Source organism: Nocardia sp. NPDC004151 (assembly GCF_042874235.1).
Lineage (GTDB): Bacteria > Actinomycetota > Actinomycetes > Mycobacteriales > Mycobacteriaceae > Nocardia.
Window position 1 is genome coordinate 165,175 of sequence record NZ_JBIAMR010000003.1, and the last position, 230,686, is coordinate 395,860.

The 230,686-nt window shown below is 69.6% G+C and carries 154 protein-coding genes, 4 tRNA genes and 1 pseudogene (2 of these 159 running past the window's edge); 102 read left to right on the top strand and 57 right to left on the bottom strand.

Going from position 1 to position 230,686, the window contains the following annotated elements; genetic code table 11:
* From ACFYTS_RS08310 to ACFYTS_RS08320, 3 genes are all read right to left on the bottom strand, one after another.
* Nucleotides 1-4,278, bottom strand: partial view of a molybdopterin-dependent oxidoreductase gene (locus tag ACFYTS_RS08310; protein WP_387302269.1) — the 5' portion only. The gene continues 153 nt to the left of window position 1, outside the view; 4,278 of the gene's 4,431 nt are visible here — the first part of the coding sequence; the start codon lies at nucleotides 4,276-4,278; its stop codon lies off the left edge, out of view.
* Between the two features lie 146 nt (nucleotides 4,279-4,424).
* Entirely contained in the window at nucleotides 4,425-5,138 is a 714-nt protein-coding gene (locus tag ACFYTS_RS08315; RefSeq protein WP_387302271.1) for a demethylmenaquinone methyltransferase, read from the bottom strand.
* 150 nt (nucleotides 5,139-5,288) lie between these two features.
* Nucleotides 5,289-5,783 (bottom strand): DUF3592 domain-containing protein, encoded by a 495-nt coding sequence (locus ACFYTS_RS08320; RefSeq protein WP_357281797.1) that lies wholly within the window; start codon nucleotides 5,781-5,783, stop codon nucleotides 5,289-5,291.
* Between the two features lie 39 nt (nucleotides 5,784-5,822).
* Between ACFYTS_RS08320 and ACFYTS_RS08325 the strand changes: the two genes are divergently transcribed.
* Nucleotides 5,823-6,326: a DUF2505 domain-containing protein gene (locus tag ACFYTS_RS08325; protein WP_387302273.1), complete on the top strand. Its 504-nt coding sequence runs from the start codon at nucleotides 5,823-5,825 to the stop codon at nucleotides 6,324-6,326.
* A 57-nt stretch (nucleotides 6,327-6,383) separates the two neighbouring features.
* Here ACFYTS_RS08325 and ACFYTS_RS08330 read toward each other — a convergent pair whose 3' ends face one another.
* Entirely contained in the window at nucleotides 6,384-6,833 is a 450-nt protein-coding gene (locus ACFYTS_RS08330; RefSeq protein ID WP_387302275.1) for a VOC family protein, read from the bottom strand.
* Between the two features lie 196 nt (nucleotides 6,834-7,029).
* Between ACFYTS_RS08330 and ACFYTS_RS08335 the strand changes: the two genes are divergently transcribed.
* On the top strand, nucleotides 7,030-8,679 hold the full coding sequence (locus ACFYTS_RS08335; protein WP_387302277.1) for a purine-cytosine permease family protein: 1,650 nt from the start codon (nucleotides 7,030-7,032) through the stop codon (nucleotides 8,677-8,679).
* Between the two features lie 59 nt (nucleotides 8,680-8,738).
* Here ACFYTS_RS08335 and ACFYTS_RS08340 read toward each other — a convergent pair whose 3' ends face one another.
* Nucleotides 8,739-9,158 carry an AraC family transcriptional regulator gene (locus ACFYTS_RS08340; protein ID WP_357281791.1) on the bottom strand — a complete coding sequence of 140 codons (420 nt, stop codon included), beginning with the start codon at nucleotides 9,156-9,158 and terminating at the stop codon, nucleotides 8,739-8,741.
* Nucleotides 9,155-10,429, bottom strand: coding sequence for a geranylgeranyl reductase family protein (locus tag ACFYTS_RS08345; protein WP_387302279.1), 1,275 nt, complete (start codon nucleotides 10,427-10,429; stop codon nucleotides 9,155-9,157). Before ACFYTS_RS08345 ends, ACFYTS_RS08340 begins: the two co-directional genes overlap by 4 nt.
* A gap of 179 nt (nucleotides 10,430-10,608) precedes the next feature.
* Here ACFYTS_RS08345 and ACFYTS_RS08350 point away from each other — a divergent pair, with 179 nt between their 5' ends.
* Nucleotides 10,609-11,631, top strand: coding sequence for a polyprenyl synthetase family protein (locus ACFYTS_RS08350; protein WP_357281789.1), 1,023 nt, complete (start codon nucleotides 10,609-10,611; stop codon nucleotides 11,629-11,631).
* A 190-nt stretch (nucleotides 11,632-11,821) separates the two neighbouring features.
* Complete coding sequence (gene htpX / locus ACFYTS_RS08355) at nucleotides 11,822-12,703, top strand: zinc metalloprotease HtpX (RefSeq protein ID WP_357281787.1); 882 nt, start codon at nucleotides 11,822-11,824, stop codon at nucleotides 12,701-12,703.
* Between the two features lie 78 nt (nucleotides 12,704-12,781).
* Here the strand turns inward: htpX and ACFYTS_RS08360 are convergent, their stop codons facing one another.
* Nucleotides 12,782-13,273: a YajQ family cyclic di-GMP-binding protein gene (locus ACFYTS_RS08360; protein WP_357281786.1), complete on the bottom strand. Its 492-nt coding sequence runs from the start codon at nucleotides 13,271-13,273 to the stop codon at nucleotides 12,782-12,784.
* Between the two features lie 138 nt (nucleotides 13,274-13,411).
* Between ACFYTS_RS08360 and ACFYTS_RS08365 the strand changes: the two genes are divergently transcribed.
* The 10 genes from ACFYTS_RS08365 (at nucleotide 13,412) to rplA (ending at nucleotide 18,402) form a co-directional block, all read left to right on the top strand.
* A tRNA-Tyr gene (locus ACFYTS_RS08365) sits at nucleotides 13,412-13,493 on the top strand.
* Nucleotides 13,494-13,725: 232 nt separating this feature from the next.
* A tRNA-Thr gene (locus tag ACFYTS_RS08370) sits at nucleotides 13,726-13,798 on the top strand.
* An 81-nt stretch (nucleotides 13,799-13,879) separates the two neighbouring features.
* Nucleotides 13,880-13,952, top strand: a tRNA-Met gene (locus tag ACFYTS_RS08375).
* Nucleotides 13,953-13,994: 42 nt separating this feature from the next.
* Nucleotides 13,995-14,165 (top strand): 50S ribosomal protein L33, encoded by a 171-nt coding sequence (gene rpmG, locus ACFYTS_RS08380; RefSeq protein ID WP_029925945.1) that lies wholly within the window; start codon nucleotides 13,995-13,997, stop codon nucleotides 14,163-14,165.
* A 200-nt stretch (nucleotides 14,166-14,365) separates the two neighbouring features.
* Nucleotides 14,366-15,409: a fused (3R)-hydroxyacyl-ACP dehydratase subunits HadA/HadB gene (locus ACFYTS_RS08385; RefSeq protein ID WP_387302854.1), complete on the top strand. Its 1,044-nt coding sequence runs from the start codon at nucleotides 14,366-14,368 to the stop codon at nucleotides 15,407-15,409.
* A 180-nt stretch (nucleotides 15,410-15,589) separates the two neighbouring features.
* Nucleotides 15,590-15,662: transfer RNA gene (locus tag ACFYTS_RS08390), tRNA-Trp, on the top strand.
* 29 nt (nucleotides 15,663-15,691) lie between these two features.
* The gene (gene secE, locus ACFYTS_RS08395; RefSeq protein WP_357091067.1) at nucleotides 15,692-16,081 is read left to right on the top strand and encodes a preprotein translocase subunit SecE; all 390 of its coding nucleotides are present in this window, start codon (nucleotides 15,692-15,694) and stop codon (nucleotides 16,079-16,081) included.
* Between the two features lie 138 nt (nucleotides 16,082-16,219).
* The gene (gene nusG, locus ACFYTS_RS08400) at nucleotides 16,220-17,023 is read left to right on the top strand and encodes a transcription termination/antitermination protein NusG (protein ID WP_387302282.1); all 804 of its coding nucleotides are present in this window, start codon (nucleotides 16,220-16,222) and stop codon (nucleotides 17,021-17,023) included.
* Nucleotides 17,024-17,186: 163 nt separating this feature from the next.
* Nucleotides 17,187-17,621 (top strand): 50S ribosomal protein L11, encoded by a 435-nt coding sequence (gene rplK, locus ACFYTS_RS08405; protein ID WP_357091071.1) that lies wholly within the window; start codon nucleotides 17,187-17,189, stop codon nucleotides 17,619-17,621.
* Between the two features lie 70 nt (nucleotides 17,622-17,691).
* The gene (gene rplA, locus ACFYTS_RS08410) at nucleotides 17,692-18,402 is read left to right on the top strand and encodes a 50S ribosomal protein L1 (RefSeq protein WP_357091073.1); all 711 of its coding nucleotides are present in this window, start codon (nucleotides 17,692-17,694) and stop codon (nucleotides 18,400-18,402) included.
* Between the two features lie 93 nt (nucleotides 18,403-18,495).
* Here rplA and ACFYTS_RS08415 read toward each other — a convergent pair whose 3' ends face one another.
* A complete protein-coding gene (locus ACFYTS_RS08415) occupies nucleotides 18,496-18,747 on the bottom strand; it encodes a hypothetical protein (protein ID WP_357281782.1) in 252 nt (83 codons plus the stop codon).
* Nucleotides 18,748-18,855: 108 nt separating this feature from the next.
* On the opposite strand from ACFYTS_RS08415, the gene ACFYTS_RS08420 reads away from it, so the two are divergent.
* From ACFYTS_RS08420 to ACFYTS_RS08505, 18 genes are all read left to right on the top strand, one after another.
* Nucleotides 18,856-19,170, top strand: coding sequence for a hypothetical protein (locus ACFYTS_RS08420; RefSeq protein ID WP_357281781.1), 315 nt, complete (start codon nucleotides 18,856-18,858; stop codon nucleotides 19,168-19,170).
* 1 nt (nucleotide 19,171) lies between these two features.
* Complete coding sequence (locus tag ACFYTS_RS08425; RefSeq protein ID WP_357281779.1) at nucleotides 19,172-19,474, top strand: hypothetical protein; 303 nt, start codon at nucleotides 19,172-19,174, stop codon at nucleotides 19,472-19,474.
* A gap of 355 nt (nucleotides 19,475-19,829) precedes the next feature.
* Nucleotides 19,830-20,393, top strand: coding sequence for a 50S ribosomal protein L10 (rplJ, locus tag ACFYTS_RS08430; protein ID WP_357091081.1), 564 nt, complete (start codon nucleotides 19,830-19,832; stop codon nucleotides 20,391-20,393).
* Between the two features lie 63 nt (nucleotides 20,394-20,456).
* Entirely contained in the window at nucleotides 20,457-20,837 is a 381-nt protein-coding gene (rplL, locus tag ACFYTS_RS08435) for a 50S ribosomal protein L7/L12 (RefSeq protein WP_357091083.1), read from the top strand.
* 278 nt (nucleotides 20,838-21,115) lie between these two features.
* Complete coding sequence (locus tag ACFYTS_RS08440) at nucleotides 21,116-22,174, top strand: ABC transporter ATP-binding protein (protein WP_387302286.1); 1,059 nt, start codon at nucleotides 21,116-21,118, stop codon at nucleotides 22,172-22,174.
* 10 nt (nucleotides 22,175-22,184) lie between these two features.
* The gene (locus ACFYTS_RS08445) at nucleotides 22,185-22,979 is read left to right on the top strand and encodes an ABC transporter permease (protein WP_357091085.1); all 795 of its coding nucleotides are present in this window, start codon (nucleotides 22,185-22,187) and stop codon (nucleotides 22,977-22,979) included.
* Nucleotides 22,980-23,059: 80 nt separating this feature from the next.
* Nucleotides 23,060-23,848 carry an ABC transporter permease gene (locus ACFYTS_RS08450; protein WP_379095702.1) on the top strand — a complete coding sequence of 263 codons (789 nt, stop codon included), beginning with the start codon at nucleotides 23,060-23,062 and terminating at the stop codon, nucleotides 23,846-23,848.
* Between the two features lie 70 nt (nucleotides 23,849-23,918).
* Nucleotides 23,919-25,253 (top strand): MCE family protein, encoded by a 1,335-nt coding sequence (locus ACFYTS_RS08455; RefSeq protein WP_357281777.1) that lies wholly within the window; start codon nucleotides 23,919-23,921, stop codon nucleotides 25,251-25,253.
* Between the two features lie 8 nt (nucleotides 25,254-25,261).
* Nucleotides 25,262-26,338, top strand: coding sequence for an MCE family protein (locus ACFYTS_RS08460; RefSeq protein ID WP_387302857.1), 1,077 nt, complete (start codon nucleotides 25,262-25,264; stop codon nucleotides 26,336-26,338).
* Nucleotides 26,338-27,345 carry an MCE family protein gene (locus ACFYTS_RS08465; protein WP_357281775.1) on the top strand — a complete coding sequence of 336 codons (1,008 nt, stop codon included), beginning with the start codon at nucleotides 26,338-26,340 and terminating at the stop codon, nucleotides 27,343-27,345. Before ACFYTS_RS08460 ends, ACFYTS_RS08465 begins: the two co-directional genes overlap by 1 nt.
* A 3-nt stretch (nucleotides 27,346-27,348) precedes the next feature.
* Complete coding sequence (locus ACFYTS_RS08470) at nucleotides 27,349-28,608, top strand: MCE family protein (RefSeq protein ID WP_387302289.1); 1,260 nt, start codon at nucleotides 27,349-27,351, stop codon at nucleotides 28,606-28,608.
* The gene (locus ACFYTS_RS08475; protein WP_387302291.1) at nucleotides 28,605-29,831 is read left to right on the top strand and encodes an MCE family protein; all 1,227 of its coding nucleotides are present in this window, start codon (nucleotides 28,605-28,607) and stop codon (nucleotides 29,829-29,831) included. The genes ACFYTS_RS08470 and ACFYTS_RS08475 overlap by 4 nt, the downstream gene beginning before the upstream one ends.
* On the top strand, nucleotides 29,828-31,072 hold the full coding sequence (locus ACFYTS_RS08480) for an MlaD family protein (protein ID WP_357281771.1): 1,245 nt from the start codon (nucleotides 29,828-29,830) through the stop codon (nucleotides 31,070-31,072). The genes ACFYTS_RS08475 and ACFYTS_RS08480 overlap by 4 nt, the downstream gene beginning before the upstream one ends.
* A gap of 29 nt (nucleotides 31,073-31,101) precedes the next feature.
* The gene (locus ACFYTS_RS08485) at nucleotides 31,102-31,776 is read left to right on the top strand and encodes a hypothetical protein (RefSeq protein ID WP_357281770.1); all 675 of its coding nucleotides are present in this window, start codon (nucleotides 31,102-31,104) and stop codon (nucleotides 31,774-31,776) included.
* Nucleotides 31,777-31,788: 12 nt separating this feature from the next.
* Nucleotides 31,789-32,532: a hypothetical protein gene (locus ACFYTS_RS08490; RefSeq protein ID WP_379092360.1), complete on the top strand. Its 744-nt coding sequence runs from the start codon at nucleotides 31,789-31,791 to the stop codon at nucleotides 32,530-32,532.
* Between the two features lie 577 nt (nucleotides 32,533-33,109).
* The gene (locus ACFYTS_RS08495) at nucleotides 33,110-36,598 is read left to right on the top strand and encodes a DNA-directed RNA polymerase subunit beta (protein WP_357281766.1); all 3,489 of its coding nucleotides are present in this window, start codon (nucleotides 33,110-33,112) and stop codon (nucleotides 36,596-36,598) included.
* A 103-nt stretch (nucleotides 36,599-36,701) separates the two neighbouring features.
* Nucleotides 36,702-40,655, top strand: a complete 3,954-nt coding sequence (locus tag ACFYTS_RS08500) for a DNA-directed RNA polymerase subunit beta' (protein ID WP_357091103.1) — start codon at nucleotides 36,702-36,704, stop codon at nucleotides 40,653-40,655.
* Nucleotides 40,656-40,793: 138 nt separating this feature from the next.
* Nucleotides 40,794-41,273, top strand: coding sequence for a hypothetical protein (locus tag ACFYTS_RS08505; protein ID WP_387302294.1), 480 nt, complete (start codon nucleotides 40,794-40,796; stop codon nucleotides 41,271-41,273).
* Nucleotides 41,274-41,291: 18 nt separating this feature from the next.
* On the opposite strand, the gene ACFYTS_RS08510 is transcribed toward ACFYTS_RS08505, so the two are convergent.
* Both ACFYTS_RS08510 and ACFYTS_RS08515 read right to left on the bottom strand, forming a co-directional pair.
* On the bottom strand, nucleotides 41,292-41,945 hold the full coding sequence (locus tag ACFYTS_RS08510; protein ID WP_357281761.1) for a hypothetical protein: 654 nt from the start codon (nucleotides 41,943-41,945) through the stop codon (nucleotides 41,292-41,294).
* A 117-nt stretch (nucleotides 41,946-42,062) separates the two neighbouring features.
* Entirely contained in the window at nucleotides 42,063-43,016 is a 954-nt protein-coding gene (locus ACFYTS_RS08515; RefSeq protein WP_387302296.1) for a DMT family transporter, read from the bottom strand.
* Between the two features lie 39 nt (nucleotides 43,017-43,055).
* On the opposite strand from ACFYTS_RS08515, the gene ACFYTS_RS08520 reads away from it, so the two are divergent.
* From ACFYTS_RS08520 to ACFYTS_RS08530, 3 genes are all read left to right on the top strand, one after another.
* Nucleotides 43,056-43,592 carry a CGNR zinc finger domain-containing protein gene (locus ACFYTS_RS08520; protein ID WP_387302298.1) on the top strand — a complete coding sequence of 179 codons (537 nt, stop codon included), beginning with the start codon at nucleotides 43,056-43,058 and terminating at the stop codon, nucleotides 43,590-43,592.
* A gap of 127 nt (nucleotides 43,593-43,719) precedes the next feature.
* A complete protein-coding gene (mqo, locus tag ACFYTS_RS08525; RefSeq protein WP_387302299.1) occupies nucleotides 43,720-45,225 on the top strand; it encodes a malate dehydrogenase (quinone) in 1,506 nt (501 codons plus the stop codon).
* Nucleotides 45,226-45,356: 131 nt separating this feature from the next.
* Entirely contained in the window at nucleotides 45,357-45,833 is a 477-nt protein-coding gene (locus ACFYTS_RS08530; RefSeq protein WP_387302301.1) for a PaaI family thioesterase, read from the top strand.
* A 2-nt stretch (nucleotides 45,834-45,835) separates the two neighbouring features.
* Here ACFYTS_RS08530 and ACFYTS_RS08535 read toward each other — a convergent pair whose 3' ends face one another.
* Nucleotides 45,836-46,843, bottom strand: coding sequence for an aldo/keto reductase (locus tag ACFYTS_RS08535; protein ID WP_387302303.1), 1,008 nt, complete (start codon nucleotides 46,841-46,843; stop codon nucleotides 45,836-45,838).
* Between the two features lie 168 nt (nucleotides 46,844-47,011).
* Between ACFYTS_RS08535 and ACFYTS_RS08540 the strand changes: the two genes are divergently transcribed.
* Nucleotides 47,012-47,851 (top strand): helix-turn-helix transcriptional regulator, encoded by an 840-nt coding sequence (locus ACFYTS_RS08540; protein WP_387302305.1) that lies wholly within the window; start codon nucleotides 47,012-47,014, stop codon nucleotides 47,849-47,851.
* 3 nt (nucleotides 47,852-47,854) lie between these two features.
* Here the strand turns inward: ACFYTS_RS08540 and ACFYTS_RS08545 are convergent, their stop codons facing one another.
* From ACFYTS_RS08545 to ACFYTS_RS08555, 3 genes are read right to left on the bottom strand one after another with little or no spacing between them, the layout of a single operon-like run.
* The gene (locus tag ACFYTS_RS08545) at nucleotides 47,855-48,841 is read right to left on the bottom strand and encodes a pirin family protein (RefSeq protein WP_387302307.1); all 987 of its coding nucleotides are present in this window, start codon (nucleotides 48,839-48,841) and stop codon (nucleotides 47,855-47,857) included.
* Nucleotides 48,842-48,881: 40 nt separating this feature from the next.
* Nucleotides 48,882-49,202, bottom strand: coding sequence for a GNAT family N-acetyltransferase (locus ACFYTS_RS08550; RefSeq protein ID WP_357091126.1), 321 nt, complete (start codon nucleotides 49,200-49,202; stop codon nucleotides 48,882-48,884).
* A gap of 3 nt (nucleotides 49,203-49,205) precedes the next feature.
* Nucleotides 49,206-49,661: a carboxymuconolactone decarboxylase family protein gene (locus ACFYTS_RS08555; protein ID WP_387302309.1), complete on the bottom strand. Its 456-nt coding sequence runs from the start codon at nucleotides 49,659-49,661 to the stop codon at nucleotides 49,206-49,208.
* Between the two features lie 165 nt (nucleotides 49,662-49,826).
* On the opposite strand from ACFYTS_RS08555, the gene ribA reads away from it, so the two are divergent.
* Nucleotides 49,827-50,447 carry a GTP cyclohydrolase II gene (gene ribA, locus ACFYTS_RS08560; RefSeq protein WP_357281748.1) on the top strand — a complete coding sequence of 207 codons (621 nt, stop codon included), beginning with the start codon at nucleotides 49,827-49,829 and terminating at the stop codon, nucleotides 50,445-50,447.
* A gap of 75 nt (nucleotides 50,448-50,522) precedes the next feature.
* Here the strand turns inward: ribA and ACFYTS_RS08565 are convergent, their stop codons facing one another.
* Nucleotides 50,523-51,533 carry an aldo/keto reductase gene (locus ACFYTS_RS08565; RefSeq protein WP_387302311.1) on the bottom strand — a complete coding sequence of 337 codons (1,011 nt, stop codon included), beginning with the start codon at nucleotides 51,531-51,533 and terminating at the stop codon, nucleotides 50,523-50,525.
* Nucleotides 51,534-51,536: 3 nt separating this feature from the next.
* On the bottom strand, nucleotides 51,537-51,989 hold the full coding sequence (locus ACFYTS_RS08570) for a MerR family transcriptional regulator (RefSeq protein WP_387302313.1): 453 nt from the start codon (nucleotides 51,987-51,989) through the stop codon (nucleotides 51,537-51,539).
* Between the two features lie 129 nt (nucleotides 51,990-52,118).
* Here ACFYTS_RS08570 and ACFYTS_RS08575 point away from each other — a divergent pair, with 129 nt between their 5' ends.
* On the top strand, nucleotides 52,119-52,322 hold the full coding sequence (locus ACFYTS_RS08575; protein ID WP_357091136.1) for a hypothetical protein: 204 nt from the start codon (nucleotides 52,119-52,121) through the stop codon (nucleotides 52,320-52,322).
* Between the two features lie 25 nt (nucleotides 52,323-52,347).
* On the opposite strand, the gene ACFYTS_RS08580 is transcribed toward ACFYTS_RS08575, so the two are convergent.
* Complete coding sequence (locus ACFYTS_RS08580; protein ID WP_387302315.1) at nucleotides 52,348-52,839, bottom strand: SixA phosphatase family protein; 492 nt, start codon at nucleotides 52,837-52,839, stop codon at nucleotides 52,348-52,350.
* A gap of 229 nt (nucleotides 52,840-53,068) precedes the next feature.
* Between ACFYTS_RS08580 and ACFYTS_RS08585 the strand changes: the two genes are divergently transcribed.
* Both ACFYTS_RS08585 and ACFYTS_RS08590 read left to right on the top strand, forming a co-directional pair.
* Nucleotides 53,069-54,736, top strand: a complete 1,668-nt coding sequence (locus ACFYTS_RS08585; protein WP_387302317.1) for an FAD-dependent oxidoreductase — start codon at nucleotides 53,069-53,071, stop codon at nucleotides 54,734-54,736.
* Between the two features lie 184 nt (nucleotides 54,737-54,920).
* The gene (locus tag ACFYTS_RS08590) at nucleotides 54,921-55,223 is read left to right on the top strand and encodes a hypothetical protein (RefSeq protein ID WP_387302319.1); all 303 of its coding nucleotides are present in this window, start codon (nucleotides 54,921-54,923) and stop codon (nucleotides 55,221-55,223) included.
* Nucleotides 55,224-55,266: 43 nt separating this feature from the next.
* Here the strand turns inward: ACFYTS_RS08590 and ACFYTS_RS08595 are convergent, their stop codons facing one another.
* Nucleotides 55,267-56,046 (bottom strand): acyl-ACP thioesterase domain-containing protein, encoded by a 780-nt coding sequence (locus tag ACFYTS_RS08595; RefSeq protein ID WP_357091144.1) that lies wholly within the window; start codon nucleotides 56,044-56,046, stop codon nucleotides 55,267-55,269.
* A gap of 241 nt (nucleotides 56,047-56,287) precedes the next feature.
* On the opposite strand from ACFYTS_RS08595, the gene ACFYTS_RS08600 reads away from it, so the two are divergent.
* The 3 genes from ACFYTS_RS08600 to ACFYTS_RS08610 all read left to right on the top strand — a co-directional run bounded on the left by ACFYTS_RS08600 (nucleotide 56,288) and on the right by ACFYTS_RS08610 (nucleotide 60,614).
* Nucleotides 56,288-58,156 (top strand): protein kinase, encoded by a 1,869-nt coding sequence (locus ACFYTS_RS08600; RefSeq protein ID WP_387302321.1) that lies wholly within the window; start codon nucleotides 56,288-56,290, stop codon nucleotides 58,154-58,156.
* A gap of 211 nt (nucleotides 58,157-58,367) precedes the next feature.
* On the top strand, nucleotides 58,368-59,342 hold the full coding sequence (locus tag ACFYTS_RS08605; RefSeq protein WP_357281738.1) for an NADPH:quinone oxidoreductase family protein: 975 nt from the start codon (nucleotides 58,368-58,370) through the stop codon (nucleotides 59,340-59,342).
* A 159-nt stretch (nucleotides 59,343-59,501) separates the two neighbouring features.
* Nucleotides 59,502-60,614: a winged helix DNA-binding domain-containing protein gene (locus ACFYTS_RS08610; RefSeq protein ID WP_387302323.1), complete on the top strand. Its 1,113-nt coding sequence runs from the start codon at nucleotides 59,502-59,504 to the stop codon at nucleotides 60,612-60,614.
* Here ACFYTS_RS08610 and ACFYTS_RS08615 read toward each other — a convergent pair whose 3' ends face one another.
* The gene (locus ACFYTS_RS08615) at nucleotides 60,615-61,133 is read right to left on the bottom strand and encodes an Lrp/AsnC ligand binding domain-containing protein (RefSeq protein WP_357282032.1); all 519 of its coding nucleotides are present in this window, start codon (nucleotides 61,131-61,133) and stop codon (nucleotides 60,615-60,617) included.
* Between the two features lie 163 nt (nucleotides 61,134-61,296).
* Here ACFYTS_RS08615 and hppD point away from each other — a divergent pair, with 163 nt between their 5' ends.
* From hppD to tuf, 7 genes are all read left to right on the top strand, one after another.
* Nucleotides 61,297-62,502: a 4-hydroxyphenylpyruvate dioxygenase gene (gene hppD / locus ACFYTS_RS08620; protein WP_357281735.1), complete on the top strand. Its 1,206-nt coding sequence runs from the start codon at nucleotides 61,297-61,299 to the stop codon at nucleotides 62,500-62,502.
* 158 nt (nucleotides 62,503-62,660) lie between these two features.
* The gene (locus tag ACFYTS_RS08625; protein ID WP_387302325.1) at nucleotides 62,661-63,191 is read left to right on the top strand and encodes a DUF3558 domain-containing protein; all 531 of its coding nucleotides are present in this window, start codon (nucleotides 62,661-62,663) and stop codon (nucleotides 63,189-63,191) included.
* Between the two features lie 11 nt (nucleotides 63,192-63,202).
* The gene (locus ACFYTS_RS08630; protein WP_357281732.1) at nucleotides 63,203-63,766 is read left to right on the top strand and encodes a DUF3558 domain-containing protein; all 564 of its coding nucleotides are present in this window, start codon (nucleotides 63,203-63,205) and stop codon (nucleotides 63,764-63,766) included.
* Between the two features lie 278 nt (nucleotides 63,767-64,044).
* Nucleotides 64,045-64,419, top strand: a complete 375-nt coding sequence (gene rpsL / locus ACFYTS_RS08635) for a 30S ribosomal protein S12 (protein WP_014353064.1) — start codon at nucleotides 64,045-64,047, stop codon at nucleotides 64,417-64,419.
* On the top strand, nucleotides 64,419-64,889 hold the full coding sequence (gene rpsG, locus ACFYTS_RS08640; RefSeq protein ID WP_040813378.1) for a 30S ribosomal protein S7: 471 nt from the start codon (nucleotides 64,419-64,421) through the stop codon (nucleotides 64,887-64,889). The genes rpsL and rpsG overlap by 1 nt, the downstream gene beginning before the upstream one ends.
* Before the next feature lie 182 nt (nucleotides 64,890-65,071).
* Nucleotides 65,072-67,177 (top strand): elongation factor G, encoded by a 2,106-nt coding sequence (gene fusA, locus ACFYTS_RS08645; RefSeq protein ID WP_357281731.1) that lies wholly within the window; start codon nucleotides 65,072-65,074, stop codon nucleotides 67,175-67,177.
* Between the two features lie 116 nt (nucleotides 67,178-67,293).
* Entirely contained in the window at nucleotides 67,294-68,484 is a 1,191-nt protein-coding gene (gene tuf / locus ACFYTS_RS08650) for an elongation factor Tu (RefSeq protein WP_328602995.1), read from the top strand.
* A 153-nt stretch (nucleotides 68,485-68,637) separates the two neighbouring features.
* Here tuf and ACFYTS_RS08655 read toward each other — a convergent pair whose 3' ends face one another.
* Nucleotides 68,638-69,420: a glutamate racemase gene (locus tag ACFYTS_RS08655; RefSeq protein WP_387302328.1), complete on the bottom strand. Its 783-nt coding sequence runs from the start codon at nucleotides 69,418-69,420 to the stop codon at nucleotides 68,638-68,640.
* A gap of 94 nt (nucleotides 69,421-69,514) precedes the next feature.
* The gene (locus ACFYTS_RS08660) at nucleotides 69,515-70,708 is read right to left on the bottom strand and encodes an NAD(P)/FAD-dependent oxidoreductase (protein ID WP_387302330.1); all 1,194 of its coding nucleotides are present in this window, start codon (nucleotides 70,706-70,708) and stop codon (nucleotides 69,515-69,517) included.
* A gap of 157 nt (nucleotides 70,709-70,865) precedes the next feature.
* Here ACFYTS_RS08660 and ACFYTS_RS08665 point away from each other — a divergent pair, with 157 nt between their 5' ends.
* From ACFYTS_RS08665 to ACFYTS_RS08690, 6 genes are all read left to right on the top strand, one after another.
* Nucleotides 70,866-71,219 (top strand): SPW repeat protein, encoded by a 354-nt coding sequence (locus tag ACFYTS_RS08665; RefSeq protein WP_357281727.1) that lies wholly within the window; start codon nucleotides 70,866-70,868, stop codon nucleotides 71,217-71,219.
* 162 nt (nucleotides 71,220-71,381) lie between these two features.
* On the top strand, nucleotides 71,382-71,996 hold the full coding sequence (locus tag ACFYTS_RS08670; protein ID WP_357281725.1) for a TetR/AcrR family transcriptional regulator: 615 nt from the start codon (nucleotides 71,382-71,384) through the stop codon (nucleotides 71,994-71,996).
* A gap of 178 nt (nucleotides 71,997-72,174) precedes the next feature.
* Nucleotides 72,175-73,320: a lipase family protein gene (locus ACFYTS_RS08675; RefSeq protein WP_387302860.1), complete on the top strand. Its 1,146-nt coding sequence runs from the start codon at nucleotides 72,175-72,177 to the stop codon at nucleotides 73,318-73,320.
* A 137-nt stretch (nucleotides 73,321-73,457) separates the two neighbouring features.
* Nucleotides 73,458-75,008: a hypothetical protein gene (locus ACFYTS_RS08680; RefSeq protein WP_387302333.1), complete on the top strand. Its 1,551-nt coding sequence runs from the start codon at nucleotides 73,458-73,460 to the stop codon at nucleotides 75,006-75,008.
* Between the two features lie 102 nt (nucleotides 75,009-75,110).
* Entirely contained in the window at nucleotides 75,111-75,869 is a 759-nt protein-coding gene (locus ACFYTS_RS08685) for a DNA alkylation repair protein (protein ID WP_387302335.1), read from the top strand.
* A 323-nt stretch (nucleotides 75,870-76,192) separates the two neighbouring features.
* Nucleotides 76,193-76,777, top strand: coding sequence for a transglycosylase SLT domain-containing protein (locus ACFYTS_RS08690; protein ID WP_357281720.1), 585 nt, complete (start codon nucleotides 76,193-76,195; stop codon nucleotides 76,775-76,777).
* Between the two features lie 119 nt (nucleotides 76,778-76,896).
* Here ACFYTS_RS08690 and ACFYTS_RS08695 read toward each other — a convergent pair whose 3' ends face one another.
* Both ACFYTS_RS08695 and mftR2 read right to left on the bottom strand, forming a co-directional pair.
* Nucleotides 76,897-77,952, bottom strand: a complete 1,056-nt coding sequence (locus ACFYTS_RS08695) for a ferredoxin--NADP reductase (RefSeq protein WP_357281718.1) — start codon at nucleotides 77,950-77,952, stop codon at nucleotides 76,897-76,899.
* A 72-nt stretch (nucleotides 77,953-78,024) separates the two neighbouring features.
* On the bottom strand, nucleotides 78,025-78,645 hold the full coding sequence (mftR2, locus tag ACFYTS_RS08700) for a mycofactocin system transcriptional regulator MftR2 (protein WP_357281716.1): 621 nt from the start codon (nucleotides 78,643-78,645) through the stop codon (nucleotides 78,025-78,027).
* 366 nt (nucleotides 78,646-79,011) lie between these two features.
* Between mftR2 and mftF the strand changes: the two genes are divergently transcribed.
* Nucleotides 79,012-80,409 carry a mycofactocin biosynthesis glycosyltransferase MftF gene (gene mftF, locus ACFYTS_RS08705; RefSeq protein ID WP_357281715.1) on the top strand — a complete coding sequence of 466 codons (1,398 nt, stop codon included), beginning with the start codon at nucleotides 79,012-79,014 and terminating at the stop codon, nucleotides 80,407-80,409.
* Here mftF and ACFYTS_RS08710 read toward each other — a convergent pair whose 3' ends face one another.
* Nucleotides 80,410-80,736, bottom strand: a complete 327-nt coding sequence (locus ACFYTS_RS08710) for a nuclear transport factor 2 family protein (protein ID WP_357281714.1) — start codon at nucleotides 80,734-80,736, stop codon at nucleotides 80,410-80,412.
* Nucleotides 80,737-81,972 carry a cytochrome P450 gene (locus ACFYTS_RS08715; RefSeq protein WP_387302338.1) on the bottom strand — a complete coding sequence of 412 codons (1,236 nt, stop codon included), beginning with the start codon at nucleotides 81,970-81,972 and terminating at the stop codon, nucleotides 80,737-80,739.
* 316 nt (nucleotides 81,973-82,288) lie between these two features.
* On the opposite strand from ACFYTS_RS08715, the gene ACFYTS_RS08720 reads away from it, so the two are divergent.
* The 6 genes from ACFYTS_RS08720 (at nucleotide 82,289) to ACFYTS_RS08745 (ending at nucleotide 121,865) form a co-directional block, all read left to right on the top strand.
* On the top strand, nucleotides 82,289-83,641 hold the full coding sequence (locus ACFYTS_RS08720) for a GAF domain-containing protein (RefSeq protein ID WP_357281711.1): 1,353 nt from the start codon (nucleotides 82,289-82,291) through the stop codon (nucleotides 83,639-83,641).
* Between the two features lie 439 nt (nucleotides 83,642-84,080).
* Nucleotides 84,081-102,107 carry a non-ribosomal peptide synthase/polyketide synthase gene (locus ACFYTS_RS08725; protein WP_387302340.1) on the top strand — a complete coding sequence of 6,009 codons (18,027 nt, stop codon included), beginning with the start codon at nucleotides 84,081-84,083 and terminating at the stop codon, nucleotides 102,105-102,107.
* A complete protein-coding gene (locus ACFYTS_RS08730; protein ID WP_387302342.1) occupies nucleotides 102,107-121,183 on the top strand; it encodes a non-ribosomal peptide synthase/polyketide synthase in 19,077 nt (6,358 codons plus the stop codon). Before ACFYTS_RS08725 ends, ACFYTS_RS08730 begins: the two co-directional genes overlap by 1 nt.
* A 28-nt stretch (nucleotides 121,184-121,211) precedes the next feature.
* Nucleotides 121,212-121,430 (top strand): MbtH family protein, encoded by a 219-nt coding sequence (locus ACFYTS_RS08735; RefSeq protein ID WP_357091190.1) that lies wholly within the window; start codon nucleotides 121,212-121,214, stop codon nucleotides 121,428-121,430.
* Between the two features lie 120 nt (nucleotides 121,431-121,550).
* Nucleotides 121,551-121,697 carry a hypothetical protein gene (locus tag ACFYTS_RS08740; protein WP_357281707.1) on the top strand — a complete coding sequence of 49 codons (147 nt, stop codon included), beginning with the start codon at nucleotides 121,551-121,553 and terminating at the stop codon, nucleotides 121,695-121,697.
* Between the two features lie 39 nt (nucleotides 121,698-121,736).
* On the top strand, nucleotides 121,737-121,865 hold the full coding sequence (locus tag ACFYTS_RS08745; RefSeq protein WP_357281705.1) for a hypothetical protein: 129 nt from the start codon (nucleotides 121,737-121,739) through the stop codon (nucleotides 121,863-121,865).
* 166 nt (nucleotides 121,866-122,031) lie between these two features.
* On the opposite strand, the gene ACFYTS_RS08750 is transcribed toward ACFYTS_RS08745, so the two are convergent.
* Complete coding sequence (locus ACFYTS_RS08750) at nucleotides 122,032-122,907, bottom strand: esterase/lipase family protein (RefSeq protein ID WP_387302344.1); 876 nt, start codon at nucleotides 122,905-122,907, stop codon at nucleotides 122,032-122,034.
* A 234-nt stretch (nucleotides 122,908-123,141) separates the two neighbouring features.
* Here ACFYTS_RS08750 and ACFYTS_RS08755 point away from each other — a divergent pair, with 234 nt between their 5' ends.
* A complete protein-coding gene (locus ACFYTS_RS08755) occupies nucleotides 123,142-123,345 on the top strand; it encodes a hypothetical protein (protein ID WP_357091198.1) in 204 nt (67 codons plus the stop codon).
* Nucleotides 123,346-123,364: 19 nt separating this feature from the next.
* Here ACFYTS_RS08755 and ACFYTS_RS08760 read toward each other — a convergent pair whose 3' ends face one another.
* Nucleotides 123,365-124,585 (bottom strand): TetR/AcrR family transcriptional regulator, encoded by a 1,221-nt coding sequence (locus tag ACFYTS_RS08760; protein WP_387302346.1) that lies wholly within the window; start codon nucleotides 124,583-124,585, stop codon nucleotides 123,365-123,367.
* A 65-nt stretch (nucleotides 124,586-124,650) separates the two neighbouring features.
* Between ACFYTS_RS08760 and ACFYTS_RS08765 the strand changes: the two genes are divergently transcribed.
* Nucleotides 124,651-125,094, top strand: coding sequence for an SRPBCC family protein (locus ACFYTS_RS08765; RefSeq protein ID WP_357281699.1), 444 nt, complete (start codon nucleotides 124,651-124,653; stop codon nucleotides 125,092-125,094).
* 35 nt (nucleotides 125,095-125,129) lie between these two features.
* Nucleotides 125,130-125,897, top strand: coding sequence for an enoyl-CoA hydratase (locus ACFYTS_RS08770; protein ID WP_357281698.1), 768 nt, complete (start codon nucleotides 125,130-125,132; stop codon nucleotides 125,895-125,897).
* Here ACFYTS_RS08770 and ACFYTS_RS08775 read toward each other — a convergent pair.
* The 4 genes from ACFYTS_RS08775 to ACFYTS_RS08790 form a co-directional block, all read right to left on the bottom strand.
* A complete protein-coding gene (locus ACFYTS_RS08775) occupies nucleotides 125,864-126,217 on the bottom strand; it encodes a hypothetical protein (RefSeq protein WP_387302349.1) in 354 nt (117 codons plus the stop codon). The genes ACFYTS_RS08770 and ACFYTS_RS08775 overlap by 34 nt on opposite strands.
* Nucleotides 126,218-126,229: 12 nt before the next feature.
* A complete protein-coding gene (locus ACFYTS_RS08780) occupies nucleotides 126,230-126,541 on the bottom strand; it encodes a helix-turn-helix transcriptional regulator (RefSeq protein ID WP_357281696.1) in 312 nt (103 codons plus the stop codon).
* Complete coding sequence (locus ACFYTS_RS08785) at nucleotides 126,534-126,905, bottom strand: type II toxin-antitoxin system RelE/ParE family toxin (RefSeq protein ID WP_387302351.1); 372 nt, start codon at nucleotides 126,903-126,905, stop codon at nucleotides 126,534-126,536. Before ACFYTS_RS08785 ends, ACFYTS_RS08780 begins: the two co-directional genes overlap by 8 nt.
* A gap of 185 nt (nucleotides 126,906-127,090) precedes the next feature.
* Nucleotides 127,091-127,684, bottom strand: a complete 594-nt coding sequence (locus tag ACFYTS_RS08790; protein ID WP_357281693.1) for a TetR/AcrR family transcriptional regulator — start codon at nucleotides 127,682-127,684, stop codon at nucleotides 127,091-127,093.
* A 112-nt stretch (nucleotides 127,685-127,796) separates the two neighbouring features.
* On the opposite strand from ACFYTS_RS08790, the gene ACFYTS_RS08795 reads away from it, so the two are divergent.
* From ACFYTS_RS08795 to ACFYTS_RS08820, 6 genes are read left to right on the top strand one after another with little or no spacing between them, the layout of a single operon-like run.
* Nucleotides 127,797-129,359 carry a carboxyl transferase domain-containing protein gene (locus tag ACFYTS_RS08795; protein ID WP_387302353.1) on the top strand — a complete coding sequence of 521 codons (1,563 nt, stop codon included), beginning with the start codon at nucleotides 127,797-127,799 and terminating at the stop codon, nucleotides 129,357-129,359.
* Nucleotides 129,360-129,367: 8 nt separating this feature from the next.
* On the top strand, nucleotides 129,368-131,371 hold the full coding sequence (locus ACFYTS_RS08800) for a biotin carboxylase N-terminal domain-containing protein (protein ID WP_387302355.1): 2,004 nt from the start codon (nucleotides 129,368-129,370) through the stop codon (nucleotides 131,369-131,371).
* Nucleotides 131,368-132,528 carry an acyl-CoA dehydrogenase family protein gene (locus ACFYTS_RS08805; protein ID WP_387302357.1) on the top strand — a complete coding sequence of 387 codons (1,161 nt, stop codon included), beginning with the start codon at nucleotides 131,368-131,370 and terminating at the stop codon, nucleotides 132,526-132,528. The genes ACFYTS_RS08800 and ACFYTS_RS08805 overlap by 4 nt, the downstream gene beginning before the upstream one ends.
* A complete protein-coding gene (locus tag ACFYTS_RS08810) occupies nucleotides 132,525-133,058 on the top strand; it encodes a MaoC family dehydratase (protein WP_357281686.1) in 534 nt (177 codons plus the stop codon). Before ACFYTS_RS08805 ends, ACFYTS_RS08810 begins: the two co-directional genes overlap by 4 nt.
* On the top strand, nucleotides 133,055-133,888 hold the full coding sequence (locus ACFYTS_RS08815) for an HpcH/HpaI aldolase/citrate lyase family protein (protein ID WP_387302360.1): 834 nt from the start codon (nucleotides 133,055-133,057) through the stop codon (nucleotides 133,886-133,888). Before ACFYTS_RS08810 ends, ACFYTS_RS08815 begins: the two co-directional genes overlap by 4 nt.
* Before the next feature lie 5 nt (nucleotides 133,889-133,893).
* Nucleotides 133,894-135,837, top strand: coding sequence for an acetoacetate--CoA ligase (locus tag ACFYTS_RS08820; protein WP_387302362.1), 1,944 nt, complete (start codon nucleotides 133,894-133,896; stop codon nucleotides 135,835-135,837).
* A gap of 29 nt (nucleotides 135,838-135,866) precedes the next feature.
* Here ACFYTS_RS08820 and ACFYTS_RS08825 read toward each other — a convergent pair whose 3' ends face one another.
* The 3 genes from ACFYTS_RS08825 to ACFYTS_RS08835 form a co-directional block, all read right to left on the bottom strand.
* Nucleotides 135,867-136,292 carry a DUF4254 domain-containing protein gene (locus tag ACFYTS_RS08825; protein ID WP_387302364.1) on the bottom strand — a complete coding sequence of 142 codons (426 nt, stop codon included), beginning with the start codon at nucleotides 136,290-136,292 and terminating at the stop codon, nucleotides 135,867-135,869.
* A 210-nt stretch (nucleotides 136,293-136,502) separates the two neighbouring features.
* The gene (locus ACFYTS_RS08830) at nucleotides 136,503-137,084 is read right to left on the bottom strand and encodes a TetR/AcrR family transcriptional regulator (protein ID WP_387302366.1); all 582 of its coding nucleotides are present in this window, start codon (nucleotides 137,082-137,084) and stop codon (nucleotides 136,503-136,505) included.
* Nucleotides 137,085-137,121: 37 nt separating this feature from the next.
* Complete coding sequence (locus ACFYTS_RS08835) at nucleotides 137,122-138,270, bottom strand: epoxide hydrolase family protein (protein WP_387302367.1); 1,149 nt, start codon at nucleotides 138,268-138,270, stop codon at nucleotides 137,122-137,124.
* A gap of 95 nt (nucleotides 138,271-138,365) precedes the next feature.
* Here ACFYTS_RS08835 and ACFYTS_RS08840 point away from each other — a divergent pair, with 95 nt between their 5' ends.
* Entirely contained in the window at nucleotides 138,366-139,334 is a 969-nt protein-coding gene (locus ACFYTS_RS08840; RefSeq protein WP_387302369.1) for a helix-turn-helix transcriptional regulator, read from the top strand.
* 75 nt (nucleotides 139,335-139,409) lie between these two features.
* Here ACFYTS_RS08840 and ACFYTS_RS08845 read toward each other — a convergent pair whose 3' ends face one another.
* Together ACFYTS_RS08845 and ACFYTS_RS08850 are read right to left on the bottom strand one after the other, a co-directional pair.
* Complete coding sequence (locus tag ACFYTS_RS08845) at nucleotides 139,410-140,135, bottom strand: ABC transporter ATP-binding protein (RefSeq protein WP_357281674.1); 726 nt, start codon at nucleotides 140,133-140,135, stop codon at nucleotides 139,410-139,412.
* A 35-nt stretch (nucleotides 140,136-140,170) separates the two neighbouring features.
* Complete coding sequence (locus tag ACFYTS_RS08850) at nucleotides 140,171-141,220, bottom strand: ABC transporter permease (RefSeq protein WP_357281673.1); 1,050 nt, start codon at nucleotides 141,218-141,220, stop codon at nucleotides 140,171-140,173.
* Nucleotides 141,221-141,349: 129 nt separating this feature from the next.
* On the opposite strand from ACFYTS_RS08850, the gene ACFYTS_RS08855 reads away from it, so the two are divergent.
* The 11 genes from ACFYTS_RS08855 to ACFYTS_RS08905 all read left to right on the top strand — a co-directional run bounded on the left by ACFYTS_RS08855 (nucleotide 141,350) and on the right by ACFYTS_RS08905 (nucleotide 193,470).
* Nucleotides 141,350-142,504: a sensor histidine kinase gene (locus tag ACFYTS_RS08855; protein ID WP_357281671.1), complete on the top strand. Its 1,155-nt coding sequence runs from the start codon at nucleotides 141,350-141,352 to the stop codon at nucleotides 142,502-142,504.
* Nucleotides 142,501-143,136, top strand: a complete 636-nt coding sequence (locus tag ACFYTS_RS08860; protein WP_357281670.1) for a response regulator transcription factor — start codon at nucleotides 142,501-142,503, stop codon at nucleotides 143,134-143,136. The genes ACFYTS_RS08855 and ACFYTS_RS08860 overlap by 4 nt, the downstream gene beginning before the upstream one ends.
* A gap of 18 nt (nucleotides 143,137-143,154) precedes the next feature.
* Nucleotides 143,155-143,580 (top strand): PPOX class F420-dependent oxidoreductase, encoded by a 426-nt coding sequence (locus tag ACFYTS_RS08865; RefSeq protein WP_357281668.1) that lies wholly within the window; start codon nucleotides 143,155-143,157, stop codon nucleotides 143,578-143,580.
* Between the two features lie 48 nt (nucleotides 143,581-143,628).
* Nucleotides 143,629-144,237 (top strand): TetR/AcrR family transcriptional regulator, encoded by a 609-nt coding sequence (locus ACFYTS_RS08870; RefSeq protein WP_387302372.1) that lies wholly within the window; start codon nucleotides 143,629-143,631, stop codon nucleotides 144,235-144,237.
* Nucleotides 144,234-144,593, top strand: coding sequence for a DoxX family protein (locus ACFYTS_RS08875; RefSeq protein WP_357281666.1), 360 nt, complete (start codon nucleotides 144,234-144,236; stop codon nucleotides 144,591-144,593). Before ACFYTS_RS08870 ends, ACFYTS_RS08875 begins: the two co-directional genes overlap by 4 nt.
* Before the next feature lie 22 nt (nucleotides 144,594-144,615).
* On the top strand, nucleotides 144,616-145,374 hold the full coding sequence (cobM, locus tag ACFYTS_RS08880) for a precorrin-4 C(11)-methyltransferase (protein ID WP_357281664.1): 759 nt from the start codon (nucleotides 144,616-144,618) through the stop codon (nucleotides 145,372-145,374).
* Nucleotides 145,375-145,675: 301 nt separating this feature from the next.
* On the top strand, nucleotides 145,676-189,826 hold the full coding sequence (locus ACFYTS_RS08885) for a non-ribosomal peptide synthase/polyketide synthase (protein ID WP_387302374.1): 44,151 nt from the start codon (nucleotides 145,676-145,678) through the stop codon (nucleotides 189,824-189,826).
* Nucleotides 189,827-189,986: 160 nt separating this feature from the next.
* Complete coding sequence (locus ACFYTS_RS08890) at nucleotides 189,987-190,556, top strand: Uma2 family endonuclease (protein ID WP_357280823.1); 570 nt, start codon at nucleotides 189,987-189,989, stop codon at nucleotides 190,554-190,556.
* 135 nt (nucleotides 190,557-190,691) lie between these two features.
* On the top strand, nucleotides 190,692-191,441 hold the full coding sequence (locus ACFYTS_RS08895; protein ID WP_357091369.1) for an ABC transporter ATP-binding protein: 750 nt from the start codon (nucleotides 190,692-190,694) through the stop codon (nucleotides 191,439-191,441).
* Nucleotides 191,426-192,994 carry a hypothetical protein gene (locus ACFYTS_RS08900; protein WP_357280820.1) on the top strand — a complete coding sequence of 523 codons (1,569 nt, stop codon included), beginning with the start codon at nucleotides 191,426-191,428 and terminating at the stop codon, nucleotides 192,992-192,994. The genes ACFYTS_RS08895 and ACFYTS_RS08900 overlap by 16 nt, the downstream gene beginning before the upstream one ends.
* Before the next feature lie 230 nt (nucleotides 192,995-193,224).
* Entirely contained in the window at nucleotides 193,225-193,470 is a 246-nt protein-coding gene (locus ACFYTS_RS08905; RefSeq protein WP_357280817.1) for a hypothetical protein, read from the top strand.
* Here ACFYTS_RS08905 and ACFYTS_RS08910 read toward each other — a convergent pair.
* Nucleotides 193,443-194,591: a GDSL-type esterase/lipase family protein gene (locus ACFYTS_RS08910; RefSeq protein ID WP_387302377.1), complete on the bottom strand. Its 1,149-nt coding sequence runs from the start codon at nucleotides 194,589-194,591 to the stop codon at nucleotides 193,443-193,445. The genes ACFYTS_RS08905 and ACFYTS_RS08910 overlap by 28 nt on opposite strands.
* Before the next feature lie 110 nt (nucleotides 194,592-194,701).
* Here ACFYTS_RS08910 and ACFYTS_RS08915 point away from each other — a divergent pair, with 110 nt between their 5' ends.
* Both ACFYTS_RS08915 and ACFYTS_RS08920 read left to right on the top strand, forming a co-directional pair.
* A complete protein-coding gene (locus tag ACFYTS_RS08915) occupies nucleotides 194,702-195,175 on the top strand; it encodes a MarR family transcriptional regulator (RefSeq protein WP_357280812.1) in 474 nt (157 codons plus the stop codon).
* A gap of 93 nt (nucleotides 195,176-195,268) precedes the next feature.
* Nucleotides 195,269-196,111 (top strand): patatin-like phospholipase family protein, encoded by an 843-nt coding sequence (locus tag ACFYTS_RS08920; protein WP_387302379.1) that lies wholly within the window; start codon nucleotides 195,269-195,271, stop codon nucleotides 196,109-196,111.
* A gap of 16 nt (nucleotides 196,112-196,127) precedes the next feature.
* Here ACFYTS_RS08920 and atzF read toward each other — a convergent pair whose 3' ends face one another.
* The 6 genes from atzF to ACFYTS_RS08950 form a co-directional block, all read right to left on the bottom strand.
* On the bottom strand, nucleotides 196,128-197,732 hold the full coding sequence (gene atzF, locus ACFYTS_RS08925) for an allophanate hydrolase (RefSeq protein ID WP_387302381.1): 1,605 nt from the start codon (nucleotides 197,730-197,732) through the stop codon (nucleotides 196,128-196,130).
* A gap of 37 nt (nucleotides 197,733-197,769) precedes the next feature.
* Entirely contained in the window at nucleotides 197,770-199,704 is a 1,935-nt protein-coding gene (locus ACFYTS_RS08930) for a 5-oxoprolinase/urea amidolyase family protein (protein WP_387302863.1), read from the bottom strand.
* 74 nt (nucleotides 199,705-199,778) lie between these two features.
* Nucleotides 199,779-200,399, bottom strand: coding sequence for an urea amidolyase associated protein UAAP2 (locus ACFYTS_RS08935; RefSeq protein ID WP_357280800.1), 621 nt, complete (start codon nucleotides 200,397-200,399; stop codon nucleotides 199,779-199,781).
* A complete protein-coding gene (locus ACFYTS_RS08940; RefSeq protein WP_387302383.1) occupies nucleotides 200,396-201,142 on the bottom strand; it encodes a DUF1989 domain-containing protein in 747 nt (248 codons plus the stop codon). The genes ACFYTS_RS08935 and ACFYTS_RS08940 overlap by 4 nt, the downstream gene beginning before the upstream one ends.
* A gap of 2 nt (nucleotides 201,143-201,144) precedes the next feature.
* A complete protein-coding gene (locus ACFYTS_RS08945; protein ID WP_357280793.1) occupies nucleotides 201,145-201,294 on the bottom strand; it encodes a hypothetical protein in 150 nt (49 codons plus the stop codon).
* A 16-nt stretch (nucleotides 201,295-201,310) separates the two neighbouring features.
* Nucleotides 201,311-202,867, bottom strand: coding sequence for an amino acid permease (locus ACFYTS_RS08950; RefSeq protein WP_387302385.1), 1,557 nt, complete (start codon nucleotides 202,865-202,867; stop codon nucleotides 201,311-201,313).
* 184 nt (nucleotides 202,868-203,051) lie between these two features.
* Between ACFYTS_RS08950 and ACFYTS_RS08955 the strand changes: the two genes are divergently transcribed.
* A complete protein-coding gene (locus ACFYTS_RS08955) occupies nucleotides 203,052-203,741 on the top strand; it encodes a helix-turn-helix domain-containing protein (protein WP_357280789.1) in 690 nt (229 codons plus the stop codon).
* A gap of 10 nt (nucleotides 203,742-203,751) precedes the next feature.
* Here ACFYTS_RS08955 and ACFYTS_RS08960 read toward each other — a convergent pair whose 3' ends face one another.
* Complete coding sequence (locus ACFYTS_RS08960) at nucleotides 203,752-205,140, bottom strand: TerD family protein (protein WP_387302866.1); 1,389 nt, start codon at nucleotides 205,138-205,140, stop codon at nucleotides 203,752-203,754.
* Between the two features lie 173 nt (nucleotides 205,141-205,313).
* Here ACFYTS_RS08960 and ACFYTS_RS08965 point away from each other — a divergent pair, with 173 nt between their 5' ends.
* Complete coding sequence (locus ACFYTS_RS08965; RefSeq protein ID WP_357280786.1) at nucleotides 205,314-206,981, top strand: MFS transporter; 1,668 nt, start codon at nucleotides 205,314-205,316, stop codon at nucleotides 206,979-206,981.
* Nucleotides 206,982-207,045: 64 nt separating this feature from the next.
* Here ACFYTS_RS08965 and ACFYTS_RS08970 read toward each other — a convergent pair whose 3' ends face one another.
* On the bottom strand, nucleotides 207,046-207,441 hold the full coding sequence (locus ACFYTS_RS08970; protein WP_387302387.1) for an NUDIX domain-containing protein: 396 nt from the start codon (nucleotides 207,439-207,441) through the stop codon (nucleotides 207,046-207,048).
* 42 nt (nucleotides 207,442-207,483) lie between these two features.
* Nucleotides 207,484-208,008 carry a hypothetical protein gene (locus tag ACFYTS_RS08975; RefSeq protein WP_357280781.1) on the bottom strand — a complete coding sequence of 175 codons (525 nt, stop codon included), beginning with the start codon at nucleotides 208,006-208,008 and terminating at the stop codon, nucleotides 207,484-207,486.
* A gap of 158 nt (nucleotides 208,009-208,166) precedes the next feature.
* On the opposite strand from ACFYTS_RS08975, the gene ACFYTS_RS08980 reads away from it, so the two are divergent.
* Together ACFYTS_RS08980 and ACFYTS_RS08985 are read left to right on the top strand one after the other, a co-directional pair.
* Entirely contained in the window at nucleotides 208,167-209,549 is a 1,383-nt protein-coding gene (locus ACFYTS_RS08980; RefSeq protein ID WP_387302389.1) for a serine hydrolase domain-containing protein, read from the top strand.
* Nucleotides 209,546-209,815, top strand: a complete 270-nt coding sequence (locus ACFYTS_RS08985; RefSeq protein ID WP_357280775.1) for a YciI family protein — start codon at nucleotides 209,546-209,548, stop codon at nucleotides 209,813-209,815. Before ACFYTS_RS08980 ends, ACFYTS_RS08985 begins: the two co-directional genes overlap by 4 nt.
* A 4-nt stretch (nucleotides 209,816-209,819) precedes the next feature.
* Here the strand turns inward: ACFYTS_RS08985 and ACFYTS_RS08990 are convergent, their stop codons facing one another.
* Nucleotides 209,820-210,410, bottom strand: a complete 591-nt coding sequence (locus ACFYTS_RS08990; RefSeq protein WP_387302392.1) for an isochorismatase family protein — start codon at nucleotides 210,408-210,410, stop codon at nucleotides 209,820-209,822.
* A 134-nt stretch (nucleotides 210,411-210,544) separates the two neighbouring features.
* On the opposite strand from ACFYTS_RS08990, the gene ACFYTS_RS08995 reads away from it, so the two are divergent.
* A complete protein-coding gene (locus tag ACFYTS_RS08995) occupies nucleotides 210,545-211,531 on the top strand; it encodes a GlxA family transcriptional regulator (RefSeq protein ID WP_387302394.1) in 987 nt (328 codons plus the stop codon).
* Here ACFYTS_RS08995 and ACFYTS_RS09000 read toward each other — a convergent pair whose 3' ends face one another.
* The 5 genes from ACFYTS_RS09000 to ACFYTS_RS09020 form a co-directional block, all read right to left on the bottom strand.
* A complete protein-coding gene (locus tag ACFYTS_RS09000) occupies nucleotides 211,532-212,329 on the bottom strand; it encodes a family 1 encapsulin nanocompartment shell protein (protein ID WP_357280767.1) in 798 nt (265 codons plus the stop codon). It lies immediately after the preceding gene.
* A gap of 38 nt (nucleotides 212,330-212,367) precedes the next feature.
* Nucleotides 212,368-213,372 (bottom strand): Dyp-type peroxidase, encoded by a 1,005-nt coding sequence (locus ACFYTS_RS09005; RefSeq protein WP_387302396.1) that lies wholly within the window; start codon nucleotides 213,370-213,372, stop codon nucleotides 212,368-212,370.
* A gap of 74 nt (nucleotides 213,373-213,446) precedes the next feature.
* The gene (locus ACFYTS_RS09010; protein ID WP_357091284.1) at nucleotides 213,447-213,773 is read right to left on the bottom strand and encodes a cupin domain-containing protein; all 327 of its coding nucleotides are present in this window, start codon (nucleotides 213,771-213,773) and stop codon (nucleotides 213,447-213,449) included.
* Nucleotides 213,774-213,878: 105 nt separating this feature from the next.
* Nucleotides 213,879-214,373 (bottom strand): dihydrofolate reductase, encoded by a 495-nt coding sequence (locus ACFYTS_RS09015; RefSeq protein WP_387302399.1) that lies wholly within the window; start codon nucleotides 214,371-214,373, stop codon nucleotides 213,879-213,881.
* Nucleotides 214,370-215,176, bottom strand: coding sequence for a thymidylate synthase (locus ACFYTS_RS09020; protein WP_357280759.1), 807 nt, complete (start codon nucleotides 215,174-215,176; stop codon nucleotides 214,370-214,372). Before ACFYTS_RS09020 ends, ACFYTS_RS09015 begins: the two co-directional genes overlap by 4 nt.
* A 20-nt stretch (nucleotides 215,177-215,196) precedes the next feature.
* On the opposite strand from ACFYTS_RS09020, the gene cobF reads away from it, so the two are divergent.
* The 3 genes and pseudogenes from cobF (at nucleotide 215,197) to ACFYTS_RS09035 (ending at nucleotide 217,569) form a co-directional block, all read left to right on the top strand.
* A complete protein-coding gene (gene cobF, locus ACFYTS_RS09025; RefSeq protein ID WP_387302401.1) occupies nucleotides 215,197-215,961 on the top strand; it encodes a precorrin-6A synthase (deacetylating) in 765 nt (254 codons plus the stop codon).
* Nucleotides 215,962-216,006: 45 nt separating this feature from the next.
* Nucleotides 216,007-216,586, top strand: a pseudogene (locus tag ACFYTS_RS09030) (AMP-dependent synthetase); the annotation flags it as partial.
* A gap of 116 nt (nucleotides 216,587-216,702) precedes the next feature.
* Nucleotides 216,703-217,569, top strand: a complete 867-nt coding sequence (locus ACFYTS_RS09035; protein WP_387302403.1) for an Fpg/Nei family DNA glycosylase — start codon at nucleotides 216,703-216,705, stop codon at nucleotides 217,567-217,569.
* Nucleotides 217,570-217,574: 5 nt separating this feature from the next.
* Here ACFYTS_RS09035 and ACFYTS_RS09040 read toward each other — a convergent pair whose 3' ends face one another.
* Nucleotides 217,575-218,261: a pyridoxamine 5'-phosphate oxidase family protein gene (locus ACFYTS_RS09040; protein WP_387302405.1), complete on the bottom strand. Its 687-nt coding sequence runs from the start codon at nucleotides 218,259-218,261 to the stop codon at nucleotides 217,575-217,577.
* Between the two features lie 77 nt (nucleotides 218,262-218,338).
* On the opposite strand from ACFYTS_RS09040, the gene ACFYTS_RS09045 reads away from it, so the two are divergent.
* The 4 genes from ACFYTS_RS09045 (at nucleotide 218,339) to ACFYTS_RS09060 (ending at nucleotide 222,659) form a co-directional block, all read left to right on the top strand.
* A complete protein-coding gene (locus ACFYTS_RS09045) occupies nucleotides 218,339-219,031 on the top strand; it encodes a DUF4184 family protein (RefSeq protein WP_387302407.1) in 693 nt (230 codons plus the stop codon).
* A gap of 33 nt (nucleotides 219,032-219,064) precedes the next feature.
* A complete protein-coding gene (locus ACFYTS_RS09050; RefSeq protein WP_387302409.1) occupies nucleotides 219,065-220,465 on the top strand; it encodes a PLP-dependent aminotransferase family protein in 1,401 nt (466 codons plus the stop codon).
* Nucleotides 220,462-220,707, top strand: a complete 246-nt coding sequence (locus ACFYTS_RS09055) for a DUF2630 family protein (RefSeq protein WP_357280742.1) — start codon at nucleotides 220,462-220,464, stop codon at nucleotides 220,705-220,707. The genes ACFYTS_RS09050 and ACFYTS_RS09055 overlap by 4 nt, the downstream gene beginning before the upstream one ends.
* A gap of 338 nt (nucleotides 220,708-221,045) precedes the next feature.
* Nucleotides 221,046-222,659, top strand: coding sequence for a carboxylesterase/lipase family protein (locus ACFYTS_RS09060; RefSeq protein WP_357280740.1), 1,614 nt, complete (start codon nucleotides 221,046-221,048; stop codon nucleotides 222,657-222,659).
* 6 nt (nucleotides 222,660-222,665) lie between these two features.
* Here ACFYTS_RS09060 and ACFYTS_RS09065 read toward each other — a convergent pair whose 3' ends face one another.
* Both ACFYTS_RS09065 and ACFYTS_RS09070 read right to left on the bottom strand, forming a co-directional pair.
* Nucleotides 222,666-223,916, bottom strand: a complete 1,251-nt coding sequence (locus tag ACFYTS_RS09065) for a hypothetical protein (protein WP_357280737.1) — start codon at nucleotides 223,914-223,916, stop codon at nucleotides 222,666-222,668.
* A 151-nt stretch (nucleotides 223,917-224,067) separates the two neighbouring features.
* Nucleotides 224,068-224,829 (bottom strand): crotonase/enoyl-CoA hydratase family protein, encoded by a 762-nt coding sequence (locus tag ACFYTS_RS09070; RefSeq protein ID WP_357280735.1) that lies wholly within the window; start codon nucleotides 224,827-224,829, stop codon nucleotides 224,068-224,070.
* A 65-nt stretch (nucleotides 224,830-224,894) separates the two neighbouring features.
* On the opposite strand from ACFYTS_RS09070, the gene ACFYTS_RS09075 reads away from it, so the two are divergent.
* Together ACFYTS_RS09075 and ACFYTS_RS09080 are read left to right on the top strand one after the other, a co-directional pair.
* Nucleotides 224,895-225,524 carry a TetR/AcrR family transcriptional regulator gene (locus tag ACFYTS_RS09075; protein ID WP_357280733.1) on the top strand — a complete coding sequence of 210 codons (630 nt, stop codon included), beginning with the start codon at nucleotides 224,895-224,897 and terminating at the stop codon, nucleotides 225,522-225,524.
* Between the two features lie 12 nt (nucleotides 225,525-225,536).
* Nucleotides 225,537-227,159 carry an acyl-CoA dehydrogenase family protein gene (locus ACFYTS_RS09080; RefSeq protein WP_357280730.1) on the top strand — a complete coding sequence of 541 codons (1,623 nt, stop codon included), beginning with the start codon at nucleotides 225,537-225,539 and terminating at the stop codon, nucleotides 227,157-227,159.
* A gap of 4 nt (nucleotides 227,160-227,163) precedes the next feature.
* Here the strand turns inward: ACFYTS_RS09080 and ACFYTS_RS09085 are convergent, their stop codons facing one another.
* On the bottom strand, nucleotides 227,164-227,355 hold the full coding sequence (locus tag ACFYTS_RS09085; protein ID WP_387302413.1) for a DNA-binding protein: 192 nt from the start codon (nucleotides 227,353-227,355) through the stop codon (nucleotides 227,164-227,166).
* Nucleotides 227,356-227,480: 125 nt separating this feature from the next.
* Between ACFYTS_RS09085 and ACFYTS_RS09090 the strand changes: the two genes are divergently transcribed.
* Together ACFYTS_RS09090 and ACFYTS_RS09095 are read left to right on the top strand one after the other, a co-directional pair.
* Complete coding sequence (locus ACFYTS_RS09090; RefSeq protein ID WP_387302415.1) at nucleotides 227,481-228,863, top strand: DUF1731 domain-containing protein; 1,383 nt, start codon at nucleotides 227,481-227,483, stop codon at nucleotides 228,861-228,863.
* Between the two features lie 161 nt (nucleotides 228,864-229,024).
* Nucleotides 229,025-229,261 carry a hypothetical protein gene (locus ACFYTS_RS09095; RefSeq protein ID WP_357280722.1) on the top strand — a complete coding sequence of 79 codons (237 nt, stop codon included), beginning with the start codon at nucleotides 229,025-229,027 and terminating at the stop codon, nucleotides 229,259-229,261.
* Here the strand turns inward: ACFYTS_RS09095 and pcrA are convergent, their stop codons facing one another.
* Nucleotides 229,262-230,686: the 3' portion of a DNA helicase PcrA gene (gene pcrA / locus ACFYTS_RS09100; protein WP_387302417.1), read on the bottom strand. The gene runs 1,053 nt beyond the window's last position; only the last 1,425 of its 2,478 coding nucleotides appear in the window; the start codon falls outside the window, past its right edge — the gene reads right to left on this strand; it ends in the stop codon at nucleotides 229,262-229,264.

The window sequence follows — 230,686 nt, forward strand, 5'->3', positions numbered from 1 at the left end:
GAAATGCCCGCCCTCCCGCAGCCACGCCCACAACTCCGCGCCGTGCTCGATCATGCGGTGCTGGACATAGATCCGCTCCCGCTGATCGCGCGAGAACGCCAGATCCAGCCGGGTCAGGAAACCGGAGCGGAACATGTCTTCGAGCTCGGCCCGGTAATAGAAATTGTCCTTCGCGTGCTGATCGCCGAAGAACAGCCAGTTGCGGCCCGGGCACCCCAGCGCCCGGCGCTCCTGCAGGAAGCCGCGGAACGGTGCGATGCCGGTGCCCGGGCCCACCATGATCATCGGCGCGGTCGGGTCCAGCGGCGGCCGGAAGTGCGGGGCCCGCTGCAGGAAGATCGGCACCTCGGAATGGGCGCGATCGGCCAGGAAGGTCGAGCTCACGCCGCCGCGCCGGGCCGCCGACCCGATGGCCGCCGGATCGCCGTAGCGCACCACGCCGACCGTCAGTTGCACCTCGTCCGGGCTCACCAGCGGACTCGACGAGATCGAATACTGGCGCGGCTGCAGCTTCTTCAGCGCGCCCAGCCACTCCACCAGATCGGCCCGCACCGGGAAATCGCGCAGCACGTCCACCGCCTGCCGATCCCACAGATATCCGTCCAGCTCATTGCGATTGTCCCGGCGCAACAGCTTGGCGAGGCGTGGATTGGCATTGTGCTCGGCCACGAACGACAACAGATCCGTGCTCACCCGCGTGATGTCGTAATGCGTGCGCAGCGCCTCGGCCAGCGGTAGCTCGCCATTGTCGATCTCGATCAGCCGGTGGCCGTCGAGACCGGTCGCCGCCAGCCATTCCCGCACCAGTGACTCGCAATTCGCGGGCCGGATGCCCAGCGAATCCCCGACCTCGTAGGTGGTTTCCGGATGGCTCAGATCGAACCCGAACTGCCGCACCTCTTTCCCGGAATTTTCGCGGGAAAGCAATTCATTGCGAACCAGTTTCGAGAGCACCGGAGAATTCCGGGTGAAAGGCGCGGCGGTGCCGGTCCGACCCGGAGCGACAGCCGTTGCGCCCCGGCCGCTTCCGGGGCCGCCGGCACCGTGTCCGAGCGGACTCGAAGCGCCCGCGCCGCCACTACCGGCAGCGTTCCAGGTGGGCGTGTCGCCAACGGACGCGCCGCCGGAACGCCGGCCGCCCGGAGCGCCGAAGGGCGGCGTGGAATGTCCGCCCCGCGGTCCCACACCGGACCCGCCCCGGTTCCCGCCGTCGATGGCCGCATCGCCCGCTGCGTCCGCGATCACGCCGGTCACGGCGTCGAACCAGGCCGCGGACACGTCCTCGTGGTCGGGCTCGCTGTCCACGCGCGGCAGTAGCCGGGTCGCGCCGCGCTTGGCGAGCAGTTCGTCCAGCTTGCGGCCGTGGCCGCAGAAGTCGTCGTAGGAGGAGTCGCCGAGCGCGAACACCGCGAAGCGCATCCCGGTCAGCCGGATCGCGCTGTCGTTCAACCGTTCCCAGAAGTCCGCGCCATTGTCCGGTGGCCCGCCGTCGCCGAAGGTGCTGCTGATGACCAGCACATCCCCGGTGAGATCGGACAGTTCGGCCGAGTCCATGTCCAGGAGCCGCGGCGCGAAGCCCGACTCCACGAGATGAGTCGTCAGGGCCGCGGCCAGATCCTCCGCGGTTCCGGTCTGCGAGGCCCACAGGATCGTGACGGTCCGCGCCGGAGCCTCCGTGCTCTCGCCGCCGTCGGACCGGCCGGTGAAACCGGTGCCCACATCCGCCGCGAATCCGATCGACGCCTCCGCGAACCCGGCCGAGAGCGGCTGCGCGCCACGGGAGTACATCCCGCCCAGCAGGCCGTCGATCCACGCCCGGCTGCGGTCGGAGATGGGCGCGGTCGCCGGCAGCACCGGTACCCCGCTGACCGGCAGGCTCTGCAGCGCCGCGAGATACCCGCCCAGGTAGATGCGCTCGACCTCGCTGAGCGTGGGCGCGGTGGCGGACTCCAGCCCGAGCATGACCGCCAGCGGATGCGGGGCGCCGAGATCCACGCCGCCGCTCGCGGGCACGGGTGCGCCGCCGATCTCGGGCGCGGCCGGAATCCGTTCGGCGGCGTCCGTTTCCGTCTCGGGGTCGCCGGTCCTCGCCGTGCTCAGCGCCGCGACCTTGCGCAGGCGCACCGCGCAGGCCTTGAACTCCGGTTGCAGCGAGATCGGGTCCACCGCGTCATTGGTGACGGCGTTGATGGTCAGGTATTCGCCCTGTTCGTCGTTCCAGTGGAAGGGCGCGAAGCAGGTGCCGGGCAGGACGCGGTCGCTGAGCAGGGCGGGCAGCACGGCGCGGCCGCGGCGGGAGGCGATCTCGAGCTGGTCGCCGTCGCGGACCTCGAGGCGGGCGGCGTCGTCGGGGTGCAGTTCCAGGAACGGTTTGCCGTTGAGCTTGTTCAGTTTCGCCACCTTCCCGGTCTTGGTCATGGTGTGCCACTGGTGTTGCAGGCGGCCGGTATTGAGGACGAACGGGTGGTCCTCGTCGGGCATCTCGGTGGGCAGCAGGTGCGGGCGCGGCCAGAAGACGGCCTTGCGGCTCGCGGTGGCGAAGGCCAGGCGGGGCGTGTTCCCGTCCGCGTCGGTGAAGCGGGTCTGGCTGACACCGTCGTTCACATAGCGAATCGGGTTGCGCCGCTGGGCCGGATCGGGGCAGGGCCATTGCGCGGGCCCGGCGCGCAGCAGGTCGTAGTCGATGCCGCGCAGGTCGTATCCGGTGGCCGGGTTGGCGAAGCGGCGGATCTCGTCGAAGATCTCGGCGCTGGAGGCGTAGTCGAAGCCGGGGAAGCCGAGCGCCGTCGCCATCTGCGCGATGAGCTGCCAGTCGGGCCGGGCGTCGCCGATCGGCTCGACCGAGCGCTGCAGCAGGGTCAGGTTGCGTTCCGAATTCACCTGCACGCCATCGGCCTCCGCCCACAGGGTGGCGGGCAGCAGCAGGTCGGCGTAGGCGTTGGTGGCGGTGTCGGTGTACACGTCCTGGGCGATCACCAGGTCGGCGGCCTCCAGCCCGGCGATCACGGTGCGCCGGTTGGCCATGGAGGCGACCGGATTGCTGCACATGATCCAGCAGGCCTTGATCCGCCCGTCGGCCAGGCCGCGGAACATCTCGATCGACCCGGGCCCGGGCTCGGCGCGAATGGTGCCGGGTTCCAGTCCCCATTCGGCTTCCACGAAGGCCCGGTCGGCGGCGGCGAGCACACTGCGCTGGCCGGGCAGTCCCGGTCCCATGTAACCCATTTCGCGTCCGCCCATGGCGTTGGGCTGCCCGGTGAGGGAGAACGGCCCGCTGCCGGTGCGGCAGATGGCGCCGGTGGCCAGGTGCAGGTTGATGATGGCGTTGGTGGCCCAGGTGCCGTGCGTGGACTGGTTGATTCCCATGGTCCACAGCGACATCCACTCGCCGGCCGCGCCGATCCACTCGGCGGCGGTCCGGATGTCGGCCTCGGCGAGCCCGGTGATCTGGGCGACCAGGTCCGGGGTGTAGGCGTCCAGGAATTCGGGCAGGTCCTCCCAGCCCTCGGTGTGCTCGGCGATGAATTCGGCGTCGATGTCGCCGTTCTCGACCAGCAGGTGCAGCAGCCCGTTCAGCAGTGCCAGATCGGTGCCCGGCTTGATCTGCAGGAACAGGTCGGCGCGCGCGGCGGTGTCGGTGCGCCGCGGGTCCACCACGATGAGTTTCGCTCCCGCCTTGAGCCGATCGGCCATGCGCAGGAACAGGATCGGGTGGCAGTCGGCCATGTTCGCGCCGATCACGAAGAACAGGTCGGCGTGGTCGAGGTCGTCGTAGGAGCCGGGCGGCCCGTCCGCGCCCAGCGACAGCTTGTAACCGCTGGCCGCGCTGGCCATGCACAGCCGCGAATTGGCTTCCATGTGCACGGTGCGCAGGTGGCCCTTGGCTAGTTTGGTGGCCAGGTATTGGGCCTCGATCGACAGCTGACCGGACACGTACAGCGCGATGGCGTCCGGTCCATCTGTGTCGAGGATCACGCGAAGTCGTTGGGCGGCTTCGTGAACGGCCTCGTCGACCGGCATGGGAACGGGCGGCTGGCCGCGTTCGGGGCGGCGGTACGCGGTCTCCATGCGGCCGGGCGCGGCCATCATCTCGGCGTGGGTGTTGCCTTTGGTGCACAGTCGTCCCGCATTGACCGGGTGCTCCTTGTCGCCCTTGACCTTGGCGATCACCGGCAGCCCGAGCGCGCCGATCTTGGTTTCCACGGTGATGCCGCAGCCCACCCCGCAGTACGAGCACGCGGTCCGGGTGCTCGTCGAGGGCGTCGGCTGTTCGGGCATGGTTCCGAGTTAAGCCACCCCGAGTTGCGGGGGATTTACCGAAAGTTATCGGCAGATGACAATCCACCTCACAGCCATTTTCCGGGGCTGTGAGGTGGGGACCGCGGGTCGCTGCCGTGAGCAACGCCACAGGTCGGAGGCGGTCGTCAGCCCAGTTTGTAGCCGCGGTGCAGCGCCACGATGCCGCCGGTGAGATTGCGCCACTTCACCGCCGACCAGCCCGCGTCCGCGATCCGCATCGCCAGCTGCGGCTGGTTGGGCCAGGCCCGGATGGACTCGGCCAGGTACACGTAGGCGTCCGGGTTGGAGCTGACCGCGCTGGCCACCCGCGGCAGCGCCTTCATCAGGTACTCCATGTAGACCGTCCGGAACGGCGGGAGGGTGGGGGTGGAGAACTCGGCCACCACGAGCCGCCCGCCGGGCTTGGTCACGCGCAGCATCTCACGCAGCGCCAGGTCCGGGTCGGACACATTGCGCAGCCCGTAGGAGATGGTGACGGCGTCGAAGGAGTCGTCGGCGAAGGGCAGGGCCATGGCGTCACCGGCGACCATGGGCACATTGCGCCAGCGTCCGGCCGCGAGCATGCCCTGGGAGAAGTCGGCGGCCAGGCACCAGGCCCCGGATTTGGCCAGCTCCACGGTCGAAACACCGGTTCCGGCGGCCAGGTCGAGCACCCGCTCGCCGGGCCGCAGCGCCAGGGCTTTCCGGGTCGCCATCCGCCAGTACCGGTCGATGCCGCCGGTCATCACCGTGTTGGTGATGTCGTACCGCTTGGCCACTCCGTCGAACATGGACGCGACTTCGCTCGGCTGCTTGTCCAGCTGGGCCCGAAACGACTCCCGCTGCCTGATTTTCGCCACGGTGCTTATTTTGCCCTCCGCTTCGCTCCGGGCGGGTTCGCGGCCCTGGAGGTCTCGTTCTCCCTCTCTCCGCTCCTCCGCTTCGCTCCCCCGCTCCGCTCGGTCCAGAACGAGACGGGCCGCGAACCTTCGGGTGAATGTCGGGACTGCCTATCGTCGCAGCCTAGTTCGCACGCGGGCCCGCAGTGCGCCGAGCCAGCGGGTGGGGGGCGAGCCGAGCAGCCAGAGGGCGGGGATGGCGATGGCCCAGGCGACCACGATCACCGACAGCGCCGGGATGACCGCGACACGTGCGTCGCGACCCGCCACCCGAACCAGATCGGGATCGCTGCGCCGATATTCGACATTGATGCGCTCGCCGACGGTGAGTTTGGTCGGGTAGAGCACGCCGGTCTTCGGGTTGTGGGTCTCGCCGTCGGGCGTGACGAAGATGACCGCGGACCGCAGCGTGCCCGCCGAGAGCACTTCGGCGCTGGTCACGCCCCGATCGCTATTGATGAGATGGTCGTCGCGCCAGGCCGCGAGGACCAGCAGCACGGCCAGGAAGCTGACCGTCGCCGCGGCGATGACGATCCCGAGCCGAGCCCGCCGCCACCGAACCGCCTGCCGCTGTTCAGTCCTGGGAGACTGGCTAGTTTCCGACACTTCAGCAGGCTATTCCATCGCTGGGCTACGGTCTTCGCCATGTCCCGAAAATTCAGCTTCACCGTGCCATACAGCATCCCGGTCGAAGAGCTTCACCGGGCACTCACCAATGACGAGATGTGGCAGTCCCGCTTCGCCGCGGCGCCGACCGCCACGCTGGAGCTCGCCCACCCGGACGGGCCCGGCACGATTCGGATCCAGATGACCGAAAAGGCCCCCGAGGACCAGATTCCCGGCATCGTCAAGAAGGTCCTCAAGAGCGAGCTCATGCTGGAGCGCACCGACGCCTGGGGTCCGCTGACCGACGGCGTCGCGCGGGGTAGCTTCAGCGGCCGCTCCGGCGGCATCACCACCGAGATGGCGGGCGCGTTCGAATTGCGGCCCACCGCCGAGGGTTCCGAGATCGAGGCCACCGGCACCGTCGACGTGAAGGTCCCGCTGGTCGGCGGGGCCATCGAACCGCTGGTCGAGAACCTGCTCAAGAAGGTCATGAACAGCGAACGCAAGTCCGTCGAAACCTGGTTCGCCGCGCAGAACGCCTGATCCCGGGAAGGTGGATGCGGGGGTGGTCCCGCATCCACACCGGGATCGAGTGCACCGCTACTGCGGCCCGAAGTCGCCCTTGCCGGGATCGAATTCGCGGTTCTCGACCAGCACCAGCCAGTTGCCGGAGTTGTCGCGGATGATGGCCTCCACACCGTAAGGGCGTTCGGCCGGCGGCTGGATGAACTCGACGCCCTTCGCGGTGAGCTCCTCGAAAGCCTTCTGGCAGTTCTCGGTTCGCAGGCCGAGCGCGCCGTGCGTGCCGTTGGCCATGGAGCGGCGGATCGCCTCGGCCAGATCGTCGGTGAGCGGGGGACCGGGCACCATCAGGGTGACCTCCAGCTCCCGGTGGTCCGGCTGCACCACGGTGACCCAGCGGAAGCCGTTGTCGCCCATGGTGATGTCGGAGCGCTCCACGAAACCCAGCTTGTCGATGTACCACTGCTTGGACTCGGTCTGGTCGGTCACGTACACGGTCACGAGCGAGACATTGGTAATGGTCGTCATGGTTTCCAGGCTATGGACGAGCCCCCGCCGCCGGCTTCTCCGAAATTGCGCGATTCACGCCCGGATTGCTGAGTTCACACACTCGGAACCTCGGTGAGGCTGCCGTAACAGCCGTGCAATCGGCCGGAAAGCCAAGATCAACAATCACTGCGCACCCTCGAATCGGAAAACAGCTCGCGACGAGCCCGAACGAGGAGTGCCGGTGGTTCAAGTCGAAACCCCCACGGCGAACGCGGTGGCCGCGTCCAAGGAGACGCTGGAGGATTACACGCTGCGGTTCGCGCCCCGCAGCTACCGGAAGTGGAGTCCGGCGGTGGTCGGCGTCTCGGCGCTCGGCGGCATCGCCTACCTGGCCGACTTCTCCATCGGCGCGAACATCGGCATCGCCAATGGCACCGGCAACGCGCTGCTGGGCATCGGCATCTTCGCGATCGTCATCATGATCACCGGCTTCCCGCTGGCCTACTACGCGGCCCGCTACAACGTCGACCTGGACCTGATTACCCGCGGCAGCGGCTTCGGGTACTACGGCTCGGTGGTGACGAACATCGTGTTCGCCTCCTTCACCTTTATTTTCTTCGCCCTCGAGGGCTCGATCATGGCGCAGGGCCTGCAACTCGGCCTGCACGTGCCGCTCCCGATCGGCTACCTGGTGTCCACGGTGATGATCTTCCCGCTGGTCATCTACGGCATGAACACCCTCGCCAAACTGCAGGTGTGGACCACCCCGTTGTGGCTGATCCTGATGGTGCTGCCGTTCGGCTTCCTGCTGGTCCGCCACCCCGACTCGGTGGGCGCCTTCCTGTCCTACGGTGGCCAGGACGGCAAGGGCGTCAGCCTGTCCGGCGCGCTGCTCGCCGCCGGCGTCTGCCTCTCGCTCATCGCCCAGATCGCCGAGCAGATCGACTACCTGCGCTTCATGCCGCCCCGCACCCCGGACAACGCCCGCAGATGGTGGGGCTGGATGCTGCTGGCCGGACCCGGCTGGGTGTTGTTCGGCGCCATCAAACAGGTCGTCGGCCTGTTCCTGGCGGTCTACCTGATCGCCAACCTGCCCGGCGCGCAGGACATCGCCAACCAGCCGGTGCACCAGTTCCTCGAGATCTACCGCGACATGATGCCGTCCTGGCTGGCCATGACCCTGGCCGTGGTGCTGGTCGTGATCAGCCAGATCAAAATCAATGTGACCAACGCGTATTCGGGTTCGCTGGCGTGGACCAACTCCTTCACCCGCGTCACCAGGAATTACCCGGGCCGGATCGTGTTCCTGGGCCTGAACCTGGCCATCGCGCTGATCCTGATGGAAGCCAATATGTTCGACTTCCTCAACAACATCCTCGGCTTCTACGCCAACTGCGGCATCGCCTGGATCGTCACCGTCGCAACGGATATCGCGATCAACAAGTACGTCCTGAAGCTCTCGCCCAAGGAGCCGGAGTTCCGCCGCGGCATGCTCTACGACTTCAACCCCGTCGGCCTGGTCGGCTTCGGCCTGTCGGCGGTGCTGTCGATCATGACCTTCTTCGGCCTGTTCGGTGAGACCCTGAAGCCGTACTCGCCCATCGTGGCCGTGGTGGTCTCGTTCCTGGCCACCCCGCTGACCGCGGTCCTGACCAAGGGCAAGTACTACCTGCGCCGCGACTACGACGGCATCGACCTGCCCATGTTCGACGAGCACGGCAACCCGTCGGGGGAGACGCTCACCTGCGTCGTCACCGGCATGGAATTCGAGCGCCCCGACATGATCGCCTCGGCGGTGCCGGGACCGGAGGGCGAGATCCAGTACATCAGCTCGCTGGCCCTCTCCACCGACAAGACCGGCATCCACGTCCTGCCGTCGCGATGAGACCCGCACCCGGCCGAATTCACCCCGCGACCCCGTGGTGGCCTCGCCACGGGGTCGCGTCAGTCCGTGCGTTTCCGATCCGAGAGCCCGTGCATGAAGACGTAGCATCCCGGGATATGGGGTGCGCCCTCGGCCGCGAACTTCGCTTGATACTCCGAGGGCGACATCCCGACCAGGTCGGTGAACTTCCGGCTGAACGACCCGAGGCTGGAGTAGCCCACCAGCATGCAGGCCTCGGTCACCGTCACATTGGTGGCGCGCAGCAGATCCTGCGCCCGCTCGATCCGCCGCTCGGCGAGATACAGGGCGGGCGTCTTGCCGTAGGTGGCCGCGAAACACCGCAGGAAGTGGTACTTCGACACCCCTGCGGCCGCCGCCAGACTGTCCAGGTCCAGCGGCTCCGCGTAGTTCCGGTCGGCCAGATCCCGCGCTCGCCGCAGATGCGGCAGCAGCTCCTCGGGAACCGGCCGGGCGTTCACGAGAACGGCCGCAGCTTGTCGATCCGCATCGAGGCCCGCCCCGCGCCCCGCCACAGGCGGGCGGTCAGATCCAGGTCCTCGTCGGTCACCAGATTGCCCATCACTCGGACCGCGGTGCGCTGCAACAGCTTCGACCGCATCAGCGGCGGCCCGCCCAGCGGCACCGTGCGCGGATGCGTGGCCAGTCCGGCCAGTCGACGCGCCACCGAATAGGTGCGGCCGTAGCGCTCCCGCAGCAGGTCCGGCCAGATATGGGTGAGGTCCGGCTGGTCCAGCAGCGCGGCCAGCATGTGCCCGCCCTCCAGGCCGTAGTCGATGCCCTCGCCGTTGAGCGGGTTCACGCAGCCCGCGGCGTCGCCGACCAGCGCCCAGTTGCGCCCGGCCAGGTTCGACACCGCGCCGCCCATCGGCAGCAGCGCCGACGCCACCGCCCGCGCCTCGCCCTCGAAACCCCATTCCGCGCGCCGCTGCGACACATAGTGCTGCAGCAACGGTTTCAACGCGATATGCGAGGGCCGCTTCTCGGTGGCCAGCGAACCGACGCCGATATTCACCTCGCCATTGCCGAGCGGGAAGACCCAGCCGTAGCCGGGAATCAATTCATTGTTCGCATCACGCAATTCGAGATGTGAGGTGATCCACTCGTCGTCACTGCGCTCGGATTTGATGTACGCCCGCGCCGCGGTCCCGTACGCGTACTGGCGGTGCCAGGTGCGGCCCAGCATCTTGCCGACGGGGGAACGCACCCCGTCCGCCACGATCAGCGTCTTGCAGGACACCGCGCGCAGCCCGCCATCGGTCTTGATGGTCACGCCGGTGACCCGGTCGCCCTCGCGGGCCACCTCGACCACCTTGGCGCCGTCCACCATCCGCGCCCCCGATTTGACCGCGGTCTCGCGCAGTTTGTCGTCGAGTTCGGTTCGCGGAACGGCACTTCCGTAGGTGGGGAAGGAGCCGTTCGGCCACGGCAACAGGGCCTCGCGCCCGAAGCCGGCCATCCGCAGGCCCCGGTTCACGGTGTGCGCGCGCACCCAGTCGCCGAGTCCCAGATGCTCCAGCTCGGCCGTGGCGCGCGGGGTGAGCCCGTCGCCGCAGGTCTTGTCACGGGGGAACAGCGCCGAATCGGCCAATAGCACGTCCCGCCCCGCGCGCGCCGCCCACGCCGCCGCCGCGGACCCGGCGGGACCAGCTCCGACGACCAGAATATCGGCGTGCGCCGGCAGAACATCCGACGATTTCCCCTGCTCGGGCGCGACTTCCGATGAACCCATGCGACCAATACTCGCAGCACATCACCACGCGCGCATATTTGCCCCGGGGTTCGCCGCCGGGCGTTTCGATTCGCGTGGCGGGTGTTTCGTTGGTCGCACTACGGTGGTGTCCATAGGGGGTGATCGACGCACACGCTAGGTTCTTTGGCGTGGGGTCGGACGCGGCACTGGGAGAAGAAATGAGCGCATCAGCTGTGAGCGATGAGAGCACCGTGGTCGCGGGGGTGGATCTTGGTGATCCCGAGCTCGCCGCCACAGTGCGCAAGGGCCTGATCGAGGTCGAGGACCTGCTCATCACCGAGCTGTCCGACGGCGAGGAATTCCTGCAGGAAGCGGCGCTGCACCTGGCCAAGGCCGGCGGCAAGCGCTTCCGCCCGCTGTTCACCATCCTCACCGGCCAGCTCGGCCCCAACCCCACCAGCCCCGACCTGGTCGTCGCGGGCACCGTGGTGGAGCTGGTGCACCTGGCCACCCTGTACCACGACGACGTCATGGACGAGGCCTCCATGCGCCGCGGCGCCCCCAGCGTGAACTCCCGCTGGGGCAACTCCGTCGCCATCCTCGCGGGCGACTACCTGTTCGCGCACGCCTCCCGCCTGGTCTCCACCCTCGGCCCGGACGCGGTCCGGATCATCGCCGAGACCTTCGCCGAGCTGGTCACCGGCCAGATGCGCGAGACCATCGGCGCCCGGCAGTCCCAGGACCCGGTCGAGCACTACCTGCGCGTGGTGTGGGAGAAGACCGGCTCGCTGATCGCCGCCGCCGGACGCTTCGGCGGCACCTTCTCCGGCGCGAGCCTGGACCACGTGGAACGCCTGGCCCGCCTCGGCGACGCCGTGGGCACCGCCTTCCAGATCGCCGACGACATCATCGACATCTCCTCGGCGTCCGAGCAGTCCGGCAAGACCCCCGGCACCGACCTGCGCGAGGGCGTGCACACCCTGCCCGTCCTCTACGCGCTGCGTGACGAGGGCGCCGAGGGCGACCGCCTGCGCAAGCTGCTGGCCACCCCGCCGCAGACCGACGCCGACGTGGAGGAGGCCCTCTACCTGCTGTCGCGTTCGCGCGGCCTGGTGCTGGCCAAGGAGAAGCTGCACGGCTACGCCGACATCGCCCACGCGGAACTCTCGGCCCTGCCCGGCGGCCCGGCCAACGACGCGCTCGAGCAGCTGGTTCGCTACACCATCGAACGGGTCGGCTGACGCTCCCGGGGGAACCTGTTCCTGGCCCGTATCGTTGACCAGGTGTAACGACCCGTATGGGCGCCACTTGGTGGTTCGCGGCCCGTCTCGTTCTGGACTGCGGCTCGATAGACCTCCGCTTTGGAGCGGGGGAGCGAAGCGGAGACCTCCAGGGCCGCGAACCCGCCCGGAGCGAAGCGGAGGGCAAGAATTGCACAGTCACGGGTATGCGAACGGGTTGAAGACGTTCGGACTCTTGGTCGGGATGTCGGCGCTGATCGTGTTCGTGGGAGCGCTGTTCCGCAGCCCCACGATCCTGATCCTGTCGATCGTGCTGGCCGTCGGCATGAACGCCTACGCGTACTTCAACAGCGACAAGCTCGCGTTGAAGGCCATGCACGCGCAGCCGGTCACCGAGCTGGAAGCCCCGGCCATGTACCGCATCGTGCGCGAGTTGGCCACGGCCGCGCGCCAGCCCATGCCGCGCCTGTACATCAGTCCCACCAATGCGCCCAATGCCTTTGCCACCGGCCGTAATCCGCGTAATGCCGCGGTCTGCTGCACCACCGGCATCCTGCAGATCCTCGACGAACGGGAGCTGCGCGCGGTGCTGGGGCACGAGCTGTCCCACGTCTACAACCGCGACATCCTGATCTCGTCGGTCGCGGGCGCGCTCGCCTCGGTCATCTCCGGCCTGGCCAATCTGGCCTTCTTCGCGGGCGCCTTCGGCGGCGGCAACCGCAATGGCGAGGGCCCGAATGTCATTGCGCTGCTGCTGGTCTCATTGCTGGGACCGATCGCGGCCACGCTCATCAAACTGGCCGTCTCCCGCTCCCGCGAATACCAGGCCGACCAGGACGGCGCGGAACTCACCGGCGACCCCCTGGCGCTCGCCTCGGCCCTGCGCAAACTGGAACGCGGCACCCAGGCCGCCCCGCTGCCCCCCGAACCGCAGCTGACCGCCCAGTCCCACCTGATGATCGCCAACCCCTTCCGGGCCGGCGACAAGATGGCCCGCTGGTTCTCCACCCACCCCCCGATGGCGGACCGCATCGCCCGCCTCGAGGAGTTGGCGGGCGGCCCCCGCCATTGAGGGGGTCCGGGGGCCAGGCCCCCGGGATTCCCATTTTCTGGGGTGTGGGGGGCGAAGCCCCCACCTGTTCCGCCGCTCCTAGCGGTAGTTCACGAACTGCAGGGCGATCTCGAAGTCGCTGCCCTTGAGCAGGGAGATGACCGACTGGAGGTCGTCGCGGCTCTTGCTGCTGACCCGCAGCTCCTCGCCCTGGATCTGCGCCTTCACGCTCTTGGGGCCCTCGTCACGGATCTTCTTCGCGATCTTCTTCGCGTTCTCCGTGGTGATGCCCTGCACCAGGGTGCCTGTGATTTTGTACACCTTGCCGGAGGCCTGCGGATCGCCCGCGTCGAACGCCTTGAGCGAGATGTCGCGGCGGATCAGCTTCTCCTTGAACACGTCCAGGGCCGCCTTCACGCGGTCCTCGGACTCGGCGCTGAGGATGATCTTCTCCTCGCCCGACCATTCGATGCTCGCCCCGGTGCCGCGGAAGTCGTAGCGCTGGCTCAGCTCCTTGGCAGCCTGGTTCAGGGCGTTGTCCACCTCCTGGCGATCGATCTTGCTGACCACATCGAACGACGAATCCGCCACACTCTTCTCCTGTCCGAGATCGGATATTCGGGATGTTCCAACGCCGACGCTAGCCGCTCCGGCATGGCTGTATCCAGCCGGTTTGCATTCCGGGCGTGGGTTCAGGGTATTCTGCTGAAGCGCTGGAAGGCGTACCCCGGCGGATTGCCCGAGCGGCCAAAGGGAGCTGACTGTAAATCAGCCGCGTAATGCTTCGGAGGTTCAAATCCTTCATCCGCCACTGCAAGAGCCCCGCAGACGAGAGTCTGCGGGGCTCTCTGCGTTTGGCCTCCGCTTCGCTCGCCCGCTCCAAGGCGGAGGTCTATCGAGCCGCGGTCCAGAATCGGGACGGCCGCGAACCGGAGAGTGGTTCAAAACATCCTCTGACCAGGCGGTTTGGAGAGTGCGCGGGGATGTGTGTAATCTCGTTCAAGTCGTCAGCGCCCCGGTCCAGACCGGAGCAAGACAGACACGCCCCCTTAGCTCAGTCGGCAGAGCGTTTCCATGGTAAGGAAAAGGTCAACGGTTCGATTCCGTTAGGGGGCTCGCCGGATTGCCGGTGGTGAACGGCTCGGCTTCTCCTAGCAGGACCCGGGACCTCCCCGCCGTCAAGTACCGACACCAGATGGCGGTGTAGCTCAGTCGGTAGAGCAAACGACTCATAATCGTTGTGTCGCCGGTTCAAGTCCGGCCATCGCTACATACTGATATCCCAATCAGGCTGACCGGAAAGAAGGCAATCGTGGCCGCGAAGTCCACTGATATCCGGCCAAAGATCACCTTGGCCTGCGAGCAGTGCAAGCACCGCAACTACATCACCAAGAAGAATCGGCGTAACGACCCGGACCGTCTCGAGCTGAAGAAGTTCTGCCCGAACTGCGGTACCCACCGGGCGCATCGCGAGTCTCGCTAACTTAAACCCGCGCGAATCAACCGCGTGGACAGAGTGCCGGATCGGTAAGTCACCTAGTCTCTTAGAAAGGGACAAGGGACCCGGTCCGGCACTTGGCGTATATAGCGGTGGTTCTGCGCTCTCGCCCGTTCCCGTTTCCTGGGAGCAGATAGGGACTTCCTGCCGTGACGATCAACACCGAGATTGACATCGAGGCCGACATGGTCGAATCCGAGCTCTTCGACCCCGCCGCGCACGCCGCCGCCATGGTCGGCCACCACTACCGCGTCGAGGACTACTACGAGGTCGGCCGCGAGAAGGTGCGCGAGTACGCCCGCGCGGTGCAGGATTACCACCCGGTGCACTGGGACGAGGACGCCGCCGCCGCGCACGGTCACGACGGCCTGGTCGCCCCCCTCACCTTCATCTCCCTGGTCGGAATCCTGGCCCAGCGCAAGCTCTTCGAGCAGATCGTCACCGGCTACGACCTGAGCCAGATCATGCAGACGGACCAGATCCTGGAGTTCCACCGTCCGATCAGGGCCGGGGACCAGCTGACCTGCGTCGTCTACCTGCACTCGTTCCGCCAGGCCTTCGGCGGCGACATCATCGTCACCCGCAACGACGTGCTCGCTCAGAACGACGAACTGGTGCTCACCACCTACACCACCCTGATCGGCCGCAGCGGCGGCGACATCGACCCCAATATCGGTGACGCCGTGCGCAATGTGCTCATGCACGGGGTCGGCCCGGACGCCGCCGACGCGGGCGAGCCCATCGAGATCGACACCCCCGACCAGTCCGTGGCGGCGCTGCCGACCGCCGCCGTGGTGGCCAGCGCGCAGACCCGCCGCTTCGAGGATGTCGCCGCCGGCGACGAACTGCCCTCCCGCATCGTGCAGCTGACCCGCGGCGACCTGGTGAACTACGCCGGCGTCTCCGGCGACGCCAACCCGATCCACTGGAGCGACGACGTCGTGAAGCTGGTCGGCCTGGAAAACGTTGTCGCGCACGGCATGCTGACGATGGGCCTGGGTGGCGGCTTCGTCACCTCGTGGCTGGGCGACCCGGGTTCGGTCAAGGAGTACAACGTCCGCTTCACCAGCCCCGTGTACGTCCCGATCGACAGTCCCGCGGAGATCGAGTACACCGGCAAGGTGAAGTCGGTGGACCCCGAGACCCGCACCGCGGTGATCGCCATCGTGGCGAAGTCGGAGGGCCGCAAGATCTTCGGTCGCGCCACCGCGACGGTGCAGCTCGGCTGACCGGAAACCGGGGTAAGCCGCGACACCCCGATTGGCGATCGTCAGTCGGGGTAACGTACACTCGAAAATCTGGGGTCACCAGCCGATGCGCGCTGCTCCGAGGAGCGGCGCGTGTTGTATGAAATGACCCTGTAGTACAACTGAAAAGAACAGTGGCTGGAAGCAACCCCGTCCAGCCGAAGGGGCGTAGCTCAACTGGCAGAGCAGCGGTCTCCAAAACCGCAGGTTGCAGGTTCAAGTCCTGTCGCCCCTGCCCTGGATGCCGACTTAGAGAGGATCGACGTGAGCGACGAGCGGGACACTCGCCACGAAGATGGCGACGACACCGCCGCGGTGGCTCGTCCGAGCGGCAAGCGGTCCGCCCGGCGCACCCGCGCCGCGTCGTCCAGCGCCGTCGCGACGATCGAACGACCGTCGGATTCGGCCAAGGCAGCCACCAAGCAGTCCGGCAAAGGCAAGAAGGCCGGGCAGAGCGGTTCGGGCAATCCGTTCAAGCGCCTGATGAAGTTCCTCAAGGAAGTCATCGCGGAACTTCGCAAGGTCATCTGGCCCAACCGCAAGCAGATGGTCACCTATACGAGCGTTGTCCTGGTGTTCGTGATTTTCATCATCGCGTACATCAGCGGTTTGGATGTGGCGTTCATCAAGGGTGTCAACTGGCTCTTCGGCTAGGCGGCACGGTGACCGCGTCTGACCGTCGCGGCCGGTGACCGGCCCCCGGGCAGAGGCGGGGAGCGGGAACATCCGCCGGGCTATGCCTTGCCCCGGCGCGCAGAGGATTACGTGACGACTAAGGAAGCGAGTGCCCCAGTGAGCACCCCGGAGAACGGCACAACCGAGGAATTCCCGGTGGATGACGTGGTGATCGAAGAGACCACCGCGGACGTCGAGGACGCTGAGGGCTTCGCCGACGCCGACGAGTTCGCGGCGGACGCCGAAGAGGCCGAGCCCGCGCAGCCCGCGGCCGAGATCTCCGACGAGCCCGCCGACCCGGTCGCCGAGATGACCGCCGCGCTGCGTCGCGCGCCCGGTGACTGGTACGTCGTGCACTCTTACGCCGGGTACGAGAACAAGGTGAAGACCAATCTCGAGACCCGTGTGCAGAACCTCGGTCTCGAGGACTACATCTTCCAGGTCGAGGTGCCGACCGAAGAGGTCACCGAGATCAAGAACGGCCAGAAGAAGAACGTCAACCGCAAGGTGCTGCCGGGCTACATCCTGGTCCGCATGGAGCTGAACGACGAGTCCTGGGGCGCGGTGCGCAACACCCCCGGTGTCACCGGTTTCGTCGGCGCCACCTCGCGTCCCTCGCCGCTGACCATTCCGGACGTGGTGAAGTTCCTGGTCCCGGCCGCGCAGCAGAAGAAGGCCGCCGCGCCGGCCGCCGCCGCTGCCGCCGCCACGACCGGTGGCGACACCACCGTCGCGAAGCCGATCATCGAGGTCGACTTCGAGGTCGGCGAGTCGGTGACCGTCATGGACGGCCCGTTCGCGACCCTGCCGGCCAGCATCTCCGAGGTCAACGCCGAGCAGCAGAAGCTCAAGGTGCTGGTCTCGATCTTCGGCCGCGAGACCCCGGTCGAACTGGCGTTCACGCAGGTCGCCAAGATTTAGTCGCAGGGAGGCGGTGGCCCGGGTTTCACCCGGTGTCACCGCCTTTTTCGCGTTCACGTAGACTTGCCGGGTTGTGCCTAGGGCCTGATCTCGAGCTGCCCTGGGCGCAAGTCCCGGAAAAGGCTTACGGGTGATCCGTAAGGAACCTAACCAAGGAAGAAAGATGCCCCCGAAGAAGAAGAAGGTCGCTGGGCTCATCAAGCTCCAGATCCAGGCCGGCCAGGCCAACCCGGCTCCGCCGGTGGGTCCGGCGCTGGGTCAGCACGGCGTCAACATCATGGAGTTCTGCAAGGCGTACAACGCGGCGACCGAGTCGCAGCGTGGCAACGTCATCCCGGTCGAGATCACGGTCTACGAAGACCGCACGTTCGACTTCAAGCTGAAGACGCCGCCCGCCGCGCGTCTGCTGCTGAAGGCCGCCGGTGTGCAGAAGGGCTCCGCCGAGCCGCACCGCACCAAGGTCGCGCAGATCACCATGGACCAGGTCCGTGAGATCGCCAAGACCAAGCAGGAAGACCTGAACGCCAACGACATCGACGCCGCGGCGAAGATCATCGCTGGTACTGCCCGCTCGATGGGTATCACCATCGCGGAGTAAGAGCCTTCCGGCTCGGTGGGAGGGACCGCCTGTCCCGCACCACTTCTGACTTAGACAAGGACAGATCAACATGGCAAAACGAAGCAAGGCTTATCTCGAGGCGGCCGCCAAGGTCGACCGCGCTGCTCTCTACGCTCCGCTGGCCGCCGCGCGGCTCGCGAAGGAGACCGCCACCACCAAGACCGACGCGACCGTCGAGGTTGCCGTCCGTCTGGGTGTCGACCCGCGTAAGGCCGACCAGATGGTCCGCGGCACCGTCAACCTGCCGCACGGCACCGGTAAGACCGCCCGCGTCATCGTGTTCGCCGTCGGTGACAAGGCCGCCGAGGCCGAGGCCGCCGGTGCCGACGCCGTGGGCGCCGAGGACCTGATCGAGCGCATCCAGGGCGGCTGGCTGGAGTTCGACGCCGCGATCGCCACCCCGGACCAGATGGCCAAGGTCGGTCGTATCGCTCGCGTGCTGGGCCCGCGTGGCCTGATGCCGAACCCGAAGACCGGCACGGTCACCCCCGATGTCACCAAGGCTGTCAACGACATCAAGGGCGGCAAGATCAACTTCCGCGTCGACAAGCAGGCCAACCTGCACTTCGTGATCGGCAAGGCTTCCTTCGACGAGAAGAAGCTGGCCGAGAACTACGGCGCCGCCCTCGACGAGATCCTGCGTGTCAAGCCCTCCACCGCGAAGGGCCGCTACGTCAAGAAGGTGACGTTCTCGACGAACACCGGACCGGGCATCCCGGTGGATCCGAACCGCACCCGCAACTTCGCCGAAGAGGACTGAGTCCCTTCCGCGTAGCGTAGCGACGCAAGAACATCCAAGGGCCGGCACGAGAAATCGTGCCGGCCCTTGGTGTTGGTTGGGGTGCTCCGAGCGTCACAGGTCGTGGAGGCCGCAGATCGGGTCGCCGGTGCTCATGGTGCACAGGGATCGGATGAGCGTGCCCACGATCGGGGTGACGATGGCGGCTGATCCGGCCTGGAGCAGTGCGGATCCGGCGTCGACGCCTGCCGATCCGGTCGTGCGCGGGGGCAACGTGACATCGGCGTTCGCCGGAACCGCGGCGAGGCCCGCGATCGCGGTGGAAAGTGCCACGGCGGCAAGGACTTTCGAGACCGTTCTGGTCATTGTTTCCTCCTGGAGCCAGTTGCGCCGACACTATCCGAGATCAGCCAGTTTGAAATACCCCATTTTTACAGTCTGTCGCGTCCGGAAATTCGATGACAGGGTGCGCACATGCGCCGCCTCGCCTTGACTCTCACCGCAGCCGCCCTCCTCGCCGGACTGCTGGCCGCCCCAGCCGCCGTTGCCGAGCCTGTCACGCTGGTGCCGGCGCCGGTCGCCGATTCCGGATCTGCCATCCCCACGAACTGGGGCGACGGGTCTCTGCTCTACCTGCTGCCAGGGGCGGTGCTGGTGGGGATTCCATTCATGGGATCCGCCGAGCTGCTGGGCTGCGGATACTGGGACGCTCCTCGCTCCACCACACCGCAATGTCAGCTGATGTACGCCTTCTTCTCGGGCAGCAGCACCCTGAGCGGGGTGCGCTGACATGCGCCGACTCGTTTTCGCCCTGACCGCCGCCACGGTGGCGGCGGGCGCGATCGCGGCGCCCGTCGCATCCGCCCAGCCCCTCGAACCGCCGACCGCCATCGCCGACAGCGGTTCGCTGGCCGACGGCTCCGGCCCGCTGGGCACCCTGCCCTTGATCGTGCTCTTCTTCCCCTACGCCGGATCGGCGATCGCGCTGGGCTGCCCGCTCGGCTCGGGGTCGGGCACCGGCCAGGGCACTCAGGACCCCAACCGTCCCGAACACTGCAAGATGCTGGACAACCTCTACTTCGGCAGTGCGTAGCAGCGCACGGCGATCGAGCGGGCCTGCGCTGCTCTCCGCACCCCGTTTTGGCGTATCGATGCTGGTCCGCTATATTGGACGACGGTCATCGACATGCTCTCCGGAGTTTCGGTGATCACCCCACATCGTTCTACCGAAGACCGTTGGTTGCTGCCGTCAGGCGGCTGAAGGTCCGGCGATATTGCCGGCGACCCACGCAGGGAGAGCCGAGGTCGGGAAGCCCGCGAGAGATCGCGATCGTTTCTTGTGCGCCCCGGGTTCGCTCTGCGACCGGGGCGTTAGCTTTGTCGCCGGCCCCTGTTGGCGGAACTCGGTAGTTCATACGAGAACCGACCATCCAGAGAGGAGGCGAAGTATGGCGAATTCTGAGAAGGTCACCGCGGTCGCGGAGATCACCGAGCAGTTCAAGGCGTCCACCGCGACGGTTGTCACGGAGTACCGCGGTCTGTCGGTCAGCAAGATCACCGAGCTGCGTCGTGCGCTCGGCGCGAACGCTACTTACTCCGTCGCCAAGAACACCCTGGTCAAGCGCGCTGCCGCCGAGGCGGGCGTGGCTGGCCTGGATGACTTGTTCGTCGGTCCGACCGCTATCACCTTCATCACCGGCGAGCCGGTCGAGGCCGCCAAGGCGCTGAAGGCGTTCGCCAAGGACAACAAGGCGCTCATCATCAAGGGCGGCTACATGGACGGCGCTGCGCTGTCCGTGGCTGAGGTCGAGCGCATCGCCGACCTCGAGTCGCGCGAGGTGCTGCTGGCCAAGCTGGCCGGCGCCATGAAGGGCAACCTGTCGAAGGCTGCCGGCCTGTTCGCCGCCCCCGGCAACCAGGTCGCGCGCCTCATGGCCGCGCTGCAGGAGAAGAAGCAGGCCGAGGGTGGCGCTGCCGCTCCGGCCGCCGACGCTGCTGCCGACGCCGAATAAGTCACTACCCCAAACCTATTCGTCGCCGCGGCGCGGTGACGGAACTACCGAAAGGAAATATCAATGGCCAACGTTGATGAGCTGCTCGAGACCTTCGCCGGCATGACCCTGCTGGAGCTGTCCGAGTTCGTGAAGGCGTTCGAGGACAAGTTCGAGGTCACCGCTGCCGCTCCGGTCGCCGTCGCCGTCGCGGGTGCCGCCGGCGCCCCGGCCGAGGCCGCCGAGGAGCAGGACGAGTTCGACGTCATCCTCGAGGGTGCCGGCGACAAGAAGATCCAGGTCATCAAGGTCGTGCGTGAGATCGTCTCCGGCCTGGGCCTGAAGGAAGCCAAGGACCTGGTCGAGGGCGCCCCGAAGCCGATCCTGGAGAAGGTCGCCAAGGACGCCGCCGAGGCTGCCAAGGCGAAGCTCGAAGAGGCCGGCGCCAAGATCACCATCAAGTAAGACGGTGTGTCTCACCGGGGTCACAACCCCGGTGGCGCGGTAATTGTGAAAAGGGCGGTTCCCATTGTGGGACCGCCCTTTTCGCGTATTCTGCTGCCGTGATTGGCGCGTGATCGGTACTGCAATGCGAATGTTGCTACCGACCGGTCAGGTCCCGGTGTCCGAGACGGTATATATGCGATACAGTGACCGGACCTACTGTGACGCGCCACACCGCGCGAAATTTGTGGCGGAACGTCCCACATGTAGGGCGCTCGTCGGAGAAAGTGGAGGTTGGCGTGGGCGTCGAGGTCAGGACCGAAGGCATCACGAAGTCGTTCGGATCCCAGCGTATTTGGCAGGACGTCTCGCTGACGTTGCCTCCGGGGGAAGTCAGCGCTCTGCTCGGCCCGTCGGGTACCGGTAAGTCCGTCTTCCTGAAGTCGTTGATCGGTCTGCTCCGTCCGGAGAAGGGCTCGATCTACATCGACGGCACCGACATCACCACCTGCTCGAACAAGGATCTGTACGAGATCCGCAAGCTGTTCGGCGTCCTCTTCCAGGACGGCGCGCTGTTCGGGTCGATGAACCTGTTCGACAACACGGCCTTCCCGTTGCGCGAGCACACCAAGAAGAGCGAATCCGAGATCAAGAAGATCGTCATGGAGAAGCTCGAGCTGACCGGTCTGCTCGGCGCCGAGGGCAAGCTGCCCGGCGAGATCTCCGGCGGTATGCGCAAGCGTGCCGGCCTGGCTCGCGCGCTGGTGCTGGACCCGCAGATCATCCTCGTCGACGAGCCGGACTCCGGTCTGGATCCCGTTCGTACGACCTACCTCTCGCAGCTGTTGATCGACATCAACGCGCAGATCGACGCGACGATCCTGATCGTCACGCACAACATCAACCTGGCCCGTACGGTGCCGGACAACATCGGCATGCTGTTCCGCCGCAATCTGGTCATGTTCGGTCCCCGCGAGGTGCTGCTCACCTCGGAGGAGCCGGTGGTCAAGCAGTTCCTCAACGGCCGCATGCAGGGCCCGATCGGTATGTCCGAGGAGAAGGACGAAGCCCAGATGGCCCGCGAGCAGGCCATGTTCGACTCGGGTCACCACGCCGGTGGCGCGGAGGAGATCGAGGGCATCATCCCGCAGATGCGGGCGCAGCCGGGCATGCCGGTGCGTGGTGCGGTGGGCCGTCGCCGTGAGCGGGTCCGCCAGATCATGCACACCCTGCCGCCCGCCGCGCAGGAGGCGATCCGGGAGTCCATGGCCGAGAACGGCGATGCCGACACGCAGGTGATGCCCGCGTACCAGGGTGGCTACGACTCCACGGTTCGACAGAACCTAACTAACGGGTAACATACGGCCCGTGAACCCCTCCTCGACGCGACTGCGCACCTCGGTCGAGTCGGGACTTGCCCAGGCCGGCAATGTTTTCGGACTCTTTCTCGACGTGTTCCGGAAGACGTTCCGCCGGCCTTTCCAGTGGCGGGAGTTCATCGAGCAATCGTGGTTCATCGCGAGCGTCTCGATCCTCCCCGCCGCACTGGTGGCAATCCCGTTCGGCGCCGTGGTGGCCCTGCAGACCGGCTCGCTCATCAAGCAGCTGGGGGCGGAGAACTTCACCGGCGCGACCAGCGTGCTGGCCACGGTCCAGCAGGCCGCACCGGTGGTGACCGCATTGATCATCGCCGGAGCCGCCGGCTCCGCTGTGGCCGCCGATCTCGGCTCGCGCACCATTCGCGAGGAGATCGACGCCATGGAAGTGCTCGGCATCGATCCCATTCAGCGCCTGGTGGTTCCGCGCGTGCTGGGCATGATGCTGGTCGCCTTCCTGCTCAACGGCATGGTCTCGGTCGTCGGCATCTGCGGCGGCTACTTCTTCAACGTGGGTCTGCAGGGCGGCACGCCGGGCGCGTACCTGGCGTCCTTCTCCGCCCTCGCACAGATCCCCGACCTGGTGATCGGTGAGATCAAGGCACTGATCTTCGGTGTGGTGGCGGGCGTGATCGCCGCCTACAAGGGCCTGCATCCCAAGGGGGGACCGAAGGGCGTGGGTGACGCGGTGAACCAGTCGGTGGTCATCACGTTCCTCGTGCTCTTCTTCCTGAACCTCATCCTCACCCTGATCTATCTTCAGGTCGTACCCGCAAAGGGCGCGTGACAATGGTTGTTTCGCAGCGCTCCACCGTTTTCTCCCGGTCGGCGCGTCGGGTCAAGCCCGCGCTCATGGCACCGGTCAACATGGTCGACAAGGCCGGCGACCAGATGTCGTTCTACTCGCGGGCGATCGGCGCCATCCCACGGACCATCGTGCACTTCCGCAAGGAGGTCACCCGGCTGCTGGCCGAGGTGACCTTCGGGTCGGGCGCGCTGGCGGTCATCGGCGGCACCATCGGCGTCATCGTGTTCATGTCGGCCTCGGTCGGTGTGGTGGTGGGCCTGCAGGGCTTCAAGGCGCTCGACGCCCTGGGCTCGGGCGTGCTCACCGGCTTCCTCACCGGGTACATCAACACCCGTGAGCTCGCGCCCCTGGTTGCGGCACTGGCACTTTCGGCGACGGTCGGCTGTGGTTTCACCGCGCAGCTGGGCGCCATGCGGATCTCCGAGGAGATCGACGCGCTCGAGGTGATGGCGGTGCCGTCGGTGCCGTTCCTGGTGACCACCCGCGCCATCGCGGGCTTCCTCGCGGTGATCCCGCTGTACGTGGTCGGCCTGCTGGGCACCTACCTGGCCTCGCGGTTGATCAGCATCTACTTCAACGGGCAGTCGAGCGGCTCCTACGACCACTACTTCGCGTTGTTCCTGCCACCCGAGGACGTGCTCTATTCGTTCGTGAAGGTGCTGGTCTTCGCGTTCGTGATCATCCTCGTGCACTGCTACTACGGCTACAACGCCACCGGCGGTCCCGCGGGTGTCGGCGTGGCCGTGGGCCGCGCCGTGCGCGCCGCGATCGTGCTGATCAACGTGCTGGACTTCTTCCTTTCCCTGGCGATCTGGGGCACGACGACGACGGTGCGGGTGGCGGGATGAACGGTCAGCGGCCGGAGGAGGCAGCTTGCGTAACCACGCAGGCCGCCCGCTCATCCCGGATGGAGTCAGCATGAGCAACCCGGAGCGCGGGCAGACGCTGAAGAAGCGGACCCTGGGCGTGCTGTTCTTCGCGCTGGTGGCGCTGTTCCTGTGGACCACCATCGCCGTCTACAACAAGCAGTTCGTGGACACGGTGCGGGTCAACCTGGTCACCGACACCGTCGGCAACGCGCTGACCCGCAACGCGGACGTGAAGGTCCGCGGCGTGACCGTCGGCGAGCTGCGTTCGAGCAGCTACGACGGCAAGAACGTGCACCTGGACCTGGCCATCGACCCCGCCAAGGCGGACAAGATCCCGTCCAACGTGACCGCGCGGCTGCTGCCCAAGACGCTGTTCGGTGAGCGCTACATCGACCTGGTGTGGCCGGACAGCCCGCAGGGCCACCTCACCGAGGGCCTCACCCTGCACCAGGACACCTCCGGCAACGCCGTCGAGGTGAGCCAGCTGCTGGACCACATCCTGCCGCTGCTGCAGGCGATTCCGCCGCAGTACCTGTCCTCCACGCTGGGCGCGCTGTCCAACGCGCTGCAGGGTCAGGGCGAGGAGCTGGGCAAGACCATCGACCGGCTCGACGACATCGTGACCCAGGTGAACGGCGTGATGCCGACCCTGCAGGACGATCTGAAGAGCCTGGCCGACGTGGCGACCACCTACTCCGACGCCGCGCCGCAGCTGGTGTCCGCGCTGGACAACCTGCGCACCACCAACGCGACCGTGGTGCAGAAGAAGTCGCAGATCGACACCCTGCTGGCGACGCTCACCCCGAGCGCCACCACCACCGCCGACTTCCTGCTGCTCAACCGCGACAACATCATCGACGTGGCCGCGGACTCGCGGCCCGCGCTGGAGCAGCTGGCCAAGTACTCGCCCAGCTACAGCTGCGCGCTGGCCGGTTTCGCCGAGCTGAAGCCGCGCATCGACACGCTCTTCGGCAAGGGCACCGACATGCCGGGTTCGCGGGTGAGCGTCTCGATCGTGAACCCGCGCGGGCGCTACGTTCCCAACCAGGACGAGCCGCGCTGGTTCGATTCGCGCGGTCCGCTCTGCATTCCGATGTACCCGCCCTTCACCGATCCGGGTCAGTACACCGACGGTTCCGCGAACGACGGCTCCTACCAGCCGCCGAGCCGGAACCCGGGTGACCAGAACATCGGCCGGATGCAGGCGCCGCAGTACAAGGTGTACGGGCCCCAGACGCCGACGACCGCGTACTCGCCGCAGGAGTCCCAGGCGCTGGGCACGATCTACGGTGCCGCCCACGGCGTTTCGCCCGAGGAGGTGCCCAGCTGGGTCACCAAGATCGCCGCGCCCGCCTTCCGCGGCAGTGAGGTGAGCGTCAAGTGAAGGATCTGTTGCGCGGCCTCGGGCCGACGCTGACCAAACTGATCGCCTTCATTCTCGTCACGGTCTTCCTGACGGGCGTGCTGGCGCTCACCATCGCCAACTACGGTGGCGGCGGCACCAAGTTCAATGCCCGCTTCACCGACGTGACCTCCCTGAACAAGGGTGACGAGGTCCGGGTCGCGGGTGTCCGCGTCGGCAAGGTGACCAATGTGGCCATCGTGGACAAGCGCCTGGCCAATGTGGAATTCGAACTGACCGACCGGGATTGGCTGCCCGCCTCGACCACGGCGACCATCAAGTACCGGAACCTGGTGGGCCAGCGCTACATCGCGCTGGAGCAGGGGACCGGGCAGCAGGGCCGCAAGCTGAACAAGGGCGCGACGATCCCGCTGGAGCGCACCAAGCCCGCGGTCAATCTGACCGAGCTGTTCAACGGCTTCCGCCCGTTGTTCCAGACCCTCACCCCCGAGGACGTCAACAAGCTGTCCTACGAGATCATCCAGGTCTTCCAGGGCGAGTCCGGCACCATCGCGGACCTGGTGGCCAACACCGCCTCGCTGACCAACAAGATCGCCGACAAGGACGCGGTGATCGGTGAGCTGATCAAGAACCTGAATCTGGTGCTGGACAGCATCAATTCGCGCGGCGACCAGCTCGACCAGTTGATCGTGAACACCGAGGCGCTGGTCTCCGGCCTGAACGCCGAGCGCGGCACCATCGGTTCCGCGGTCTCCTCGCTGGGCGGCCTGGCCCAGGCCACCGCCGACCTGCTGGTCCCGGTGCGGCCGAACCTGCAGGGCGCGATCGCGGGCCTGAACCAGCTGACCTCGACCCTGAATCAGCGAAAGGACGAGGTCGACGAGGGCCTGACCAACCTGCCGATCAAGATGGAGAAGCTGGGCCGCGCCGCCTCCTACGGCTCCTGGTTCCAGTTCTATCTGTGCGGCATCGACATCGTCGCGGGGCCGGGCGTCAAGGACGCGCCGCAGCTGAACTTCCCGCCCGCGCTCCAGAACCTGCCGACGGTGAATCAGCCGATCTACACGAACCCGGCGCCGCGCTGCCACGGGAAGGGAGGCCGCTGATGGATGACCGCATTGTCATGGGCAAGCGCAGTCCGGCATTCATGGGCGGGCTGGGCCTGTTCCTGGTGCTGCTGGTGACCTTGTCCGCGTTCAACCTGGACAAGCTGCCGCTGATCGGGGCGGGCACCAAGTACACCGCCGAGTTCTCCGAGGCCGCGGGCCTGAAGAAGGGCAACGAGGTCCGCATCGCCGGCGTGAAGGTCGGCGCGGTCTCCGATGTCCGCCTCGACGGCGACAAGGTGCTGGTCGACTTCCGCACTCAGGACGCCTGGATCGGCAACGAGACCACCGCGTCCATCCAGATCAAGACGCTGCTGGGCCAGAAGTACCTGGCGCTCGACCCCAAGGGCGACCGCACCGCGAACCCGCGCGATCGGATTCCGTTGTCGCGCACCGTGTCTCCCTACGATGTGGTGGACGCCTTCAGCGACGCCGCCAAGAACATCGAGGAGACCAACACCGGGCAGCTCGCGCAGAGCTTCCAGGTGCTCTCGGACGCCTTCTCCGCGACCCCGCCGCAGCTGCGCGGGTCCATCGACGGCGTGGCCCGGCTCTCGGAGTCGCTGGCCAAGCGCGACGACCAGCTCAAGAAGCTGTTCGCCGCCACCCGGACCACCTCCAAGGTGCTGGCCGACCGCAATCAGGAGTTCGAGCGGCTGCTCGCCAACGGCGGCCAGCTGATCGCGGAACTCAATGTCCGCCAGCAGGCCATCCACCAGTTGCTGACCGGCGCGAAAACCGTTGCGGCGGAACTGACCGCGCTGGTCAAGGACAACGAGGAGCAGATCGGCCCGGCGCTGACCAACCTCAACAAGACGATCGACATGCTCAACGACCACCAGGCCGACCTGTCCAAGACCCTCACGCTGGCGGCGCCCTTCTACGGGCTGTACTCCAACGTGCTGGGCACCGGCCGCTGGTTCGACGCGGTCATCACGAACCTGATTCCGCCGGCGCTGCCCGATATTCCGGGCAACCGCGATCCGATTCGCAAGTTGGGAGGGTAACTCGTGGCGAAGAATCCGCTGACCGCGCTGAGCGGCACCAGCCGTAAGAGCAAGATCATCGCCGTGGTGGCCGTCCTGGCGGTCGCGCTCGCGGGCGTCGCGTGGTGGAGCTACGACCGGCTCGAAACCACCAAGATCACCGCGTATTTCGACAAGTCGATCGGCATCTACAAGGGCTCCGACGTCCGGGTCCTGGGCGTCCCGGTGGGCCGCGTGGACTCGGTGACCCCCAAGGGCGACGTCGTCGAGGTCGTCATGAAGGTCGACCGCAAGTACGACATCCCCGCCGACGCCAAAGCCGCCCAGATCACCCCCTCCGTGGTGTCGGACCGGTACATCCAGCTCGCGCCCGCCTACAAGGGCGGACCCAAGATGGGGCGCAACGCCACCATCCCCAAGGAGCGCACCGCGACCCCGGTCGAGGTGGACCGCCTCTACAAGAGCATCACCGAACTGTCCGAGGCGCTCGGCCCCAACGGCGCCAACAAGGACGGCGCGCTGAACCAGCTGGCCCGCACCGGCGCCGAGAACCTGGCCGGCAACGGTGACGCGCTGGGCAACAGCTTCACCCAGCTGTCCAGGGCCGCGCACGTGCTCTCCGACTCGCGCACCGACATCTTCGACACGGTCAAGAACCTGCAGACCTTCGTGCAGACCCTGGCCGACAACGACGCGCAGGTCCGGACCTTCAACACGCAGCTGGCCTCGCTGGCCGGGTTCCTGTCCGACGAGCGCCAGACCCTCGGCGACGCGCTGAGCCTGCTCTCGGTCGCGCTCGGCGACGTGGCCCGGTTCATCGACAACAACCGGGAACTGGTGCAGTCCAACGCGGACGCGCTGACCAAGGTCACCCAGACCCTCGCCGATCAGCGCGACGATCTGGCCAAGGCGCTGCCGCTCATCCCGACCGCGCTGAGCAACCTGATCAACGTGCACAACGGTGAGAGCGGGACGCTCGACATGCGCCCCAACTTCACCGATCTACAGGACCCGTTCGGCGTCATCTGCAAGATGCTGGACCTGGGCAAGCTGCGCCCCGGCGACCCCAAGTTCGAGGCCATCTCGCGGCAGCTCGGGCCGATCCTGAACAACTGCAAGCTGATCACCGACCAGCTCACCGCGGGCGTGAAGACGCCGTCGCTGGTGCTGCCCTTCGGCATCCTCAGCGGCGAGAACGAACAGCGCACCGCGGTGCCCGGCTCGGTGCCCGGCAATCCGTCCGACCAGCTGCCGCCGTCGCAGCAGGAAGGTGGACAGCGATGAGCGCCAACCGGATCCGGCGCGCGGCGCTGGTCGCCACCTCGCTCGGCGCGGTGACGCTGGTGGCGGCGGGCTGTGGCGCGGAAAGCATTCCGCTGCCCGGCGGCCCGAACATCGGCAAGAATCCGCTGCACCTCGACATCCGCTTCGCCGACGTGCTGGATCTGGTCCCGCAGTCCACGGTGAAGGTGGACGGCGTGGCCGTGGGCCGGGTCGACAAGATCCGCATCGCCCCCGACAACGCCTGGGAAGCCAGCGTGCAGGTGCTGGTCAACGATGACGTCAACCTGCCCGCCAATGCCCGGGCCGAGGTCAAGCAGACCAACCTGCTGGGCGAGAAGTACATCGAGCTGTCCGCGCCCGCCAAGGACGCCGATTCCGCGCGCCTGAAGGACGGGGCCCGCATCCCCGTCGAGAACACCCGCACCGCCACCGAGGTGGAGCAGGTACTCGGCGCGCTGTCGCTGCTGCTCAACGGTGGCGGCGTGGCGCAGCTGCAGCCGATCATCGTGGAGCTCAACAAGACTCTGGACGGCCGCGAGGGCAAGGTCCGGGATCTGTTGAACCAGGCCAACACCCTGATCAAGGGCCTCGACGACCAGGTCGGCAACATCACCCGCGCGCTGGACAGCCTGAACACGCTGAGCAGCCGGGTGAGCACCCAGACCACCCAGATCACCAAGATCCTCGACGAGCTGCCCGCGGGCATCAAGATCCTCAATGAGCAACGGCCGCAACTGATCCAGCTGCTGACCCAGCTGGACCGGGTCGGCCAGGCCGGGATCGACGTGCTGGACAAGTCCAAGGAGAACCTGATCACCGACCTGTCCTCGCTGCGGCCCACGCTGCAGGCGCTGGGCGCGTCGGCCGGTGACCTGGTGACGGCGTTCCCGCTCATCCCCACCTATCCATTCCCGGACGAGGCCATCAAGTCCGCGTTCGGCGGCCAGGTCAACACCTGGCTCTCGGTGGATCTGCAGATCGGCGGCCTGCTGTCGAATCTCGGTGTGGGCAAGCCGGATCCGCAGTACCTGCCGCCCGCGGGCCGCCAGGTCAATGTGGATCCGACCAACCCGTACTACAACGGCAACGGGCCGCGCGGCGGCTGGCCGACCGTCTCGCTGCTGCCCCTGCCGTCCACCGTGGCGCGGCCCACCGGGCAGCCGGGACCGACCGATCCGCTCGGATCGATCCTCGAGCAGCTGGGAGTAGGTGGTCCGCGATGACTCGTCTGGTGCGTAATCAGCTGATCGCCTTCGCGATCATCGCCGTGCTCGGCGTCGTCTTCGTCGGCGCCAAATACGTGCGGCTGGACAATATGCTCGGCTTCGGGCTGTACAAGGTGAAGGTGCAGGCCACCGAGACCGGCAACCTGTCCAAGGGTGCGGAGGTCACCTACCGCGGCGTCCCCGTCGGCCGGGTCGGCGACCTCGACATCACCCCCGACGGCGTGCTCATCACCCTGGAGATGAACTCCTCCAAGCCCAAGGTCCCCGCCAACGCCAAGGCCGTGGTCGCCGACCGCTCCGCCATCGGCGAGCAGTTCGTGGACCTGCTGCCCTCCAGCGACGGCGGGCCGTACCTGAAGGACGGCTCGGTCATCACCGGCGCGCAGCTGCCCATCCATGTGGAGGACCTGCTCACCAGCGTCGACACCTTCGCCGGCACCACCGACCTGAAGGCGTTGTCCACCACCATCACCGAGCTCGGCAAGGCCTTCGACGGCAAGGGCGACGACCTCAAGATCCTGATCGACTCGCTCAACAAGTTCACCGCCACCGCGAGCGGCGACAACCTGCAGCAGACCCTGGCCCTGATCCGGTCCGCCCACACCGTGCTGGGCACCCAGGCCGAACAGTCCCCGGCGATCCTGCAGTTCAGCGACGGCCTCGACAAGCTCACCGCGCAGCTGAAGTCCAGCGACCCGGACATCCGCCGCCTGATCGGCACCGGCACCGACGCGGGCTCCTCGATCAACCGCCTGCTCCAGGAGAGCGGTCCGGCCCTCACCAAGGACCTGACCAACCTGCGGGTCCTGTTGCGGGCCATCTCGCCGAAGTTCTACGCCCTCGGCCCGGTGCTGGCCATGCTGCCGCTGCTGCCGCTCGGCGGCTCGTCCACCGCGCCCGGTGACGGCACCACCCACTTCGGCCTGGTGCTCGAGACCAACAACCCGCCCGCCTGCACGCTGGGATACGAAGGCACGCAACGGATTCTGGACCAGATGAAGGCCCAGAACCCCAACTTCGACGACACTCGCGACGACTTCCCGCTCAACACCGCGGCCACCTGTGCGGTGCCGCAGGGCAGCGAGACCGCCGTGCGCGGCGGGGCCCGCGCCGAACTCGCCGACCCCAATGTCGCGCAGCCGTGGGACGACAAGCCCAAGTACGACCCGGAGAAGCTCAACCTGAACCCGGTGGCCACCCAGCTGTCCACCCTCATGGGCATCACTCCCAAGCACTGACCGGCAGGAGAGGAAAGTATGGTGGCGGCGTGAGCCAGGACAAGGACAGCGAATCGGGGGCGAACCTCGAGAAGCCGGCGGTCGAGCCGGTTCCCGACACGACCCCGGACGCGTCCCAGGCCGACGCCGTCACCACCGAACCTCGCGATCCGCGCACCCTGGCCCGGATCGGCGCGGCCGGTCTGCTGGCCGTCTCGGTCGTCGCCGCCGCTGTCATCGGGTTCCTGTGGATCGGGGACAGCAAGGACGAGTCCCGGGCCGAGGCCCGCGACGCCGCCCTCACCGACGCCCGACAGGCCGCGGTCAACCTCATGTCGATCAATCCCGACGACATCGACGGATCGCTGGCGAACATCCGGTCATCGATGACGGGGGACCTGCTGAAGCAGCAGGAGGACGGGCAGGAACAGCTCAAGCAGACCGCGCAGGAGTCCAAGACGCGGATCGAGTCCGCGGTCGAGGGCATCACGCTCACCTCGCTCAACAGTGAACGCGACCATGCCTCGGCCTTCGCGGTCCTGAAGATCACCCGCAGCTGGCCCGGCGGCCAGCCCGCCTCCTTCCGCCAGCTGTGGACCCTCGACCTGGTCAAGCAGGGCAGCACCTGGAAGGCCGAGAAGGCGCAGAACCTGGGCGAACCGGTGCCGCTGGGCTCCGGACAGCCCGCCCAGCAGCCGACCACGGCACCCAAGCCGGGCAACTAGGAGGGAGTGACCATGGCCAACCGGAAACGACCCGTCAATCGCGTCACCCCGCGCCGCCCGGCCGCCCAGCGCGGCACCGCGTCGCGGACCACCGCCGCGGACGTGAGCGCCCGGTCCACCACCGAGCGTTCCGAGAACACCGCCTCGCGCGCCACCCCGCGCGGTCGGGTCCGGGCCGGTATCCGCGGCCGGGGCCCGGCCAAAGACCGTGCCTCGCAACAGTATTCCAAGCTGACCGGGCAGGGCGGGTTTTGGCCCAACTGGGGCATCGCGACCGTCTGCGCGGCGCTGTCGGCCCTGCTGCTGGCCTTCGCGATCGTGGGTGCGGTGAATCACTGGGTGAGCAAGCCCAACTCCGGCTCCGGCAATCTCGCCTACGTCGACAACGCGGCCACCGACGAGGTCAAAGCCGCCGCCGACCACGCCCTGACCACGCTCTACGGCTACAAGGCCGCCGAGATCGACAAGTGGAAGGGTTCGGTCAACTCGGTCCTCACCGAGAAGATGCAGAAGGACTTCGCCAAGTTCGTCGACACCACCGTCGACACCATCAAGCAGACCCAGACCGACACCACGGTCAAGACCGACCCGATCGGCGTGACGCTGCTCACCGGCGACCGGGCCGAGCTGCTGGTGAATCTGAACATCTCCGCCGTCAAGGACGGCAAGCCCGAGCCCCTCGCGTCGGGCCCGATCGTGCTGCGGATGCAGAAGACCGACGGCCACTGGCTGGCCTCGGAGATCACCGACAAGTAGGCCGTGGAGATCCCCGGCGGGAGTCGGGGATCACCGGTAAGTCGGTCGTCACATCGCCTGCTCGCCGCCGTCTTTCCGGCATTGCGCGACGTCGGAGGGTGATCTTGCTCTGCGACAGGCGATCTCGCGTTTTGTCAACTCGGCCCGCCACTTGACGACTTTCGTCCTAGCCGTCACGCTATTCACAACAGCGGCGGCTGTCACAGGAGACAACTCGCCGGCGTGGGCACTGTGAACGCAGCCAGCGGACTCTGAGGCCCGGCCGGACACTTGTGAAGACCGCCACTCGGCTGTGGCGGTATCGGCGATCTGAACGCCGGGAATATCGACACGGACACACCGGGGCGAAGTTGACGCCCACGGATCGCCACGGGTGGTACTTTGACACCCCCGTAGGTTTGGGTGTAGTTTTGGACGTTGCGCTGGCTGCCTCCTGTCCATACCTCGATCGCATCACGAAAGTTTCGCCTTCCGGTGTTACTTCCGCTGTCTGCTGTTCGGGTTTCGTTCGGGTCGTAACCAGCGGAATTCGTAGCAGACAAGCGACGGTCGCGGACCACCACGCGACGCGCGTTAGGTGCTGGAAGGACGCATCTTGGCAGTCTCCACCCAGACCAAGGCCGGTATCCCCGGAGCCCCGAAGCGGGTGTCTTTCGCGAAGATTCGTGAACCCCTGGAGGTTCCCGGACTTCTCGATCTACAAACCGAATCGTTCGCCTGGCTGGTCGGTTCAGCAGACTGGCGTGAGCGTGCCACCGCGCGCGGCGACGTCACCAACCCCACCGGGGGCCTCGAGGAGGTGCTCGAGGAGCTGTCTCCGATCGAGGACTTCTCCGGCTCCATGTCGCTGTCCTTCTCCGACCCGCGCTTCGAAGAGGTCAAGGCCTCCATCGAGGAGTGCAAGGACAAGGACATGACCTATGCGGCTCCGCTGTTCGTGACCGCGGAGTTCATCAACAACAACACCGGTGAGATCAAGTCTCAGACGGTCTTCATGGGTGACTTCCCGATGATGACCGACAAGGGCACGTTCATCATCAACGGCACCGAGCGCGTCGTCGTGTCGCAGCTCGTCCGTTCCCCGGGTGTGTACTTCGACTCGTCCATCGACAAGTCCACCGAGAAGACGCTGCACTCCGTGCGCGTCATTCCCTCGCGCGGCGCGTGGCTGGAGTTCGACGTCGACAAGCGCGACACCGTCGGTGTCCGCATCGACCGCAAGCGTCGTCAGCCGGTCACCGTGCTGCTCAAGGCGCTGGGCCTGACCACCGAGGAGATCACCGAGCGCTTCGGTTTCTCCGAGATCATGATGTCCACCCTCGAGAAGGACTCCACCCCGGGTCAGGACGAGGCGCTGCTCGACATCTACCGCAAGCTGCGTCCGGGCGAGCCGCCGACCAAGGAGTCCGCGCAGACCCTGCTGGAGAACCTGTTCTTCAAGGAGAAGCGCTACGACCTGGCGCGCGTCGGTCGCTACAAGATCAACAAGAAGCTGGGCCTGAACCTGGACCAGCCGGTCACCGGCTCGACGCTGACCAAGGAAGACATCGTCGCGACGATCGAGTACCTGGTCCGTCTGCACCAGGGCGATCGCCTCATGACCGCCCCCGGCGGCTCCGAGGTCCCGGTCGACGTCGACGACATCGACCACTTCGGCAACCGTCGTCTGCGGACGGTTGGCGAGCTGATCCAGAACCAGATCCGCGTGGGTCTCTCGCGTATGGAGCGTGTCGTGCGTGAGCGCATGACCACTCAGGACGTCGAGGCCATCACCCCGCAGACCCTGATCAACATCCGTCCCGTCGTGGCGGCGATCAAGGAGTTCTTCGGCACCTCGCAGCTGTCACAGTTCATGGACCAGAACAACCCGCTCTCGGGTCTGACCCACAAGCGTCGTCTGTCGGCGCTGGGCCCGGGTGGTCTGTCCCGTGAGCGCGCCGGCCTGGAAGTCCGTGACGTCCACCCGTCGCACTACGGCCGCATGTGCCCGATCGAGACCCCGGAAGGCCCGAACATCGGCCTGATCGGTTCGCTCTCGGTCTACGCGCGGGTCAACCCGTTCGGTTTCATCGAGACCCCGTACCGCAAGGTCGTCGACGGCCGCGTCACCGATGAGGTCAAGTACCTCACCGCCGACGAAGAGGACCGCCACATCCGCGCCCAGGCGAACTCGCCGGTCGACGCGGACGGCCGCTTCCTCGAGGACCGCGTCCTCGCCCGCCACGGCAACGAGGAAATGGAATACGTCGACGCCAGCGCGGTCGACTACATGGACGTCTCGCCGCGCCAGATGGTGTCGGTCGCGACCGCCATGATTCCGTTCCTCGAGCACGACGACGCCAACCGTGCCCTCATGGGCGCGAACATGCAGCGTCAGGCCGTGCCGCTGATCCGTTCCGAGTCGCCGCTGGTCGGCACCGGTATGGAGCTGCGTGCCGCGGTCGACGCCGGTGACGTGGTCGTGAACCAGAAGGCCGGCGTGGTCGAAGAGGTCTCGGCCGACTTCATCACCGTCATGCACGACGACGGCACCCGTCGTTCGTACCGCCTGCGCAAGTTCGAGCGTTCCAACCAGGGCACCTGCGCCAACCAGCGTCCGATCGTGGACGAGGGCACCCGCGTGGAGGCCGGGCACGTGCTCGCCGACGGTCCGTGCACCGAGAACGGTGAGATGGCCCTGGGCAAGAACCTGCTCGTGGCGATCATGCCGTGGGAAGGCCACAACTACGAGGACGCGATCATCCTGTCGCAGCGCCTCGTGGAGGACGACGTGCTCACCTCGATCCACATCGAGGAGCACGAGATCGACGCTCGCGACACCAAGCTCGGCGCCGAGGAGATCACCCGGGACATCCCGAACGTCTCCGACGAGGTCCTGGCGGACCTGGACGAGCGTGGCATCGTGCGCATCGGCGCGGAGGTCCGGGACGGCGACATCCTGGTCGGCAAGGTCACCCCGAAGGGTGAGACCGAGCTGACCCCCGAGGAGCGCCTGCTGCGCGCCATCTTCGGTGAGAAGGCCCGCGAGGTCCGCGACACCTCCCTGAAGGTGCCCCACGGTGAGTCCGGCAAGGTCATCGGCGTGCGCGTGTTCTCGCGTGACGACGACGACGATCTGCCCCCGGGCGTCAACGAGCTGGTCCGCGTCTACGTCGCGCAGAAGCGCAAGATCCAGGACGGCGACAAGCTCGCCGGTCGCCACGGCAACAAGGGCGTCATCGGCAAGATCCTCCCGCAGGAGGACATGCCGTTCCTGCCCGACGGCACCCCGGTCGACATCATCCTGAACACCCACGGTGTGCCGCGTCGTATGAACATCGGTCAGGTGCTGGAAACCCACCTGGGTTACATCGCCAAGACCGGTTGGCAGGTCGAGGGTTCTCCCGATTGGGCGAAGAACCTGCCGGCCGAGATGATCGGTCAGCCCGCCGACACGAACATCGCCACCCCGGTGTTCGACGGTGCGCGCGAGGAGGAGCTGACCGGCCTGCTCGGTTCGACTCTGCCGAACCGCGACGGCGAGAAGATGATCAACGACGACGGCAAGGCGATCCTGCTGGACGGCCGCTCCGGTGAGCCGTTCCCGTACCCGGTGTCCGTCGGCTACATGTACATCCTGAAGCTGCACCACCTGGTCGACGACAAGATCCACGCGCGTTCGACCGGTCCGTACTCGATGATCACGCAGCAGCCGCTGGGTGGTAAGGCGCAGTTCGGTGGTCAGCGCTTCGGTGAAATGGAATGTTGGGCCATGCAGGCGTACGGCGCGGCCTACACCCTGCAGGAGCTGCTCACCATCAAGTCGGACGACGTGGTCGGCCGCGTGAAGGTGTACGAGGCGATCGTCAAGGGCGAGAACATTCCGGAGCCGGGTATCCCGGAGTCGTTCAAGGTTCTGCTCAAGGAACTCCAGTCGCTCTGCCTCAACGTGGAGGTGCTGTCCTCGGACGGCGCCGCCATCGAGATGCGTGACGGCGACGACGAGGACCTGGAGCGCGCCGCGGCGAACCTGGGTATCAACCTGTCCCGCAACGAGGCTGCGACGGTCGACGACCTGGCGCAGTGAGCGAACGGTCCGGGAAGGCCGATCGGATTCGAGAAGCCTTCCCGGGCAACGGATTTAGCGAACTTTTGCTCATACTCAACCCGAACAGGGGAAAGGAAGTTACGTGCTAGACGTCAACTTCTTCGATGAACTCCGGATCGGCCTGGCGACCGCCGAAGACATTCGTAACTGGTCTTTCGGCGAGGTCAAGAAGCCGGAGACCATCAACTACCGCACGCTGAAGCCGGAGAAGGACGGCCTCTTCTGCGAGAAGATCTTCGGTCCCACCCGGGACTGGGAGTGCTACTGCGGTAAGTACAAGCGCGTCCGCTTCAAGGGCATCATCTGCGAGCGCTGTGGTGTCGAGGTGACTCGCGCCAAGGTGCGTCGTGAGCGCATGGGCCACATCGAGCTGGCCGCTCCGGTCACCCACATCTGGTACTTCAAGGGTGTCCCGTCGCGTCTGGGCTACCTGCTCGACCTCGCGCCGAAGGATCTGGAAAAGATCATCTACTTCGCCGCGTACGTCATCACCTCGGTGGACGACGAGCTGCGCCACAACGAGCTCTCCACGCTCGAGGCGGAGATGGAGGTCGAGAAGAAGACCGTCGCCGACCAGCGTGACGCCGACCTCGAGGCCCGCGCCCAGAAGCTGGAAGCCGACCTGGCCGAGCTGGAGGCCGAGGGCGCCAAGTCCGACGTCCGCCGCAAGGTCAAGGACGGCGGCGAGCGCGAGATGCGTCAGCTGCGCGACCGCGCCCAGCGTGAGCTGGACCGGCTCGACGAGATCTGGACCACCTTCACCAAGCTGGCCAAGAAGCAGCTGATCATCGACGAGGTGATCTACCGCGAGCTGCAGGACCGCTACGGCGAGTACTTCACCGGCGCCATGGGCGCCGAGGCGATCCAGAAGCTCATGGAGACCTTCGACATCGCCGCGGAGGCCGAGAACCTGCGCGAGACCATCCGGACGGGCAAGGGCCAGAAGAAGCTTCGCGCCCTGAAGCGTCTGAAGGTCGTGGCCGCGTTCCAGACCAACGGCAACTCGCCGATGGGCATGGTCCTCGACGCCGTTCCGGTGATCCCGCCGGAGCTGCGCCCGATGGTGCAGCTGGACGGTGGCCGCTTCGCGACCTCCGACCTGAACGACCTGTACCGCCGCGTCATCAACCGCAACAACCGTTTGAAGCGACTGATCGATCTGGGTGCGCCCGAGATCATCGTGAACAACGAGAAGCGCATGCTTCAGGAGTCGGTGGACGCGCTGTTCGACAACGGCCGTCGCGGCCGTCCGGTCACCGGTCCGGGTAACCGCCCGCTGAAGTCCCTGAGCGATCTGCTCAAGGGCAAGCAGGGTCGTTTCCGTCAGAACCTGCTCGGCAAGCGTGTCGACTACTCCGGCCGTTCGGTCATCGTGGTCGGTCCGCAGCTGAAGCTGCACCAGTGCGGTCTGCCCAAGCTGATGGCGCTCGAGCTGTTCAAGCCGTTCGTCATGAAGCGTCTGGTCGACCTGAACCACGCGCAGAACATCAAGTCCGCCAAGCGGATGGTCGAGCGTCAGCGTCCCCAGGTGTGGGATGTCCTCGAAGAGGTCATCTCCGAGCACCCGGTGCTGCTGAACCGTGCGCCCACCCTGCACCGCCTGGGTATCCAGGCCTTCGAGCCGCTGCTGGTCGAAGGTAAGGCCATCCAGCTGCACCCGCTCGTGTGTGAGGCGTTCAACGCCGACTTCGACGGTGACCAGATGGCCGTGCACCTCCCGCTGTCCGCGGAGGCGCAGGCCGAGGCCCGCATCCTGATGCTGTCCTCGAACAACATCCTGTCGCCGGCCTCGGGTCGTCCGCTCGCCATGCCGCGTCTGGACATGGTGACCGGCCTGTTCTACCTGACCCGTCTGGAAGAGGGCGCGGTCGGCGAGTACAAGGCCGCCACCAAGGACGAGGCCGAGTTCGGCGTCTACTCCTCGCCCGCCGAGGCGCAGATGGCCGTGGACCGCGGCGACCTGACCGTGCGTTCGCTGATCAAGGTCCGCCTGACCGATCAGCGTCCGCCGAAGGACGTCGAGGCCGAGCTGTTCCCGGACGGCTGGCAGCGTGGTGACGCGTGGACCTGCAAGACCACCCTGGGTCGCGTGCTCTTCAACGATCTGCTCCCGGCGGACTACGCGTTCATCGACGAGCCGATGCCGAAGAAGCGTCAGGCGGCGATCATCAACGATCTCGCCGAGCGCTACCCGATGATCGTGGTCGCGCAGACCGTCGACAAGCTCAAGGACGCCGGCTTCTACTGGGCCACGCGTTCGGGTGTCACCGTCTCCATGTCGGACGTGCTCGTTCCGCCGGAGAAGGCGGAGATCATGGCGCGCTACGACGCGCAGGCCGATCAGATCGAGAAGAAGTACCAGCGTGGTGCTCTCGACCACCAGGAGCGCAACAACGCCCTGGTCAAGATCTGGCAGGAAGCGACCGAAGAGGTCGGTAAGGCGCTGCGTGCGCACTACCCGGCCGACAACCCGATCATCACGATCGTCGACTCGGGCGCCACGGGTAACTTCACCCAGACTCGTACCCTCGCGGGCATGAAGGGTCTGGTGACCAACCCGAAGGGTGAGTTCATCCCGCAGCCGATCAAGTCCTCCTTCCGTGAGGGCCTGACGGTTCTGGAGTACTTCATCAACACCCACGGTGCGCGAAAGGGTCTGGCCGACACCGCGCTTCGTACCGCCGACTCGGGTTACCTGACCCGTCGTCTGGTGGACGTGTCGCAGGACGTCATCGTGCGCGAGACCGACTGTGGCACCGAGCGCGGCATCGTGGTGCCGATCGCGGAGAAGCAGGCCGACGGCTCCGTCATCCGTGACGCGCACGTCGAGACCAGCACCTACGCTCGCACCCTGGCGACCGACGCGATCGACGCCAACGGCAATGTCGTCGTCGAGAAGGGCCACGACCTGGGCGACCCCGCCCTGGAGGCGCTGCTCGAGGCCGGCATCACCGAGGTGAAGGTCCGCTCCGTGCTGACCTGCACCACCGGCACCGGCGTCTGCGCCACCTGCTACGGCCGCTCGATGGCGACCGGCAAGCTGGTGGACATCGGTGAGGCCGTCGGTATCGTCGCCGCCCAGTCCATCGGTGAGCCCGGTACCCAGCTGACCATGCGTACCTTCCACCAGGGTGGTGTCGCGGGTGACGACATCACGGGTGGTCTGCCCCGCGTGCAGGAGCTCTTCGAGGCTCGTGTGCCCAAGGGCAAGGCCCCCATCGCCGAGGTGTCGGGTCGCGTGCGGCTCGAGGACGACGACCGCTTCTACAAGATCACGATCATCCCGGACGACGGGTCGGACGAGGTCCTGTACGACAAGCTGTCGAAGCGTCAGCGTCTGCGGGTGTTCAAGCACGAGGACGGCTCCGAGCGTCTCCTGGCCGACGGTGACCACGTCGAGGTCGGTCAGCAGCTGCTCGAGGGCTCGGCCGATCCGCACGAGGTGCTGCGCGTGATGGGCCCGCGTCAGGTGCAGGTCCACCTGGTCCACGAGGTCCAGGAGGTGTACCGCTCGCAGGGTGTGTCCATCCACGACAAGCACATCGAGGTGATCGTCCGCCAGATGCTGCGCCGCGTCACCATCATCGATTCGGGTGCGACCGAGTTCCTCCCGGGTTCGCTGGTGGAGCGCGCCGAGTTCGAGTCCGCCAACCGCCGCGTGGTCGCGGAGGGTGGCGAGCCCGCCTCGGGTCGTCCGGTGCTCATGGGTATCACCAAGGCGTCGCTCGCGACCGATTCGTGGCTGTCGGCGGCCTCCTTCCAGGAGACCACCCGCGTGCTCACGGACGCCGCGATCAACTGCCGCTCCGACAAGCTGATCGGCCTGAAGGAGAACGTGATCATCGGTAAGCTGATCCCGGCCGGTACCGGTATCAACCGCTACCGCAACATCCAGGTGCAGCCGACCGAAGAGGCCCGCCAGGCGGCGTACGCTGTCCCGTCCTACGACGACAGCTACTACAGCCCGGACGGCTTCGGCACTTCCACCGGTGCCGCGGTTCCGCTGGACGACTACGGCTTCAGCGATTACCGCTAAGCGTGTAGCCAGGCAATAGAATTCGGCCCCCGCTCCCTGTCGGAGCGGGGGCCGAACTCTTTCCCGCTCGAGCGCGGTGCGCGGGTCTATGCTGTTTGCGACGAAGTAACCGGCCCCCGTCGCAGGGGAGGAGCTGACGTGTTCGCTCGAAGTGCTCTCGTTTCGGTCGTCTGCTGTGGAGCGGCCCTGTCGTTGTCCTTGCCGCTCGCACTGTCGCTACCGCTCGCCGCCGCCGATCCCGGTGGCGCACTGGGCGGCTGCCGCCACGGCGGCGTCCTGACCGGCGCGCTGATTCCGGGGACCGGCAGCGTAGGCCAGAGCGTCCACCGCGAGGCGGACGTCTGGGCCTGCTCGAGCCCGCTGCTGCCCGGTATCGAATCCGGCCACTTCACCGCCGAATTGCCGTTCAACGCCCTCGATTCGCCGTCGTTGAGCCGATTCGACTGGACCGACGGCAGTGTCAGTCAGGTGATCGGCCGACCCAACGGCCTGTGGACGATTGTGGACGGCCCCGGCAACGGGCACACCTTCCGTTTCGACCTCGCGCAGGAGATGAACGTGTGGTGGTACCACTGGAACCACAGCATGCCGGTGGAGTCGGTCAGCTTCCTGGCGTGAATCCCGGTGGGGGAGGCGTCAGTTGGCGGGCGGTGGAGTCGGGATAGCGGCGAAGGCGGGCCGGAAGATGTTCGACGCGCCGGGAGCCAGGGTGTCGACGTAGGCGAGGGCGGCTTCGGAGGCCTCGTGGCCGCCGGACATCTGCAGGCCGATGGCCCCGCCGACCACGCCGCCGACCACCGCGAGCAGCGGGGCGGTGATGAAGTCCAGGACGAACAGGCCGAGCGGGAAGCCCGCGATGAAGCCGATGGTGGCGCCGATTGCCGCGCCGGTGGCGACCGCGGGCATATTGGCCTGGACCACGTCGAAGAAGTGCTGCTGGGCATCCACGTTGCGGAGCTCGGTGTCGGACGCGGCGACCGGGGTGAGGGTGAGGCGGCGGTTGCTCTGGTCGATGACCGGGGTGAATTCCGCTGTCTTGCCGTCGATGTCGTATTTCAGGGGCACGGTGGAGACCAGGCTGCCCTTGTCGTCGGTAACGATGACGGCCTCACCGTCCCAGGTGGCGAGGAACTGCCCCGCCCGCAGGGTGCTGACCGCGGAGCGGTGGTCGGAGGAGAGCGCCACGTCGTAGCCGATGCTGTGATCGGCACCCTTGATCTGCAGGGCGGGCTTCGCGGGGGCCTGCTCGGGCGCGGCGGTGGCCGTGCCGGCGACGGTGGTCGCGGTCAAGCAAAGCAAGGCAGGCGCAACGTATTTGGTGATACCCATGGTGGCTGGTCCTCGAGTTTGCGATAGGTTTCCCGACCTTTGCGACAAACTACCGTTATCAACTCGAGATGTGAAGCGTTATGGCGCATTCGTGTCGTCGTCGGGTTCCCCGAGTCGCACGACCACGACGCCGATGAGAATCAAAGCGCCGCCGAACAATTGGATCGGCGCGGGTGTCTGACCCAGGAGCGCCCAGGAGAACAGGATGGCGGCCAGGACCTCGGCGAGCGCGGCGAAGGCCGCCAGGCGTGACCCGAGCAGCCGGGTGGCGGCGATACCGGTGACATAGGAGATGGCGGCCGTGATCACGCCGAGTGCGAGCAGCGGCACCCACCAGTCCACGGTGAACCCCTGGAAGGCAACGGGAGTGGTGGTGGCGTGCAGTGGGACGACGCCGAGCAGGCCCGCGGCCAGGATGCCGAGTCCGCCGACCAGTAGTCCGCTGGTGGCCAGCACGGTGCCGGGCACCGCGTCCCCGGCGTGCGCGCTCAGGATGAAATAGGCGGCCGCACCGACCATCGCGCCCAGGGCCCACGCGATGCCGACCCAGCTGGTGCTGGTGCCCGATCGCAGATTGAGCACCAGCACCAGTCCGGTCACGCCGATGATCGCACCGAGAACGGTTGCGCGACCGGGCTTCTGACTGTGCCGCAGCCACAACCAGACCACCACGGCGATCGGCGCGGTGTATTCGATGAGCAGCGCGACCCCGACATCCATATGGGCGACGGCATTGAAATAGGACAGCTGTGCGGTGGCGACGGCCAGCAGCCCGTATCCCGCGAGCAGGGAGATATTGCGCCGCAGCAGGTCCCAGCCGCCGCGCAATCGCACGACGGCGGCGGGCAGCAGCACGACCGCGCCGAGGAGGACGCGGACGATGACGACGGCGGCGGGGCTCCAGCCCGCGTCGATGAGTCCGCGGGCCAGCGGCCCGGAGAGTCCGAACGCGGCGGCCGACAGGGCGGCGCAGATCAGCCCGGAGCGGATCCGGTGCGACACCACCGTCCTGTCATGAGTCAAAGTCGCCATGGCAAATGACGCTAAGGGTCACGTGTGTAATATGTCAACGTGCTTTTCGCTGATGACACGGTGGCCTCCCTGGCCGCGGCGGTCGAGCTGGTGAACTCGGCCGAGGAGCCGGACACCCTGACCGAGATCGCCCAGCTGGACGCCTTCTTCGAGAAGCACCGCTACACCGGGGCGCATGCCGGGACCGCCGCCGAACTCGCGGCGGTACGCGCCCAGCGCGCGCCGTTGCGCCGCCTGCTCACCGCCGACCGCGACACCGCCGTCGCCGTGGTGAACGCCATCCTCGCCGAGCATCGCGCGGTCCCCGAACTGGTCCGCCACGACGGCCTCGACTATCACATCCACGCGGTCCCGCCCCAGGCTCCGCTGCAGGTCCGGATCGCCGTGGAGACGGCCATGGCGATGATCGACCTGATCCGCGCCGACGAGCTCTCCCGCCTCGCGATCTGCGCCGACGACTCCTGTGCGGGCATCGTGCTGGACCTGTCCCGCAACCGTTCCCGTCGCTACTGTTCGACGGCCTGCACCAATCGCAACGCGGTCGCCGCGTACCGGGCCCGCAAGTCCGCGAATTGAATTTTCCCGCCCTCCGCGTGCGCTGAGAGGACTTCGGCATTAGTGTTCTCGAGGCCGCCCTGGCGGGCCGGTCGTTGGTGCCAGCACGCCCGCTGTACGAATTCAATCGGGGTTCCAGGTAATGACGATGAGAACACAACTGCCGCTACGTCCCTACGACGTCGTGCTGATCGGCGGCGGCATCATGAGCGCGACGCTCGCGGTGCTGATCAAGCACCTGGAACCCAGCTGGACCATCGGGGTCTACGAACGATTGCCGGAGGTCGGCACCGAGGCGTCGGCGGCCTGGAACAATTCGGGCACCGGGCACGCCGGCCTGTGCGAACTCGATTACACCGGTGAGAATCCCGACGGCTCCATCGATATCGAGCCGGCGCTCGCGCTGAATGAACAGTTCCAGCTGACCCGGCAATTGTGGGCGTCGCTGGTGGGCTCGGGGATTCTGCGCAATCCGGAGACCTTCATCAATCCGGTCCCGCATATGACACTGGCGCGCGGCAAGACCGAGGTGGATTTCCTGCGCCGCCGCCACGAAACCATGTCCGCGCATCACCTTTTCGCGAATATGAAGTTCAGTGACGATCCGGCGGTGATCGGCGAATGGGCGCCGCTGCTCACCACCGGCCGCGACGACGGCGAGCCGATCGCCGCCACCCGCGATATCACCGGCAGTGATGTCGATTTCGGTGAGCTGACCCGTCAGCTGTTCCATTGGCTGCGCTGGCAGGACGTGGAGATCCACCGCAATTGCGAGGTGCGCGGACTGCGCCGCAACAATGACGGCACCTGGCAGCTGCGGGTGGACTGGCGCACCGACAACGACCGGCTCACCCGGAAGGCCGACGCCCGCTTCGTCTTCGCGGGCGCGGGCGGCTGGGCGTTGAAGATCCTGCAGAGGGCCGGGATTCCCGAGGCGGACGGCTACGGGCTGCTGCCGGTCAGCGGCCGGTTCCTGCGTTGTGACAATCCCGAGGTGGTGGCCGGGCACGACGCCAAGGTGTACGGGAAGGCGCTGTCGGGCGCGCCGTCGATCGCCATGCCACACCTGGACACTCGTATCGTGAACGGGGAACGCGCCTTGCTGTTCGGGCCGTATGCGGGCGCGAATCCCCGCTTCCTGAAACAGGGTTCGCTGCTCGACGCGCCCGCCTCGTTGCGGGTGGGCAATGCCGGGTCCATCGCGGCCATGTTGAAGGCGAATACCGAGTTGCTGCGGTTGCTGGCCGGGCAGCTGGCCTCGACCCGCAAGAAGAAATTGGCCGCGCTGCGCGAGTTCGTGCCCGAGGCGCGCGCCGAGGACTGGTCGCTGATCACCGCGGGGCAGCGCGCCCAGCTGGTGAAGCCGGACGCCGAACGCGGCGGGGTGCTCGAGTTCGGCACCGAGGTGGTGGCCGCGCAGGACGGCTCGATCGCCGCGGTGCTGGGGGCGAGCCCGGGCGCGTCGACGGCGCCGGTGGTGTTGCTCGAGGTGCTGCAGCGCTGCTTCCCGCGCTACGCCCGGATCTGGGAGCCGCGGCTGCGGGAGTTGATGCCGACGCTGGGCCACAGTCTGGCCGACGATGCGCGGCTGGCCCGGCAGACCATGGCCCGGACCGCGGAGGCGCTGGGTCTGGCGGGCCGGGTGGTGGGCTGATTCTTCAGGGAGTCGTGGGCTGATCCGGCAGGAAACTGCCAGGCCCTCGGTCCCGGACCGCCGTGGACAAAGACGCTTCCCGCCCGGTATGAAATTGGAACAGGTTTCAATTCTGATCGGCGGGAGACGCGATGGACAGCGCGAATGCGACCATGGGCGACATGGTGATGGCGGGCTTCAAGAAGCTCGGCTTCATCCAGTTCACGGGCATCGAGAGCGTCGAATACGGCCCGGGCCGCAGCGTGGTCGGCATGGCCGCGCGCCCCGAGCACTTCAACCACAATGGCGACATCCACGCGGCTCTGCTGTTCGGCCTGGCCGAGACCGCCGCCATGGGCGCGTCCATCTCCGGCATCGTGGACCTGCTCGCCGACACCTTCATCGTGGCCCGCGACGGCCGCATCGAATACCTGGCCCGGGCCAAGGGGCAGGAGGGCCCGTTCACCGGCACCGCCGAACTGACGCCCGAGACCATCGCCGAGACCCGCGCGAACATCGAGTCCCGCACCGAGATCGAGCTGGAGGTGCCGGTGATCATCGCCGATGTCACCGGCAAGCCCGTGGCCCGCGCCGCCTTCACCGCCGTCATCCGGCCGCGCCGCAAGTAATCTCAGCGTTCGCTGTCGAGCATGGCCATCTGCGCCGGGGCGTAGCGCCCGCCCGCCACCCGGTCGGCGGGCGCCGCGGCCTCGATGGTGGCCAGCTCGGCCTCCGACAGCCGGATGTCCACCGCCGCAACGGCTTCGGCCCAGCGCTCCGGCTTCCGCGCACCGATCAGCGGCACGATGTCGGTGCCCCGCGACAGCGCCCAGGCGATGGCCAGCTGGGCCACGCTCACCTCGCGCTCGGCCGCGATCGCGCCCAGCGCGTCCACCAGCCGCAGGTTGGCGTCCAGGTTCTCGCCCTGGAAGCGCGGGCTGTGGGCGCGGAAGTCGCTGGGCGCGAACTGCTGGCCGGCCCGCACCGAATCGCTGAGCAGGCCGCGCGAGAGCACCCCGTAGGCGGTGATGCCGATCCCGAGTTCCCGTGCGACGGGCAGGATCTCGGCCTCGATGCCGCGCGAGATCAGCGAGTACTCGATCTGCAGATCCGCGATCGGATGCACGGCCGCGGCCCGGCGCAGCGTCTCCGCGCCCACCTCGGACAGGCCGATGTGGCGGATGTACCCGGCCTGGACCAGCTCGGCCAGCCCGCCGATGGTCTCCTCGATCGGCACGTTCGGGTCCAGCCGCGCGGGCCGGTAGATGTCGATGTAGTCGGTGCCGAGGCGCTGCAGCGAGTAGGCCAGGAAGTTCTTGGTGGCCGCCGGCCGGGTGTCGACGCCGCCGAAGCTGTTGTCCGGGCCGCGCAGCGCCCCGTATTTCACGCTGAGCAGGACGTCCTCCCGCTTGCGGTCGGCCAGCGCCTGCCGGATGAGCAGTTCATTGTGGCCCATGCCGTAGAAGTCGCCGGTGTCGATGAGGTTCGCGCCGGAATCGAGGGCCGCGTGCACGGTGGCGATCGAGACGGCGTCGTCGGCCGCCCCGTACATGCCCGACATCCCCATGGCGCCCAGGGCGATACGGGAGACGGCGGGCCCGGTCTTGCCGAGCTGGACGGTGCTGAGGTTCGTGGTCATGGGAACAACACTGCGCCCGATCCCGGGAGTGCGGGAGAGGAGCGCTGATCCAGGGATCGGCGATCCCTGGTTACCGGGCCGGGCTGTGGACGGCTGTGGATGGATCCGCACCCAGGCTGGGACTGCCGATACCTGGTTACCGGGCCGGGGACGGGGGACAGTGGTGAGGTGGATCGAACCGAGCTGGCCGACTTCCTGCGCCGACGGCGTGAGCAGCTGCAACCGCAGACCGTGGGATTGCCGCCGGGCGCCCGCCGCCGCACGCCCGGTCTGCGCCGCGACGAGGTAGCCCTGCTCGCGGGCATGTCGACCGACTACTACACACGCCTCGAGCAGGGGCGCGGGCCGCGACCGTCGGTGCAGGTGCTGGCCGCGCTGGCGCGGGCGCTGCGACTGACCGACAGCGAACGCGACCACCTCTTCCATCTGTCCGGACACCAGGCCCCGGCCCGCGGCGGCGACAGCCACGTGGGGCCCGGCATCCTGCACGTGCTGTCCAAACTGGACGACACCCCGGCCGTGGTCATCTCCGACCTGGGCGAGGTGCTGGTGCAGAACCGCATGCACACCCTGCTGTCCGGGGATTACGCGCGGCGGCGCGGCCTGGACCGCTGCATTCCGTGGCGCTGGTTCACCGAGCCGGGCTCGCGCGCCATCTTCCCGCCGGAGGACTGGGCAGCCATGAGCCACAAGCACGTCGCCGACCTGCGCGCGGTCTCCGCCCGCCGCGCGGGCGACGCCGACGTGACCGAATTGGTGGCCCGGCTGCGCGCCGCCAGCCCGGAATTCGAGCGGCTGTGGCACGAACACGAGGTCGGCACCGGCACCGGGCACGTCAAACGCATGATCCACCCGGAAGTCGGTGTGCTGGAACTGATCTGCGAGCCGCTGCTCACTCCCAGCGCCACCCGGCACGTGCTGATCTACTACCCCGCGCCGGGTACCGACACCCAGGACAAGCTGGATCTGTTGCGGGTCATCGGAACCCAGTCGATGACCGGCGGCTGATTCCTACTCGTGGGGGACGCCGCAGCGCCGCTTGCGGGGTTTGAGATGCAGTCCCGGCAGCGGGGGAGCGGGGATCCGCTGTTCGGGCGTGTGGCCCGCGATATCGGCGAACCGGCCGACATCGTGCTTCTCCCAGTCGTTGCGGGCCTGCTCGATCTCCTCGTGACTGCGGGCCACGAAGTTCCACCACATGACCAGGTCCTCGCCGAACGGTTCACCGCCGAGCAGCAACACGTGCGCGCCCGCGGTGTCGTGCACGCGGATCGCGTCCCGGTCGCTGCCCAGGTAGAACAGGCTGCCCGGCTCGACCACCGTGCCGTCGAGGCTCAGCGATCCCGCGATCACCAGCACCGCGTGCTCGAACGCCGGGTTCAACGGCAGCGCGGTGTCGGCTCCGGCCGCGACGCGCAGGTCCGCGCCGACGATCGGGGTGTACGCGGTGGCCGGGGAGGTGACCCCGTCCAGCGTGCCGATCAGGACCGTGCCCTCGACCGACGGCGCCCGGAAGGCGGGCAGTTCCCGATGCTGCTCGAAATGCGGTGCGATATCCCGGGATTCACCCGGCAGCGCCACCCACAGCTGCAAACCGTGCCCCGAGACATGGCCCGGCACCCGGTATTCCGAGTGCGCGATGCCGTGGCCCGAGGTCATGATGTTGAGCTGGCCGGGCGCGATCTCCACATCCGAGCCCACACTGTCGCGGTGCCGGATCCGCCCGTCCAGAGGCCAAGTGACGGTTTGCAATCCGATGTGCGGGTGCGGGTCGATGTCGTGGCCCTCGGGGTTGGCCTCCGACGCGCCGTCGAAGTGGTCCAGGAAGCACCACGCGCCGACCGTCGGCAGATCCCGCTGCGGCAGCGACCGGAACACGGTCACCCCCCGGACGCCGCCGAGCGGCACCTCCCGGGCCGGGAAGAACTCCGCCCGCGGTCCCGGACGGCCCGACGACTCGCACAGCGACTCCTCCGGCCGCGGCTCCAGATCACTCACACCCGCACCTCCCTAGCTCAGTGTTTCCGTTCGACGCGGCTCACCGATCCCGCTTGATGCCCTTGCCGACCACGTATTCGTCGAACTCCGGATGCTTGTCCAGCCAGCCCTTGATGAACGGGCAGCGCGCCACGATGGTGCGGCCGCGGGCGATCACATCCTTGATCGCCTCCTGCGCGAGCAGATTCGCCAGGCCCTTGCCGCTGAATTCCTGATCCACCTCGGTGTGAATGAAGGTGGTGTCGTTGTCGTCGCGCTCGCGGTACTCGCTGAATCCGGCGAGCGAATTCCCGTACCACACCTCGTACCGGTGTTGCGCGTCGTTACGAACGACTGTAGCCGCCACGGCCTGTTCGCTCATTGTTCAGTTCTCCTTCCGCACCCGCACCGGATGTTTGCTCACAATCGACGCTCGATTGAACGCGCCGATAGCGGTGGCAGCCCAGATGAGAACGGACATCTGGTCATCCGACAAATGTTGCCGCGCAGCAGCATACTCACGCGCCATGCTTTCCTCATCCGGCAACGAAGTGACGGTCTCGGCCACCGAGAGCGCCGCCTGCTGCAGTTCCGTGAACAGATACGGACCGCGTTGCCAGCCGGGGAGCACATCCAATTGCTGTTGCGTGACGCCGGCCTCGCGGGCCGCGCGGGTGTGCAGGTCGAGGCAGAACGGGCAGCCGGTGAGCTGGGACACCCGCACGTTCACCAATTCCATGACGGCCCGGTCCAGATCGGCTGCGGCGGCGGCGTTCCGCACCGCGAGCGCGACGCCGTTGAGCGCGTGGAAGATCTCGGGCGACTGCTTGTCGATCCACACTCGGTCATGAGTAACAGGTGACTGCATAGTGGCTGCATCGTAAGCCGAGAAGGTGAACCGTGCCTTCTGGTCTGAAAAATGGCCATTCCGAACCGTCGCGAAATAACCGGCCCGCATCCGTGGTTCACCACTTGACGACACGGTCCTCGGTCTCTGGAGCAATCAATGAGCAGCAGCCTCGCCGGCGTCCGCACCCGGGTGCGGATCCCGCTGGCCTTCGCCGACGGCTACTCGACCACCGCGCAGGCGGTCACCTTCGACGGTCTGGAGGACGGCCGCGAGCACGTCGCCCTCATCCTCGGCGACCCCGACCTCGGCGCCGCCACGCCGCTGGTGCGGCTGCACTCGGAATGCCTCACCGGCGACGTCTTCGGCTCCGCCCGCTGCGACTGCGGACCCCAGCTGCGCGAATCCGTGGAACGCATCGCCGAGACCGGCGGCGTCCTGCTGTACCTGCGCCAAGAGGGCCGCGACATCGGCCTCTACAACAAGCTCGACGCCTACGCCCTGCAGGACGACGGCCTCGACACCTACCAGGCCAACACCGCCCTCGGCTTCGACGAGGACGCCCGCGACTACACCGCGGCCGCCCAGATGCTGACCGCGCTCGGCGTCGGCGAGCTGGACCTGCTCACCAACAACCCGGACAAGGTGCGGCAGCTCACCGCCCTCGGCGTCACCGTGCGCGACACCGTCCCGACCGGCGTCCACGCCAATCCCGGCAACCTCCGCTACCTGCGGGCGAAGGCCGAGCACACCGGCCACACCATCCGCCTCGTGGGCTGACCGGATCGGCTGATCCGGAACGACCGGGGCCCCTCGCGCATTCGCGAGGGGCCCCGGTTCGTTTGCGTGGCGGGACTATTCGCGGCCCGCCGAGGCGAAGCTCATATCCGCGTAGCGATTTCCGGCCACCCGATCCGCGATCGCGTCGAGCTCCGCGAGTTCGGCCACGGTCAGCGTCACCGTCGCGGCCGCGACGTTCTCGGCGACCCGGGCGCGGCTGCGCGTGCCCGGAATCGGCACCACCGGCAGCTGGTGGACCTGCGCCCGGGTGTGCACCCAGGCCAGCGCCACCTGCGCGGGCGTGAGACCACGGGCCGCGGCGATCGCCCGCAGCGGGGCCAGCAATTCGGCATTGCTCACCGCGTTCGCACCGGAGAAGCGCGGGTGCCGCCGCCGGAAATCCCCTTCCGCCAGCTCGCCGGTAGCGGGCAGGGCGCCCGACAGGAAGCCGCGTCCCAGTGGCGAATACGGCACGAACGTGATGCCGAGTTCGGCCGCCGCGGGCACCACGGCACGCTCCACGTCCCGCGAGAACAGCGACCATTCCGACTGCACCGCCGCGATCGGGTGCACGCCGTGCGCCGCGCGCAGCTCCGGGCCGGTCACCTCGGACAGCCCCAGCTGCCGGACCTTGCCCGCCGCCACGAGTTCCGCCATCACGCCGACGGTCTCCTCGATCGGGACGCCGTCCTGCTTGCGGTGCATGTAGTACAGGTCGATCACGTCGATGCCGAGCCGCCCCAGGCTGGCGTCCACCGCCGCGCGGATGTACTCCGGCGAGTTGTTGATACCCCGGAAGCCCGGATCGTCCGCGCGGCGCTCCAGGCCGAATTTCGTTGCCAGCACCACGGTCTCGCGGTGTGCGCGCACGAAATCGCCGACGAACTCCTCATTGTGGCCGCTGCCGTACATGTCGGCGGTGTCGAACAGCGTCACGCCCAGTTCGAGGGCCCGCTCCAGCGTGGCCCGGGACTCGGCGGCGTCGGTCGGGCCGTAGAACTCGCTGATCCCCATGGCCCCGTAGCCCTGCGCGCCGACCCGGGTGGTCCCGAGCGCGGTGGTGGGCAGCGCCGTTGTGCTGGTCATCTCTCAATCCCCTTGGTTTGCACTGCTCTTCGCCCGGACCGGCGGTGGTGCGCAGACCGGGCCGCTCTGATAGAGCGCGATCTTGCGGTCGAGGACCACCAGCGTCGATCGGAGTTCCTCGATCTGCGCCAGCACCTCCTCGCGGGTCCGGCGGAACATGGCGAGGCGCTCCGGGAAGGTGTGGTCGCCCTCGCGCACCAGCTCGGCGTAGCGGACCATGTCGGCCACCGACATGCCGGTGCTGCGCAGCTTGCCGATGAACGCGAGCCACTGCAGGTCGCGGTCGCTGAAGCGGCGCTGACCGGAATGGTCGCGATCCACGTAGTCCATCAGCCCGATGCGCTCGTACCAGCGCAGCGTGTCGCGGGTGAGCCCACTGTGCTCGGAGGCTTCGCCGATCGAATACCGCGGTCGCTTGAAGTCCACGGCCTCGCTCGTCGCCGGTGCTGCGTTCATCGGTCTCACCCTCCTGTGCCGAACCCCGGTATCGACGCTACTGGGTTGGAGTGCACTCCAAGCAAGGGCTGGGCGCGCGAAGATTCGAACGGTCGGCGAATCGGCCGATTCCGGGCCTACCCTGGGGGCATGCCTGGAAAAGACATGGATCGGATCAGAGCGCGATCGGCTCTGGAGACGGCCAAGGAACAGCCGGTGATCACGGCCATCGCCGTACTGCCGGTGGTGGCGGTGCTCGGTGTCGTGTGGGCGCTCGCGGGTTTCGGCTGGGCGCTGCTGCTCCTGCTGATCATGGCGGGAGTCGTGGTGTGGAAGGGCAAGCTATTCGGCTGAGCCCGAGCCCGCCCGGCCCGGGCGGCTAACGCGGCACGTGGAAGCGCACCAGCTCACCCGTGCCCGGGTCGGCGTCTGCCCACGGCCGGTCGAATTCGAGCACGGCCAGCGCCGAGGTGGGGAACTTCTCGCTCATCTCCCCGGCCGGACCGGAGTTCCGGTTGGCCGCCAATTCCCATGCGGTCCAGGGCATTCCGGGGGAGTGGCCGACCAGCAGCAGGGTCTCCACGGCCGGATCGGTGAGCTGCACCAGTTCGATCAGGGTGTGCGGGGACGCCTCGTAGATCGACGTCTCGTAGGACACCGGCGCGGTGACCTCGGTGGCCGCCAGCGTCTGCCGGGTCCGGGTCGCGGTGGAGCACAGCACGGCGTCGATCTCCGGCTGGGTGGCGCGCAGCCACGCGCCCGCCAGTGCCGCCTCGCGCCGCCCGCGCGGGGCCAGCGGCCGGTCGTGGTCGGCCACGCCTTCGGGGTATCCGGACTTGCCGTGTCGCATCAGGATGAGAGTCCGCACCATACGCACTACGGTAGGTGTCCTCGAGCGGAGCCCGGAGACCGGACTCACAGCGGTGCGTGCCAGGTACCGCCGCGAGACACTGCTCACACTCGAGGCACACTGGTGGTTGGCGGCACACAGCTGTGCCGACACCCGTTGGAATGCCGCCTATATTAGAACGTGTTCTACCGACCCTGCTCGAACCCCGAGCGGAGTAGCACCACGCGACAGTTTCGAGGATCTGCGAGATATGGCCTATGTGATCACGCAGCGTTGTTGCAACGACGCCAGCTGCGTACCCGAGTGTCCGGTCGATTGCATTCGTCCCACGCCCGAGCAACGCGAGTTCGCGACGACGGAGCAGCTCTACATCGACCCGGATACCTGCATCGACTGCGGCGCCTGCGTCGACGCCTGCCCGGTCGACGCGATCTTCTCCGAGGACGACCTGCTGTCCTCGCTGGCGCGCTTCCGCGATATCAACGCCGCCTACTTCCAGCGCCACCCGCTGGAGTCCAACTTCGAGCCGCTGGTCGCCCCGACCCGCGCGCCCAAGGAGCTGGGCACGCTGCGCGTCGCCATCGTGGGCGCCGGCCCCGCGGCCTGCTACGCCGCCGAGGAGCTACTGCGCCGCGCCGACGTCGAGGTGGAGCTGTTCGACCGGCTGCCCACGCCGTACGGCCTGGTTCGTGCGGGCGTCGCGCCCGACCACCCTGGCACCAAGTCGGTGGCGAACCTGTTCGAGTCGGCCTTCCGGCGCGAGGCGCTGCAGTACCGGCTGAACGTGGAAGTCGGCAAGCACATCTCGCACGAGGAACTGCTCGGCCACCACCACGCCGTCATCTACGCCGTCGGCGCGGCCACCGACCGTCACCTCGGTATCCCCGGCGAGGACCTGCCCGGTAGCCACTCCGCCACCGAGTTCGTGGCCTGGTACAACGGCCACCCGGACTTCGCCGACCGCGAGTTCGACCTGTCCGGCGAGCGCGCCGTCATCGTCGGCAACGGCAACGTGGCGCTCGACGTGGCCCGCGTGCTCACCGTGAACCCGGACGAGCTGGCCAAGACGGACATCGCCGACCACGCCGTGGATGCGCTGCGCCGCAGCAACATCAAGGAGGTCGTGGTGCTGGGCCGCCGTGGCCCGCTGCAGGCCGCGTACACCTCGCCGGAGTTCCTGGCGCTGGCCCACCTGAAGGGCGTCGACATCATCGTCGACCCCGAGGACCTGGTCCTGGACCCGGCCTCGCAGGCCGAGCTGGACAGCCCCGAGGTCGAGCCCTCGCTGCAGCTCAAGTACACCCTCGCCCAGGAATACGCCGCCGGCGCCCGCAACCCGGACAACAAGCGCATCGTGTTCCGCTACCTGGTCTCGCCCACCGCCGTCACCGGTGAGGGCAAGGCCGAGGGCGTGGAGTACGTGCACAACGAGCTGGTCGAGGAGAACGGCCGCACCGTGGCCCGCGCCTCGGACCGCACCGGCAGCCTGGAGGCGTCGCTGGTGCTGCGCTCCATCGGCTACAAGGGCGAGCCGGTCGCGGACGTGCCGTTCGACGAGTCCAACGGCGTCATCCCGAACGACAAGGGCCGAGTCCTGGCCGACGGCAACCCGGTTCAGGGCGTGTACGTCTCCGGCTGGATCAAGCGCGGCCCGCGAGGCGTCATCGGCTCCAACCGGGTCGACTCGACCGAGACCGTCGATCAGATCATCGAGGACTACACCAACGGCAAGCTGGCCGCCCCGCAGGGCGATCGGGCCGCGCTGGAGGCGCTGCTCGCCGAGCGGCAGCCCGACCAGATCGGCCGCGAGGGCTGGAAGGCCATCGACGCCGCCGAGAAGACCGCGGGCAAGGCCGCCGGCCGCCCCCGCGTGAAGTTCACCAGCGTCGAGGACCTGCTGAAGGCCGCCAAGGGGTAGCCCAACTCTCGGGACTCTCAGGGGCTTCGCCCCCGAACCTCCTAGGGATGGCGGGGGCTCGGCCCCGCCCCTGGCACAGCGCCTCTCGGGCTGAACTGTGTACCGATGGCTGCGGCCCCACCCCGGAATGGGTGGGGCCGCAGTCGTTTTCGGGTTTCGGGCTCCGGGTCGGTTGCCGAGATTGATGACCAGGCCGTCCTTCGCGCACATGGACGGGACGGCGGGGTTGCCGGGGACGGCGTTGCAGGACCAGCCGTCGATGGTGGCCACATCGGTGTTGCTGACCTGCCGCACGTACTCGGTGGCCACGGTGATCGCCTCGGTGCAGCCGACTCGCCCGGCGGGGGTGCCGACGGCGACGACCGAGCGGGAGCCGCCGCCCGCGTCGGTCACGGTGCCGCAGTCGGCGTCCGCGAGTGGGGGTTCGGTGGTGGTCGGCGGGGGCGTGGTGGTGACCGGTGGCGCGCAATCGATTTCGCAGTTGTGACACCGCGGCGCAGGTGCGCAACGCGTCCCCCTCCGGGGCCGGCTCAGGCGCCGGGCAGCGGCCCGATCCGGACCGCGGTGGTCGTCACCCCGCCCACCACGAACCACAGCCGCAGTGAGGCGGGATGCCCGGCCCGGTCGCCCGGCTCGTACCGGCTGCGCACGCTCACATGCTGGCGGGCCAGCACCGGCGCCACATACTCGATGACCGCGCGATGCGGCCCGGCCAGCAGCTTCGGGTAATCCACCAGGTACTGCTCCACCGCCTGCCAGTAGGCCGCGTTGTTCACGTGGTTGTACTGGTCGATATCGGTGGCGCGGACCGGGAACGGCAGGTCCACATCCGATTCCGGCGGAGTGGGGTCGGTGAGCCAGGGCCGCCAGCGCAGCCGGTGCTCATCGGTGGTGCGGGCGAGTTCGGCCAGACCCTCGTCGCTGATCCGGGTCGGCATATTGGTGAACTCGTTGATATTGATCCAGAAGCCCTCGGTCTCGATCAGACCGCCGTTGTCGCTGGTGATGCGCACCCGCATATTGGTCCAGCGGGTCGACATGGCCGAGCACCAGCGGCGCAGCTCCACCCGGTCCGGCCAGTGCACGGGCCGGACCACGTCCACCACCGTGCGCCGCACGATCCAGGCCGGATCGGTGCGGTGGAAGAAGCCGGATTGCATTTCCTCCCAGGCGATGTCCTGGAGGTAGCGGGCCGTGGCGTCGAATCGCAGCCGCTGATACGGGTCCACATCGCCGGCTCGCACCGGCCACGCGGAAGCGAAGCCCATGCCCTCCTGGGGAAGCGGGGCGAGTGGCTCATCGAGTGACACTGGTGCTCCTCGCGCTGCACGGTGTGCCGCATGTCTATCCAGCGGCGCCGGGGGTGCGGCGCCTGCTGACCGAAGTCGGTGACATGACTCTACGGGGCTCGCGGTACCCGTTCGCGCCGAGTCGAAGGAATGCCGGTGCGCTGTCCGAAGGAATGACACCGGGCCGTGCGCCCCGTAGCCTTTCCAGGTGTATCTCCGGTGGGTTCCCGGAGTGCATCCGGCAGTAGGGAGGACGACGCGGGTGGCCGCAGGGGAGAGGGCTGGTTCGCGGTTCGGGCAGTACGAACTGCGGCGGCTGCTCGGGGTCGGCGGCATGGGCGAGGTCTACGAGGCCTACGACACCGTGCGCGACCGGGTGGTCGCCGTGAAACTGCTCGATGTGAACCTGGCCCGGCAGCCCACCTACGTCGAACGCTTCCGCCGCGAATCCCGCACCGCCGCCAAACTCCAGGAACCCCACGTCATTCCGGTGCACGACTGGGGTGAGGTGGACGGGGTCCTGTTCATCGACATGCGGCTGGTCCGCGGCCGCGACCTCAAGGCCTACCTGTTCGAGGAGGGCCCGCTGCCGCCCGAGCGCGCGGTCGCCGTGGTGGAGCAGATCGCCGCCGCCCTCGACTCCGCGCACGAGAGCGGCCTGGTGCACCGCGACGTCAAGCCCGCCAACATCCTGCTCACCGGCGACCTGTTCGCCTACCTGGTGGATTTCGGCATCGCGCACACCGAATCCGACGTGCAGCTCACCCAGACCGGCAACGCCATCGGCTCCTTCGCCTACATGGCGCCGGAACGGTTCGAGCACAATGCCTCGGTCTCGCCGAGCGCCGACATCTACGCGCTGGCCTGCGTGCTCTACGAATGCCTGACCGGCGGGCCGCCCTTCCGGGTGACCGGCAATCTGGCCAATATCCGCGCCCACATGCTGACCCCGCCGCCGCGCCCCAGCGTCCGCACCGGCGTCCCGGTCGGCCTGGACCAGGTGGTCGCCATCGGCATGGCCAAGGAGCCCGGCCGTCGCTACGCCACCGCGGGTCAGCTCGCGCGGGCCGCCCGCGCCGCGCTGATGCGCGCCGCGCACGGCGAACCGACCCGCACGACGGTGCCGCCCGCTCCGCCGACCATCGGCAATCCGGCGGTCTCGCCCGGGCATTCGGAACCGCACTATCTCGATAATCCCTCGGGCCCGGCCGATCCCGCGCGCCAGATGACTCCGCCGGTCGGCGGCCCGGCACGGAGCGTCGACCCGTCCGGTCCGGTGCGGCATCCGTCCGGACCGCAGCCGCACCCGTCCGTGCCCGTGGACAATGCGCGTGCCGCACAGGCGTTCCCGGCGGGGCCGGTGGATCATTCCCGTGGGATGCCTGTGGACAACTCTCGGGTGGGCCCTTCGGCCGGTCCGGTGGATTACTCGCGCGCAGACCAGGTCCCGGGGCAGCCGACCCCGGTCGCGCCGGGCAATATCGACCCGACGGTGCGACGGCAGACCGTCGCCGGGCAGGCCGGGTACCTCCCAGGGTTCGTCGACCAGTCCGCGCCGCGCGAACATCCTTCCGCGCCATTGCCGTTGCCGCCCAAGGACCGCGGTTCGCTGCCGCTGGTGGTGGGCGCGCTGCTCGGAGTGGTCCTGGTGCTGGGTTCGGTGCTGGCCTGGGTGCTTTTGTCCGGCAACGACTCCGGTGACGGCAAGGACAGCGCCACCGTCACCACGACTCACGCGGGAAACAGTGCGGGTACCTACACGTCGCCGACGATGGCCCCGACCACCACGCTGGTCCCGCTCAGCGCGAACGTATCCGACTCGGACGCCCAGGGTTTCGACTCGAATCCGCGCTGCGATTCGACCGATCCCGCGATGGTCATCGGTCGCACGCAGTATTCGCGGCTGGTGGTGTGCCGCAACGCCGGCGGCCGCTACTACTACAGCGGCCTGCGCATCAGCGGCGGCGCGACCATCCGGATCAACGATCCGGTGCCGGACGGCAACGGCGGCTTCACCGTCACCAACCCCACGGATGGCACGCAGTACCGCATCACCACGTACGGCCTGGTCATCACCCAGAACGGTAAGGTTGCGGCCGACGAACCAATGGTCGAGTACGCCCACCGCTGAGCGAACCGGATTGTGGAGTGCGCGGTAGCCAACGGCTTCCAGCTACCGGATGTATGGTCGATGCGCGACGTGACGACTGATTGCGTGGCGCTTGGGGTAAATCCCCGGGTACGTCCAGAACTAGGTTCGCACCCGACGCAAGCACGGAGGCAGGACAGCCGACGGCTCTCAGCCGCCCGCTGAAGGTACGGAGAGGCGGTGGAGTTCGCAGATGCGCGCAGCCGTGGTGAGCAAGCTGGAAGGTCCGGAAGCGATCGAGGTTCTCGATATTCCGGAGCCGGTCGCCTACCCGGGCGGTGTCGTCATCGACGTGCACGCCGCCGGGATCGCCTTCCCCGACGTGCTCATGACCCGGGGCCTGTACCAGATGAAGCCGCCGCTGCCCTATGTCGTGGGCTGCGAGGTCGGCGGCATCGTGCGTGAGGCTCCCGAGGGCTCGCATGTCCAGGCCGGTGACCGGGTGATCGCGCTGACGCTGCTCGGCAATGCCGCCGCCGAGGTAGCCATCGCTCCGAACGACATGGTCTTCAAGCTGCCCGACAACGTCTCCCTGGAGTCCGGTGCGGGCGTGCTGTTCAACGACCTGACCGTGCACTTCTGCCTGCGCAACCGTGGCCGCCTGGCTCCGGGCGAGACCGTGCTGGTGCACGGCGCGGCCGGCGGCATCGGCACCTCCACGCTGCGCATGGCGCAGGCGCTGGGCGCGGGCCGGGTGATCGCCGTGGTCAGCACCGAGGAGAAGGCCGAGGTGGCGCGCGCCAACGGGGCCACCGACGTGGTGCTCACCGACGGCTGGCTGGCCGCGGTCAAGGAACTGACCGGCGGCCGCGGCGTCGACATCGTGCTGGACCCGGTGGGCGGCGACCGCTTCACCGACAGCATCCGCTCGCTGGCCTCGGGCGGCCGCGTCCTGGTGGTCGGCTTCACCGCCGGCGACATCCCCACCGTGAAGGTGAATCGCCTGCTGCTCAAGAACGTCGAGGTGATCGGCGCGGCCTGGGGCGAATGGGTCATGACCCACCCGGGCTACCTGCGTGAGCAGTGGGCCGAGGTGGAGCCGTTGCTGGCGAACGGCAGGATCACCCCGCCGGAGCCGCTGCTCTACAGCCTCGCCCACACCGCTGAGGCGGTCTCCGCGCTCGACAAGCGCACGGCCACCGGCAAAGTCGTCGTCACCCTGCGCTGACCCGCGTCGCCACCCTGCCTGTGCGCAGGGCGGCGTCCGTGCGCTGACCACGCGCGCTCGAGGCCGCCCTCGTGTACTCGACGGGCGCGTCGGCCGGTGCCGGCGTCACCCAGCGCTGACGCGGGCGCGGCGGGTGTAGTTCGCGTAGCGTCACGAATCGTGAAGCTGTCCACCCGAGTTCTGAACCGGACCCTGCTCGAACGCCAGTATTTGCTGGAGCGGTCCACGCTCGGCGTGCACGAGCTGTGCGACCGTCTCGTCGGCCTGCAGGCGCAGGACATGCTGCCGCCCTTCGTCGCCTTGTGGAGCCGCACAGCCGATGTCGACCCGGCGGCGGTATCGAAGGCGCTCGACGACCGCTCCCTGGTGCGAATCACTCTGATGCGCGGCACCATTCACCTGGTCACCCCGCCGGACGCGCTGTGCATCGCCCCGCACATCCAGCCGGAGCTGGAGAAGATCCCGTTCCGCAAGGGCTTCAACTACGGCGCCCTGGTCGGCCTGGACCCGGAAGAGGTTCGCGCCCAGGGCGAATCGGTGCTGGGCGACGACCCGACTCCCGCCGCCACCCTGCGCGAGCACGCCGCCGCCCGCTATCCCGACCGCGATCCGGGCGCGATCGTCCAGGCCTGGCTCTACCAACTGCCCGTCCTCCAGACCCCGCCCCGCGGCCGCTGGGGCGACAGCAGCCGTCCGGTCTGGTCCCGCGTCCAGCCGTGGCTCGGCGCACCCCTCGACCCCGGCTACCCCCTGGAAGAACTGCTCCTCCGCTACCTGCGCGCCTTCGGCCCGGCCACCACCATGGACATGCAGACCTGGTCCAAGCTGACCGGCATGAAAGCCGCCGTCGCGAAACTGGGCGACCGCGTCCGCACCTACACCGACGACCGCTGCCGCACCCTCTACGACGCCGCCGACGCCACCCTGGCCGACCCGGACACCCCCGCCCCCGTCCGCCTGCTCGGCTGGTACGACAACGCCCTGTTGTCCCACCAGGACCGCACCCGCATCGTCCCCGACGGCAACGCCCCGCCTCTGCGCGCCTTCGCCAACCAGGTCTCCCCGATCCTCGTCGACGGCTTCCTCTCCGGCGTCTACAAGGTCTTCACCAAGGGCGACACCGCGGCTCTGCGCATCAGCCCGCGCGCGGTGTGGTCCGACGCGGACCGCGCCGCGGTGGAGGCGGAAGCCCGTGCCCTGCTGGCCTTCTCGGAGCCGGATCGCACCCCGGCCGTCGAGATCCTCGATCCCGGAGCCGACCTGCGCCCCTGATCAGTGCGCGGCGCGGTAGGCCGGGGCCTTGCTCGATCCCGTCGGCGTGAGCGTCCGCAGCAGCGGCAGCGTGCGGTGGGGGACCACCGTGGACAACACCACCACGCTGTGCGACCGCACCACCGAACTGGTCCGGTCGATGCTCAGCAGCACTGCCTGCAATCCGGCGTGCGAGTCCGCGCCGATCCGGCACAGCACGTCCCCGGAACCGGTGGTCGCGTAGGCCTCGAGCACGCCGGGAATGGCCGCGAGGTCGATGGCGACCGCGTCCAGCGCGCCCTGCGCGATCTCCAGGGTGACGAAGGCCTGCACGTCGAAACCGGCCGCGGTGACGTCGATCTGCGGGTCGTAGGAGGAGATCACCCCCGCCTCCTCCATGCGCGCGATGCGGGACTGCACGGTGGCGCGGGCGACCCGGGTGCGGCGGGAGAGTTCCAGGATGCCCGCCTTCTGGTGCTCGTGCATGGCGGTGAGGATGGCCAGGTCGAGTTCATCCAGCCGGGCGGGCGTGCGGGACATCGCGGAGCCTCCACTCATGGGGTCGAGCGGAACCTCCGCTCGTGAGTTCGCTGCTATTCAAATTGTCCAGCACCGGGCGGCGGATGGTGGTGCGATTCACCACAGTGTTCAGTGAATTTCGGCGATATTGCCTAGTGGCGGCCGGTGGGCTTTTCCTGATCACATGAGCATCGACGCAGGACACCAGCGCCCGCGGTCCGGCGACCTGCCCGGCGACGACGACCTGCGCCGCCTGGTCGGCCTGATCGACCACGATGCCGCCGCGGACCCCTTCCCCGTGCTGGGCTGGGACGCGCTGGTGTGGGTGGTCGGCAATGCCACCCAGACCGCGCACTATCTGCAGTCCGCGTTCGGCATGCGGCTGGAGGCCTACTCCGGGCCCGAGACCGGCAATCGCGACCACAAGGCGTTCGTGCTGCGCAGCGGCGGCGCCCGCTTCGTGGTGCAGGGCGTGGTGGACCCGGCCAGTCCGCTTGTCGCGCACCATGATCGGCACGGGGACGGGGTGGTGGACATCGCGCTCGAGGTGCCGGACGTGGACCGCTGCATCCGGCGCGCCCGCGCCCAGGGCGCGACCGTCCTGGTCGAACCGCACGACGAGGGCGACGAATACGGGATCGTCCGCTCCGCCGCCATCGCCACCTACGGCGACACCCGGCACAGCCTCATCGACCGCTCCCGCTACTACGGCCCCTACCTGCCGGGCTATCAGCCCCGCCGCTCCGCCTACGTCCCGCGCCCCGGGCAGCCGGCGCGCATCTTCCAGGCCATCGACCACGTGGTCGGCAATGTGGAACTCGGGCACATGGACCAGTGGGTCGAGTTCTACCGGCGCGTCATGGGATTCGAGAACATGGCCGAATTCGTCGGCGATGACATCGCCACCGACTACTCGGCGCTGATGAGCAAGGTCGTGGCGAACGGCAATCACCGGGTCAAGTTCCCGCTCAACGAACCCGCCCCGAGCCGCAAGCGTTCCCAGATCGACGAGTACCTCGAGTTCTACCGCGGCCCCGGCGTCCAGCACATCGCCCTGGCCACCGGCGACATCCTCACCGCGGTCGACGTGTTGCGCCGCGAGGGCATCGAATTCCTCGACACCCCCGACAGCTACTACGAGGATCCGGAACTGCGCGCCCGCATCGGCCACGTCCGGGTCCCGGTCGCCGAACTCCAGCGCCGCGGCATCCTGGTCGACCGCGACGAGGACGGCTATCTGCTCCAGATCTTCTGCAAGCCCGTCACCGACCGCCCGACCGTGTTCTTCGAGCTCATCGAACGCCACGGCTCCCTCGGTTTCGGGAAGGGGAACTTCAAGGCGCTCTTCCAGGCGATAGAGCGTGAGCAAGAGCTGCGTGGAAACCTCTAGCCACCAATTCCGGTACCGTCCAGACCATGAACTCAGATGGTTCGCGGCCGTCTCGATTCTGGACCGACGGAGCGGGGGAGCGAAGCGGAGGAGCGGAGGAGGGAAGAATCGAGACCTCGGGGCCGCGAACCCGCCCCGGAGCGAAGCGGAGGGGCAAATTGAGCACCTCGTCAGCGATCGTCGCGGGGTCGGTCCTCGCTCTGGTGCTGTCGGCGTGCGGGGGGACGAAGGATTCGGAGGACGCTCCGGGATTGCGCCCGCCGCCGAAGGTGGCGACGCTCGGGCCGTTCGTGGGGGAGTGCGGTCACCTCACCGATGACGAGGTCCGGGACCTGGGCGGGCTGGGGACCCTCACCACCGTCTTCAAGAACTCCACCGGCTGCAATTGGCAGGCGGGTGGAATCAGTTCCTCCAGCGTGACTTTCGCCTCCTACCGCGGCAGCCCCATCGACCGTGAGAAGGCGTGGGTGGCCAGCGTCGGCCGCACCCCCGCCACCATCGAGGTCGGCGGGCGCAAGGGCTTCCAGGCGCTGGACCCCAGCAACGCGGTCTGCGATCTCGCGGTGCAGCTCGACGACGACTTCTTCGAATGGTCCATCTCCTACGGCGCTTTCAGCAGCGGCAATCTCGGCAACCCCTGCGATCGCACCCGCAAGATGGCCGAACTGACCGTGCAGCGGCTCGGATGAGGGGGACCGCCATGCCGCGTCGCAGCAAGCTGGCCGTCGCCGCGTCCGTGCTCGCCCTGACCGCGGCCCTGGCGGGCTGCGGCAAGACGGTGCCGGGCACCGCGCTGCCCGCGGGCGGCACCACCGGTACCGGCGGCGCGCCCCGCATCAACACCAACTTCGACAAGCTGCTGCGCGAATGCCAGGTGGTCGCGGTCGACGACATCGGCAAGGCGGTCGGCGACAATATGTATGTGGAGCCGTCGTTCAACGGCGCGGTCTGCATGTGGAATCTGACCGGCGGCGCCGCGGGCAGCGGCATGGTCACGCTCAGCTGGTACGAGCTCGGTTCGCTGGCCAACGAGAAGGCCAACAACGACCGCCTGAAGTATGTGACCAACGACATAACCGTGCAGGGCCGGCGCTCGCTGGAGACGCACCGCCCGAACGATCCGGACTCGTGCGGTGTGAGCGCCCCGGCCGCGGATACCGGCATCGTCGGCTGGTGGGTCAACTACCGCAACGGATCTCGGCACGCGGACCCCTGTGAAGCGGCTCGCAAGCTGGTGGAGTTGACGTTGAACCTGGCTCGATAAGGGCTCTACCAGCCCCGGCGGGGGGACCCTCTTTTGCCCCCCATCGAGCCCGCGGGTATCGTGGACCGCTGTGCCCGGAAGCATTCGGGCAAGTTGATGCGCAGTACGTAGGCCAGCGAGAGCGGCTGACCTTTTCAGCGTGCCTTGAAAAGGGCTCCGAGCTGCGTACGACACGCCCGACCCCGTGGCGGCGAAATGCCGTGGGAACTGGGCGGAAAGCTCGAATGACAAAGACATGAAGTTCCAGACACCTGGTTACTAATAAGGAAAGCCGGTCTATGCCAACCATCAACCAGCTGGTCCGCAAGGGTCGCCGCGACAAGGTCGCCAAGACCAAGACTGCGGCCCTCAAGGGGAGCCCGCAGCGTCGTGGCGTGTGCACCCGCGTGTACACCACGACCCCGAAGAAGCCGAACTCCGCGCTCCGTAAGGTCGCGCGTGTTCGCCTGACCAGCGCGGTCGAGGTCACGGCCTACATCCCCGGTGAGGGCCACAACCTCCAGGAGCACTCGATGGTGCTCGTGCGCGGCGGTCGTGTGAAGGACCTCCCGGGTGTGCGCTACAAGATCATCCGCGGCTCGCTCGACACCCAGGGTGTCAAGAACCGCAAGCAGGCCCGCAGCCGCTACGGCGCCAAGAAGGAGAAGAGCTAATGCCGCGTAAGGGTCCCGCTCCCAAGCGTCCCCTGATCAACGACCCGGTCTACGGCTCGCCCCTGGTGACGCAGCTGGTCAACAAGATCCTGCTGGACGGCAAGAAGTCCACCGCCGAGCGCATCGTCTACGGCGCCCTCGAGCAGGCTCGCGAGAAGACCGGCACCGATCCGGTCGTGACCCTCAAGCGCGCGCTGGACAACGTCAAGCCCGCCCTCGAGGTCAAGCCCCGTCGTGTCGGTGGCGCCACCTACCAGGTGCCGGTCGAGGTCCGTCCGGGCCGCGCCAACACCCTGGCGCTGCGCTGGCTGGTCAACTACTCCCGCGCCCGTCGCGAGAAGACCATGGTCGAGCGTCTGGCCAACGAGCTGCTGGACGCCAGCAACGGCCTGGGCGCTTCGGTGAAGCGTCGTGAGGACACCCACAAGATGGCCGAGTCGAACCGGGCCTTCGCGCACTACCGCTGGTGACCTGTGGCCCGGCCCTCCGTTCGGAAGTGCCGGGAGACGAGTCACATGTCGGGCGCGACAGCCGAGCTGTTCGCAAGCGAGGCACTTACGCGTCGCGCCCGACGTTGACACCGAGGGCTCAGGGAAAAACTCCCTGGCTCATCCCGTTGAATCCCAACTAGCTACGAGCGGGGAAGATTTCCGTGGCACAGGAAGTGCTCACCGACCTGAACAAGGTCCGCAACATCGGCATCATGGCCCACATCGATGCGGGCAAGACCACCACCACCGAACGCATCCTGTTCTACACCGGTATCACCTACAAGATCGGTGAAGTTCACGATGGAGCCGCCACCATGGACTGGATGGCGCAGGAGCAGGAACGCGGCATCACGATCACGTCCGCCGCGACGACCTGTTACTGGAACGACAACCAGATCAACATCATCGACACCCCCGGCCACGTCGACTTCACCGTCGAGGTGGAGCGTTCGCTGCGCGTGCTCGATGGCGCCGTCGCGGTGTTCGACGGCAAGGAAGGCGTCGAGCCGCAGTCCGAGCAGGTGTGGCGTCAGGCCGACAAGTACGACGTGCCGCGTATCTGCTTCGTCAACAAGATGGACAAGCTGGGCGCTGACTTCTACTTCACCGTTCAGACCATCAAGGACCGCCTGGGCGCGAAGCCGCTGGTCATCCAGCTGCCGATCGGCGCCGAGGACACCTTCGAGGGCATCGTCGACCTGGTCGAGATGAACGCCAAGGTCTGGAAGGGCGAGACCAAGCTCGGCGAGCAGTACGAGGTCGTCGAGATCCCGGCCGATCTCGCGGAGAAGGCCGAGCAGTACCGTCAGGAGCTGCTCGAGACCGTCGCCGAGTCCGATGAGGCCCTGCTGGAGAAGTTCTTCGGCGGCGAGGAGCTCTCGGTCGAGGAGATCAAGGGCGCCATCCGCAAGATGACCGTCAACTCCGAGCTCTACCCGGTGCTGTGCGGTTCCGCGTTCAAGAACAAGGGCGTTCAGCCCATGCTCGACGCGGTCGTCGACTACCTGCCGTCGCCCCTGAACGTCGAGTCCGTGACGGGTCACGTGCCCGGCAAGGAGGACGAGGTGCTGACCCGGAAGCCGTCCTCGGACGAGCCTTTCGCGGCGCTGGCGTTCAAGATCGCGACCCACCCGTTCTTCGGCAAGCTGACCTACGTCCGTGTGTACTCCGGCAAGGTCGACTCCGGCGCCCAGGTCATCAACGCGACCAAGGGCAAGAAGGAGCGTCTGGGCAAGCTGTTCCAGATGCACTCCAACAAGGAGAACCCGGTTCCCGAGGCCGTGGCCGGCCACATCTACGCGGTCATCGGTCTGAAGGACACCACCACGGGTGACACCCTGTGCGATCCGCAGAACCAGATCGTGCTGGAGTCCATGACCTTCCCGGACCCGGTCATCGAGGTGGCCATCGAGCCGAAGACGAAGGCCGACCAGGAGAAGCTGGGCACCGCGATCCAGAAGTTCGCGGAGGAGGACCCCACCTTCAACGTGAAGCTGGACCAGGAGACCGGCCAGACCGTCATCGGCGGTATGGGTGAGCTCCAGCTCGACATCTACGTCGACCGCATGAAGCGCGAGTTCAAGGTCGAGGCCAACATCGGTAAGCCGCAGGTGGCCTACCGTGAGACCCTGACCAAGACGGTGGACAAGTACGAGTACACCCACAAGAAGCAGACCGGTGGTTCGGGTCAGTTCGCCCGTGTCATCATCGCGCTCGCTCCGCTGGTCGACGCCGAGGACGGCGCCACTTACGAGTTCGAGAACAAGGTCACCGGTGGCCGCGTTCCTCGTGAGTACATCCCCTCGGTCGACGCCGGTATCCAGGACGCCATGCAGTACGGCGTGCTCGCCGGCTTCCCGCTGGTGAACGTGAAGGCTTCGCTGCTCGACGGCGCCTACCACGAGGTCGACTCCTCGGAAATGGCGTTCAAGATCGCCGGCGCGATGGCCCTCAAGGAAGCGGCCCGCAAGGCCGGTCCGGTGATCCTCGAGCCGCTGATGGCGGTCGAGGTCACCACGCCCGAGGACTACATGGGCGAAGTGATCGGCGACCTGAACTCCCGCCGTGGCCAGATCCAGGCCATGGAGGAACGCAGTGGTGCCCGTGTCGTCAAGGCGCTGGTTCCGCTCTCGGAGATGTTCGGCTACATCGGTGACCTGCGGTCGAAGACCCAGGGCCGGGCGAACTTCTCGATGGTGTTCAATTCGTACGCGGAGGTTCCGGCCAACGTGTCGAAGGAGATCATCGCCAAGGCGACCGGCGAGTAATTCGCTGTCGGGGTGGATTCTCGAGAGTCCGCCCCGCGTGGTCGTCGAACGACCCCCTGTAATACAAACCGCACTGCTGCAAAAAAGCACGCACTAACTAGTCCAGGAGGACCACAGTGGCGAAGGCGAAGTTCGAGCGGACGAAGCCCCACGTCAACATCGGCACCATCGGTCACGTCGACCACGGCAAGACCACGCTGACTGCCGCGATCACCAAGGTGCTGGCTGACACCTACCCGGACGTGAACGCCGCGTTCGCGTTCGACCAGATCGACAAGGCGCCGGAAGAGAAGGCTCGTGGTATCACGATCAACATCTCCCACGTCGAGTACCAGACCGAGAAGCGCCACTACGCGCACGTCGACGCCCCCGGTCACGCGGACTACATCAAGAACATGATCACCGGTGCCGCCCAGATGGACGGCGCGATCCTGGTCGTGGCCGCCACCGACGGCCCGATGCCGCAGACCCGTGAGCACGTGCTGCTCGCCCGCCAGGTCGGCGTGCCCTACATCCTGGTCGCGCTGAACAAGTCCGACATGGTCGACGACGAGGAAATCCTCGAGCTCGTCGAGATGGAGGTCCGCGAGCTGCTGGCTTCGCAGGAGTTCGACGAGGATGCCCCCGTCGTGCGCGTCTCCGGCCTGAAGGCGCTCGAGGGCGACCCGAAGTGGACCGCGTCCGTGCTGGAGCTCATGAACGCCGTCGACGAGTCGATCCCGGACCCGGTCCGTGAGACCGACAAGCCGTTCCTGATGCCGATCGAGGACGTCTTCACGATCACCGGTCGTGGCACCGTCGTCACCGGTCGTATCGAGCGCGGTGTGATCAACGTGAACGAGGAAGTCGAGATCGTCGGCATCCGCGAGAAGTCGCAGAAGACCACCATCACCGGTGTCGAGATGTTCCGCAAGCTGCTGGACCAGGGCCAGGCGGGCGACAACGTCGGTCTGCTGGTTCGTGGTCTGAAGCGTGACGACGTCGAGCGTGGTCAGGTCGTCGTGAAGCCGGGCACCACCACCCCGCACACCGAGTTCGAGGGCCAGGCGTACATCCTGTCGAAGGACGAGGGCGGCCGCCACACCCCGTTCTTCAACAACTACCGCCCGCAGTTCTACTTCCGTACCACGGACGTGACCGGCGTCGTGACCCTCCCCGAGGGCACCGAGATGGTCATGCCCGGCGACAACACCGAGATGAGCGTCAAGCTGATCCAGCCGGTCGCCATGGACGAGGGCCTGCGTTTCGCGATCCGTGAGGGTGGCCGCACCGTCGGTGCCGGTCGCGTCACCAAGATCATCAAGTGATTCGCTGAATCATCTGGTGATTCCTTGAATCGCTGACAGACGGCGTCGCTCCGAAAGGGGCGGCGCCGTCTGCCTTTTCGGCGTCGCGCGAGTCGCCGCATGCGAAAGGGCCGCTTCCCTCCGGGAGCGGCCCTTTCGTGTGTCCGGGGGTGATCAGGAAGCGGTGAGCCGGTCCTCGCAGGTCGCGCCGAGCAGGCGGCCGGATTCGAAAGCCGCTGCGGCGGAAGGCAATTGGGCCGGTCGCCCGGAGGCCAGGATGCGGACGGCGCCCACGCCCGCGGCGGGCCGTCCGAGCGCGTCCATGCGGCGCAGGGTCTGCCCGGCCACGGCCTCGGCGCTGTCGAAGACGCGCACCCCGGTGGGTAGCGCGGCGAGGATGTCGTCCAGGACGAGCGGGTAGTGGGTGCAGCCGAGCACGATGCCCTCGGTGTCGGCGGGGGTGCGGGCGGCGGCGTCGGCGATGGCCTCGGCGATGACCGGGAGGTCGCCGCGGTCGATGGCGTCGGCGAGCCCGTGGCAGGCGACCCCGGTGACCTCGGCGTCCCCGCCGAACTGCGCGATCAGTCCCGCCTGGTAGGCGCTGCCGGTGGTGGCGGCGGTCGCCCAGACGGCGACCTTCGCGCAGGCGGCCGCGGCGGGTTTGATGGCGGGCACGGTGCCGATCACCGGCACTTCGGGCCCGACCATGGCGCGGACGTGTTCGAGCGCGGTGACGCTGGCCGTATTGCAGGGCAGCACAATGACTTCCGCGCCCTCGTTCAGGGCGAGGCGCGCGGTGTCCAGCACCCGGTCGATGACCCACTGCTCGGGCTTGGGGCCCCAGGGCGCGCCGTCGGGGTCGTTGAGCAGCAGCAGGTCGAGATCGGGCCGCAGCTTCCGCAACCAGGCGGCCGTGGGCAGCAGCCCCAGTCCGGAGTCGATGAGCGCGACGATCACACCATGCACGGTAGTGAAGGCACCGGCCTGATCGCGAACCGCGGGTCGGAATGTCGTGGTTGTCCGGGGGTGGCCGAGTGGTTCCGGCGCCGGTTCAGCCCGCGGTAGCCACCGGTTGCAGGTTCGCGGCGAGTTCGCCGCGGGCCTTCATGACCTTGCCCGCCATGCTCGCGCCGACCACGGCGACCAGCGTGCCCGCGCGGCGGTAGTGGGCCAGGAACTTGCGGCCCTTGTCCTCCACGATCTCGATCTCGTCGGCCAGCGCCGGGATGCCGAGCACCTGGATCTTCATGTCGTACTGGTCGCTCCACACGTACGGCACCTGGATCTCGGCCGGGGCCTCGCCCAGCAGCGCGGCGGCCAGCACCTGCGCCTGCTCACCGGCATTGGTCCAGTGCTCGACGCGCTTGTTGCGGCCGATGGCGTGCGGCCAGGCGGCCACGTCGCCGAGCGCCCAGACGCCGGGGATCGAGGTGCGCCCGGTCTCGTCGGCGAGCACGCCGCCGCCGTCGGCGGGCGCGGCCAGCGGAATGCCGGAGCCGTCGAGCCACTCGGTGACAGGCGCCGAGCCGATGCCGATGACCACCAGGTCGGCGTCGACGACGCTGCCGTCGGCGAGCCGGACCCCGCTCACCGAGTCGCCGTCGGTGACAAGCGTTTCCACGCCGACGCCACAGCGCAGCTCGACGCCCTCGGCCTCGTGCAGCCGGGCCACCAGCGCGCCGACCTGCTCGCCGAGCGCGGCGTAGAGGGGAGTGGGCTGCGGTTCGACGATGGTGACGTCGAGCTCGCGCGCCCGGAAGCCGGCCGCGAGTTCACAGCCGATGAAGCCGGCGCCCACGATGACGGCCTTGCGGGCCGAGCCCAGGTGTTCGCGCATCGCCGCGGCGTCGTCGTGCGAGCGCAGCACGTGCACGCCGGAGACCTCGGGCAGTCCGGGGATGCGGCGCGGCCGCAGCCCGGTGGCGATGACCAGGGCGTCGTAGGCGGCTTCGGTGCCGTCCGAGAGCCGGACCCGGCGCGCGTCGGTGTCGACGCCGGTGGCGGTGACGCCCAGACGCAGCCGGATGTCCTGTTCGGCGTAGAACTCGGCGGGCCGCAGCGCGGTGTCGTCGGTCTCGCCGCGAATGTACTGCTTGGACAGCGGCGGCCGGTCGTACGGGGCGCGGTTCTCGTCGCTCAGCAGGGTCAGTTCACCGGTGTAACCGGCACGTCGGAGCTCCTCTGCGGTGCGCAATCCCGCGAGTCCACCACCAACAATTAGAACCTGTTCTACCGAGTGCGACATGTGCCCACCTTAGCGGTTCCCGAAGGCCCCCACCGACGTGTCGGCCGTCACACCCGAGATGCGGCCCAATCGTATCCGGGCATTTATTGATCGGGCGGTCAATCAGGATTACAACGGGATCAGAACATATTTCCTGGCCTTTCAAAGGAGGCATTCCATGTTCACCGTGAGTCGCGCGGAGCACGCCTTGACGTTCGTGCTCGGCGTAGTAGCCGCGCTGTCCCCGATCTGGGTGGCGCACAGCGACCGCGCACTGTGGACCCTCGTCGTGCTCGGTGTGCTGATCGCACTCGCGGGCCTGGCGCAGTTGCGCGAGATGGGTACCGCGATGACGGGCCGAGCGCTCGGCGTCCTCGGTGTCCTGATGTTCATCTCCCCGTGGGTGATGAACTTCCACTCCTACAGCAACGCCTCCTGGGTCGCATGGATCGTGGGCGCGTTGACCGTCGTGGTCGCGTTGGCCGAGATGCCGGAGGTTGCGGGCCGATTCGGCACCGCGGCGCACCACTGACCGGGTCGCGGCGCGTCGGCCTCGTTCTCCTGTGAAGGGCGGGAGACCCCACGAGGCCGGCGCGCCCCTCCCGTGTTCCAACCGCGAGATATGCTTGTTCCCTACGTCCGCCCGAACGGTGGCGGCCGCCTCCGCTTCGAAGCGTGAGGAGGAAGTCGAGCAGTGCCTGCACCACGGAAGCGTCGCAGCAAGAAGGTCGACGGGGACGCTCGCCAGCTCATCCTCGATGCCGCGGAGAAGCTGTTCGCGGCCAATGGTTTCGACGCCACGGCCACCGCGGCCATCGCCGAGGCCGCCGCAGTGCCCAAGGGCCTCGTCTTCTACTATTTCCCGACCAAGGACGCGATTCTGTCGGCCCTGATGGCCGAGCGCGTCCCGCCGGAGCCGATCGACGACATCTATTCGGTGGTGGTGCCGGGTGATCCGGCCAAGAGTCTGGTCAATATGGATGCCGCGCTGAATCTGCGCGATCATCATTCCTCGGTGCTGCGCGTCATCATGTGGCGCGAGGCCGATACCCATCCGGATGTGCGCAAGCAGTTGCGCCGCATGCGGGATCAGCTGCTGGACGCGACCGCGCGGGTGCTGGCGGCGAGTGCGCCGGGCCCGGTGCAGCCGGGGACCCTGCGGGCCTGCGCGGCGGCGTGGGTGTCGGCGATGCTGGCCATCGCGAGCACGGATCGGTTGCACGCGCTGGACGGGCTGCCGTTGCCGACGGCCGACGAGATCCTGAATGTGGCGAATGTGGTGGCCGCGGGCATGACCCAGATGGGTTGAGTTCGCCGCGACATCATGTTTGCTGGCGTGTCGCTATTTCTTCTCCAACCTTCGCATACCACACTCCTTGTGGGGCAGACATGCCATTCTCACTGCGAAGTTCGTGGAGGAACTGGTGAAAGCCAAGCTGTTGCTGCGTATTTTCGGATTGTTCTCGGCAGGTCTGGCTCTCGCGGCGATGGCGCCCGCGGCACACGCGGATCCGATCTATCCCGCGCCGGACCCGGATCCGTTCTACGCGCAACCGGCCGATATCGCCGACCACGCGCCGGGCGACGTGCTGGCGACGCGGCCCATGCCGCCGCTGCTGGTGTTCCCCGAGACCACCGTCACCATGGTGAAATTCCGGTCCACCAGTTCCGAGGGTGGCCCGATCGCCGCGGTCACCACGGTGCTCACGCCGCGCGAGCATCAGCCGGGCGGGCCGCTGTTGTCCTATCAGCACATCATCAACGGCCTCGGCGCGCAGTGCGCGGTGTCGCGGGTGCTGTACACCACCGATCCGAATCTGTATGTGAAGGAAGCCGTCGCCCTGAACGTGGCGCTGCGGCGCGGCTGGTCGGTGGCGCTGCCGGACCACCTGGGCCCGAATTTCGCCTACGGCGCGGCCAAATTGGGCGGGCAGATCACCCTGGACGGGATTCGCGCGGCCAAGCGGACGCCGGAACTGGGCTTGGGCGAGAGCCGGGTCGCGATGGCCGGATACTCCGGCGGCGGCATGGCGACCGCGTGGGCGGCGGCGCTGGCCCCGCGCTACTCGCCGGAACTGGATATCGCGGGTGCGGCCACCGGCGGCGTGCCGATGAACCTGGAGAAGATGGTGCGCCAGCTGGGCTTCCAGTCGCATCCGGCGTTCGGGCTGGCCATGGCGGCCGCCATCGGCCTGGAGCGGGAGTATCCGGACCGGCTGCCGATCAGCACCCAGATGAACGCCGCGGGCCTGTCCGCCCGCAATGCCATGGCCAATGGCTGCACCAACGAGATCATGGCCATCGGCGCGGGCCACAACGCGCGCGAGTTCGCGGCCAGCACCTCGATGATCGACGATCCGACGGTATTGTCGGTGCTGCAGGAGAACAGCCTGGAGCTGTACGACGGTGTGCCGAATACGCCGATCTTCGAATGGCATTCGCCGACCGATCCGCTGATCCCGGTGGACGCCATCGTGAACACCGACCGCCGGTACTGCGCGGCGGGGGTGGCGGTCGACGTCAATCTGAACTCGTCGCCGGAGCACCTGTCCGCGGCGGTGCTGGGCCTGCCCGCGGCGCTGGACTGGGTGGACGCCCGGTTGCGCGGCGAACCGGCTCCGACCACCTGCTGAGCCGGAGCGCCGCCGGGTGGCGCGTGCGTCAATGCCCCAATACCGTTGGTCGTGAGCCGGTTTCGTGGTGACCGGGCACACGGCCGGACCGTAGCCCGACTCGCACCCGCTGCCACCGCCCGGTAAGAATGGCGGCCATGGATGCCGATTTCACCACCGGCCCGGGGGATTCGCGTTCCGCGCGTCAGCCGGGTTACCGCCTCACCCACCCGGACGCGCCGGGTACCTCGCCGAACCCGGTGCTGACCGGCATCGATACCGGCGGGCACGCCGGGTTGTCCCACAACGGACACGACGGTCTGAGCCGCAACGGTCACGACAGTCTGTCCCGCAACGGGCACGACGGGCTGAGTCGGAACGGCCACGACCAGCAGGTGCAGTGGTCGTCGGCGCCCGTAACCCTGCGCGGCACACCGGAATCGGAGGCCCTGTCGCGCCGGATCGCGCCCGATCTACCACAGCGCTCCGCCGACCAGCCGCAGCGCAATTTCGACCTGACCCAGCGGGCGCCGGAGTTGCCGCAGCGCGCTCCGGAACTGCCGCAGCGCACCCCCGAACTGCCGCAGCGCACCTCGGACCCGGAGGCCGTGGCCGCCCGGCTGGCCGCGGACGAGCCGTTCTCGGCCCGCATCACCACTGACAGTGAGCCGTTCGCGGTCCCGGTCAACGGTGAGCCGTTCGGAACGCGTCCCGCCACCAACGGTTCGCCGTTCGCCCGCTCGATCGATGACAGCGGTCCGCTGACTCGTCCCGCCGACAGCGGGCAGTTCACCCGTTCCGCCCCGGAGAGTGAGCCTTTCGCGGCGCCGTCCGCCATGGACAGCGACACGCTGGGTCTGCGTCCCGCCCCCGAGGTTCAGTCCTTCGCGCTGCCGGCCGAACCGCGAGACAGCGCCTTCGGCGCGAGCCCCGCCGTCGAATTCGAGGCTCCGGTGTCGCGCCGCTACGCGCCGGACCCTGAGCCTGTCCGATACGAGATCCCGGAGCGGCTGGAAACCCCTGAGCGCCTGGAAATCCCGGAGCGACTGGAGGCTCCGGCCCGCCTCGAGAGCCTGGAGGCCCCGGCCGGCCTGGCGAGCATGGAGGCGGTCGCCGCGTCCCTGCGGGAGAGCGTGCACGAGGCGCCCCGCGAGTCCACCCGCCCGGCGGGCACCCCCTCGCGTCGTCGCGCCGCACCGGAACCCGTTGTCGAGCACCAGGTTTCGAGCGTGCCCGAGCCCATCGCCGCGCTGTCCGAGCCTGTCGCCGCGCTGTCCGAGCCTGTCGCCGCGCTGTCCGAGCCTGTGGCCGCGTTGCCCGAGCCTGTGGCCGCGTTGCCCGAGCCGATGCACGCACTGGCGGAGCCGACGCCCATCGCGACCGAGTCGACGGTGATCGCGACGGAGTCGACGGTCATCGCGCCCGTGTCGGCGGCCGCCACACCGGAGTCGAAGGCCGCCGCCGAGTTCCGCACCAGCGACGCCGCCATCGATCTGCACCACATCATGCGCCTGCTGGTCGCCAGCCACGATCTGGACGTGGCCGCCACCGCCGTCGAATCCGGCGAGGCGGATATCGCGCAGCTGGCCGACGCCGCGCACCGGACCCGTTCGGCGGCCGTGGAATTGGTCGCCGCCTGGTACGGAGGGGCGGACCACATGCGAAATTTTGGCGAGGTCCTCTTACGAGCCGCGGCGGAAACACGGTAAAGCTCGAGGACGTCCCCGGCGGGTTACCCGGACCGTTATGGGACCAGGCGTCACTTTAGGATTCGTTCGAGAGGGCCTCGGATCACTGACTCGGGAGGCGCGATGAGTGGTACCGATGCGGCGTCGAATGGATTGACCGCCGACGCGGTGCGAGCGGATTTGGCGGCGCTCGCCGATCCGGCCGCCGCGGTGCATCTGCAGCGCTTTTTCAAGACCGGGCCGGGCGAGTACGGCGAAGGGGATGTATTCATCGGCGTCCGGGTTCCGCAGACCCGGAAGGCGGTGAAACGGTTTGCCGGAATGCCGCTTTCGGAGATCGACGCTCTGCTGGACAGTCCGGTGCACGAGCATCGGCTGGCGGCGCTGGTGATTCTGAATGGCGAGATGGCGAAGGCGTCGCGCAAGCGCGGGGGTGATGCGGCGCGGCAGCGCGAGATTGTCGAGTTGTATCTGGCGGCGGTGCGCCGGGGCCGGGTGAACAACTGGGATCTGGTGGACGCCTCGGCGGAGTTCATTCTGGGTCCGTGGTTGCTGGAGCGCCCGCGCGATCTGCTCGAGAAATTCGCGGCAGGGGATTCGCTGTGGGAGCGGCGGGTGGCGTTGCTGACCACGTTCGCGTTCATCAAACAGGGCGATACCGCCACGACGCTGGAATTGTGTGAGCGCCTGCTGGACGACCGCCGTGACCTGATCCAGAAGGCGGTGGGCTGGATGCTGCGCGAGATCGGCAAGCGGGTGGATCCGGAGACTCTCACCGGGTTTCTGGACGCGCACGCGGCGGCGATGGGCCGCACGGCGTTGAGTTACGCGACCGAGCACCTCACCCCGGAGCAGCGGGCGCACTACCGCGCCCAGCGGTGACCGCCGCGGCGTAGCCCACGCTGCCGGGTTGCTGTGACGCATTGCTCGATGGATTCGCACCGATTGTTCACCTTGAGTTAAGTTTACATTCATTTATCGAGACCACTCTGTGATCAGTCGATGACGACCGATACCAGCTCGAAACGAGTTGGAGCCCCACACGCGGAGACCGCCGCACTTCGGCGAGAGCGTGAACGAACGGTGATAGCTGGGAAATCTCCCGAATCCCGTTCCGCCACCTTGCACATCACAATCCATGCAGTGCGTCGGCAGGCCCCCAAGGGGGACCCGCCGTGGTCAGCGCTGCGCCAGTGAGAATCGCCATGCATAAACTCTTCGCTCAGCCCGTCAAAACCGTCACCGGCCTGGCCGCCATCGCGCTCGCCGCGTCGGCCGTGATCACCGCCGGCGCCGCCTCCGCGGACGTCGTCAACGGTGTGCCGCCCGAGTTCCAGGCCACCGCCCAGCAGGTGCAGCAGCAGGCCGTCGGCCTGAACGCGTCGCTCCCGGCGGCGCAGCAGGACCAGGTCCGCGCGGCCGTGCAGGGCCTGCCCGCGCCCTTGAACCAGGTACTGCCCCCCGCCTTCACCAACGACCTCGACGGCTGGATCCGCAATGCCCTGTACGTGCTGAACCAGCACGGCATCCCGGGCAGCTACGACGGCATCTTCCGCAATATCCAGCGGGAGTCCGGCGGTAACCCGCAGGCCATCAACCTCTACGACTCGAACGCCGCCGCGGGCATCCCCTCCAAGGGTCTGCTCCAGGTGATCGATCCGACCTTCCAGGCGTACCACGTCGACGGCACCTCGTGGGACATCTACGATCCGGTCGCCAACATCACGGCCGCCTGCAATTACGCGGCGCACCGCTACGGCTCGATCGACAACGTCTTCTCGGCGTACTGAGCCCTGCGAACACAGCCCTTCGGGCGCAATGGAAATCGGCCGCCGCGTGAATCACGCGGCGGCCGACTCGTTTCGGCGGTTCGGGGGCGAGCCCTCGAGGGTTCCGAGAGTTGGTTGTCTCAGAACTGGATCTTCAGGCGGTCCGTCACCGGCCGGGCCTGGCAGCCCAGGATGTAGCCGTTGGCGATGTCCTCGGGGTCGAGGATCTCCGCGTTCTCCATCTCCACCTCGCCCTCCAGGACGGTGCAGGCGCAGGAGCCGCATTCGCCCTCGAGGCAGGAGTAGGGCACGTCCAGGCCCTTGGAGAGCATGATGTCGACCAGGGTCTGGCTGCGCGGCCAGGTCATCTCGTGGGTCTCGCCGTCGAGTTCGACCTCGACGCTGGCGGCGTCGGCGGCCTCCTCGGCGCTGATCTCGACCGGGGCGACCTCGGCGAACGGGTCGCCGGAGAGCGAGTTGAAGACCTCGGCGTGGGTGCGGTTGCGCGGCACGCCGAGCTGGCCGAGGGCGTCGTGGACCCGGTCCATGAACGGCTTGGGGCCGCACATGAACGCCTCGTAGGCGGTGTAGGGCGAGACCAGGGCGGCGAAGGCGTCGGCGGTCGGCAGGCCCTGGAGGGCTTCGAGCCAGTGGATGACGACGACCCGCTGCGGGTTCTTGTCGGCGAGCTCGCGCAGCTCGTTGGCGAAGATGACCGACTCGTGGTCGCGGTTGGCGTAGACCACCACGATGCGGCCGTTGCCGCGGGAGAGCGCCGACTTGAGGATGGACATCACCGGGGTGATGCCGCTGCCGGCCGCGAACAGCAGCAGGTCCTCGTCGAGGTTCTTGGGGGTGAAGACGCCGGACGGCGGCAGCACCTCGATGGAGTCGCCGGCTTTCACGTTGTCGCACACCCAGTTCGACGCGTAGCCGTCGACGGTGCGCTTGATGGTCACCTTCGGCTTGTCGTCGGTGTGCGGCGAGCTGGCCAGCGAGTAGCAGCGGGCCACGGACCCGGTCAGGTCGCTGGGGATGCGCAGGGTCAGGAACTGGCCCGGCGTGTAGGCGAAGCGCTCGCTGAGTTCCTCGGGCACGTCGAAGACCAGCGAGCAGGAGTCGGCCGTCTCGTTGATGACCGCGGAGACCCGCAGCACGGCCGATCGCGAGCTGTGCGGTACGTCGACGGTGGTCATAGTGTCCTCTCGAACCCGGCAGTGATGGTCAGCCGGAGCAGTCTACCCAAACTAGAACGTGTTCTAGTTTGACTATACGTGGCTGTCGCGCTGCCGGACAAGCTGAGCTTCCAGACCGGCGATCAGCACGTCCATCGAGAAGTCGTAGGAGAACTTGCCGCGCAGATCCGCCAAGTGTTTGGTGGCGCGTTCCACCGCCTCGGGCAGCACCCGGTCCAGCAGCGACGAGCGGTCGCGCGGGTTCACCTTGGAACGACCGAACAGATAGGTGTGGATGGTGGCGTAGGCGGAGAGCACATTGCGCTCGTCGAAACCGGCGTCGAAGAGGATTTCCATCACGGCCGCGATCAGGTCGAGCTGTTTGCCGAGCATCTGCTCGATCAGGACGTCGCCGAGACCCGGGTGCTTGCGCAATTTCTCGTCGATCTGGTCGATGAGATCCCGCAAACGCATTTGCCACGTGCCGAATTCGGGTGGCGGCTTGCGGACGCCGGTCAGCGCCGCGGTCGCCACCAAGTCGAGTAGCTCCCGCTTGTCGGCGACGTAGTAATAGGGGGCCATCGGCGAAACTCCGAGTTCGCGGGAGAGTCGTCGCATGGACAGCTTCTCCACGCCGTCCTGCCGGACCACCCGCAGGGCGGCCTCGACGATCTCGGATTCCGAGAGGGTGTTACCGCCCCCGCCTGTCTGCATGCGCCCGACTCCCATACCGCCTCGACCACCACGGGCACGGATACCCGTCCCCTACCTGTTCAACTGCCGATTTTCCTCTCGGCAGTGTAGAGCGCCCACGACCGCACCCGTCGAGCTACCACCAGATGCGCGAGACACCGAATACGCCTCCTCCCTTGCGGAATGTCGCCCCAGTGTTCGCGGCCGCCCCGATTCTGGACTGCGGCTCGATAGACCTCCGCCTTGGAGCGGGGGAGCGAAGCGGAGGAGCGGAGGAGGGAAGAATCGGGACCAGGGGGCCGCGAACCCGCCCGTAGCGAAGCGGAGGGCAGATAACACCGCGTGGCAATCATCATTGCCAGTGGTGTGCTGACTTAGCATTCGGGAATGCGCCATGATCGCCTTCCCGATGGTTTCGGGGTGCGAATCGATCCCAAGGTGCGCACTTATTCCGGTGGACGGCTACTGGTCGGCGGCACGCCGACAAGGTTGCTACGGCTCGCTCCGGAAGCTGCGGCCTTGATCGGTGACGGGTACCTCGAGGTGACCGACCCGGCGTCGGCGCGGGTTGCCAGACGTCTTCTCGATTCCGGTGTCGCGAATCCGCGCCCGCGGCTGCTGCCGTCGCTGGAGGACGTCACCGTGATCGTGCCGGTGCACAACAACACTCCCGAGCTGTCGCGGCTGTTGTCGGCGCTGCGCGGACACACGGTGATCGTGGTGGACGACGGTTCGGATCAGCCGGTGCGGATTCCGGAGGCGCGCAGCCGATGCCGGATCACCGTGCTGCGCCGCGATCGCCGGCACGGCGCGGCCGCGGCACGCAATTTCGGATTACGGTCCGCGTCAACCGAATTCGTGGCCTTCCTGGATCCGGAGGTGGTGCCCCGGACCGGCTGGCTGGAGGTCATGCTGGGCCACTTCAGCGATCCCAAGGTGGCGCTGGTGGCCCCGCGCATCCTGGCCATGGATCCCGATTCCACGGTGCTGGCCCGCTACGAGCACACCCGCGGTTCGGTGCATCGCGGCCGCCGCGAGTCGGCAGTGCAGGCGCACGGCCCGGTGCCGTACGTGCCGAGTTCGGCGGTGCTGGTGCGCCGGCTGGCCGTGCTGGGCGAGGGCGGTTTCGACGAGTCCATGGGCGCGGGCGGCGATGTCGACCTGTGCTGGCGGCTGGACCGCGCGGGCTGGCGGCTGCGCTACGAGCCCGCGGCCCGGGTGGCGCACAGCAATCCGGTGTCGCTGCGAAAGTGGTTCGCCCACAAGGTCACCCATGGGACGGGTGTGGCGCCACTGGCGCACCGGCACAAGGGGATGGCCGCGCCGCTGTCGCTACCGATCTGGACGGCGGTGTCGGCGGGCCTGCTGAGCACCGCGTCGGGCTGGGGCATCTTCGGCGGGGTGCTGACCCTGGGCGCGACCCTGGTTCGATTACGCCGGGTGTTCGCCGGGCTCGACAATCCGACCCGGGTGGCCGCCATCTATATGACGCGCGGTTTCGGCGGTGCGGTGTGGCGGCTGGCGTCGGCCATGTGCCGGCACTATTGGCCGGTGACCCTGCTGGGCATGTTGTGCTCGCGCCGGATCCGGCACATCGCGATCACCCTGGCCATGGCGGAGGGCTTGGCGGACTGGTTCACCCATCGGGAGCCCGGCAGCCTGGATCCGATCCGCTACGTGTTCTGCCGGCGGCTGGACGATGTGGCCTACGGGACGGGCGTGTGGTGGGGCGCGGCCCGCACCCGCAGCGCGGCGGCGCTGAAACCGACGCTCCCGTCCAGTTGATCAGCGGTAGTAGATCTCCAGTGTGGTGATGCGCCCGTCAGGGCCGAGACCGAAGACGTCGATCGCGTAGGTGCGGTTGCCGGGCTTGCCGAGCGGGCTGGTCGCCTCGAGCTGTGCGACTTCGACTGCCGGGCCCGGGATTACCCGCGTGATCTCGGTCCGCGCCCGGCCCGCGAACACGACATCCCGATAGAATCCGGCGATTTCGTCGTGACCGGTGAAAACGCCTCGCGGATTGCGCAGTTCGGCCCCGGGCGCGAAGAGCGCCAGCAGCGCGGGCTCGTCGGCGGCGTTGACCGCCCGCACGTAGTCCTCCGAGATGCTCATCTACTTCTCCTCCCCGCGCGGACGCAGCCGCACCGGCATGTGCCGGACGCCGGTGTGCTTGTTGCTGCGCGTGTATTCGACGGCCCCGGTGAGTTCGGCGATCTCGACCCGGTCGAGCAGCGCGTCGAACACCACCCGCATCTCCATGCGGGCCAGGTTGGATCCGAGGCAGAAGTGCCCGCCGCGTCCGAAGGCGAGGTGCGGGTTGGGCCGCCGGGTGATGTCGAAGGTGTGCGGGTCGGTGAATACGGCCTCGTCCCGGTTCGCGGAGGTCCACCACAGGGTGACCTTGTCCCCGGCCTTGATGCGTTGACCGCCGAGTTCGGTGTCGCGGGTGGCGGTGCGCCGGTTGTAGGAGGTGGAGGAGGCCCACCGCAGCATTTCGTCGACGGCCCCGTCCAGTTGGGACCGGTCCTCGCGCAGGCTGCGCCAGACCTCGGGCCGTTCGATGAGCGCCAGCATCCCGACGGCGATGGAGTTGCGGGTGGTTTCGCTGCCCGCCGCGATGAGCAGGCTGAACAGCATGGCCTTCTCCATATCGGTGAGCGGCTGCCCGTCGATGGTGGCGTGCGCGGCCAGGGAGAGCAGGTCGTCGGCGGGTGCGGCGGTCTTGGCGGCGAGCAGTTCCCGCCCGTAGGCCCGGGTTTCGGCGACGGCCCGCTGGGTGCGCGCGGTGGCCTCGCCGAGGTCGCGATCGTCGTAGTCCAGGGCGACGTTGGCCCAGCCGAAGAGCCGGTGCCGGTCCTCCTGCGGCACTCCGAGCAGTTGGGCGACGGCCTGCAGCGGCAGTTCGGCGGCGAGGTCGAGCAGAAAGTCGCACTCGCCCTTGGCCAGTGCCGCGTCGACCAGGTCGGCGGCGCGTCGCCGTAGGTCGTCCTCGATGAGTTTCAGGGTGCGCGGCGCGACGCTGGGCATGAGCAGTTTCCGCACGCCCGCGTGCCGGGGGTCGTCCATCATGTTGAGCAGCACGCCGACGGCCCAGTCCACGGGCAAATCCTCGATGAGGGTGCCGCCGCCGCGCCGTTCCCCGCCGCTCTCGGAGGAATAGGTGACCGAATCCCCGGCTACGGCAACGATGTCGGCGTACCGGCTGACCACCCAGAACCCTTCCCCGTCGGGGGTGTGCGGGGTGGGCGGATGCCACCGGACCGGCGCGTCGGCTCGCAGCCGGTCGAAGACCGCGTGCGGGAAGCCGTGCGCGAAGCGGTCGAGATCGGTCAGGTCGATGTCCTCCACCCCACCCACCCTCGCACAGTGCCCGAGCCGGGGCGGTACATTCGGTGAACCGTGTTAACCGAAAACCTGGCCGCCGCAAGGATTTCGGGGCGGGGTGCGCAGTCGTGATCCGGTCAGCGGCGCCACCGCAACCTCGGCAAGTCCCTCGCGACGCGCGGATCGCGCGGAGTGACTGAACACGGCGTGTTTAACAAGATGCTGCGTAGCTCACATTTCCTTAGGGCACGGTTGCTGTGTGACCTGTCGGACAAACGTCCTGCTTCCGCCTTGGGCTCTCAGGTCCGCCGGTACCCTTTGGGTGCGGAAAGAAAGGCAAATGGTCAGCAATCTTGCGGGTGGGGGAAACCCTAACCACGGCGCCGAACCGGGCAGTCAACTCGGTGCGCTCGAAACATATGCCGCCCAGGCTCACGGATATCTCAGCCTGGGTGGAGAACAGCTGGGGCAACTGCCCGGCCTGTTACGTCCCATGGTCCTGGAATCGTGGCTGCGCAGCGTGCGCGGCGGCGTGGACCCGATGGACGATGGGGACGGTCGCGGCCTGCGCGGTGCGGACCTCGAGCGCTATCGCGACGCGCATCCGATCGCCGCGGTGATGCCGCTGGTGGACAAGCTGTTGCTGCGGGACGCGACCAGTACCGGTTTGATCGTGGTGGTGGCAGACCAGTTCGGCCGCGTGCTCTCGGTGCACGGCAATGCCGACCGGGTGCAGCCGGCCGCCGAGGCGGGATTGCGCGAGGGCAATGACCTGAGCGAGCGCCGGGTCGGCACCAATGCGGTGGGCCTGGTGGTGCGCACCGGCCGCGCGGCCTGGATCCACGGCCCCGAGCATTTCCTGCACCGCATGCACCAGATCACGGGAGCGGCTGCGCCGGTGCACGATCCGGACGGCCGCCTGGTGGGCGTGCTGATGATCGCCGGCGGTGTGCGGGTGGCGCGCCCGGAGATCCTGGCGCTGGTGAAGGCGGCGGCCACGGCCGCGGAGATGGATCTGCTGCTGGCCGCGGTGCGCTCGGGTCAGGATCGGCGTTCGCACGCCGACGCGCCCGCGCCGGAGCGCCTGGGCCTGGAGGTGCTCGGACTCGGGCAGCCACAGCTCACCGTGGCGGGGGAGCGGGTCCCGTTGTCGCAGCGGCACGCCGAGATCCTGTTGCTGCTCGCCGAACATTCCGAGGGGTTGTCGGCCGATCACCTCGCCCTGCTGCTCGATGACGCCGATCTGGACAACGCCACGATTCGCGCCGCCATGTCGCGGCTGCGCTCGGTGGTCGGTTCGAACGTCTTCGGCTCGCGCCCGTACCGGTTGCGCGTGCCGATCGCCACGGATGTGGAGGCGCTGCGCGCCGCCCTGGATTCCGGGGATGTGGACGCCGCCGTGCGGCTGTACGCGGGCCCGGTGTTGCCGCGTTCGACCGCTCCGGGAGTTATAGACATTCGCGATGAATTGCGGGTGCGCTTGAGAACGGCTGTATTACGTTCCGGCGACGCTTCGGTCTTGAGTCGGTGGACCGCGGGCGCCGAAGGACGCGACGACGCGGCGGCGTGGGCGGCCTATCGGGCCACCGTGGACCGTGAGTCTCCGCTGTATGCGCAGATCGAAGCCAAGATCCGGGTGCTGGATCGGCGCCTGGGCGCCGATGCAACGCAGTTGCAACGTTTCGACTCCTAATCTCCACATCCGAAAGTGCGGTCGGTCACACCGCCGCCTTGTTATGTGGTCCGACCCACATTCATCGCGATCTTCGCGCCGGATCGGCTGCCAACTAGACGCTCGTCCAACTTTTTTTCAGGAAAAAGTTCCTTTTTATTGTGTAAACGCCTAGTGTCCACATGCATGAACGGCATCCCTGTGATGCAGGTGACAGTTGGAGGAGATCGGCAGTAGGACAGTCCGGATGCGGTGACCCGGAGGCAACCGCATCCCGGCCGGCGAGCCAGTAAGCCCGGCCGCTTCGAGCACTAGTTGGATCACGCGCGGATTCGCCGCGCATTCGTCGAAAAACCCAGGGCGATGCGATAACTCGCGGCCTGGTGCGCTCTCGTCAGCCGAGCGCACTCAGGTCTATTTCGTGATGCCCCGAAACCGTTGGTCGACATAGCAATTCGCCATGACAAGGGAGGCTCTGGTGCAGGGTACGGACTCGAGTGGTCTCGGACCGAGTGAAGTTCCGACGTCGACTGAATTGTCTGCGCCGTTCCCGCTCGGACCCGCGCAGATCGGGCTGTGGTACGCCCAGCTGCTGGCTCCCGAAGTGCCCCTCAACCTGGTCCAGTACGTCGACATCGAGGGTGACTTCGACGTCGACCTGCTGCTGCGCGTCGTCGAGGACGGCGTCCCGATCTGGCGCTCCTCCCAGCTGCGTTTCACCGAGATCGACGGACACCCGCACCAGTACATCGACCCGACCGCGGGGCACAACACCGAGCTGATGGACCTGCGCTCGGAAGCCGATCCCATCGCCGCCGCGCACGAGTGGATGCAGGTCCAGATCCTCGAGCCGATCGACCTGCTCACCGGCAAGCTGTTCTCGCCCACCCTGATCCGGGTCGCCGACCAGCGCTGGTTCTGGTTCTTCGTCGGTCACCACATCGTGGGCGACGGCTACGCCGCCCTGAACACCATGCAGTGGACGGCCCGTCGCTACACCGCGCTGCAGAGCGGCCTGGAGCCGGAGACGGTGAAGGTCGGCACGCTGCGCGAGCTGGTCGAATCCGAACTGGCCTACCGCGAGAGCAGCCGCTTCCGCACCGACCGCGCCTACTGGCAGGAGCGCACCGCGGGCCTGGACGGCACCATGTCGCTCAAGGGCCGCACCGCCCCGCCGCGCTCGGACAACCTGCGCCGCGGCGTGGTGCTGCCGGAGGACCTGGTCCGCCGCATGGAAGAGTGTGGCGCGCAGCATGATTCGGGTCTGGCGGGCGTGATCATCGCCGCCTTCGCGGCCTACCTGGCCAAGCTGACCGGCCAGGACGAGGCCGTGCTGAGCCTGCCGGTCACCGCCCGCACCACCGCGGTCATGCGCCGCTCGACCGGCATGCTGTCCAACATCGTGCCGCTGCGGATGGCGGCCGGGCCGGACACCACCTGGCTGGAGCTGCTCACCGCGGCTCGCCTGGAGATCTCCGGCGCGCTGCGCCACCAGCGCTACCGGCACGAGGACATCCGCCGGGACGCGTCCGAACTGCAGGGCGCTCCGGCCTCGCGGGCGCTGTACGGCCCGATGGTCAACATCATGCTGTTCCACCCGCAGCTGGACTTCGGCGATATCCAGGGCCGGCTGAACCTGCTGTCCACCAGCCCGGTCGAGGACATGAGCCTCAACGCCTTCTACGGCGAGAACGACCGGGTGCGCCTGGACCTCGAGGTGAACCCGAACCTGTACACGGCCGACGAGATCGACCGCCACATCGAGCGTTTCGTGGCGTTCGTCGAGCGGCTGGTGGAGCTGGACCCGGCGGCCCCGCTGTCCGCGGTCGAGGTCATCACCGAGCGGGAGCGCGAGGTGGTGCTGCGCGAGTGGAACGACACCGCGTTCACCGTGGACCCCGAGGCGACCCTGGTGTCGATGTTCGAGGCGCAGGCCGCCCGGACGCCGCAGTCGCTCGCGGTGCGTTTCGGCGGGACCCCCGCCTGCGATCTCACCTACGCCGAGTTCGCCGGACGGGTGAATCGGCTTGCCCGTTACCTGATCTCGCGCGGCATCGGCCCGGAGTCGCTGGTCGCGCTGCACCTGCGCCGTTCGCCGGAGCTGCTGGTCGCGGTGTACGCGGTGCAGGCCGCCGGTGGCGCCTACGTGCCGCTGGACCCCGATCACCCGGCCGACCGGATCGCGCACATCCTGGACACCGCCGCGCCCGCGCTGGTGCTGACCACCGCCGCGGACCGTCCCGCCACCGACGCCGCCGTGCTGGACATCGCCGAGCTGACCGAGGCCGCGCTGGCCGAGTTCTCGGCCGCCACGGTGAGCGATGTGGACCGGCTGTCCCCGTTGCGTCCGGCGAACACCGCCTACGTCATCTTCACCTCGGGTTCCACCGGCCGCCCCAAGGGCGTGGCGGTGAGCCACCGCTCCATCGTCAACCGCATGGTCTGGATGCGTGAGACCTTCGCGCTGTCCGCCTCGGACGTGATGCTGCAGAAGACGCCGATGACCTTCGACGTCTCGGTGCCGGAGCTGTTCTTCGCGCTGCAGATCGGCGCGACCCTGGTGCTGGCCCAGCCCGACGGCCACCGCGATCCGGCCTACCTGCGCGCGGTGATCGCCGAATTCGGCGTCACGGTGGTGCATTTCGTGCCGTCGATGATGGATCCGTTCGTGGCCGAGCTGGAGGCCGCCGCGGCCGCGGGTGAACCGCCGCTGCGGATCCGGCAGCTGTTCGCCTCGGGCGAGGCGCTGCCGGGCCCCATCGCGCAGCGGCTGCGCGCCCTGACCGGCGCCCCGCTCCACAATCTCTATGGCCCCACCGAAGCTGCGGTCGAGGTCACCTCGCACGAGGTGACCGCCGCGGATACCACCGCCGTGCCGATCGGCGCGCCGGTGTTCAATACCCGGCTGTACGTGCTCGACGCACGCCTGCGGCCGGTCCCCATGGGGACTCCGGGTGAGCTGTATCTGTCGGGGGTTCAGCTCGCCCGGGGCTACATGGCGCGTCCGGGTCTGACGGCGGAGCGGTTCGTCGCCGACCCGTTCGCGGCCCCGGGTGAACTCATGTACCGCACCGGTGATCTGGTCTGCTGGACCGAGCTGGGTGAGATCGAGTACCTGGGGCGCACCGACTTCCAGGTGAAGGTGCGTGGCCTGCGCATCGAGCTGGGCGAGATCGAGACCGTGCTCGGCGATGTCGAGGGCGTGTCCCGCGCGGTGGTGATCGTGCGCGACGACCAGCTGGTCGCCTACGCGGTCGCGACCGACGAGGTGGACGCGATCAAGCTCAAGGCCGCGGCCGCGCGGGCGCTGCCCGCCTACATGGTGCCGAGCGCGTTCGTGCTGCTGGAGGCGTTGCCGGTCAACGCTTCCGGCAAGCTGGACCGGGCCGCGCTGCCGGATCCGGTCCGGGTCGCGGTGGTGCACGAGGCGCCGGTGACGGTGACCGAGCGGGCCGTCGCCGCCATGTTCGCCGAGGTGCTGGGCACCGACCAGGTCGGCCGCACCGACGACTTCTTCGCCCTGGGCGGCAACAGCCTGATCGCCACCCAGGTGGCGTCGCGGCTGAACGCCGAGCTGGGCTGCCACCTCACGGTGCGCGAGATGTTCTCCGCCACCGGCGTGGCCGAGCTGGCCGCCGTGATCGACGCCCAGTTCGTGGACGCCGACGCCGAGTCCGGCAGCGCGGTCGCCCTGGTGCGCCGCGACCGGCCGGAGGCGCTGCCGCTGTCCCCGGCGCAGCAGCGCATCTGGTTCCTGAACCGTTTCGACACCGCGAGCGCCGGCTACAACATGCCGTTCGTGGTGCGCCTGCGCGGCGAGGCCGATCCGGAGGTCATGCGGGCCGCGCTGGCCGACGTGCTGGGCCGCCACGAGGTGCTGCGCACCGTGTTCCCCACCACCACGGCGGGTTTCGCGCAGCAGCAGGTGCTGCCGGTGGCGGTGGCGACCGAGCCGGTGGCGCAGGAGTCCTGTGACGCCGACGAACTGGACGCCCGCCTGCGGGCCTTCGCCGCCCAGGGTTTCGACCTGGAGCGCGAGATCCCGTTCCGTGCACGACTGTTCACCGTTACCGGCGCCGTCGCCTCCGATTGCGGACTGGGCGGTCCGGTACTGGTCGACGCCGCGGACCTCGACGTCCCCGAGTACGCGGTCGCCATCGTGCTGCACCACATCGCCGCCGACGGCCTCTCGCTGCCCATCCTGGCTCGCGACCTGATCACCGCCTACCTGGCCCGCACCGGCGGCCAGGCGCCCGCCTGGGAGCCGCTCGCGGTGCAGTACGCCGATTACACGCTGTGGCAGCGGGATCGGCTCGGCGCGGCCGACGACCCGGAGTCGCTGCTCTCCCGGCAGCTGGACTTCTGGCGCGGCACCCTGTCGGGCGTGCCGGACGTGCTCGAGCTCCCGGCCGACCGTCCCCGTCCCGCCATCGCCACCGGCCGCGGCGGCAAGCTCGACGTCGAGCTCACCGCGGAGTTGCACGCCGCCATTTCGGAAACGGCTCGGGCCGAGGGCATCTCGACCTTCATGCTGATGCACACCGCGCTGGCGGTGCTGCTGTCCCGCCTTTCCGGCGAATCGGACATCGTCATCGGCACCCCGGTCGGCGGCCGCGGCGCGCGCGAACTCGACGACCTGATCGGCATGTTCGTCAACACGCTGCCGCTGCGCACCGAGATCGACGGCGAGCTCAGCTTCCGCGACCTCGCACACCGGGTCCGCGACATCGATCTTGCCGCGTTCGCGCACGCCGACGTCCCCTTCGAACAGCTCGTCGAGACCCTGAATCCGGTGCGCTCGGCGGCCCGGCATCCGCTGTTCCAGGTGGCCCTGTCGTTCACCGCCGCCGGAGACATCAGCCTCGAACTGCCCGGATTGCTTGCCACGACGAGTACCCTGGACACCGAGGTGACCAAATTCGACCTGTCGGTCGCGGTCACCGAAAGCTTCGCCGGTGCCGGTCCCGGGGAAGGTCCGGCACCGGCGGGGATCCACGCGGAGTTCGAATTCGCGGTGGATCTCTACGATCCCGCCACCATCGAGGTCTTCGCGCGCCGCTATGTGCGCCTGCTCGAGGCGATCACCATCGATCCCGCCGTGGTCGTGAACGCGCTGCCGCTGCTGTCCGAGGCCGAATACGCCGATCTGACAACCCGTTCCGGCGGAGCCGTGGACGCGGTCCGCCTGCTGCCGGAGATCATGGCCGCGGCCGTGGCGTCGGCCCCGGACCGGATCGCCCTGATCGAGCGCGATGTCCAGTTCACCTACACCGAACTGGACGCCCTCTCGAATCGCTTGGCGCGCCTGCTGATCGAGCGCGGCCTGGGCCCGGAGCAGCTGGTGGCCGTGAGCCTGCCGCGGTCGATCGAGTACATCGTCGCCGTGTGGGCCATCGCCAAGACCGGCGCCGCCTGGGTGCCGGTGGACCCCGCCTTCCCGGCCGACCGCATCGAGTACATCGTGCGCGACGCGGGCGCGGTGCTCGGCCTGACCGTGGCGCCGGTGCGCGACGGGCTGCCGGACACGCTGCCCTGGCTGCTGCTCGACGACGCCGAATTCACCAGCGCCCGCACGGCCTTCCCGGCCGATCCGATCACCGATGCCGACCGGGTGCGGCCGCTGCGCGCCGCCAATGTCGTGTACTCCATCTACACCTCCGGTTCGACCGGTCTGCCCAAGGGCGTCGTGGTCACCCACTCGGGTCTGGCGGGTCTGTCCGAGGCGCAGTACGAGCGCTTCAGCGGTTCCGCCGAGGCGCGGGTGCTGCACGTGACCAGCTCCTCGTTCGACGTCTCGGTCGGCGAGCTGCTGCTGGCCCTGCGGTCGGCCGCCACCCTGGTGGTCGCCCCGACCGGCGCGCACATCGGCGACGAGCTGGCGGAAGTCATTCGGGCGCACGGGGTCACCCACGTCTTCATGACGCCCTCGGGCGCGAGCACCATCGATCCGGCCGACGTCCCCACCCTGCGCCACGTCGCGGTCGGCGGCGAGGCGCTGTCGCCGGAGATGGTGCGGCGCTGGGCCGAGGCCGGGCGCGACATGATCAACGCCTACGGCCCCACCGAGGCCACCGTGGTCGTGAACATCACCGGCGCGCTGGCGGCGGGCGAGACCGTCACCATCGGCCACCTGGTGCCGGGTGCGCGCGAGTGGATCCTGGATCAGCGGCTGCGGCCGGTGCCGGTCGGCGCGATCGGCGAGCTGTACCTGGGCGGCCTGCCGGTCACCCGCGGCTACCGCAATCGCGCGGAGCTCACCGTGAGCCGGTTCGTGGCCTGCCCGTGGGCGCCCGGTGAACGCATGTACCGCACCGGCGACCTGGTGCGCTGGACCGCCGACGGCCAGGTGGAGTACCTGGGCCGCAACGACTCCCAGGTGAAGCTGCGCGGCTTCCGCATCGAACTCGGCGAGATCGAGGCCGCGCTGGCGGCGCTGCCGCAGGTGCGCCGGGCCGTGGTGGTCCTGCACCACGACGCGGTGCGCGGCGACCAGCTGGTGGCCTACCTGGTGGCGGCCGCCGGCGGCGTGGACGTGGCCGAGATCAAGACCGCGCTGGCGGATCGCCTGACGGCGTACATGATTCCGTCGGCCTTCATGGTGCTCGACGCCATGCCGATGACCGTCAACGGCAAGCTCGACTACCGCGCGCTGCCCGCCCCGGTCTTCGCGGCCCGCGAATTCCGCGCCCCCGCGACGCCGATCGAACTGCTGGTGGCCGAGGTCTTCGCCGAGGTGCTGGGCCTCGCGCCCGCCGCCGACGTCACTCCGGCGGACGCGGCCCTCACCGCGGCCGTGGCCGTCGCCGACTCCGCGCTGGGCTCGAATGCTCCGGTGGCGCACCTGGATTCGGTCGTCGAGGCCGACGCGCCTGCCGCCGGTGTCGGCGCGGACGACGACTTCTTCGAGCTCGGCGGCAACTCGCTGATCGCCACTCAGGTGGTGGCCCGCCTCGGCGCGGCCCTGGACACCACGGTCCCGGTGCGCCTGCTGTTCGAGGCGTCCAGCGTCGCCGAGCTGGCGTCCCGGCTGGCCGACCTGGCCGGTACCGGCGGCCGCGCGCCGCTGGTGGCGGGGGAGCGGCCCGAGGTGGTGCCGCTGTCCTACGCGCAGCAGCGCATGTGGTTCCTGAACCGCTTCGACAACAGCTCGATCGCCGACAACCTGGTCGCGGCCATCCGCCTGGACGGCCCGCTGGACGCCGACGCGCTGGCCGCCGCGGTCACCGATGTGGTCGCGCGGCACGAGACGCTGCGCACCGTGTACCCGGCCGTGGACGGCGTGGGCCGTCAGCTGGTGCTGCCGGTCGAGCAGTCCGGTGTCGCACTGGTTTCGGAGCAGGTGCGTGCCGAGGATCTGGAGAACCGGATCTTCGAGCTCGCGGTGCTGCCGTTCGCCGTGGACGAGCAGGCTCCGGCCCGGCTCACCCTGCTGGGGGTGGCGCCCGAGACCCACGTGCTGGTGCTCGCCGTGCACCACATCGCCGCCGACGGCTGGTCCATCGCGCCGCTGACCCGGGATCTCATGCTGGCCTACGCGTCCCGCACCACGGGTGCGGCCCCGGCGTGGACGCCGCTGCCGGTCCAGTACGCCGACTACACGCTGTGGCAGCGCGATCTGCTGGGCGCCGAGGACGACCCGGAATCCCTGCTGGCGGACCAGGTTCGCTTCTGGCGCGCCGAATTGTCCGGGCAACCAGACACTCTGGAGCTGCCCGGCGACCGGCCGCGACCGGCCGTGGCGACCCGCCACGGCGCGCAGTACCGCTTCGCCATCTCCGCCGAGCGGCACGCCCGCCTGCGCGAGCTGGCCGAGGCCGATCGCGCCACCCTGTTCATGGCGCTGCACGCGGCCTACGCCACGCTGCTGGCGAAACTGTCCGGCACCGCGGACATCTCGATCGGGTCGGTGGTCGCCGGCCGCGGCGAGCAGGCGCTCGACGATCTGGTCGGCATGTTCGTCAACACCCTGGTGCTGCGCACCGAGGTGGCCCCGGACCGTTCGTTCCGGGAGCTGCTGGCCCAGGTGCGTGAGACCGATCTGCGCGCCTTCGCGCACGCGGACGTCCCGTTCGAGCGCCTGGTCGAGGTGCTCAGCCCGATGCGCTCGCAGGCCCGCCACCCGTTGTTCCAGGTGGCCCTGGATCTGCAGAACACCACGCAGACCAGCCTCGAGCTGAACGGCCTGACCGCTTCGCGGGTCGAGCTGGACCCGGGCATCGCCAAGTTCGATCTGCAGCTGTCGCTGGTCGAGGATCGTGCGGCGGGCGGGCTGGACGCCGTGTTCACCTACGCCACCGACATTTTCGACGAGGCCACCGTCGCGGCCTTCGCCCGTCGCCTGGACGTGGTGCTGGACGCGGTCACCGCCACCCCGGACCGCCCGGTCGGTGATATCGACCTGCTCACCGACGCCGAGCGCGCCCAGGTGCTGACCGGCTGGAACGACACCGCCCACGACATCCGCTCGGCGCTGCCGGTCGGCGCGTGGGGCGAGACCACCCCCGCGACCCTGGTCGCCCTGTTCGAGTCGCGGGCTCTGACCTGCCCGAACGCCCCGGCCGTCGAATTCGGGCACGCCGATACCTCCCAACCGGCTACAACTCTGTCCTACGGCGAGTTCTCCGGCCGCGTGCACCGCCTGGCCCGCAAGCTGGTCGAGTGCGGCGTCGGCCCGGAATCCCGGGTGGCGCTGGCGATCCGCCGCTCCCACGATCTGCTGGTCGGCATGTACGCGATCCTGGCCGCCGGCGGCGCGTACGTCCCCGTCGACCCGGATCAGCCCGAGCAGCGCACCGGCTACGTGCTGGACGCGGCGGGCCCGGTGCTCGTGCTGACCACCGACCGCGACGGTTTCACCACCACCCGCGACATCCCGGTGCTGGCCGTCGACACCGTCGACCTGGCCGGGTACGCCGCGACCCCGCTGACCGACGCCGATCGTCTCGCGCCGCTGCGGGAGTCGAACGCCTGCTACGTCATCTTCACTTCCGGTTCCACCGGCCGCCCCAAGGGTGTCGCGGTCTCGCACGCCGCCGTGGTGAACCGCCTGGTGTGGGGTCAGGACCGCTACCGGCTGACCGCCGACGACGTGGTGCTGCAGAAGACCCCCTTCACCTTCGACGTGTCGGTGTGGGAGTTCTTCTGGCCCTTGCAGATCGGCGCCAAGCTGGTGGTGGCCGCCCCCGACGGCCACCGCGACCCGAAGTACCTGGCCGAGTTGATCATTCGCGCGGGCATCACCCACGCGCACTTCGTGCCGTCCATGATGGCGGTCTTCGTGACCGAGCCGGCCGCCGCCCACTGCACCGGCCTGCGCCAGGTGTTCGCCTCCGGTGAGGGCCTGCCCGTCGGCACCGCCGCCCGCATGCGCGAGCTGACCGGCGCGCGCGTGCACAACCTGTACGGCCCCACCGAGGCCGCGGTCGAGGTCACCCACCACGAGGTCGCCGACACCGATGTCGCGTTCGTGCCCATGGGCCGTCCGGTCTGGAACACCCAGACCTATGTGCTGGACGGCCGCCTGAACCCGGTCGCGCCCGGCGTCGCCGGTGAGCTGTACCTCGCGGGCGATCAGCTGGCCCGCGGCTACCTGGGCCGTCCGGATCTGTCCGCGGATCGCTTCGTGGCCAACCCCTTCGGCAACGGCGCGCGCATGTACCGCACCGGTGACCTGGTCACCTGGACCGCCGAGGGCGAGCTGATCTACCTGGGCCGCACCGACTTCCAGGTGAAGCTGCGCGGCCTGCGCATCGAACTGGGTGAGATCGAGGCCGCGCTGCTGGCGCAGCCGGGCGTCAACCAGGCGGTCGTGCTGGTGCGCTCGGACGAACGCGCGGGCGATCAGCTCGCGGGCTACCTGCAGCGCGAGCCCGGCCACGCCATCGACCTGGACGCGGTCAAGGCGGCGCTGGGCGGCCTGCTGCCCGCGTACATGGTTCCGGCCGCGTTCGTGGTGCTGGACGCCTTCCCGGTCAATGCCTCCGGCAAGCTGGATCGCGCCGCGCTGCCCGCCCCGGTCTTCGAGACCGCGGCCTACCGCGCGCCCGAGACCGTGGCCGAGGACGTGGTGGCCGGGGTCTTCGCGGACCTGCTCGGCGTCGACCGGATCGGCGCGAACGACGACTTCTTCGCGCTCGGCGGCAGCTCGCTGCTGGCCGCCCGCGTGGTGGCCCGGGTCGGCGCGGCGCTGGACGCCGAACTGTCGGTGCGCGACCTGTTCGACGCCCCGAGCGTCGCCGGTCTGGCCGCGGTCGCCGAATCCCGTTCGGGCAGCGGCACGCTGGTGCCGCTGACCGCGCGCCCGCGCCCGGCGCTGGTGCCGCTGTCGGACGCGCAGCGCCGCATGTGGTTCCTCAACCGCTACCACGCCGGCGCGACCGGGGTCGGCCCCGGCGCGGCGGCGGACAACATCCCCATGGTGCTGCGGGTGACCGGCCCGCTGGCCGCGGCCGCGCTGCACGCCGCGCTGCGGGATGTGGTGGCGCGCCACGAGACACTGCGCACCGTCTACCCCGACGGCCCGGACGGTCCCGTGCAGCGGGTGCTGGCCGAGGGCGATGCCCGGCTGGTCACCGCGCCGATCACCGCGGACGAACTGACCGCCCGGGTGGCCGCGGTCGTCGCCCGCCCGTTCGACCTGACCGTCGAAACCCCGGTCCGCGCGGCCGTTTTCAGCCTGTCGCCGACCGATCACGTGCTGGTGCTGGTGGTCCACCACATCAGCTCGGACGGTTTCTCGATGGGCCCGCTGGCCGCGGACTTCATGACCGCGTACCAGGCCCACCGCGCCGGTGTGGCGCCCGCCTGGGCCCCGCTGCCGGTGCAGTACGCCGACTACACCCTGTGGCAGGCCGAGCGCCGGGGTGACGAGACCGATCCGGCCTCGCTCGCGCACCGGCAGCTGGCGTTCTGGAAGCAGCGCCTGTCCGGGCTGCCCGAACAGCTGGAGCTGCCCGTGGACCGCCCGCGTCCGGCGGTGGCGTCGCTGCGCGGCGGCACCCACCGCATGCGCGTGGACGCCGAATTGCACGGCGGCCTGGTGGATCTGGCGCGCGCCCACGACACCACCCTGTTCAGCACCGTGCACGCGGCGCTGGCCGTGTTGCTGGCCCGGATCTCGGGCAGCACCGACATCGCGATCGGCACCCCGGTCGCGGGCCGCGGCGAGCAGCAGCTCGACGCCCTGGTCGGCATGTTCGTCAACACCCTGGTCCTGCGCAGCGAGATCGACCCGCGCGCCGGCTTCGACACCGTGCTGAACGCGGTGCGCGCCGACGACATCGCGGCCCTCTCACACGCCGAGGTGCCCTTCGAGCGCCTGGTCGAGGTGCTGTCCCCGGCCCGCTCGCAGGCCCGTCACCCGCTGTTCCAGGTGGCGCTGACGTTCCACAATTACGCGCTGCCCGCGGTGGAGCTGCCGGAGCTGACCGTGCGCCCGGAGGCTCTGGACGCCGGGGTGTCGAAGTTCGATCTCCAGTTCACCGTGCTCGAGCAGCACGGCCCGGACGGCCGCCCGAACGGCATGGACATCGAGATCAGCTACGCCAGTGAGCTGTTCGACGCCGACACCATCGCCGCCCTGGCCGGTCGCTTCGACCGGGTGCTGGCGTCGGTGGCCGCCGACGACACCGTGGTGGTCGGCGACATCCCGCTGCTGACCATCGAGGAGAGCGCTCGCGTCCTCCACGAGTGGGCCGGCACCGGACCCGATATCGCCGAATTCACCACGCTGGCGGACCGTTTCGCGACCGCGGCGGCCATCGACCCGGCCGCCCCGGCGGTGCGTTCCGGCGACGTCACGCTCAGCTACGCCGAGCTCGACGCGCGCTCCAACCGCCTGGCCCGCTGCCTGATCGCGGCCGGTGTCGGCCCGGAATCCCTCGTGGCCGTGGCCCTGCCGCGCACCGAGGAGCTGGCGGTGGCGCTGCTGGCCGTGGTCAAGGCGGGCGGCGGCTACCTGCCGATCGATCCCAACTACCCGGCCGACCGCATCGAGTACGTGATCGACGACGCTCGCCCGGTGTGCGCGATCAGCAGCGGCGCGGCCCAGCTGCCCGCCGGCTGGTTCGGCGGCCCGGTGGTCTGCCTCGACACCATCGACCTGGACGGTTACGACGCCGCCCCGGTCACCGACCGCGACCGGCGCGCCCCGCTGCGCCCGGCCGACATCGCCTACGTCATCTACACCTCGGGCTCCACCGGCCGCCCCAAGGGCGTGGTGATCCCGCACCGCAATGTGATCCGCCTGTTCGACAATGCCCAGGGCCATTACGGTTTCGGGCCCGCCGACGTGTGGACCATGTTCCACTCCTACGCCTTCGACTTTTCGGTGTGGGAGCTGTGGGGCGCGCTGCTGTACGGCGGCAGCGTGATGGTGGTCGACTATTTCACCTCGCGGTCGCCGCAGCAGTTCCGGGAACTGCTGTCCACCGCGGGCGTGACCGTGCTGAACCAGACCCCGTCGGCGTTCTACCAGCTGATCACCGCCGACGCCGAGAGCGACTCCGAGCTCGCGCTGCGTTATGTGATCTTCGGCGGTGAAGCGCTGGAGCCGCAGCGGCTCTCGGGCTGGTTCGCCCGGCACCCGCAGGGCCCGGCCCTGATCAATATGTACGGCATCACCGAGACCACGGTGCACGTGTCCTACCGCCCGATCACCCCGGACACCGGTTCGGCCAGCGTGATCGGCGGCGCGCTGCCGGGTCTGACCGTGCGCGTGCTGGATTCGCGGCTGCGTCCGGTCCCGGTCGGCGTCCCCGGCGAGATCTACGTCTCCGGTGGTCAGCTGGCGCGCGGCTACCTCGAGCGCCCGGCGCTCACCTCCGGCCGCTTCGTGGCAGACCCGTACGGCGCACCCGGCGAATCCGCCTACCGCACCGGCGATCTGGCGCGCTGGACCCCCACCGGCGATCTGGAGTACCTGGGCCGCATCGACCAGCAGGTGAACCTGCACGGCTTCCGCGTGGAGCTGGGCGAGATCGAGGCGGCGCTGCTGCTGGATTCGCGGGTCCGCGAGGCCGCGGTCATCGTGCGCCACGACGAGGCGGCGGATGTCTCCCGCATCATCGGCTACGTGGTCCCGGCGGTGGGCTCGGTGGTGTCCACCACCGACCTGCGCACCGCCGTCGCCCGCGAACTGCCCGAGCACATGGTTCCGGCGGCCCTGGTGGTCGTGGACCGGATCCCGTTGACCGTCAACGGCAAACTGGACCGCGCGGCGCTGCCCGCACCGGTCTTCGAGGGCACCGAGTACCGCCAGCCCGCCACCGTGGCCGAGGAACTCATCGCCAACGTGTACGCGGACCTGCTGGGCATCGAGCGGGTCGGCGCGGACGACGACTTCTTCGCCCTGGGCGGCAGCTCGCTGCTCGCGGCCAAGGCGGTCGCCCGCATCGGCGCGCTGTTCGACACCACCGTCGGCGTGCGCGCGCTGTTCGAGGCCCCGACCGTGACCGCGCTGGCCGCGCGGGTGCAGGCCGAGGCCGACGGCCCGAAGCGGCCGGTGCTGGCCGCGGGCGCCCGTCCCGAGCACCTGCCGCTCTCGCCCGCCCAGCAGCGCATGTGGTTCCTGAACCGCTTCGACCGCTCGTCGACGGCCTACAACATCCCGGTGGCGCTGCGCCTGACCGGCGAACTGGACGCCCCGGCGCTGGAGGCCGCGTTCGCGGCGGTGATCGAACGCCACGAGACCCTGCGCACCGTCTACCCGGAGCTGGCCGCGGGCCCCGCGCAGGTGATCCTGCCCGCCGCGGACGTGGTCGCGGAGCTCAAGCCGGTCGACCTCACCGAGGCCGAACTGGTCGGCAAGGTCACCGAATTCGCCATGACCACCTTCGACGTGACGGTGGACGTGCCGGTGCGGGTGCTGCTGCTGCGCATCGTGGACGCGGACGGCGTGCCGACCGGTGACCACGTGCTCGCCGGTGTGCTGCACCACATCTCGGCCGACGGCTCCTCGGTGGTGCCGTTCGTGCGCGACCTGATGATCGCCTACAACGCCTGCCTGGCCGGCGCCAAGCCGTCCTGGACGCCGCTGGTCGTGCAGTACGCCGACTACGCGCTGTGGCAGCGCGCGCTGCTGGGCTCGGAGAACGATCCGGAGTCGGTGGCCGCGGGCCAGCTCGCCTACTGGCGCGAGACCCTGGCCGGGCTGCCCGACCAGCTGGACCTGCCCGCCGACCACCCGCGTCCGGCGCGACAGAGCCTGCGCGGCAGCTACATCCGGCTCCCGCTGGACGCCGAGCTGCACGCCGGCCTGACCGAACTGGGCCGCCGCCACGGCGCGACGCTGTTCATGGTGGTGCACGCGGCCTGGGCCGCCCTGCTGTCGCGGCTGTCGGGCACCTCCGACATCGCGGTCGGCACTCCGATCGCGGGCCGCGGCGACGCCGCCCTCGACGACGTGATCGGCATGTTCGTCAACACCCTGGTGCTGCGCACCGGAACCGATGGCGCCGAGCCGTTCACCGATCTGCTGGCCCGGGTCCGCACGGGCGACATCGCCGCCTTCGGCAATGCCGACGTGCCGTTCGAGCGCCTGGTCGAGGTGCTCAACCCGGCCCGGTCCACCGCCCGGCACCCGCTGGTCCAGGTGGGCCTGTCCTTCCAGAACCATGAGCGTGCCAACCTCGAGCTGCCCGGCCTGACCGTGTCGGAGGTCGAATTCGACACCCACGTCGCGCAATTCGATCTGCACCTGTTCGCGGTGGACCACTACGCCGAGTCCGGCGCGCCCGCCGGACTCGAGCTGACCCTCGGCTACGCCCACGACCTGTTCACCGAGGCCACCGCGCAGCGCTTCACCGCCGCGCTGGCCCGGGTGCTGGAAACCGTGGTGGCGCAGCCGGAGACGGCCATCGGCGATGTCGACCTGCTGGGCGCGGGCCTGCGTCAGCGCATCCTGCACGACTGGAACGCCACCGCGCGCCAGCTGGCCCCGGCCACCCTGGCCGACCTGGTGGACGAGCAGGCGGCCGCCGCCCCCGGCGCGGTCGCGCTGCTGGACGACGCCGGAACCTCGCTCACCTACGGCGAATTCGACGCCCGGGTGAACCGCCTGGCGCGTCGCCTGATCGCCGCGGGCGTCGGACCCGAGACCGGTGTGGTGCTGGCCATGCGCCGCGGCATCGACCTGGTGGTCGCCATGTACGCGGTGGTGAAGGCGGGCGGCGCGTACGTGCCGATCGACCCCGACCACCCGGCCGATCGCATCGCCTACATCGTCGAGACCGCCGCTCCCGCAGTGGTTCTCACCACCTCGGCCGACGGCGTGCCGTTCCCCACCGAGGTGCCGGTGTTCGAGGTGGACCGGCTCGACCTGTCCGCGCTGTCCGCCGCCCCGGTCACCGGCGCCGAGCGGGTGCGCCCGCTGCGCGAACAGCACCCGGCGTATGTCATCTTCACCTCCGGCTCGACCGGCCTGCCCAAGGGCGTCGCGGTGCCGCACGCGGCCATCGTCAACCAGTTGCGCTGGCTGCGGGCCACCTTCGAGCTGGGCGCGGGCGACCGCGCGCTGCTGAAGACCCCCGCCACCTTCGACCTGTCGGTGTGGGAGTTCTGGTCCACCCTGACCACCGGTGGCAGCCTGCTGGTCTCGGCCGCGGGCGAGGAGCGCGATCCGGACCGCCTGCGCGCCCTGATCGAGGGCCACGGCGTCACCGTCCTTCACCCGGTGCCCTCCCTGCTGGGCATGCTGCTGGCCGGCGGCCCGCTGCCCGGGTCGGTGCGCGCGGTGCTGGCCATCGGCGAGGCGCTGCCCGCCGCCACGGCCGCCGAGTTCCTGGACCACCACGCTGGGAACGACTCCGGCGCAGTGCTGTTCAACCTGTACGGTCCGACCGAGGCGGCCGTCTCGATCACCGCCTTCGAAGTGACCGAGCGCCACCGGCAGGCCGTGCCGATCGGCTCGCCGGCCTGGAACAGCCGCGTGTACGTGCTCGACGCCCGGCTCTCCCCGGTCCCGGTCGGCGTGCCCGGCGAGCTGTACCTGTCGGGTGCGCAGCTGGCCCGCGGCTACTTCGGCCGCCCGGCCCTGACCGCCGACCGCTTCGTGGCCGACCCGTTCGCGGGCGGCCGCATGTACCGCACCGGCGATATCGTCCGCTGGCGCGAGGACGGGGCGCTCGAGTACATCGATCGCGCCGACTTCCAGGTCAAGATCGGCGGTTTCCGGATCGAGCTCGGCGAGGTGGAGACCGCGCTGCGCCGCCAGCCCGGCGTCACCGCCGCGGTCGCCGTCGCCCGCACCGCGGGTGACGCGGGGTCGCGCCTGGTCGCCTACGCCGCGGTGCCCGGCACCGCCGCCGAGAGCCGCGAGGAGGTGTCGGCCGCGCTGCGCGCCGCCCTGGGCGCGGAGCTGCCGAAGTACATGGTCCCGGCCGCGCTGATGGTCCTGGACGCCCTGCCGCTGAACGCCAACGGCAAGGTGGACCGGGCCCAGCTGCCGGAGCCGGTCTTCGCGGTGGCCGCCTACCGCGAGCCGACCACGGCCGTCGAGCAGGCGGTCGCGGCGGGCTTCGCCGAGGTGATCGGCGCGGCCGAGGACATCCTCATCGGCCTGGACACCGACTTCTTCGCCCTCGGCGGCAACTCGCTGATGGCGACCCGCCTGGCCGCCCGGCTCGGCGCGGATCTCGGTGTGCGGGTGCCGGTCTCGGCCCTGTTCGAGGCGCCGACCGTGGACGGCCTGGCGACCTGGATCGCCACCGCCGACCACGCCGACGCGCTGCCGCCGCTGGTGCGCCGCACCGACGCGGGCCCGGCCCCGCTGTCGCTGGCGCAGCAGCGGATGTGGGTGCTCAACCGCCTGCACCCGGAGTCGGGCGCCTACAACGTGCCGACCGCCATCCGGCTCTCCGGACACCTCGACCGGGCCGCGCTGACGGCGGCCCTGCGGGATGTGCTGGAGCGCCACGAGATCCTGCGCACCCGCTACCCCGAGGTGGACGGCGAGGCCGTGCAGGTGGTGCTCGAGGTCGGCGAGCTCGACGGCGAGCTGACCCCGGTTCCGGTGTCGGAGACCAACCTTCAGGCCACGCTCGTCGAGGTGGCCGCGGCGGGCTTCGATGTGACCGTGGCCCCGCCGGTGCGGGTCGTGCTGTTCGAACTGGCTCCGGACGAGCACGTCCTCATGGTGGTGCTGCACCACATCAGCGCCGACGGCTACTCGGTGCTGCCCATGACCCGGGACCTGGTGCTGGCGTACACCTCCCGTACGTCCGGCGCCGCTCCCGCCTGGACCCCGCTCGAGGTCCAGTACGGCGATTTCGCCGCCTGGCAGCGCACTGTGCTCGGCTCCGACGCCGATCCGCAGAGCCTGCTCTCGCGCCAGCTGGCCTTCTGGGTGGACGAACTGTCCTCCGCCCCGGACCAGTTGGAGCTGCCCACCGACCGGCCCCGGCCGGCCCGGCGGGAAATGCTGGGCAAGACGATCGATTTCGCGGTGGACTCCGACACCGTCGAACGACTGTCGACCCTGGCCCGCGCGCACGGCGCCACCCTGTTCGGGGTCGTGCACGCAGCTTTCACCGTGTTGCTGGCCAAACTGTCCGGCCAGCGCGACATCTCGATCGGCGTTCCCGTCGCCGGTCGCGGTGAGCGGGCACTGGACGACCTGATCGGCATGTTCGTCAACACCGTGGTGCTGCGCACCGAGGTGGACGGCAAGCTGACCTTCACCGACCTGCTGAAGCAGGTGCGCGATCGCGATCTGGCCGCGTTCGACCACGGTGACGTCCCGTTCGAGCGGGTGGTGGAGGCCGTGCTGGCCGCCGCCGGCCGAGGCCGTTCGGCCTCGGTGAACCCGTTGTTCCAGGTGGCTTTCGCCTTCCAGAACATGGCGCCGGTGTCGGTCGAACTGCCCGGGCTGACCGTGGCGGCGCTCGAACCCGAGCTGATCGAGGCCAAGTTCGACCTCCAGCTCACCGGCATCGAGCAGCACGACGCGGCCGGGAAGGTCACCGGTCTGGACATGCGATTCGGGTACGCGACCGACATTTTCGAGGCCGACTCCGTGCGTCTGCTGGCTCAGCGCCTGCGGTCGGTCCTCGACACCGTCGTCGCGAATCCGGACGTGTCGTTGCGCGCCATCGACATCCGGACCGAGGCGGAGCGCAACCGCCGCCCCGGCACCGGTGCGCCGAAGGCCGAAGTGGTCGCGCCGCAGCAGAATTCCTCCACCTCTGCCGCGGCCGACCTGCCCACCCTGATCGCCGCCGCCGCGGCCGCCGCTCCCGCAGCGGTCGCCGTCACGCACGGCGAGCACACGGTGACGTACCGGGATCTCGCCGAGAAGATCGCCGTCACCGCCCGCGCCATGGGCGCCGCCGCGAAACCGGAGGCGCTGGTCAACGTGGCACTCGCCGGGCTGGTGCCCGGCATTCTGGCCGCCCTCGGCGCGGCCGGACTCCGTCAGGTCCTGAGCACGCTCACCGCGGACGCGCAGGCCCTGGTCCTCAGCACGGAAAGCACGTCGGAAGGAAGCCTCTGATGCACTACGCAGAGTCGATCGCCACCAACCGGACCGGACGGGTCACGGCCTTGCGCCGGGCCTACGGTGTGGGCGACCTACCATGTCTGATCGCCGTCGTGGCCGAGCTGGACGCCGACCGCGTCGCGCTGCGCTACGCGGGCGACACCGTCGCCTACGGTGTCCTGGCCGCCGAGATCGCCATGCTGAGCGAGGCCATGGGCGGCGCGCTCGAGCCCGAGGCGCTGATCCAGGTGGTGGTCTCCGGCCAGCTGCCCGGCCTCATGGACGGCGAGGCGGGCGGCCTGACCGCGGCGCTCGAGGCCCTGGTCGACGACGCCGTGCTCGCGGCCTCGGATGTCCTGGACCCCAAGCTGGCCCCGGTCGAGACGCTCAGCACCCAGTTCCGGGCGCAGGTCCAGCGCACGCCGGACGCCATCGCCATGGACTACGACGGCGAGACCCTCACCTACGCCGAATTCGCCACCCGCGTCACCGTTCTCGCGCGCCACCTGCGCACCCTGGGCGTCGGCCCGGACGTGCTGGTGGGCCTGGCGGTGCGCCGCTCCTTCGAACTGCTGGTCGGCATGTTCGCCATCCTGGAGGCGGGCGGCGCGTACGTGCCGATCGATCCGGACCACCCGGCCGAGCGCACCTCCTACGTGCTCGAGGTGGCCAAGCCCGCGGTGGTGCTCACCACCACCGCCGACCACCCGCCCTTCGAGATCGCCGCCCCGGTGCTGCGCATCGACGAATTCGAGGACAACGCAAGGGAACTGGGCATCAACGGCGACCGACTGCTGTCTCCGGCCGACGACCCGGAGCTGCCCCAGCCGGGCCCGGACAACCTGGCCTACGTCATCTTCACCTCCGGCTCCACCGGCCGCCCCAAGGGCGTGGCCATTCCGCACCGCGCGGTGATCGCCTTCCTGCGCTGGCAGCAGCGGCAGTTCCGGCTCACCGACCAGGACGCCTTGCTGTTCAAGACCTCCACCACGTTCGACGCCTCGGTGTGGGAGATCTTCTGGCCCTTGACCACCGGCGCCCGGATCGCGATGACCCGGCCCGACGGCCACCTGGACCCGGCCTACCTGGTGCACGTGATCCGCGAATCCCGGGTCACCACCGCGTTCTTCGTGACCTCCATGCTGGCCGCGCTGGTGGGCGAGGTGATGCGCAGCGGCGAGGAGATGCCCGATTCGCTGCGCTACCTGCTCACCGGTGGCGAGACCGTCCCCGTCGGAACCGCCGCTGACTTCCGCAGCGTCAGTGGCGCGACCCTCTTCGACGTGTACGGCCCGACCGAGTCCACCGTGCTGGCCACCTCGCACGAGGTCACCGCCGCCGACGTCGACTCCATCCCGATCGGCAGCCCCGGCGACGACGTGGAAGTGCTGGTCCTGGACGGGGATCTGCGTCCGGTGCCGGTCGGCGTGGTCGGCGAGCTCTACATCGCCGGCCCGCAGCTGGCCCGCGGCTACGCCGGTCGCTCCGGCCTGACCGCCGAGCGCTTCGTGGCCAACCCGGAGGGCCCCTCCGGCGACCGCATGTACCGCACCGGCGACCTGGTGCGCTGGGTGTCCAACCCCGACAACGGCCCCGACGAGCTGGAGTACGTGGGCCGCAGCGACTTCCAGGTGAAGATGCGCGGCCTGCGCATCGAGCTGGGCGAGGTCGAGACCGCGCTGCGCCGCGACGCCGCCGTCGCGCAGGCGGCCGTGCTCATGCACACCCGCGCCAACGGCGAGCAGAACCTGGTCGGCTACGTGGTGGCCGCCGACGGTCACGAGATCGACAGCGCGGCCGTGCTTTCCACCGTGCGCACGCACGTGCCCGAGTACATGGTGCCGTCGTTGCTGGTGCCGATGGCGCAGCTGCCGCTGAACGTGAACGGCAAGGTGGACCGCCGCGCGCTGCCCGAACCGGACTTCGCCGACGCCGTCACCGCCTACCGCGCGCCGGAGACCGCCGCCGAGGAGGCGGTCGCGGCCATCTTCGCCGACCTGCTCGACCTCGAGGTGGTCGGCGCGGACGACGACTTCTTCGCCATCGGCGGCAACTCGCTGATCGCCACCCGCGCCATCGCCCGCATCCGCGAGACCCTCGGCGTCACCGTGGACGTGCGCGACTTCTTCGAGCGGCCGACGGTGTCCGCGCTGGCCGCGCTGGGCGACAACGCCGGACCGGCCCGGCCGCCGCTGACCGCGGGCCCGCGCCCGGACCACATCCCGCTCTCGCCCGCCCAGCAGCGCATGTGGTTCCTCAACCACTACGCGCGCAGCGAATACGATCCGGCCGCCGACGAATTCGATCCGGCCGCGGTGGACAACATGCCGTTCGCGCTGCGGCTGCGCGGCGACCTCGACACCGCGGCGCTGGCGGCCGCGTTCGCCGACGTGGTGGAGCGGCACGAGTCGCTGCGCACCTACTACCCGGCCGCCGAGCAGGGCCCGGCCCAGATGGTGCTGCCCGCCGCCGCGGTCGACCTGACCCCGCGCGACGTGCCCGAGGCCCAGCTGGTCGGCACCGTACTCGGTTTGGCCGCACAGGGTTTCGACGTCACCGCCGAGGTGCCATTGCGCGCCCGGCTGCTGCGCTCGGGCCCCGGCGACCACACCCTGGTCGTGGTGGCCCACCACATCGCCGCCGACGGCGCCTCCATCGGCCCGCTGGTGCGCGACCTGGTGATGGCCTATGTGGCCCGCCAGGCCGGGCAGCGCCCGCAGTTCGCGCCGCTGGCCGTGCAGTACGCCGACTACGCGTTGTGGCAGCGCGCCTGGATGGGCGACGAGTCCGATCCGGATTCGGTGTCCGCCCGCCAGATCGCCTTCTGGGCCGACGAACTCGCCGAGCTGCCCGCCCAGCTGGACCTGCCCGCCGACCGCCCCCGGCCCACCGCCTCCAGCGGCCGCGGCGCGACCTTCGAGACCGTGCTCGACGCCGACCTGCGGGCCGCGGTGGACAAGCTGGCCGCCGCGCACCGCGCCACCCCGTTCATGGTGCTGCACGCGGCGCTGGCCGCCGTGCTGGCCCGGCTGTCCAACACCACCGACATCGCCATCGGCACCCCGGTGGCCGGGCGCGGCGATCAGGCCCTCGACGACCTGGTCGGCATGTTCGTCAACACCCTGGTGCTGCGCACCGAGGTGCGCGGCGCGGACTCCTTCGGCGATCTCATCGCCCATGTGCGCGACCGGGATCTGCGCGCCTTCGCCCACCGCGACGTGCCGTTCGAGCGCCTGGTCGAGGTGCTCAACCCGCCGCGCGCCCGTAACCGCCACCCGCTGTTCCAGGTGGCCCTGTTCATGCAGAACCTGGGCGAGCTGACCGCCGGGCTGCCCGGCCTCACGGCCGAGGAACTGGACTTCGATCCGGGCATCGCCAAGTTCGACCTGCAGCTCACCGTGAACACCGCCGGTGACGGCTACCGGGTCGAATACACCTACGCCACCGACCTTTTCGACGACCACACGGTGCGCGAGCTGGCCGCCAAGTTCACCCGGCTGCTGGCCGCCGCCACCGCGGACGCCACGGTCGCCGTCGGCGATATCGAACTGCTCGACGCCGGGGAGTACGACTACGTCACCTCCAGCTGGAACGCCACCGGCTCGCGCGTCCCGGATCTGTTCCTGCACCAGGGTTTCGACGCGCAGGTCGCGCGCAGCCCGAAGGCCCGCGCCCTGGTCTTCGGCGACACCGAACTGACCTACACCGAGTTCTCCGAGCGGGCCAACCGCCTGGCGCGGCACCTCATCGCCGCCGGCGTCGGCCCGGAATCACTGGTCGTGCTGGCCATGGCGCGCTCGGTGGAACTGGTCGTGGCCATGTACGCCGTGCTGCGCGCGGGCGGCGCCTACGTGCCGGTCGATCCCGCGCACCCGGCCGAGCGGATCGGCCACATCCTGGCCACCGCGGGCCCGCACTCGGTGCTCACCACCCGCCGTGACGGTTTCACGCTGCCCGAGACCATCGATGTGCCCCTGCACCACCTCGACGAGCTGAGCCTCGAGGACTACTCCGCCGCCAAGATCGGCGACAAGGAGCGGCACGGGGTCCTGCACCCCGACCACCCCGCCTACGTGCTGTTCACCTCCGGCTCCACCGGCAAGCCCAAGGGCGTCGCGGTCACCCACCGCGCCATCGCCAACCAGCTGGCCTGGATGCAGGCCGAGTACGGCGTCCGCGCCCAGGACGTCTACCTGCAGAAGACCGCCACCACCTTCGACGTCTCGCTGTGGGGCTACTTCCTGCCGCTGCGCGCCGGCGCGACCCTGGTGGTCGCCACCCCCGACGGCCACCGCGACCCCCGTTATATCGCGGAAACCATTGCCCGGCACCAGGTCACGCTGACCGACTTCGTGCCGTCCATGCTGTCGGTGTTCGCCGCGCACGCCGAGGCGGGCGAACTCGACTCGCTGCGCGACATCTTCGTCATCGGCGAGGCGCTGCCGCCCGAGACCGTGACCGCCTTCTGGGCGGTCAGCGATGCCGGTGTGCACAACCTGTACGGCCCCACCGAGGCCGCGGTGTCCATCACCTTCCGGGAGGCGCACCGCTCCGACACCCTCGCCGTCCCGATCGGCGAGCCGGAGTGGAACTCGCAGGTGTTCGTGCTGGATTCGCGCCTGCACCCGGTCGCCATCGGCGTGCCCGGCGAGCTGTACCTGGCCGGCACCCAGCTGGCCCGCGGCTACCACAGCCGCTTCGACCTCACCTCGGATCGCTTCGTGGCCAACCCCTTCGGGCGGCCGGGCGAGCGCATGTACCGCACCGGCGACCTGGTGAAGTGGACCGAGGACGGCGAGCTGGTCTACCTCGAGCGCCTCGACTTCCAGATCAAGTTCCGCGGCCAGCGCATCGAACTGGCCGAGATCGAGAGCGCCCTGCTGCTGGCCCCCGAGGTGGCCCAGGCCGCGGTGCGCCTGGTCAGCGCCGACTCCGGCGATTTCCTGGCCGGTTACGTGGTGCCCGCCCCGGGCGTCGAGCTGGACCCGGAGACCCTGCGCGAGGGCCTGACCCGGGTGCTGCCGCCCTACATGGTGCCCACCGCCCTGATGGCGCTGCCCGAACTGCCGCTCAACTCCAGCGGCAAGCTGGACCGCAAGGCGCTGCCCGTTCCGGAACTGCGCGCCAAGGCTTTCCGCGAGCCTGTCGACCCGGCCCAGCGCCTGGTGGCGGCGGTGTTCGCCGAGGTGCTGACGGTCGAGCGCGTCGGCCTCGACGACGATTTCTTCGCCCTGGGCGGCAGCTCTCTGGACGCCGCCCGGGTCACCTCCCGAATCGGCGCCGAGCTCGGCTCCCGGGTGGCGGTGCGCCTGTTGTTCGAGTTCTCCACCGTCGAGGGCCTGGCCGCCGCGCTGGTCGCCACGAATCCCGATGCCGCCCGGCCGGCGCTGGCCGCGCGCCCGCGCCGAGCGCAGGGAGGTGGAGTGGAGCGCATTCCGCTCTCGCCCGCCCAGCAGCGTCTGTGGTTCCTCAACCGCATCGAGGCCGAGGACGGCGAGCACAGCGTCTACAACCTGCCGATCGTGCTGCGCCTGCGCGGCAACCTGGACATCGCCGCCCTCGAGCAGGCCACCTTGGACGTGCTGGCCCGCCACGAGTCGCTGCGCACCAGCTACCCGGACTCGGAAGCCGGTCCGTACCAGCACATCCTGGATATCGGCGACATCGGCCTGAGCCTGAGCCCGGTGCCCGTCAGCGCGGCCGAGATGGCCGGGGCGATCACCGCCTTCGCGTCCGCCGGTTTCGACGTCACCACCGAACTGCCGTCGCGCATCGGTCTTTTCATCGTCGATGAGCACAGCGTGATCGCCGACGAGGCCGCGCGGGACACCGAGTACGTGCTGGCCGTGGTCGTGCACCACATCGCCGCCGACGCGCTGTCGCTGCAGCCGCTCATCGGCGACCTGATGCGCGCCTACCTGGCCCGGACCGCGGGGCAGGAGCCCGGCTTCGAACCGCTGGCCGTGCAGTACGCCGACTACGCCCTGTGGCAGCACGAACTGCTCGGCGACGCCGCCGAACCCGGCACCGTCGCCCACCAGCAGATCGAGTTCTGGCGCGAGACCCTGGCGGGCCTCCCGCCGCAGCTGAGCCTCCCGGCCGACCGCCCCCGCCCCGCTGTCGCCACCAATGCCGGTGCCGCCGTGCCGTTCTCGGTCGACGAGACCGTCGCCGCCGGACTGCGCGAGCTGGCCCGCGCCCACGGCGTCACCCTGTTCATGGTCGTGCACGCCGCCTTCGCGGCCCTGCTGGCCCGCACCTCCGGCACCGCCGACATCCCGGTCGCCTCCCCGATCGGTGGCCGTGGCGACCGCGAACTCGACGCCCTGATCGGCATGTTCGTCAACACCCTGGTGCTGCGCACCCAGGTCGAGGCCGACCGGCCCTTCACCGATCTGCTGGGCACGGTGCGCACCGCCGACCTGGCCGCCTTCGGCCGCGCCGAGCTGCCCTTCGAGCGCATCGTGGACGCGCTGGCCGTGGACCGCACCACCGGCGCGCCGCCGCTGGCCCAGGTCATGCTGTCGTTCAACGACGCCCGCATGAGCGGCGGCGCCGGCACCTTCGAACTGCCCGAACTGGCCGTCACCCCGGTCGAGATCGACGACCCCACCGTCAAATTCGACCTGCACCTGGTGGTCGGCGAACTCGGCGACGAGGCCGGGCTGACCGGCAACCTGCGCTACGCCACCGAGATGTTCGACGCCGCCACCGCGGCCTCGCTCACCGAGCAGTTCGGCCGCCTGCTGGCCGCCGTGGCCGCCGACGCCTCCATCCTGGTCGGCGACATCGACCTGCTCGGCGACGCCGAGCGGGAACTCGTCGTGCGGGGCTGGAACGCCACCGCCTTCGACGTGGACGCCGCGCTGGGCCTGACCCCGGCCGCCGCCGCGGACGCCAAGACGCTGATCTCGTTGTTCGAGGAGCAGGTCGCGCGCACCCCCGACAGCGTCGCGCTCACCTTCGAGGGGACGAGTCTGTCCTACGCCGAGTTCGCGAGCCGGGTCCGCCGGCTCGCACGCTGGCTGATCAGCGAGGGCGTCGGACCGGAATCCCTGGTCGCACTGGGCATGCGCCGCTCGCTGGACCTGGTGATCGGCATGTACGCGGTGTCCGCCGCCGGCGCGGGCTACCTGCCGCTGGACCCCGACCACCCGGCCGAGCGCCTCGAGTACATCCTCGAGACCGCCGACCCGGTGACCGTGCTGACCTCCGGTGCGGATCTGCCGCTCGACACCGCCCAGGTGCGCATCGACCTGCTCGACCTGACCGGCATCGCCGACGCGCCGATCACCGACGCGGATCGCATTGCCCCGCTGCGGGATTCCAACACGGCCTACGTCATCTTCACCTCCGGCTCCACCGGCCGCCCCAAGGGCGTCGCGGTCAGCCACGCCGCGATCGTCAACCGCCTGGTCTGGGGCCGGTCGGCGCACGGCCTGACCGCCGCCGACGTGGTGCTGCAGAAGACCCCGATGACCTTCGACGTGTCGGTCCCGGAGTTCTTCCTGCCCTTGCAGATCGGTGCGCGCCTGGTGATCGCCAAGCCCGAGGGCCACAGCGATCCGGTGTACCTCGCCGAACTCATCGCTCGCGAGGGCATCACGGCCGCGCACTTCGTGCCGTCCATGATGACCGTCTTCGTCGCCGAGGAGGCCGCCGCGCGGTGCACCTCGCTGCGGATCGTCTTCGCCTCCGGCGAGGCGCTGTCCTCGAAGCCCGCGCACACGCTGCGCGAGCTGACCGGCGCGGAACTGCACAACCTCTACGGCCCGACCGAGGCCGCGGTCGAGGTGGCCTACCACCAGGTCACCGATGCCGACGTGGACGCCGTGCCGATCGGCCGCCCGACCTTCAACACCGAGCTCTACGTGCTGGACGCGCGGCTGCGCCCCGTCCCGGTGGGCGTCGCGGGCGAGCTGTACCTCGCCGGTGACCAGCTGGCGGTCGGTTACGTGGCCCGCCCGGGCCTGACCGCGGATCGTTTCGTGGCCAATCCGTTCGGTGCGTCGGAGCGTATGTACCGCACCGGTGACCTGGTCAAGTGGAACCGTGACGGTGAGCTGGAGTACCTGGGTCGCACCGACTTCCAGGTGAAGCTGCGCGGTCTGCGCATCGAGCTGGGGGAGATCGAGGCCGCGCTGACCGCGCACCCCGGGGTCGCCCAGTCCGTGGTCGTGGTGCACGGCTCCGGCGCCGACGCGCAGCTGGTCGGCTATGTGGTGCCCGCCCCGGGCGCGGAGATCTCGGTGGCCGCGCTGAAAGCCGAACTGGCGCAGCGACTACCGGTCTACATGGTGCCCGCCGTCCTGATGGCCCTGGAGTCCTTCCCGGTCAACAGCTCCGGCAAGCTGGACCGCGGCGCGCTGCCCGCCCCGGCCGCCACCACCACCGCCTTCCGCGCGGCCACCGGCCCCGAGGAGCGGATCGTCGCGGAGGTCTTCGCCTCGCTGCTCGGCGCCGCGCGAGTCGGCGCGGACGACGATTTCTTCTCGCTCGGCGGCAACTCGCTCATCGCCACCCAGCTGGTGGCGCGCTTGGGCAAGGCCGCGGGCGTGCGGATTCCGCTGCGCGCGGTGTTCGAGGACGCGACCGTCGCGGGCCTGGCCGCCAAGATCCGCGCGGCCGACGCCGAGACGCTGGTCGAGCTGCCGCCCGTGGTCGCGCAGGAACGCGGCGACCACATCCCGCTGTCCATCGCCCAGCAGCGGCTGTGGTTCCTCAACCGCTTCGACATCCGCGACGGCTACACCATTCCGTTCGCGCTGCGCCTCACCGGCGCGCTCAATGTCGAGGCGCTGCGTGCCGCGGTCGCCGACGTCGTGGACCGCCACGAGACCCTGCGCACCATCTACCCCGAGCACGACGGCCAGGCCGGCCAGCTCATCCTGCCCACCGGCACCCGCCTGATCGACCTGGTCCCCGAGCCCGTCACCTCCGCCGACCTGCCCGGACTGGTGGAATCGGTGGCGCGTACCGCCTTCGACGTGACCGCCGAGGTGCCGTTCCGCATCCGGCTGCTCGAACTCACCGACGAGCCGGGCGTCCACCTGCTGGTCCTGGTGGTGCATCACATCGCCGCCGACGGCTGGTCCTTCGGCCCGCTCACCCGAGACATCGCCACCGCCTACGTGGCCCGCTGCGCCGGTGAGGTCCCCAACCTGGCGCCGCTGCCGGTGCAGTACGCCGACTTCGCGCTGTGGCAGCGCGCCGCCCTGGGCGGTCCCGAGGACTCCGAATCGGTGCTGGCCCAGCAGCTCACGCACTGGACCCGCCGCCTCCACGGCGTCCCGGACGTGCTGCCCCTGCCCACCGACCGTCCCCGGCCCGCCGTGGCCAGCGGTCGCGGCGCGGGCTTCAGCGGCCGCTTCGACGCCGAATTGCATTCGGCCGTCCTGGCTTTCGCGGCCGAGCGCCGGGTCACCCCGTTCATGGTGCTGCACACCGCGCTGTCGGTGACGCTGGCCCGCCTGTCCGGCACCGCCGACATCGTGATCGGCACCCCGGTCGCGGGCCGCGGCGACGAGGCCCTCGACGACCTGGTCGGCATGTTCGTCAACACCCTGGTGCTGCGCACCGAGGTGCGCCCGGACGCCGCCCTGGCCGAGCTGCTCACCCAGGTTCGCGACACCGACCTGACCGCCTTCGACCACGCCGTGGTGCCGTTCGAGATGCTGGTCGAAGCGGTGAATCCGGTGCGCTCCCAGGCGCACGCGCCGCTGGCCCAGGTGACGCTGACCCTGCAGAACCACGCCCGGCCCAGCATCAAGCTGAACCGTCTGGCCATCGAGGCGCTCACCGTGGACGCCACCGCCACCCAGTTCGACCTGGACTGGACGCTGGCCGAGACCACCGGCGCCGACGGCGCGCCCGGCGGCATCGACGTCTACATCACCTACGCCACCGACCTCTTCGACGCCGCCACCATCGGCGGCTTCCAGGAGACCTTCGAACGTGTGCTGCGGGCGCTGCTCGCCGATCCCCGCGCCGCCGCCGGTGACGTGGAGATCATGTCGCGCGCCGAACGCGGTGCGCTGCTGGTGGATCGCAATGCCACCATCCGGCCGCTGCCGGTCGAGACCCTGGCCGAGCTGCTCGACGCGCGGGCCGCGCTGGATCCCGACGTGGACGCGCTCGTCTTCGAGGGCGAGCGGGTCGGCTACGCGGACCTGGCCCGGCGTGTGAATCGCCTGGGCCGCCTGCTGATCGCGCAGGGCGTCGGCCCGGACGCGATCGTCGGCGTCACCGCCCAGCGGTCCGTCGACATGGTGGTCGCGCTGTTCGCGGTGGTGGCCGCCGGCGCCGCCTACGTGCCGGTCGACCCGTCCCACCCGGCCGACCGCATCGCGCATGTGCTCGGCACGTCGAGCAGCACCCTGGTGCTGACCGTCGGCGGGGCCACGCTGCCCGAACTCGCGGGCGTGCGCGTGCTCGACCTCGCCGAGCTGGCGGAATCCGGTGCGCTGGAAGAGTTCTCGGACGCACCGATCACCGACGCGGACCGGCTCGGCGTCCTGCGCCCGGACAACCTCGCCTACGTGCTGTACACCTCCGGCTCCACCGGCCTGCCCAAGGGCGTGGCCACCAGCCACCGCGCCATCATGAACCAGCTGCGCTGGCTCGAGGAGCGCTACGGCGTCACCCGCGACGACAGCATCATGCAGCGGGCGCCGCTGGCCTTCGACGTCTCGGTGTGGGAGTGCTTCCTGCCCGCCATGGTCGGTGCGCCCCTGGTGATTCCGCGCCCGGGCCCGCTGGACCTGGACTACCTGGCCGACCTGATGCGCGAATTCGGCGTCACCATCGCCGAACACGTGCCGTCGGTGCTGGCCGCGCTGATCGCCGAGGGCCACGGCGACGCCCTGAAGTCGTTCCGCCACCTGCACACCGGTGGTGAGGCGCTGCCCGTCGAGCTGCTCGGCCGGCTGCGTGAGCTGGTCGGCGGTTCGGTGCACAATGCCTACGGTCCGACCGAGGCCGCGATCTCGACCATCTACCACGAGTTCTCCGACGCCGACCCGGATTTCGAGGTCGCCATCGGCCGCCCGAACTGGAACACCCGCGCCTACGTGCTCGACGCCCGCATGCGCCCGGTGCCGATGGGCGTCATCGGCGAGCTCTATCTGGCCGGCGCCCAGCTGGCCCGCGGCTATCAGGGCCGCGGCGCGCTGACCGCCGACCGGTTCGTGGCCGACCCGTTCGGCGTGCCCGGCGCGCGGATGTACCGCACCGGCGACCTGGTGCGCTGGAACCGCGCCGGCGACCTGGTCTACATGGGCCGCAACGACTTCCAGATCAAGCTGCGTGGTCAGCGCATCGAGCTCGGCGAAATCGAGGCCGCCCTGCTGTCCGCGCCCGGCGTGGCCAATGCGGTGGTGCTGCTGGCCAAGGACACCACCGGGGCGGACTGCCTGGTCGGCTACGTCTCCGGCGAGCAGCTCGACGCCGAGGCGGTGCTGGCCCACGCCCGCACCCAGCTGCCCTCCTACATGGTGCCCGCCCACGTGGCGGTGCTGGACGCGATGCCACTCACCACCGTCGGCAAGCTCGACCGTGCGGCTCTGCCCGCCATCGAGTTCACCGCGACCACGGTCGCCTTCCGGGAGCCCGCGCCCGGCGCGGAGGCCACCCTGGCCGCCCTCGCCGGAGACCTGCTCGGCGGCGTCACCCTCGGCGCGGACGACGACTTCTTCGCCCGCGGCGGCAACTCGCTGCTCGGCATGCGCCTGATCGCCCGCGCCAACGCGGCCCTCGGCGTGGAACTCAGTGTGCGTCAGCTGTTCGAGGCCCCGACGGTCGCGGGCCTGGCCGCGCTGGCCACCGCGGCGGGCACCGGCCTGCCGCTGCGGCGCATGGTCCGGCCGGAGCGAATCCCATTGTCCCCGGTGCAGACCCGTATGTGGCTGCTCAACCGGCTGGACCCGGAATCCGCGGCCTACAACCTGCCCTCGGCGGTCCGGATCACCGGCGAGATCGACACCAGCGTCCTGCTGGCGGCCTTCGGCGACGTGGTCACCCGCCACGAGGCGCTGCGCACCATCTACCCGTCGGATGCGGACGGCGTCGGCTACCAGCTGGTCCTGCCCGCCGAGACCGCGCCGCTCCCGCTCGAGATCCACACCGGCGAGAACGCCGCCGACCCGGCCTGGATCGCGGCCTTCGCGAACACCGGATTCGACGTCACCACCACCGTGCCGATCCGCGCCGCGCTGCTGCGCGAATCCGAGGACAGCCACGTTCTCGCCGTGGTGCAGCACCACATCGCGGGCGACGGCCAGTCGATGAACCCGCTGCTGCGCGACACCGTCACCGCGTACCTCTCCCGGGCGGCCGGACACGCGCCGGAGTGGACCGACCTGCCCGTGCAGTACGCCGATTTCGCGCTCTGGCAGCGGGCCACCCTCGAGCTCATCGGGGACCGCGAGCTCGCGTTCTGGACCGAGACGCTGCGCGACCTGCCCGAGGAACTGTCCCTGCCCACCGACCGGCCCCGCCCGGAGGTGGCGTCCGGCCGCGGCGCGTACCTGCACACCACGGTGGACGGCGACCTGGCCGCCGCGATCAAGCGAATCGCGGAGGCGCACAACGTCACCCCGTTCATGGTGTGGCACGCCGCGCTGGCGCTGCTGCTGGCCCGCCTGTCGGCCGGCACCGACATCGCCATCGGCACCCCGATCGAGGGCCGCGGCAATGCCGCCCTCGACGACCTGGTCGGCATGTTCGTCAACACCCTGGTACTGCGCACCCAGCCGGAACTCGACCGCGGTTTCGACGCGCTGCTGGCGCAGACCCGCGACGCCGACCTGGCCGCGTTCGACCACGCGACCGTGCCCTTCGATCAGGTCGTGGACGCGCTCGGGGTGTCCCGCACCCAGGCGCGGAACCCGCTGTTCACCGTGGCCCTGGCGTACATGAACCTGGACACCCCGACCTACTCGGCGCCCGGCCTGACCCTGGCCGGCGTCGACTACGAGGCCCCGGTGTCCCGCTTCGACCTCCAGGTCACCGTCTCCGACGAGCCGGACGCCGACGGGCGGCTGGCCATCGAATGGAACTACGCCACCGATCTTTTCGACGCCGAGACCATCGCGTCCTTCGCCGACCGCCTGGACCACGTGCTGCGCGCCGTGGCCGCCGACGCGACCGCGCCGATCGGTGACATCGAGCTGATGGAGGCGGCCGAGCGCCGCAATGTGCTCGAGCTGTGGAGCGGTCCGGGCGCGGGCATCGGCGAGACCGGCGACACCATCACGAGCCTGTTCGAGAACGCGGTGGCACGCCACCCCGAGCGGATCGCCGTCGGTTTCGGCGACGAGCAGCTCACCTACGCCGAACTGGATCGGCGCGCGAACATGCTGGCGCGCAGGCTGATCAGCCACGGCGCGGGCCCGGAATCCCTGGTCGCGGTGCTGCTGCCGCGCACCGCGGAGCTGGTCGTCGCCCTGCTGGCCGTGCTCAAGGCCGGTGCGGGCTACGTGCCGCTGGACCCGGCCTACCCGGCCGACCGCATCGGCTACGTGCTCGAGCACGCGAAGCCGACCAGCGTCATCACCGACTCCACCGTCGGCGTCGAACAAGCGCTGGGAGGCGCCGCGACCGCCGCGCTGAACATCATTCGCCTGGACGAGGATTCGGAGGAATTCCCGGGCACGCCGGTCACCGATGCCGACCGTCCCGCCCCGCTGCACCCGGACAACCTGGCCTACGTGCTCTACACCTCCGGCTCCACCGGCCGCCCCAAGGGCGTCGGCGTGACGCACCGGAACGTGGTGCAGCTCATGGAGAACATCGTTCCCGAGTTCGAGTTCAGCCAGGACGATGTGTGGGTCCTGTTCCACTCCTACGCCTTCGACTTCTCGGTGTGGGAGCTGTGGGGCCCGCTCTTCCACGGCGGCAAGGTCGTGGTGGTCGACTTCCTGCTCTCGCGCTCCCCGGAGCAGTTCCTCGAACTGCTCAGCCGGGAGCGGGTCACCGTGCTCAACCAGACCCCCTCGGCCTTCTACCAGCTCGACGAGGCGGACCGCCTCGCGGCGGCGGCCGGCGCCGCGCACGACTTGTCGCTGCGATACCTGATCCTCGCCGGTGAGGCCCTGGAACTGCGCCGCCTCTCGGATTGGGTCGCCCGCCGCGGCGACGCCGAGCCGCGACTGGTGAACATCTACGGCATCACCGAGACCACGGTGCACGTCACCCACCGGTCCCTGGACGCCGGAACCATCGCCGCCGCGACCGGTTCGGTGATCGGCGAGGCCATCCGCGGGCTGCGCACCTACGTCCTCGACGAGCGACTGCACCCGGTACCGGTCGGTGTCTCCGGCGAGCTCTACGTGGCCGGTGCGCAGTTGGCGCGCGGCTACATGAACCGCCCGGACCTGTCCGCGGCCCGCTTCGTGGCCAGCCCCTTCGGCGCGCCGGGCGAGCGGCTCTACCGCTCCGGTGACGTGGCCCGCTGGAACCGCGACGGTGAACTCGAATACCTGGGCCGCGCCGATGATCAGGTCCAGGTGCGCGGCTTCCGCATCGAACTCGGCGAGATCGAAGCGGCCGTGCTCGCACAGCCGGGCGTCGCGCAGGCGGCGGTCATCGTGCGCGAGGACCAGCCGGGCGATCAGCGCATCGTGGCCTACCTGGTGCCGGAGGACGGCATCACGCCCGCCGTGGATGCCGTCCGCGACGGGGCCGCCGAGCGGCTGCCGTCCTACATGATCCCGTCGGCCTTCGTGGTGGTGGACGGAATCCCGTTGACCGTCAACGGCAAACTGGACCGGCGCGCCCTGCCCAAGCCCGAACTCCGCACCGCCGAGTTCGTCGCCCCGCGCACCGACGCCGAGCGCACCGTGGCCGGCATCGTGGCCGAGGTGCTGGGCATCGAGGACGCGGAGCGGGTCGGCCTGGCCGACGAGTTCTTCGCCCTCGGCGGCAACTCGCTGACCGCCACCCAGGTGGCCGTGCGGATGTCCGCCGCGTTCGGCGCACAGGTGCCGGTGCGCGCGGTGTTCGAGGCGCCGAACCTGGAGGCGCTGGCCGCCGCCGCGGTCGCGGCCGACCGGAACGCCGCGGTCCGCCCGCCGCTGCTGCCCCGCACGGCGGTCGGCCCCGCGCCGGTTTCGCCTGCCCAGCAGCGCATCTGGTTCCTCAACCGCCTGGATCCGGATTCGACCGCCTACAACATCCCGCTCCCGATCCGCCTGACCGGACCCCTGGACGTGGCGGCGCTGCAGGCCGCGATCGCCGACGTGGTGGTCCGGCACGAGGTGCTGCGCACGGTCTACCCGGAGACGGCGACCGGTCCGGTGCAGGTGGTGCTGCCCGCCACCGCGGTCGCGGAACTGCCCGCGCTGGCAGCGATTCCGGTCACCGAGGAGACCGTCGTCGCGGCGGTCACCGAGCTGATCGGTGAGGGCTTCGACGTCACCGCGTCGGTGCCGCTGCGGGCCGCGCTGTACGAGCTGGCCCCCGAGGACCACGTGTTCGTGGTGGTCATGCACCACATCGCCGGTGACGGCGCCTCGCTGGCCCCGCTGGCCGGGGATGTCATGACCGCCTACGCGGCCCGCACGTCCGGCGTCGCCCCGGCATGGACGCCGCTGCCGGTGCAGTACTCGGACTTCGCGGTCTGGCAGCGCGATCTGCTGGGCGCCGAGGACGATCCGGACTCGCTGATCTCCCGTCAGCTGGGCTTCTGGACCGAACGCCTGGCCGGGCTGCCGCCGCAGCTCGAGCTGCCCACCGACCGGCCACGCCCGGTGGTGCTGGAGACCGCGGGTCGTCGCGTCGACTTCACCGTCGACGCCGAAACCCACACCGCGCTCACCGATCTGGGCCGCGCGAACGGGGCCACCCTGTTCATGACGGTGCACGCCGCGTTCGCGACCCTGCTGTCGCGGCTCACCGGGTCGGCCGACGTCGCGGTCGGCACCCCGATCGCGGGCCGCGAGGACGCCGCGCTCGACAACCTGGTCGGCATGTTCGTCAATACGCTGGTGCTGCGCACCGGCGTCGACCCGGCCGAGGGCTTCGACGCGCTGCTGCGCCGGGTCAGGACCGACGACGTCGCCGCCTTCGACAACCCGGACGTGCCGTTCGAGCGCCTGGTCGAGGTGCTCAAGCCGGAGCGCTCGACCGCGCGCCACCCGCTGGTGCAGGTCGGCTTCTCCTTCAACAACCAGCGTCCGGCCGCCTTCGACCTGGACGGTCTCACCGTCGCCGCCGTCGAATTCGACAGCGACGTCACGCAGTTCGACCTGCACCTGGTGATCGTGGACAGCTACGACGCCGACGGAACTCCCGCCGGACTGACCGCCACCATGACCTACGCGACCGCCCTCTTCGACGCCGCCACCGTGGAGTCGTTCGTGCGCCGCTTCCAGCGGGTGCTCGACGCGGTCATCGCCGACGCGTCGGTGCGGACCGGTGACATCGACCTCCTCGACGCGGACGAGCGCACGCTCATCCTCGAGGAGTGGAACGACTCGGCGGCGGTCTTCGGGGTCGAACCCGAACCCACCCTGGTCTCGCTGTTCGACGCGGCGGTGGCCGCCAACCCCTGGAACATCGCCCTGGTGGCCGAGGGCCTGGCGCTCACCTACGCCGACCTGGACGCGCGGGTGAACCGCCTGGCGCGCTTCCTGATCGAGCATGGCGTCGGCGCCCACGACACCGTGGCCCTGGCGCTGCCGCGCTCCGCCGACCTGGTCGTGGCCATCTACGCGGTGATCAAGACCGGCGCCGCCTACGTGCCCGTCGACCCGGCCCAGCCGGGGGAGCGGATCGCCCACATCCTCGACACCGCGCGGCCCGTCCTGGTGCTGACCGCCGCGGATCTCGAACTGGACGAGGCGATTCCGGCCGTGCGACTCGACCGGCTCGAGCTCGGCGGCTACCAGTCCGAGCCGATCATCGCGCGGGAACGCCGGCACGGCCTGGTCGCGGGGAACACCGCGTACGTCATCTTCACCTCCGGCTCCACCGGTCGCCCCAAGGGTGTGGCGGTGTCGCACCAGGCGATCGTCAACCGCCTGGTGTGGATGCAGTCCGAGTACCGGCTCACCGCCGCGGACGTGGTGCTGCAGAAGACGCCCGCCACCTTCGACGTGTCGGTGTGGGAGTTCTTCTGGCCCTTGCAGGTCGGCGCGCGCCTCGTCGTGGCCGCCCCCGAAGGCCACCGCGACCCGGCCTACCTGGCCCGCGTCATCGACGCCGAGGGCGTCACCACCGCCCACTTCGTGCCTTCGATGCTGGCCGCCTTCGTCACGGAGCTGGAGAGCAGCAACCCGCCCCGGAGCGAAGCGGAGGGGCAGATCGGACACAGCCTGCGTCAGGTGTTTGCCTCCGGTGAGGCGCTGCCGGGCGGCGTGGCCCAGCGGCTGCGGGCGCTCACGGGCGCGGAGCTGCACAACCTGTACGGCCCCACCGAGGCCGCGGTCGACGTCACCTACCACCGGGTCGTGGACGCCGACGTGGACACCGTGCCGATCGGTCGTCCGGTGTTCAACACCCAGGTGTACGTGCTCGATTCGCGCCTGCGCCCGGTTCCGGCGGGTGTCGCCGGTGAGCTCTACCTGGCCGGTGACCAGCTCGCCACCGGGTACGTGGAACGCCCCGACCTGACCGCGGATCGTTTCGTGGCCAACCCGTTCGGGACGTCGGAGCGTATGTACCGCACCGGTGACCTGGTCAAGTGGAACCGTGACGGTGAGCTGGAGTATCTGGGTCGCACCGACTTCCAGGTGAAGCTGCGCGGTCTGCGCATCGAGCTCGGCGAGGTCGAGACGGCGCTGACCGCGCTGCCCGAGATCGACCAGGCCGTGGTCGTGGTCTGGCCGGGACAGGACAGCGGCGGCGAGCACCTGGTCGCCTACCTGGTGCCCGCGGGCTCCGGCGCCCCGGATACCGACGCCGTGCGCCGCGCGCTGGCGCAGCGTCTGCCCTCGTACATGGTGCCCTCGGCCTTCGTGACCCTGGACGCCCTGCCGCTCAACACCTCCGGCAAGCTCGACCGCCGGTCGCTCCCGGCTCCCGAGTTCGCCGCCCGCGAATTCCGGGCTCCGGCAACGGAGCTGGAGACCACCGTGTGCGCCGCCTTCGCCGAGGTGCTCGGCGTCGAGCGGGTCGGCCTGGACGACAGCTTCTTCGAGCTCGGCGGCACCTCGCTGGTCGCGGCCCGGCTGGCGTCGCGACTGGGCGAACTGCTCGGCACCACGGTCCCGGTGCTGCTGCTGTTCACCGCGTTCACCCCGGGCGAGCTGGCCCGGGAACTGGACGCGGCGAGCGGCGCCGATCCGGAGGCCGCGCTGGACGTGCTGCTGCCGCTGCGCCGCGAGGGCAGCGCGGAACCGCTGTTCTGCATCCACCCGGTCGGCGGCATCTCCTGGTCCTTCGCGGGCCTGGCCGCCCACCTGGACGCCGACCGCCCGATCTACGGTCTGCAGTCACCGGCCCTGAAAGCCGATGGCGTGCTACCGGATTCGATCGAGGACTGGGCCGCCGAATACGTGGCCGCGATCCGGTCGGTGCAGCCGTCCGGGCCGTACCACCTGCTCGGCTGGTCGCTCGGCGGTGTCCTCGCCCACGCGGTCGCGGTGCGACTGCAGGGCGAGGGCGAGCAGGTCGCCACACTGGCCATGCTCGACAGCCACCTGGCTCCGGCCGGGGCCGGGCCGGTGTCCACCGACGCCGCCCTGGCCGAGGTGCGGGAACTGCTGGGCAGCCTGCTCGGTGACCGCGCCGGCGACCTGGATCTCGAGGCCGTCACCACGCCCGCCGACCTCGCGGCCCGCGTGGTCGCGCTGCCGGATCAGGGCGACGGCTGGAGTCCGGCCTCGCTCGGCGAGGACCGGATCGCCCGCATCCTCGCGTCGAGCCTGCGCTCGATGGAGCTGGCCCAGGCCTACCGCCCCGGCCGTTTCCATGGCGACCTCACGTATTTCACCGCAGCCCTGGAGGAACCGGCCGCCGCCGGCGCCGCCGGGTGGACCGCCGCCGTCGACGGCGCGGTGCGCGATCACGCGGTACCCGAAACCCATTGGCAGATGACATCGCCGACGGCGCTCGCGCTCATCGCGCGGTCGCTGAACGCACTGTGGCACTGAATTCCCAGGTGAGAAAGGCTGATCCACCATGAGCAATCCATTCGATGACGAGAATGCCCAGTTCTACGTGCTCGTCAACGAGGAGGCCCAGCACTCGCTGTGGCCGGTGTTCGCCGCCATCCCCGGCGGCTGGACCGCCGCGCACGGTCCGGCCCTGCGGCAGAGCTGCCTGGACTATGTCGAGGCGCACTGGACCGATATGCGACCGGCGTCGCTGGTTCAGGCCATGGCGGTCGAGCCCGAATAGACCCGCGGAATACCGAGTTCCGCATCCACAGACCCGGGGTCGAACGACCCCGTGCGGCGGTCCCGAGAACAAACACACATCGAGGGGGTCTGTCCGCGTCGTGAAAGAAAGGGAATCACCATGACCACCACTCCTCCGGATCCGGGCACCGCGCCCTCGGTCGACATCGGCGCCGTCGTCTCCCAGGTTCTGAAGTTCCTGGGTGCCGGTTCCACCGCGAGCTACAACCCCAAGGGCCCGAAGCTCAAGAAGCACAGCGCGAAGTAATTCGCGCCGGACACACGAAATTCTCGAAAGGAAATCGCGATGGATTTCTACACTGGCAGCGGTATGACCGACCTGCTCATCGCAATTGCCAAGGTGGTCGGCTCCGGCTCCTCGACCTCGGTCACCCAGCCGGGTGGCGGCACCACTACCCCGACTCCGGTCGTCTAGGAGGCGTGCATGTTCAGCGGTAGTGCTGTGAACGACTTTCTCAGCTTCCTGGCGAAGTCGCTGGGCACCGGCTCCTCCTTCACCTGGCCGCCGGCGACTACGTAGCAGCTTTCGGGCAGGTGTGTGAAGGCCGCCAGGACAATCCGTCCTGGCGGCCCCCCGGGGCTCAGCGCCGCAATCGGTCCAGGACCCAGCCCGCGGTCTCGGCGCTGGATCGGATCAGGGAATGGTCCACCGGCGCCGCGTCCGGGAACAGGTCCTCGTAGACCGCGTTCTCGACGCCCGGTTCGTCGAGGGTCGAGCACAGCGGCGCGGGCGTGGCGAGCTGATCCCGGCGCGTCGCGATCACCGCATAGGTGACCCCGGGCTGGGTGACCCGAGTGTCGAAAATCGCCTTGTACACCGGCGAATCCGGTGTCATCTGCAGGGCCGTGGCCAGCTCCGGCGAGGCCGCCGCCAGCAGGGTGCTCAGCACGGGCAGCTCGTGCAGCAGCTGCACGGGGGTGATGGGCGGATTCGGGATGCCGAGGACGCCCGCGCCGTCGCAGCCGCGCACCTCGGGCGTGATGAACACGGCGTGGCTCACCGTCGGCGCTCCGCCCAGCAGCTTCAGGTAATAGTTCGACACGATGGTCCCCGCCGAGTGGGCCACGATCTCGACCTTCTCGGCCCCGGTGGTCTCCCGCACCTTCCCGATGAAATCCGCGATCTGCCCTGCCTCGGCGGGCATGTCGCCGTTCCATCGCTTCCCGTTCACCACACCGCCCTGGAACAGCAGCGCGCAATATCCGGCCCCGCGCAGTGCGCCGACCATGGTCTCCCACTGCGCGGCGGTCTGATCCGTGGTGCCGTCCCCGCCGGGCAGTACCACCACGGGATATGGATGAGCCGCCGTCGGCCCGCAGTCGATGACCGGTTCGATGGTGTCCCCGACCGGCAGCGGCCGATCCGCGGACCCGGTTTCCGGCGCGGCCTGCGCGGGCGCGGCCGACCACAGGACGGCGGCGCTCAGCGCTACCGCGACAGTGCTGATGATTCTCATGGGCAACAACGCCTTTCGGCCCTCGTCGTGCAGTCCTCCCCGACCATGCGCTGTGCACGATACCGGCGGTCCGCGGGAATTCGGTGAAGCGAATTCGACTCGCGCACGCAGCTTCGTGGGTGAGCGAACGATTGGCAAATATATTTGCTCAGAACATAAATAACGCTCACCACGAAAGAGTCCCGGAGCGCCCGAACTCGCGCAATCGCTGAAGATTAGCTATGAGAGGGAGATATGAGCCGGCCTGAGCCCCTGGAACCACACGTGATCGGTCTCTACTGGGACCGGGACGGCGATATCTGGCAGCGGGAGGACGGCGGCTGGCGGCTCATCCTGCAGAGCGGCGTGGCCGTGGACCCGGTCTCGCTGTGGGAGTGGGACAACGGGCACGTCTGCGACTACGCGCCGTTCGTCCCACTGACCGCGCTGAAGGCCTAGCGCTCCGGCGTCAGAAGGCTCAGCGCTCCGGTGCGTCCGTGCCGAACAGGGTGACCTCCATCAACCGGATCACCCTGGGCGGCGGGCAGATCGACGCGTGACCGCCGAACTCCCGCCCCAGATCCACCACCAGACCGAATCCGGCCTGCACCAGGATGCGCGCCTCGCTCTCGGACAGTTCCGGGCGCACCGCCACCAGCAGCCGCACCCACTCGGCCACGATGAGCCGCTGCACATTGCGCAGCATCGTGCGCTCCTCGGCCGAGACATGGCCGAACTCGGCGTAGTACACGAAGGTCAGCTCGCGCTCGGCGAACGATCCCGCGACATACAGATCCACCAGTTTGCGCAGCGCCTCGGCCGGAGTCGACGAGGTCGCCACCGCCGGGCCGATCGCCCCGGACACCCGGTCCGCCGCCCGGCGGAACGCGGCGGCCAGCAGGTCGCCCTTGCTGCGGTAGTACCGGTACACCGCCGAGGCCGCCGACAGATCGGCCGCCGCCGCGATGTCCTCCACGCTCACATTGGGATAGCCGCGCTGGTGGAACAGCTCCACCGCCTTCTTCAACAGCAGCTCGTGCTTGAAACTGCGCGGGATCTCCACCGCCCGCGGGGGCTCCGCCGCGGTGCCCTCCGGCGGCAGCTCGGTGTCGAGGATGGCGTCGCAGGCCGAATGCAGCAGGGCCGTCAGCGATTTCGCGGGCAGGGTGGCGTGGTGGTCGCCGATGCTGGAGATGACGCTGAGCATCGACACCGCCCGCACCGCGCGGTCGTGCCCGTCGAGTTCGGGCCGCACGTCCGCGATGAGCGCGCGCAACGTGGTCAGTGCCACGATGAACTGCTCCTCCAGGATCTGCCGATCGGTGTCGTCGAGATAGCGGCGCTCCCAGCGCACCAGGGTGACGGTGGCGCGATTGGCGATGGTCTCGGCGATCATCCGATCCAGCACCCGGTTCAGCCGGGCGCGCGGGGACAGGCCCTCGGACTCGTCGGGCAGCGTCGCCGCCTCGGCGGTGAGCCGCGACAGGCGGAGCAATTCCTCCCGGAACAGCGCGTACTTGCTCGGATAGTGCCGGTACAGGGCGGCCGACGAAATACCGAGCCGGGTGGCGATGTCCTCCATGCTCACGCCGTGGTAGCCGAGTGATCCGAAGGCGGCGGCCGAAGTGGCGGCGATCTGCGCGCGCCGATTCTTCGGGCGGCGGCGGATCACGCGCTGCGGCTGCTCCTCGACGGTCATATCGCAATGGTAATCACCAGGCCTTTCGGCCGACGTCCCGCCGCCGATCTCGGTAGTCTGCCGGGATGCGCACGGTTGACGTCGAACGCACCATCGCCGCCCCGCCCGCGGATGTCTTCGACTGGCTCACCGATGTCGCGAATTATCAACGGGTTCCGTTCGTCCGCCGCGTCACGCTGGTCCGTCCCGGTAATACCGCGGGCAACGGCGTGGGAGCGGTGCGGCTGGTGGTGACCCCGCTCATGCGGCTCACCCAGGAGATCACCGAATACGATCCGCCCCGGCTGATGCGGTATCGCGGGCTGAAATCCGTTCCGCGCCTGCGGCATCAAGAGGGTTGGATCAGCTGCGAGCCGGTCGAGGGCGGCACGCTGGTGCGCTGGTCGACGACCTTCGAGGTCGCCGCGCCCGTGCTCGCGTCGCTGTGGACCTTCCTGTCGGCCCCGGTGGTGAGCCTCAGCTTCGACATGGTGCTGCGGACCGCCGCGCGCGAACTGCGCGGTGCGTGAACGCGGCGCCCCGCGCGCCGTTACCATCTGGGGCCATGGCCGAGATCAAGGTGGAGCGCCTGGGCTCCGTGGCGCTGGTGACGGTGCACGACCCCGACAAGCGGAATGCGTTGACGCTGGATCTATCCGCCGATCTCGCGGACGCGGTGGCCGACGCCGAGGCCGATACATCGGTGCACGCCCTGGTGGTCACCGGCACGCCCCCCGCCTTCTGCGCGGGCGCCAACCTGACCGCGCTGGGCGAGGCGAAGGAAGAGGGCCTGCGGGCCATCTACGAAGGCTTCCTGGCGGTGGCGCGCTGCACACTGCCGACCATCGCCGCCGTCGGCGGGCAGGCCGTGGGGGCGGGCCTGAACCTGGCCCTGGCCGCGGACCTGCGCTTCGCGAATCCCAACGCCCGCTTCGACGCTCGCTTCCTGCGCCTGGGCATCCACCCCGGCGGCGGCATGACCTGGATGCTGCAGCGCGCGGTGGGCCCGCAGCAGGCGACGGCCATGACGCTGTTCGGTGAGGTGCTCGACGCGCACGACGCGGCCGCGGCCGGACTGGTGCACCGGGTCGTCGACGGCGACCACGCCGCCCTGGTCGCCGCCGCCGTCGAATACGCCTCCGCGACAGCGGAAGTCCCGCGCGAGCTGCTCATCACCACCAAGCGCACCATGCGCGCCACCCGTGCCCTGCCCACCCACGCCGAAGCGGTCAGCACCGAGGTGGTCCCGCAGCTCGCCTCGCTGGAGTCGCCGGAGTTCGCCGCCCGCCTCGCTGCCGCTCAGAACCGGATCAGCGGCGCATCGAAGAACTGAAAACTGTTGGCGGCGAAACCGGAAGGCCCGCACCGGGCGATAAGCTGGGCACATACGGTTCGCTTGCCGAAGGCCTTGCCGGCCTGGCGCTCCGCCTGAGCAGGTTGGCAGCCAACCACTACGCGGTTTGGATGCTGTTGCACAAGACAGAATCCGCAGGCATTCCAACCTGCGGATCCATATGAGTGGACCTGACGGACCAGCATACGAACCGCGCGGTGCTGGTCGACGGGCCGGACATCGCGATCCGCGCGGTCGGTGCCCGCCGCGCCACGACGGGCGGGCACCGATGAGCCAACGACCGTTTCGCCCTCACCCATGATCGTCGACGATCATGCGGCATCGTTCTTCTCGAACCGCGCGACAAACCGCAGTTCCAGCGCGTGAGCCAACCGTTCCAACATGCCGATAGTGGGTGTGCCGCCACCGGATTCCAACCGGGACACCTCGGGCTGACGCAGCCCGGCCCGCTGCGCCAGTTGCGTCTGCGAAAGCCCGAGTTCGAGGCGTCGCTCACGGATGGCATTGGCGAATTCGATCGCCAGCCGTGCTTCCTGACGCCCGGCGTCGTACTCGTCGGAATCGAACTCCGGTCGGTCGACCCTCGAGTTTCGTAGCTCGTTCATCGATGTGTGCTCAGCCATCTCCGTCTACCTTTCGATCGAAGCTGTTTCGGGCATGCTCATGCTCGCTTTCGCACATCTTCCGCAGCGCCTTTGCCCGGTCCACCTCCGCAGTCTCCCGCATCCGGGTCTTCCGGAAGACCGTCAACAGCACAACCCTGCGGTCCGGTGCCAACCAGTAGGTAATGCGCATCTCTCTGGGATGCAGGTGAAATCGGAGTTCCCGTACCCCGTCGCCAAGGTTGCGGGACCACGGTTCACCCAACGTCTCAGCATTCTCGGCGAGCATCCCGACGTAGGTGTCGACACGACCGAAGTCGCGATCCGATAGTGACCGCAACCATTCGGCCACTTCGGGTTCGACCTCGACGGCATACAAGCCCATAGGATGGATCCTATATAGGATCCATCCTATGGGCAAGGAAGCGGTGCGCCGCGAGGGCGAGGCGTTGGGCGCAGCATTCGCGCATGACCGCAAATGCGACGAAGCCGCAAGAGTTGACCTGCGGCTTCGTTGTTTGTGGAGTTAAGGGGACTCGAACCGCTACGTCAGGGTCATGTTTCGAGTGCTCAGCTCAGGGCGGCGAGGGCCATGCGGCGCAGGATTGGGCGGGCCTTGGTGGCGCTGGCTGGGGCGCTGTGGGGGGTTGAGTTGATCAGGCCGAAGGTTGCGTGGGCCTGGACGCGGGCGGCCTGCTCGGGTAGGTCGGGGCGCAGTTCGCGCAGCACCGCCACCCACACCTCGACGTACTGTCGCTGGGTACGTCGCACTTGGCGGCGGGCGGACTCCGGCAGGTTCTCCAGGTCGCGGTCCTGGATGCGGATGAGTTCGGGCTCGCCGAGGGCGAAGTCGAGGTGGAAATCCACGAGGCCGTCGAGCGCCTCGCGCGCTGAACGCGCGGCCTGCGCCACGGCGCGGCCGCCGTCCAGCAGCCGCTGACTGATCCCGACCAGCAGCTCGACCAGCAGCGCCTCCTTGTTGGGGAAGTGCCGGTACACCGCGGGCCCGCTGATCCCGGCTGCCGCGCCCAGATCGTCGAGCCGCATGCCGAGGAAGCCGCGGTCCGCGATCAGCCGCGCACCCGCCTCCAGCAGCTGTTCCCGACGCTGCGCCTTGAGCTGCTCGCGCCGGGTCAGCCCCACGGGTTCCGTCGCACTGTTCACCGTGGCTCCTTTCGCCGGTGCTGGACAACTCAGTTAATGAAGATTATCTTATTTTCCAGTTATTGGTGACTAACCGAATGGGCCGGATCGGCCGATCGGGGAGGCGGAGCGAATGACGCTGACCGAACAGACGCGGACCGGGAACCGGGCCGCGCACCTGGCGTTGGTCGACGAGTTGCGGGAGCGGCTGGCCGTGAGCTCGCTGGGCGGGCCGGAGAAGTCGCGGGAACGGCACCTGGCGCGCGGCAAGCTGCTGCCGCGCCAGCGCGTGGACCAGCTGCTCGACACCGGCAGCCCGTTCCTGGAGTTGTCGCCGCTGGCGGCCAACGGCATGTACGACGACGAGTGCCCGGGCGCGGGCATGATCGGCGGCATCGGCCGGGTCTCCGGGCGCGAGTGCGTGATCCTCGCCAACGACGCGACGGTCAAGGGCGGCACCTACTACCCGATGTCGGTCAAGAAGCACCTGCGCGCCCAGGAAGTCGCCCTCCAGAACAATCTGCCGTGCGTCTACCTGGTCGACTCCGGCGGTGCGTACCTGCCGCGGCAGGACGAGGTGTTCCCCGACCGTGACCACTTCGGCCGCATCTTCTTCAACCAGGCCACTATGAGCGCCAAGGGGATCGCGCAGATCTCCGCGGTCATGGGCTCGTGCACCGCGGGCGGCGCGTACGTCCCCGCCATGAGCGACGAGACCGTCATCGTGCGCAATCAGGGCACCATCTTCCTGGGCGGCCCGCCGCTGGTGAAGGCGGCCACCGGCGAGGTCGTCACCGCCGAGGAGCTGGGCGGCGGCGACCTGCACTCGCGCACCTCCGGCGTCACCGACCACCTGGCCGAGAGCGATCAGGACGCGCTGCGGATCGTGCGCAATATCGTGGCCACGCTGGGCCCGAAGACGCCGACGCCGTGGGATGTCGCGCCGACCGTGGACCCGATCGCGCCGCAGGACGAGCTGTACGACGTGGTGCCGGTGGACCTGCGCACCCCCTACGACGTGCGCGAGGTCATCACCCGCATGATCGACGGCGGCGCGTTCCAGGAATTCAAGGCCGAATACGGCAAGACCCTGGTCACCGGCTTCGCCCGGATCCACGGCCACCCGGTCGGCATCGTCGCCAACAACGGCGTGCTGTTCGCCGAATCCGCCATGAAGGGCGCGCATTTCATCGAACTGTGCGACAAGCGCAAGATCCCGCTGCTGTTCCTGCAGAACATCACCGGCTTCATGGTCGGGCGCGACTACGAGGCGGGCGGCATCGCCAAGCACGGCGCGAAGATGGTGACCGCGGTCGCGTGCGCCCGGGTGCCGAAGCTGACCGTGGTGATCGGCGGGTCCTACGGCGCGGGCAACTACTCCATGTGCGGGCGCGCGTATTCGCCGCGCTTCCTGTGGATGTGGCCCAATGCCCGGATCTCCGTCATGGGCGGCGAACAGGCGGCCTCGGTACTGGCCACCGTGCGCGGCGACCAGTCGGAGGAGGACCTGGAGAAGTTCAAGGCCCCGATCCGCGAGCAGTACGAGGCCCAGGGCAATCCGTATTACTCCACCGCCCGCCTCTGGGACGATGGCGTCATCGACCCGGCCGACACCAGAACCGTTGTCGGCCTGGCCCTCTCGGCCTGCGCGCAGGCCCCGCTCGAGCCCGTCTCCTACGGCGTCTTCCGGATGTGATGACCTTGATGAACAAAGCTCAAACCGTCGCGTTCGATACGGTGCTCGTCGCCAATCGCGGTGAGATCGCGGTCCGCGTCATCCGCACACTGCGCGACATGGGAATTCGCTCCGTCGCCGTCTACAGCGACGCCGACGCCGACGCCCGCCACGTGCGCGAAGCCGATACCGCGGTGCGCCTCGGCCCGGCCGCCGCGCGTGAGTCCTACCTGAACATCGACAAGGTGGTCGCGGCCGCCGTGCGCTCCGGTGCGCAGGCCGTGCACCCGGGATACGGCTTCCTGTCCGAGAATTCGGCCTTCGCGGCCGCGCTCGACGCCGCGGGCATCGCCTTCCTGGGCCCGTCCGCGCGCGCCATCGAGATCATGGGCGACAAGATCACCGCCAAGAACGCGGTCGCCGAATACGGCGTGCCCGTGGTGCCCGGCATCGCCAAGCCCGGCCTCACCGACGCCGAATTGATCGACGCCGCGACCGAGATCGGCTACCCGGTGCTGGTCAAGCCGTCCGCCGGTGGCGGCGGCAAGGGCATGCGACGCGTCGACGATCCGGCCGATCTGCCCGCCGCCCTGGTCAGCGCCCGCCGCGAGGCCGGCGCCGCCTTCGGCGACGACACCCTGTTCCTGGAACGCTTCGTCACCCGCCCCCGCCACATCGAGGTGCAGATCCTGGCCGACCAGTTCGGTCACGTGCTGCACCTGGGCGAACGCGAATGCAGCCTGCAGCGCCGCCACCAGAAGGTGATCGAGGAAGCGCCCTCGCCGCTGCTGGACGCGCAGACCCGGGCGCGCATCGGCGCGGCCGCCTGCAACACCGCGCGCAGTGTCGACTACGTCGGCGCGGGCACGGTCGAGTTCATCGTCTCCGCGGACACGCCGGACGAGTTCTTCTTCATGGAAATGAATACCCGGCTCCAGGTGGAACATCCGGTCACCGAGCTGGTCACCGGCGTCGACCTGGTGGAATGCCAGGTGCGGATCGCGGCCGGGCAGAAACTGGCCGCCGCGCAGGAGGACGTGCGCCTGACCGGGCACGCCATCGAGGCGCGCGTGTACGCCGAGGATCCGGGCCGCGACTTCCTGCCCACCGGCGGCACCGTGCTCGCCCTGTCCGAGCCGGAAGGCCCGGGGGTGCGGGTGGATTCGGGCCTGCGCACCGGCACCGTGGTCGGCTCCGACTACGACCCGATGCTGTCCAAGGTCATCGCCCACGCCGCCGACCGCGGCGCGGCCATCGCGAAACTCGATGCGGCCCTGCGGGACACCCAGATCCTCGGCGTGCGCACCAATACCGATTTCGCGCGCTTCCTGCTCGCCGATCCGGAGGTCCTCGCCGGACAGCTCGACACCGGCCTGCTCGATCGCCGCGCCGCCGACTTCGTCCCCGCCGCCGTCACCGACGAGCAGTTCATCGCGGCCGCCGCGCGGCTGTGGCTGCGGCGCTGGCCGGACGGTCCGGTGGATCCGTGGCAGCTGCCCACCGGCTGGCGGGTCGGCGCGCACGCGCCGTTCGGCATCCGCCTGATCGGCGGCGACCGCACCGCGCACGTGTTCTTCTCCGGCACCCCGGACCGGGCCACCACCTGGATCGAGGACGGCGAGCGGCGCACGCTCACTGTCGATGCCGACAGCGACACGCTCACCCTCGCCATCGACGGCCTGCGTGGCCACTACCGGGTCGCCACCGCGCCCGGCCACATCTGGGTCGCCGACCGCACCGGCACCGCCCTGCTGCGCGAGGTCGCCGAGGCCGATGTCCGCGGCGGTGACGCCCACGTCGGCGATGCCGAGATCCAGAGCCCCATGCCGGGTTCGGTCATCGCCACCCCCGCCGCCGACGGCGATGTCGTCGCGGCGGGCGCCCCCATCGTGGTCGTGGAGGCCATGAAGATGGAACACACCCTCACCGCCCCCATCGCCGGCCGCGTCGAAATGCTGGTCGAGCCGGGCGCGCAGGTGAAACTCGAACAGCCGCTGGCTCGCATCATCGTCGAGGAGAACACCCAGTCATGACCGATTTCCTGTCCACCGGAACGCTTCCGGACGAGTACCGCGAACTCGCCCTCACCGTCCGCGACTTCGCCAACCAGGTGGTGGCCCCGGTCGCCGCCAAGCACGACGCCGAGCACAGCTTCCCGTACGAGGTCGTCTCCGGCATGGCCGACATGGGCCTGTTCGGCCTGCCGTTCCCCGAGGAGTTCGGCGGCATGGGCGGCGACTACTTCGCGCTCTGCCTGGCGCTGGAGGAGCTCGGCAAGGTCGACCAGAGCGTCGCCATCACCCTGGAGGCCGGTGTCTCGCTGGGCGCCATGCCGATCTACCGCTTCGGCAACGACAAGCAGAAGGCGGAGTGGCTGCCGCTGCTGGCCAGCGGGCGCGCACTGGGCGCCTTCGGCCTGACCGAGCCTGGCGCGGGCAGCGACGCGGGCGGCACCCGCACCACCGCGGTGCTCGACGGCGACAGCTGGATCATCAACGGCTCCAAGCAGTTCATCACCAACTCGGGCACCGACATCACCCGGCTGGTGACGGTCACCGCGGTCACCGGGGGAGTGGACGGCAAGAAGGAGATCTCCACGATCATCGTTCCCGCCGACACCCCGGGCTTCACCGCCGAGCCCGCCTACAACAAGGTCGGCTGGAACGCCTCCGACACCCACCCGCTCAGCTTCGTCGACGTGCGGGTGCCGCAAGAGAACCTGCTCGGCGAACGCGGCCGCGGCTACGCCAACTTCCTGCGCATCCTCGACGAGGGCCGGATCGCCATCGCCGCGCTGTCGGTCGGCGCGGCCCAGGGCTGCGTGGACGAGAGCGTCCGCTACGCCAAGGAGCGCGAGGCGTTCGGCCGCCCGATCGGCAGCAACCAGGCCATCGCCTTCAAGATCGCCCGCATGGAGGCGCGCGCCCACATGGCCCGCACCGCCTACTACGACGCGGCCGCGCTCATGCTGTCCGGCAAGCCCTTCAAGAAGCAGGCCGCCATCGCCAAGCTGGTCGCCAGCGAGGCCGCCATGGACAATGCCCGCGACGCCACGCAGATCTTCGGCGGCTACGGGTTCATGAACGAATATGCTGTGGCCCGGCACTATCGCGACAGCAAGATCCTGGAAATCGGTGAGGGCACCACGGAGGTGCAGTTGATGCTGATCGGTCGGGAGCTCGGCCTGTGAGCGAGCGCAGCGAGCGTCCATCGGAGACAGTCGAGGTGAAGCGGGTCGTCCAGCGCGGCTTGTGGTTCGACGAGTTCGAGATCGGTGTCGTCTATGAGCACCGGCCGGGTCGAACCATTACCGAGGCCGACAATGTGCTGTTCACGACGCTGACCATGAACACCCAGGCCCTGCACCTGGACGCGGCGTTCTCCGATGCGCTGCCGCCGTTCCATCAGCGCCTGGTGAACTCCATGTTCACGCTGTCCACGCTGGTGGGCCTGTCGGTCGCGCAGCTGACCCAGGGCACCATCGTGGCCAACCTCGGCTTCTCCGACATCGCCTTTCCCAAGCCGCTCTTCCACGGGGACACGCTGTACGCGGAGACCGTGGTGACCGATCTGCGGGAATCCAAGAGCCGTCCGGGCGAGGGCATCGTGACCTTCGCGCACACCGGACGCAATCAGCACGGTGACATCGTGGCCACCGCCGTCCGCAAGACCCTCGTCAGACGGAATCCAATGTCCAGCACACCGGGAGAACCCGCATGAGTTGGGAAATGCCCGGTCCCGCTTGGCTTTTCTGCCCGGCGGACCGGCCCGAGCGGTACGGCAAGGCCCTGGCCGCCGCCGACGTCGTCATCATCGACCTCGAGGACGGCGTCGCCGAGGCCGACAAGGCGTCCGCTCGTGAGGCGCTGATCGCCAACCCGCTGGACCCGCAGCGCACCGTCGTCCGGGTCAACGCCGCGGGCACCCTCGAGCACATGCTCGATCTGGACGCTCTGGTGCGCACCGAATACCGCCGCATCATGCTGCCCAAATGCGAATCGGCCGAGCAGATCACGCGGCTCGCCGACTACGAGGTGATCGCGCTCATCGAATCCCCGCTGGGCGCGCTCGCCGTCGGGCGGGCGGTCATGGTGCGCAATGCCATCGGCGTCATGTGGGGCGCGGAGGACCTGGTCGCCGCGCTCGGCGGCAATTCCAGCCGGCACGCGCACGGCGGCTATCGCGATGTGGCCCGGCACGTGCGGTCGCAGTCGCTGCTGGCGGCCAAGGCGTACGGCAAGTTCGCGCTGGACTCGGTGTACCTCGACATTCCGGATCTGACCGGGCTGGCCGCCGAGTCCGCGGACGCGGTGGCCATCGGCTTCGACGCCAAGGTGGCCATCCACCCCAGTCAGCTGCCGGTCATCCGGACCGCCTACGCGCCCGCCGCCACGGAGGTCGACTGGGCGCAAAGACTTTTGGTGGAAGCACCCAACCATCGGGGTGTCTTCACCTTCGAAGGGCGCATGGTGGATATGCCGGTCATCCGGCACGCCGAGCGCATCGTGCAGCGGGCCGACGCGGCCGGCAGCGCGGGATACGCGTCGTAGGAGGTATGGCGGTGGAACCACAGTGGGTGCCGAGCGACGACGATCTCGCCGAGGCCCAGGTGACCAGCTTCGCGCTGTTCGTCGAGAAGCGCACGGGACGGTCCTTCCCGGACTATCAGGCGTTGTGGCAGTGGTCGATCGACGACCTGGAAGGGTTCTGGGGCGCGCTCTGGGACTACTTCGACCTCGGCGAACGGGCCGGCGATGTGCTCGGCTCCGTGGAGATGCCGGGCGCGCGGTGGTTCCCGGGGGCGCGGTTGAACTATGTCGAGCAGGTGCTGCGGCAGGTCCGTGACGACCGGCCCGCGATCCTGTCGGTCGACGAGACCGGTGAGATCACCGAGATCTCCTGGGCCGCGCTGGTCGCCACCGCCGCCGCGTTCGCGCGCACCCTGCGCGCACTGGGCGTCGGCCCAGGCGACCGGGTCGCCGGATACCTGCCGAACATCGCCGAAGCCGTCATCGCGTTCCTGGCCACGGCCGCCATCGGAGCCATCTGGAGCGCTTGCGGCCAGGACTATTCCGCGCAGGCCGCCCTCGACCGGCTCGGCCAGCTCGAGCCGAAGGTACTGGTCACGGCCGACGGGTACCGCTTCGGCGGCAAGGTACACGACAAGACCGCCGATATCGCGGCGCTGCGCGCGGGCCTGCCCTCGCTGGCCGGGACCGTCGTGGTGTCGCGCATCGGCGCGGCCGTGCCGGACGCGATCGCCTGGGAGAACGTCGATCCGGGTGACGCGGAGGTCGACCTCGACATCGAAGCCGTGGACTTCGCGCACCCGCTGTGGGTGCTGTACTCCTCGGGCACCACCGGCAAGCCCAAGGGCATCGTGCACGGACACGGCGGCGTGCTGCTGGAGCATCTGAAAGCCGTTGCCCTGCAATCCGATATCGGGCCCGAGGACACGTTCTTCTGGTACACCAGCCCCAGCTGGATGATGTGGAACTTCCAGGTCGCCGGACTGCTGGTCGGCGCCACCATCGTCTGCTACGACGGCAGCCCGGCCGCGCCCACCCCGGACGCGCTGTGGCGGCTGGCCGCCCGCACCCGTGCCACCGTCCTCGGCACCAGCCCCGGCTATGTGCTGGCCTGCGCGAAGGCCGGATCGGTGCCGCGCGCCGACCACGACCTGTCCGCGCTGCGGCTGGTCGGCATCACCGGCTCGTCGCTGCCGCCGTCGTCCTCACTGTGGCTGCGCGACAATGTCGGCGAGCGGGTGCCGGTGGCCTCGATCAGCGGCGGCACCGACGTGGTGTCGGCGTTCATCGGCGGCGTCCGCACCGTGCCGGTGTGGCCGGGCGAACTGTCGGCCCCGTATCTCGGCGTGGCCCTGGACGCCTGGGACGAACAGGGCAATCCGGTTCGGGACGAGGTCGGTGAGCTGGTCATCACCAAGCCGATGCCGTCCATGCCGGTGTCGTTCTGGAACGACGCCGACGGCTCCCGCTACCGCGACGCGTACTTCGAGATGTTCCCCGGCGTCTGGCGGCACGGTGACTGGATCACCATCACCGGCCACGGCAGCATCGTCGTGCACGGGCGCTCGGATTCCACCCTGAACCGGCAGGGCATCCGCATGGGCAGCGCCGACATCTACCAGGCGGTGGAACGCATTCCGGAGATCGCCGAAGCGCTGGTCATCGGTGCGGAACAACCGGACGGCGGCTATTGGATGCCATTGTTCGTGGTGCTCGCCCCCGGCGTCGAATTGACCGACGAATTGCGCGGCCGGATCAATGCGACCATTCGCGCGGAGGTGTCCCCGCGGCATGTCCCCGACGAAATCATCGCCGCCCCCGGCATTCCGCACACCCGCACCGGCAAGAAGCTGGAAGTGCCGATCAAGAAGCTCTTCCAGGGCGCGGAAGCCGCCACCGTGGTGGCCCCCACCGCCGTCGACGTGCCCGAGCTCCTCGATTGGTACGCCGCCCAGAAGCCGCGCGGATAACCGGAAGCCCGCGGGATGCGCGGCGCTTCTCAGTGTGCACCGGGCAGGCGTCGCCGCCCGGTGCACACCTCCGACGCCAAATCCTCGTAGCCGACGGCCAATTCGGCCAGATGTTCCCAGGCCACGGTGAGATCCCGGCCGGATTCGCGCGCCAAGGCGGCGTAGGCGGCGGCGGTGAGCCGGGCCAGCCGGTCTATGACCGCGCCGAGCGTCTCGGTGTGCACGCGGGCCGCGCCGTGCGACGGCGGCAATTGCGCTGTCACCCAGCAGTCGATCTCGTGCACCAAATTCGAACGGCGCGTATCGAGTTCGGTGAGCTGCTCCGGCCGGGCACTGAGCAGGCGCTCGTGAAGTCCGGTCAGATCGTGCGCGGCGCGCAATAGTGGATGTCCGGGAAAACCTGTCCCACGGCAAGCCTGAAGGACTTGGTTCTTGGATGGCAGTGTGTCCCTCATCGCTACTGCTCCTAATACCGCTACCTGCGAATTCCAAGCACAGTAGTCAGCGTAGATGACAGGGACGTGTCTGCCGGTTCAACAGCCCACTGCCATTCCGCTAGGGGAACCTCGCCATAACCGGAGATCAATCGGTGAGCCTCTCCTATGTGGAACGATCAGTCTCGAATCCGGCGGGTCGTGAAAACTGTGGATGAATCGGAAATCCGTTCAGCCGAGCAGGGATACAGCCGTCCGCGCGGCATCACGCAGGCGCGCAGCGGAATCCGGTGTTCGCTCGAGAACTCGGACACCCTGGAGGAAGACCAGGAGGAATCGGGCAAGTGAACGCGGATCCGAATCCGCGGCCAGTTCCCCCTGCGCGCGAGCCCGCAGCAACGCCGAAGTCAGCGTCGTTTCCAGGTGCGCCCAGCTCGACTCCACCAGCCGCGCCACCGCCTCGTCGGTGCGAGCCCGTTCGACCGCGCTGTTCACCACCATGCAACCCAGATATGAATTGGGACTGGAGGCTTCACGCACGAACCGCTCGACCAGACCGCGCACCGCGGGCAGTACCGGACCCGGCTGCGACAGCTCCGCCATGATGGCCGGATCGGTGGTCTCGAGATAGCGCCGCAGGGCCTTCAGATAGAGGTCGCGCTTACCGCCGAAGGTGCCGTAGATGCTCGCCTTGGCAATCCCAAGATGCTCAACCAGATCCGCCATCGACGTCGCCTCGTAGCCCTGCTCCCAGAACAATTCGAGCGCGCGGTGCAAGGCGGTGCCGGGGTCGAACTCCTTGGTCCTCGCCATGACGAGCACCCTACGTCTTTCGGGACCGTCCGGTCCGCTAACGCTGCCGTGACACGAGGTCGAAGAAGGTCTGGATATCGGCCGTGTGCGCCCGGGGCACGTCCATGGCGAGGAAATGGTTACCGGTATTGCCCTCGGGCCAGTACGCGATGGTGTTGTCCCGTTCCGCGAGGCGGCGCATGAGCGGCGACCCGCCGGAATACACGCCGATCGGGACCAATTTCTGGCCCGCCGGCCAAGCGAATCCGTCGTCGCCGAGGCCGTTGTACATGGGCCACGACGAGGTGGCGGCGGTGTTGGTGAACCAGAAGACGCTCGCGTTGGCCAGCAGCTGGTCGCGGTCCACCGCCTCCTCGAGGTGTTCCGCCAGTGGCGAGAACTCGGTGAACTTGTGCACCAGCCAGCCCAGCAGCCCGACCGGCGAATCGGTCCACCCGTGCGCGAAGGTCTGCGGCGCCTGCCGCAACAGCACATGGTGGTTCACCCCGGACTGCCACTTCTGCATGAGATCCCATTCCGCGCGTTCCTCGGCCGTCATGGTGGGCACATCCGCCGCGGTCGGCATCCCGATACCGCCGTCGATGTGCACGCCGATCAGATGATCCGGGTCGGCGATCGCCATCTCCTGCACCACGTACGCGCCCAGATCCCCGCCCTGCGCGCCGTACCGGTGGTAACCGAGCCGCGCCATCAGCTCCACCCACATGCGGGCGACCCGGCGCGGCTTCATCCCCGGCTCACGCGGCCCCTCGGAGAACCCGAACCCGGGTACCGACGGAATCACCACATGGAACGCCTGCGCCGATCCCATGCCGTGCGCCCGGGGATTCGTCAGCAGCGGAATGGTTTTCGTGAACTCCACGAAGCTGTTCGGCCACCCGTGCGTGAGGATCAGCGGCACGGCCTCCGGATCCTCGGAACGCGCATGCAGGAAATGCACATCCAGCCCATCGATCTCGGTCCGGAACTGCGGAAACTCATTGAGTGCCGCTTCCTGTGCACGCCAATCGAATTCGGTGCGCCAGTACTCGGCCAGCTCGCGCAGATAATCCACCGGCACACCACGCTCCCGGCCCGGCCCCGGTAGCTGCCCGCTCCACCGGGCCCGGGCCAGGCGGTCGTGGAGGTCGTCGAGCTCGGACTGCGGTACGGCGATGCGGAACGGGCGGATATCGGCGCTGGTCATCGTGGCTCCCCTTGGTCTTCGGTCAGCGGTTCGATGACCAGGCTACGAAGCATGTAGGACTATTCTTGTCCTATTTCGAGCGCAGGATGGGATTCATGAGCGATACGTCGGCCCGGCTGCTTCGTTTGCTGTCCCTGCTGCAGACCCCGCGCGAATGGCCCGGCAGCGAACTGGCGGACCGCCTGGGCGTCACCGACCGCACGGTGCGCCGCGATATCGACCGGCTCCGCGACCTCGGCTACCCGGTCGAGGCCACCATGGGGGCGACCGGCGGCTATCGCCTGGTGGCCGGCGCCGCCATGCCGCCGCTGCTCCTCGACGACGAAGAGGCCGTGGCCATCGCCGTCGGCCTGCGCGGCGCCGCGGGATCCGCCATCGCCGGCATCGAGGAGGCCTCGGTCCGTGCGCTCGCCAAACTCGAACAGGTCCTGCCCGCCAAGCTGCGCCGCCGAGTGCGGGTACTGGGTGTCGCCACCATCGCCCCGGGCGCGGGAGCGAATATCGTGGACCCGGAACTACTCACCGCACTGGCGGCGGCGATCTCCAACACCGAACGCGTCCGTTTCGGGTACGAGGCGGCGAATGGCGCCGAGACCCGTCGCCATGTCGAACCGGTCGGCCTCGTGCCGTACAGGCACCGCTGGTACCTGGTCGGGTTCGACCTCGACCGCGGCGATTGGCGGAGTTTTCGAGCCGACCGGGTCGGTCGAGTGCTCGCCACCGGGGCTCGGTTCTTGCCCCGGGAGCTTCCCGCGGCAGACCCCGCCGCCTACATCATCGGCGATCGAACCGACTGGGGGACGTCGTCCTTGCACTTCCAGGTAGATATCGCCGCTCCGGCCTCGGCCGTGATCGGTCGGCTGGGGGAGGGGCCGGGCGATATCGTCGAACGGGGGCCGGAGGCTTGTGCGCTGGACATGCGGCGCGATGATCTGCCGGAGTGGGTGGCGCATCGCTTGCTGCAGTTGGGGGTCGAGATCACGGTGCACGGTCCGGCCGAGCTGGTGGAAGAGATGCGGAAGATTCGTGACCGTGCGGCGCGTGCGGTCGACGGCAAGAGCTGAAGAGCGCACGACGCCGGACCGAAAGCTGGATACCGGACGCAGTCGTGGCGACCCCGTCCGGTATCCCTGGGCAATTCAGGCGGCAATCGCCGATTTCTGCTGTGTAAGAACGCCATCCACCATCTGGTAGACGCTGTCCATCTGATCCAGATGCGAAAGATCGTGCGTGACGAGCAGAGTGGCCGCACCGTGCTCGCGCACGATCCCGACGATCAGATCGATGATCGCGGCCCCACGTTCCTGATCCAGCGCACTGGTCGGTTCGTCGATCACCAGCAACGACGGATCATTCATCAGCGCCCGCGCGATATTGACCCGCTGCCGCTGCCCACCGGAAAGCTGAGCCGGCCGCTTGTTCTCGTGGCCGCTCAACCCCACCGCGTGCAGCAGATCCCGCGCCCGCGCGCGAACTTCACGCCGCTTGCCGGGCGAAACGAACCAACTCTGCCCCAGGTGCACCATGGCCTCGAGCTGCTCGATCGTGGTCAGCGCGGGAATCAGATTGGACTGCTGGAACACGATCCCGATCGAATTCCGCCGCATCGTCGCCGCATCCCGACGGCTCAGCTCCGCGAGATTCACGGTCCCGGAGGCGGTGTCGAGTTCTACGCGCCCCGATTCCGGGCGCAGCAGCGTCGACACCGTGGCCAGCAGCGTGGACTTGCCGGACCCCGACGGCCCCGTGATGGCGGCGATCTCGCCGCCGCCCACGCGCAGGTTCACGCGGTCGAGCGCGGTGATGCGCTCCGCGCCGTCCGGGAAGGTGAGGGTGAGGTCGGAGACGGTCAGTGTGTTGGTCATCGCGATGCTCCTGGGAGGCAAAGGGATTGTGGTCATCAGCGGGCCTGGTTGAGCGCGGTCAGCGGATCGGTGGTGACGAGGAAGCGCAGCGCGAACGCGGCGCCGAGCAGGCCGAGCGCGATCAGGGCGGCCGCCGGGAACAGCGTGGTGCTCGCGCTGAGGATGAACGGCACCGCGCCGCCCATGAACAGTCCGGCCACGACGGTGATTCCCACACCCACGCCGACGCCGAGCAGCAGCACGATCAGGGCCTGGCTCAAGGCGTCCCGGATCAGCGATCCGGTGGTCGCGCCCAAGGCCTTCAGGGTCGCGATATCGGGCTGCCGCTGCACGGTCCACACCGTGAAGAACGCGCCGATCACGAGCGCCGAGATGGCGAACAGCATGACGGTCATCAGCGTCAGCGAGCCGTTCTCGGCCTGGTAGGAGGCCATGGCCGACAGCGAGTCCTTGCTGCTCGTCGTGGTGGTGTGGGCGCTTGCGTCGAGGGCCTTCTGCTCACTCACCCCCGAGACCGCGAGGATGGTGGCCGCGCCCGAATGCGGGTTCAGCGCCTGCCAGTCCGACAGGGTCATCCACACCACCGGGGTGTGCGCGTACCAGTCGTCGTCGGTCACGCCCGCCACGCTGTAGCGCGCCGAGCCCAGCTCGACCGTGTCACCGGTCTTCGCGTCGAGGTTCTTCGCGGCCGCCTTGGACAGGATCACCGTGCCCGGCTCGGTAGCTGTGCGCTTGCCAAAGGGGGTGCCCTGGACGCCGAACAGCGCTACCTGGGTCGGGGACGCGCCGTTGACGGTGGCGCGGGTGCGGCTGATGCCGATCGGGTCGACGGTGCCGCCCGCGCGCTCCCAGGTCTGCACCTGTTCGGTGCTCAGCGTGGAGGCGTCGAAGGAGGGGGAGGAGCCGGTGTCGGAGAAGACGACGGTGTCGGTCTTCAGCGATTCGATGGCGGAGATGTTCTGGTGCGCCAGACCGGCCGTGAGACCGCTGAGAAAGCTGACCAGCAGCGCGACCAGCGTGACCACCAGGGTAATCAGGAGGAAGCGGCCGCGGGCCGCCCGCAGATCTCTGAATGCGACGAACATACTTACACCCTCGTCGGGAAAGCCCGTCCCGCCATCGCGCCGCGGAACGAATCCCGGTCCGCCAACGGCACGGCGGCGTTTCCTACTTTCGATGGATGCCGGGGTAATTGCCCGGCATAAGCTGGTCGCGTGCACCGGTCCCCCCTGACTCCCGTCTTCTCCGCACTGCAGCTCGGGCTGCACGTGCTGGTCGTGGCGTTGACCGTGGTGGTGGCGGTGCAGGAGGTCGTCTCCGGGGCCCATCAGGTGCTGGTGGTCGTGCTGGCCGGGGTCTTCCTCGGCGTCTACTTCACCGGGGGCCGGTTCCGCCGGAACCTGGTGGGAGCACGGATCTGGCTCGCCGCGCTGACCCTGCTCTGGCTGGCCCTGGTGCTCGTCGCCCCGCTGGCCGTCTACCTGGTCTTCGGTCTCTTCTTCCTCTATCTGCATCTGCTGCCGCGCTATTGGGGCGTGGTGGCGGTGATCGCGGCGACCGTGGTCGCCGTCGTCGGGTTCGCCGCGCACCGCGGGTGGACGGTCGCCGGTGTGATCGGCCCGCTGCTGGGCGCGCTGGTCGCGGTCGCCATCGGGCTCGGCTACGAAGCCCTGTTCCGGGAGGCCGCGGAACGGCAGCGGCTCATCGACGAATTGCTCGCCACCCGAGAGACTCTCGCCGAACAGGAACGCACCGCGGGCAAGATGGCCGAACGCGAGCGGCTCGCGCAGGAGATCCACGACACCGTCGCGCAGGGGCTCAGCAGTATTCAACTGCTGCTGCACGCCGTCGAGCGGGCCGCCCCCGATCATCCGGCGCTGGAACGGATTCGGCTGGCCCGGGAGACCGCCGCCGACAGTCTCGTCGAAACCCGCCATCTCATCGCCGAACTCACGCCGGCCGCGCTGGAGGGTCAGTCCCTCGCGGGCGCGCTCAACCGGATCGCGGAGCGGGCCGCCGCGCCCGGACTGGACGCGCAGGTTCTCGTCGAGGGCGATCCGCAGGCGCTGCCCATGCCGATCGAGGCCGCGCTGGTCCGCATCGCGCAGGGCGCGGTGTCGAATGTGGTGCGGCACGCGCAGGCTCAGCGGATGCGGGTCACCCTCACCTACGGCGATGACGCCGTGCACCTCGACGTGGTCGATGACGGGGTGGGCATCGATCCGGCCGTACTGGCCGAATCCCCGTCGGGCAGCTTCGGTTTGAACGCCATGCGCAATCGCGTGGAGCAGCAGGGCGGCACCATGGATGTCGAATCCGAACCCGGCCACACCGCGGTCACCGTCTACTTCCCCCTGGAGGACCAATGATCCGCATCCTCCTCGCCGACGATCACGCCATCGTCCGCGCGGGCCTGCGCGCCCTCCTCGACTCCAGCGTCGCCGAAACCGATTCCGACGACATCGAAGTCGTGGGGGAGGTCGCCACCGCCGAGGATTCGGTGGCCTTCTGCTCCACCACCCAGGTCGACCTGGTTCTGATGGACCTCCGCTTCGGCCCCGGCAAGTCCGGCGCCGACGCCACCGCCGCCCTGCGCGGCCTCGCGAACCCGCCGAACGTCCTGGTGGTCACCAACTATGACACCGACGCCGACATTCTCGGCGCCATCGAGGCGGGCGCGGTCGGCTACATCCTCAAGGACACCCCACCCGCCGAACTCCTCGCGGCCGTGCGCTCCGCCGCCGAAGGCGAGAGCGTCCTCTCCCCGTCGGTCGCCTCCCGCCTCATGACGCGGGTCCGCAAACCCGACACCACCCTGAGCCCCCGCGAGATCGAAGTCCTGCGCCTGGTCGCCGACGGCCATTCCAACCGCGAGATCGGCAAACGCCTCTTCCTCTCCGAGACCACCGTCAAATCCCACCTGGTCCACATCTATTCGAAGCTCGGCGTGAAATCCCGAACCTCCGCCGTGGCCAGGGCTCGAGAGCGCGGAGCCATCTGAGGTCGTAGCGTGTCGCCCATGGCCTCACTGTCCGATCAGCGCGTCCGCGATTTCCTCACCGAAGGCACCCGCACCGGCAAGCTGGCCTTCGTGGCCGCCGACGGCCGACCCCTGGTCGCCCCGATCTGGTTCATCGTCGAGGACGACCACATCGTCTTCAATACCGGCAAGGACACGGCCAAGGGTCGGTCCATCCTGCGCGACGGCCGCGTCACCCTCTGCGTGGATGTGGCCGCACCCCCGTACTCCTTCGTCCAGGTGCAGGGCGTGGCCGAGGTCTCGGAGGATCGGGACGAGCTGATCCGCACGGCCACCGATATCGCCGCCCGGTATATGGGCGCGGACCGGGCCGAGGAGTTCGGGAAGCGGAACGGCGTCCCCGGGGAGCTCGTCGTCCGGCTCTTCCCGACGAAGGTCCTCACCGACTTCCAGGTCAGCGGCTGATCACCGATTTCGGAACCACGAGTTCCGTTATGTGTTAAATTCGGAACCGTGAGTTCCGTATCCGAGGGTCCGCGGCCGGGCCGGCCGCTGTCGGCCGAGACCGATCTGGCCGTTCGCGAGGCGACCGTCGCCCTGCTCGCCGAGGTGGGTTACGCCAGACTGCGCGTGCAGGACGTGGCGACGCGGGCCGGGGTGGGCAAGGCGGCGCTGTATCGACGCTGGCCGTCCAAAGCCGCACTCGCACTGCATCATCTGATCGGGGACCTGCGGCCGCGCGAGTACCGCGATACCGGCAGTCTGCGCGGTGATCTGCACGAGGTCGCGGCCGACTTCGTCGAGCGCATGGGCAATCCGCGGGTGCGGGCGGTGCTGCCCGAGCTCATGGCGGATCTGATGCGCGACGGAGCCCTGCAGACCGTGTTCGAGGACGTCTGCCTGCTGCCCGAGCGTGAGCTCATCCGGGCGGTCGCCGAGCGGGCGGTCGAACGTGGGGATCTGTCCGGGGTGCCCGACTTGGATTGGGCGCACGCGCAATTCGCGGGACCGGTCTTCCTCTGGCTCACCATGCTCGGTGGGCAGGGGGATCGGGCGCTGATCGACCGGGTCGCGGATTCCGTTGCCGCGAGCTGGATGTACGACAAGGAGAAGGACCAATGAACACCTGGCTGTGGATCGGGCAGATCGTGCTCGCGGCGTCGTTCGTGCTCGGGGGCGTCGCGAAGGCGGCGATCGAGAAGGACAAGCTGCGCGGCGGGATGCCGTGGGTGGACGACCTGTCGCGGAACGCGGTGCGGGGGATCGGGATCGTGGAGATCCTGGGCGGCCTGGGGGTGGTGCTGCCGTGGGCCACCGGGATCGCGAAGGTGCTGACGCCGGTCGCCGCGGTGGGGCTGGCCCTGGTGATGGTCGGCGGGTTCGTGACCCACGTGCGGCGCGGGGAGTACGGGCGGTCGCTGTCGAACGTGGTGCTGTTCGTGGTGGCGGTGCTGGTGGCGGTCGGACGGTTCGCCTGAGCGGGTGTGCGAGACTCGCCCGATGACAGTGCACTTCATCGGGGCCGGGCCCGGGGCGGCGGATCTGCTGACCGTGCGTGCGGTCGAACTGCTGCGCCGGTCCCCGGTGTGCCTGTACGCGGGGACGTATCTGGACCCGGAAGTGCTGGCGTACTGCGCGCCCGACGCCGAGCTGATCGATACGCAGAAGCTGGATCTGGACGAGATCGTGGCGCACTGCGCGCGGGCGCACGCCGAGGGCAAGGATGTCGCGCGGCTGTGCTCGGGCGACCCCTCCATCTATTCCGCCCTCACCGAACAGAAGCGACGCCTCGATGTGCTGGGGATTCCCTGGGACGTGACGCCCGGGGTGCCCGCGTACGCGGCCGCCGCGGCCTTGCTCGGGGCGGAACTGACTGTGCCCGAACAGGTGCAGTCGGTGGTGTTGACTCGGACACACGCGCGCTCGACGGCTATGCCCGATTCGGAGGCGCTGGCCAACTTCGCCCGCACCCGGGCCACGCTGGTGCTGCACCTGGCCATCACCCGGATCCGCACCCTGGCGCAGGAGCTGACCGCCGACTACGGCAGTGCCTGCCCCGTGGCCGTGGTCTACCGCGCGACCCAGCCCGAGCAGCGAATTCTCCGGGGCACCCTGACCGATATCGCGGATCGGGTGGAGGCGGCCGGATTGCGGCAGGCGGCGGTCATCCTGGTGGGTCCGGCGCTGGCCGAAAGTATCGATTGTGCCCAGTCCCACTTGTACGACCCTGGTCGCGATAGGTCGCATATCACAGGGTGAAACAGCGAAAAGGGACGATAGCTGACGGCTATGGCCCTTTCTGTTTGTGGCTTGCGCGCTGACGGTAGATTGGACCGAGTGTCCGTCACCAAGATTGCGTCTTCGACCCGGCAATGGCCGGCGGGTGTGGTCGCGCCCATGTAACAAGATCGGCCAGCTGGGGGGATACCTCCCAGGGAGTCTCAATACGGTGAAGTAAGCCCCGAACGCCGGACGCCACGCTCACAGCAGCGGTGGCGTCCCGTTCGGGTTTTTCGGCGGGGAACGCTGCGGTCGTGGTGTTCCGGAAGCGAGGTTTGGGTTGGACCGGCTGGATTTCGGCGGCATCGGCGAAGCTGGCAGCGAAATCGCACCGGGATCGGGCGAACTTTTCCCGCTGTCGCCGGCGCAGCTCGGCATCTGGTATTCCCAGCATCTGGACCCGCAGGTTCCGATCAATATCGCCCAGTTCGTGGAGCTGCGCGGGGAACTCGACATGGCGCTGCTCGAGGCCGCCATGGTGCGCGGCTCGGAGGAGTTCGGTTCCGGCTTCCTGCGCATCGTCGAGCGTGACGGCGAGCCCATGCAGATGGTGGACCACTCGCTGGACCGCACCATCTACCACGTCGATCTGAGCGCCGAGGCCGATCCGGCCACCGCCGCCCACGCCTGGATGCGCGCCGACTACAGCGCGCCCCTGGAGCTCACCCGCGACCGCCTCATCCGCACCTGCATGCTGAAACTGGCCGACGGCCATTTCTACTGGTATGCGCGCATCCACCACATCGTGCTGGACGGTCTCGGCGCGGTGACCTACATGACCCGGGTCGCCGAGGTCTACACCGCGTTCGTCAATGGCGTCGAACCCCCGCCGCACAAGCTGACCGACCTGCCCACCCTGGTCGAGCAGGAGTTCGCCTACCGCGACTCGAGCCGCTTCCAGTCCGACAAGGAGTACTGGGCCGAGCGGATCGCCGGGGTCGAGGACGGCACCAGCCTGGCCGGACGTTCCGCGCCGCCGGCGGCGATCAACCGGATCGCCACGGCCGCGCTCACCGAGGATCAGACCTCGCTGCTGGATCAGGCCGTGGCCCGCCACGAGTCCTCGCCCGCGGGACTGCTGATCGCCGGTTTCGCCGCCTACCTCGCGCAGTGGACCGGCACCCAGGACGTCGTCCTCAGCCTCCCGGTGACCGCGCGCACCACCGCGATCATGCGCCGCTCCGGTGGCGCGGCCTCGAACATCGTGCCGCTGCGCCTGAAGGTCGGCCACGACTCGACGGTGACCGATCTGCTCGCGCAGGTGACGGTGGCCGTCTCGGGCGCCCTGCGTCACCAGCGCTACCGCGCCGAGGACATCAAGCGCGACAGCACCATGGCGAGCCGTGACTCGGGCGCTGCCGGTGACTTCTCCGGTGGCGAGGTCGGTTCGCAGTTCTTCGGTCCGTGGGTCAACATCATGTTGTTCCACAACGAGGTCGTGCTCGGCGACATCACCGGTGAGTACAGCGTGCTGTCCACCGGTTCCATCGAGGACCTGGGCGTCAACTTCTACCAGTCGGTGAAGGGCACCCGGAACCACATCGACTTCGAGACCAACCCCAACCTGTACTCCGACCACGAGACCCGCAGTCACCACGCGCGTTTCCTGGAGTTCTTCGACCGCTTCCTGGCGGCGGAGGCGGAGCAGCCGGTGTGGGGCCTGCCCATCACCACCGCGGCCGAGCGCACCCGCACCCTGGTGGAGTGGAACTCCGCCGCGCACGAGGTGCCGGTCACCACGCTGCCGGCGTTGCTGGACAAGCAGATTCCGCTGACCCCGGACAATGTGGCCGTCGAGTTCGAGGGCGAGCGGCTCACCTACGCCGAGTTCGGTGAGCGGGTCAACCGCCTGGCCCGCTTCCTGATCGAGGACGGCGTCGGCCCGGAATCGCTGGTGGCCCTGGGCATGCGGCGTTCGCTGGAGCTGGTCGTGGGCATGCACGCGGTGCTGCGCGCCGGTGGCGCGTACGTGCCGATCGACCCGGACCACCCGGCCGACCGCACCGCCTACATCCTGGAGTCCGCGGCACCGGTCTGCGTGCTGACCACAGCCCGCGACGAGCTCGAGCTGCCGGAGTCCGTGCGGCGCTTGGAGATCGACACCCTCGACGTGTCGGCGTACTCCGCCGAGCCGGTGACCGACGCGGACCGCCGCGCGCCGCTGCGCCCGGACAACACCGCCTACGTCATCTACACCTCGGGTTCGACCGGCCGCCCCAAGGGCGTCGCGGTCACCCACCACGCCATCGTCAACCAGGAACTGTGGATGCTCGACGAGTATCCGATGACCGAAGACGATGTGTACCTGCAGAAGACGGCCACCACCTTCGACGTGTCGTTGTGGGGCTACTTCATGCCGCTGCTGGTCGGCGCGAAGCTGATCGTGGCCACCCCGGACGGTCACCGCGATCCGCTGTACGTGGCGGAGATGATCGAGCGCCACGGCGTCACGGTCACCGACTTCGTGCCGTCCATGCTGACGGTGTTCGTCGCGCACGCCACCCGTGCCCAGTGCGCCACGCTGAAGTACGTTTTCGTGATCGGTGAGGCGCTGCCGCCGGAGACCGGCGCGGGCTTCCGCGAGATCACCTCGGCCGGCTTGCACAACCTGTACGGCCCGACCGAGGCCGCGGTCTCGGTCACCTACTGGGAGAACACCGCCGCCGACACCGTCACGGTGCCGATCGGTGTGCCCGAGTGGAATGTCGAAGTCTACGTACTGGATTCGCATCTGCGACCGGCCGCCATCGGCGCCGCGGGTGAGCTCTATCTGGCGGGCCGCCAGCTGGCGCGCGGCTACAAGGGCCGCCCGGATCTGACCTCGGACCGCTTCGTCGCGAATCCGTTGTCGCTCACCGGCGAGCGCATGTACCGCACCGGTGACCTGGTGCGCTGGAACGGTTCCGGTGCGCTGGAGTACATCGGCCGCACCGACTTCCAGGTGAAGTTCCGCGGTCAGCGCATCGAGCTCGGCGAGATCGAGACCGACCTGCTGGCCCACCCGTCGGTCAGCCAGGCCGCCGTGCTGGTGATGGACACCGCCACCGGTCAGCAGCTGGTCGCCTATGTGGTGCCGGTCCCGGGGCAGAGCGTCGATCCGGCCGAGCTGACCCGTTTCGCCGCCGAGAAGCTACCGACCTACATGGTCCCGGCCTCGATCATGGTGCTGGAGGCGTTCCCGCTCAACACATCCGGCAAGCTGGACCGCAAGGGCCTGCCGGAGCCGGTGTTCAGCGCCGGCGCCGCCGGATACCGCGCCCCGCGCACCGCCGCGGAGGAGATCGTGGCGGGCGTGTTCGCCGATGTGCTCGGTCACGACCGGGTCGGCGTGGACGACAACTTCTTCGATCTGGGCGGCAACTCGCTGGTCGCCACCCAGGTGGTGGCCCGCATCTCGGCCGCGTTCAGCACCCGCCTGGGTGTGCGCGCGCTGTTCGAGACCCCGACCGTGGCCGGGCTGGCCGCGCGCGTGGAAGCCGCTGGGCCCGCGGATGTCTCGCGGCCGCCGCTGGTGGCGCGGGAGCGTCCGGAACGGGTGCCGCTGTCGCTGGCGCAGCAGCGCATGTGGTTCCTCAACCAGTTCGACCCGAACGTCCCGACCTACAACCTGCCGTTCGTGGTGCGGTTGCGCGGGCAGGTCGACATCGACGCGCTGCAGCTGGCGCTGACCGACGTGGTGGCGCGCCAGGAGTCGCTGCGCACCGTCTTCCCCGAGTCCGGCGACGGCGGCTTCCAGCAGGTGCTGCCCATGGACGAGGTGGATCTCGGCATCGAGGTGCACGACCTCGCCGCTGCCGAATTGCCCTCCGCGCTGGCACAGTTCGCGTCCGCGGGCTTCGACGTCTCCACCCAGCTGCCGATCCGGGTACGCGTGTACCGGGTCGCCGCCGGCGCCGAGACCGGCCGCCATGCCGTCGCCGACGACGGCGAACTGGATCTCGCGGTCGCGTTCGTGGTGCACCACATCGCCGCCGACGGTTTCTCCTTCGGTCCGCTCTCGCGCGACATGACCGCGGCCTACCTGGCCCGGGTCGCCGGTCAGGAGCCCGCGTGGGCGCCGCTGCCGGTGCAATACCAGGACTTCAGCCTCTGGCAGCGGGAGCTGCTCGGCTCGGAATCCGACGCCGACTCCATGGCCGCGCGTCAGAACGACTACTGGCGCACGGCGCTGGCCGGGCTGCCGGATCAGCTGGACCTGCCCGCCGATCGGCCGCGGCCGCCGGTGCAGAGCTTCCACGGGTCCCGCGTCACCTTCGAGATCCCGGCCGAACTGCACGTCCGGCTCGCGGGATTGGCTCGCGCCCAGGGCGTCTCGCTGTTCATGGTCATGCACAGCGCGCTGGCCGTGCTGCTGGCCCGCCTGTCGGGCACCAGCGACATCGCCATCGGCACCCCGGTCGCCGGTCGCGGTGAGCAGGCGCTCGACGACCTGATCGGCATGTTCGTCAACACCCTGGTGCTGCGCTCGGAAGTGGATGGGGCGGAACGCTTCACCGACTTCCTGGCCCGCACCCGGGAGACCGACCTGGCGGCCTTCGCCAATACCGATGTCCCGTTCGAGCGACTGGTCGAGGTGCTCAACCCGACCCGTTCGCAGGCCCGGCACCCGCTGTTCCAGGTCATGCTGTCGTTCCAGGAGATGTCGCACGGCTCCATGGAGCTGCCCGGCCTCACCGTCTCCGCGGACGAGCTCGAGGTCGACATCGCCAAGTTCGACCTGCAGTGGACGCTGACCGAGCAGCGCGGTCTGGGCGGCGACCCCGGCGGGCTGTCGGTGATCCTGTCCTACGCCACCGACCTGTTCGACGCGTCGACCGTCGCCGAGTTCGGGCAGCGCTATCTGCGCGTGCTCGAGACCGCCGTCGCCGCCCCGGACACCGTGGTCCGCGATATCGACGTCCTCGACGCCGGTGAGCGCGAGACCGTCCTGCACGCCTGGAACCACACCGCGCGCGAACTGCGTGGCGCGGCAACGGTTCTCGACCTGTTCGAGCAGCAGGTCCGGATCCGGCCGAACGCCACCGCCCTGATCTTCGATCCGGGCGAGCGCAGCGGCAGCATGTTCGGCCCCGCCGAGGAGCTGACCTACGCCGAGTTCTCCGCCCGGGTGAACCGCCTGGCGCGCAAGCTCGTCGACACCGGCGTCGGCCCGGAGTCCCTGGTGGCGGTGGGTATTCGCCGCTCGGTGGACATGCTGGTCGCCATCTACGCCACCCTCACCGCGGGCGGCGGCTACGTGCCGATCGATCCCGACCACCCGGCCGAGCGCACCGACTACGTGCTGCGCACCGCCGAGCCGGTGGTGTTGCTCACCACCGTCGACGACGCCGTGGAATCCGCGGATTGCCCGGTGCTGCAGCTGGATTCGCTCGACCTCGAGGATTACAGCGACGCCCCGGTCACCGACGCGGACCGGCTCGCGTCGCTGCGCCCGGACAATGCCGCCTACGTGCTGTTCACCTCCGGCTCGACCGGCCGCCCCAAGGGCGTGGCCATCCCGCACGCCGCGGTGCTCAACCAGATCGCCTGGATCACCGCCGAATACCGCATCGACGACACCGATGTGATCCTGCAGAAGACGCCGGTCACCTTCGACGTGTCGGTGTGGGAGCTGTTCGGTTCGCTGGCGGTCGGCGCGCAGCAGGTCATCGCCGCGCCGGACGGCCACCGCGACCCGATGTACCTCTCGGAGGTCATCGGACGCCACCGGGTCACCATGACCTCGTTCGTGCCGTCCATGCTGAGCGTGTTCGCCTCCACAGCCTCGGCATCCGAATGCCTGTCCCTGCGTGCGGTTCTGGTCGCCGGTGAGGCGCTGCCGCCGGCCACGGTGACCGCGTTCCGCCGCTTCTCCACCGCGGCCGTGCACAACCTGTACGGCCCGACCGAGTTCACCGTGCACGCCACCGCCGCCGCCATCGACGCGCCGGTGGTCACCTCGGTGCCGATCGGCCGCCCGGTGTGGAACGCGCAGACCTATGTGCTCGACGAGGGCCTGCGCCCGGTGCCCGCGGGCGTCCCGGGTGAGCTGTACCTCGGCGGCGTGCAGGTGGCGCGCGGCTACTTCGGCCGCCCGGACCTGAGCGCCGAGCGTTTCGTCGCCAACCCCTACGGTGAGCCGGGTTCGCGGCTCTACCGCACCGGCGACCTGGTGCGCTGGAACCATGGGCGCTCCGCAGGCTCCGCGCCCGCAGGCGGAATCGGCTACGGCATTCTCGAATACATCGGCCGCACCGACTTCCAGGTGAAGTTCCGCGGTCAGCGCATCGAGCTCGGCGAGATCGAGACCGCGCTGCTGGACCACCCCAAGGTGCAGCAGGCCGTGGTGCTGGTCATCGACACCGTGGCCGGCGATCAGCTGGTCGCCTACATCGTGGCCGGCGGCCCGGTGGACCTGGACGGGGTCAAGACCTCGTTGCAGCGCACCCTGCCCGCGTACATGGTGCCGGGCTCGATCATGGTGCTCGACGCGTTCCCGCTCAACGCCTCCGGCAAGCTGGATCGCAAGGCGCTGCCGACGCCGCGGTTCGAGGTGCGCGAATTCCGCGCTCCGACAACGCCGATCGAGGAGATCATCGCCCAGATCTTCGGCGAGGTGCTGGGCATCGCCCGCGTCGGCGTCGATGACGACTTCTTCGAGCTGGGCGGCAACTCGCTGATCGCGACCCAGGTGGCGACCCGCCTGGGGACCGCCCTCGACACCCGCGTGCCGGTGCGCATGCTGTTCGAGGCGGCCACCGTGGAGGCCCTCGCGGCCCGCGTGGAATCGCATGTCGGCGACGGCGGCCGCAAGGCCCTGGTGGCGCGCGAACGCCCGAACGAGGTTCCGCTTTCCCTCGCGCAGCAGCGCATGTGGTTCCTCAACCGCTTCGACACCGCCTCGGCGGTCAACAACATCCCGGTCGCCATCCGGCTCTCCGGTGAGCTGGACATCGCGGCCCTGCAGGTCGCGGTCATCGACGTCATCGACCGGCACGAGTCGCTGCGCACCGTCTTCCCGGAGACCGCGCACGGCCCGGTGCAGCGGGTGCTCGACGCCGCGCAGATCGTGCCGGACCTGACCCCGGTGCCGGTCACCGAGTCCAACCTGATCGACCACCTGGTCGAGCTGGCCACCATGGCCTTCGACGTCACCGGCGAAGTGCCTTTGCACGCGGCGCTTTTCGAGATCAGCGACACCGAGTACATCCTCGGCATGGTGGTCCACCACATCAGCGCCGACGGCTGGTCCATGGGCCCGCTGGCCCGCGACGTGATGGTTGCCTACGCGGCCCGCACCTCGTGGGAGGCCCCGGCCTGGGCGGAACTGCCGGTGCAGTACGCCGATTACGCGCTGTGGCAGCGCGAGGTGCTCGGCTCCGAGGACGATCCGGACGCGCTGATCTCCAAGCAGATCCGCTACTGGACCGAGGCCCTGGCCGACCTGCCCGACGAGCTGGTGCTGCCCTCCGACCGGCAGCGTCCGGCCGTGGCCAGCTACCAGGGTGGCACCTACCCGTTCGCCATCTCCGCCGAAACCCAGCAGGCGCTGGTGGATCTGGGCCGCCGGCACAACGCCTCGCTGTTCATGGTCATGCACTCGGCTCTGGCGGTGCTGCTGGCCCGTCTGTCGGGCACCTCCGACATCGCGATCGGCACCCCGGTGCACGGCCGTGGTGAGGCCGCCCTCGACGACCTGATCGGCATGTTCGTCAACACCCTGGTGCTGCGCACCGAGGTGGACGGCTCGGAGACCTTCGCCGACCTGCTGGCCCGCTCCCGCGACACCGACCTGCACGCCTTCGCGCACGCGGACGTGCCGTTCGAGCGTCTGGTCGAGGTCATCAACCCGGCCCGTTCGCAGGCCCGCCACCCGCTGTTCCAGGTCATGCTGACCTTCCAGAACACCCGGCAGGCCAGCCTCGAACTACCGGGCCTCTCGGTCAACGGCATCGACTACGACGCCCGCCTGGCCAAGTTCGACCTGCAGCTGACCCTGCAGGAGGCGCAGGACGACCACGGCGAGCACGCCGGCATGTCGGCCGAGATCTCCTACGCGCTGGACCTGTTCGACGAGCCCACCATCGAGGCGTTCGCGCGGCGACTGGATCTGATCCTGGAAGCCGTGGTGGCGCACCCGGATCGGCCGCTCGGCGATATCGACCTGCTGGTCGCCGGTGAGCGCGACCAGGTGCTGGACGGCTGGAACGACACCGCGTTCAACCTGGCCTCGGTGCTGCCCGCACTGCCCGAGGGTGAGGCCGCCACACTGGTCTCGCTGTTCGAGGCCCAGGCTCTGACCAGCCCCGATGCGCCTGCCGTGGAATTCGAGGGGACAGGTCTGTCCTACGCCGAGTTCTCGGCGCGGGTGCACAAGCTGGCCCGCAAGCTCATCGCGCAGGGCGTCACCGCGGAATCGCCGGTGGCCCTGGCGATCCGGCGTTCGCTGGATCTGGTCGTCGCCATGTACGCCGTGCTGGAGGCCGGTGGCGCGTACGTGCCGCTGGACCCGGACCAGCCGATGGAGCGCATCGACTACGTGCTCGACACCGCGCGCCCGGTCGCCATCCTGACCACCGGCCGCGACGATTTCGTGACCGGCCGCAATGTGCCGGTGCTGGAGGTCGACAGCCTGAACCTGGACGCCTACTCCGACGCTCCGATCACGGATGCCGAACGGGGACAGGCGATCCGGCCCGAGCACACGGCCTACGTGATCTTCACGTCCGGTTCGACCGGTCGCCCCAAGGGTGTGGCCGTCGAGCACGGCGCGATCGTGAACCGCCTGCTGTGGATGCAGCACGAGTACCCGATCGACGCGAACGATGCGGTGCTGCAGAAGACTCCGGCGACCTTCGACGTGTCGGTGTGGGAGTTCTTCTGGCCCTTGCAGACCGGTGCGCGCCTGGTGGTCGCCAAGCCGGACGGCCACCGCGACCCGGTGTACCTGGCCCATGTCATCGCGGAAACGGGCATCACCACGGCGCACTTCGTGCCGTCGATGCTGTCGGTCTTCGTCGCCACCCTCGGTACCGACAGCGGTGATTCCGCCACCGCCGCACCGCGGCTGCGTCAGGTCTTCGCCTCCGGTGAGGCGCTGCCCGCGCCGACCGCGCAGAAGCTGCGCGAGCTGACCGGTGCGCGGCTGCACAACCTCTACGGCCCGACCGAGGCGGCCGTCGACGTCACCTATCACGAGGTCGTCGACGCCGACACCGTCTTCGTGCCGATCGGCCGCCCGGTATGGAACACCGAGACCTACGTCCTCGACGCCCGCCTGCACCCGGTCGCGCCGGGTGTCGCGGGTGAGCTCTACCTCGCGGGCGATCAGCTCGCGCGCGGCTACCTGGGCCGCCCGGACCTGTCCGCGGACCGTTTCGTGGCCAACCCGTTCGTCTCCGGCGACCGCATGTACCGCACCGGCGACCTGGTCTCCTGGACCGCCGGCGGTGAACTGAACTACCTGGGCCGCACCGACTTCCAGGTGAAGCTGCGCGGTCTGCGCATCGAGCTGGGCGAGATCGAGGCGGCGCTGCTGGCGCAGCCGACCATCGCCCAGTCCGTCGTGGTGGTCCGCACCGACGCGCACGCGGGCGACCAGCTCGTGGGTTACGTGGTCCGCGAGCCCGACGCCGCGGTCGACGTCGACGGCGTGAAGGCCGCGCTGAGCGCCTCGCTGCCCGCCTACATGGTTCCGGCCGCGCTCGTGGTGCTGGACGCCTTCCCGGTCAACGCCTCCGGCAAGCTGGACCGCAAGGCGCTGCCCGCGCCGGTGTTCGAGGCCAAGCGGTTCCGCGCCCCCTCGACCCCGATCGAGGAGATCATCGCGCAGATCTTCGCCGACCTGCTCGGCATCTCCGGAACGGAGAACGGCCCCGAGCGCGTCGGCGTGGACGACGACTTCTTCGAACTGGGCGGCAACTCGCTGGTCGCCACCCAGGTGGTCGCCCGCCTGTCGGCCGCGCTGAACGCCGAGATCGGCGTGCGCGTGCTGTTCGAGGCCCCGACCGTGGCCGCGCTGGCCGCGCGGGTGGAGTCGCACGCGGGAACCGGTGTGCGCCAGGCGCTCACGGTCCGCACCCGCCCCGAGTACCCGCCGCTGTCGCTCGCGCAGCAGCGCATGTGGTTCCTCAACCGGTTCGATCCCGAATCGGCGGCCAACAACATCCCGGCGGCCGTACGGCTCACCGGCGCACTGGATCTCGACGCCATGCGCGGCGCGATCGCCGACGTGATGGCGCGCCACGAGTCGCTGCGCACCCTGTACCCGTCGCACGAGGGCGTCGCCTACCAGAAGGTGCTGCCCACCGGCCGCGCCATTCCGGAGCTGGATGTCCTGGACGTGACCGAGGGCGAGCTGTTCGCCGCGGTCTACGCGTTCGCGGCGCAGGGCTTCGACGTCACCACCGAGACCGCGGTGCGCCTGCGCGCCTACCGCCTCGCGGCCGACGAGCACGTGCTGGTCCTGGTGGCCCACCACATCGCCGCCGACGGCTTCTCCATGACGCCGCTGGTCCGCGACCTGATGACCGCCTACATCGCGCGCAGCCAGGGCGAGACCCCGGGTTGGACCGAACTGCCGGTGCAGTACGCGGATTACGCGCTGTGGCAGCGCGAGACCCTGGGCTCGGAAGAGGACCCGCGCTCGCTCATCACCGAGCAGCTCGACTACTGGCGTGACACCCTGTCCGGCCTGCCGGACGAGCTGCGCCTGTCCACCACCCCGCGCCCGGCCGTGGCCTCCTACGACGCGGGCACCCACCGGTTCCAGGTGCCGGGCGAGCTCATCGCCGGACTGAACCGGGTGGCACAGGCCCATGGCACGACCCTGTTCATGGTGGTGCACAGCGCCTTCGCCGCGCTGCTGGCCCGCCTGAGCGGCACCGACGACATCGCGGTCGGCATCCCGGTCGCGGGCCGTGGCGAGCAGGCGCTCGACGACCTGGTCGGCATGTTCGTCAACACCCTGGTGCTGCGGTCGCCGGTGGACACCGGCGCGAGCTTCACCGACCTGCTGAAGTCCGTGCGCGAGCGCGACCTGCAGGCCTTCGCCCACGCGGACGTGCCGTTCGAGCGCCTGGTCGAGGTGCTCAACCCGGCCCGCTCGCAGGCGCGCCACCCGCTGTTCCAGGTGATGCTGTCGTTCCAGAACCTGGGGCGTGCCTCGCTGGAGCTACCGGGCCTGAGCGTCGCCGAGCTGGCCATCGATCAGCAGTCGGCCAAGTTCGATCTGCAGATGACGCTGAGCGAAGTCGTCGACGGCGACTCTGCCATGGACGCCGAACTCGTCTACGCGACAGATCTTTTCGACGCCGCCTACGCCAACGTGTTCGCGCAGCGCTTCGTCGCCATGCTGACCGCCGTGGCCACGGATCCGGCCCGGCTGGTCGGCGATGTCGAGCTGTTGAGCGAGACCGAGCGCCGTCAGCTGCTGGTCGGCTGGAACGAGACCGCGTTCGAGCTGGACACCGCGCTGCCGGAGATCGAAGAGGGCGCGGCGGCGACGCTGGTGTCGCTGTTCGAGGCGCAGGTCGCGCTGACTCCGGATGCGACGGCTGTCACGTTCGAGGGGACAAGTCTGTCCTACGCCGAGTTCGCGGCCCGGGTGCGCAAGCTGGCGCGCTGGCTCATCGCGGAGGGCGTCGGACCGGAATCCTTTGTGGCGCTGGGCATGCGCCGCTCCATCGACCTGGTCGCGGGCATGTACGCCGTGGCCGTCGCCGGTGGCGCGTACGTGCCGCTGGACCCGGATCACCCGGCCGAGCGCACCCAGTACATCCTCGATACCGCGCAGCCGGTCTGCGTGCTCACCTCCGGTGACGACCAAGCGCTGGGAGGTGGAGCGGAAGGTGTCGAGGCCCGCCAGGTTCGGATCGACGAGCTGGACCTGTCGGCGTTCGACGACGGCCCGGTCACCGATGCCGAGCGCCGCTCGCCGCTGCGCCCGGGCAACACCGCCTACGTGATCTTCACGTCCGGCTCCACCGGCCGCCCCAAGGGTGTGGCGGTGAGCCACGCGGCCATCGTCAACCGCCTGGTGTGGATGCACGCCCAGTACGGCCTGGCCGCCTACGACGTGGTGCTGCAGAAGACCCCGGCCACCTTCGACGTGTCGGTGTGGGAGTTCTTCTGGCCCTTGCAGGTCGGCGCGCGCCTGGTGGTCGCCAAGCCGGACGGCCACCGTGACCCGGCCTACCTGGCCGAGATCATCGTCCGCGAGGGCGTGACGGTCACCCACTTCGTGCCGTCCATGCTGGCGGTCTTCGTGGCCGAGCCGGCCGCCGCCGACTGTGTCAGCCTCACCAACGTCTTCGCCTCCGGTGAGGGCCTGCCCGCGCCGACCGCGCAGAAGCTGCGCCGGCTGACCGGCGCGCGCCTGCACAACCTGTACGGCCCCACCGAGGCCGCGGTCGACGTGACCTTCCACGAGGTCGTCGACGCCGACGTCGCCTCGGTGCCGATCGGCGCGCCGGTGTTCAACACCCAGGTGTACGTGCTGGATTCGCGCCTCAACCCGGTTCCGGTGGGTGTCGCGGGTGAGCTCTATCTCGCGGGTGACCAGCTGGCCACCGGCTATGTGGCCCGCCCCGACCTGACCGCGGACCGCTTCGTGGCCAACCCCTTCGGGGACGGTGCGCGCATGTACCGCACCGGTGACCTCGTCACCTGGACCGGCCACGGTGAGCTGGAATACCTGGGCCGCACCGACTTCCAGGTGAAGCTGCGCGGTCTGCGCATCGAGCTCGGCGAGATCGAGTCCGCGCTCACCGCGCTGCCCGCGGTCGCGCAGGCCGTGGTCGTGGTCCGCCACGACGAGCGCACCGGCGATCAGCTGGTCGCCTACCTGATCGCCGCCGACGGTCACCTCGACCTCGACGCCGTGAAGGACGTGCTCTCCGAACAGCTTCCGGCCTACATGGTCCCGGCCGCCTTCATGGTGCTGGACGCCTTCCCGCTCAACGCCTCCGGCAAGCTGGACCGCAAGCAGCTGCCCGCGCCGACCTTCGCCGCCAAGACCTTCCGCGCCCCGGCCACCCCGGTGCAGCAGACGGTCGCCGGCGTCATCGCCGACGTGCTCGGCCTGGACCGGGTCGGCCTGGACGACGACTTCTTCGAGCTCGGCGGCAACTCGCTGATCGCCACCCAGGTGATCGCCCGCCTGTCCGCGGCGCTGGACGCCGACATCCCGCTGCGCGCGCTGTTCGAGGCCTCCACCGTGGCCTCCCTTGCCGCACAGCTGGAATCGCGCGTCGGCACCGGCGCCCGGGCGGCCCTGGTCGCCCAGGAGCGCCCGGAGCTGGTGCCGCTGTCGCTGGCGCAGCAGCGCATGTGGTTCCTGAACCGCTTCGACAACCGCACCGCGGTCAACAACATCCCGGTGGCGCTGAAGCTCACCGGCGCCATCGACCCGGCTGCCTTCACCGCCGCGCTGGGCGACGTGCTGGCCCGGCACGAGTCGCTGCGCACCGTCTACCCCGAGATCGAGGGCGACGGCTACCAGCGCATCCTGCCGCTGTCCGAGATCGACTTCGAGGTGCGGACCGAGTCCGTCACCGCGGCCGACCTGACCGCGCGCATCACCCAGCTGGCGAGCGTCTTCTTCGACGTCACCCGCGAACTGCCGTTCCGCGCCACGGTGCTGAGCCTCAGCGAGACCGAGCACGTGGTCGTGCTGGTGCTGCACCACATCAGCGCCGACGGCGCGTCGCTGCGGCCGCTGCTGCGCGATGTGGTCGCCGCCTACCTGTCCCGCGCGGCCGGCGAGGCCCCGGCCTGGTCGCCGCTGCCGGTGCAGTACGCCGACTACACGCTGTGGCAGCGCGAGATCCTCGGCGCGGAGACCGATCCCGAGTCGATCGCCGCCCAGCAGATCGGCTACTGGACCACCCAGCTGGCCGACCTGCCCGAGCAGCTGGAGCTGCCCGCCGACCGGCCGCGGCCCGAGGTCGCCACCAATGCCGGTGGCGTGCACGACTTCTCCATCGACGCCGACCTGCACCGCGCCCTCACCGGCGTGGCCCGCGAACACGACGTCACCCTGTTCATGCTGGTCCACGCGGCGCTCGCGGCCTGGTCCGCGCGCCTGTCGCGGTCCACCGACATCGCCATCGGCACCCCGATCGCGGGCCGCGGTGAACGCGCCCTCGACGACGTGGTCGGCATGTTCGTCAACACCCTGGTGCTGCGCAGCGAGGTGCGGCCGGACGCGGCCTTCCGCGATCTGCTCGCGCAGGTGCGCCGCACCGACCTGGCCGCCTTCGCGCACGCCGACGTGCCGTTCGAGCGGCTGGTGGACGTGCTCAGCCCGGTCCGCTCGCAGGCGCACCACCCGCTGTTCCAGGTGGCGCTGACCTTCGAGGCCGCGAGCGCCAAGGACGCGGCCGCCGTCGAGCTGCCCGACCTGGCCCTCGAAGTCGTCGAATTCGATCCGGGCACCGCCAAGTTCGACGTGCAGCTCACGGTGAGCGAGCGCGCCGACGGGTCGCTGGGTCTGTCCTGGAACTACGCCACCGATCTGTTCGACGCCGAGACCGTCATCTCCTTCGCCGAGCGCCTGGTTCGCATCCTGCGCGCCGTCGCCGAGGACCCGTCGGCGCTGATCGGTGACATCGACCTGCTGGGCGAGGGCGAACGCCACGACGTGGCCGAGTACTGGGTCTCCGCGGGCGACGACATCGTGGAGCTGGCCGAGACCGCGCGCGCCGCGGTCGCCGAGGCCGAACTCGCCGTCGCCGAGGGCATCTCGGGCATCGCGCCCGAGGCCGCCGCGCTGGCCGCGCTGGGCGGGGCCGCCGAGCGCCTGTCCAACCCCCTCGAAGCGCTGGCGAGCCCGTTCGCCGCGTCCGAGGCCACCATCTCGGGCCTGTTCGACCTGGCCGTGGCCGCCCACCCGGAGCGGGTCGCGGTGCGGTTCGGCGACGAGGAGCTCACCTACTTCGAGCTGGATCGCCGCGCGAACGTGCTGGCGCGCAGGCTGATCGGGGAGGGCGCCGGTCCGGAGTCGCTGGTCGCGGTGCTGCTGCCGCGTTCCGCGGACCTGGTCGTGGCGCTGCTGGCCGTGATCAAGACCGGTGCGGGTTACGTGCCGATCGATCCGTCCTACCCGGCCGACCGCATCGCCTTCGTGCTCTCGGACGCGAAGCCCACCAGCGTGATCACCGACTCGACCGTGCAGGTCGAACTCCCGGCCGAGCTGAACACCGTTCTCCTGGACGGCTTCTCGCTGGAGGCCGGGAACATCGTGGACGCGGCCGACGGCCCCGTCACCGATGCCGACCGCCGTTCGGCGCTGCACCCGGACCACGTCGCCTACGTCATCTACACCTCCGGTTCGACCGGCCGCCCGAAGGGCGTCGCGGTCGCGCACCGCAATGTGGTGCGCCTGATGGCTAACACCGATCGCGAGTTCGGCTTCGGACCCGACGACGTGTGGACCCTGTTCCACTCCTACGCCTTCGACTTCTCGGTGTGGGAGCTGTGGGGCCCGCTGCTCTACGGCGGCAAGCTCGTCGTGGTCGACTACTACGTGTCGCGCTCCCCGGAGCAGTTCCTGGAACTGCTGCGCCGCGAGCAGGTCACCGTCCTCAACCAGACGCCGTCGGCGTTCTACCAGCTGGCCGAGGCCGACCGCATCGCGGCCACCGCCGGCGACCAGCAGGACCTGGCCCTGCGCTACGTCGTCTTCGGCGGTGAGGCCCTCGAGCTGCGTCGCCTCTCGGATTGGGTTGCCCGCCACGGGGATTCCACCCCGTACCTGGTGAACATGTACGGCATCACCGAGACCACGGTCCACGTGTCGGTGCGGGTGCTCGACGCCGACACCATCGCCGCCGCCACCGGTTCGGTGGTCGGCCGGGCCATCGCCGGTCTGCGCGTGTACGTCCTCGACGATCGCCTGCACCCGGTGCCGGTCGGCGTCGCGGGTGAGATGTACGTCGCCGGCGCCCAATTGGCGCGCGGCTACCTGGGCCGCCCGGACCTGTCCGCGGCCCGTTTCGTGGCCAGCCCCTTCGGCGCGCCGGGCACCCGCCTGTACCGCTCCGGTGACGTGGCCCGCTGGAACCGCTTCGGCGAGCTCGAATACCTGGGCCGCGCCGACGATCAGGTCAAGGTCCGCGGTTTCCGCATCGAGCTCGGTGAGATCGAGTCCGCGGTGCTGGCGCAGGCCGGGGTCGCGCAGACCGCGGTCATCGTGCGCGAGGACCAGCCGGGCGATCAGCGCATCGTCGCCTACGTGGTGCCGCAGGACGGTGTCGCGCCCGCCGTGGACGCCGTCCGCGACGGCGCGGCCGAACTGCTGCCGTCCTACATGGTCCCGTCCGCGATCGTGGTGCTGGACCGGATCCCGCTGACCGTCAACGGCAAGCTGGACCGTCGCGCCCTGCCGGCCCCCGCCGCGCAGGCCCGCGCCTTCCGCGCGCCGGAGACCCCGACCCAGGAGACGGTCGCCGCCGTCTTCGCCGAGGTCCTCGGCCTGGAGCGGGTCGGCCTGGACGACGACTTCTTCGATCTGGGCGGCAACTCGCTGATCGCCACCCGTGTCGTGTCGCGCATCGGCGCGGCCCTCGACACGACGGTCGCGGTGCGCACCCTGTTCGAGGCGACCACGGTCGAGGCCCTCGCGGCCCGCATCGAATCGCATGCCGACGGCGCCTCGCGCGCCAAGCTGACCGCCCGCACCCGGATTCCCGGCGAGCTGGTGCCGCTGTCGTTCGCGCAGCAGCGCATGTGGTTCCTGAACCAGTACGACACCTCGTCGGCGGCCTACAACCTGCCGCTGGCAATCCGCCTCACCGGTGAACTCGACACCGCCGCACTGGAACTCGCGGTCGCCGACGTGGTTCGCCGCCACGAGTCGCTGCGCACCAAGTACCCCGAGCACGGCGGCACCCCGACGCAGGTGGTCGTCCCGGCCGAGGAGATCGCCCTCGATCTGCGGCCGGTCACGGTCGCGCCCGCAGATCTGACCGCCACCGTGACCGCGTTCGCCACGCTGGGCTTCAATGTGGCCGAGCAGGTTCCGCTGCGCGCCCGCCTGTTCCGCGCGGGCGGCGAGGACGCCACCGAGCACGTGCTCGTGGTGGTCGTGCACCACATCGCCGGTGACGGTTTCTCCATGTCCCCGCTGGCCCGCGACGTCATGGTCGCCTACACCGCGCGCACCCAGGGCGCGGTGCCCGGCTGGGCCCCGCTGGCCGTGCAGTACGCCGACTTCGCGCTGTGGCAGCGCGAAGTGCTGGGCTCGGAAGAGGATTCGTCCTCGATCATGGCCCGCCAGGTCGCCTACTGGCAGCGCGTGCTCGGCGGCGTGCCCGACGAGCTGGCCCTGCCCACCGACCGCCCGCGGCCGGCCATCGCCTCGCACCGCGGCGCGACCCTGCAGCGGACGCTGTCGCCCGAGCTGATCGCGGCGCTGGAAGACGTTGCCCGCCAGCGTGGTTCGTCGCTGTTCATGGTGATGCACAGCGCCCTCGCGGTGCTGCTGGCCCGCCTGTCCGGCGGCGACGACATCGCGGTCGGCACCCCGGTCGCCGGTCGCGGTGAGGCCGCGCTCGACGACCTGGTCGGCATGTTCGTCAACACCCTGGTGCTGCGCACCGGCATCGAGCCCGGTGAGTCGTTCACCGACCTGCTGGACCGCGTGCGCCACACCGACCTCGACGCCTTCGGCAATGCCGACGTGCCGTTCGAGCGGCTGGTGGAACTGCTGGCGCCCGAGCGCTCGCAGGCCCGCAACCCGCTGTTCCAGGTCATGCTGGCCTTCCAGAACCTGGACCGCGCCGGCATCGAACTGCCGGGCCTCACGGTCTCCACGCTGGATCTCGACGAGAACATCTCCCGCTTCGACCTGCAGTTCACGCTGTCGGAGCAGGACTCCGGCATGGCCCTGGCCCTGACCTACGCCACCGATCTGTTCGACGCGGCCACCGCGGCCGGGTTCGCGCAGCGCTGGGTGCGGGTGCTCGAGGCCGTCGCCGCGAACCCGGAGATCGGTGTCGGCGCGATCGACATCCTGGACTCCGGCGAGCGCGCCGATCTGGTGGCCCGGTTCGGCCTGCCCGCCGTCCCGGCGCGCACCCTGCCCGAGCTGATCGCCGACGCCGTCGCCATCGACCCCGCCGCGCCCGCGGTGGTGTTCGAGGGCCGGAGTCTGTCCTACGGCGAGCTGGATGCCCGCTCGAACCGCCTGGCGCGCTTGCTCATCGAGCGCGGCATCGGCGCCGAGGACCTGGTCGCCGTCGCCGTCCCGCGATCGGACGACTCCTACTTCGCCGAATGGGCGGTGTCCAAGACCGGTGCGGCGTTCGTGCCGGTGGACCCCAACTACCCGGCCGACCGCATCGCCCACATGGTCACCGACTCCGGTTCGCCGGTCGGCCTCACCGTGGCGTCGGTGCGCGCGGACATGCCGGACTCGGTCGAGTGGCTGGTGCTGGACGATCTGGATCTGAACGCGTTCGCGGACACCGCGATCGACGCCGCCGAGCGGGTGCGTCCGCTGCGCCCGGAGCACCCGGCCTACGTCATCTACACCTCCGGTTCCACCGGTGTGCCCAAGGGCGTCGTGGTCACCCACGCCGGTCTGGCCAACTTCACCGTCGAGCAGGCCGAGCGCTACGCGCTCGACTCCTCCTCGCGCGCACTGCATTTCGCGTCGCCCTCGTTCGACGCGTCGATGCTGGAATTCCTGCTCGCCATCGGCAAGGGCGGCACCCTGGTGGTCGTCCCGCCGGGCACCTACGGCGGCGAGGAGCTCGCCGAGCTGATCCGCCGCGAGCGGGCCACCCACGCGTTCATCACCCCGGCCGCGCTGTCCACCTTCGGACCGGCGGGCCTGGACTCGCTGCGCGTGCTGGTCGCCGGTGGTGAAGCGGTGCCCGCCGATCTGGTCGAGAAGTGGGCGGTTCCGTTGGCGGACGGCACGATGCGTGCCTTCCACAATGGTTACGGCCCGACCGAGACCACCATCATGACCAACATCAGCGACGCGCTGGTGCCGGGTGACCTGGTCACCATCGGCGGTCCCATCCGGGGCATGCAGTCGCTGATCCTCGACAACCGCCTGCGCCCGGTGCCGGTGGGTGTCGCGGGTGAGCTGTACCTGTCGGGCATCCAGCTGGCGCGCGGCTACCACGCGCGGCCGGGCCTGACCGCTGACCGTTTCGTCGCCAACCCGTACGTGGACGGCGAGCGCATGTACCGCACCGGTGACGTGGTGCGCTGGACCCCGGACGGCCTGGTCGAATACGTGGGCCGCTCCGACTTCCAGGTCAAGGTGCGCGGTTTCCGTATCGAGCTCGGTGAGATCGACGCGGCGCTGGCCTCGCACGAGACGGTCGACTTCGCGGTCACCGTGGGCCACAAGAACGCCGCGGGCGCGACCTCGCTGGTGTCGTACGTGGTTGCCACGCCGGGTCATTCGATCGATGTGGCGACCGTGACGGCGCACGTCGAGCAGCGTCTGCCCGCGTACATGGTGCCGTCCTCGGTCATGATCATCGACCGGGTGCCGCTGACCCCGGTCGGCAAGCTGGACCGCCGGGCGCTGCCCGAGCCGGTCTTCGCCACCGAGGTGGTCTTCCGGGCCGCGCGCAATGCCCTCGAGCAGACCATCGCCGAGGTGTTCGCCGAGGTGCTGGGTCTGGAGCGGGTCGGCATCGACGACTCGTTCTTCGCGCTCGGCGGTGACTCCATCGTCTCCATCCAGCTGGTGTCGCGGGCCAAGGCGCGCGGCGTGGTGTTCTCGCCGCGCGACGTGTTCGAGCAGCGCACCGTGTCCGGTCTGGCCGCCATCGCCGAAACCTCGGACGGCCAGGGCGATTCGGCCCCGCAGCTGACCGAGCTCCCGGGCGGCGGCGTGGGTGTCATGCCGCTGACCCCGGTGGTGCGGTTCATGGCGGGACGGCCGGGCGAGTTCGGCCGCTTCAACCAGACCATGGCGCTGGAGCTGCCGATCGGCATCGACCGCGCGGGCATCGCCGCCACTGTCGGCGCGGTCATCGACCGCCACGACATGCTGCGGGCGCGCCTGCGCCGGGTGCCGGACGCGGACTGGATCGTCGAGACCGCCGCGCCCGGAACCATCGACGCGGATTCGCTGATCGACCGCACCGGGTTCGACGCCGCCGTCACCGACGAGCGGCTGTTCGAGATCGCCGCGGCCGCACTGGATGCCACGCTCGACAAGCTGGATCCGGCAGCGGGCCAGGTCATCCGGTTCGTGTGGCTGGAGCCCTCGGACAACAGCCGCGCCGGACGCCTGATCGTCGCCGGTCACCACCTGGTGGTCGACGGCGTCACCTGGCGAATCCTGGTGCCGGACTTCGTCGCCGCCTGGGGCCAGCTGTCCGCCGGGCAGACCCCCGAGCTGGTCGCCCCCGCCACCAGCATGCGCACCTGGGCGCACGCCCTCGAGCGGGAGGCCGCCACCGAGGAGCGCGTCGCCGAGCTCGCGTTCTGGCGCGATGTCGTCGAGAGCCCGGACCCGCTGCTCACCGAGCGCGCCATGGACCCGGCCGTCGACGTCACCGCGACCATCGTCAAGCACCGCGTCGAGCTGTCGGCCGAGGCCACCCGCTCGCTGCTGACCACCGTGCCCGCCCTGTTCCACGGCGGCGTGAACGACGGTCTGCTGACCGCGCTCGCCTTGGCGGTGGCCAAGTTCCGCGCCGGCAAGGGCCTGGGGGAGAAGTCCGCCCTCGTCCGCCTGGAAGGCCACGGTCGCGAGGAAGAGGTCGTGCCCGGTGCCGACCTGTCCCGCACGGTCGGCTGGTTCACCGCCATCTTCCCGGTGCGCTTCGACCTGTCCGGGATCGATGTGGACGCCGCCCTCACCGGCGGCGCGGCCATGGGCCGGGCCATCAAGACGGTCAAGGAGCAGCTGCTCGCGGTGCCCGACAAGGGCATCGGTTACGGCCTGCTGCGGTACATGAACTCCGACACCGCCGCCCAGCTGCCCAAGCAGCTGCCGGGCCAGGTCAGCTTCAACTACCTGGGCCGGGTCAACGAGGGCGACGTGCCCGAGGCGCTGCGCGGCTTCGGCTGGATCCCGGCGGCCGACCTGGCCGACCTGGCGGGCTCCTACGACGCCGACATGCCCGCCATGGCCCCGATCGACATCAACGCCATCGTCGCGGGCGACCAGCTGACCGCGCAGATCGGCTACCCGAGCACGCTGATCTCCGCCACGGAGATCGCCGAGTTCGCCGCCCTGTGGGTGTCGGCTCTGGAAGCCGTTGCCGCGCACGCCGATTCGGCCAAGGGCGGGCACACCCCGTCGGACTTCGGCCTGGTCCGCGTCACCCAGCGCGACATCGACGGCTGGGAGAAGCGCTACGGCTCCCTGCACCAGGTGTGGCCGCTGTCCGCGCTGCAGGCCGGTCTGCTCTTCCACGCCCAGCTGGCCGCTACCTCGGTGGACGTGTACACCGCGCAGGCGGTGCTCACCCTCGAGGGCCGCGTCGATGCCGACCGGCTGCGGTCGGCCGCGCAGGCGCTCATCGAGCGTCACGAGATCCTGCGCACCGCCTACGTGAACGACGCGTCCGGCGTGCCGGTGCAGGTCGTCATCGACGGCGTGCGGGTGGCGTGGACCAACCACGACCTCACCGATATCGCCGACGCCGACGCCCGCGCGGCCCGCGCGGCGGAGATCATCGCCGAGGACCGCGTCCAGCGCTTCGACCTGACCGCGCCGCCGCTCATCCGCTACACGCTGGTGCGCACCGACGCCCACAGCTACCAGCTGGCCGTGGCCAACCACCACATCCTGCTCGACGGCTGGTCCATGCCGCTGCTCATGCAGGACCTGTTGGTGCTCTACGCCACGCACTCCGACACCGCGGTGCTGCCGCCGGTGCGGTCCTACCGCTACTTCCTGGAATGGGTTGCGCAGCAGGATCGTTCGGCGTCGCTGGCGGCCTGGCAGAAGTCGCTGCTCGGCGTCTCCGAGCCGACCCTGCTCACCCGCCCCGACACCGGCCGCGAGATCACCGCGCTGTCCGGTGAGTACTTCTTCGACCTGGACGAAGCCGCGACCGCGCGCCTGACCGGGCTGGCCGCCGAACTCGGCGTCACCCCGAACACCGTGCTCCAGGTCGCCTGGGGCGTCCTGCTCGGCCGCCTCACCGGCCGCGAGGACGTGCTGTTCGGCACCACCGTGTCCGGTCGCCCGGCGCAACTCTCGGGCGTCGAGTCCATGGTGGGTCTGTTCATCAACACGGTGCCGGTGCGGGTCGCCTTCGACCCGGCCGAGGCGGCGAGCACGCTGCTCACCCGCACCCAGGGCGAGCAGGCCGACCTGCTCGACCACCACTACGTGGGCCTGGCCGACATCCAGTCGGCCGCGGGCATCGGCGGACTCTTCGACACCCTGGTCGTGTTCGAGTCCTACCCCGTCGACGCCGAGGGCATCCGGTCCCAGGCCGCCGACATCGACGGCATGGCCGTCACCGGCCTGGACGCCGCGGACGCCACCCACTACCCGCTCACCCTCATCGCCCAGCTCGACACCCGGCTGCGCATCCGCGCGGGCTACCTGCGCGACCTGTTCGACGAGGCCACCGTCGAGCGCATCGCGGACCGCCTGATCCGGGTCCTCACCGCGATCACCACCGATCCCGCTGCCGCCGTGGGCGATATCGAGCTGGTCGACGCCGCCGAGCGCACCCAGGTCGTCGAGACCTGGAACGAGACCGCCTTCGACGTCGAGGCCGTGCTCACCGATCGCTCCGCCTCCCCGCGCTTGGCGGCCGAGAACGCCACCCTGGTCGCCATGTTCGAGGCGCAGGCCGAGCGGACTCCCGAGGCGACCGCCGTCGCGTTCGAGGGGACGAGTCTGTCCTACGCCGAGTTCTCCGAGCGCGTGCACCGCCTGGCCCGCTGGCTGGTCGAGCGTGGCGTGGGCGCGGAATCGTTCGTGGCGCTGGGTATGCGCCGCTCGCTGGATCTGGTCGTCGGTATGTACGCGGTCGCCGTCACCGGCGCCGCCTACGTGCCGCTGGACCCGGACCACCCGGCCGAGCGCACCGAGTACATCCTCGAGACCGCCGACCCGGTGACCGTCCTGACCTCCGGCGAGGATCTGCCGGTCGACACCGCGCAGGTGCGCATCGACAAGCTGGACCTGTCCAGCTACTCGGCCGCGCCGCTCACCGACGCCGATCGCCGTGCGCCGCTGCGGGATTCGAACACCGCGTACGTGATCTTCACGTCGGGTTCGACGGGTCGCCCGAAGGGTGTGGCGGTGCCGCATTCGGCGATCGTGAACCGTCTGGTGTGGATGCAGGCCGAGTACGGTCTGACCGCCGAGGACGTCGTGCTGCAGAAGACTCCGGCCACGTTCGACGTGTCGGTGTGGGAGTTCTTCTGGCCCTTGCAGATCGGCGCGAAGCTGGTCGTGGCCAAGCCCGAGGGCCACCGCGACCCGGCCTACCTCGCCGACCTCATCGCCCGCGAAGGCGTGACGGTCACCCACTTCGTGCCGTCCATGCTGGCGGTGTTCGTGGCCGAGGAATCGGCCGCGCGGTGCACCAGCCTGCGCATGGTCTTCGCCTCCGGTGAGGCGCTGTCGCCGAAGCCGTCGCACAAGCTGCGCGAACTCACGGGCGCCGAGCTGCACAACCTGTACGGCCCCACCGAGGCCGCGGTCGACGTCACCTACCACCAGGTCGTGGACGCCGACGTGGACACCGTGCCGATCGGTCGCCCGGTGTTCAACACCCAGGTGTACGTGCTCGATTCGCGCCTGCGCCCGGTTCCGGTCGGCGTCGCGGGCGAGTTGTACCTCGCCGGTGACCAGCTGGCCCGCGGTTACGTGGCGCGACCGGACCTGTCGGCGGATCGCTTCGTCGCCAACCCCTTCACCCCGGGCAAGCGCATGTACCGCACCGGTGACCTCGTCACCTGGACCGCGGACGGCGAGCTGGAGTACATCGGCCGCACCGACTTCCAGGTGAAGCTGCGCGGTCTGCGCATCGAGCTCGGCGAGATCGAATCCGCGCTCACCGCACTGGATTCCATCGCGCAGTCGGTGGTCGTGGTGCGCCACGATCCGCACGCCGGTGACCAGCTGGTCGGCTATGTCATCGCCGCGCCCGGCCGCAGCGTCGACGTGGACGGTCTGCGCGCCGAGCTCGGCGAGAGCGTGCCGTCCTACATGGTGCCGTCGATCCTGATGGTGCTCGACGAGTTCCCGCTCAACGCCTCCGGCAAGCTGGACCGCAAGGCGCTGCCCGCGCCGGTGTTCGAGGCCGCGGTGTTCCGCGCCCCCGTCACCCCGGTCGAGCAGATCGTGGCCGGTGTGTTCGCCGAGATCCTCGGCCTGGAGCGGGTCGGTCTCGACGACGACTTCTTCGCCCTGGGCGGCAACTCGCTCATCGCCACCCAGGTGGCGGCGCGCCTGTCCGCCGCGCTGGACACCCAGCTCGGCGTGCGCGAGATCTTCGAGTCCTCGACCGTGGCCGCGCTGGCCGCCAAGGCCGAGACCCATTCCGGCTCCGGCACCCGCCTGGCGCTGGTCGCGCAGGAGCGGCCCGAGCGGCTGCCGCTGTCGCTGGCCCAGCAGCGCATGTGGTTCCTCAACCGGTTCGATCCCGAATCGGCGGTGGACAACATCCCGGCGGCCGTGCGCCTGTCCGGTCTGGTGGATCGCCAGGCCCTGCAGATCGCCGTCGCCGACGTGCTGGCGCGGCACGAGTCGCTGCGCACCCGCTACCCCGAGATCGACGGGCACGCGTACCAGGAGATCGTGCCGACCAGCCAGGTCATCCCGGACCTGACCCCGGTCGAGGTCTCCGAAGCCGCACTGCCGCAGGCGCTCTCGGAGCTGGTGCTGACCGGCTTCGACGTCACCGTGGACGTGCCGTTCCGGGCCCGCCTGTTCGAGGTCAGCCCCACCGAGCACGTGCTCGCGCTGGTGGTGCACCACATCTCGGCCGACGGTTTCTCCATGGGCCCGCTCACCCGGGACGTCATGACCGCCTACGGCGCGCGCGTCGAGGGCGGCGAACCCGGCTGGCAGGTGCTCGACGTCCAGTACGCCGACTACGCGCTGTGGCAGCGCGAGGTGCTCGGCGACGAGCGCGACGCCGAATCGGTGATCTCCCAGCAGATCTCGTACTGGCGGGAGTCGCTGCGCGGCCTGCCCGACCAGCTGGACCTGCCGTCCGACCGGCCGCGTCCGGCCGTGGCCTCGGGCCGCGGCGCCACCCACGTGTTCGACATCGACGCCGAAACCCACGGCGCGCTGGCCGAACTCGCCCGCACCCGCGGCACCACGCTGTTCATGGTCATGCACTCGGCGCTGGCCGTGCTGCTGTCGCGCCTGTCCGGCGAGTCCGACATCGCGATCGGCACCCCGGTCGCCGGTCGTGGTGAACGCGCCCTCGACGACCTCATCGGCATGTTCGTCAACACCCTGGTGCTGCGCACCGAGGTGGACGGCGGCGCCGGCTTCACCGAACTGCTGGACGCGGTGCGCGGCACCGACATCCAGGCCTTCGGCCATGCCGACCTGCCGTTCGAGCGCCTGGTGGAGATCCTCAACCCGGCCCGCTCGCAGGCCCGGCACCCGCTGTTCCAGGTCATGCTGTCGTTCCAGAACACCGGCATCACCGAACTGGAACTGCCCGGCCTGACCGTCAGCGCCGTCGAACTGCCGATCGACACCGCCAAGTTCGACCTGCAGCTGGTGCTCACCGAGAACGCCGCCGCCCCGCAGTCCGGCATCACCGCCGAACTCATCTACGCCACCGACCTGTTCGACGCGGCCACCATGGCGCGCTTCGCCGACCGGTTCGATCTGCTGCTGAAGGCCGTCGCGGCCAAGCCGGAGCGGGCCGTGGGCGATATCGACCTGCTGGTCGGCGGCGAGCGCACCCGCGTGCTGCGCGACTGGAACCGCACCACCGCCGACGTCGTGTCCGTGGTCGCGGAACTGACGTCGGGCACCTTGTCGGCCGAGGACACCGCCGCGGGCGAGACCGTGCGCAGCGCCTCCGGCGACGCGGGCGAGACGCTGGTCGCGCTGTTCGAAGCCCAGGCCGAGCGGACCCCCGAAGCGACCGCCGTCGCGTTCGAGGGCACGAGTCTGTCCTACGCCGAGTTCGCCGGACGCGTGCACCAGCTGGCCCGCAAGCTCATCGAGGCCGGCGTCGGCCCGGAGAGCATGGTGGCCCTGGGCATTCGCCGCTCGCTGGACCTGGTGGTCGCCATGTACGCGATCGTCGAGGCCGGTGGCGCGTACGTGCCGCTGGACCTGGACCAGCCCGCCGACCGCATCGACTACGTGCTCGAGACGGCCCGGCCGGTGTGCGTGCTCACCACCGAGCGCGACGGGTTCACCCACGCCACCGTGCCGACCCTGGCCGTGGACACCGTGGACCTGTCCGGTTACTCCGACGCCACGCTGACCGACGCGGATCGCTCCGCGCCGCTGGATGCTTCGAACACCGCGTACGTGATCTTCACGTCGGGTTCGACGGGTCGCCCGAAGGGTGTGGCGGTGCCGCATTCGGCGATCGTGAACCGTCTGGTGTGGATGCAGGCCGAGTACGGTCTGACCGCCGAGGACGTCGTGCTGCAGAAGACTCCGGCCACGTTCGACGTGTCGGTGTGGGAGTTCTTCTGGCCCTTGCAGATCGGCGCGAAGCTGGTCGTGGCCAAGCCGGACGGGCACCGCGACCCGGTGTACCTGGCGGAAACCATTGCCCGCGAAGGCGTCACGACCGCGCACTTCGTGCCGTCGATGATGGCCGTGTTCGTGGCCGAGCCCGCCGCTGCCGTGTGCACCAGCCTGCGTCTGGTGTTCGCCTCCGGTGAGGCGCTGCCCGCGACCACCGCCCAGCAGCTGCGCCGGGTCACCGGCTCGGCCCTGCACAACCTGTACGGCCCCACCGAGGCCGCGGTCGACGTCACCTACCACCAGGTCGTCGACACCGACACCGAGACCGTGCCGATCGGCCGCCCGGTGTTCAACACCCAGGTGTACGTGCTGGATTCGCGCCTGCACCCGGTTGCTCCCGGCATGGCGGGCGAGCTCTACCTGGCCGGTGTGCAGCTGGCGCGCGGCTACGTGGCCCGCCCCGACCTGTCGGCGGATCGCTTCGTCGCCAACCCCTTCACCCCGGGCAAGCGCATGTACCGCACCGGTGACCTCGTCACCTGGACCGCGGACGGCGAGCTGGAGTACATCGGCCGCACCGACTTCCAGGTGAAGCTGCGCGGTCTGCGCATCGAGCTCGGCGAGATCGAGGCCGCGCTCACCGCGCACCCGGCGGTCGCGCAGTCCGTGGTGGTGCTGCGCTCCGACGCCCGCACCGGCGACCAGCTGGTCGCCTACGTGGTCCCGGCCGCCGCCGCGACCAGCGAGCCGATCGCGCTCGACGCCGACGCCATCGACGTGGAAGCCCTGCGCGCCCATCTCGGCGAGCAGCTGCCCTCCTACATGGTTCCGGCCGCCTTCGTGGCCCTGGGCGGGTTCCCGCTCAGCGCCAACGGCAAGCTGGACCGCCGCGCCCTGCCGGAGCCGGAGTTCGCCGCCCGCGAATTCCGCGCCGCCGCGACCCGGGCCGAGGAGATCGTGGCCGAGGTCTTCGCCGAGGTGCTCGGACTCGAGTCCCCGGTCGGCGCCGACGACGACTTCTTCGAACTCGGCGGCAACTCGCTGATCGCCACCCAGGTCGTCGCCCGCGTGGGCGCGGCCCTCGACACCCGGATCCCCGTCCGCGCCCTGTTCGACGCCCCGACCGTGGCAGCCCTCGCGGCTCGGGTCGAGGCGCAGGCGGGCACCGGCAGCCGCCGCGCCCTGGTGGCGCAGGCCCGCCCGGACGAGATCCCGCTGTCGCTGGCCCAGCAGCGCATGTGGTTCCTCAACCGCTTCGACACCGCCTCGGCCGTCAACAACATCCCGCTCGCGGTGCGCCTGACCGGCGACCTCGACACGGATGCGCTGCTGGCCGCCGTCGGCGACGTGCTCGAGCGCCACGAGGTGCTGCGCACGATCTACCCGGAGAACGCCGAAGGCCGTGGCGTGCAGGTGATCCTGCCCGCCGACCAGGTCCGCCTCGACTCGGCCGCCAATGCCGGAATCCACGGTGGCGGCACCGGACTCGGCGCGATCGACGTGGCCGAGGCCGACCTGCGCGAGCGGATCGCCGAACTGGTGCTCACCGGCTTCGACGTCACCGCCGCCGCGCCGGTGCGCGCCGGACTGTTCCGGGTCTCGGATGCCGGAGTGCCCACGCACGTCCTGGTTTTCGTGGTCCACCACATCTCCGGTGACGGCTGGTCGGTGCGTCCGCTGGCCCGTGACGTCATGCTCGCCTACGCCGCGCGCGCCAATGGCGAAGCGCCGCAGTGGGCTCCGCTGCCCGTCCAGTACGCGGACTTCGCACTCTGGCAGCGCGAGACCCTCGGCTCCGAGGACGACGCCGACTCGCTGATCTCGCAGCAGGTGGCCTACTGGAGCAACGACCTGGCGGGCCTGCCCGACCAGATCGACCTGCCCTCCGACCGCCCGCGCCCGGCCGTGGCCTCCAATGCCGGTGGCGTGCACGAGTTCGCCATCGACGCCGAGCTGCTGGCCGGACTCGAGGCCCTGGCCCGCCAGCACGGCGCCTCGCTGTTCATGGTCGTGCACGCGGCCTTCGCGGCCCTGCTGGCCCGACTGTCCGGCGGCGACGACATCGCCATCGGCACCGCGGTCGCGGGTCGTGGCGAGCAGGTGCTCGACGACGCCATCGGCATGTTCGTCAACACCCTGGTGCTGCGCACCGGCGTCGACTCGGGGGAGAAGTTCACCGAGCTGCTGGCCCGCACCAAGGACAGCGACCTGGCCGCCTTCGGCCACGCCGACCTGCCGTTCGAGCGCCTGGTGGAGATCCTCAACCCGGCCCGCTCGCAGGCCCGGCACCCGCTGTTCCAGGTCATGCTGTCGTTCCAGAACACCGGCGAGGCGACCTTCGCGCTGCCCGGTCTGGAAGTGGCGGGCGTGCCGCTGGACGTGGTCACCGCCAAGTTCGACCTGCACCTGAACATCACCGAGCGGGCTGACGGCGACGGCATGACGGCCGAATTCGCCTACGCCACCGACATGTTCGACGCGAGCACCATCGCGGGCTTCGGTGAGCGCCTGGTGCGCCTGCTGTCCGCCGTGGTCGCCGAGCCGACCGCGCTGGTCGGCGATATCGAGCTGCTGAACGCGGCAGAGCGCCGCCAGGTGCTGCGGTCCTGGAACGCCACCGAATACGACGTCAAGCGCGTCGCCTTGGGCGGCAAGAAGATCGTCGCCGAGGTCACCCTGGCGTCGATGTTCGAGAACCAGGCCAAGAACACTCCGAACCTCACCGCCCTGGTGTTCGAGGGGACGAGTCTGTCCTACGGCGAGTTCGCGGCCCGCGTGCACCAGCTGGCCCGCCACCTCATCGCCGAGGGCGTCGGTCCGGATTCCTATGTGGCCCTGGGTATGCGCCGCTCCTTCGATCTGCTGATCGGCATGTACGCCGTCACGGTCGCCGGTGGCGCGTACGTGCCGCTGGACCCCGACCACCCGGCCGAGCGCAACCAGTACGTGCTCGACACCGCACAGCCCGTGTGCGTGCTCAGCACCGCGCGCGACGAGTTCGAAACCGCCACGCGCACACTGCTGATCGACGAACTGGACCTGTCCGGCTACTCCGACGCCCCGATCACCGACGCCGACCGCGTCGCCCCGCTGCGTGGCGACGATGTCGCGTACGTGATCTTCACGTCGGGCTCCACCGGCCGTCCGAAGGGTGTGGCCGTGAGCCACACCGCCATCGTCAACCGCCTGGTCTGGATGCAGACCGAGTACGGCCTGTTCGACGACGACGTGGTGCTGCAGAAGACCCCCGCCACCTTCGACGTGTCGGTGTGGGAGTTCTTCTGGCCCTTGCAGATCGGCGCGTCACTGGTCATCGCCAAGCCGGACGGCCACCGCGATCCCGGCTACCTGGCCGACCTGATCATCGCCACCGGTGTCACCACCGCGCACTTCGTGCCGTCGATGATGTCGGTGTTCGTGGCCGAGGCGAAGGCCGCCGAATGCACCTCGCTGCATCAGGTCTTCGCCTCCGGTGAGGCGCTGCCCGCGCCGACCGCGCAGAAGCTGCGCGAGCTCACCGGGGCCCGCCTGCACAACCTGTACGGCCCGACCGAGGCGGCCGTCGACGTCACCTACCACGAGGTGGACGACGCCGACACGCTGTCGGTGCCGATCGGCGCGCCGGTCTTCAACACCCGTGTGTACGTGCTGGATTCGCGTCTGCACCCGGTCGCGCCGGGCGTCGCGGGTGAGCTGTACCTCGCGGGCGTCCAGCTGGCGCGCGGCTACGTCGCCCGCCCCGAGCTGACCGCCGACCGCTTCGTCGCGGACCCGTTCCACCACGGCGAGCGCATGTACCGCACCGGTGACCTGGTGAAGTGGACCGGCCGGGAAGCGCGGGGAGGCGGAGCGGAGCTGGAGTACCTGGGCCGCACCGACTTCCAGGTGAAGCTGCGCGGTCTGCGCATCGAGCTCGGCGAGATCGAGGCCGCGCTCACCGCCATCGACTCCATCGCCCAGTCCGTGGTGGTCGTCCGCGCCGACGACCGCCTCGGCGAGCAGCTGGTCGGCTACGTCATCCCCACCACCGGCCACACCGTCGACCTCGACGCCGTGCGCGCCGAACTGCAGGACGGTCTGCCGGGCTACATGGTCCCGGCCGCCTTCGTGGTGCTGGACGCCTTCCCGCTCAACGCCTCCGGCAAGCTGGATCGCAAGCAGTTGCCCGCGCCGGTGTTCGAGGCCAAGGTCTTCCGCGCCCCGTCCACCCCGATCGAGGAGATCGTGGCGGGCACCTTCTCCGACGTCCTGGGCGTCGGACGGGTCGGCGTCGACGACGACTTCTTCGAACTCGGCGGCAACTCGCTGATCGCCACCCAGGTCACCGCCCGCCTCGGCGCGGCCCTGGACACCCAGCTGGCCGTGCGCGATCTGTTCGAGGCGTCCACCGTCGCGGCGCTCGCCGCCCGTGTGGAGCGCAATGCGGGTTCGGGCCGTCGCCCGAGCCTGGTCGCCGGTGAGCGGCCCGCGCACATGCCGCTGTCGCCCGCGCAGCAGCGCTACTGGTTCCTCAACCAGTTCGACACCACCACTTCGGCGGTCGACAACATTCCGCTGGCGGTCCGCTTCACCGGCGCGCTGGACCTGTACGCCATGAAGCAGGCCATCGGCGATGTGATCGCCCGCCACGAGGTGCTGCGGACCGTGTACCCGCGGTCGGCCGAGGGCCCGCACCAGGTGATCCTGGCCGCCGCGCAGACCGATCTGACGCTGGTGCCGGAGCCGGTGACCGAGGCCGAACTGCTCGGCAAGATCATCGAATTCGCCATGACCACCTTCGACGTCACCGTCGAGGTGCCGCTGGCGGTCAAGATGTTCGAGATCACCGACAGTGCGACCACCCAGCACGTGCTGGCCTTCACCGTCCACCACGTCTCCGCCGACGGCTCCTCCATGGGCCCGATGGCGCGCGACATCATGGCCGCCTACGTGGCCCGGGTGAACGGCGACGTCCCGCAGTGGGCCCCGCTGCCGGTGCAGTACGCCGACTACGCGCTGTGGCAGCGCGAGGTGCTCGGCCGCGAGGACGACGCCGAATCGCTGGCCGCCCAGCAGGTCTCGTACTGGACCCGCGCGCTGGCCGGGCTGCCGGACCAGCTGGAGCTGCCCACCGACCGGCCGCGTCCGCCGGCGCAGTCGTTCCACGGCAAGGCGCTGCGCTTCGACATCGACGCCGAACGCCACGCCAAGCTGCACGAACTGGCCCGCGCCAACAACGCCTCGCTGTTCATGGTCGTGCACGCCGCCCTCGCGGTGCTGCTGGCGCGCCTGTCGGGCACCGACGACATCGCGGTCGGCACCCCGATCGCGGGCCGCGGTGACCGCGAACTCGACGATCTGATCGGCATGTTCGTGAACACCCTGGTGTTCCGCACCCAGGTCGACGGCAACGCGAGCTTCGCCGATCTGCTCTCCGAGGTCCGCGAACGCGACCTGGAGGCCTTCGCCAACGCCGACGTGCCGTTCGAGCGCCTCGTCGAGGTGCTCAACCCGGTCCGCTCCACCGCGCGCAACCCGCTGTTCCAGGTGGGCCTCTCGTTCCAGAACCTGGCCGAGACCGCCTTCGAACTGCCGGGCCTGCACGTGGCCGCGGTCGAATTCGACTCGCAGCTGGCCAAGACCGACCTGCACGTCACGCTGTACGACCGCTACACCGAGGACGGCACCCCGGCCGAGATCCTCACCGAATTCGGCTACGCCGTCGACCTGTTCGACGAATCGACCGTGCGCGCGTTCGCCGACCGGTTCGTGCGGGTGCTGGACGCCATCCTGGCCGACACCACCGTCGCCGTCGGCGACATCGACCTGCTCGACGAGGACGAGAACACCCGGATCCTGCGGCGGTGGAACAACACCGCGCAGGATGTGAACGCGGTGTTCGACGGCGGCTCCGAGGCCACCCTGGTCTCGCTGCTCGACCGTTCGGTGGCCGACGACGCGAAGGCCGTGGCCATCGTCGCCGACACCGCGGACGGCGTGGAGAACCTCACCTACGCCGAACTCGACGCGCGGGTGAACCAGCTGGCCCGTGAGCTCGTCGCGCGCGGCATCGGCACCGAAGACCGTGTGGCCCTGGCCATTCGCCGCTCCACCGACCTGGTCGTCGCCATGTACGCGGTCGCCAAGGCCGGCGCCGCCTACGTGCCGATCGATCCGGATCAGCCCGCCGAGCGCGTCGGCTACATCCTGGAGACCGCCGCGCCGAAGGCCGTACTCACCACGGCCGCGGTCGGTTTCGAGACCGAGCTGGCCGACGTGCTGCGCATCGACGAGCTGGACCTGTCCGCCCACTCGGCCAAGCCGATCGCCGACGCCGACCGGGTCCGGATGCTGACCGCCGCCAACACGGCGTACGTCATCTTCACCTCCGGTTCTACCGGCCGCCCCAAGGGTGTGGCGCTGCCGCACGGCGCGGTCGTGAACCAGCTGCTGTGGAAGGTCACCGAATTCGGCCTCGACCCGGCCGACGCGGTGCTGCTCAAGACCGCCGCCACCTTCGACCTCTCGGTCTGGGAGTTCTGGTCCGCCGCGGCCTGCGGTGGCCGCCTGGTCATCGCCGCGCCCGACGGGCACAAGGATCCGGCGTACCTGAACGAGCTGATGGCCCGCGAATGGGTGACCACCCTGCACGTGGTGCCGTCCATGCTGGACGCGCTGCTCACCGACGGGCTGCCGGACTCGCTGTGGCGCATCCTGGCCATCGGTGAGGCGCTGCCCGGCCCGCTGGCGCAGCGCGTGCTGCGGGAGCGTTCGCGCACCGAGCTGTTCAACCTGTACGGCCCGACCGAGGCCGCGGTGTCCATCACCAACCACCGGGTCACCGAACGCGACGAGCTGTCGGTGTCCATCGGCTCGCCCGAATGGAACTCCCAGGTGTTCGTGCTGGATTCGCGCCTGCGGCCGGTTCCGGTGGGCGTGTCCGGCGAGCTGTACCTGGCCGGTGCCCAGCTGGCGCGCGGCTACTTCGGCCGCCCGGACCTCACCGCGGACCGCTTCGTGGCGAACCCGTTCGCCGACAACGGTTCCCGCATGTACCGCACCGGTGACCTGGTGGCCTGGCAGGCGAACGGCGAACTCGAGTACCGGGGCCGCACCGACTTCCAGGTGAAGATCCGCGGCTTCCGCATCGAGCTCGGCGATATCGAATCCGCGCTGCTGCGCCTGGATTCCATCGCGTCGGCCGCTGTCGTGGCGCACACCGACCCGGTGCTGGGCGACCGCCTGGTGGCCTACGTGGTCGGCGCCGACGGCGATCCGGACAAGCAGGCGCTGCAGTCGGCGCTGGCCGCCGAACTGCCGTCGTACATGATCCCGTCGGTCTTCATGCCGCTGAACGCGTTGCCGCTCAACGCCAACGGCAAGCTGGACCGCAAGGAACTGCCGGAGCCCACCTTCGAGAAGGCGGTCTTCCGCGCCCCCGTCAGCCCGATCGAGCAGATCGTGGCGGGCGTGTTCGCCGAGGTGCTGCGCGTCGAATCCGGCCGCATCGGCCTGGACGACGACTTCTTCCAGTGGGGCGGCAACTCGCTGCTGGCCACCCAGGTCGCCGCACGTCTGGGCGAGGCGCTCAACACCCGGGTGCCGGTGCGACTGCTGTTCGAGGCGTCCACGGTGGCCGCGCTCGCGGCCCGCGTGGAACGCGACGCCGGGGCCGGTGGCCGCAAGGCGCTGACCGCCGCACCGCGACCGGAGAACATCCCGCTGTCGCTGGCCCAGCAGCGCATGTGGTTCCTCAACCGCTTCGACACCGCCTCGGCGGCCTACAACGTGCCGGTCGCGGTGCGCCTGTCCGGCGTGCTCGACGAGGACGCGCTGCGCGCCGCCATCGCGGATGTGGTTGCCCGCCACGAGATCCTGCGCACCATCTACCCGCAGACCGAGCAGGGTCCGGTGCAGGTCATCCTGCCGCCGGCGCAGGCCGTGCCCGAGCTCGCGGTGCGCACCGTGACGACCGACGAGGTCGTCGGCGCGGTGGTCGAGCTGACCTCCACCAGCTTCGACGTCACCGTCGAGGTGCCGCTCGAGGTGGCGCTGTTCAAGATCGAGGGCGAGGCGGCGGCTCCGGTCGTCGAGTCCGAGGCGGCCGCGCACGCGGCGGCCTACACCTTCGACTTCGCCGACATCGCCCCGACCGGCCAGTACCCGGCCGTGGACCCGAACGCCCCGGTGAGCGCGGAATACGTGCTCGCTCTGGTCATTCACCACATCTCCGGTGACGGTTCCTCGGTGGCCCCGCTGACCCGCGACCTGATGACCGCCTACGCGGCGCGCTCCCTCGAGCAGGATCCGGGCTGGACCCCGCTCGCGGTGCAGTACGCGGACTACTCCATCTGGCAGCGCGAACTGCTCGGTGACGAGAAGGACACGGACTCGCTGGCCGCCAAGCAGGTCGCCTACTGGCAGCAGGCGCTGGCCGGTCTGCCCGACCAGCTGGACCTCCCGGCCGACCGGCCGCGTCCTGCGGTGCAGTCCTTCGCCGGTGGCAAGATCGACATCCGCATCGACGCCGAACTGCACTCGGGGCTGGTCGATCTGGCCCGCGCCGAGGGCGCGACGCTGTTCATGGTCGTGCACACCGCGCTCGCCGTGCTGCTCGCGCGCCTGTCGGGCTCCAGCGACATCGCCATCGGTACGCCGATGGCTGGACGTGGCGAGGCCGTCCTCGACGACCTGATCGGTATGTTCGTCAACACCCTGGTGTTCCGCACCGAGGTCGACGGCGGCGAACCCTTCGACGCCCTGCTGGCGCGTCAGCGCGAGACCGACATCCAGGCCTACGCCAATGCGGATGTGCCGTTCGAGCGCCTCGTCGAGGTGCTCAACCCGGCCCGTTCGACCGCGCGGCACCCGCTGTTCCAGGTGGGTCTGTCCTTCCAGAACCTGACCCGCTCCACCCTGGAACTCCCGGGCCTGAGCGTGTCCGGCCTGGACGTGGACACCGAGCTGTCGCAGTTCGACCTCCACCTGATCGTCTCCGACCTGTACGGCGACGACGGCGCGGCCGACGGCATCACCGGCATCCTGACCTACGCGACGGACATCTTCGACCGGGAGACCGTGGTCGGCTTCGCCGATCGCTTCGTGGCCCTGCTGCGCGAGATCGTGGCCGCGCCGCGGATCCCGGTCGGCGAGATCGAGATCCTGGCCGCCGCCGAGCGGGCCGAGATCCTGGACCGGCGCAATGACACCGCGCACCAGGTGGATTCGACCGCCACGCTGGCGTCGATGCTGACCGCGACGGTGGCCGCCAAGCCGACCGCCATCGCTCTCATCGGCCCCGACGGCGAGACGCTGACCTACGCCGAACTCGGCGCGCGGGTCAACGGCCTGGCCCGCCACCTGATCTCGATCGGTGTCGGCCCGGAGGCGCGGGTCGCGCTGGCGCTGCGGCGCTCGGTCGACCTGGTGGTGGCCATGTACGCGGTCTCGGTCGCCGGTGGCGCGTACGTGCCGGTCGATCCCGACCAGCCCGCCGAGCGGACCGGGTACATCCTGGAAACCGCCGCGCCGGTGTGCGTGCTGACCAACGCCGCGGCCGAGTTCTCGACCGGCATCGCGCCGCTGGTGCGCATGGACGAGCTGACGCTGTCCGGTGCGAACCTCGCTCCGGTCACCGACGCCGAGCGGGTCGCCCCGCTGCGCCCCGACCACACGGCCTACGTCATCTTCACCTCCGGTTCCACCGGTCGTCCGAAGGGCGTGGCGCTGCCGCACGCCGCCATCGCCAACCAGTTGCAGTGGAAGGCAGCGGAATTCGGGCTCGGTGCGGACGATGCGGTGCTGCTCAAGACCGCCGCCACCTTCGACCTCTCGGTCTGGGAGTTCTGGTCGGCCGCCGTCACCGGTGGCCGCCTGGTGATCGCCGCGGCCGATGGCCACCGCGATCCGGCGTACCTGAACGAGCTGATGGCGCGTGAACGGGTCACCACCCTGCACGTGGTGCCGTCCATGCTCGACGCGCTGCTCACCGCGGGCGACGGCGTCATGAACGACGCGCTGCGCCGGGTGCTTGCCATCGGCGAGGCGCTGCCCGCCGCCGTGGCGCAGCGCTTCCGCGCCGGGAACCCGGATGCCGAGCTGTTCAACCTGTACGGCCCGACCGAGGCCGCGGTGTCCATCACCAGCCACCAGGTCACCGACGCCGACCAGGGTTCGGTGTCCATCGGCGCGCCGGAATGGAACTCGCGGGTCTACGTGCTCGACGCGCGCCTCAACCCGGTGCCCGACGGCGTGTCCGGTGAGCTCTACCTGGCCGGCACCCAGCTGGCCCGCGGCTACTTCGCGCGACCGGACCTGACCGCGGATCGCTTCGTGGCCAACCCGTTCGCCGTCGGCGAGCGCATGTACCGCACGGGTGACCTGGTTGCCTGGTCGGACACCGGCGAGCTGGAGTACCGGGGCCGCACCGACTTCCAGGTGAAGATCCGCGGCTTCCGCATCGAGCTCGGCGAGATCGAGGCCGCGCTGCTGGCGCTGCCGGAGATCGCGCAGACCGCGGTGCTGGCCAAGCAGGACGCCAAGACCGGTGACCGCCTGGTCGCCTACCTGGTGCCGTCCGGCTCGGGTGTGGATGTGCCGCTGGTGAAGTCGGCGCTGTCGGCGGGTCTGCCGTCGTACATGGTGCCGTCGGCCTTCGTGGTGCTCGACGCCCTGCCGCTCAATGTGAACGGCAAGCTGGACCGGAAGGCGTTGCCGGAGCCCGAGTTCGAGACCACCGCCTTCCGCGCGCCCTCCACCCCGATCGAGGAGATCGTGGCGGGCGTCATCGCCGAGGTGCTCGGTATCGAGCGGGTCGGCGCGGACGACGACTTCTTCGCCCTCGGCGGCAACTCGCTGCTCGCCACCCAGGTCGCCGCGCGCATCGGCGCGGCCCTGGACGCGCGGGTGCCGGTGCGGGCCGTGTTCGAGGCGTCGACCGTCGCCGGGCTGGCCGCCAAGGTCGAGCAGCACGCCGGAGCGGGAGATCGCAAGGCGCTCACCGCCGGACCGCGACCGGAGACGGTGCCGCTGTCGCTGGCACAGCAGCGCATGTGGTTCCTCAACCAGTTCGACACCGCGTCGGCCGCGTACAACGTGCCCGTCGCCGTGCGCCTGACCGGCGCGCTGGATGTGGACGCGCTGCGCGAGGCCGTGTCCGACGTGATCGGCCGCCACGAGACGCTGCGCACCATCTACCCGCAGGTGGACGGCGCCGCCGCCCAGGTGATCGTGACCGCGGCACAGGCCATGCCGGATCTGCGGCCGGTCACCGTCACGGCCGAATCGGTGACCGAGCGGATCGCCGCGCTGGTCACCACCGGCTTCGACGTGACCACCGAAGTTCCGTTGCACGCCAAGCTGTTCCGCGTGGAAGGTTCGACGGAATCCATGGGCGGCGGCGCCGCCGGGATCGAGCATGTGCTCGTCTTCGTCACCCACCACATCGCCGCCGACGGCTGGTCCATGGGCCCGCTCACCCGCGACGTCATGGTGGCCTACGCCGCCCGCGCCGCCGGCGTGCAGCCCGGCTGGGCCCCGCTGCCGGTGCAGTACGCGGACTTCTCGATCTGGCAGCGCGAGGTGCTGGGCTCCGAGGACGACGCGACCAGCCTGATCTCGGCCCAGGCCGAATTCTGGCGGACCGCGCTGGCCGACCTGCCCGACGAGCTGAACCTGCCCTCGGATCGCCCGCGCCCCACCGCGCAGACCTTCCGCGGCGGCCGGGTGCTGTTCCCGATCTCCAACGATCTGCACCGCGGCCTGCAGCAGATCGCGCGCACCAACAACGCGACCATGTTCATGGTCGTGCACACCGCCCTCGCGGTGTTCCTGGCGCGTCTGTCCGGCACCACCGACATCGCCATCGGCGCGCCCATCGCGGGCCGTGGCGAAGCCGAGCTGGACGACCTGATCGGCATGTTCGTCAACACCCTGGTGCTGCGCACCGAGGTGAGCGGCCAGACCGGATTCACCGAGCTGCTCGCCGCCAACAAGGACAGTGACCTGGCGGCGTTCGCGCACGCCGACATTCCGTTCGAGCGGCTCGTCGAGCTGCTCAACCCGGAACGCTCCACCGCGCGGCACCCGCTGTTCCAGGTGGCGCTGTCGTTCGAGAACCTGCCCGGCGGCTCCTTCGAGCTGCCCGGCCTGAAGGCCGCCGCGGTCGACTTCGAGAACGAGATCGCCAAGTTCGACCTCATGCTCACCCTGACCGAGGCCCCGGCCGACGCGGACGCGGGCATGTACGCCGAATTCGGTTTCGCCCGTGACCTGTTCGACCAGGAGACCGTCGAGGGCTTCGCGGAGCGGTTCGTCCGCCTGCTGTCCGAGATCGTCTCCGCGCCCCGCAAGGCGGTCGGCGACCTGGAGATCCTGGCCGCCGACGAGCGCGCCGACCTGATCGCCCGCACCGGCGGACCGGCCATCGAGCCGCGCACGCTGCCCGAGCTGCTGGCCGACGCCGTCGCCAACAACCCGGTCGGCGAAGCGGTCGCCTTCGACGGCCAGGCCCTGGGCTACGCCGAACTCGACGCGGCCTCCTCGCGTCTGGCGCGGGTGCTCATCGAGCGCGGCGCCGGACCGGAAACCCGTGTCGCCGTGGCCATCCGGCGCTCGTTCGAATCGGTGCTGGCCATCTGGGCCGTCGCCAAGTCGGGCGCGGCGTTCGTGCCGGTCGATCCGTCCTACCCGGCGGACCGCATCGCGCACATGGTCGACGACTCCGGCGCGGTGCTCGGCCTGACCATCGACGCCGAACTCGAGGGGCTGCCGCCGGTCGCCAGCCTGGCCGGCTGGATCTCGCTCGACGATCCGATGGTGCACGCCGAGATCGCCTCGCACTCGGCCGAACCCGTCACCGACACCGAGCGGTGGGGCGTGGTCCGGCCCGAGCACGTCGCGTACGTGATCTACACCTCCGGCACCACGGGCATGCCCAAGGGCGTCGTGGTGACGCACGCCGGTCTGGCCAACTTCGCCACCGAGCAGATCGTGCGCTACCACCTCGACTCCGGTTCGCGCGCACTGCACTTCGCGTCGCCGTCGTTCGACGCGTCGGTGCTGGAGTACCTGCTCGCCATCGGCGCGGGCGGCACCCTCGTGGTGGTCCCGCCGGGCGTCTACGGCGGCGAGGAGCTGTCCGAGCTGATCAAGCGCGAGCGGGCCACGCACGCGTTCATCACCCCGGCCGCGCTCGCCACCCTCGACCCGAAGGGCCTCGACTCCCTACGGGTGCTGGTCGCCGGTGGTGAGGCCGTCCCGGCCGACCTGGTGGAGAAGTGGGCCATCCCGTTGGCGAACGGCACGATTCGTGCGTTCCACAACGGTTACGGCCCCACCGAGACCACGATCATGACCAACATCAGCGATGCGCTGGTGCCGGGCGATCTGGTCACCATCGGTGGCCCGATCCGCGGTATGCAGGCGCTGATCCTGGACGCGCGGCTGCGGCCGGTGCCGGTGGGTGTCGCGGGTGAGCTGTACCTGTCGGGTATCCAGCTCTCGCGCGGCTACCACGACCGCCCGGGCCTGAGCGCCGAGCGGTTCGTCGCCAACCCGTTCGTGGCGGGCGAGCGCATGTACCGTTCCGGTGACGTGGTGCGCTGGACCCCGGAGGGCCTGGTCGAATACGTGGGCCGCAACGACTTCCAGGTGAAGGTCCGCGGTTTCCGTATCGAGCTCGGTGAGATCGACGCGGCGCTGGCCTCGCACGAGACGGTCGACTTCGCGGTCACCGTGGGCCACAAGACCGAGGCGGGGGCCACCATCCTGGCGGCCTACGTGCTCCCGGTCGCGGGCCGCAGCATCGACATTCCGGCGCTGACCGAGCACGTCTCGGGCCGCCTGCCGGAATACATGGTGCCGACCGCCATCACCGTCCTGGACGCCATCCCGCTGACCCCGGTCGGCAAGCTGGATCGCCGGGCGCTGCCCGAGCCGGTGTTCACCGCGCGCGACTTCCGCGCTCCGGTCACCGAACTCGAGGCCACGCTCGCCGAGGTCTTCGCCGACGTGCTCGGCGTGGAACAGGTGGGTGCGGACGACTCGTTCTTCGCCCTCGGCGGTGACTCGATCCTGTCCATCCAGCTGGTCTCGCGGGCCAAGGCGCGCGGGATCAAGTTCTCGCCGCGCGACGTGTTCGAACAGCGGACCGTCGCGGGCCTGGCCGAAGTGGCCACGCTGGGCGGCGACAGCGCGCAGGAGAAGCTGGCCGAACTGCCCGGCGGTGGAGTCGGCGACATCCCGCTGACGCCGATCATGCACGCCATCCTGTCGAGCGGTTCGTCCTACGAACGGTTCTCGCAGACCATGCCGCTGCGCCTGCCGGACGGCATCACGCGACCGGTGCTCGTCGGGGCCATCTCGGCCCTGTTCGACCACCACGACGTGCTGCGGTCGCGCCTGCGTGGAAACGCCTCGGACGGCTTCGAATTCGAGGCGCTGCCGCGCGGCGCCGTCGACGTCGACGCGCTGGTGCACCGGGTCGAACTGGCCGCGGACGTCTCCGACGAGGAACTGACCCGCCGCGGCAGCGTCGAATTCGACGCCGCCCTGGGCCGACTGGATCCGGCGAACGCCGCCATGGTGCAGTTCGTCTGGTTCGCCTTCGCCCCGGAGGGTTCCGACGAGGCCCGCGTCCGCCGCGACGTGCTGCTGATCGTCGCGCACCACATGGTGGTGGACGGCGTCTCCTGGCGCATCCTGATCCCGGACCTGGGTCTGGCCTGGTCGCAGGTGGCCTTCGAGCAGCCGATCGCGCTGCCCGAGACCGGCACCTCGCTGCGACGCTGGGCGCACGCACTGGTCGAGGAATCGCGCAGCGAGGCGCGGGTCGCGGAACTGCCGTTCTGGCAGCGGGTCACGGAGACCCCGGACCCGCAGCTGGGTTCGCGGGCCTTCGATCCGAAGGTCGACACCTTCGACACCGTCGAGCGGATCGAGGTCAGCGTTCCGGCCGAGGTCACCGACGCCGTTCTCACCGCTGTCCCCGGTCTGTACCGCGGCGGCGTGAACGACGGCTTGCTCTCGGCGCTGGCCATGGCCGTCGCGCGCTGGCGCGGGGAGACCACCGGCGGCTCGGCGCTGATCAAGCTCGAGGGCCACGGCCGTGAAGAGGAGATCGTTCCGGGCGCGGACCTCTCGCGCACGGTCGGCTGGTTCACCGCCGCCTTCCCGGTCCGCCTGGACCTGAACGGCGCGAACCTCGACGACGCGTTCGCGGGCGGAAACGCCCTGGGCGACATCGTGAAATCGGTCAAGGAACAGCTGCTCGCCATGCCCGACAAGGGTCTGGGCTGGGGTCTGCTGCGGCACCTCAACCCCGACACCGCCCCGCAGCTGCGGGACGTCGGCCAGATCAGCTTCAACTATCTGGGCCGCATGTCCGCGGGCGAAGCGCCCGAGGGCATGGCCGAGATCGGCTGGGTGCCCGTCGACGACCTGGGCCGCCTGGACGGCGACATGGACGCCGACATGCCCGCCAACGCCACCCTCGACATCAACGCCATCGTCACCGACGGCGAGGACGGCCCGCAGCTGGGCGCGGCCTTCTCCTACCCGCGCGGTCTGCTGGAGCGCGAGCGGGTGCAGGAGTTCGCCGACCTGTTCGTGGCGGCGCTGACCGCGCTGGCCGCGCACGCCGAGCGGCCGGAGGCGGGCGGTCTCACGCCGTCCGACCTGCCGCTGGTCCGGGTCGCGCAGTCCGACATCGAAATCTGGGAACGGAACTACCCCGCCCTGGGCGACGTGTGGCCGCTCTCGCCGCTGCAGTCCGGTCTGCTGTTCCACGCGCTGCTCACCCAGAACACGGTGGACGTCTACACCATTCAGACCGTGCTCGACCTGAGCGGTGTGGTGGACGTGGACCGTTTGAAGGTGGCCGCGCAGGCCATCCTCGACCGGTACCCGAGCCTGCGGACCGCGTTCGTCACCGACGCCGACGGTCAGGCCCACCAGGTCGTGCTGGATCGCGTGGAAGCGCCGTTCCATGTCATCGACCTGACGGATCTGCCCGAGGCCGAACGCAATCCGCGCATGCGGGAGATGATCGAGGCCGATCGCGCCGATCACTTCGACCTGTCCGCGGCGCCGCTCATGCGGTTCACCGTGTTCCGGATCAGCGACGACCTGGTGCACCTGGTCATCACCACCCACCATATCCTGGTGGACGGCTGGTCCATGCCGCTGCTCATGCAGGACCTGCTGGTGCTGTACGCGGTGCGCGGCGACGCGTCGGTGCTGCCGCGGGTGCCGTCGTTCCGGAACTACCTGGCCTGGCTGGCCGGACGGAACCGGGACGAGTCGATCGAGGCGTGGAAGCGCGCCCTGGCCGGGGTCACCGAGCCCACCCAGCTCGCGCCGGCCGCCACCCGTGACGAGAACTACGAGATCGGCCGCTACACCGTCGACATCGACGCCGACCGCACCCGCGCGCTCACCAAGCGCGCCGGGGAACTCGACGTCACGCTGAACACGCTGATCCAGACCTCCTGGGCGGTGCTGATCGGGCGCCTCACCGGGCGCAGCGACGTGGTGTTCGGCGCCACCGTCTCCGGCCGCCCCGGCGACCTGCCGGGCGTGGAAGCCATGGTGGGTCTGTTCATCAACACGGTGCCGGTGCGCATCCGGGTCGACGATCGCCTGACCATCGGCGGGCTGCTGCGGCGCGTCCAGAGCGATCAGGCCGACCTGCTCGAGCACCACCACATCGGGCTCACCGAGATCCTGCAATTGGCCGGCGCCGGAGCGGAATTCGACACCATGATGGCGTTCGAGTCCTACCCGGTGGACAAGGACGCGATCGCGGCCGCCAGCTCCATCGACGGCATGTCGGTCAGTGGTGTCGGTATCAACGACAACACCCACTACCCGATGAGCCTGGTCATCATGGCGGGCGAGACCATCGACATCTCCATGCGCTACCTGAGCAGCCGGTTCACCGCCGACGAGGTCGTCATCCTCGCCGCGCGCTTCAACCGGATCCTGGACGCGCTGGTCGGCGACGCCGACGGCCTGGTCGGTGACATCGACATCCTCGATGCCACCGAACGCGCCCGCATCCTCGCCGAAAGCGCCGTCACCCCGGCCGATTCCGCGGCCGACGCGGCGCGGGTGGGCACGGCGACCGTGGCCAACGTGCTGGCCGAGGTCGTCGAGGAGGACCCGCAGGCGCCCGCCCTGCTGTCCGGCGGCGAGGAGATCGCGTACCACGTCCTGGACCGCCGCAGCTCCCAGCTGGCGCGTCTGCTCATCGACCGCGGCGCGGGCCCCGGCGACGTCGTCGCCGTCGCCCTCCCGCACTCGGTCGACGCGGTCGTGGCGGTCTGGGCCATCCAGAAGGCCGGTGCCGCGGCACTGTTCGCCGACACCCTCTCCTTCGGCGACATCCTCGCCGCCGGAGCCGGTTTCGGCATCGCCCTGGAACCCGCCGCCAGCTCGGTCCGCTGGCTGGTCCCCTCGGACCCCAAGGTCCAGGCGGACCTGACCGCCCGCCCGGCGCACCCGGTCTCCTACACCGACCGAGTCCGCCCGCTGTCCGAAACCGACCCGGCCTTCATCTACCGCCACGCCGACACCTGGGCCACCCTCACCCAGTCCGAGGCCCTCGACCGCGCGGCCACCCTGCGCGCCGACCACGAGATCGACTACGAGTCGACCACGTACACCACCGCATCCACCGGCACCGCGGCCATCGACGAGTTCCTGTCGTCGTCGACCGCGGGCGCGCTCGCCGTCCTCCCCACCGGCGACATCCCCGCCGACCTGGAAGACGGCGAGGTGACCCACTGGTTCACCACCGAGGCCGACCCGGCGGCCGAAGCGGGCGACGAAATCCGTGTCATCCCCAGCTAGCGGCAACTCGCCGGTGACGAACGAACAAATGTTCGTCACCGGCGAGTCGTCTGCTGAACCGAGCTAGCCTCGACTTCGCCGGCGGTGGTTTCGGACTTCAGCTGCGAATCAGGGGGTGTTTGCCTTGGCGATGCCGGAACAAGAGCTGGACAATTCGACTATGCACGTGCCCGCTTCCGATCACTGGACCGCTGCCGATCTCGACCATCTCCCCGAGAACGGACTCAGATACGAGGTCCTCAATGGTCAGCTCGTCGTGAACGCCGCGCCCAAACCGATCCACCAGCGGTTCGTTTCCGTGCTGGGGAGAATCCTGGAGGAGGCGCTACCCGAAGGGCTCTACATGATCCCTGGTGTCGGCGTCCTGATCGGTGACGACGAGCCGATTCCGGATCTGCTGGTCTGTGCTGGGCCGATCGCGTGGGATGACCGGGGGATACCTGCCGCGCAGGTACAGCTCGTGGTGGAGATCGTCTCGAGGTCTACCGCCGCGATGGATCGCCGGATCAAACCGGACCTCTACGCGGACGCGGGAATCCCCAACTATTGGCGGCTGGAGACCGCTCGTTTCAAGGGCCAATTGCCCGGCGAGGAACTGCCGATACTGTTCGCCTACGCGCTCGCCGACACCGGAGAGTACGAACTGGTGCGGCGCGCCGCCACGGGATCCAAGGTCGTCATGCAGCGGCCCTTCGAAATCGCTTTCGACACAGCGAGACTCCTGCCCTAGCCGCGGTCCGGGCGCGGGTTCGTTGCGCTGTGAGAGCCGCTCGCGATAACTCGTTGAACAGCGGGTTCGGACGTATCGTGGGCAAGGCGCCGTGGGGGCGCGCGCGAAGGAGGGGCTGTGACGACCAATGGGCAGATGGCGCTCGAGCTGAGCGGGCTGTACAGGAGATTCGGCGGGCCCTGGGTGGTCGAGGGCGTGAGCCTGGCGGTGCCGCCCGGGTCGTTCTTCGGGCTGGTGGGGCCCAATGGCGCGGGGAAGACGACCACCCTGTCGATGGCGGTGGGGTTGTTGCGGCCGGACCAGGGGCTGGCGCGGATCTTCGGGCACGACGTGTGGGCGGACCCGGTCGCCGCGAAGGCCGTGGTCGGGGTGCTGCCCGACGGGATGGCCTTGCCGGAGCGGCTGACCGGGCGCGAGCTGTTGAACTTCACCGGGCTGCTGCGCGGGATGGACAAGGCGACCGTGGTCGGCCGGGCGGACGAACTGCTGCACGTGCTGGAGCTCGACGGCGCGGAAAACACTGTGGTCGTGGACTATTCGGCCGGTATGCGAAAGAAGATCGGGCTGGCCACAGCGCTGCTGCACGCGCCGAAACTGCTGGTATTGGACGAGCCGTTCGAAGCCGTGGATCCGGTGTCGGCGGGGACCATCCGGACGATCCTGCAACGGTTCGTGGCCGCCGGGGGATCGGTGGTCCTGTCCAGTCACGTGATGGCCCTGGTGGAATCGATCTGCGATCGGGTGGCCGTGATCAACCGGGGCCGCGTGGTCGCGGGCGGCACCCTCGCCGAGGTCCGTGGCGACGGGACCCTGGAGGAGGCGTTCGTGCGCCTCGTCGGCGGGCGGGTCGGCGGCGAGGAGGGGCTGTCGTGGTTGGCGTCCTGATCCGGATGCGGCTGCGCATCATCGGACGCAGCCTGCGCGAGACCCGGTCGGCGCTGAACTTCGTGCTGGGCAGCATCTTCGGGCTGCTGGCGGCCCTGTTCACGGCGCTCATCATCGCCACGGGACACGAGAGCGTACACGGCGGCGTGACCATCGCCGCGGCGTTGTTCGGGGCATGGACCCTGGGCTGGATCTGCGGGCCGGTCGTCACCGGAACCAGCGACGAAACCCTGCAACCCGAGCAGTTCCGGTTGCTGCCGTTGACGACTCGGGAACTCGCCTACGGGCTCGGGGCCGCCGCATTCGTGGGACCCGCGCCCATCGTCAACCTCATCGCCTTCGGCGGGCTGGTACTGCTGGGAGCTCAGATCGGCTGGGCCGCAGCCGGAATCGCGGCGCTCGGCGCGGTCCTGCAACTCGTGTTCGTGGTGCTGCTGGCCCGCGTGGTGGTGGCCTGGCTGGGCGCGGCCATGCGCTCCCGGCGCGGCAAGGATCTGGGCGTGCTGTTCGCGGCGCTCATCGGGTTGGCGTACTACCCGCTGAACCTGCTCATCACCACGGCCGGGCCGAAACTCGACGGCGACCGCGGCGGCCTGTCCATCCTGCTGCGCTCGGTCCCCTCGGGCTGGGCCCCGTACGCCGTCGAGGCCGCCTCCCGCGGCGACTACCTGCTCGCGCTGCTGGCACTGCTGGGTCTGGCCCTGCTGTCGCTGGTGCTGTGGCAGTCGTGGGCGGTGCTGCTGGAACGCCGGCTCACCACCCCGCCCGCACCCGAGGCCCAGATGGTCGACACCGGCGGCGGCCTGCTCGACCGCTTCCTGCCCACCACTCCGGTCGGCGCGGTGGTCGCCAAGGAACTACGCACCTGGTGGCGGGACGGCCGCCGGCGCGCGGCCCTGATCCCGCTGCTGATCATCGGTTTCGTGCTGCCGATCTTCCTGTCGGTCCGCAACGGCGGTAGCGGGACCATCGCGTTCTCGGGCGCTTTCGTGGTGTGGCTGGCCACCATGTCCAGTACCAACCTGTACGGATTCGACGGCACGGCGGTCTGGCAAACGCTGGTGACGCCGGGCGCGGCCCGGGCGGACGTGCGCGGCCGGGCCTACGCCTGGGCTCTGCTGGTCGGGCCGGTCTCCGTGATCTCCACGCTCGTCCTGCCCGGCGCGCTCGGGCTGGCCCACCTGTATCCGTGGGCGATGTCCACGCTGCCGGTGCTGTTCGGTGTGGGTGTGGGGGCCGTCGTGTACCTGTCCACCCACGCCGCCTTCGCGCTGCCGCCGCAGCGCGGAAATCCGTTCGCGGGCACCGGGAACCCCGGCTGTATGAAGATGCTCATGCAGCTGGCGGTGGGCGTGGTGCAGCTGCTGGCCGCCGCTCCCGCCCTGGCCATCCTGGGAGTCGGTGCCTACCTGCACAATTCGCTCGTGCAATGGGCTGCCCTGCCGGTCGGTGTGCTGCTCGGTGTACTCGCCGCGCTGCTCGGAATCCGCTTGGCGACCACCCGATTGGCGGAGCGGGGTCCGGAACTGCTGGCCGAGGTGAAACCGCGCTGACCACCGCTACTCACCCCGCCGCCGATCATCGGCCCGGAATCGGGTAGCGCACTGAGGCCCTGGGGGAAGCGGGATTACGCGGACCGGGCACCCGCCGGGGCGTCCACCAGGGACAGACCGTCGCCCACGCGATCCCGAAGGCCCGCGCGGATGATCCGGTCGACCCGGAACCGGGCTGCGGCACAACGCATCACGGTTCCTCCGCCGCCCCGACCCGCTCCTGCAATCTGATGACCCGCGAGATCGCCATCGTGCAGCGCAACGACGTGGAACAGAACGCCCGCCTGTTCGCCCTGGTCAACGCCGCCCTTGCGGGAACCGCGATCCGGTGCGGGGACGACGCCGCCTTCGTCGGCACGACCTTCCGGACCATCGTCGGCTACTACGCCGCCGCCGACGGTCCCGAAAGCCTCACCGACGATCTGTGGGTCGCCGGGTTGCGGCAGGATCAGGCCGCCGGACCGCGCGTGCCCTGAAAAGCGGGCGGCAGCGCGGTGAGATCCACCGTCTCCGCCATCGCCCGGGCTCCCGCGTCATTGAGGTGCATGCCGTCGCCGCCGTCGAGGTCGGGACGGATGAAGTCCGGCCGGGCCGGATCCTCCACCGCCGCGGCCACATCGAAGACGGCGTCGAACACGTCGGTGCCGCGCAGCCACTCGTTGACCACGTTCCGGACCGGAACGCCGTCCTCCAGCGAGAGTCCGGGGTAGATCGCCCCGGCGAACGGCCCGATGGTGTTGGCGTACACCGGAAGTCCGGCCGCGTGGGCCCGCTCGGCCAGCACGGTGAACCCGGCGATCAGCGCCTCGGCGGTGGCGGTCCCGGCCAGGATGAGGTCGTTGATGCCGAAGTTGGCCCACACGGCCGCGACCCCGGGCACCGACAGCACGTCCCGCTCGAATCGGGCCAGGCCGTGCTCGCCGATCTCGTCGGTCAGCAGCCGGTTGCCACTGATGCCCTGGTTCACCGCCCACCCGGCGGCCAGCCGCTCGTTGAGGACATCCACCGAGCGCCGGTTGGCGGCGTGGGTGGAACCGACACCCTCGAACCAGGAGTCGCCGAAGGCGACCAGCACCGGCACGTCGGCATCGACAGCGACGTCGATGCCGGTGAGGAAGAACCGCAACGCGGTCTCCTCGGCATCGGACGGTGCGGCGTCGCCCGTCCGATCGCCGGCGCTGATCCAGCTCGAATCCATCGGGAACTGGGCGAACGCGGGTCGAGTCGGCTCCGGCAGGTACACGCTGACCGCCAGTTCCGCGCCCGCCTCCACCGGCAGCTCGACCGGATCGCTGACCAGATCGGCCCCGGCCGGGATCCGCGCCGATGCGGACCCCGCGAACCGCACCTCGCTATCGGTCTCCGCCACGATCTCGCCGCCCGCCTTGCGGAGCGCGACCCGGGCCGCCCCGATCACCAGGTCCTCGGTTCCGTACCGATTGGTCAGCCGGACCCGCAGGCTCGACCCGCCGCCGGCCACCCGCACCACCTGGCGGACCGTCTCGTCGACGAAGTCCCGCGGCTCGGCCAGCTTGATCTCCTCGGCCGGATTCACCAGCGGCGCACGGAATCCCGCTGCCCAGTGCTGTGTCGTCATGAGAACCTCCATTTAGTTGCGGTGCGGAATATTGCGCTGACAACAAGATAGCGCATTTGTTCCGCGTGTCAACTATCCCCAGCGAAATCATCTGGTTTACGCTGGTCGGCGTGGATCCCAAGCATCTCTTCGACGACCCCCGGCTGACCGCCGTCGGCCTGCTCTACGAGGCCCACGAGGGGCTCATCGCCCGGCTCGAGGAGACCTGGAAGAGCAATGGACTCTCCGGTCTCGACCTCAATGCCCTGATGCGCCTGAGTCGCTCACCGGGTCGCCGGCTGCGCATGACCGACCTGGCCACCCAGACCGGCTTGTCCACCAGCGGCGTCACCCGCCTGGTGGACCGCCTGGAACGCAACGGCTTCGTGCGCCGCGAACCCGACCCCGCCGACCGCCGCAGCTCCTATGCCGTCCTCACCGCCGCCGGGGCCACCCGCGTCGCCCGCGTGCTGCCGGCCTACCTGGACGGCATCGACCGCTGGTTCACCAGCCTGCTCACCCCCGCCCAGCTCGACGACCTCACCGCGAGCCTGCGCGTGATCCGCGACGCCACCAATGCCGCGGCCACTCAGATCTCGGAATGAGCCGACATTCCGCACAACCGTCGCGGCGGGCGCGCAGGCGGTAACTTGCGAACCGCAGGGTGTGTCTTCTTTGCGGTGAGAAAGTGGGACGGAATGACGACCGAACGTGCGCTGGTCATCGGCGGCGGTGGTGTGGCGGGGATTTCCTGGGCGACCGGCATCGTCGCCGGGCTCGCCGACGCGGGGGTGGATGTGACGGGGGCGGACCTGCTCCTCGGGACGTCGGCGGGGTCGAACGTGACCGCGCGGCTCGGCAGCGGGACCGAGCTCGCGGAACTGGTGCGGCGGCAGGTCGATCCGGCGGTGCAGAGCCGCGAGATCGTGCCGTCCATGGAGAAGTTCGCCGGACTCTGGGAGACCATGACGGCGATCATCGAAGAGACGCAGGGGGATTCGCCCGAGCGGCGGCAGCGGATCGGGGCGCTCGCGCTGACCGCCGAGACTGTCCCCGAAGCGGACCGCCGGGCCGTGATCGAGACCCGGCTGCCGGTGCACGCGTGGCCCGCCCGCGACCTGCGCATCGTCGCGGTCAACGCCGAGACCGGGGAACCTCGGGTCTTCGACAAGGACTCCGGGGTCGCGCTGGTCGACGCCGTGCTGGCCAGTTCGGCGGTGCCCATGGTGTGGCCGTGCGCCACCATCGACGGGGTGCGCTATACCGACGGGGGCGTCCGGACCTCGGTGAACGCCGACCTCGCCACCGGCTACGCCCGGGTGCTGGTGATCGCGCCGATGCCCGACGAGGAGCTCGAGGCCCAGGTCGCGGGACTGGTCGCGGACGGGGCGCGGGTCGAGGTGATCGCGCCCGACGAGGCGGCCACCACCGCCTTCGGACTCAATCCCCTCGACACCGCCACCCGGGTCCCGTCACTGGAAGCCGGTCGCGCCCAGGGCAAGTCGGACGCGGCGCGGATCGCCGCGCTCTGGCAGGACTGATCGAGCGGGATCGGCCTCAGCCGACGGCGCCGGCCGCCAGCGCCGCCTTCCAGCCGCCGTATTCGCTGATGTCCTTGGCGGATTCGGCGGCCGCACCGGCGCAGCCGAAACCGGTGTGCCAGGTGCCGTCGGCCAGCTCGACGGCACCGAGCTGCATCGGGGCGGGCAGATTCGCGAGGAAGCGGCCGAGGGCGGCGGGGGAGAGCAGCCAGCGCTCCCCGGCCACCGCGACGCCGGATTCGATCGCGGCGACGCGAGTTACGGCCGGTTTGGGCGGGACCGTGTCGAGCGCACCGAGGCGGTAGTGCGGGGCGGTCTCGACCGGGCCGCCCCAGCGGGCGCCCAGCTCGATCAGCTGGTGTTCGAGGGGCTGTCCACGCAGATGCGCGCCGAAGACGATCAGGTCCTGCACGGGCGCGACGGCCGTCGGCCAGCACCGGTCGAGCGGCGTGCCGGTGATCAGCGCGGCGATATCGATCGCGACGGCGTCCTCGAACGCGCGGGCCAGCACCGTCACCCCGAAGTGCGGCTCCTGGGTGGGGACCGCCACCGCGCACAGGTCGAAGAGGTTGCAGAAGTTCGTGTACGTGCCCAGCCGGGAGTTGACGCCGATCGGGTCGGCGGCGACCTCGGCGATGGTCGGGTGGACCGGCACGGTCGGCGTCAGCAGCACGTCCGCGCCCGCGAGGCTCGCCATGGCGGTGGCGCGCAGGCGTTCCAGTGCGGCGAGATCGGTGACCAGCCGGTGCGCGGGCAGGTCGCGGGCGGCCCGGATGATGGAACCGACTGTGGGATCGGCGGATTCGGGATGCGCGTCGACGAACTCCCCGACCGCGGCGTAGCGTTCCGCGACCAGCGCGCCCTCGTAGAGGAGCTTCGCGGCGGCCAGGAACGGCGTCGGATCGATTTCGACAATGGTCGCGCCCGCATCGCGCAGCGCCGCGACCGTGCGCTCGACAGCGGTGTGCCACCGCGGATCCAGGTCCGGCAGCGTGCCGAAGACGGCCACCACGGGCTGGGGCGGAGCGGCCAGGCGGGTGTCGGCGGGCCACGGGCGGTCCCCGGCCCCAGCGGCCATCACCCGCATGGCGCGGTCGGCCAGGCTCAGGTCGGCGGCGAAGATCGTCACGCAGTCGTAGGACCGGCACGCGGGCACCACGCCCGCGGTCGAGATCACGCCCACCGTCGGCTTGATGCCGACCAGGCCGTGCAACGCGGCCGGGACGCGTCCCGAACCCGCGGTATCGGTGCCGATGGCGATATCCGCCTCGCCCGCGGCCACCGCCACCGCCGAGCCGGAACTCGAACCGCCCGAGACGTATCCGGGCCGTAGCGGGTTCTCGACGACGCCGTACGGCGAGCGGGTGCCGACCAGGCCGGTGGCGAACTGATCGAGATTGGTCTTGCCGACCACGACCGCGCCCGCCGCCCGCAGCGCCGCCACCGCGGGCGCGTCCCGCTCCGGGGTGTAGGCGAAGTCGGGACAGGCCGCGGTGGTCGGCAGTCCCGCCACGTCCACATTGTCCTTGACGGCCAGTCGCAGCCCAGCCAGAGCTCCCGCGGCGGAGGCGAGGTCGGCGGCCACCTCGGCATCGTCGCGGCGGTGAATCCACGTGGTCATTCGTGCTCCCGGATCAGGTCGGAGTGGTGGGATCGGGTCAGGGCGTTTCGGCGAGTTCGCCCGCCTCGCGCCAGGAGTTGCGTTCGGCGGTGAAGGCGTCGGCTTGCCGGGCGCGGAAGTCCGCGATGGAGGCGGCGTTGTCGGCCAGGAACTTCCGGTAGTCGACGAGCCGGAACTCGCCGTCCTCGGCCAGCAGTCGCCCCCGCCCGGCGGCGGTGTCGGCGCGCAGGTCGAGCAGCTCCTCAGGGCTCACCGGATACCAGCTGATCCGGTCGAAATAGCGCAGCAGCCACGGGTCTTCGCCGATCCCGCTGGACCGGTGGTTCCACACCTGGGTGGTGCGGCCGACGAACTGGTAGCCGCCGGGACCCTCCATGCCGTAGATGCACAGGTACGCGCCGCCGATGCCGACCGCGTTCTCCGGCGTCCAGGTGCGGGCCGGGTTGTACTTGGTGGTGACCAGCCGGTGCCGGGGGTCGGTGGGGGTGGCGACCGGCGCGCCCAGGTAGACGTCGCCGAGGCCCAGCACCAGGTATTCGGCGGCGAAGACGGTGTCGAAAACCTCGTCCACGGAAGCCAATCCGTTCATCCGGCGGATGAACTCGATATTCCACGGGCACCACGGGGCGTCGGCGCGCACGCCGTGCATGTACCGGGTGATGGCCTCCCGGGTGGACGGGTCGTCCCAGGACAGCGGCAGGCGCACCGTGCGGCTCGGGACCACCAGCCGGTCGGCGGAGGGCAGGTCGGCCTCCACCTCGGCCAGCAGGTCCAGCAGCTTGCGGGTGGGCAGGCGATCGGGATCATTGCGCACCTGCAGCGACCGGACGCCCGGGGTCAGCTCGGTGATGCCCGGTTCGGCGCGTTCCAGCAGCGCCTGGTGCAGGGCGTGCACGCGGGCGCGCAGCTCCAGATCCAGTGTCATATCGCCGTATTCGACGAGCAGGCCGTCATTGCCCGCACGGCGGTAGGTGACGGCGGTGTCCGCGCCGTCGCGGCGGGCCAGCACGCCGTCGTCGCCGTCGCCGCCGGTGGACAGCACCACCGGCCAGGCGGCGCGGCGCTCGGCTCCCAGTTCCCGCAGCGACGCCGCGCGTTCGGCGCGCACCGGCACGAAGCGCACGCTGTCACCCGGGGTGAGCTGGCCCAGCTTCCAGCGGTCGGCGGCGACCACGGTGACCGGGCAGACGAACCCGCCCAGGCTGGGGCCGTCCGGGCCGAGCAGGATCGGGGTGTCGCCGGTGAAGTCCAGCGCGCCGACGGAATACGCGGTGTCGTGGATGTTGGAGGGGTGCAGGCCCGCCTCGCCGCCGTCCAGGCGCGCCCACTGCGGCTTCGGCCCGATCAGCCGGACACCGGTCCGATCGGAGTTGAAATGCACCTCGTAGTCGGTGCCGATGATGGTGTCGAAGTCGGCGCGGGTGAAGAACTCCGGCGCACCGTGCGGGCCCTCGGTGACCGCCAGCTCCCATCGCCGGGTCAGCACCGGCTGATCGTCGCCGGGCACCCCGGCCGTCACCCGGCCCGCCGGGCCGAGCTCGAACCCGTCGTCGGCCGCCAGCGCCCGCCCGGTACCGCCGCCGAACTTGCCGAGCGTGAAAGTCGAACGGCTGCCCAGGTATTCGGGCACCTCGATTCCGCCGGCCACCAGGACGTAGCACCGCATGCCCGGTCCGCGCACCATGCCGACATCCAGCACCCCGCCCGCGGGCACCAGCACGCTGCGCCACTGCCGGACCGCGCGGCCGTTCACCGTGACCGGCGCCGGCGCGCCCGTCACACACACCCAGGTGTCGGTGTCGAAGCGCAGCGCCGGACCACCGAGCGTGCACTCCAAACCCGCCGCGCCCTCGGGATTCCCGAGCGCCCGATTGCCCAGCCGGAACGACAGGTCGTCCATCGGGCCCGATGGCGGCACGCCCACGTGCCAGTAGCCGACCCGGGCGGGCCAGTCCTGTACCGTCGTCTGCATGCCCGGGCGGACGACCCGGAAAGCCGGTGCGGGGGAGGAGTTCTCGGTCACGGCGAGATCGGGGAGCACGGCCGTCATCGGGTCACCACCATGCGGACGGGCGTCGGGTCGAAACCGTTGCAGGGATTGTTGATCTGCGGGCAGTTGGAGACCAGCACCAGGGTGTCGATCTCGGCGCGCAAGGTGATGGTCTTGCCGGGCGCGGACAGGCCGTCCACGATGCCCAGCGTCCCGTCCGCCTCGACCGGAACGTTCATGAACCAGTTGATGTTCGAGACCAGGTCCCGTTTGCCCAGCCCCCACTTCAGGCCCTCGGCCAGGAAGTTCTCCACGCAGGCGTGCTGATGGCGGGTGTGGTGGCCGTAGCGCAGGGTGTTGGACTCCTGCGAGCACGCGCCCGCCACGGTGTCGTGATTGCCGACCTCGTCGGCGGCCACCGTCATCAGCGGGGTCCCCGCCTCGGTGAGCAGCACGCTGCCGGTCGTGAGGAAGATATTGCGCTGCGCGGTCACGGTGGCCTGGGCGCTGTAGCGGTCGGCGTGGTCGGCGGCGTTGTAGAGCAGGCAGTCCACGGCCTGATTGCCGTGCAGGTCGATGATCTCCAGCTGCTCCCCGGCCCGGACGACGGCCGACCAGGGGGCGCGGGCGGGGACGGTCTCGTCGAGGACCACGATGCGGTCGGTGGTGGTGATCATGCGCGGACCTCCAGAGTGCGTGCGTGCCAGTCCTGTTCGGTGTTCTCCACCGCGCGCAGGTATTCCGGATCGGAGTCGGGGGGCAGGGCGAGGTCGGTGGGCGCGGCCCAGGCCACGACCTCGAGCGGGGTCACCGGCGTGGGATCGAGGGGGTGCTCGGCATTGGCGATCAGCAGTGTTACCGGCAGGTGGATCAGCAGGTCGACCGCCGCGCCCGCGCCCGCGCCGCCGGTGCCGGTCAGCGCGCCATCGGATGCCACGCGCACGCCCCGGAAGAACGACACCGTCGGACCGATGTCGCGGGGGTCCAGTCCTTGCTTGACCCCGGCCATCTTCAAGCCCTGGCGTGCGGCGGGCGACGGCCCGCACAGGGTGTCGTGCTGCCCGGAGGTGTCCGTGAGAACGGTGGCCAGCACCCGGCCCTGATCCGACAGCAGCGGATGGCCTTCGCCCGGGTACGCCTGCCACGGCACCTTCACCGTGTCCGCGACATTCAGCCGCTCCCACGGTGATTCGGCCCGCAGCAGCAGGACGTGCGCGCACGCCCCACCCTCCGGGTCGGACAACCGCACCCGGGTGCCGCGGGCCAGCACGACATTCGCGTAGCCGCCGGCCGGAATGCGCTGGGCGAAGGTGACGGTCGCGGCGTCGATGTCGGCGGGCAGACTCGGTCCGTGGCCGGCGGCGGCCGCCGCCTGCGCGCGGGCGTGATCACGCGCTCCGGTCGTATTCGCTGTGGTCATTACTACTCCGTTCCTCGGGGGTCGCCGGAATCCCGGCCGTGGTCGGCTCGGCGCTCGCGCCACCGGCGGTAAGCCCGGCGCAGCAGGTCGTCGAGCACCATGGCCAGTTCCGGGCGACCGTGCAGACGTGGGTCGGGTTCCGGCGAGATCATCGGGATGCCCTGCGGGTCAGGCGATCTGGGCGACCGGCTCGGTGACCGGTACGCGGGCGGGCGTCACCAGCCGGTGCACCACCGCCCCCACCGCCAGCGTGACCACGACGAACAGCGGTGCGGCCCAGAGCATCCACCAGCCGCCACCGCTGGGGGTGTAGACGGCGCTGCGCGGCCAGGCCAGGTTCACCGCCATGGCGACGCCCCAGACGACGGCCAGCGCGTTGATCGCGATGCCGTAGCGGCCCAGCGCGAAGAGCTTGGTGCCCGCGGCGTCACCGGCCACGTCGGCGGGCCAGCCCTTGATCCGGCGCACCAGCAGCGGCACCGTCACCAGCAGGTAGGCGAGGTAGAGCATGACGATGCAGACACTGGCCAGGGTCGCGAAGATGGCCGCGTTGCCCAGGTTCAGCAGCAGCAGGCCGATGCCGAGCACGCCGATCGCCACCGCGGGCCACACCGGGGTGCCGAAGCGGGGGTGCACGGCCGCCAGCTGCTTGGAGAACGGGAGCCGCTCGTCGCGGGCCATGGAGAACAGCAGTCGTGAGCCCGCCGTCTGGATCGCCAAGGTGCACACCGTGATCGCGCAGGCCACGCACGCCAGCACCACCTTGCCGGGTGTGGTGTCCAGCTTGGCCTCGATCACGTACGCCAGGCCGCCGCTCGCCAGTGAGCCGTCGGACAGGCTCGGGGCGGCCATCAGCGCGCCCAGCAGGATGAGTCCGCCGCCCAGCGCCGATACCGCCAGTGCGGACAGGATGGTGCGCGGCGCCACCTGCCGGGGGTTCTTGGTCTCCTCGGAAAGCTCACCGGCGGAGTCGAATCCGACCATCACGTAGGCGGCCATCAGTCCCGAGGCCAGGAACGCGGCCCAATAGGGCCCTGCCGCCGCCTGATCGGTGTGGGTGACCACGCCCGGGCCGCGATCGGTGTGGGTGAAGAAGACCGCGATCACCGCGAGCACGCCGATGATCTCGATGGTGACGCCGAGGGAGTTGATCCGCGCCATCCAGTCGATGCCGATCACATTGATCAGCGTGGTGAGCGCCAGCAGCGCGCTGCCCAGCAGCACCGCGTTCGAGGCCCCGTCGCGGGAGGTGAGAGCGGTATCGGTGCCGATCAGCTGGAAGCCGGACCAGATGGTCGGCAGCACCACCTGCAACGCGATGGCGGCGGCCGCGGCGGTCACGATCTGCGCGATGATCATCATCCAGCCCGCGAACCAGCCCACAACCTCCCCGGCCAGGCGGCGCGACCACTGATAGATGCAGCCCGAGATCGGGTAGCGGGCGGCCAGTTCCGCGAAGTTCAACGCCACCAGGAACTGGCCGGCGAAGACGATCGGCCAGGTCCAGAAGAAGGCCGCGCCTCCGAAGGAGTACCCGAAACCGAAGAACTGGAAGATCGTGGTCAGGATGGAGACGAAGGAGAAGCCGGCCGCGAAGGAGGCGTAGCGGCCGAGTTTGCGGTGCAGCACCGGCTGATAGCCGAAACGCGCCAGATCGGTGCTGTCGGCGCTGGTATCGGGACCGGTCGGGGAGCCCGGGGTGAGGGCTTCGGCGGAGGCAACCATGGGCGGTGAGTCTTTCCCGAGGCGAATATCTATCGATTGAAAGGTTTCCATCCGCGATCGCCGCTCCGGTGACGCCGATGTATCGGGTGCGTGGCCCGCCGTAACTTCTGCATTGCCGGTATTTCTATCAAGTGACAGGAACCTCACCCGCCAGGTCGCGGTGGCGGTAGGACAGAATGAAAAGGTGACCCAACTCGGACCCGGCCGGCCCAGGCTCGAACCGCGTCGGCGCGCGGGCCAGACGCCGCGTGCCGAAATCCTCGACGCCGCCGCCGAATTGTTCACCAGCCACGGGTACGGAAACACCTCCACCCGGGCGGTCGCCGACGCCGTCGGCATCCGGCAGGCCTCGCTGTACCACCACTTCGCCGCCAAGGACGACATCCTCGACGCGCTGCTCGCCGAAACGGTCACCGCACCACTGGAATTGGCGGGCACCCTCGCCGAACGTCCCGAACCCGCCGCCGTGCGGCTCTACGCGCTGGCCTGGTTCGACGTCAGTCAGCTGTGCGCCGGCCGCTGGAACCTCGGCGCGCTGTACCTACTACCCGAGCTGCGCAGCGAACGCTTCGCCCGCTTCCGGGAACGCCGCGACGAACTGCGCGGTCATTACGAGACCCTGGCCGCCGCCGTCATCGCCGAGGCCGCGACGGGCGCGGTCGCCGGCGCCGAACGACTGCCGTTCCGGCTGGTCGAATCGGTGATCAATATGCGCTCCGACGAGGGCGCGGCGCCCGAGTACGCCGAACAACTCATCCCCGACGCCATCCTGCGGCTGCTCTGCTGGACCGGCCCGCTCGCCGAGAACCGGCTCGCCGCACTCGAATTGGCGCGCGAACTGCGCCCGGCGGTACACCGGGCGCCGTCGAACTGAGCCGGTCGGCTCAGGACTTGCCCTTCGAGGTGCCCCACTTCAGGCCCCAGCCGTAGGCCTGATCGACCGCCATCTTGCCCCAGAACTTGCGGCCCTCCGGCGGCCGGATGAACCGGCCCTCGCGGCGCACCACCAGCTCGCCGCCGATGTTCTCGATCAGCGCCAGCACCATCTCGCGCGAATCGTCCTGGCAGCCGCCCACTTCCATCTCGATCGGCGGGGCGTCGCGCGGGAACAGGGTCGCGGTGGCGTGCACGCCACGGAAATCCTGGGCGCCCTCGTAGATCGAGGCGAACACCAGGACGCGGCGGAAGGCCGCGGTCTGGTCCAGATTGATGGCCAGGTTCTCGCCCGTCGCGCTGCCGCCGGTGCGGTCGTCCTGATCCAGCGCGATGAACGGCGGCTTGGTGAGATTGCCGAACGTGTCCAGCGCGCTGACACAGCCGCGGGAACCGTCCGTCAGCTCCCAGAAGGCGCACAGGTCCAGATCCAGGCCGCCCTGCGCGCGTTTGCGCCCGAACAGGCCACCCGAACTCGGGACCGACCAGTTCAGGTTGACCCGCATGATGCCGCCGGTCGCGCCCGCCTTGGTCAGCGAGACCGCGGGGGCCTCCTTGGTCAGCGAGATCTTGGCCAGGTTCACCCGCGCCGCGGGCGCGGGCGGCGGCCCGGGAGCGAACTGCTGTGGCGGTGGGGGCGCGAATTGCTGCTGTGGCGGTGGGGGCGCGAATTGCTGCTGCGGCGGTGGGGGCGCGAATTGCTGCGGCGCGGGCGGGGGAGTGAACTGCTGCGGCGGCGGTGGCGGCGCGAACTGCTGCGGCGCGGGCGGCGGTGTGAACGGTTGCGGGGGAGCGGCCGGCTGCGGCGGAATCGGCTGCGGGGCGGGCGCATCGTCGACGGTGATGCCGTAATCGGTTGCGAGTCCGGCGAGTCCGGAGGCGTAGCCCTGTCCGACCGCGCGGAACTTCCAGCCCCCGTCGCGGCGGTACAGCTCACCCAGCACGAACGCGGTCTCGGAGGTGGCGTCGGCGCTGTCGAACCGAGCCAGCTCCATCCCGCGGGCATCCACCAAACGCACGTGCAGGCCCCGGAATTGGGCGAAGGTGCCGCCGTCCGCGGAGGCGGCCAGCACGATGCTGTCGATCTGCGGCTCCACGCGCGGCAGATCCACCGACAGCGCGTCGACCACCACGGGTCCGGGCTGCTTGCCCCGGTGGTGCACGGCGCCGGAGGCGTGCGCGGGCTGGTTGTAGAACACGAAATCGGCGTCCGAGCGGACCCGCCCACCGGCCAGCAGCAGCGCGGAGGCGTCGGCGTCGGGGACCCCGGGTCCCGATTCCCAGCCCAGTTCGATCCGAACCTCGGAGGCCGCCACCGGAACGTTGGAACCCTTCATCATCGACACGATTTCCAAGTTATCCGATTCCGGCATGCACCGTTCCCCCTTTCCGACCGGCTAATGTTCAGCTGTCCAATACCCTCGGCCTACACTGATCAACGGACATTTCGCGCATAGATGGCTAACTGAAACATCGGCGTCCACGGACAACTGTTCAGCGGCGGGAGCGACGGATGACGGAAATTCGGCCCGATCTGGGGCGCAAGAAGTGGATCACCCTCGGCGTCTTGGCGCTGGGCCTGGGCATGGTGGTGCTCGACGGCACCATCGTCTCGGTCTCACTGCCGGTCCTCATCGACGAGCTCGGTCTGAATTTCACTCAGGCGCAATGGATCAACAGCATCTACGCGGTGGTCCTGGCCGCGCTGCTGATCACCAGCGGCCGGCTCGGCGACCGGCTCGGGCGGCGCACCATGTTCGCCGCCGGCGTCATCGTCTTCCTGCTCGGCAGCCTGCTCGCCGCGCGGGCGCACAGCGCGGGACCCCTCATCCTCGGACGCGTCATCCAGGGCATCGGCGCGGCGGGCGTCATGCCCGGCACGCTGGCCACCGTGAACGCGCTGTTCCGCGGCCGCGACCGTGCCATCGCCTTCGCGGTGTGGGGCTCGGTCATCTCCGGTGTCGCCGCCATCGGGCCGCTGCTCGGCGGTTGGCTCACCACCTACTTCACCTGGCCCTGGATCTTCCTGGTGAACATCCCGCTGGGCATCGTGGTGCTGATCGGGCTGGTGCTGTTCGTGCCCGAGACCCGCACCGGCAAGAACGCGCCCGGCCTGGACGTGGACGGATTCCTGCTCAGCGCAATGGGTTTCGCGCTGCTGGTGTTCGCGCTCATCGAGGGCCAGACCTACGGCTGGTGGAAACCGCTGCGGGAGTTCCCGATCGCCGGATGGAAATGGCCGGTCAGCGCACCCATCTCACCGATCCCGGTGCTGCTGGTGCTGGGTGTGCTGGCGCTGTACCTGTTCGTGAAGTGGGAACAGCATCGCCATCTGATCGGACGCTCCGCGCTGCTGGATCCCGCGCTGTTCCGGATACCCAGCTTCCGGTGGGGCAATATCACCGCGTTCCTGGTGGCGCTGGGCGAATTCGGCCTGCTGTTCGTGCTGCCGCTGTTCATGGTGAACGTGCTCGGGCTGTCCACCCTCGGCGCGGGCTACGTCCTGGCCGCCATGGCCGTCGGGGCGTTCCTGGCCGCGGGGATCGCCGAAGGGCTGGTGCGGCGCTACGGGCCGGTGCGGGTGGTGCAGCTGGGCCTCGCCTTCGAGGTCGTCGCGGTGGCCCTGGCCGCGCTGTTCGTCACCCCGCACATCTCCGGCTGGTGGCTGGCCGTGCTGCTGATCGGGTACGGCATCGGGCTCGGGATGGCCTCCGCCCAGTTGACCGGGACCGTGCTCGCCGATGTGCCGCCGCGCAATTCGGGTCAGGGCTCGGCGACCCAGAGCACGGTGCGGCAGGTCGGTTCGGCCTTCGGTACCGCGGTCGTCGGTGCGTTGCTGTCCGCGGCCCTGGCGCACGATCTGCCGAGCCGCCTCTCGGCGGTCAAGGATCTGCCGCCGAACGTCGCCGACACCCTCGCCACCGCCACCCGGGAATCCGCGGGTGGCGCCATTCCCGGGGTGCGCGAGCACGGGGGCGGCGCGGCCATCGCGGACGCGCTGAGCCGGGCCTTCACCGACTCCACCCGCACCACCCTGCTGGCCGCCGCGTTGTTCCTGCTGGTGGGCCTGGCCGCGGCCACCCGCATCCCGAACCGGCCCTACACGGGGACCGCCGACAACGTGCCGCCCGACGACTCGCGCGCATTGTCCGACGGCACCGGGGACGATCAGAACAGCTGACGGTCCCGGCGCGGGCCGGACGAACGGGTCGACGTCTCCGGTCACGTCATACCGGTTCCCGGGATCAGTCGATCAGGCCGAGCGCGTGCAGGTGCTGGAAGACCAGCAGCGAACCGGGAGCGACCTCGTCCATGGCGGCGTACTCGGCGAGGGTGAACCAGCGCAGTTCGGCGATCTCGCCCGAGGGCCGCGGCTCCTCGGTGAGCTCGCCCAGGAAGCAGGTCATGTGCAGGCGGGTGCCGGGCGCGTGCCCGTACGCCTCGGCCTCGAACACGCCCAGCTCGCTCACCCTGGCCGTGCCGACCCCGAGCTCCTCGCGAATCTCCCTGTGCAGGGCCGTCTCCGGGGTCTCGCCCGGATCGATCTTGCCGCCCGCCATGTAGAAGACGGTCTTGCCGTCGGACCGGGTCTGCAGCATGCGGCGGTCCCGGATGTGCGCCAGTGCCGCGGTACGAATCACGGCACCCACCCTAACCGGGTACCGATGCGGGCCCGCCGGGGATCACCGCGTGGGCGGGGCGATCTTCCAGTACTCCTGCAACGCCTCGGCGATCTCCGGCAGGATGGTCACCGGAATCCGGCGCTGCCGCAACATGGTTCGGATCTCGGTGATCTGCTCGCGCTTGCGCTGGTCGTAGGCGCCGGCCACCGGGCGGTGCACCGGCGGGATGGACAGCAGCACCAGCTCCCGATGCGGCTCGTCGCCGTCGGTCAGGTCCAGCGCCAGCGTCCAGCGGCCGTGTTCGTCGAGCGCGAACCGCGCCGCCACCACCCGATCCCACGCCACCGTGGACGTGCCCCACGGCGTCCGGCGCACGATCGCCGCCTCGGTCAGCTCCACCCCGTCCCGCCCGAACAGCAGGATCAACAGTCCCACCGCGGCGGCCGCCCCGAAGAACAACCCCGTGAACACCCGATTCGGCCCGAAGACGCCGATCGTGCCGGCGCAGACCACCGCGACCAGGAACACGCCCGCCACCGCGTAAGCGGCAATCCGGCGTCCCGGCACCACGCCCGCCCGCACCATCGCTCATCGCCTCCCGCAACCGACTGCGCGTCACCGTACCCGTCCCCGGTCCCGGGTGCCCGGCGATCTCGACACCGGCGCTGTCGCCGACCTAACCTACGGTGCCCACTCCTACCGCCTCCGGCGGTGTGGGTCAGCATTACCCGAAGGAGCGACCCATGGTGCCAGCCGTCGATCTCGAACGCCGGTTGGGCGACCTGATCGAGGAGTACGGGGTACCCGGTGCGCAGGTCGCGGTCCTGTCCGGCGGCCGGATCACCGACGCGGCCGCCGGGGTCCTCAACACCGCGACCGGCGTTGCGGCGACCACCGATTCGGTGTTCCAGATCGGCTCGATCACCAAGCCGTGGACCGCGACCCTGATCATGCAGGCCGTCGCCGAGGGCCTGCTCGACCTCGACGCCCCGGTACGCCGCTACCTGCCCGAATTCCGGGTGCGCGACGCGGCCGCGGCCGCCGCCATCACCGTCCGGCAGCTGCTCGGCCACACCTCCGGCATCGACGGCGACCTGTTCCTCGACACCGGGCGTGGCGCGGACGCGGTCGCCAACTTCGTGCCCGCCATCGCCGACGCCGGGCAGGTGCACCGGCCCGGCGCCATGTTCTCCTACTGCAACAGCGGGTACGTGCTGCTCGGCCGCATCCTGGAAGTGTTGCGCGGCAAGCCCTTCGACACGCTGCTGCGAGAACGGCTGGTGACGCCGCTCGGACTGACCCGGGTGGCCGCCGACGCCGACGAGGCCATCCTGTTCCGGGCCGCGGTCGGGCACACCGGATTCGAGCCCGGGACCGGTCCGCTGCCCGCGCCGGTGTGGGCGCTCCCGGCCTCCAATGCCCCGGCCGGAGCGCGGCTGGCCATGTCCGCGCGCGACCTGCTGGGATTCGCCCGGCTGCACCTGTCCGGCGGGCGCGCCCCGGACGGAACCGCCGTGCTCCCGGAATCCGTGGTCCGGGAGATGACCCGGCCGCACATCGAGGTGCCCGATATCGGCTACGGCACCCACTGGGGACTGGGCTGGCAGCTGTTCGACGCCGCGACCGGGCTGTTCGGGCACGACGGCAGCACCCTCGGCCAGAACGCCTTCCTGCGCGTCGCGCCCGCCTCCGGCGTCGCGATCGCCTTGCTGGCCAATGGCGGGAGCGCGTTCGCGCTCTACCGGGACCTGGTCGAGGACCTGCTGTGGGAGCACGCGGGCATCCGGCTGCCCGCCCGCCCGGTGCCCCCGGCCCACCCCGAACCGGTCGACGCCGCCCGCGTCAGCGGCCGCTACCGCTCCGCCATGTACGAGCACGCCATCGACGTGGACCCCGACGGACGCGCCTGGCTCTCCACCAAACCCCTCACCACGGAGGCCGCCTTGGTCGCGGTCCCCGACCGCATCGAAGTGCTGCACCTGCGGCCCGACGCGCTCATCGCCGCCCACCCGATCCGCGGCCGCCACACCGTGTACGGCCTGATCAACGGCGACGGGCACGCCGGGACGCGCTACCTTCACACCAGCCGCGCGATGCCCCGCCAGCCCTCCGAGGAGCGCTCATGAAGTTCGTCCTCTTCTACGACTCGGCCCCCGACTTCGCCACCACGGCGCCAACCTGGTTCGAGGCGCACAGTGCCCGCTGGCGCGAATTCGCCGACCGCGGCGAACTCCTCATGATCGGGCCCTTCTCGAACGCCGAGAGCGACGGCGCCATGGCCATTTTCACCACCGAGGAGTCCGCCCGCCGGTTCGCCGAGGGCGATCCCTTCGTGCTGCACGGCGTGGTCAGCGCCTGGCGTGTCAAACCGTGGCGGGAAGCGCTCGTCTGAGCGGTCAGCTCAGCTCGGAGCCGGAGGCGACCACGACACCGTAGAGGTCGGCGATGGTGGCCAGCGCGCTCTCGTGCAACTGGGCGGCGCCGACCTCACCGGCGGCCGACCGCAGGGGACGGGCGGCGGACGCGTCGGCCACGACCGTCGGGCGATTGCCGCGCAGGAAAGCGCCCTCGGTGGTGAAGGTGACGCACATGTGGGTCATGAAACCGGCGATCACGACGTTCTCGTGGCCCGCCGCGTCCACGTGCGCGGCCAGGTCCGTGCCGACGAAGGCGTTCGGAACCGTCTTCACCACAACGGGTTCGCCGTCGATCGGGGCCACCCGGGGATGGATGCGGCCGATCTCGTCGGTGATGTCGTAGGGCGTGCCCGGGCCGCCGTCGTTCACGATGTGGATGACCGCCGCGCCGGCGGCGCGGGCTCGGGCCAGCAGATCGGCGGCGGCGTCGAGGGCGGGCTCCCAGCCGGTCAGCTCCATCACGCCGCGGGTATAGGTGTTCTGGTAGTCCACCAGGATCAGGGTGGCGTCGGCCAGGGTGGCGGGGGTCTGATCGAAGCCGCTGAGGTCGCGCAGGGTCTGGGCGGACATGGGATTTCCTCCGGTCGTGTCGTCGTCCGCGCCGCCTGGTGCGGGGGACGTCGTCCACGCTATGAGCCCGCGGGCGTGTCGGAAATGTCATGTAACCTGCAAATCCGGACATTGCCGGAGGCGGACGGAGGACCATGGGCGCCATCGAACGATTCGTGGTCATCGTGCTGTTCGACCGCGTCGACCTGCTCGACGTGACCGGACCGCCCGAGGTCTTCGCGCTGCTGCGGCGAGAGATGAACGGGGAGACCGGATATCGCGTCGCGCTCGCCGCGGAGACCCTCGACCCGGTGACCACCTCGGCGGGCGTGCGGGTGTTGCCCGACATCACCTTCGCCGAGATCGGTGACCGCGGCATCGACACCCTGGTCGTGCCCGGCGCGGTCGACGTGGACGCGGACGGCCGGGTGCGGGCGCTCAGCGAACCGGCCGTGGTCGAGTGGGTGCGCAGACTCGCCGGACAGACCCGGCGGGTCGCCTCGGTGTGCGTGGGCGCGCACATTCTCGCCGATGCCGGACTCCTGAACGGCAGACGCGCCACCACGCACTGGTCCACCGCTACCCAGCTCGCCGCCGAGCACCCGGCCATCGAGGTCGACGCCGACCCGATCTTCATCCGCGACGAGAACGTCTGGACCGGAGCGGGACTCACCGCGTGCCTCGACCTGGCGCTCGCCCTGGTCGCCGACGACTTCGGCGACGCCCTCGCACTGCGGGTGGCCCGGCAGCTGGTCATGTTCCTGAAAAGGCCCAGCGGACAGAGCCAGTTCAGCGTGTCACTCGAACCCATCTCGACCACGCGGCGCATCGACGACCTGCGGCACTACATCACCCGCCACATCGGCGACCAGCTCACCGTCGCCGGCCTCGCCGCCGAGGCGCATGTCAGCGAACGGCAGCTGACCCGCATCTTCAAGACCGACCTCGGCACCACCCCGGCCGCCTACATCGAGTCCGCGCGCGTGGAATTCGCGCGCAATCAGCTCGAGACGACCGATCACACCCTGGAACGGGTGGCGACGCTGAGCGGTTTCAACACCACCGACACCCTCACCCGGGCCTTCCGGCGCACGCTGGACACGACGCCGACGGAGTATCGAAACCGCTTCCGCATCACCTGATCACGCTTCGAGCGCGACCGCCGCCTCGGCCGTGTACACCAGGAACGTCAGGCTCTCCTGGAAGTACAGCTGCACCGTCTCCGCGTCGTGGGACAGATAGCCGATCGACAGGTCCTGGCCCAGCTGCAGATCGAAATCGCCACCGCGCGTGGACAGTACGAACGCGCCGTCGATGGCCGGCGCCCAGATGATCTCGCCGTCGATGAGCCGCTCGATGTGCGTGCGGATCGGGTGACCGTGATCGGAGGTCTCGCTGACCGCGGTGTACAGGTCTGCCGACAACAGCACCGAATACGGGCCGTCCACACCGGCCAGCCGCAGCTTGCTCAGGGCCTGCGCGACCGCTTCGGGCGCCAGGCGCGCGTCACCGGGCAGCTTCACCGGCTCGCACGAGGTGGCGGCCCGGATGCCCTGGATCTCCGCCGCCGGATAGCCCTCGAAGATCGCGCGGTCCTCCGCGAACGCGATCTTCTTGGCGGCCGCCTTCACCGGGTCCAGGTCGGCGTCCTGGGCTCCGCGTTCCACATTGTCGAGCTCGGTGCGCGAGAGGGTGAACGGCACCCGCAATTCGACCAGCGGCACCACCGCGCGCTGCCGCGCCTGCACCCCATCGCCCGGGGATTCGATCGCCGTGGTGCGGCCGGTGCCGACCGCGGAGTAGTCGACACCGTGCGGTCCCGACAGATCGACCACGCGGCGACCCGCGATGTGCCGCTTGAAGGTTCGCGTCGCCTCCTCCTCGATGGCCTTCCATGCCTCCGAGGTGATCGGCGCCAGTTCGCGATGCAGGTTGTTCATACGTCAGCTCCTTGCCGGTTCGACGATTTCGTAGCTACTCAACGATTTCGCAGCGTCCCGATTCCCAGCGATCCGTTTCCGCGGCCCGCGCCATCGGATTCCGGCGCGGCCGCGACCACCGCCGGGGCGGGCGCGTCGGGCAGCGCGTCGAAGAACTCGGCGGGCGGGGTGAAGAACGAGGTACCGGTGACGGCGGTGGAGAAATCCAGGATGCGGTCGTAGGCGGCGTCCGGGCTGCCCAGGAACATGCGGGTCAGCATGGTCTCGGTGACGGCCGGATCATCGGCGTAGGCGATGTAGTAGGTGCCGAACTCGCCGTCCTGGACCGAGCCGAACGGCATGTTGGCGCGCACGATATTGCCGCTGACGTCCTGGTCGTTCACGGCCACATGGGAATTCGCGGGCTGTTCGGCCGCGTCGAGCTCGTAGTCGTCGAGTTTGGTTCGCCCGATGACCTTTTCCTGCTCGGTGGTCGAGAGCGCCTTCCACGAATCCAGGTCGTGCAGGTACTTCTGCACGGTCACGTAACTGCCACCGGCGAATTCGGGATCCTCGTCCCCCACCAGCGCGGCGGTGACGGCCAGCCCGCCCTCCGGGTTCTCGGTGCCGTCCACGAAGCCGAGCAGATCGCGCTGCTCGAAATAACGGAAGCCCACCGTCTGATCCACGATGGTGCCCGCCCCGGTCAGCCGCTCGGCGATCTTCATCGCCAATTCGAAACAGGCGTCCTGGGTTTCGGCCTTGATGTGGAACAGCAGGTCGCCCGGCGTGGCCGGAGCCTGGTGCTGCTCGCCCGGGTAGCCCGGAAACTCGTGCAGCTGTGCGGGTTTCGGCCCCGCGAACAGGCGGTCCCAGGCGGCGGACCCGATGCTGGTGATGCACGCGAGGCCGGATCCGGGCACCCGGAAACCGACGGAACGCCGCAACCCGGGCAGATCTGCGAGCAAATCCCGCGTCACCGCCTCGCCACCCTCGTCGATGGTCACGACGAGGAAGATGGCTGCCGGCGTGAGCGGGTCGAGGATCGGCTGTGGCTCACCCATGGCAACCACCCTAGGCCCTACCACCGGCCGCCCGCCTTCCCGGTACGGCCCGCACGGCATTTCGGCTCGGGCGGCTACTTGGCGACGGTCAGAAGAAACGCCACGTCATCGATGGCTTTCACACTGTGACGGGCGTTCGGAATGACGATTAGATCACCCGCCGAGCCCTTCCACTCGTTGGCGCCGCTGATCAGCACCAGCACCCCGCTGATCACCATGAGCGTCGCCTCGCCCGGATTCTCGTGCTCGGCCAGCGTTTGTCCGGCCGTCAACGCGATCACCGTCTGCCGCAGCGAATGCGCGTGGCCGCCGTAGATGGTCGACGAACTACGCCCGCTCGAGGCCGTGGCGGCCAGCTTCAGCTGCTGGCGAGCAACCGCGGTCAGCGACTTCTTGTCCATGGACTGCCTTTCGCCGGGGTATCGCTGAGTATGCCGGACACACCCGGGGCGCTCGGCGGTTTCGACGCGGTGTGTGCGGGAATTGCCGGACGAGGAATCCGACCGTTATCCGCGCGGGCGGGTATAACGACGGAATCGATAGCGCAGACCCGTCGACGACTCACGCCAATCGGCCGCCTCGGCCCGCCACTGCCGGTCGATCGCCGGCGCGACAGTATCGCCGTCGATCTCCGCGTCGATCTCGGTGACCATCAACTCGGTCGCGAAAGGCATTGCCGCGCGGTAGATCTCACCACCACCCATGACCCACACCGACTTGTCGCCGGTCATCTCCAGCGCCTCGGCCAGCGAACCCGCGCGCTCCGCGCCGTCCACCGCCCATTCCGGCTGCCGGGTCACGACGATATTGCGGCGGCCGTCCAGCGGACGGAAACGCGCGGGCAGCGAATCCCAGGTCTTGCGGCCCATCACCACCGGATGGCCGAAGGTGACATCCTTGAAATGCGCCATGTCCTCGGGCACCCGCCACGGAATCGTATTGTCCCGCCCAATGATTCCCCGCGTCGTCTGCGCCCAGATCAGGCCGACGGTTCTGCTCACACCGCCACCGGCGCCTTGATGGCCGGATGATGCTGGTAGCCTTCGATTTCCACGTCCTCGTATTCGTAGTCGAACAGCGAGGGGGCGGGACGCAGGTGCAGTTTCGGGAACGGGTACGGCTCGCGGGTCAGCTGCTCGCGCACCTGCTCCACGTGATTGTCGTAGATGTGGACGTCGCCACCGGTCCAGATGAACTCGCCGGGCTGCAGTTCGGTCTGCTGCGCCACCATCAGGGTCAGCAGCGCGTAGCTCGCGATATTGAACGGCACGCCCAGGAACAGGTCCGCGCTGCGCTGATACAGCTGGCACGACAGCTTGCCGTCGGCCACGTAGAACTGGAAGAAGGCGTGGCAGGGGGCCAGGGCCATCTTGTCCAGCTCGGCCACGTTCCAGGCCGACACGATGATGCGGCGCGAGTCCGGGTCGGTGCGCAGGGTCTGCAGCACCTGCGAGATCTGATCGATGTGGGTGCCGTCCGGGCTCGGCCACGACCGCCACTGCACGCCGTAGACCGGGCCCAATTCGCCCTGCTTGTCGGCCCATTCGTCCCAGATGGTGACGCCGTGCTCGCGCAGCCAGCTCACATTCGAGTCACCGCGCAGGAACCACAGCAACTCGTAGACGATCGACTTGAGATGCACCTTCTTGGTGGTGATCAGCGGAAAGCCCTGCGACAGGTCGTAGCGCAGCTGATGTCCGAAGATGCTGCGGGTGCCGGTGCCGGTGCGATCCGCCTTCGGGGTGCCGGACTCCAGCACCAGTCGGAGCAGGTCCTCGTACTGGGTATCTCGGGCGCTCTCCACGCCTGGCAAGCTTACGCACCGTGCGAAAGTTGTTTGTGATCGGAATCGGGGCGGGGGACCCGGACCAGGTGACGGTGCAGGCCATCAAGGCGATGCGCCAGGTGGACGTGTTCTTCCTGATCGGCAAGGGAGCCGAGAAACAGGAGCTCACGGACGTGCGGGCGGCGATCCTGGCCGAACACGTCCAGCATCGGCACACGGTCGTGGAGGTCACCGACCCGCCGCGCGATCGCAGCGTGCCCGCGCGTGGCGCCGACGCCGCCTACCAGGGCGTGGTCGCCGACTGGCACGAGGCGCGCGCCGAACTCCTGGAACGGGCCTTCGCCGGAACCGAGGGTGTCGGCGGCATTCTCGTCTGGGGCGACCCGTCTCTCTACGACAGCACGCTGCGCATCGTCGAACGCGTCCTCGATCGCGGCCGCGTCCAATTCGACTACGAGGTCATTCCAGGCATCACCAGCGTGCAGGCCCTCGCCGCGGCCCACCGCACCGTCCTGCACGAGATCGGCGAACCCCTCCACATCACCACCGGCCGCCGACTTCGGGACGAGGGGCTGGCCGACGGTCAATCCACCCTGGTCATGCTCGACGGCGAATGCTCGTTCACCCAGCTGCCCGGCGACGACATCTACATCTGGTGGGGCGCCTACCTCGGCATGCCCGACGAGGTCGTCATCGAAGGCCCGCTGCGGGTCGTCGAATCCCGCATCACCCGCCGCCGCGCGGCGCTCCGGGAGGCCAAGGGCTGGATCATGGACATCTACCTCCTGCGCCGCTCCCTCTGACGGATCCGGCGCGCGGCTGTCGACTCTTACTGGCGGAGCGTGGCCGACATCAAGATCGGGTCCATGGGTCACACCATGCCCGGCTATACCGTCGAGATCCTCGGCCTGGACTCCGACGATCCGGCGCCGGTCGGGCGGCCCGGCCGGGTGGCCATCGCGACCTCCAGTCCACTGCTGCTGTTCCGTGAGTACCGCGACGCCCCCGAGGCCGGCGCCGCCCGGTTCACCGCCGACGGCCGGTGGTACCTCACCGGCGACGTCGCCTCCCGCGACGCCGACGGCTACCTCACGTTCGCTTCGCGTGACGACGACGTCATCCTGATGGCGGGCTACCGCATCGGCCCGTTCGAGGTGGAAAGCGTTCTCACCGAGCATGATTCGATCTCCGAGGCCGCGGTCATCGGTGTCCCCGCCGAACTGCGCGGCGAGGTGCTCATCGCGGTCGCGGTCGTCACCCCCGGAATCGACCCCGACGACACCCTCACCACCGACCTCCAGCACCTGGTCAAACGGAAACTGGCCGCCCACGTCTACCCCCGCCGCATCCACTACGTCCCCCGAACTCCCCAAGACCCCGAGCGGCAAGGTCCAGCGCTACCTGCTGCGGCAGCAGTTCCGCGATTGAGGGCGAACCGCTGGCCGCGCTGAATCCCGGGGGTGTCGGCGGGGACGGCTAGGGTGGGAGGCGATCATCCGGGTCGGCAGGCCCGGATGGATGCCTCGGGGATTGGAGGAGATCCGTTGCCCGAACTACCGGAGATAGTGGCGCTCGAGCAGTTTCTGGCCGAGCATGCGGTGGGGGCGGTGGTCGGCCGGGTGGACGTGGCCGCGCTGAGCGTGCTCAAGACCTTCGATCCGCCGGTGACGGCGCTGCCGGGGCGCGATGTCACCGGGGTGGGGCACTGGGGCAAACACCTCGGAATGGATTGCGACGGGCTGTGGTTGATCACGCACCTGTCCCGGGGCGGCTGGCTGCGGTGGATCGACGAACCGGGAGCCAGTCCACCCAAGCCCGGCAAAGGTCCGCTCGCCCTGCGCGTGCACTTCTTCACCCCCGAAGGGGCCACCCCCGCCTTCGATCTCACCGAGGCGGGCACCAAGAAACGGCTCGCCGTGTGGATTACGGCCGACCCGCTCTCGGTGCCCGGCATTGCCCGCCTGGGACCGGATGCCCTCGCGGTGAGCGAACCAGAATTCGCCGAGATCCTCGGCGGCACCTCCCAGCGGGTCAAGAACGCCCTCACCGATCAAACCCTCATGGCGGGCATCGGCAACGCCTACTCCGACGAAATCCTGCACACCGCAAAGATCTCCCCCTTCGCCAACTCCGGCACCCTCAACCCCCGGCAGCTGACCGCCCTCTACTCCGCCATGCGCGCCACCCTCTCCGACGCGATCCTGCGCTCGGTAGGCCAGGACGCCGCCCGCCTCAAGGGCGAGAAACGCTCCGGCTTCCAGGTCCACGCCCGCACCGGCCTCCCCTGCCCGGTCTGCGGCGACACCGTCCGCGAAGTCTCCTACGCCGACAAGTCCTTCCAGTACTGCCCCACCTGCCAGACCTCCGGCAAGATCCTCGCCGACCGCCGCATGTCCCGCCTGCTGAAGTAGCGGGGCTAGACCGCCGCCGTCTCGGTGCAGCGGTCCAGTACATGCGCCGGAATCTCCACTCCCGCTTCTAGATCGGCGGCGGGAATCGGGGCGTCGAAGACCTCGCGGAGGGGGAGGACGCCTGCCCAGACGCCGCCGGCGGCGATGTCCTCGGGGGTGTCGCGGGGGCCGCCGGTGCGGATCTTGACCGAGGCCTCGGTGAGGTCGACGGCCAGGACCAGGGTCGCGGCCATCTCCTTCTTGTCAGGGGAGCGCACCGAGTCCCACGCGCCGGGGGCGGCCTGGTCGACGATGACGCGGAGGGCGTGCATGCGTTCTTCCGGGTCGGTGAGTTCGGTTGGCCGGGCGTGGATTACGGCCGATCGGTAGTTCATGGAGAAGTGCATGGCGGAGCGGGCGTAGACGATGCCGTCGACGTGGGTGACGGTCAGGGAGACGTCGCCGGTCATGGCGGCGCGCAGGTTGCCGGCGCCGGTGGAGCCGTGCAGATAGAGGGTGCCGCCGTCGCGGCCGTAGATGGTGGGGATGACCACCGGGGCGCCGTGCAGCAGAACACCGAGGTGGCAGAGCAGGCCCGTGTCGAGAATGGCGTCCAGGTCGGCGCGGTCGGTACTGCCCCGCTCCTTGGACCGGGTGAGGCTGCTGCGCGGGGTGGGTGACAATGAGGTCCGGGTCGTCGCTGTCTCACTCATATGACCAGTTTCGGCCGGGAATTGGCATTGTTGAATAGCCAATTCTTCGGAAGATCCACAGACCACTTGGGGGGTTCGTGCCGTTCACGCTGGCGCATCCGGCGGCCGTGTTGCCCTTGCGGCGGGTCTTGTGGTTTCCCGGGCTGATCGCCGGGAGCATCGCGCCGGACCTGCCCTACTACCTGTGGACGGGTGTGGACGGTTCGGTGACGCATGTGCCGTGGGGGCTGCCGGTGGACGCACTGCTGGGGACGATCCTGGTCGCGGTCGGCTGGGGACTACGCGGCGCGGTGCAGGGGATGCTCGGCAAGGCGATCGGCGGGAGTCGGCCGGGGGCGGTGGCGGCGGTCGCGGCCCTGATGGTCGGCGCGATGACACACCTGGCGTGGGACGAGTTCACCCACACCGGCGGTATCGCGGTACGGCATTGGGAAGTGTTGCGGGCGGCGGTGATCGGGCCGCATCGGGTGTACAACGTGATCGGGTACGTCTCGTCCGTCGGTGGCATGCTGCTGCTCGCGGGGTATGTGATCGCCTGGTACCGCGGGGCGCGGCCCGTCGACCCGGATCCCCGGCGTGGCCGGCTCCTGGCCGCGCTGGTCGTGGTCGCGGCGGTCGCGGCCCTCTACGCCCGCACCGATCCGATCGCGGGCGTGAGCCTCTACGACTGCGTCCGGCACATGACGATCTACGCGATCACCAGCGCCGGTGCGGTGTTCGTTCTCTACGCCGTCGGCTCGCAGGTCCTGAGGTGTCGAGTGGCATCCTGATATCTACTGTTCGCCGAGATATCAGGAGGCCACTTGCGGGGGAATCGCCTGGTTGACGATGATCTGCCGTTCGCCATCGAGCGGGAGGGACGGGAGCCGCTGGCCGTGCAGGTGGCCGATGGGCTGCGGCGGGCCGCGACCAGCGGGGCGCTGCGCGGGGGTGATCGGCTGCCGTCCTCGCGGGAGTTGGCTGCTCGGTTGGGGGTGAGCCGGACGGTGGTGACCGCCGCCTATGACCAGTTGCACGCGGAGGGGTGGCTGGACGGCCGGCACGGGTCGGGGACGTATCTGACGGCCACGCCGCCGCGGGTGGACGCGCAGGCCGATGGGCCGCAGCGGGTCGATCCGCTGGCCGGGCTGCTGGATCTGGGGGCGGGAGCGCCGTCGATCGAGGCCATCGATGCCGCGGCGTGGCGTCGCGCGTGGCGGACCGCGTCGGATCGGACGCCGGTGATCCGGCGGGATCGGCGGGGGGAGGCCGCGTATCGCGAAGCCGTGGTGGAGCACCTGCTGCGGCATCGAGGATTGGGTGCGGGCAGCGGGGCGACCGTGCTCGCCACCGCCGGAACCAGCGCGGCGGCAGGCGAACTCGCGGCCGCGCTGCTGCGGCCCGGCGATGTGGTGGCGATCGAGGATCCGGGGTATCAGCGGGCGGGCGGCGCGTTCCGGGCGGCGGGCGCGCGCCTGGTGCCGGTGCCGGTCGACGCCGGCGGGCTGCGCGTCGAGCTGCTCCCCGAGCACGCGCGCATGGTGTATTGCACTCCAGCGCACCAGTTTCCGCTCGGCGCGCGCATGCCCGCGGCCCGGCGGGTACAGCTCATCGAATTCGCGCGCCGCACCGGAGCCCTGGTGATCGAGGACGACTACGACGGCGAATTGCGGTACGACACCGCGCCGCTGCCCCTGCTGGCCACCCTCGCCCCGGACGTGGTCGTACACCTCGGCACCACCAGCAAGATCCTCACCCCGACGCTCGGAACCGGCTGGCTGGTGGCTGATCCCGCCGTCACCGAGGCCGTGCTCGCCCACCGCGAACTCACCGGCACCAGCCCCTCGCCCGCCGGACAGCAGGTGGTGGCCGAACTCGCCCGCGCGGGAGACCTCGCCCGGCATCTGCGCCGCCTGCGCCGCGACATGCCCGCCCGCCGCGCGCTCGTCCTGGAGGAACTGCGCCGCCACGGTCTGGAGGTGCGCGGCGACGACGCGGGTTCGCACGTCTACGTCCCCCTCGCGAGCGCGGAGCAGGAGGATCGCGCGATCGCCGCGTCCCGTGCGCACGGCGTCTACCTCGACGGCCTGGCCCGCCACCACGTCGGGCCCCGGCACACGTTCGGCATAGCCCTCGGATACGCCGCCCTGCCCGCGGCGGACCTGCCCGGCGCGGTCCGGTTGGCCGGAAACGCGCTGGCCCGGGTCGTACAGTGGACCGCATGACCGAAAAGGACATCCACGCTCGCATCAAGGAACTCGTGGATCGTGAGCACGAGTTGCGCGCCCAGACCACCGGCGGCGAACTCGACCCGGAGGCCGAACGCCGCCAGCTCGCCGAGATCGAGGTCCAGCTCGACCAGTGCTGGGACCTGCTCCGCCAGCGCCGCGCCCGCCTCGACCAGGGCCGCAACCCCGACGAGGCCCAGCCCAACTCCGCCCGCCAGGTCGAGGGCTACCTCCAGTAGCGGAGTCCCGCGCCTCCGGGACCAGCTCGAGAGCGGTCCTGGACCCGCGCCCGGTCCCGGACCGACCCGTGTGACCTCGCCGCGCGCCGCCTGCAAGGCGTGTCCCGGCCTCGTGAACCGGCCGGTGTCGTCCGCCCTCGGACACGAGGCGGGATCCTCCGTCACGGAGTTGCGGTAGCCGTCCACCGTGGACAAGCGGAGTCTCCGTCCCGCAGTGGCTGGAGCCGCGGCCCCCGGAGGGGGGCGCCGCGCGCCTCGGGGGTGGCGGGAGTCGCCAAATGTGGGGGTCCCGACGCGTAGCCCTGGGAGCGCCCAAGCGTTGGGTCTACGCTTTTCAAATGGTGGCAACCACAGATATCACGACCGCGGACGGTGTGGTTCGCGGAATCCGGGGCCGCCGCGTCTCACGCTGGCGGTCCATTCCCTTCGCCGCGCCGGCGGTCGGCGACTTGCGCTTTCGGGCGCCGCAGCCGGTGCGGCCCTGGACCGGGGTGCGGGACGCGACCGACTTCGGCTACGCCGCAATGCAACACCGTGACGGTGCGCGGATCGGGCCGCGGCAAGCACAGGCGACGGGGGAGGACTGCCTCACGCTGAATGTGGCGGCGCCGAACTCGCCGTCGGGCACACCGCGCCCGGTGATGGTGTTCATCCACGGCGGCGGCTACATGATCGGAACCTCCGCGCTGCGACTGTATTCCGGCGCGCGGCTGGCCGTCCGCGGCGATGTCATCGTCGTGTCGGTCAACTACCGGCTGGGCGCGTTCGGGTACGTCGATTTCGGTGAATACTCCACGCCCGACCGGCAATTCGACTCCAATCTGGGTCTGCGGGACCAGGTCGCGGCCCTGGAATGGGTGCAGCGCAATATCGCGGCCTTCGGCGGTGACCCCGGCAATGTCACCATCTTCGGCGAATCCGCGGGCGCGCACGCGGTGCTGTCGCTCATGGCGACCCCCGCCGCGGCCGGGCTGTTCCATCGCGGCATCGCGCAGAGCGCGCCCGCCGACTGGGCGCCGAGCCAGGCCGAGGCCCGCCTCTTCGCCCGCCGCTGCCTCGACGAACTCGGCATCGACCCCGCCGACGCCGCCAAGGCCCTGAGCACCGCCGGGGCCAATGCCATCCGCAAGGGCGTCGACCGCGCGCTGGCCCGGGTCATGCACGAGCAGCCGGGCCTGTTCCCGGTCGCCCCGGTGGTGGACGGCGAATTCCTGCCCGCCGCACCGGTCGCCGCGTTCGCCAACGGCACCGCGCACCGGGTGCCGCTGATCCTCGGCACCAACCGCGACGAGGCCACCCTGTTCGTGCGTCTCGACGACACCCTGCCCACCACCCCCGACCGCATGCGCTGGCTGCTGCGCCACGTCGACCAGGCCCTCGAGGCCGACGGTGAGGGCCCCATCTTCACCAAACTCGGCCGGACCATGCCGACCTCGGAGGAACGCCTGCACGACGCACTGTCCGACTATGGCGCGGCCGTCGAATCCCGGGTCGCCGCCGCCTATCCCGGCTTCCCGGGCAAGAAGGCCGCCGTCCGGATGGGCGGCGACTTCACCTTCTGGCGGCCCTCGGTCCGGGTCATGGAGGCGCACAGCCGGTTCGCGCCGACCTACGCCTACCGCTACGACTTCGCCCCGCGCGCAGTCCAGGTGAGCGGGTTCGGCGCGACCCACGCCCTCGATTTGATCCCCGTGTTCGGCGCGGTCGACACGGGCATCGGGCGGGCCATGACCGCACTGGGCGGGCACAGCGGATTCCGGTCGGTGTCCAAGCAGTTCCAGGACAATTGGCTGTCCTTCGCCCGCACCGGCGCCCCGCTCCCGGCCTGGCCCGCCTACACCGAGGACCAGCGCGCCACCCTCATCATCGACGCACCGAGCCGGGTCGAATTCGACCCGGACCGCACCAAACGCCTGGCCTGGCAAGGGGTCCGGATTCCGGCGCTCACCTGAGCGGCGTCACCACCGGGTGTACGGCAGGCCGAGCGCGGACAGTTCCGAGTCGGCCAGCGCCGTGAGCGCCGCGGCCGTGGGGACGGCGTCGGGGTCCAGGCTCACCAGCGACAGCGTGTAGGTGTCGGCGATCCGGGTCAGATACCCGGACAGCCGGGTGCGGGGCAGGGCGTCGAGCCGTAACCCGGGGTGGATGGCGCGCGCCGCCACCCCGGTGCAGGCATGCGGCCCCAGCGCCAGCAGCGATTCGGGCAGATTGCCGATATTGGAGCACAGGATGTCCCGCTCGCCCGCGCCCTTGGCCAGCCGGTACGCCCAGCGGTCGGGGATGACCTGGAGCAGTTCCTCGGGAATGCCGCCGGGGCTGGTCATGCGGTGCTCGTAGGCCCGGCGGGCCTGCTGCCGCAAGGACGCCGGGGTGTCGTCGCGGGTGATGGCGATCTCGGTCATGGACATGTCGTTGTCCACGCGCGGTTCGTCGCGGGTGTCGACGGGAAGGCTCGCCGCGATGGTGTCGGGCTGGAATCCGCCGGCCCACAGCATTTTCGCGATCACGTACACGAACAGGCTGTTGGCCGTCCCCGCGTGTGCGACGGCGACGCGATTCCAGTCGCGGGCCGGAATCTGCAGTACGGTCGCGCGGGTGGCCGGTCGGTCACCGGATTTCCTGCCGCCCGATACCGTGTTGCGGTCGGCGTTCGGGACCGGTCGCGCCGGGATGCCGCGGCGCAGCGCGCGAGCGGTTCCGCCCAGCACGGTCGCCCACATGCCGCGCGCGTCGGCCCAATCCGAATGCCCCGCAACGGGAGCCGCGAGCGGAATGCCCGACAGCGCGTTGTCGATGGCCAGGGTCAGTGCCCGCCCGTCGGCCAGGGCGTGCGAGCAGGTCAGCGCGACCAGGCAGCCGCCGTCGTCGAGCCGCGCCGCCGAGAGCCGCCAGCCGGGCCCGGTCTCCGGGTTCAGGTCCTCGCCCTGCCGGTCGGCCCACTCCAGGATCGCGGCGACCGGGATCGGCTCGCTGGTCATGGTGAACGGGTAGGCGGATTCGTTGGGCTGCCAGCGCGGCCGCGCCCCGGGCACCCGGGAGCGGACCACGCGCCGGCCCAGCGGCCCGGTGCGCAGATCGCGGTGCACCCGCCACAGCAGGGCCGGGTGCACGGGTTCGGCGGTACGCCAGAGTCCCTGCAGGACGATCGGGGTGCCCAGACCCCGATGTGACCGCAGGAAGATCTCGTCCAGCACGCTCAGCCGATTCATCGAACGGTTAGCGTACCGATCGGTCCGGCAGTGCGCTGCCGGGCGTATACGGGGCTTCCGCGAGGCGGGCACGCCGTGCCGAGTCGGGCTGTCGCCCCGCCGCTCGCGCGGTCCGCTCCGTCGGCGCCTCTCCGCGCTTCGGCTGCGCTGACTACGCGCTGTCGCCGTGCCGCCCCGCGCCGGCGGCGAAACGCTGGGCGCCGTCGAGCGCGCCGTCCATCAGCGCCTTCATGCCGTGCCGCAGTTCGTTGGAGATCGCCGCCGGCTCCTCGAGTCCGTCCTGCTCCAGCACCGACATCCGGTCCGAGCGCAGGCAGGTCTGCGGCAGCGCCGCCAGCTCGAGTGCGAGTTCCTCGGCGGCGCGCCGGGATTCGCCGTTCGGCACCACCCGGTTCACCAGGCCGATCTGCAGCGCCTCGGTGGCCCCGACCGCGCGGCCGGTGAGGATCAGATCCATGGCGCGGCCCTCGCCGATGACGCGCGGCAGCCGTACCGTGCCGCCGTCGATGAGCGGCACGCCCCAGCGGCGGCAGAAGACGCCGAAGGTGCTGTCCTGCTCCGCGATTCGCAGATCGCACCACAGCGCCAGCTCGATGCCGCCCGCGACCGCGTAGCCGGAGACCGCGGCGATGACCGGCTTGGACAGTTTCATGCGGGTGGGGCCCATGGGCCCGTCGCCGTCCTCGGTGACCTGGTTGGAGCGTTCGGTGCCCAGCGCCTTGAGGTCGGCGCCGGCGCAGAAGGTGCCGCCGTCGCCCCACAGCACGGCGACCGCGGCGGTGGGGTCGGCGTCGAAGTCGCGGAAGGCGTCGGCCAGGGCTTTCGCGGTGGGTCCATCCACCGCGTTGCGGGCTCCGGGGCGGTGCAGGATCACGGTGTAGACGGGACCGTTGCGCTCCACTCGTACTGTCACGAAGCCGACGTTACGCCGTAAACCGGGGGTTGCGTCAAGAAATGAATAGGTGGTTCACTTCTTGCATGGCCTATCGGAGAACACCCGCTGTCCAGGCCAGACTGGACGCTCAGGCGGGATCGATCGTGCGCGCGGCCATGACCGTCCTCTCCCGCGACGGCTTCGCCGGACTGTCCATGGCCGCCGTCGCCGCCGAGGCCGGGGTCGCCACCGGCACCGTCTACAAGAACTTCAGCGGCAAGTCCGAACTCGTCACCGCCGTCTTCCGCGAAGTCGTCACCCGCGAGGTCGACGCCGTCGCCGAAGCGGGCGCGGCGGGGGCCGGCCGCACCGCCTCCGACCGGGTCACCGCGGCCGTCGAGACCTTCGCGGGCCGCGCCCTCAAGAACCCCAAACTCGCCTACGTGCTGCTCGCCGAGCCCGTGGACACCGCCGTCGACGCCGAGCGCCTGCGCTTCCGCCGGGCCTTCGCCGAGACCTACGTGGCCGCCATCGCCGACGGCATCGCCAATGGCCAACTGCCGCCTCAGGATCCGGCGACCTCCGCCACCGCGCTGGTCGGCGCGATCGGCGAGGTGCTGGTCGGCCCGCTCTCCCAGCAGCTCCAGAGCGAGTCGGTGCTGCCGGAACTGGTCGCCTTCGCCCTGCGCGCCCTCGGCGTCCCCGCCGAAGCCCACGGCGTCCCCCACGAATAGGAGTCACCCGTCATGCACACCCACGACGTCTTCAACCAGGTGCCGCCCATCTCCCCGTTCGACAACTCCCGCAACCCCGCGCTGATCGAGGGCCTGCACCGGGAGGGCGCGGGCTGGGCCGAGGCCGAGGTGCGGGAACTGGGCGTGCTCGCGGGCGGGATCGAGGCCCAGGAGTGGGGCCGGATCGCCAACGAGTACCCGCCGGTCCTGCACACCCACGACCGCTACGGCCACCGCATCGACGAGGTGGAATTCCACCCGTACTGGCACAACCTGATGGATGTCGCGGTCACCCACGGCCTGCACGGCGCGCCGTGGCGCGACGACCGGCCGGGCGCGCACACCGCCCGCGCCGCCAAGTTCTTCACCTGGGGCATCGCCGACGCCGGGCACATGTGCCCGATCTCCATGACCTACGCGGTGGTGCCCGCGCTGCGCCACAATCCGGAATTGGCCGCCGAGTACGAGCCGTTGCTCGCCTCGCGCACTTACGATTTCGGCCTGCGCGAGCCGTCCACCAAGGCCGGTCTCATCGCGGGCATGTCCATGACCGAGAAGCAGGGCGGCTCCGACGTCCGCGCCAACACCACCACCGCCACCCCGCTGAGCGACGGCAGCTACCGCATCGTCGGCCACAAGTGGTTCACCTCGCACCCCATGGGCGACCTGTTCCTCACCCTGGCCCAGGCTCCCGGCGGCCTGTCCTGCTTCCTGCTGCCCCGGGTGCTGCCCGACGGCACCCGCAACGCGCTGCGCATCCAGCGGCTGAAGGACAAGCTGGGCAACAAGTCCAACGCCTCCTCCGAACTCGAGTACGAGAACGCCATCGGCTGGCTGGTCGGCGCGGAGGGCGCGGGCGTCAAGACCATCATCGAGATGGTCAACATGACCCGCCTGGACTGCGTGATCGGCTCGGCCACCGGCATGCGCGCCGGGGTCGTCTTCGCCACCCACCACGCCCGCCACCGGGAGGTGTTCGGCAAGAAGCTCATCGACCAGCCCGCCATGCGAAACGTGCTGGCGGACCTGGTGATCGAATCCGACGCCGCCACCACCGTCATGATGCGCCTGGCCGGCGCCACCGACCGCGCCGACTCCGATCCGGCCGAGGCCGCACTGCGCCGCATCGCGCTGGCGGTCACCAAGTACTGGGTGTGCAAACGGGCCCCCGCGCACGCGGCCGAGGCGCTGGAATGCTTCGGCGGCAATGGATACGCCGAGGAATCCGGCATGCCGCGGCTCTACCGGGAAGCCCCGCTCATGTCGATCTGGGAGGGCTCGGGCAATGTGGCGGCGCTGGACGCGTTGCGCGCCATGGGCCGTCAGCCCGAGACCGTCGAGGCGTTCTTCAACGAGGTCAACCTGGCTCGCGGCGGCAACCGCCACCTGGACGAGGCCATCGACCGAATCGGCAAGGAGCTCACCGACTTCGCCGACATCGAATACCGGGCCCGCCGCGTGGTCGAGCTGATGGCGCTGGTGCTGCAGGGCGCGCAGCTGGTGCGGCACGGTCACCCGGCCGTCGCGGACGCCTTCTGCGAGACCAGGTTCGGCGGCGACTGGGGCATCGCGTTCGGCACCCTGCCCGGGGGCGTGGACGTCGAATCGATCATCCAGCGCGGCTACGTGGACTGACCGCTCAGCCGAAGTCGAGGCCCTGGGCGACCAGGGCCTCGCGCAACACCCGAATCGCCTTCGGCCCCATGCCGTGCAGGGCGAGCAGGTCGCGTTCCGGCACCCCGGCCAGCTGGTCCAGGCTCTGGTATCCGGCGGAGGTCAGAGCCCGCGCCGCCGGAGCGGAGACGCCGCGCGGCCAGATCGGATCGCTCATGGCCCGAGCCTGGGCCGCGACGGCGGGCCCGTCCGGCGACCCGCTGCCGGGCCCGCGAACATTCGTCCGGCGTTGCGACGAAGGCCACGCTTCCCGGTGCGCTGCCGCGGGCATAGCGTCGAAGCATGCCTCGTACGACGACGTACACCCAGTGGATCGACCTGCCGCCGCGGCAGCTGTGGACGGTGCTCGGGGATCCGGCCCGGCTGCCCGAATGGAATCCCGCCGTCACCGCGCTGACCCTGCACGGCGCGCCCGCCGCGGGCGTCACCGGCGACTACCTGCCGCGCGGGCGCGTCACCGGGGCGGTGCACGGGCGGCTGGCGAAACCGTTCGTGCTGTCGACCTTCGTGCCCGATCGCGAAATCACCATCGAGCAGCCCGAACCCGCGGGGACCATGCGGCTGCGCTGGGTGCTGACCCCGCGCGACGGCGGCACCGAACTCACCCGGCAGCTGACCTTCAGCGGCATCTCGGCGTCGGCCATGCGCACGATCGTGGGCAACCTGCTGGAGACCGACACCCACACCGGCTTCACCCGCCTGGCCCAGCTGGCCGGACTGCGCCCGGCCGAGGGCGCGCTGACCGTCGTGATCGCCGGCGGCACCGGCGCGCTGGGCCGCATCCTGGCCGCCGATCTCGCCTGCCGCGGCCAGCGGGTGGTCATCCTCACTCGGCGCACCCTGCCGGAACTGCCTTACCCGCAATACGAATGGGACGGCCACGGTGTCGGGGCGTGGGCCGATGCCCTGCGCAACCCGGGGCGCACGGCGGTGATCAACCTCGCGGGCAAGCTCGTCGACTGTCGTCCCACCCCCGCCAATATCGCCGAACTGCGCCGCAGCCGCGTCGATTCGACCCGGGCGCTGGTGGAGGCGTCGAAGACCCTGGACCGGCCGCTCGACTACTGGATCCAGGCCAGTACCACCGCCATCTGGTCCGACGCCGGGGAGACCCGCTGTGTCGAGGGCACCCCGCTGCCCGAACCCGGCCTGCCGCAGATGACCGGCGTGGCCGCACCCTGGGAGGCCGCCTTCGACGGGGCCAACGCCGCCCACTGGACCATCCTGCGCACCTCGATCGTGCTGGACCCGGACGCGCCCGCCCTGAAACGGCTGGCCCAGCTGACCAAGTTGGGACTGGGCGGCAGCGTCGGCGACGGCCGGCAATGGTTCAGCTGGATCCACTTCGAGGACTGGCTGGCCATCGTGCGCGCGAGCCTCGGCCTGGATCCACGCGTCACCCTGCCCAGCGGCGTCCTCGTCGCCGCCACCGACTTCCCCGTCCGCAACAAGGAACTGATGGCCACCCTGCGCAGGCAGCTGCGCCGCCCCTGGTCGCCACCCACCCCCGCCGCCGCCCTCACCGTCGGCGCGGTCCTGCTGCGCACAGATCCCGCGCTCGGCCTCACCGGCCGCCACGCCACCTCGGAAGTGCTGCGACACAACGGCTTCCGATTCCGCTACCCAACCCTCGACGAGGCCCTCTCGAACCTGCTCCCGCGGTAGCCGGCAGCCCGGGCCCACATCCGCCTGCGTGTCCTGTCCGCGAGGCCGCTCCCACTGCGGCGGATCCATGCCGAGCGCGGGGTGCTCGGCGCCTCGAGTCATCATGGGGAGCGCGCGCAGCTGATGGTGCTGAAAGCGAAGCAGGACAACGGGAGTCGAGTATGAAACTCCGGGCACGCACCGGCGACGGCGAATACGGGCTGCTGGTGGCCGCCGCCACCGCGTACGACATGCAGTCCGCACGGCAGGTGCGGCAACTGTTGAACAGCCATGGGGTGCGGGCCACGCTGGGGCCGGCGCGCATCCACCGGTGGCGGAACCTGAAGGACCACTTCCGGATTCTGGTGTTTCCCGAGGACGCCGCGCGCGCCTACGACGTCCTCAGCCGCCTCGGCTGATCAGAGCTTGGTCAGGGTCCGGCTGTAGGACGGGATCAGCCGGATCTTGCCCGCGGTGCCGAAGTCGATGGTGACGGTGGCCAGCGCGCCGAAACCCTCCGCCGCGATGACCCGGCCCAGACCGTACTTGTCGTCATTGACGCGATCGCCGACCGCCAGCACCAGGCCGGTGTTGTTGCGCTTCACCCCGGCCGCCGCCGGAGCGGGCCGACCCTCGCCGCGGCCGCGCAGACCGGGACGGGAGTCCGACCAGCCGTCGCCGCGCGTCCAATCCCGTTCCAGGCCGTCGTCCTCGCCGCGGCGGCGGAAGCCGCGCGACTGCGACTGCGAGGGCGTCGGCTCCAGCCGCTGCCAATCCATCAGATGGCCCGGAATCTCCTGCAGGAAGCGGGATTCCGGATTCGACACCGGCTGCCCCCAGCCCGAACGCACCACCGCGCGGGTCAGGTACAGGCGCTTGCGGGCGCGGGTGATGCCGACGTAGGCCAGCCGGCGCTCCTCCTGCAACTCCGCCGGATCGCCCAGTGCGCGCATGTGCGGGAACTGGCCATCCTCCCAGCCGGTCACGAACACCACCGGGAACTCCAGGCCCTTGGCGGTGTGCAGGGTCATCATGGTGACCACGCCCGAACCCTCTTCCGGGATCTGGTCGGCGTCGGCCACCAGTGAGACCCGCTCCAGGAACGCCGCCAGCGACCCCGGCTCCGGCTCACCCTCGGCCTGCTCGGGCACCAGGCCCTCGTCGCGCGCGGCCTCCACGTTGTTGCGTGCCTCGGAGCTGAATTCCCGTGCGACGCTGACCAATTCGTTGAGGTTGTCCAGCCGCGCGCCGTCCTGCGGATCGTCGGAGGCCTCCAGCTCGGCCCGGTACCCGGTGCGATCCAGCACGGCCTCGACGATCGAACCCACATCGGGGAAGTCCATATCGGCCTGCGCTCCGGCGGCCCGGATCTCCTCCAGCAGCTCCAGGAACCCCGAAATCGCCTTCTGAGACCGGGAATTGAGCAGCGCGACCTTGCCGGCGGCCGCATCCCGCAGCGCCTGCGCGAAACCGATGTTCCGCTGCTCGGCGTGCACGGCCACGCACGCCTCCGCGCGCTCGCCGATACCGCGGCGCGGGGTGTTGAGCACCCGGCGCAGGCTCACCGCGTCGTCCGGATTCTCCAGCACCCGCAGGTAGGCCACGATGTCGCGGACCTCCTTGCGTTCGTAGAAGCGGACGCCGCCGACCACCTTGTAGGGCAGGCCCATCCGGATGAAGATCTCCTCCAGGGCGCGCGAATTGTTGTTGGTGCGGTAGAAGACCGCCACATCCGCGTAGTTGGCGTCGCCCTGATCCACCAGCCGGTCGATCTCGCGGGCCACGAACGAGGCCTCGTCGTGCTCGTTGTCGGCCACATACCCGACGATCAGATCGCCGTCGCC

Bases quoted from the DNA above. Each gene is read 5' to 3' on its own strand.
- ACFYTS_RS09085 (WP_387302413.1), bottom strand. From the start codon at position 227,355: ATGAGCGATCCGATCTGGCCGCGCGGCGTCTCCGCTCCGGCGGCGCGG.
- rpsL (WP_014353064.1), top strand. From the start codon at position 64,045: ATGCCAACCATCAACCAGCTGGTCCGCAAGGGTCGCCGCGACAAGGTC.
- ACFYTS_RS08780 (WP_357281696.1), bottom strand. From the start codon at position 126,541: ATGGCTGAGCACACATCGATGAACGAGCTACGAAACTCGAGGGTCGAC.
- ACFYTS_RS08615 (WP_357282032.1), bottom strand. From the start codon at position 61,133: ATGTCCCGCACGCCCGCCCGGCTGGATGAACTCGACCTGGCCATCCTC.
- ACFYTS_RS08850 (WP_357281673.1), bottom strand. From the start codon at position 141,220: ATGTTCGTCGCATTCAGAGATCTGCGGGCGGCCCGCGGCCGCTTCCTC.
- ACFYTS_RS08765 (WP_357281699.1), top strand. From the start codon at position 124,651: ATGCGCACGGTTGACGTCGAACGCACCATCGCCGCCCCGCCCGCGGAT.
- ACFYTS_RS08830 (WP_387302366.1), bottom strand. From the start codon at position 137,084: ATGGCGAGGACCAAGGAGTTCGACCCCGGCACCGCCTTGCACCGCGCG.
- ACFYTS_RS09090 (WP_387302415.1), top strand. From the start codon at position 227,481: ATGCCTCGTACGACGACGTACACCCAGTGGATCGACCTGCCGCCGCGG.
- ACFYTS_RS08590 (WP_387302319.1), top strand. From the start codon at position 54,921: ATGACCAGGCCGTCCTTCGCGCACATGGACGGGACGGCGGGGTTGCCG.
- ACFYTS_RS08480 (WP_357281771.1), top strand. From the start codon at position 29,828: ATGACTCGTCTGGTGCGTAATCAGCTGATCGCCTTCGCGATCATCGCC.
- ACFYTS_RS08450 (WP_379095702.1), top strand. From the start codon at position 23,060: ATGGTCGACAAGGCCGGCGACCAGATGTCGTTCTACTCGCGGGCGATC.
- ACFYTS_RS08795 (WP_387302353.1), top strand. From the start codon at position 127,797: ATGACGCTGACCGAACAGACGCGGACCGGGAACCGGGCCGCGCACCTG.
- ACFYTS_RS08740 (WP_357281707.1), top strand. From the start codon at position 121,551: ATGACCACCACTCCTCCGGATCCGGGCACCGCGCCCTCGGTCGACATC.
- ACFYTS_RS09010 (WP_357091284.1), bottom strand. From the start codon at position 213,773: ATGGACAAGAAGTCGCTGACCGCGGTTGCTCGCCAGCAGCTGAAGCTG.
- ACFYTS_RS08990 (WP_387302392.1), bottom strand. From the start codon at position 210,410: ATGTCCGCCCAGACCCTGCGCGACCTCAGCGGCTTCGATCAGACCCCC.
- rplK (WP_357091071.1), top strand. From the start codon at position 17,187: ATGCCCCCGAAGAAGAAGAAGGTCGCTGGGCTCATCAAGCTCCAGATC.
- ACFYTS_RS08630 (WP_357281732.1), top strand. From the start codon at position 63,203: ATGCCGCGTCGCAGCAAGCTGGCCGTCGCCGCGTCCGTGCTCGCCCTG.
- ACFYTS_RS08350 (WP_357281789.1), top strand. From the start codon at position 10,609: ATGAGCGCATCAGCTGTGAGCGATGAGAGCACCGTGGTCGCGGGGGTG.
- ACFYTS_RS08565 (WP_387302311.1), bottom strand. From the start codon at position 51,533: ATGACCAGCACAACGGCGCTGCCCACCACCGCGCTCGGGACCACCCGG.
- ACFYTS_RS08750 (WP_387302344.1), bottom strand. From the start codon at position 122,907: ATGAGAATCATCAGCACTGTCGCGGTAGCGCTGAGCGCCGCCGTCCTG.
- ACFYTS_RS08845 (WP_357281674.1), bottom strand. From the start codon at position 140,135: ATGACCAACACACTGACCGTCTCCGACCTCACCCTCACCTTCCCGGAC.
- ACFYTS_RS08905 (WP_357280817.1), top strand. From the start codon at position 193,225: ATGACCCGCGAGATCGCCATCGTGCAGCGCAACGACGTGGAACAGAAC.
- ACFYTS_RS08325 (WP_387302273.1), top strand. From the start codon at position 5,823: ATGTCCCGAAAATTCAGCTTCACCGTGCCATACAGCATCCCGGTCGAA.
- ACFYTS_RS08690 (WP_357281720.1), top strand. From the start codon at position 76,193: ATGCATAAACTCTTCGCTCAGCCCGTCAAAACCGTCACCGGCCTGGCC.
- ACFYTS_RS08570 (WP_387302313.1), bottom strand. From the start codon at position 51,989: ATGAACGCAGCACCGGCGACGAGCGAGGCCGTGGACTTCAAGCGACCG.
- ACFYTS_RS09000 (WP_357280767.1), bottom strand. From the start codon at position 212,329: ATGAACAACCTGCATCGCGAACTGGCGCCGATCACCTCGGAGGCATGG.
- ACFYTS_RS09060 (WP_357280740.1), top strand. From the start codon at position 221,046: ATGGTGGCAACCACAGATATCACGACCGCGGACGGTGTGGTTCGCGGA.
- rplA (WP_357091073.1), top strand. From the start codon at position 17,692: ATGGCAAAACGAAGCAAGGCTTATCTCGAGGCGGCCGCCAAGGTCGAC.
- ACFYTS_RS08760 (WP_387302346.1), bottom strand. From the start codon at position 124,585: ATGACCGTCGAGGAGCAGCCGCAGCGCGTGATCCGCCGCCGCCCGAAG.
- ACFYTS_RS08980 (WP_387302389.1), top strand. From the start codon at position 208,167: ATGGTGCCAGCCGTCGATCTCGAACGCCGGTTGGGCGACCTGATCGAG.
- rpsG (WP_040813378.1), top strand. From the start codon at position 64,419: ATGCCGCGTAAGGGTCCCGCTCCCAAGCGTCCCCTGATCAACGACCCG.
- ribA (WP_357281748.1), top strand. From the start codon at position 49,827: ATGAGCAGCAGCCTCGCCGGCGTCCGCACCCGGGTGCGGATCCCGCTG.
- ACFYTS_RS08710 (WP_357281714.1), bottom strand. From the start codon at position 80,736: ATGAGCATCTCGGAGGACTACGTGCGGGCGGTCAACGCCGCCGACGAG.
- ACFYTS_RS08330 (WP_387302275.1), bottom strand. From the start codon at position 6,833: ATGACGACCATTACCAATGTCTCGCTCGTGACCGTGTACGTGACCGAC.
- ACFYTS_RS08820 (WP_387302362.1), top strand. From the start codon at position 133,894: ATGGCGGTGGAACCACAGTGGGTGCCGAGCGACGACGATCTCGCCGAG.
- ACFYTS_RS08815 (WP_387302360.1), top strand. From the start codon at position 133,055: ATGAGTTGGGAAATGCCCGGTCCCGCTTGGCTTTTCTGCCCGGCGGAC.
- ACFYTS_RS08935 (WP_357280800.1), bottom strand. From the start codon at position 200,399: ATGATCACCACCACCGACCGCATCGTGGTCCTCGACGAGACCGTCCCC.
- ACFYTS_RS08860 (WP_357281670.1), top strand. From the start codon at position 142,501: ATGATCCGCATCCTCCTCGCCGACGATCACGCCATCGTCCGCGCGGGC.
- ACFYTS_RS08475 (WP_387302291.1), top strand. From the start codon at position 28,605: ATGAGCGCCAACCGGATCCGGCGCGCGGCGCTGGTCGCCACCTCGCTC.
- ACFYTS_RS08490 (WP_379092360.1), top strand. From the start codon at position 31,789: ATGGCCAACCGGAAACGACCCGTCAATCGCGTCACCCCGCGCCGCCCG.
- ACFYTS_RS08685 (WP_387302335.1), top strand. From the start codon at position 75,111: ATGAGTGGTACCGATGCGGCGTCGAATGGATTGACCGCCGACGCGGTG.
- ACFYTS_RS09040 (WP_387302405.1), bottom strand. From the start codon at position 218,261: ATGAGTGAGACAGCGACGACCCGGACCTCATTGTCACCCACCCCGCGC.
- ACFYTS_RS08945 (WP_357280793.1), bottom strand. From the start codon at position 201,294: ATGATCTCGCCGGAACCCGACCCACGTCTGCACGGTCGCCCGGAACTG.
- ACFYTS_RS08825 (WP_387302364.1), bottom strand. From the start codon at position 136,292: ATGAGGGACACACTGCCATCCAAGAACCAAGTCCTTCAGGCTTGCCGT.
- mqo (WP_387302299.1), top strand. From the start codon at position 43,720: ATGAGAACACAACTGCCGCTACGTCCCTACGACGTCGTGCTGATCGGC.
- ACFYTS_RS08950 (WP_387302385.1), bottom strand. From the start codon at position 202,867: ATGGTTGCCTCCGCCGAAGCCCTCACCCCGGGCTCCCCGACCGGTCCC.
- ACFYTS_RS08960 (WP_387302866.1), bottom strand. From the start codon at position 205,140: ATGATGAAGGGTTCCAACGTTCCGGTGGCGGCCTCCGAGGTTCGGATC.
- ACFYTS_RS08515 (WP_387302296.1), bottom strand. From the start codon at position 43,016: ATGGCGACTTTGACTCATGACAGGACGGTGGTGTCGCACCGGATCCGC.
- ACFYTS_RS08755 (WP_357091198.1), top strand. From the start codon at position 123,142: ATGAGCCGGCCTGAGCCCCTGGAACCACACGTGATCGGTCTCTACTGG.
- ACFYTS_RS08875 (WP_357281666.1), top strand. From the start codon at position 144,234: ATGAACACCTGGCTGTGGATCGGGCAGATCGTGCTCGCGGCGTCGTTC.
- ACFYTS_RS08455 (WP_357281777.1), top strand. From the start codon at position 23,919: ATGAGCAACCCGGAGCGCGGGCAGACGCTGAAGAAGCGGACCCTGGGC.
- ACFYTS_RS08800 (WP_387302355.1), top strand. From the start codon at position 129,368: ATGAACAAAGCTCAAACCGTCGCGTTCGATACGGTGCTCGTCGCCAAT.
- ACFYTS_RS08660 (WP_387302330.1), bottom strand. From the start codon at position 70,708: ATGTCGCACTCGGTAGAACAGGTTCTAATTGTTGGTGGTGGACTCGCG.
- ACFYTS_RS08940 (WP_387302383.1), bottom strand. From the start codon at position 201,142: ATGACCACAGCGAATACGACCGGAGCGCGTGATCACGCCCGCGCGCAG.
- rplL (WP_357091083.1), top strand. From the start codon at position 20,457: ATGGCCAACGTTGATGAGCTGCTCGAGACCTTCGCCGGCATGACCCTG.
- ACFYTS_RS08840 (WP_387302369.1), top strand. From the start codon at position 138,366: ATGAGCGATACGTCGGCCCGGCTGCTTCGTTTGCTGTCCCTGCTGCAG.
- ACFYTS_RS08985 (WP_357280775.1), top strand. From the start codon at position 209,546: ATGAAGTTCGTCCTCTTCTACGACTCGGCCCCCGACTTCGCCACCACG.
- atzF (WP_387302381.1), bottom strand. From the start codon at position 197,732: ATGACCACGTGGATTCACCGCCGCGACGATGCCGAGGTGGCCGCCGAC.
- ACFYTS_RS08930 (WP_387302863.1), bottom strand. From the start codon at position 199,704: ATGCAGACGACGGTACAGGACTGGCCCGCCCGGGTCGGCTACTGGCAC.
- ACFYTS_RS08385 (WP_387302854.1), top strand. From the start codon at position 14,366: ATGGTCGAATCCGAGCTCTTCGACCCCGCCGCGCACGCCGCCGCCATG.
- ACFYTS_RS08785 (WP_387302351.1), bottom strand. From the start codon at position 126,905: ATGGGCTTGTATGCCGTCGAGGTCGAACCCGAAGTGGCCGAATGGTTG.
- ACFYTS_RS08735 (WP_357091190.1), top strand. From the start codon at position 121,212: ATGAGCAATCCATTCGATGACGAGAATGCCCAGTTCTACGTGCTCGTC.
- ACFYTS_RS08910 (WP_387302377.1), bottom strand. From the start codon at position 194,591: ATGACGACACAGCACTGGGCAGCGGGATTCCGTGCGCCGCTGGTGAAT.
- ACFYTS_RS08680 (WP_387302333.1), top strand. From the start codon at position 73,458: ATGGATGCCGATTTCACCACCGGCCCGGGGGATTCGCGTTCCGCGCGT.
- ACFYTS_RS08665 (WP_357281727.1), top strand. From the start codon at position 70,866: ATGTTCACCGTGAGTCGCGCGGAGCACGCCTTGACGTTCGTGCTCGGC.
- ACFYTS_RS08725 (WP_387302340.1), top strand. From the start codon at position 84,081: ATGACAAGGGAGGCTCTGGTGCAGGGTACGGACTCGAGTGGTCTCGGA.
- ACFYTS_RS08835 (WP_387302367.1), bottom strand. From the start codon at position 138,270: ATGACCAGCGCCGATATCCGCCCGTTCCGCATCGCCGTACCGCAGTCC.
- hppD (WP_357281735.1), top strand. From the start codon at position 61,297: ATGAGCATCGACGCAGGACACCAGCGCCCGCGGTCCGGCGACCTGCCC.
- ACFYTS_RS08865 (WP_357281668.1), top strand. From the start codon at position 143,155: ATGGCCTCACTGTCCGATCAGCGCGTCCGCGATTTCCTCACCGAAGGC.
- ACFYTS_RS08920 (WP_387302379.1), top strand. From the start codon at position 195,269: ATGACGACCGAACGTGCGCTGGTCATCGGCGGCGGTGGTGTGGCGGGG.
- ACFYTS_RS08575 (WP_357091136.1), top strand. From the start codon at position 52,119: ATGCCTGGAAAAGACATGGATCGGATCAGAGCGCGATCGGCTCTGGAG.
- ACFYTS_RS08975 (WP_357280781.1), bottom strand. From the start codon at position 208,008: ATGGTGCGGGCGGGCGTGGTGCCGGGACGCCGGATTGCCGCTTACGCG.
- ACFYTS_RS09055 (WP_357280742.1), top strand. From the start codon at position 220,462: ATGACCGAAAAGGACATCCACGCTCGCATCAAGGAACTCGTGGATCGT.
- ACFYTS_RS09080 (WP_357280730.1), top strand. From the start codon at position 225,537: ATGCACACCCACGACGTCTTCAACCAGGTGCCGCCCATCTCCCCGTTC.
- mftF (WP_357281715.1), top strand. From the start codon at position 79,012: ATGCGCCATGATCGCCTTCCCGATGGTTTCGGGGTGCGAATCGATCCC.
- ACFYTS_RS08695 (WP_357281718.1), bottom strand. From the start codon at position 77,952: ATGACCACCGTCGACGTACCGCACAGCTCGCGATCGGCCGTGCTGCGG.
- ACFYTS_RS09065 (WP_357280737.1), bottom strand. From the start codon at position 223,916: ATGAATCGGCTGAGCGTGCTGGACGAGATCTTCCTGCGGTCACATCGG.
- ACFYTS_RS08345 (WP_387302279.1), bottom strand. From the start codon at position 10,429: ATGGGTTCATCGGAAGTCGCGCCCGAGCAGGGGAAATCGTCGGATGTT.
- ACFYTS_RS08745 (WP_357281705.1), top strand. From the start codon at position 121,737: ATGGATTTCTACACTGGCAGCGGTATGACCGACCTGCTCATCGCAATT.
- cobM (WP_357281664.1), top strand. From the start codon at position 144,616: ATGACAGTGCACTTCATCGGGGCCGGGCCCGGGGCGGCGGATCTGCTG.
- ACFYTS_RS09005 (WP_387302396.1), bottom strand. From the start codon at position 213,372: ATGGGTGAGCCACAGCCGATCCTCGACCCGCTCACGCCGGCAGCCATC.
- ACFYTS_RS08775 (WP_387302349.1), bottom strand. From the start codon at position 126,217: ATGGGTGAGGGCGAAACGGTCGTTGGCTCATCGGTGCCCGCCCGTCGT.
- ACFYTS_RS08530 (WP_387302301.1), top strand. From the start codon at position 45,357: ATGGACAGCGCGAATGCGACCATGGGCGACATGGTGATGGCGGGCTTC.
- ACFYTS_RS08605 (WP_357281738.1), top strand. From the start codon at position 58,368: ATGCGCGCAGCCGTGGTGAGCAAGCTGGAAGGTCCGGAAGCGATCGAG.
- mftR2 (WP_357281716.1), bottom strand. From the start codon at position 78,645: ATGCAGACAGGCGGGGGCGGTAACACCCTCTCGGAATCCGAGATCGTC.
- ACFYTS_RS08550 (WP_357091126.1), bottom strand. From the start codon at position 49,202: ATGAGCGAACAGGCCGTGGCGGCTACAGTCGTTCGTAACGACGCGCAA.
- ACFYTS_RS08965 (WP_357280786.1), top strand. From the start codon at position 205,314: ATGACGGAAATTCGGCCCGATCTGGGGCGCAAGAAGTGGATCACCCTC.
- ACFYTS_RS08420 (WP_357281781.1), top strand. From the start codon at position 18,856: ATGCGCCGCCTCGCCTTGACTCTCACCGCAGCCGCCCTCCTCGCCGGA.
- ACFYTS_RS08585 (WP_387302317.1), top strand. From the start codon at position 53,069: ATGGCCTATGTGATCACGCAGCGTTGTTGCAACGACGCCAGCTGCGTA.
- ACFYTS_RS08465 (WP_357281775.1), top strand. From the start codon at position 26,338: ATGGATGACCGCATTGTCATGGGCAAGCGCAGTCCGGCATTCATGGGC.
- ACFYTS_RS08675 (WP_387302860.1), top strand. From the start codon at position 72,175: ATGGCGCCCGCGGCACACGCGGATCCGATCTATCCCGCGCCGGACCCG.
- ACFYTS_RS08730 (WP_387302342.1), top strand. From the start codon at position 102,107: ATGCACTACGCAGAGTCGATCGCCACCAACCGGACCGGACGGGTCACG.
- ACFYTS_RS08415 (WP_357281782.1), bottom strand. From the start codon at position 18,747: ATGACCAGAACGGTCTCGAAAGTCCTTGCCGCCGTGGCACTTTCCACC.
- ACFYTS_RS08580 (WP_387302315.1), bottom strand. From the start codon at position 52,839: ATGGTGCGGACTCTCATCCTGATGCGACACGGCAAGTCCGGATACCCC.
- ACFYTS_RS08890 (WP_357280823.1), top strand. From the start codon at position 189,987: ATGCACGTGCCCGCTTCCGATCACTGGACCGCTGCCGATCTCGACCAT.
- rplJ (WP_357091081.1), top strand. From the start codon at position 19,830: ATGGCGAATTCTGAGAAGGTCACCGCGGTCGCGGAGATCACCGAGCAG.
- ACFYTS_RS08425 (WP_357281779.1), top strand. From the start codon at position 19,172: ATGCGCCGACTCGTTTTCGCCCTGACCGCCGCCACGGTGGCGGCGGGC.
- ACFYTS_RS08995 (WP_387302394.1), top strand. From the start codon at position 210,545: ATGGGCGCCATCGAACGATTCGTGGTCATCGTGCTGTTCGACCGCGTC.
- ACFYTS_RS08720 (WP_357281711.1), top strand. From the start codon at position 82,289: ATGGTCAGCAATCTTGCGGGTGGGGGAAACCCTAACCACGGCGCCGAA.
- ACFYTS_RS09095 (WP_357280722.1), top strand. From the start codon at position 229,025: ATGAAACTCCGGGCACGCACCGGCGACGGCGAATACGGGCTGCTGGTG.
- ACFYTS_RS08535 (WP_387302303.1), bottom strand. From the start codon at position 46,843: ATGACCACGAACCTCAGCACCGTCCAGCTCGGCAAGACCGGGCCCGCC.
- ACFYTS_RS09075 (WP_357280733.1), top strand. From the start codon at position 224,895: ATGGCCTATCGGAGAACACCCGCTGTCCAGGCCAGACTGGACGCTCAG.
- ACFYTS_RS08770 (WP_357281698.1), top strand. From the start codon at position 125,130: ATGGCCGAGATCAAGGTGGAGCGCCTGGGCTCCGTGGCGCTGGTGACG.
- ACFYTS_RS08895 (WP_357091369.1), top strand. From the start codon at position 190,692: ATGGCGCTCGAGCTGAGCGGGCTGTACAGGAGATTCGGCGGGCCCTGG.
- ACFYTS_RS08805 (WP_387302357.1), top strand. From the start codon at position 131,368: ATGACCGATTTCCTGTCCACCGGAACGCTTCCGGACGAGTACCGCGAA.